We start from the raw sequence: 229540 nt of genomic DNA, 5'->3' as shown, positions 1-229540 counted from the left end.
CGCGACCCCGGTGTCGAGGAAGCGCTTCACGATCTTCAGCACGACCACGTCGTGGAAGCTGTAGAGGCGCTGGGTGCCCGAGCCGTACGCCGGGCGCACGCTCGGTTCGACGAGCCCGGTGCGGGCCCAGTAGTCCAGCTGCCGGTAGGTGATGCCGGCGGCGGCGCACGCCGTCGGACCCCGGTACCCGATCTCCTCGGATGCCGGGTCGGCGTTCACCGCGTTCGCCACGCTCGACACCGCTTCCGGCTGACGGCGCGCGGAACCGGCCGTACCGCCGTGCAGCGGATACGGACCGCTCTCCCCCGGACTGCGTGCGGGGATGCCCCCGGTCGTACCGTCGCCGCTGATTCTCACGCCGACCCTCCGTCCTAGACCTGCCATCTCGACGGTAGGCAGTCACCCGGGGTGCGTCAACGATCGCCACACTCGGCACGCCGAGTGATAATCACCCTGAGAGTGGTTTCCCGCACCTCTCCGCGGGGAAAGGCTACTCGAATGCCTTGAGCATTCCTTGAGGTCGGCTCACTGGTTGCCCGTGCCGAAGTCCTCGGGCGAGATCTGGTCGAGGAACTCGCGGAACTTCTCCACCTCGTCCTCCTGCTCGTCGGGAATGGCGATTCCGGCGTCGTCCAGGACGCCGTCGCTGCCGTAGATCGGCGTACCGGTGCGCAGGGCCAGCGCTATCGCGTCGGACGGCCGCGCACTGACCTCCACGCCGCTGGCGAAGACCAGTTCCGCGTAGAAGACGCCCTCCCGCAGGTCCGTGATGCGTACCTCGGTGAGCTCCTCGCCCACCGCCTCCAGCACGTCCTTGAAGAGGTCATGCGTCAGCGGCCTGGCAGGGGCCATGCCCTGCTGGGCGAAGGCGATGGCAGTCGCCTCTCCAGGACCGATCCAGATCGGGAGGTACCGATCGCCTCCCACTTCGCGCAGGAGCACGATCGGTTGGTTGGAGGGCATTTCCACCCGGACACCCACAACGTCGAGCTCGTTCACACAGCAACCCTAGGACCTGCCCGGCCGGTTTGGGTAGTCGGGGTCCTCCGCCGTCAGCGGAGCCGCACCCCCAGAGCGGTCTGGACCAGCGCTTCGTGCAGGCGTACGGAGATCCCGGCGAGCTCTTTCAGGGTCGCCTCGGCATGCGCCCTGGTCTGCGGGTTGCGGTGGCGCCGCAACGGTGCCACGACCTGTTCGACCAGGCCGGCCTCCCGGTCCGCGGCCGCCTTCATGGCCCGCAGGTGCCGCGGTTCCAGGCCGAAGCGGCCCAGATCGGCCAGCAGTTTGGCCACGGTCACCGCCTCGGCGTCGTACCCCCCGCCCGCCCCTTCGGCGATCAGGCCGTACGACTCCCACTCGACCAGCTGTACCTCGTCGACCTCGGCGGCGGCGAGCAGCTCGGCCCGCCCGACCCGGGCCACGGTGGGCTCCTCGGGGTCCGCGGGCAGGACCGCCGCCAGCGTCGGGTCGCCCTGCGGCGAGGGCGTCGGGATGCGGACCTGCTCACCGCGTGCGAGCGCGTCGAGGTGCTCGCGGATGACCTTCAGCGGCAGGTAGTGGTCGCGCTGCAGCCGCAGGATCCGGGCGAGCCGCTCGACGTCCTGCGGGCTGAACTTGCGGTACCCCGAGGGCGTGCGCTGGGGCTCGACGAGCCCTTCCGCCTCCAGGAACCGGATCTTGGAAATGGTGACTTCGGGGAACTCGCCGCGCAGCTGGTTGAGCACCGTACCGATGCTCAACAGCCGCCCGGCCGAGCCGACGGCGCCGTTTCCGGCACCGCCCGTCGGTGTCAGCAGCATGGACCTTCCCTGGGAGTACCCCCGGACAGGGTCCGGGGGGAGGGTCAGATGCCTCGCTGGCTCGCGTAGAAGACCAGTCGGTACTTGCCGATCTGCACCTCGTCGCCGTTCGTGAGCGAGACCGACTCGATCGGCTCACGGTTGACGTACGTGCCGTTCAGGCTGCCGACGTCGGAGACGGTGAAGCCACCGTCCTGGCGCCTGCGGAATTCGACGTGCCGCCGGGAGACCGTGACGTCGTCCAGGAAGATGTCGCTCTGCGGGTGCCGGCCGGCCGTGGTCAGCTCGCCGTCCAGGAGGAAGCGGCTGCCCGAATTCGGACCGCGGCGGACGATGAGCAGCGCCGAACCCGACGGGAGGGCCTCCACCGCGGCCTGGGCCTCGGGAGAGAGCGAGGGAGCGGCGTGCTGGCCGGTCACCTCGGCCTCGTAGGCCTCCAGCCCGGAGATCGAGATGGTCGACGTGGTCTCCGAGGCACGCTCCGGCGTCAGGCCCGGCCGCAGCGGCGCCCCGCAGTGCGAACAGAAGCGGCCGTCCGCACCATTGCGGTGCCCGCACCTGCTGCACACCTGGACGGCCGACATGGACGGCTCCTCGCGCCGCGGCTGCCCCGCGGAGGCATTGGTTGCGTACGGATCGGGGGAGAACCCTCCACCCGCACTTGAGGTTGATGGTTCACCGAAACCTATGCGGCCGGACGCGGCAGGGTCAACAGACGACGCGCCTTGAACGCCCGAATTGTCACCCGCCCCCGCGACCTCGTCGCGGAACAGCGGGCGGTCGCCCTGCGCTTCCCCGTCTCCGTGCCGCGACGCGCGGTGCTTGGCCGCAGCGCTTTCCTCGCGAGCCTTCTTGCCGAACAACTTCTCAAACAATTTCACGGGCGATTCCCCTTGACCGAAACAGACCCGCCCGTGGGGCAGGACGAACCCTGAATGCACACACCTGCCGACCCGGACATTCTCACAACGTCCGTAACCACCAGACAGTTTCCACCACGCACCGCTCGTTCGGTGCGCCGACCCCCCGCAAGCGGCAGCGCGCGTGAGGGCCTCACGTCAGTGCTCCGCGTCATGACGATGACGACCGAGCGTAGTCAGGCTGCTTCGCCGCCCGCAAGGCATCGACGACGATCTTCGACGAGCGTACGACGTCGGCAGTGGCCTGCTCCTTCTCCAGCGTCTGGATCACCCCGCCGGGGATGTTGAGGGCGGGTTCGAGGTCCTGCGGCTTCCCGATGACCTTGAATTCATAGGGTTGTGTGATCTTCTTACCGTCGACGCCCACTCCCCCGTCCTCGTCGGAGAAGTACGTACCGGCCACCACCCGGACCCCGTTGACCTGGATCGCCTCGGCGCCGGCGGCCCGCAGCTCCTGGATCGCGTCGAGCAGCATGTCCGACTGGACGAGGTGCTTCGGGTCGGACACCCGCAGCGTGATGCCCGGGCCCTCGGCGGCCACCGTACCCGCCAGGATGCCGAGTTGGGCTTCCTTCTCCAGGGTCTGCTTCCGGGCCTCCTCGGCCTGGTCGGAGCTGTTCTCGAGCTCCTTGCGCTGGTCCTCCAGCCGCCGCTTCTCGTCCTCCAGCCGCTCGGTCCGGCCGTCGAGCTCGTCGAGGATCCGTACGAGGTCCTCCTGGCGGGCGCCGCGCAGGGCGCTGCTGTCGCTGTTCGAGCGCACCTGGATGGCCAGTCCCAACCCCAGGACGAACAGCAGCAGCGCGACGATCAGTTGGGCCCGGCTCACCCTCGGCGGCCACAGCCCCGCGGCCAGCCGCTGCCGGCCGGTCATCCCGGGCACCGCATCCGGCTCGGCCCGCTCGGCCGTTCCGGCCTGTTCCCCGGATTCCGCGGACTTGACGGATTCCGGGGACTCCGCCGCCGGTTCGGTCGCCCCGACGGGCTCGACCGGCTTCGAAGGCTCCGGCCGGCCGTCCGAAGGCTCGGGCTGGTTGTCGCTGCTCATCGGCCTCACGCCCGGAACACGTGCCGGCGGATGGCCGCGGCGTTGGAGAAGATGCGGATGCCGAGGACGACGACCACACCCGTGGACAGCTGCGCACCGACCCCGAGCTTGTCGCCGAGGAAGACGATGAGCGCGGCGACGACGACGTTCGACAGGAACGACACCACGAAGACCTTGTCGACGAAGATCCCGTCGAGCATCGCGCGCAGGCCTCCGAAGACCGCGTCGAGAGCCGCCACCACGGCGATCGGAAGATAGGGCTCGACCACGGCCGGCACCTCGGGCCGGACCAGTAGTCCGACCACCACTCCGACCACGAGGCCCAGTACCGCGATCACGATGCACCCTTCTTCGGTTCTGCTGTACGTACGATCAGGCTCGACGCGGCCGGCAGCCGGACGTCGTCCTGGGCGGAGACGCTGTAGCGGACGCCGTAGTTCTCCTGCAGCACGTGGAGGTACTGCCCGTCCGCGCTGTCCTGGAAGTCGGTGCCGAGCCGGTTCTTCGCCCCTACCGCCAGTACCTCGTACGGCGGTACCAGCGGCTTGTTGTCGACCAGTATGGCGTCACCGGCCGCCCTGATCGCCGACAGCGACGTCAGCCGCTGCCCGTTGATGGCGACTGCCTCCGCGCCCGACTGCCACAGCCCGTTGACGATCCGTTGCATGTCGCGGTCGCGCACCCGGCCGGTGTCGGAGAACCCGGAGTTCTCGCGCGGCCCGCCGCCGCCGCTCTCCGCTTCCTTCGCGTCGTCGACCACGAGCCGGATCCCCGGCCCGTGCACCTCGGTGGCCCCGGACAGCAGCGCGACCAGTTCGCCCTGGTCGCCGCCGTGCTGCTTGAGGGCCTCGCGCTGGCGGTCCGCGACGTCGGTGCGGAGCGCGTCGATCTCCTTCTCCAGGTCGTCGGCGCCCGCTCCGGCCCGTTCGACCCGGTCGATGAGTTCGTCGCGCTCCTTGGCCAGGACGGGAGCCGCTATCCGCGCCTCGGCGGCGCCGAGGGTCACCACCATCGCGGCCAGCACGAGGCCGCCGGCCAGCGCGAGTTTCGCCTTGAGGGTTCGGGGCAGTCCGGTGGTGCCGGCTGCCGCGCGGCGGGCCGAGGCCTCGGCGTAACCCTCGTCGAGGCTGTGGTCCATCACATGCGTCAGCAGCGACATGGAGGCGTCCGGGCGCACCGGCGGTGTGGCCGAAGTCCGGTTCTGGGGCGGCTGCGACATGCGGCACATCGTCGCATGTCGGATGGGCTGACAACGAATGCGCCCGGGGCCCCGCCGCACGTGCGGCGGGGCCCCGGGCCCGGTTCAGTGGCCGGCGCCGTCCACGACGGTCGACCATTCGTCGAGCAGCGCCTGCGCGGACGCCCCGTCGGGCCCCTCGGCCCACAGATGGGTGACGGCCTCCGCCGGGTCGGGCAGCACCAGCACCCAGCGGCCGTCGGCCTCGACCACCCGCACCCCGTCGGTGGTGTCCACGTGCCGCGTACCGGCTGCCTCCACCACACGCCGCATGACCAGGCCCTTGACGGCCCACGGGGTCGCCAGATCGCGCTTGAGGACGTGGGCTCGCGGTATCCGCGCGTCGATCTGGCTCAGGGTGAGCTGGGTGCGCGCGACCAGCCCGATGAGCCGTACGAAGGCCGCGGCGCCGTCGAAGACGCTGCTGAACTCGGGCACGATGATGCCGCCGCGGCCGTCCCCGCCGAAGATCGTCGTCTCGGCCCGGCCCACCCGCGTCAGGTCGTCGGGCGAGGTCGTCGTCCACTCGACCTGGGTGCCGTGGTAGGCGGCCACCTGCTCGGCGATCCGGGTCGTGGTCACGGGCAGCGCCACCTTGCCGCTGCGCCGCTCGGCCGCGACCAGGTCGAGCAGGACCAGGAGGGCGCGGTCGTCCTCGATGATCCGGCCGCGTTCGTCGACGAGCGAGATCCGCTCGCCGACCGGGTCGAAGCGCACGCCGAACGCGGCGCGCGCGGAGGCGACGATCTCGCCGAGCCGGACCAGCCCGGCCCGCCGGCTCTCGGCGGTCTCGGTCGGCCTGGACTCGTCGAGTCCGGGGTTGATGGTGAGGGCGTCGACCCCGAGCCGGCCGAGCAGGCTCGGCAGGACCAGTCCGGCGCTGCCGTTGGAGGCGTCCACGACGACCTTGAGCGCGGATTCCGCGATCCCGGTGGTGTTGACCCGCCGCAGCAGCGATCCGGTGTACGAGTCGAAGACGCTCGACGGGAACTGGAGGTCGCCGATCTCGCCGGGGAAGGCCCGCCGGTACTCCTGCCGTGCGTAGACGCGGTCGAGTTTGCGCTGGGCGGCCTGGGAGAGGTCGGCTCCGCTCGCGTCGAAGAACATGATGTCGAGCGAGTCGGGCACCCCGGGCGAGGTCCGCAGCATGATCCCGCCGGCACTGCCGCGCGCGGTCTGCTGTCGTGCCACCGGCAGCGGCACGTTCTCCAGGTCGCGTACGTTGATGGCGCTGGCCTGCAGGGCGGAGATGACCGCCCGTTTGAGTGCACGGGCGCCACGGGAGTGGTCACGGGCCGTGGTGACCGTGGCCCCCTTCTTCAGGGTGGTGGCGTACGCGCCGGCCAGCCGGACCGCTACTTCCGGGGTGATCTCCACGTTGAGGATGCCGGAGACGCCGCGCGCCCCGAACAGATGGGCCTGGCCGCGGGACTCCCAGATGACCGAGGTGTTGACGAAGGCGCCGGCTTCGATCGTCTTGAAGGGGTAGACCCGTACGTTGCCCTGGACGATCGATTCCTCGCCGACCAGGCACTCGTCCCCGATGACGGCGCCGTCCTCGACCCGGGCGGCCCGCATGATGTCGGTGTTCTTGCCGATGACGCAGCCGCGCAGGTTGCTGTGCGGCCCGATGTAGACGTTGTCGTGGACGACGGCCCTGTGGAGGAAGGCGCCGCTCTTGACGACGACGTTCGATCCGATGACGGTGTGCTCGCGGATCTCCACGCCGGCTTCGATCTTGGCGTAGTCGCCGATGTACAGCGGCCCGCGCAGGACGGCGTCGGGGTGCACCTCGGCGCCTTCGGCGATCCACACGCCCGGCGAGATCTCGAAGCCGTCCATCTCGACCTGGACCTTGCCTTCGAGCACGTCGGCCTGGGCCTTCACGTAGCTCTCGTGGGTGCCCACGTCCTCCCAGTAGCCTTCGGCGACGTACCCGTAGATGGGCCGCCCTTCCTTCATCAGCTGCGGGAACACGTCTCCGGACCAGTCCACGGGGACGTCGGGGTCGACGTAGTCGAAGACTTCCGGCTCCATGACGTAGATGCCGGTGTTGACGGTGTCGGAGAAGACCTGGCCCCAGGTCGGCTTCTCCAGGAAGCGTTCGACCTTGCCTTCCTCGTCCACGATGGTGATGCCGAATTCCAGCGGGTTGGGCACTCGGGTGAGGCAGACAGTGACCATGGCGCCCTTCGCCTTGTGGAAGGCGATGAGGTCCGTCAGGTCGAAGTCGGTGAGCGCGTCTCCGGAGATGACCAGGAACGCGTCGTCCTTGAGGGCCTCCTCGGCGTTCTTCACGCTGCCGGCGGTCCCGAGTGGCTTCTCCTCGTTGGCGTAAGTGAGCTCCATTCCAAGCTCTTCGCCGTCGCCGAAGTAGTTTCTGACCAGTGAGGCCAGGAACTGCACGGTCACGACGGTCTCATTGAGCCCATGCCTTTTGAGGAGCCTGAGCACGTGCTCCATGATCGGCCGGTTTACCACCGGTAGGAGCGGCTTGGGCATGCTCGAGGTCATGGGGCGAAGGCGTGTGCCTTCACCTCCGGCCATCACGACGGCCTTCATGTCGGGAGGTTCCTCCTTGAAGAGACGACGGTCCTGCCGATGTCACTCACCCGGACAGACAGCCCCGCAACTCCCCCGCGACATTGCGGCGAGATCAATCGGCCGCGGCATCCGCCTTCACGAGACGGCGGACCTGCACCACGTACAAGATGCCTGCCCACCAATAGAGGGTTGTACCCCATCCAGCGAACGCCCATCCGAAAACAGACGCAAGCCAGCCGAGCCATCCGGCTTGATCACTCAGGAGGAGCAGCGGGAAGGCGTACATCAGGTTGAAGGTCGCGGCCTTGCCGAGGAAGTTGACCTGCGGCGGCGGATATCCGTGGCGGCGCAGGATCCACACCATCACCAGAAGCATCAGCTCGCGGGCGAACAGCGCGGCCGTGAGCCACAGCGGAAGGATCTCCCGCCAGGTCAGCCCGATGAGCGTGGAGACGATGTACAGCCGGTCGGCGGCCGGATCCAGCAGCCGGCCGAGGCTGCTGATCTGGTTCCAGCGGCGTGCGAGCTTCCCGTCGAGGTAGTCGCTGACCCCGCTGAACATCAGGACGAGCAGCGCCCAGCCGTCGCTGTTGGGCCCTCCGAACACCGGCCGCAGGATGAGCCAGAGGAACAGGGGTACGCCGACGAGGCGAGCCATGCTCAGGATGTTCGGGATGGTGAGGATTCGGTCCGTCTGGACCCGAGTCTCCTGGACCTCCACCCGGGGGCCTCCACTGTTGAAACGTGCGAACGACTCTCTGACCCTACAGGAGAACATCCGTGCCCTGAACGCAGAAAAGCCCCGCACCATAAGGTGCGGGGCTTTCCCACAATGATTGTTCGGCGGCGTCCTACTCTCCCACAGGGTCCCCCCTGCAGTACCATCGGCGCTGAAAGGCTTAGCTTCCGGGTTCGGAATGTAACCGGGCGTTTCCCTAACGCTATGACCACCGAAACACTATGAAGTTGACCAACCGGGCATGGACACGGTTCGTTACTTCAGAACTAACACAGTGGACGCGAGCAACTGAGGACAAGCCCTCGGCCTATTAGTACCAGTCAGCTCCACCCGTTACCGGGCTTCCACATCTGGCCTATCAACCCAGTCGTCTACTGGGAGCCTTACCCTCTCAAGGAGGTGGGAATACTCATCTTGAAGCAGGCTTCCCGCTTAGATGCTTTCAGCGGTTATCCCTCCCGAACGTAGCCAACCAGCCATGCCCTTGGCAGGACAACTGGCACACCAGAGGTTCGTCCGTCCCGGTCCTCTCGTACTAGGGACAGCCCTTCTCAATATTCCTACGCGCGCAGCGGATAGGGACCGAACTGTCTCACGACGTTCTAAACCCAGCTCGCGTACCGCTTTAATGGGCGAACAGCCCAACCCTTGGGACCGACTCCAGCCCCAGGATGCGACGAGCCGACATCGAGGTGCCAAACCATCCCGTCGATATGGACTCTTGGGGAAGATCAGCCTGTTATCCCCGGGGTACCTTTTATCCGTTGAGCGACGGCGCTTCCACAAGCCACCGCCGGATCACTAGTCCCGACTTTCGTCCCTGCTCGACCCGTCGGTCTCACAGTCAAGCTCCCTTGTGCACTTACACTCAACACCTGATTGCCAACCAGGCTGAGGGAACCTTTGGGCGCCTCCGTTACTCTTTGGGAGGCAACCGCCCCAGTTAAACTACCCATCAGACACTGTCCCTGATCCGGATCACGGACCGAGGTTAGACATCCAGCACGACCAGAGTGGTATTTCAACGGCGACTCCACAACCACTGGCGTGGCTGCTTCAAAGTCTCCCACCTATCCTACACAAGCCGAACCGAACACCAATATCAAACTGTAGTAAAGGTCCCGGGGTCTTTCCGTCCTGCTGCGCGAAACGAGCATCTTTACTCGTAGTGCAATTTCACCGGGCCTATGGTTGAGACAGTCGAGAAGTCGTTACGCCATTCGTGCAGGTCGGAACTTACCCGACAAGGAATTTCGCTACCTTAGGATGGTTATAGTTACCACCGCCGTTTACTGGCGCTTAAGTTCTCAGCTTCGCAACCCCGAAAGGTCACTAACCGGTCCCCTTAACGTTCCAGCACCGGGCAGGCGTCAGTCCGTATACATCGCCTTACGGCTTCGCACGGACCTGTGTTTTTAGTAAACAGTCGCTTCTCGCTGGTCTCTGCGGCCACCCCCAGCTCACGGAGTAAATCCGATCACCAGTGATGGCCCCCCTTCTCCCGAAGTTACGGGGGCATTTTGCCGAGTTCCTTAACCATAGTTCACCCGAACGCCTCGGTATTCTCTACCTGACCACCTGAGTCGGTTTAGGGTACGGGCCGCCATGAAACTCGCTAGAGGCTTTTCTCGACAGCATAGGATCATCCACTTCACCACAATCGGCTCGGCATCAGGTCTCAGCCTTAATGAGGGACGGATTTGCCTACCCCTCGGCCTACACCCTTACCCCGGGACAACCACCGCCCGGGCTGGACTACCTTCCTGCGTCACCCCATCGCTTACCTACTACAAGTCTGGTTCGTCGGCTCCACCACTTTCCTTTCCCCGAAGGGTCCGGAACGGCTTCACGGACTTAGCATCGCCTGATTCGATATTGGGCGTTTCAAAGCGGGTACCGGAATATCAACCGGTTGTCCATCGACTACGCCTGTCGGCCTCGCCTTAGGTCCCGACTTACCCTGGGCAGATCAGCTTGACCCAGGAACCCTTAGTCAATCGGCGCACACGTTTCTCACGTGTGTATCGCTACTCATGCCTGCATTCTCACTCGTGAACCGTCCACAACTAGCTTCCGCTGCTGCTTCACCCGGCACACGACGCTCCCCTACCCATCACAGCGGGCGTTGGCCCTATTGCTGCAATGACACGACTTCGGCGGTACGCTTGAGCCCCGCTACATTGTCGGCGCGGAATCACTTGACCAGTGAGCTATTACGCACTCTTTCAAGGGTGGCTGCTTCTAAGCCAACCTCCTGGTTGTCTCTGCGACTCCACATCCTTTCCCACTTAGCGTACGCTTAGGGGCCTTAGTCGATGCTCTGGGCTGTTTCCCTCTCGACCATGGAGCTTATCCCCCACAGTCTCACTGCCGTGCTCTCACTTACCGGCATTCGGAGTTTGGCTAAGGTCAGTAACCCGGTAGGGCCCATCGCCTATCCAGTGCTCTACCTCCGGCAAGAAACACACGACGCTGCACCTAAATGCATTTCGGGGAGAACCAGCTATCACGGAGTTTGATTGGCCTTTCACCCCTAACCACAGGTCATCCCCCAGGTTTTCAACCCTGGTGGGTTCGGTCCTCCACGAAGTCTTACCTCCGCTTCAACCTGCCCATGGCTAGATCACTCCGCTTCGGGTCTAGAGCGTGCAACTCAATCGCCCTATTCGGACTCGCTTTCGCTACGGCTTCCCCACACGGGTTAACCTCGCTACACACCGCTAACTCGCAGGCTCATTCTTCAAAAGGCACGCAGTCACGACGCATTGAGTAAACTCAATGCGCGACGCTCCCACGGCTTGTAGGCACACGGTTTCAGGTACTATTTCACTCCGCTCCCGCGGTACTTTTCACCATTCCCTCACGGTACTATCCGCTATCGGTCACCAGGGAATATTTAGGCTTAGCGGGTGGTCCCGCCAGATTCACACGGGATTTCTCGGGCCCCGTGCTACTTGGGAGATTCTTAAGCAAGCCGCTGATGTTTCGTCTACGGGGGTCTTACCCTCTACGCCGGACCTTTCGCATGTCCTTCGACTACATCAACGGTTTCTGACTCGCCGACCGGCCGGCAGACCGATCAAAAGAATTCCCACAACCCCGCATGCGCAACCCCTGCCGGGTATCACACGCATACGGTTTGGCCTCATCCGGTTTCGCTCGCCACTACTCCCGGAATCACGGTTGTTTTCTCTTCCTGAGGGTACTGAGATGTTTCACTTCCCCTCGTTCCCTCCACACTGCCTATGTGTTCAGCAGTGGGTGACAGCCCATGACGACTGCCGGGTTTCCCCATTCGGACACCCCCGGATCAAAGCTCAGTTGGCAGCTCCCCGGGGCCTATCGCGGCCTCTCACGTCCTTCATCGGTTCCTGGTGCCAAGGCATCCACCGTGCGCCCTTAAAAACTTGGCCACAGATGCTCGCGTCCACTGTGTAGTTCTCAAGCAACGACCAGCCACCCATCACCCTGCTCTACAAGAGAACAAGTTCACTGGGGCCGGCATCGCGAAGGTTCGACCAAATCGGCCGTACCCTCAGATACCCAACAACGTGCCAAGCACGATTCCCGCCGCTATCACTGATTTCCACGCCGAAGCAGTACTTTCAGGATGCTTGAAGAACCGTGCCAACTAATCAACGTTCCACCCATGAGCAACCGTGCGATTCATTCGATCGCAGTCGGCTATATGCTCCTTAGAAAGGAGGTGATCCAGCCGCACCTTCCGGTACGGCTACCTTGTTACGACTTCGTCCCAATCGCCAGTCCCACCTTCGACAGCTCCCTCCACAAGGGTTGGGCCACCGGCTTCGGGTGTTACCGACTTTCGTGACGTGACGGGCGGTGTGTACAAGGCCCGGGAACGTATTCACCGCAGCAATGCTGATCTGCGATTACTAGCGACTCCGACTTCATGGGGTCGAGTTGCAGACCCCAATCCGAACTGAGACCGGCTTTTTGAGATTCGCTCCACCTCACGGTATCGCAGCTCATTGTACCGGCCATTGTAGCACGTGTGCAGCCCAAGACATAAGGGGCATGATGACTTGACGTCGTCCCCACCTTCCTCCGAGTTGACCCCGGCGGTCTCCTGTGAGTCCCCATCACCCCGAAGGGCATGCTGGCAACACAGGACAAGGGTTGCGCTCGTTGCGGGACTTAACCCAACATCTCACGACACGAGCTGACGACAGCCATGCACCACCTGTATACCGACCACAAGGGGGGCACTATCTCTAATGCTTTCCGGTATATGTCAAGCCTTGGTAAGGTTCTTCGCGTTGCGTCGAATTAAGCCACATGCTCCGCCGCTTGTGCGGGCCCCCGTCAATTCCTTTGAGTTTTAGCCTTGCGGCCGTACTCCCCAGGCGGGGAACTTAATGCGTTAGCTGCGGCACCGACGACGTGGAATGTCGCCAACACCTAGTTCCCAACGTTTACGGCGTGGACTACCAGGGTATCTAATCCTGTTCGCTCCCCACGCTTTCGCTCCTCAGCGTCAGTAATGGCCCAGAGATCCGCCTTCGCCACCGGTGTTCCTCCTGATATCTGCGCATTTCACCGCTACACCAGGAATTCCGATCTCCCCTACCACACTCTAGCCTGCCCGTATCGAATGCAGACCCGGGGTTAAGCCCCGGGCTTTCACATCCGACGCGACAAGCCGCCTACGAGCTCTTTACGCCCAATAATTCCGGACAACGCTTGCGCCCTACGTATTACCGCGGCTGCTGGCACGTAGTTAGCCGGCGCTTCTTCTGCAGGTACCGTCACTTTCGCTTCTTCCCTGCTGAAAGAGGTTTACAACCCGAAGGCCGTCATCCCTCACGCGGCGTCGCTGCATCAGGCTTTCGCCCATTGTGCAATATTCCCCACTGCTGCCTCCCGTAGGAGTCTGGGCCGTGTCTCAGTCCCAGTGTGGCCGGTCGCCCTCTCAGGCCGGCTACCCGTCGTCGCCTTGGTAGGCCATTACCCCACCAACAAGCTGATAGGCCGCGGGCTCATCCTTCACCGCCGGAGCTTTTAACCCCCACCCATGCAGGCAGGAGTGTTATCCGGTATTAGACCCCGTTTCCAGGGCTTGTCCCAGAGTGAAGGGCAGATTGCCCACGTGTTACTCACCCGTTCGCCACTAATCCACCCCGAAGGGCTTCATCGTTCGACTTGCATGTGTTAAGCACGCCGCCAGCGTTCGTCCTGAGCCAGGATCAAACTCTCCGTGAATGTTTACCCGTAATCGGGTGCACACCACGCAAGAGCGGGACGATCACGCCGGAATAAGGCAGATCGTCCACAGCGTCCTCGCTGTAGTGTTGCCTGCCAGATCCGAAGACCTGCCAGGACTTTTTCAAAGGAACCTCAACTCACCGAAGTGAGTCGGGGTATCAACTTCTGGCGTTGATTTTTGGCACGCTGTTGAGTTCTCAAGGTGCGGACGCTTCCTTTGTACTGACCCTCTCGGGCTTTCCTCCGGGCGCTTCCTTCGTTCTTGCGTTTCCGACTCTATCAGACTCTTTCGGGCCCGACTTCCTCGGCGCTTTCCAGGTTCTTCGCTTTCGCGTTTTCCCTTTCCTGCGGCTCCAACCTTACCAGACTCTTTTCCGTGCCGTTTCCGACTTGGAATTCGAATTCCGGTGGCCGTTGGGGGCCTTTGCCTTTCGGCGAGGTCCGACTCTATCAGCGTTTTTCCGGCTCCCGGACCACTCGGTTCCGCAGGCATGCGGAAGTGGTCGAGATCTGGATCGAGCGATGAGTGGGTGCCCGCCGACCTGTTGTTCACGCTGTGTTCACGTGTCCGGTCAGGCAGGACTTACGACAGTACATGGACGGTGGTGCGCGGGCAAATCGATTCAGGCGTATGGTCTAGTCCTCGTGAGATGTGGTCTAGTCCACTAGTGCCCCGGGGCGCGTCCGAAGCGGAACACATCGGGCGGAACCGGGACTTCCTATGACTTACCCTTCTCACGAGTACGCCGTCCAGGACAGACAAGGGCGGCGGCCCGTCGAAGCCCCACCCCCTGGGAGGCCATCCATGACCACCGTGACGTCCCCTCTTGCCGGGCGTGCCATCGGACTCGCGGCAGTGCCCGATCCGGTGTTCTCCGGCGCGATGGTGGGTCCGGGTACCGCCATCGACCCCGTTCGCGAGCCTTCGGAGGCGGTGGCCCCCGTCGACGGTGTGGTCGTCTCCCTGCACCCGCACGCGTACGTCGTCGTGGACAGCGCCGGCCACGGCGTGCTCACGCACCTCGGTATCGACACCGTCCAGCTCAACGGCGAGGGCTTCGAGCTCCTCGTGAACAAGGGTGACACCGTGACGCGCGGCCAGGCGATGATCCGCTGGAACCCGCAGGCCGTCGAGGAGGCCGGCAAGTCCCCCATTTGCCCGATCGTGGCGCTCGAAGCCACCGCTGATTCGCTCTCCGGCCTGGTCGAGGGCGACGTCAAGGCCGGCGACACCCTTTTCAGCTGGGCCTGACGGCCCTTCGCCGTACGCGCGGCGAGAGATCGGACATCCATCGCGGCGTCGCAACCGCCGCACAATCGGAGACGGTGAAATGGAGACAACGCTGCGAGGCGTCGGCGTGAGCCACGGTGTGGCGATCGGCGAGGTTCGGCACATGGGTACGGCGGTCCTGGAGCCGCCGGCCAAGCAGATCGCCGCGGAGGAGGCGGAGCGCGAGCAGGGGCGCGCCCGTCAGGCCGTGAAGGCTGTCGCTGCCGACCTGATCGCGCGTGGCCAGCTGGCCGGTGGCGAGGCCCAGCACGTGCTGGAGGCCCAGGCCATGATCGCCGAGGACCCCGAGCTGATGGCGGACGTCGACCGGCGCATCGCCGTCGGCAGCACGGCCGAGCGCGGTGTGTACGACGCGTTCGCCGCCTACCGCGAACTGCTCGCCGGTGCCGGTGAGTACATGGCCGGCCGGGTGGCCGACCTGGACGACGTGCGCAACCGGATCGTGGCCCGTCTGCTGGGTGTGCCGATGCCGGGCGTGCCGGACAGCGACGAGCCGTACGTGCTGATCGCGCGGGACCTCGCGCCCGCCGACACCGCGCTGCTCGACCCGGCGCTGGTCCTCGGTTTCGTGACCGAGGAAGGCGGGCCGACCAGCCACAGTGCGATCCTCGCGCGGGCGCTGGGCGTGCCGGCCGTGGTGGCGCTGCCAGGTGCGGGCGAGATCTCCGAGGGGACCGTCGTCGCCGTCGACGGCAGCACGGGTGAGATCTTCGTGGATCCGAGCGAGGAGAAGAAGGCCGAGCTGCGGGCCGCGGCGGCCGAGCGGAAGGCGGCGCTCTCCGCGTCCTCCGGCCCGGGTGCCACCTCGGACGGTCACAAGGTGCCGCTGCTGGCGAACGTCGGCGGGCCCGCGGACGTTCCGGCGGCGGTCGAGGCGGGCGCCGAGGGCGTGGGGCTGTTCCGTACCGAGTTCCTGTTCCTGGACGACAGCAGCAAGGCGCCGTCGGAGGAGAAGCAGGTCGAGGCGTACCGCAAGGTGCTGGAAGCCTTCCCCGAGGGGCGTGTGGTGGTGCGGGTGCTCGATGCGGGCGCCGACAAGCCGCTGGACTTCCTGACCCCGGCGGACGAGCCCAACCCGGCGCTCGGTGTCCGTGGTCTGCGCTCGCTGCTCGACCACCCCGAGGTGCTGCGGACCCAGCTGACCGCGCTGGCCAAGGCGGTCGAGGGACTTCCGGTGTACCTGGAGGTCATGGCGCCGATGGTGGCCGACCGTACGGACGCGAAGGCCTTCGCCGACGCGTGCCGGGCGGCCGGGCTGCGGGCGAAGTTCGGCGCGATGGTGGAGATCCCGTCGGCCGCGCTGCGGGCCCGTTCCATCCTGCAGGAGGTCGAGTTCCTGTCGCTGGGCACGAACGACCTGGCGCAGTACGCCTTCGCGGCGGACCGGCAGGTCGGTGCGGTGTCGCGGCTGCAGGACCCGTGGCAGCCCGCGCTGCTCGACCTGATCGCCATGTCGGCGGATGCGGCCAGGGCCGAGGGCAAGAGCTGCGGTGTCTGCGGCGAGGCCGCCTCGGACCCGCTGCTGGCCTGTGTCCTGACGGGTCTGGGCGTGACGAGCCTGTCGATGGGCGCGGCGTCGATCCCGTACGTGCGCGCGACGCTGGCGAAGCACACCCTCGCGCAGTGCGAGCGTGCGGCTGCGGCGGCGCGTGCCGCGGACACCGCCGAGGAGGCGCGGGTGGCCGCGCAGGCGGTGCTGTCCGGAGAGTGAGAGCCGGGACCACCGGCGGTCGGCTGCGGCCGACCGCCGGTGGTCCCGGACCCGAGGGGCCCTTCGCCGATGTGGCGAGGGGCCCCTCGGCCGTGCCCGCGGTGGACGGCCGGCCCGGATCGGGGAGGCTTCGTGTCCGTCTTCGCTCAGTGGTGGGGGCCGCCTTCGTCGACCGGATAGCCGGGGCAGTACTCCACGCCCGGTTCCGGTGGGAGCAGGTCGCCGGTGTCGGCGTCGGTGCAGTACGCGTTGAAGACTTCGGCGGCGGAGATGGGCAGGAGGGTGCCGCGGTCCAGGCGCCAGCCGTGCAGGCGGTCGGGTTCGCCGGCGGCGGTGCGGCGCAGGACCACTCCGCCGGGGCGCTGGAGGCCGATGCCTGCGGCGAGCACGGTCAGGAAGTCCGTCCGGTCCCGGTCGGGGCCGTCGGGGCGCAGGGCTGCGACGAGTTGTTCCGCTTCCGCGGGGACGCTGACGACCAGGTGGAGGGCGCCGGGGCCGGCGCCGGCCAGCAGCCGTTCCAGGACGCGGCCGGCCCGTTCGAACGCGCTGTGACCGATGTCGGCGCCGCAGTCCGCGCAGGGGCCGAGGCCGGCGAGGAGCAGGGTGGCGTACTCCCAGGTGGCCTGGCGGACGGTCGCGTCGACGAGGTGCGGTACGAGGGTGTCCATCGGCTGGCCCTCGTAGGGGACGGCGGTGCCGGTGGCGCAGAGTGCGGCGGTGAAGCGGGTGCGGGCGGTGGGGCTGTCCGGGTCGAGGGCGTCCTCCTCGCAGAAGTCGAGGTAGTCCTCGGGATCGAACAGGGCGATGGTGGTGTGGACGCCTCGGGCCGTGCGGGACTTCAGCAGGTCGTGCATGAGGCGGAGGTAGCCGTCGTGGTCGGCGGGGTCGTCGAAGGGGAAGGTCGGGTAGGCGGTCATGGCCGCGAAGTCGGCGGGGTCGGCGAGGAGACCGACGGTGCCGGGCACTTCGCGGCGCAGCGTGCGCCTGAGGTGTGCGGAGCGGGTGATGCGTGTGGTGCGTGCGGTGTGCGCCATGGTTCCCCCCGGAGGCATGGTGGACGCTGTGCTCTCAGTGCTCACTGAGCGTAATCGCAGGTACTGACAACGGGGGTGCGGCGGCGGTCGCGCGGCGTACGAGGCGGTCCTGGGCCCGGCAGGTGGCGGCGAGGCCGGCGCCCATGGCGGCCCAGGCGAGCGGGCCGGCGGCGACCGCGGCGGTGGCGATGAGCGGGCCGGCGCTGCGCTGGACGGAGGCGGCGAGGCCGTGGACGCCGAGGTAGGCGCCCTGGGCCTGGTCGGGTGCGAGGGCGAGGGACAGCTCCCAGGACGCGGTGGCGTGGAGCATCTCCGCGAGGGTGAGGGCGACGGCGCAGCCGCAGAGTGCGGCGGTGGCGGTCCAGGGGCCGCCGAACGCGGAGGCGGCGAGGGCGAGGCAGCCGAGGGCGTGGGCGGCGGCGAGCGGGCGCAGCAGGCGCCGGGCGGCGTCCGTGGTGGCGCCGAAGCGGGCGAGCGGCACCTGGCCGATGACCACGAGGACGCTGTTGAGGACCATCAGCAGCGGGGCGAGGCCGTGCGGGGCCTCGGTGGCGTGGACGATCCAGAGCGGGATGCCGACCTTGAAGACCGCGTCGTCGAGGAAGAGGGCGGCTTCGGTGAGGCTGAAGAGGAGGTAGGTGCGGTCGCGCCAGGGGTTGCGGGGCGCGGCCGGTACGGCGGAGGCGGTACCGGGCCCTGGGGCGGAGGCGGGCTTGGCGGCGGGGGCGGAGCCGAGCTTGGTGGTGGCGCCGGGAGCGGGCTTGGTGGTGGGAGTGGGGTCCACGGCGGAAGGCGGCGCGGACTTGGGGGCGGGGGCGGGGTCCGCGGCGGTGGGCGGGGCGGGGCTGGGGATGCGGATGGGGCCGGTCGAGGTGGGGTTCGCGGGGGCGGACGGCGCGGGCTTGGGGGTGGGGCCGGCGGGGATGAAGGTGCGGGTGGGGGAAGGGGGTTCGGCGCAGGGGAGGGTGAGGAGGGCCATGGCGAGGAAGGAGAGGGCGTCGCCGAGGAGGAGGGCGCGGTAGGCGGCGGGGGTGCCGATGCCGAGGGCCGCCGCGGCGGCGAGGCCGCCGATGGCGTAGCCGATGTTCATCGAGGTGCGGTTGATGGCCTGGTAGCGGACCCGGTCGGGGCCGCTGATGCGGGCGGCGTACAGCTTGGTGAGGACGTTGGCGGCGCGGTCGCCGAGGCTGCCGAGGGCGGAGTAGGCGAGCAGCGGCCAGAACTGGTGGGTGGTGAGGAGGGCCAGGGCGGAGACGAAGCGCAGCAGTTGGAGGGCGACGAGCAGGCGGGTGAGCGGGAACCGGTCGGCGAGTCGGCCGCCGAGGGGGGCGCCCGCGATGCCGGCGGCGCCGGAGATGCCGACGAGGAGGCCGACTTCGGCGATGCCGAGGCCGGCGACGGTGACGAAGTAGAGGGCGGCGGCGCCGGCCCACAGGCCGGTGCCGGTCTTGTCGACGAGCGAGATCCACAGGATGCGGCGGCCGTCGCGGCCTCCGGGGATGCGGGCGTGGAGTGCGGCTCTGCGTTCTGCGATGCTCACGGGTCCCCCGTTGACGTGAGTATTGTATTGATACATAATCATGTACGTGACAACACAATATTCCTTCACCGGTACGACCGCCAGGGAGATTGCGGCGTGCGTCGAGCGCGGGGTCGCCGAAGGCGGGCTGGTGCCGGGCACCGCGCTGCCTCCGGTGCGGCGGCTGGCGGACGACCTGGGGGTGAGCCCCGGCACCGTCGCGACCGCGTACAAGGAGCTGCGGTCCCGCGGGATCGTGGTGACGCGGGGGCGGGGCGGAACCGTCGTGGCGCACGCGCCGGCGGTCGGTTCCCGGCGGCCGCCCCGGGTGCCGGAGGGGGTGCGGGACCTCGCGGGCGGCTATCCGGACCCGGCGTTCCTGCCGGTCCTCGCTCCCCCGGCCGAGGTCTCCCCCGTGCACGGCTCGTACCGGGGCAGCCCGCGGCTGCCGCAGCTGGAGGAGGCGGCCCGGGCCTGGTTCGCTCGCGACGGGGTTCCGGACGCCGGGGTGACCTTCGCGCACGGGGCGCTGGACTGCATCGCGCGGCTGCTGTCCGCGGAGCTGAAGCCGGGGGACGCGGTGGCCGTGGAGGACCCGGGCTTCCACCACCTGCTCGACCTGGTGCCCGCGCTGGGGCTGCGGATGGCACCGGTGGCGGTGGACGACGAGGGGATGCGGCCCGCGGAGCTGGCGCGGGCGCTGCGCGCCGGGGCGCGGGCGCTGGTGTGCAGTCCGCGGGGGCAGAGTCCGCGGGGCGCCCGTTTCACGCCGGGGCGGCGGGCGGAACTCCTCGCGGTGCTGGCTGAGTTCCCGGAGGTGCTGGTGATCGAGGACGATCACAATGCCGACATCTCCGGGGTGCCGCTGCATTCGCTGGCGACCGGGGGGCTGGCGCGCTGGGCGCACGTGCGCACGGTCTCCAAGCACCTGGGGATCGACCTGCGGTGGGCGGCGCTGGCGGGCGATCCGACGACGCTGGCCCGGCACGACGGGCGGATGCTGCTGACGTCCGGATGGGTCAGCCACATCCTGCAGGAGACGGTGGCACGGGTGATGGCCGACGCGGCGGCGCGGGCCCTCGTCGCGGAGGCGCAGGAGGCGTATGCGGGGCGGCGTACGGCGGTGGTGGAGGCGCTCGGGCGGTGCGGGATCGCCGCGTACGGCGCCAGCGGGCTCAATGTGTGGGTGCCGGTACGGGACGAGTCGGCGGTGGTGAACGGGCTGCGCACGCGGGGCTGGTGGGTGGCGGCGGGGCAGCGCTTCCGGATCGGGGCGGAGCCGGCGGTACGGATCACCAGTGCGGGGCTGGGGGCGGCCGATGCGGTGCGGTTGGCCTCGGACTTCGGGGTGGTGCTGGGCGAGTCCGAGGCCATGTACGGGGGCTGAGGGGTGTGTCCCTGCCGGGGGTTTGGGGCGCGGGGGCTTGGGGCGGGGCGGGGTCCGGGGTGACCCGGCTTCGCCGGTACCGGGCTCCGCCCGGACCCGCGCCTCAAACGCCGGCGGGGCTGGAATCGGCCGCCCCGGCCGGGTGCCCGCCCGGCGGATGTGCCGGGCCGGGTGTCGTCAGGTGGTCTGGTTGCGGGTTCGGGCGAGGGATTCGTAGAAGTGGAGGAGGGTGACGTCGTCCACCGAACCCGGGTTGACGGCCTTGGTGAGGGGGGTGCCCTGGAGGAGGCGCTTCACGGGGACTTCGAGGCGCTTGCCGGTCAGGGTGTGCGGGATGGCGGGGACTTCGACGACCTCGTCCGGTACGTGGCGCGGGGAGAGTTCCTCGCGGATGGTCTGGCGGATGCGGCCGATGAGGGTCTCGTCCAGGGTGGCGCCGGGGGCGAGCTGGACGAACAGCGGCATCCAGTAGCCGCCGTTCGGCTCTTCCAGGCCGATGACGAGGGATTCCTTGATCTCCGGGAGGCGTTCGACGGCCTCGTAGATGTCGGCGGAGCCCATCCGGACGCCCTGGCGGTTGAGGGTGGAGTCGGAGCGGCCGTGGATGGTCACGGAGCCGTGGTCGGTGATCGTGATCCAGTCGCCGTGGCGCCACACGCCGGGGAACATCTCGAAGTAGCTGTCGCGGTAGCGGCTGCCGTCGGGGTCGTTCCAGAAGTGGATCGGCATGGACGGCATCGGGTTGGTGACGACGAGTTCGCCGACCTCGCCGGTCACGGGCTTGCCGGCCGGGTCCCAGGCCTGGAGGTCGGTGCCGAGGCAGGCGGCCTGGAGTTCGCCGACGTACACGGGCAGGGTCGGGACGGCGCCGGCGAAGCAGCTGCACACGTCGGTGCCGCCGCTGACCGAGGCGATCCACAGGTCCTCGGCGACCTCGTCGTGCAGCCACCGGAAGCCGTCCGGGGGCAGCGGGGAGCCGGTGGTGGCCACGCACTTCACGGCGGAGAGGTCGAAGTCGCGGGCGGGGTGCACCCCGGCCTTGCGGCAGGCCATCACGTAGGCGGCGGACGTGCCGTACAGCGTGGCGCCGGTGCGCTCGGCGATGCGCCACTGGGCGCCGGTGTCCGGGTGGCCGGGGCTGCCGTCGTACAGGACGACCGTGGTGCCGGTGAGCAGGCCGGAGACGAGGAAGTTCCACATCATCCAGCCGGTGGAGGTGTACCAGAAGAAGCGGTCCTCGGGGCCCAGGTCGCAGTGCAGGCCGAGCTGCTTGAGGTGTTCGAGGAGGATGCCGCCCTGGGACTGCACGATGGCCTTGGGCAGGCCGGTGGTGCCGGAGGAGTAGAGCACCCACAGCGGGTGCTCGAAGGGGACGGCCTCGAAGACGGGCTCGGTGGCGGCGGCCGTCAGGTCGGACCAGGCGAGGGTGCCCTCGGGGGCTTCGGTGCCGAGCAGCGGGATGTGGACGACGGCGCGCAGGGTGGGCAGCTCGGCGCGCAGCTCGGCGACGGTTTCGGTGCGGTCGTGCTGCTTGCCGCCGTAGCGGTAGCCGTCGACGGTGAACAGGACCACGGGTTCGACCTGCTGGAAGCGGTCCAGGACGCTGCGGGCGCCGAAGTCGGGGGCGCAGGAGGTCCAGACCCCGCCGACGGCCGCGGTGGCGAGGAAGGCGACGACGGCCTCGGGGATGTTGGGCAGGTAGCCGCTGACCCGGTCGCCGGGGCGGACGCCCAGGGCGCGCAGTTCGGCGGCGAGCGAGCCGACCTGGCGGCGGAGCTCGGCCCAGGTGACGGGCACCGGCTCGTGGGTCTCGTCCACGCACAGCAGGGCGGGTTCGCCGGCCCGGGCCGGGTCCTCGGCGGCGCGCAGGGCGTGCTCGGCGTAGTTGAGGGTGGCGCCGGGGAACCAGCGGGCGCCCGGCATCGAGCGGTCGCCGAGCACTTCCTCGTACGGGGTGTCGAAGCGGACGTCGAACCAGTCGGCGACGGCCTGCCAGAAGGTGTCCAGCTCGTCGACGGACCAGCGGTGCAGCGCGGGGTACCCGCCGTCGGCGGGGGCGCCGTGCCGTTCTGCCGCCCACTCCTGGAAGCGGGTGACCGCGGCGGCGGCGATCCGCTCGGGTCCCGGCGACCACAAGGGCTGCGGAGTGGCTGAAGTCATGGGTCGGCTCCCGGGGTGTGCGGCTCTGCGCTTCGTGTGCGTACGGTGCCACCGCGCGGTGGGTGGCACGCGGAGGCTCACAGGGACGATGCCATGTGATCGTCTTCCGCACCAGAGTCATCAACCACAGGCGGAAGCGGTCCGAATGTGGGTGAACGACAGTTGAACGCCCCTCCCCGGCCAGGGTGCGGCTGGCAGGGTGATCGTCATGGACGGTCGTGATCTCCTGCGTGCGGTGCAAGAACTCGGATCGGCGCGCGGGTTGCGCGCCTGGCGCGCGGCCTGGCGCCACCGGCGCGCCGACGCGGCCGCGCTGCCCGCGCGCGGGGCGGAGCGGGCCCGGGTGCCGGGGCCGCTGATCGGCGCCGATCCGCGGCCGGGCGGCGGGGTGCTGCGGTTCGCGCGCTCCGAGCTGCGGGTGCTGGTCGCGGCGGGCGGCGCGGTGTTCTGGGGCTGGGACGGGGCCTGCCCCACCCCGTCGTACGGGCTGGCCGGGGCGGCGCCCGAGCCGGACGCGCGGACGCTGCTGGAGCCGGACACCGGCGGCGGCTGGCGGGTGGTGTCGGAGCGGGTCACGGTCTCCGTGTCGCGCAACGGGGCGGTGGAGGTGCGCACCCCGGGGGGCGCGGTGCTCCGCCGGGAGCTGCCGCCGCGCTGGTGGGAGCCGGTGTCGGGGGTCGGCGGGGCGCGCTGGGTGCAGCGGTCGGAGGTCGCGCCGGACGCCCGGTTCTTCGGGCTGGGCGGGCGGGCGGCGGGGCCGCGGCTGCGGGACGGCGCATACCGGCTGTGGAACACCGACCCGAAGGGCGGTTTCGCGCCGGGCACCGATCCGCTGTACATCACGATGCCGGTGCAGCTGGTGGTGGCGGACGCCGGGACGCACCTCGTCTTCCACGACAACACGTGGGACGGGCGGGTGACGCTGCGCGAGGGCGAGGAGGGGGCCGGCTCGGGCCAGGACCGGCCGGGCAGCTGCGAGCTGCGGATGGACGGCGGCCCGCTGCGGACGTGGGTGCTGGTGGGCACCCCGGCGCGGGTGCTCCAGGGCTGGGCGGCGCTCACCGGCGGGGCGGCGGTGCCGCCGTCGTGGGCGCTGGGGCACCAGCACGCGCGCTGGGGGTTCGGCAGCGAGCGGGAGGTGCGGCGGGTGGTCGAGGGCTACCGGTCGCACGGGCTGCCGCTGGCCGCGCTGCACCTGGACATCGACCACTACGACGGGCACCGGGTGTTCTCGGTGGACCGGGAGCGGTTCCCGGCGCTGCCGGCGCTGGCGGCGGAGCTGCGCGAGCAGGGGGTGCGGCTGGTGTCGATCGTGGACCCGGCGGTGCCGGCGGAGCCGGGGAACGCGCTGTACGAGTCGGGGCGCGCGGCGGGTGCCTTCGTACGGGACGCGCGGGGCCGGGAGGTGCGGGGCGAGGTGTGGCCGGGGCCGTGCGTCTATCCGGACTTCACGCACCCGCCGGTGCGGGCCTGGTGGGGCGACCTGTACGCGGAGCGGCTCGCGCAGGGTTTCGCCGGGGTGTGGCACGACATGAACGAGCCGGTGTCCTTCGCGCCGTTCGGCGATGCGACGCTGCCTCGGTCGGCGCAGCACGCGCTGGACGGCAGCACCGGGGACCACCGCTCGGCGCACAACGTGTACGGGCTGGCGATGGCGCGCGCCGGGTACGAGGGGCTGGTGCGGCTGCGCCCGGCGGAGCGGCCGTTCCTGTTCTCCCGGTCGGGGTGGGCGGGTCTGCAGCGGTACGGGGGTACCTGGTCGGGGGACGTGGAGAGCAGCTGGCCGGGGCTGCGCGCCTCGCTGGCGCTGGTCCTCGGGCTGGGACTGTGCGGCATTCCGTATTCCGGTCCGGACGTGGGGGGCTTCACGGGCACGCCCTCCCCCGAGCTGTACCTGCGCTGGTTCCAGCTGGGCGCGTACCTGCCGCTGTTCCGTACGCATTCCGCGATCTGGGCGGGCCGGCGGGAACCGTGGGAGTTCGGGCCCGAGGTGCTGGAGCACGCGCGGTCGGTGCTGGCGGACCGGCAGCGGCTGCACCCGTACTTCGTGACGCTGGCGCAGCTGGCGCGGCGGACCGGGGCGCCGTACGTACGGCCGGTGTGGTGGCGGACTCCGACCGACCGGGCGCTGCGGGACTGCGAGGACGCGTTCCTGCTCGGGGACGCGCTGCTGGTGGCCCCCGTGCTGGAGTGCGGGGCGGACCGGCGGGCGGTGCGGCTACCGCGCGGCCGCTGGTACGACACGGCGACCGGGACCGCGTACGAGGGGCCGGGGCAGGTGCTGATGGACGCACCGCCGGGGCGGATCCCGGTGCTGGCGCGGGCGGGCGCGGTGGTTCCGGTGCGCGCGGCGGACGGCGGGCTGGAACTGGAGGTGTGGGCGCCGGCGCTGGGCCGGGCCGGCGGCGGGCTGCTGGTGCGCGACCCGGGCGACGGTTGGGAGCAGGCTTCGGTGGAGCGGTTCGTGACGCGGTGGCGGGACGGGCAGGTGGAGGTGGAACGGGAGGACGGGCTGCCGGTGGACCTGCCGGTGCGGCTGCGGGGGGTGTAGGCGGAGGGACGGCTCCGGGGGATGGCGGCCGGCTCTTGCGGGATCGCTCAGGGGGTGGGGTAGTGGCCGGCGAACCAGGAGGCGGCCGCGCGGGTGTGGAGCGGGAAGGCCAGCTCGGCGGGGGCGCGCAGGACGTGCCAGCCGGTGGTCTCGTCGGTCGGCGCCGAGGGCGGGAGCGCGGCGGCCGGGCGGGCCGGGAGCAGGCCGAGGACGAGCAGGTGGCCGGACGGGGCGCTGAGGGCGTCGGCGAGGGTGACGTCGGCGGCGGGGGCCTCGATGCCGGTCTCCTCGCGGAGTTCGCGGACGACCGCGTCCCGCCAGTCCTCGCCGTGGTCGATGAACCCGCCGGGCAGGGCGATGCCGCCGAGGCCCGGCTCGATGGTGCGGGTGATCACGGCGAGGCCGGTGCCGTGCGCGTCTTCGACGGGGAGGAGGGCGATGGCCACCGGGAGCGGGTTGCGGTAGGCGACGGCGCCGCAGGTGGCGCAGGCGCGCGGCCACTGGGAGGTGGCGTAGGGGGCTCCGCAGCTGGAGCAGTGCGAGTCCTTCAGGGGTGCTGACACTCCGCGATGGTAGAGCAAGGGCCATGAGAATGCCGGTCGTTGTCGTCGCCGCCGTCGTGATCGCCGCCGCACTGGTCGCCGCCGGGCCGGCGCCGCCCGTGGCGCCCGCAGGGGTCGCCCGGCCCGTAGGGGTCGCCCGGCCCGTAGAGGTCGCCCGGCCCGTAGGGGGCGCGGCTCCCGTGCGGGTCGTGCCGTACGGGCCCCGTGGGCCGGTCGTACGGGGCGTACGGGGCGCCCGGCCCGTCGGGGGCTCGCGGGAGTCGGCGCCGGGGGCCGGCGGCGGTTCGCCGTTCGTGGATCTGCGGGCGGTGGATCCGACCGTGCTGCGGGACATGCGGTACGCCGGGGAACGGAACTTCACCGGGCGGCGGGTGGACGGGTACGAGGAGCCGGTGTGCCTGCTGGCCCGGCCGGCGGCGCTGGCGCTGCGGCGGGCGCAGCGGGCGTTGCTGCGGCAGGGGTACTCGCTGCTGGTGTACGACTGCTACCGGCCGCAACGGGCGGTCGACCGGTTCGTGCGCTGGGCGGCGGAGCCGGAGGATCCGGCGGTGCGGGCGGGGTTCCATCCGCGGGTGCCCAAGTCGGAGCTGTTCGCGCGGGGGTACATCGCGCGGCGGTCGGGGCACAGCCGGGGCAGCACGGTCGACGTGACGCTGGTGCGGCTGGCGGGCCGGGCCCGTCCGGGCGGCTCAGGAGCCGACGGCCATCCGCCGGGCGGGTCCCGGTCCGGTGACTCCCCATCAGGTGGCTACGGGTCCGGCGGCTCCGAGGCCGGCTCGGGTGCGGGGCCGTGTGCCGTGGAGCCGGGGCTGCGGGGCGAGGGCGCGTCGGTGGACATGGGGACGGGCTTCGACTGCTTCGATCCGGCGGCGCACACCGACGCCCCGGGCACCGGCGGTGCGCAGCGGGCGCACCGGGAGCTGCTGCGCCGGGCGCTGGGGGCGCAGGGATTCGTGAACCTCCCCGAGGAGTGGTGGCACTTCACGCTGAAGCCCGAGGCGTATCCGCAGACGTATTTCGACCTTCCGGTCGGGGTCCGGTCGGCCGGGTGGTGAATACCGTGGGTTCATGACTGAGCAGACCGCTGAGCGGACTTTCGGATCGTTCGAGGAATTCTGGCCGTACTACGTCGCGATGCACGCGCGGGCCGCGACCCGCTGGGTGCACCTGGCGGGCACCCTGACCGGGCTCGCGGTGACCGCGTACGGGCTGGCGCGCGGGCGCCGGCGGTACGCGCTCGCGCTGCCGCTGATCGGCTACGGGACGGCCTGGCCCGCGCACCTCTTCATCGAGGGGAACAACCCGGCGACCTTCGGCCACCCCGCGTGGTCGCTGCGCGGGGACGCGCGGATGATCCGGATGATGCTGGCGGGTCGGGACGCGGAGCTGGCCGAGACCGCCGCCAAGTGGCTCGCCGAGAACGACCGCCCCGTGGCAGACTTCTGACGTTCCGTCAGATTGCATGAGGAGCTCTGCCCGGGAGGGGTCTTGGCGCGCACACGTACACCGGTCGTGGCCGGATGGTTCACGCACGACGCACCCGACACGGAAGGGCCGGACGGCGGCGACCCGGCCGGAGCCGGGGAGGCCGGAGCCGGGGAGGCCGTCGGCGGCGGGGGGTTCAGGCTGCTCGGCACCCGGTGCACCGCGTGCGGGTCGGTGTTCTTCCCCCGCGAGGACTCCTTCTGCCGCAATCCGCACTGCGCCGGGGGCGAGCTGGCCGAGGTGCCGCTCTCCCGGCGCGGCCGGGTCTGGTCCTACACGGACGGGCGCTACCGGCCGCCCGCCCCCTACGTGTCCGACCCCGCCACGCCCTGGGAGCCGTACACGCTGGTGGCCGTGGAGCTGGCGGCCGAGCGGATGATCGTGCTCGGGCAGGCCGCTCCCGGGGTGAGCGTCGCCGACCTCGCGGTGGGCATGACGGTCGAGGTGGTGCCCGGCGTGCTCGACGCGGACGAGGACGCGGACACCGTCTGGACCACCTGGCACTTCAAGCCCGTCCTGGAGGAGTCGTGAGCGGCGAGGTGGCGGTCCTCGGGGCCGGGATGCACCCGTGGGGCAAGTGGGGGCGCAGCTTCGTCGAGTACGGGACCGCCGCCGCGCGGGCCGCGCTCGCCGACGCCGGGCTCGACTGGACGGACGTGCAGTCGGTGGTCGGCGCGGACACCGTGCGCGGCGGCTACCCGGGCTACGTCTCCGGGGCCACCTTCGCGCGGGCGCTCGGCTGGCAGGGCGCCCGGGTGACCAGCGTGTACGCGGCCTGCGCGAGTGGCGCCCAGGCGGTGGGCGCCGCCCGGGCGCAGATCCTGGCGGGCCTCGCGGACGTGGTGCTGGTGGTGGGTGCGGACTCTGCGCCCAAGGGTTTCTTCGCGCCGGCGGGCGGTGACCGGCCGGACGATCCGGACTGGCTGCGGTTCCGGGTGCTGGGCGCCACCAACCCGGCGTACTTCGCGCTCTACGCACGTCGCCGGATCGCCCTGCACGGCGACACTCCGGAGGATTTCGCGCAGGTCAAGGTGAAGAACGCGGCGGCCGGCGCGCTCAATCCGAACGCCCGCTACCGCACGCCGGTGACCGCCGAGGAGGTGGCCGCCTCGGCGGTCGTCGCCGATCCCCTGCGGCTGCTGGACATCTGCGCCACCTCGGACGGGGCCGCGGCACTGGTCCTGACGAGCATGGACTTCGCCCGCTCCCGCGGGGTGGCGGATCCGGTGCGGATCAGGGCGGTGGCCACGCCCACGCCCACGTATCCGAGGACGGTGCCGGACCTGCCCGACATCGGCACCGACTCGGCGGTCGCCGTCGAGCCGGCCCCGGGCAGCTTCCGTTCCGCCATCGCCCGGACCGCGTACGAGGAGGCGGGGATCGGACCGGCGGACCTGTCACTGGCCGAGGTGTACGACCTGTCGACCGCGCTCGAACTGGAGTGGTACGAGGACCTCGGCCTGTGCGCGGAGGGCGAGGGGGCGAAGCTGCTGCGGGAGGGCGCGACGGCGCTCGGCGGGCGGATCCCCGTCAACCCGAGCGGCGGGCTGGCCTCGTTCGGGGAGGCGGTTCCGGCGCAGGCCATCGCCCAGGTGTGCGAGCTGACCTGGCAGCTGCGGGGCACGGCCGGGGCCCGGCAGGTACCGGGGGCGCGGGCCGGCATCACCGCGAACCAGGGGCTGTTCGGTCACGGTTCGGCGGTCGTCGCGGTCCGCTGACACGGGCCACGCCGAACCCTTCTGCGCCGGGGTGCTTGACGGCCCGTCAGGGCAGGATGACACTGCCTCCACAGTCCGCGTACCCACACGGGGCACGCGGAGCTGCGGCCCCCCACGAGAGCAGCGGCCCGTACCCCAGTCGGCGGGGGTACGGGCCGCACCCGTGTGCCGGTACGCCCGTATGCGGGTGTGCCCCGTGCCGGTGTGGCCGGTGCCGGACATCCGGGTGCCGGTGTGCCCGGTGCCGGACATCCGGGTGCCGGTGTGCCCGGGTGCGGCCGGCGCGGAGCCGGACGCCGGCCGGGAGACGGACGCCAGCGGGGCCGGGTCAGACCCGGGCGGGCCGGCGGCGGGTGCGGGACAGCGACACGGCGTGTTCCACGACCCCGACCAGCACCTCCTTCGCGGATTCCCGGGACCGCGCGTCGCACAGCACGAGCGGCACGTGCGGGTCCAGGTCGAGGGCCTGCCGTACGGCCTCGGCCGGGTGCCGGTCGGCGCCGTCGAAGCAGTTGACCGCGACCAGGAACGGGATGTCGCGCCGTTCGAAGTAGTCGACGGCCGCGAAGCAGTCCTCCAGGCGCCGGGTGTCGGCGAGCACCACCGCGCCGAGCGCACCCTGGGCGAGCTCGTCCCACAGGAACCAGAAGCGGTCCTGCCCCGGGGTGCCGAAAAGGTACAGGACCAGGTCCTCGCGCAGGGTGATGCGGCCGAAGTCCATGGCCACGGTGGTGGTGTGCTTGCCCGCGACCCCGGCCGTGTCGTCGACCGGGCGGCCCGCTTCGGAGAGCCGCTCCTCGGTGCGCAGCGGCCTGATCTCGCTGACCGCGCCCACCAGGGTCGTCTTGCCCACGCCGAAGCCGCCCGCGACCAGGATCTTCAGGGTCAGCGGTTCGACGGGGGGTGCGGGGGTGCCGGTACCGCCCACGGCGGTGAGCCGGCTAGAGCGCCCGAAGGCCATCGATCACCTCACGGAGAATGGATTCGTCGGGCAGTTCGGCCGGGGGCACCGGCCGGGTCACGTGGACCAGGTCGTCCTCGGCGAGATCGCCGATCAGCACCCTGACCACGCCGACGGGCAGGTCGAGTTCGGCCGCGAGTTCGGCGACCGACTGGGGTCTGATCATGCACAGGCCGAGGATGTCGGCGTGCTCCGGGGACAGGGTCTGGTCCCAGACCGGGTCCCCGGCCGCCGCCTCGGCGACCACCAGCGCGATCAGGTCGAGCCGGTGCTGGCCCACGCTGCTGGTCCGGCCGCGGGTCATCGCGTACGGGCGGACGACCGGGCCGGCGTCGTCGTCGAACCAGTGCGCGGGATCACCGGACACGGCGGCGTCACCGGACGGACCCGTCTCGCCTGGCTGTGCGGCGTCGCCTGGCTGTGCGGTGTCGCCGGGCAGTGCGGTGTCGCCGGGCAGTGCGGTGTCGCCGGGCAGTGCGGTGGTACCCGGCGCCTGGCCGGCGTCGGGTACGGGGGGACGGTCCGCGGGGGTGGGGGGGTCCGAGGGGTCCGAAGGGTCCGGGGGGACCTGGTCCTGGCCTGATGCACTCATGCGGGCCGTCTCACCCGCCGGCGGGCAGTCCGGTGCGGGGCGCGCTCGACAGGTGGTCGCCCACTCGCTTGACCATGAGGGTCATCTCGTAGGCGACCTGGCCCACGTCCGAGTCGGCGTCGGCCAGCACCGCCAGGCAGCTGCCGTCGCCGGCGGCCGTCACGAACAGGAAGGCGTCTTCCAGCTCGACCACGGTCTGGCGGACCTTGCCCGCCTCGAAGTGGCGGCCGACGCCCTTGGCCAGGCTGTGGAAGCCGGAGGCCACGGCGGCCAGGTGCTCGCTGTCCTCGCGGGTCAGCGCCTTGGAGCTGCCGGTGGGGAGCCCGTCGCCGGAGAGGACCACCGCCTTGCGGATGCTGCCCACCCGGTCGACCAGCTCGTCGAGGAGCCAGTTGAGCCGGCCGGCGTCCCGGCTCGTGGCGTCGTGCGGTGCGGTCTTCGGTGCGGTCATCGACCGTCCCCCTCCGATGTGGTTCGTGGTGCGTCGTGGCCGTCACGCTGATGGCCATCGGTCCGGCGCTCGTCCGGGTAAACGCTCCGGCGCTCGTCGTGGTGCCCGTTCCGGCCCTCGATGTGCAGCCCGTGGCGGTCCTCGGCGGAACGCCCGGTCCACGCATCGGCCGGGCGCTCGGTCCGGTCGCCGGCGAGACGGTCGTCGGCGGTCGGGTCCCCGGCGGGGCGCTCGCCGGACTCTTCGTTCTGGCGGCGGGCCGCCGTCCAGCCGCGCTGGAGCGCGGACATCCTGCTGCGGACCTGCTCGGCGTCGCGGTCGTCGGCCGGGCCGGTGTCCGCGGGGCGGGCCGGGGCGTCCTTGAGCTGCGGTGCCAGGTTGGCCTGCCGGACCCGGCGGGGCAGCCCGCCAGATCCGGCCGGGCCGCCGGTGCCGGGTGCGCCCGCGGCGGGCGCGGTCTCGTCGCGCACCGGCTGCGGCTGCGGATGCGGCACCACGGACACGGGCCGGCCGGTGACCCGGCGGCCGTGCTCGGCGACCAGCGTCGGGGTGCGCCGGCGGCGGGGCAGGGGGGCCGGTCCGCCGGCCCCGTTCCGGGACTCGTCCGCGTCGGGGGCCGGGTGGCGGGCGCTCTCCAGGCGCACGGGGCCGGTGGGCGGCTGCGGTTCGTGGTCGCGGGGGCCGAGCAGGCCGCCGCGCGGGCTGCCGGCGCCGTCGAGGCCGGGGACCGGGCCGAGGATGCCGGCCTCTTCCAGACCTTCCAGGCCGAGCGTCCCGATCGGGGCCTCCAGCTCGACCGGGCCGTCCAGCGGGCCTTGGAGCACGACGGGGCCGGCCGGCCCGGCGGGTCCGGAGCGGTCCTGGGCGGGGACGCCGGTGAGCCCGGGCCGCCTGGCGGCCGGTACGGCGGGGCCGGCTCCGGACGTGCGCGCGGCGGCAGCGCCGCCGGTGATCGCGTGCGGGCGGCCGGCGCTGCCGATGCCGGGGGCCGCGCTGCGGGCGCTGCGGTCGGGACCGTCGAGGCGGAAGCCGACGCCGTTGGTGTCGGGGGCCTCGGTGAGCAGGGCGGCCGGCAGGAAGACGACGGCGGTGGTGCCCCCGTACGGGGAGGGCTGCAGGGAGACCCGGACGGCGTGGCGCTGCGCGAGGCGGCTGACGACGAAGAGGCCGAGCCGGTCGGTGTCGGAGAGCTCGAACTCGGGGGTCTCCGCGAGCCGGAGGTTGGCGTCGAGGAGCGCGTCGGGGTTCATGCCCAGGCCCCGGTCGTGGATCTCCAGGGTGAAGCCGTTGGCGACGCGCTCGCCGAGCACCTGGACGGCGGTGTGCGGGGGCGAGAACACCGTGGCGTTCTCCAGCAGTTCGGCGACCAGGTGGGTGACGTCGGCGACGGCCGGGCCGGTGATGCCGATCCTCGGCAGTCGGCGGACCTCGATGCGTTCGTAATCCTCGACCTCGGCGACGGCGGCGCGGACCACGTCCATCAGCTGGACCGGTTTGCGCCACTGGCGGGAGGGGGCGGATCCGGAGAGGATCACGAGGCCTTCGGCGTGCCGGCGCATGCGGGTGGTCATGTGGTCGAGGCGGAAGAGGTCGGCGAGCTCTTCGGTGTCGTCGGTGCGCCGTTCCATGGTGTCGAGCAGGGTGAGCTGGCGGTGCAGGAGCACCTGGTTGCGGCGGGCGAGGTTGACGAAGACCTCGGCGACCCCGCGGCGCATCTCGGCCTGCTTGACCGCGGCTTCGACGGCCGCCCGCTGGAGGGTGTTGAGGGCCTGGCCGACCTGGCCGACCTCGTCCTTCTCGTATTCCAGGCGGGGCGCCTCGGTCTCCACGTCGACGAGTTCGCCGGCGGCGAGGCGCCGCATCACGCTGGGCAGGCGGACGCCGGAGACCTCGTGGGCCTCCTTGCGCAGCCGGGACAGGTCGCGGACCAGTTCGCGGCCGATGCGCACGGAGAGGAAGACGGACAGGCCCAGGGCGAGGAAGCCGAGGAAGGCGGCCACGGCGGCCTGGACGAAGACCCAGCGGGCCTCGGGCTCGACCCGGCCCTGGTAGCGGTCGCCGGCGGCGGTGCCCATGGCGGCGAGGTCGTCGAGGACCTTCGCCGCGTGCGTGTCCCACATGACGTCGTTGACGGCGCGCGGGTGGCGGGCGGCGCCCTCCGCGAGGATCCGCTCCTCGGCGTCGCGCAGCGGCTGGGTGACCGGGCCGCGCCAGTACTGCTCGAACTCCTCGCGGTCCGCGGCGGGGAGGGTGGCGAGGTTGACCTCGTAGAGCATGCTGCGGTTGGCGATGGAGTCCGAGACCAGCCGGACGTCCTGCTTGCTGATGCTGCCGGCGGCGAGGGCCGAGGCGATGACGGCGTCCTCGCGGGAGAGGGTCTCGCGGGCCCGGGTGATGCCGACGAGCGCGCGGCCCTGCTGGTCCATCTCCACGTCCTGCAGGGCGTGGAGATGCATGAGGAAGGTGTAGCAGGGGTCGACGAGGCGGTTGTAGAGCTCCAGGGCCTGGGCGGGCTCCAGTTCGGTGCGGTCGACTGCGCCGCGCAGGTCGCCGATGCCCTCCAGGGCGTCCAGGATCGAGCGGAGGCGGCCGGCGGTCCCGCTCGTGAGTTCGTCGGTGACCTCGGGGTCGAGGGCGTCGGCGCGGATCGAGGCGACTTCTTCGTCGGTGACGGCCCGGCGGCGGCGCAGTTCGGCGGCCGCCTCGGAGGAGCGGGGGTCGCCGAGGAGCACGAGGGTCTGGCGGCGTTCTTTCTGGATGACGCGTACGACGTCCTCGATGGGGTAGCCCACCTTCTCGATGACATAGGCGACATCGAGGAGTTGGGCCGCCTCGCGGCCCGTGATGACGGTGGCGAATCCCCAGAGGGCGGTGAGGGAGACGAGCGGCACGAGCAGCAGCGCCACGATCTTCCGGCGGATGGACTTTCCGCGAAAGCGCATGGCCTCCCCCAGCTCAACCCCCGTGTGCGGGGTCGGTGTTCCGTCAATAAACGGCGTGAGCCTACTACTGCCCCATAGACAACTCGAAGGCGTGTCCGGATATTTTCAGCGGCCGGACTGTACGAAGATCACCAGTTGTCCGATACTTCCGGTCAGGAGCGGACCGAAATGTGGCACATGACACCTGCTGAGGTGTCAGTTTCCCTCAGCGGACGGATGGCTGGAATTGTTCGCTCCGCGGGAATCCCCGGGGGCCTTCGTACGTCCTTCTGTGCAGAGCGGCACGGGGAGCCGCAGGGTGGGGAGTGAGCGGAGCATGGGCAGGCAGCAGTACGAGGCCGGGACCGTCGGGACGGACCGCGGCGAGGAGACGTACGGGTACCGCAGCGGGGTGTCGTTCGGGTACGGATTCCGCGACGCGGACGCGGACGGGGACGGGGAGCCGGGGCCGGGGCGGCGGGGGCCGGGCGCGCAGTCCGGGCGGGCGCACCCCGGGCGGGAGCCGGACGCCCGCCCCGGGCGGGAGCCGCTGTGGGTCGAGGAGCCGGTGGGGCTGCGCCGGATGGCGGACCCGGTCCGGAACGCGGCCGTCCGGGCCGTGCTGCTGGTGGCCGTGACCCTCATACAGTCCTCGGTGACCTTCTTCCTCGCGGTCACCGAGTCCTGGCTGGCCTTCCCGATGGTGCTCGGCTCGGTCGCCGCCACGATGGTGTCCACCTGGGGGGTCCTCGACGTGTGGGTGACCCGGCAGATGTGGAACCAGCGGTACGGCGTGGTGTCCGAGCCCAGCAGCACGGCGCGGCGGCTGCGGCGGGAGCGCCGCCGGGCCCGGCGCGCCGCGCGCGTACGGGAACGCGGCGGCCGGCTCAGACAGGCGTAGGCCGTGGCCGGGTCGGGTCGGGTCGGGCCCAGGCCTCTTCCGGGTCGGGCTCCGCGACCCGCCCGGCCCGACCCTGCTGCGGGTCGGGCCTGAAGTTGCTCCGCGTCAGGCCTGAAGCCGCCCTGGGTCGGGCCCGAAGCCGCGCCGCGTCAGGCCTGGACCTGGCTGCGGCGGAACATGCGGGTCGCGGTGATCTCGCCGTGCACCGTCTCCGCCTCGGGGTCCTGCTTGGGCAGACCGGGGCGCAGGTGTTCCTCCACGCTGATGTACTTCAGGCCGGCCCGCAGGTCGGCGTCGTTGCGCAGCCGGATGACCAGGGGGAACTCCGCGAGCGCCGTGGTGTCGAAGAGGCCCGTGGTGTACAGCAGCTGGACGCCGAGCGCGTCCGAGACGGCCCGCTGGAGTTCGAGCAGGTAGGTGGCGTTGGCCCGGCCGATGGGGTTGTCGAGGAAGAGCGTGCCGGCGTGCCGGTGCCGTTCGCGGCCCCGGTCGTTGCTGCGGAGCGCGGCCATCGTGCAGTAGAGCGCGATGGCGGCGGTCAGCAGCTGGCCGCCGGAGAAGACGTCGCCCATCTGGCCGACGGGGACCCGCTCGGCGCGCAGCACCGCGTCGGGCTTGAGGATCTCCACGGAGATGCCGCGTGGCTGGAGGGCCGCCTGGACTCCGCGCAGCAGCAGCGACATGCCGTCGCGGCGGCCCTCGCCGAAGGCGGTGTTCTTCTTCACCGCGGTGCGGGTGGCCTCGTCGATGACCTCGCCGAGGCGTTCGGTCAGGGTGGCCTGGTCGGGCTCCTCGAAGCGGATGCGCAGGAATTCCTGGCCCGACCATTCGCCGAGGCCCTCGGGGAGCTGGGAGAGGCGCTGGGCGGAGCGGAGCGTGGCCAGGGCCGATTCGACCAGGCCGCGCAGCCGGTCGACGATGCTGTCGCGGTTGCGTTCCAGCTGTTCCAGTTCGTCCGTGAGGACGCGCAGCCGCGGCGCGAAGGCCGCGGCCCAGGCCGCCGCGTGCTCGGGGAGCGAGGCGGCGGGGAGTTCGCGGATCTGCTGGCGGGCCGGGGTGCGCACCTGCTCGTAGCGGGTGGAGTTGGCGTGCCGGACCAGGATGTCGCTCGCCTCGCGGACGGCGGCCTCGGCGGCGGACAGGTCGGTGGTGCAGCCGCGCAGCGAGCGGCGGGCCTCGGCGGCGGACTGCCGGGCCTCCTCCAGGCTGCCCGGGTACGGTCCGGGTTCCTGCTCGTCCTCGTCCTGCTGGTGGTTCTCCCGGAGGAGGTCGCGCAGCAGGGCCGCGGTCTCGTCGAAGCCGCCGGCGCCGTCCTCGGCGGTGCGGTGGGCGCGCAGGAGTTCCGCGTGGGCGGCCTTGGCGCTCTCCACGGCGGTGCTGTGCGCGGCGAGCTGGGCGGAGGCGGCCCGCAGCAGGGACTGGGCCTGCTCGACGTCCTCGGGGATGCGCTCCTCGGGGAGTTCGGTGTGGGCCGCGCCCTCGGCGGGTGCGAGCCGTTCGGCCTCGCCGCGCAGCCGGCCGAGCTGCTCGCTCGCGGCGGTGCTGCGGGTTTCCAGCAGCTGTACGAGGGACTCGGCGCGGGCGGCGGCGGCCTGGCGGGACGGGCCGTCGGCGCCGTCGGTGCCTTCGAGCAGCTGGGCGGCGCGGGTGCGGACCTTGTTGGTGAGGCGGTCGAGTTCGGCGGTGGCGGCGCTCTCGTCGCTTTCGGCGCGGGCCTGTTCGGCGCGCAGGTCGGCGCCGACGCCGACCTTCTCGTACAGCTGGGAGGCGGCCCGGTAGGCCTCGCGGAGGGCGGGCAGGGAGGTGCGCGGCGCGGACGCGTCGGCCTCCGGGAGCGGTTCGGGCGCGCCGGCGATCTCGGCGCGTTCGGCGCGCAGGGCGCGGGCGGTGCGGTGGGCGTCGTCGGCGGCGCGCTGGGCGGCGCGGCGGTCCTCGTCGGCGGCGCGGGCCCGGTCCAGGAAGGCTTCGGCGCGGCCTTCCGATTCGGCCGCCTCGTCGGCGAGTTCGCGCAGCCGGGTCTGCCAGCCGGCGCGTTCGCGGAGCCGGTAGGCGAGTCCGGCGAGGGCGTCGGCGGTGCGGCGGGCGCGCTGGGCGGCGTCCTGGCGTTCGTCGCGGACGCGGGTGGCGTCGGCGGCGGCTTCGTCGGCTTCGGCACGTACGGTGCGGGCCTCGGCGAGTTCGGCCTCCGTCTCCTCGGCGAAGGCGCGGGCGGCGTCGGCGGCGGCGGCGAGTTCGGCGAGGCGGCCGGGCGGGCAGCCGGTGCGCCAGGAGCCGAGGCGGGCGGCGAGCGCCCGGTCGCCGGCGAGGCGGGCGGCGAGCTCGCGGATCTCGGTGTCGCGGGCGGTGGCGCGGCTGCGCAGGGCCTGGCGTTCCTCGTCGGCGGCCTGTTCGTCGTGCATGGCCGGGTTCGGCGGTACGAGGAAGACGCCGCTGTCGGGGGTGTCGGCGGCGGGGACCGGGGCGAGGAGGGCGGCGGCGGTGCCGACGGCGACGGTGGAGCGGGGCAGCAGGGCGGCGCCGCCGAGGACCTCGCGGGCCCGGCTGTGGGTGTCGGGGTCGGTGATGACGACGCCGTCGACGAGTTCGGGGCGGGCGGCGAGGACGGCGGCGTGGTCGGCGGGGTCCACGGACTGGGCGAGGTAGCGCCAGCCGGGGAGGGCCGGGATGCCGTGTTCGCCGAGGTATTCGACGGTGGCCAGGACGTCGGGGCCGGGCGGGAGCAGGCCGCCGTCGCCGAGCGCGCCGAGGATGCGGGCGTCGTCGGCGGCGGCGGTGCGCAGGTCGAAGAGCTGGCGTTCGGCCGCGGTGACGCCCGCGTCGAGGAGGTCCTTGAGTTCTTCGGCGTTGCGGTCGAGGTCCTCGGGCGTGAGGGTGCCTCCGGCGGCCGGTGCTGCGGCAGCGCCGGCGCCGGCCGTGTCCGGGCGGGGGCGCGGCAGCCCGGAGTCGGCGCCGTCGGAGGACCCGGCGGCGGTGCGGTCGGCCTCCGGTCCGGCGGCGGGCAGGCCGAGGAGTTCGGCGAGGCGGGGGGCCTCGGCGAGGGAGCCGGCCGCGCGGTGTTCGGCCTGGTGGGCGGCTTCGGCCGCGTCCGCGGCGTCGGCGGCCCGGGCGGCGGTCAGTTCGGCGCGGGACTCGGCGGCGGCCGCTTCGCGGGCGGCGTCGGAGGTCCGGCGGGCGGCCTCGCGGGCTTCGTCCCAGAGGGCGACGGCGGTCTTCTCGGCGTCGCTGGCGGCGAGCGCGGCGCGCGCCGGGTCCGCGTCGGGCGCCGAGTCGTCGAGCCAGCCGGCCCGGACGGCCTCGGCGGTCTCCTGCTCCACCTCGCCCAGGCGCTGGCGCAGGTGCTCGGCTTCGCTGCGGGCGCGCTGGGCGGCGGTCGCGGCGGCGGTGGCGTCGCGGTGGGCGGCTTCGCCGGCGGCCTGCAGGGCGGCGGAGCGCTCCTCTTCCTCGTTGGCGACGCGCTCGCCGTCCGCGGCGGCCGTGTGCAGGGCCCGTACGAGGTCGGCGGCGGCGGTGGCGCGGGCGGCCAGGGCCGGGGCGGCGTCCCGTTCGGCTTCGAGGATGGCGGCGGCGACGCGGGTGGCGCGGTCGGCGGCGGCGCGGTGGCGCAGCACGGCCTCGGCGGCCTGCCAGGCGGCGTGCAGGGTGCGGGCGTCGGCGAGTTCGCGTTTCTGGGCGGCCGCGGACTTCTCGGTGACGGCGAGGGCCAGCGAGGCGTGCCGGTAGGCGAGTTCGGCCGCGATGAGGGAGCTGCGGCCGCGGGCGGCCTCGGCTTCGGTGACGTGGTGGGCGGCTTCGGTGACCTGCCGGGCGAGGTCGGCGGCGAGGCCGCGTTCGGCGGTGGCGCGGGCGGACAGCCGGCGGGCCAGGCTGCGGGTGCGGCGCTCGGCGCCGGCGTGCACGTCGCGGGCGCGGCCGCGGGTCTGCGCCGCTTCGACGATGCGGGTGAGGAGGTCCACCGAGCCGGCGGTGAAGTCGCGTTCGGCGATGAGTTCGGCGCGCCGGCCCAGCTTGTTGCCGAAGCCGTGGACGAGGTCGGCGAGGCCGTCGGTGTCACGGGTGTCGGTGACGGCGCGCAGCAGCAGGTCGGTGAAGTCGGAGTCCTTCTTCACCGCGAAGAGGCCGGCGGCCTCGCCTTCGTCGGCGTTCATCTCGCGCTGGTAGCGGAAGAGTTCGGGGTCGAGGCCGAGGTCGCCGAGGTGCTCGTTCCACCGGTCGTGGATCTCTTCCCAGTACACGTCGAGGTGCGGGTACACCTTGCCGGCCTCGGTGACCGCGTCGCGGAAGCCCTTCATGGTGCGGCGGCGGCCCTGGGCCCCGGAGGCGCCTTCGGCGGCGGGGCGTACGGCGGTGGCCTCGGCGACCGGCAGGGAGTCCAGGCTGAGCCCGGGGCCCGGCCGGAAGGAGTACCAGGCCTCGGCGAACTTCCGCGGGTCGTTGGACACCTGGCGGCCGCGCCACTCGCTGACCTTGCCGACGACCACGCACTCGCCCGTCTGGGTGTGCTGCCACTCCAGGGCCACGTGCCCGCAGTCGTCGGCCAGCAGGAACTTGCGGAGCACGCCGGAGCTGGCACCGCCGAGGGTGTTGCGGTGGCCGGGCAGCATGACCGAGAAGATCAGCTTGAGGAGGACGGACTTGCCGCCGCCGTTCTCCAGGAAGAGCACGCCCGCCGGGGCCGGGCGGCGCGGCGGGCCGACCGGCTCCTCCTCGAAGAACTCCGCCTGGGCGGGCGCCGGGTGGGGCACCGGCTCGCCGACGCCGCGCAGGTCGAGCACGGTGTCGGCGTAGCGTGCGCCGGCGGGGCCGATGGAGTAGAGGCGGATCCGGGACAGCTCGTACATGGCGGCGGACTCTCGTGGTGGCTCGGGGAACGGCGTGCGGGCGGGCGGCGGGCGGGGATCAGGCGTGGAACGGCAGGCCGGCGTCGGCGGCCAGTTCCAGGTCGTCGCCCTCCGGCGGTGGCAGCAGGCTCGCCGTGCCGTCGGTCACGGGGACCACGCCGAGTTCGAGGAGTTCGGCCATGGCGGCGCTGCCGGCCATGTCGCGGACCTGCAGCTGGTAGCGGGCGGTGGTGCGGTACGTGCCGCCCGCGTCGTCCCCGGTGCGCTGCAGGAATCCGGAGTCGGTGAGGAAGGCGACGGCCTTGCCGACGATTCCGGTGGTGGACCCGGCGAGGCGGCGCGCGTCCTTGGTGGCGCCGGTGGCGCTGCGGCGGGCGTACACGCGCCAGGCGGATTCGAGGCCGGGGGCGTCGGTCGCCGGGTCGGTGTTCTCGCCCTGCTCGGCGGCGCGCTCTTCGAGGCGCCGGCAGGTCTGGCGGACGAAGGCGTCCACGCCGTTGACGGTGATCCGGCCGATGTAGCCGTCGTCGGAGAGGTCCTCGGGGCGCGGGAAGGCGAGGGCGGCCACGGCGAGGTGGGCCAGGCCGTGCAGGAAGCGGTCGCCGGAGTCGGCTGCGGTGCGGCGCGCGTAGTCGCCCATGCGGACGGCGAAGACGGAGTCCTCGCCGGCGGCGACCGCCATGCCGGCGCGCGTCGAGACCTCCAGGACGACGAGGCCGAGCCCGGTGGCCACGGCGTCGGTGACGCGGGCGAAGGCGGGGTCCTCGCGGTAGCGGCGCAGGAGTTCGGCGTATTCGGCGTCGCGGGCGGGCAGCAGTTTGGGCTGGAGTCCGAACGCGACGAGCCGGGCCGCGTCGGCGGCGTCGGCGGGTGTGACGGCTCCGGCCGTGCCCGCGGAGCCGGCGGGCACGGCGCCGGCATGCGCCATATCCGGCTCGCTCCACGCGGTGTACTCGGCGTGGTGGTCGCTCACGGCTGGGACTCCTTGGCGGTACGGGGGGTGAGGGGTGCGGCGGGGGCGGGCCGCCCCCGGCGTGCGGGGCGGCCGGTCATGACGCCTCCGCGCGGTCGGCGGCCATGCCGGCCGCGTCGAGCAGGGCGGTGCCGACGATCAGGTCGGCGCCGCCGAACTCCGGGTCGTCGAGCGGGGTGCCGTCGTCCACCGCGAACAGCAGCCGTTCCTCGCCCTGCCGGTACGCGGTGCCCACGGCGGGGCTGGCCGCGTGCACGGCGAGCAGGGCCACCAGGTAGGGCAGGTCGGGATCGCTGCGGCGGGCGTCGGCGAGCAGGCCGGAGAGCCGGCGTGGGGCGTCGTGCGGGAGGTCCAGCAGCTCCGTGGCGGCGGCCAGCTGCTCCTCGCTGAAGCGGCTGTCGTCCGGGGTGGCGATCAGGTCGGGCTCGGGCATCTCGGCGCCGAGGTGCTCGCGCTCCAGGGGCGGGGTGAGGAGTATCTCGACGAGGTCGGCGACGCGCACCGAGACGGGCGTGCGCAGGCCGGTGCCGGCGGCGAAGAAGGCGTCGGTGACGCGGGTGGCCTGCTCCAGCGGCAGCGGCAGCACGGGCGCGACGAGCTGTCCGTACAGGTCGATGCCGGCGCTCGCGGTGTGGGTCGTGAAGGCCTGGCGGTCCTGTTCGGCGCGGAACAGCGGGCCGGCCTCGAGCAGCCGGGACTGCAGTTGGGTGTGGCGGCGGATGCAGTCCTTGACGATGTCGACGAGCTCGGCGGCGCGGCGCTTGTGCTCGGCGGTCTTCGGGTCGGATCCGGCCTCGGCCTCGTCGCGGGCCTTGCGGATGTTGGTGAGGATCGCGTTCTCGTGGCGGTAGCGGTCGGCCACGTGGTCGAGCGCCTCGGCGATCATGTCGGGCACGGCCTGCAGCCAGTCCACCGCGCGCACGTTGCGCCGGGTGGCGTCCAGCGTCCTGCGGAGGGTCTCGGCGTACTGGACGGTCCGGTACCGGGCCTGTTCGGCGGCGAGCTGGGCGTCGGCGAGCCGACCCCGGCTGATCAGCACCTCCAGCTTGACCTCGGCGGCGATCTGGGCGCTGGTGACATCGGTGTCGAGGGCGCCGACGAGCACGTTGACGGCCTCGTCGGTGGTGCGCAGGTAGACGGCGCCGCCGTGGCCGGGGACCTCTTCGATGAGTTTGAAGTCGTAGTCGCGGCGCACGTAGACGCCGTCGGGCCCGAAGGTGCCGTAGATCGCGCGGAACCCGCGGTCGACGCTGCCGACGTTGACGAGGTTCTCCAGGACCCAGCGGGCGACCCGCTCGTGCTCGGCGGCGGGGCGGGACGGGGCCTGGGCGGCGACGCGGGGCAGCAGCCGGGCGACTATCTGCTCGTGGTCGGCGCCGGTGTCGAAGTCCATGTTGAGCGTGATCAGGTCGATCGCCGCGAGCGCGACCTCTGCCATGGCGTAGACGCCGTACTCGCCCGCGAGATTGGCCTTGCGCACGTCGAGGTCGTGCAGCGGGGCGGTGCAGGCGAGGGCGCGCAGCCGCCGGGCCAGGCCCTCGTCGGCGGCCGGGCCCGGTGCCGGGGACGGAAGGGTCTTCGCCGGGGCAGGAAGGGTCACGACGGAAAGATTAGGCGGTCGGAAGGACAACGACCCAAACGGCATGGTTCGTCCCGGGCCCCGTAGGCCGCCGCCGGCCGCCGCCCACGGGCCGCGGCGACGCCACCGTACGGCTGCCGGGCCGCCACCGTACGGCTGCCGGGTCGCCACTCTACGTCCGCGCGGCCGCCGCCCTGCATCCGGCCGGGCCGCTGCCCTACGCTCGCCGCATGGCACCCATGATCGATCTCAACGCCGACCTGGGCGAGGGCTTCGGCCGCTGGACGCTCACCGACGACGACGCCCTGCTGGCCGTGGTCACCAGCGCCAACGTGGCCTGCGGGTTCCACGCGGGCGATCCGTCGACGATGCGGCGGGTGTGCGAGCTGGCGGCCGAGCGCGGGGTGCGGATCGGGGCCCAGGTCTCGTACCGGGACCTGGCCGGCTTCGGGCGGCGGGCGATGGACGTGCCGGCCCGGGAGCTGGCCGACGAGGTGGCGTACCAGATCGGCGCCCTGGAGGTGTTCGCGCGGGCGGCCGGGTCGCGGGTGTCGTACGTGAAACCGCACGGCGCGCTCTACAACCGCACGGTCCACGACGCGGAGCAGGCGGCGGCGGTCGTCACCGGCGTCCGGCTCGCCTCCGACGCCCTTCCGGTGCTGGGCCTGCCCGGCTCGCTGCTGCTGGCGGCCGCCGCCGACGCGGGCCTGACCGCGATCCCCGAGGCGTTCGCCGACCGGGCCTACACGGCGGCCGGCACGCTGGTGCCGCGCGGCGAGCCGGGCGCGGTCCTGCTCGATCCGGAGGCCGTGCTGGCGCAGGCGCTGTCGCTGGCCACGACCGGCACGGTGACGGCCGCGGACGGGCGGCCGGTGAGCGTGCCGGGCCGCTCGCTGTGCCTGCACGGGGACACCCCGGGGGCCGCCGGGCTGGCGCTGCGGGTGCGCCGCGGGCTGACCGCGGCAGGGGTGCGGGTGGAGGCGTTCGCGTGAGGGTGCTGCGGGCGGGCGCGCGGGCGCTGCTGGTGGAACTGGGCTCGGCCGCCGAGACGGAGGCCTGGCACGCGGAGCTGCTGCGCCGCCGGGACGCCGGCGAACTGGGCGGCGTACGGGAGATCGTGCCGGCGGCCCGTACGGTCCTGCTGGACGGGGTGGCCGACCCGGCGGGGCTGGCCGCGCGGCTGCCCGGCTGGCGGGTCCCGGCCCTCACGGAGTCCGCGGGTCCGCTGGTGACCGTCCCGGTGCGCTACGACGGCCCCGACGTGGCGGAGGTCGCCGCGCGGTGGGGCGTCGACCCGGCCGGGGTGGCACGGATCGTCGGGGACACGGTCTTCCGGGTGGCGTTCTGCGGGTTCGCGCCCGGCTTCGGCTACCTCACCGGCCTGCCGGAGCACTTGCACGTCCCCCGCCGGGCCACCCCCCGTACGTCGGTCCCGGCCGGCTCACTGGCCCTCGCCGGGGAGTACGCGGGCGTGTACCCCCGCTCCTCCCCCGGCGGCTGGCAGCTGATCGGCACGACGGACGCCGTCCTGTGGGACCCGGACCGGACCCCGCCGTCCCTCTTCACACCGGGCACCCGAGTCCGCTTCGAGGAGACACCGTGACGAACACGCGGGCATCCGGCGGCGGCAGGGGCGGGGACGGCGACGAGCGGGCGAACAGGCCGGTCGCTTGTCCCGGCGGCGGGACGGCCGGAGGGCGCGGCGGCGCGGGGGCGGTCGGCCCCGGCGGCGGAACGGGGGTGGAGGTGGTGCGGGCCGGGGCGCTGACCACGGTGCAGGACCTCGGGCGGCCCGGCCACGCGCACCTGGGGGTGCCGCACTCCGGCGCGCTGGACCTGCCCGCGCACCGGCTCGCGAACCGCCTGGCGGGCAACGCGCCCGCGGCGGCGACCCTGGAGACCACCGTGGACGGGGTCGCGCTGCGCGCCACCGGTCCGGTGTCCGCCGTGGTCACCTTCGTGGTGACGGGCGCGCCGTGCCCGGTCCGGGTGGACGGTCGCCCGGCGGCCTGGGGCGCGCCGGTGCGCGTACCGGCCGGGTCGGTGCTGGAGGTCGGACCGGCCCGGTCGGGCGTACGGAGCTACGTGGCGGTGCGCGGCGGTTTCGACGTACCGGCGGTCCTGGGCAGCAGGTCCGCGGACCTGCTGTCGGGGCTGGGACCGGAGCCGCTGCGGGCGGGGCGGGTGCTGGCCGTCGGGCCGCCCGTGGGACCGGCCCTGGCCGCGGACGTGCTGCCGGTGCCGGCGCCGCCGTCGGAGGTCGTCCTACCGCTGGTGCCGGGGCCGCGGGCGGACTGGTTCGAGGCGGGCGCCCTCGGCGCGCTGGCCGGTGCGCGCTACGTGGTGTCCCCGGCGAGCAACCGGATCGGGCTGCGTACGCAGGGGCCGGCGGTGCGTCGGGCGCGCGGCGGGGAGTTGCCCAGTGAGGGGATGGTGCTGGGGGCGGTGCAGGTGCCGCCGGACGGTCTGCCGGTGGTCTTCCTGGCGGACCATCCCGTGACGGGCGGCTATCCGGTGATCGGGGTGGTCCCGGCGGGCTCCCTGCCCGCCGCCGCCCAGGCCCGCCCGGGCACCCCGCTCCGCTTCGCTGTGACGACCCGCTACGAGTGACGCGGTGGCGGCGGGGCGCCCTCAGTATGAGCGGGCGTATGTCAGCCCCGCCGGCCGACCGTGGCGCGCGGGTCCGGCCCCGTCGGCCGGCAACATCCAGCCTCGCCGGCGTTTGAGGCGCGGGTCCGGGCAGAGCCCGGTACCCGGCGGAGCCGGGTTGCAGTCTTGGGGCTCCGCCCCAAACCCCGCGCCTCAAACGCCGGCGAGGCTGGGAATTGCACCCCCGGGAGGTCACGCCGAGCAGCCGGCGAGGCCGGAGGCCGCGCCCCAGGGCAGGGGCGAGGCTGGATAGGCCCGCTCAGGCTGAGGCCCGCCTCAAACGCCGGCAAGGCTGGATGTTGCGCCCCAGGGCGTCTGCGTGGCTCCGGTGAGGCTGGAAGTCGCATCGCAAGGCACCCCTAAGGCTGGGGATCGGGCCCCAGGACGTCGGCAGGGCCGAGGTGGGCCCCGCGCAGGGGTCGCGCGCAGGGGTCGCGCTCGGCGCCGGTGAGGGCCCGCTCGGGCGGGGGCGGGTCGGAAGTGCCGGGGCCCGCCCCCGCCGGGCGGGTTACATCGGCTGCGGGTCCGGTGCTATGCGGCTGCGCACCGCGGACTGGACGTCCTCTTCCTCGGCGGGATCCGCGGCCAGCCGCCGCAACCGGTCGACGACGCGCACGTCCCCGGTGGCGGCGTGCCGCGCGGCCACCTCGCGGGTGGTCTCTTCGCAGTCCCACAGGCATTCGACCGCGAAACCGGCCGCGAAGGACGGATCGGTGGCGGCGAGGGCGCGGGCGGTGCGGCCGCGCAGGTGCGAGGAGGAGGTTTCGCGGTAGACGTGGCGCAGCACGGGCGCCGCGCAGCCGATCGAGAGCCGGCGGGCGCCGTCCACGAGCGTGAAGAGGCTGCTCGCGTCGGGGCCCTCGGCCCGTACGGATTCCCGCAGGGCGCCGAGCACCAGCGCGGCGTCCTGGGCGCCGCCGCGGGTGGCCAGGGTCCGGCCGGCCGCGGCGCCGAGGGCGTCGGGGCGGTGGATCCAGGCCCGGGCCCGGTCCACGGCGGCCTCGCCGCACATCCGCTCGTAGGCGGCGATGGCCGCTTCGTCGTCGGCGGCGGCCTCGATGAGGTCGAGGACGGCCGGGTTCTCCGGCTCGGCCAGGACCAGGTGGTGCAGGGCGGTGGCGCGGGCGGCGGCACCGGCCGCGCCGGCGGCGGCCGCCAGGATCTCGCCGCGGTCCTCGGGGGTGGCCACGGCGGCGAGGCAGCGGGCGGCGGGCACGTGCAGCGGGGTGCCGCGCCGCAGCCCGTCCTCGGCCCACTCGAACACGGCCTGGACGCCCCAGCCCGGCCGGGGGCCGGACGGGCTGAGCTGGCGCTGCCAGCGGGCGAAGGAGCCCTGCTCCCGGGCGGCCCGCAGGCGCTCGCCGTGGGGGGCGGACTCCTCCCACAGGCGCCACGGGCGTGGCTCGTACGCGTCACGGACGGTGGCGGCCAGCCGCGCCTCGCCCTCGGGGGTGGCGGGGAAGCGGGCCAGTACCGGCCCAGCGAGCTCGCGCAGCCCGGCGTCGTCGTCGCGCAGGGCGAGTTCGTCGAGCGCCCAGGCCCAGTTGGCTCCGGAGGCCGCGTAACGGCGCAGCAGCAGGAGCGCGTCGTCGCGCCCGTAGGCGGCGAGGTGGCCGAGGACGGACAGGGCGAGGCCCGTGCGGGTGTCGCCGTCGTCGAAGAGATCGTCGGCGCAGAACAGGTGCGCTTCGATCTCGCCGAGGTCGCCGGCCAGGTCGAGGTAGAGCCGGGCGTAATACAGGGAGCGGTTCTCGACCTGCCAGTCGCGGCGCGGGTCGCGCAGGACGCACTGGTTGAGGGCCGCGAGCGCTTCCGCGCGCGGCGCTGCGAGTGCGTGCAGCGTGCCGTCGCCGCGGCCTCTCTGGAGGAGGCCGAGCAGGGTACCGCTCGGTGCTATGACTGCTTCGAACATGGGAGTGGCCTCAAATCAAGCTGGGGACGCAACCGGGAATCGGGATTCACGTGGCCGCGTAACAGCATGTCGGGGCGCCCGCCGTCGTCTTCCGCTCGATGTTGACCATTGTCTTCTCTCTCTCGTCGGGTGACCGGAGCTCCCCCGTACCCCGTACTTCGGGGTGCACTCCGGATCCGTCGCCATGATGACCCAGCCGGTTTGTGCGCCGCGACCACATTTATGGCCTCGCCTGCGGCGCAGCGTGATGTCGGGGGCCTACTGGGCCCCGAACAGCTTCAGCAGATCGGCCTTCGCGAACATCCGGGCCGTGTCCACGGCGGACGGCGTGCCCGCATTCGGGTCGGCGCCGCCCGCGAGGAGGGCCTTGATGACGGATTCCTCACCCTTGAAGACGGCTCCGGCCAGCGGGGTCTGTCCCCGGTCGTTGGCGCGGTCGGCCTCGGCCCCGCGGGCCAGCAGGACGGTGACCGCCTCGGCGTGGCCGTGGTAGGCGGCGAGCATGACGAGGGTGTCGCCGCGGTCGTTGGTGAGGTTCGCCGGGACGCCCGCGTCGAGGTACGCGGCGAGGGTCTCGGCCTCGCCCTGCCGGGCCAGGTCGAAGATCTTGGTGGCCAGCTCCACCACGTCCTCGTCGGGACCCTCGGAGCCCGGGGTGTGCGGTGCGTGCTGCTCACTCATCGGTCGTGCCGCCTTTCGCCTCTGTCGTGCCGGATGCATCGGATGTGCCGGGTCGTGCCGGTCGCGCGGGGGCGCCGGCCCCCGCCGTCGCCGCCCGGCTGGAGTCTCCCCAGGCCCGGTGGGCAGGGGGCGGTACGGAGCTGCGTCCGTACGGGTGAATCGACAGGGTACTGCCCGTCACAGGACATGGCAGGCCCTGTCCGCGGTAAAGATCAGCCCGGATCACCCGTACGCCCACCGCGCCAGTCGAGCTGAGCCGGTCAAGTGAAATATGCCGGGATTCACTCTTATGCACCTTTTATCGCATTGATACTTGCTGTGAGCCTGGAAGAACTCATGGTGACTGTCCCCATCAACCAGGAGAACTTCCCATGGTCCTCAACATCTCCGGCGTGGTGCTGCTCGGCATCATCTGCTTCCTCTTCTTCCGCAAGGACGGGATGAAGCTCTCGCACGCCTTCGTCTGCGCCCTGTTCGGCTTCTTCCTCGCGGGCTCCGCCATCGCCCCGAGCATCACCGCCAGCACGGCCAGCATCGCCTCGCTACTGGGCGGCATCAAGCTCTGACCCCCGACCGCCCGACCGAATCCAGGAGACGCCCGTGGCCCGGCGACCACTCCCCCGCATCCTCACCAGCGGCACCGTTTCGCTGGCCCGGGGCCGCGAGATCGCGCGCACAGCGGCCGACAGCGCCACGGACGTCCTCCATCCGCTCCTCACCATCGGACGCGGCCTGCGCCTGCTGGCCGCGGCCGGGCGACGCACCTGGGTCGCCACCCCCAAGGACCGGCGCGGTCCCACGCTGTTCCTGACGGCCGCCGCCGTGCTGGTCGTCGCCCTCATCCCGTACGGGCCGCTGCTGGCCCTGGGCACGCTGATGGCCGCGGCCGCATGGCAGGGCCGGGACCGCACCCCCGTGCGGACCGGCCCGAGCGAGGCCGAGACCGAGCGGCTCGCGGCGCTCTACGAAGCGCTGGTGCCGTACTTCTCCCTCCCCGAGGACCCGAACCCGCTCTACGCCCACGGCGGCGCGTGGGACCAGGCCCTCGACGAGTACGCCTTCGACGAGGCGGGCCGCATCAGCCGGCTGCGGATCCGCTACCCGGCGTACTTCACGGACGGCGAGCCCGGCTCGCGCGCCCGCATCGAACAGCTGCTGCACGCGAAGGCCGGGCGCGGCCGCGAGTACCTCTTCGCCTGGAACGAGGAGGGCAACCGGCTCGACCTGAGCGTGCTGGCGGCGCTGCCGACGGGCATCGCCGCCCAGCCGTTCGTCACCTCCCCCGGCGAGACCGTGCTCGGCTTCACCGACACGAGCGCCGTGCAGCGCACCCTGCCGGTGCTGGACGGCGAGGAGACCCGGGACGTGCCGCCGGTCGTCTGGCGCACCGGCGCCCGCTCCACCGAACCCCACCTGCTCGTCGTCGGCCAGCCCGGCAGCGGCACCTCCACCCTGCTCCGCTCGATCGCCCTGCAGGCCCTGCGGCACGGCGACGTCCTGATCGTCGAGGGCGGCGGGCACGGCGAGTACGCGTGCCTGACCGGCCGTACCGGCGTGCTGGCCGTCGAATGCGGGCTCACCGGAGCGCTGGCGACCCTCGAATGGGCCGCGCACGAAACCGAGCGAAGGCTCATCGCCGCCAACCGGGCCCGGCAGGCGGGCCGCCCCGCCCCCGACGACACCCGGCGGCCGCTGTGGATCCTGTTGGACCGGCCGGGCGTGCTGGGGCACCTGGCGGCGGCCGACGGCCGGCCCGACCCCCTCTCACTGCTCCAGGTCGCGCTGCGGCACGGCCGGGCGGCGAACGTCGTCGTGGTGGTGGCGGAGCAGTTCGAGAACCTGGAGCTGCTCGGCGACGGCGTGTTCGTGCACAGCCGGGCCCGCGTGGTGCTCGGACCCGCCTCCTTCGCCCAGATCGCGGCCGTGCTCGGCGAGCCCCCGCACACCACGCCGACCCCCGTGGTGCCGCCCGGCCGCGGCTACGCCCGGCTCGGCACGGGCCCCGTGCTCCGGCTCCAGGTGCCCGCCACGCCGGACCCGTACGACGAGACCACGAGCGAACCGCACCGGCAGGCCGTCCTCGCCCTGCTGCCGGAACGACACGTCCCGGCCGTGCTGCACGCCCAACCGGTCCCGGAACCGGACTCCCCCGAAGTGGACCCCGAACCGGCCCGCTGAGGCGACGCCCGCGGCCCGGCCCCCGCCCCGGCCCCCGGCCAGGCCCGCTACACCCGGCCCCGCTCCGGCACCCTCCAGCCCGTCCGGCGCTTGAGGAGCGGGTCGGGGCGGAGCCCGGCGACCCCGCGCACCTTTCAGCCCCTCCGGCGCTTGAGGAGCGGACCCGGGCGGAGCCCGCCAACCCCACGCACCCTCCAGCCCCTCCGGCGCTTGAGGAGCGGACCCGGGCAGAGCTCGCCAACCCCACGCACCCTCCAGCCCCTCCGGCGCTTGAGGAGCGGGTCCGGGCGGAGCCCGGTGCCCGGCGCCAGCCGGGTTGCCTTGGGGCTCCGCCCCAAACCCCGCGCCTCAAACGCCGGCGAGGCTGGAATTTGCCGCACGCAGCGCCGACAAGGCTGGGGATTGCCCCCCGCCGCACCGGCAAGGCGGGGGATTGCGCCCCGCCGCGCCGGCGAGGCGGGAGGTTGCGCCCCGCCGCACCGGCGAGGCGGGGGGCGCGGGCTCAGGGCCGCGGCGCGGGCCGTCAGGCCACGAACGTGCGGGGCGCCTCGGCCGCGGCCCCCACCCCCGTGGCCACCAGCCGCGCAGCCGTCGCGAGCCGCACCGCCGCCTCCTCGGCCACCGGCCCGCCCACCGTGAACGGCAGCCGTACGTAGCCCTCGAACGCCCCGTCGACCCCGAAGCGCGGACCCGCCGGGACCCGGACCCCGACCCGCTCCCCCACCTCGGCCAGCCGGGAGCCGGACAGGCCGCCCGCGCGGGCCCACAGTGTCAGCCCGCCCCGCGGCACCTCGAACTCCCAGTCGGGCAGTTCCCGGCGCACCGCGGCCACCAGCGCGTCGCGGTTCTCCCGCGCCTGGGTGCGCCGCAGCTCGGCCGCCTGCTCCCAGCCGCCGGTGCTCATCAGCCAGTTCACGGCCAGCTGTTCCACGACCGGCGTGCCCAGGTCGGCGTACGCGCGGGCCGCGACCAGGCTGCGGATCACGTCGGGGGCGGCCCGGACCCAGCCGATCCGCATGCCCGCCCAGAACGCCTTGCTGGCCGATCCCACCGTGATGACGGTGCTGCCGGCGGGGTCGAACGAGCAGACCGGGCGCGGCATCTCCAGACCGGGCTCCAGCCACAGTTCGGCCATGGTCTCGTCGACGACCAGGACCGTGCCGGCGGAGCGGGCCGACTCGACGAGAGCCCGCCGCTGGTCCTCGTCGGCGAGCGCGCCGGTCGGGTTGTGGAAGTCGGCGACGACGTACGCCAGGCGCGGGGCAGCGTCCCGCAGCACCTGCCGCCAGGTCGCCAGGTCCCAGCCGCCGAGCGCGTCGGCCATCGCGACGGGCACCAGCCGGGCCCCGGCGGCCCGCATCAGCTGGAGGATGTTGGCGTACGAGGGGGACTCCACGGCGATCCGCTCGCCGCGGCCCGCGAAGAGGTGGCAGATGGCGTCGATGGCGCCCATCGCGCCGGTGGTGACCATGATCTGCTCGGGCATGGTCGGGATGCCCTGCGCGGTGTACCGGTCGGCGAGCATCCGGCGCAGCACCTGCAGCCCGGCGGGGTAGTCCCCGTGCGTGTGCGCGTACGGCGGCAGCTCCTCCAGCGCGCCCTGTACGGCCCGGGTGAGCCAGGGCTCGGGGGCGGGGAGGGCGGCGCAGCCGAGGTCGATCATCGAGCCGAGGGCCTCGGGCGGCAGCGGTTCGAGGCCGCGGGCCGGCAGCGGGTTGCCGGCCGGCACCGAGGTCCAGCTGCCGGCGCCGCGGCGGGACTCCAGGAAGCCTTCCGTGCGCAGCGCCTCGTAGGCGGCGGCGACGGTGGTCCGGCTGATCTCCAGGGCGACGGCGAGTTCGCGCTCGGCGGGCAGCCGGGCGGCGACCGGGACCCGGCCTTCGAGCACGAGCAGGCGGATGCCGTCGGCGAGCGAGCGGTAGGCGGGCGGCTTGCGGGCGCCGGGGACGGCGGGCCTGGGCTGCTGGGAGGTGATCAGGCGGGCGAGCTGTGCCGCACCGACGGCCGAGGTCCACTGAGCCATGCTGACGGTCCACCTTCACGAGATTGGCCTGAGAGCTACCGCCATTGGATCGCGGCAGGAGGCTCCAGGGTGTCACGCAGCGGTCCACATCCACCAGAGGGGCAGCCGCTGGAGGCCGGAACGGGCCACCGGTGCCGTCCTTGTCCGGCGGATCGCACAGCCCCCGCGGCCGGGCCCTCCGAATGGCCCCGCGCCGGCCCCCGCCCGGCCGCGCATGACGCCGACTCCGTGCGGTCCCCGCCGATCTCCACCCGGCCGCGCAGGACGCCGGCCCCGTGCGGTACCCGCTGGTCTCGCCCCGCCGCGCAGGACGTCCCGGCGGGGTGCATACTGCGGCCGTGACGCACGTACGCCGCCTCCGCCATCCCTATCTCGACCACCCGGCCCCGATCCCCTTCGCCCACCGGGGCGGGGCGGCGGACGGCCTGGAGAACACGGTGACGGCCTTCCGCCGGGCCGCCGACGCCGGCTACCGGTACTTCGAGACGGACGTGCACACCACGGCCGACGGCCGGCTGGTGGCCTTCCACGACGCGACGCTGGACCGGGTCACCGACGGTTCCGGCCGGATCGAGGACCTGCCGTGGCAGGAGGTCCGGCAGGCGATGGTGGGCGGCAAGGAGCCGCTGCCGCTCTTCGAGGAGCTCCTGGAGGAGTTCCCGGACGCCCGCTGGAACGTGGACGTGAAGGCCGAGTCCGCCCTGTACCCGCTGGTCGATCTGATCGGCCGCACCGGCGCCTGGGACCGGGTCTGCGTCGGTTCGTTCTCGGAGGGCCGGGTGGCCCGGGCGCAGCGGCTCGCCGGTCCCCGCCTGGCCACCTCGTACGGGGTCCGCGGGGTGGTGGGGCTGCGGCTGCGGTCGCTGTCGATCCCGGCGGCGCTGCGGGTGGGGGCGGTCGCGGCCCAGGTGCCGGAGGTCCAGTCGGGGATCCGGGTGGTGGACCGGCGGTTCGTCCGGACCGCGCACGAGCGCGGGCTGCAGGTCCACGTGTGGACCGTGAACGAACCGCAACGTATGGAGGCTCTTCTCGACCTGGGTGTCGATGGCATCATGACCGACCGGATCGACATCTTGCGCACGGTGCTGGACCAGCGCGGAGCCTGGGCCTGACGTGCCCGGTGCCGCCGCGCGTCCGGCCGGCACCGGGCCGTACGGGGACCAGCCAGGAGGCACCGGTGAGTGCGGAGAACACGGATCCCGCGGAAGCGGATCCACAGACGGCCGCAGTCGCGGGCGGGGCCGCGGCCGTGGCGGACGCTGCCGGAACGGGCGGTGCCGGAACAGGCGCTGCCGGGACGGCGGGCGCGGGCACCGCGGCCGAACGGCGGCGGGAGCAGCACGGCTGGTACTTCTACGACTTCGCCGCCTCGGTGTACTCGGCGAGCGTGCTGACGGTGTTCATCGGCCCCTACCTCACCAACATCGCGGAGTCCGCGATGGACGCCGACGGCTTCGTGCACCCGCTGGGCATCCCGGTGCGGGCCGGTTCGTACTTCGCGTACACCATCTCGGCCTCGGTGATCCTGGCCGTGCTGCTGATGCCGATGGTGGGCGCGCTGGCGGACCGTACGGGCCGCAAGAAGCCGCTGCTGGCGGCGACGGCGTACACGGGAGCCGCGGCTACCGCCGCGATGTTCTTCCTGAGCGGCGACCGGTACCTGCTGGGCGGGCTGCTGCTGATCGTGGCCAACGCCTCCATGTCGGTGTCGATGGTGCTCTACAACGCGTACCTGCCGCAGATCGCCGAGCCGGACGAACGGGACACGGTCTCCTCGCGCGGCTGGGCGTTCGGCTACACCGCGGGCTCCTTCGTGCTGATCCTGAACCTGGTGCTGTTCCAGGCCCACGACTCGTTCGGCCTGTCCGAAGGGGCCGCGGTCCGGATCTGCCTGGCCTCGGCGGGCCTGTGGTGGGGCGCCTTCGCCATCGTCCCGCTGCGGCGGCTGCGCGACCGCAAGGTGGTCCGCGAGCCGGGCGCGGAGGCGGTGGGCAGCGGCTGGAAGCAGTTGGTGGCCACCCTGAAGGACATGCGACGGCACCCGCTGACCCTGTCGTTCCTCCTCGCGTACCTCGTCTACAACGACGGCGTGCAGACGGTGATCTCGCAGGCCTCGCTGTACGGCTCCAAGGAGCTGGGGCTGAGCGACTCCACGCTGATCGGGGCGGTGCTGCTGGTGCAGGTGCTGGCGGTGGCCGGCGCGCTGGGGATGGGCCGGCTGGCCCGGATCTACGGAGCGAAGCGGACCATCCTGGGCTCGCTGGCGGCGTGGACCGTGACTCTGGGCGCGGGCTACTTCCTGCCAGCCGGCGCGCCCGTCTGGTTCTTCGCGCTGGCCTCGATGATCGGCCTGGTGCTGGGCGGCAGCCAGGCGCTGTCGCGGTCGCTCTTCTCGCACCTGGTGCCGCGCGGCAAGGAAGCCGAGTACTTTTCGGCGTACGAGATCAGCGACCGCGGGGTGAGCTGGGTGGGGCCGCTTGTGTTCGGTCTCACATATCAGCTGACGGGCAGCTACCGGGACGCGATCATCTCGCTGGTGGCCTTCTTCGCACTGGGTTTCGCACTGCTCGCACGGGTGCCCGTACGGCAGGCGATCGCGGCGGCCGGAAACCCGGTGCCCGACCGGATTTAGACGTCTAAGTCAAAGGCCGGTAGTGTACGCCTTTGGTCTGCCAGGCGGACCGTTACTGCGTGCTGATGAAGTGAAAACGTTGGGTGACATCTGCTGCCAGATGTGACAAAACGGGCATCGGTGGGTACAACAAGGGGCGGCACGACGGGCGACGCATGACTGGCAGCGGGAATCTATACCGCCGACCGGACGTTGACCGGATGACGACGACAGCGACACCTGTCCTGTGGGCGACAAGCCCGGGAGGCACGATTCATGAGTGAGCGAGCTCTCCGCGGTACGCGCCTCGTGGTTACCAGCTACGAGACGGACCGCGGCATCGATCTGGCCCCGCGCCAGGCGGTGGAGTACGCATGCCAGAACGGACATCGATTTGAGATGCCGTTCTCGGTTGAGGCGGAGATTCCGCCGGAGTGGGAGTGCAAGGCGTGCGGCGCCCTGGCACTCCTTGTGGACGGGGACGGGCCCGAAGAGAAGAAGGGCAAGCCTGCGCGAACGCACTGGGACATGCTCATGGAGCGGCGAACCCGCGAAGAGCTGGAAGAGGTGCTGGCCGAGAGGCTGGCGGTCCTTCGTTCCGGCGCCATGAACATTGCCGTGCACCCGCGGGACAGCCGCAAGTCCGCCTAGGCGGGCGCGTACAGCGCACCAGAAGAGCCGCGGGGCTCTGCCACCCTCAAGGTGGCAGAGCCCCGCGGCTCTTTGCGTACCCACCCCCCACCCTGGCGGTGGGCCCTGCGGGCTGGGCGAGGCCGTATCCAGCCCCAGCCCCAGCCCCAGCCCCAGCCCCAGCCTCGCCGGTGCCCTCGGGCACGACCCGCCTCAGCTGCGCCGGTGCCCTGGCGGGCAAATCCCAGCCTCGCCGGCGTTTGAGGCGCGGGGTTTGGGGCGGAGCCCCAAGACTGCAACCCGGCTCCGCCGGGCACCGGGCTCCGCCCGAACCCGCTCCTCAAGCGCCGGAGGGCTGGCGTTGCCCCCCGACGGTGTCGGCGGGGCTGAAGGGTGCGCGGGGGTGCCGGGCTCGGCCCGCACCCGCGCCTCAACTCCGACGAGGCTGAGTGGACCGCCCTGCCCGGGGGCGCCCGGGGAGGTGGCCGGCGTCGGCCAGGGCCCCTTGAGGCGCTCAGGGGCTCGCTAGGGGGGCCGTGAGGGCTGTCGCTCGGAGCGCCGCCGCAACCGCCCGCCCGTCACCGACATCCAGCACCGTGTCGGCCAGCTTGATCACGTGCTCGTCACCGTGGTCGACGGCCCGCTCCAGGACGTCCTCGGCACGGACCCGCTCGCCGGGCCCCGCGTACGGCACCGCCTCCGCCGGGTACATCGCCGTGACGGCCGCCGCGGCCGTCCACGCGGCGTGCAGGCTCGGTGCCCAGAGCCCGGGCGGCAGGGCCGGCAGGGTGCGCAGCACGGCGTTGGGCGCGGTCGCGGCGTGCACGAGCATCGTCTCCTCGCCGTGGCCGTGGGTGGCGTACCGGTGCGTCGCGGCCCGGACCAGCTCGGCCAGCCGCCGCCGGGCCTCTTCGGGGCCGGCGGTCTCGGCCGCCCACACCGGGAGCCGTCCGACCAGCGCCAGCCGGGCCGCGAACCCGCCCTCGGGCGCGGGAACCGGCGGCACCGCGGCCAGGGCGGCCGCGGCGTCCGGCGGACCGGGCAGCGGGGCGATCCCCGAGACGGGACGGTGCCGGGCGGCCCAGTAGCCCAGCGCGTGGGCGAGCTCGGTACGGCGCGGCGCGCTCGTTCCACCGGCCGCGCCGAGGGCCCGTACGGCGTGCCCGACGCGGATCACGGGGTGGGTGGAGCCGCCGTACATGCCGGGCAGCAGCCGCGGCCACCACCGGGCCAGCACGTCGCGCCAGGGGCGTTCGTCGAGGGCCCGGGCGAAGTACCCGATCCAGTCGGCGGCCCGCCGCGGATCCCCCAGCGCGCCGGTCCAGTCGGCGTCGGTGACCGGGGACACGGTGGCGGGGAAGTCCTCCAGCTTGTGCGCGTACCGGTCCAGCCAGCGGTGCACGCGGTCGGCGCGGCCGTGCGCGGTCAGGACCTCGACGACCATGGGGGCGTGGTTGGTGAGGCGGCCGAGGCGCTCGGGACCCGCCGCGTGCAACCGTTCCAGCGCTTCCTCGTGTATCCCGTCCGCCGCATCGCTCATGTCCATGCCGAGCACGCTAGGCGGCGGGGCCGGCCCGCCGTATCCGTCCCGGGAACCAGCTCCGCCCCGACCGGGTCCTACGACCTCGGCCCGACCGCCCCTTCGGCCTCGCTGTCGCCCGCGGCGAACCCAGCCCCGCCGGCGCTAGAGGCGAACCCAGCCCGGCCGGGCTCCCGTGTCTTCAGGGCGTCAGCGGCGGGCGGTACGGGTCCTCGCCCGGGCCGGGGCGCGCGGGGCCGTCGGAGCGGTCCTCGCGGATCACCTCGCCCTGGACGATCTTGCCGTCGGGGTAGTGGATCCGAGCCTGCTGGTAGGCGTCGCCGAAGCCGCCGGGGGCCGCCGCGGCCATCCGCCGTTCCAGCGAACGGCCGGCGGTCTTGGCGATCGCGGAGCGGACCGGCGGGAGCAGGCACAGCAGGCCCACCACGTCCGAGATCACGCCCGGCATGATCAGCAGCAGACCGGCGAGCATCAGCAGGCCGTTGCCCGACCCGGCGCCGGGGGCGGGCCGCGCGGGCGGCGCGCCGGTCTCCTGGGCCTGCTGGAACGTTTCCGTCAGGTTCCTGAAGGCCCGTCGTCCGGCCCGCTTGACGACCACGACACCGAGGGCGAAGCCGCCCGCCAGTACGGCGAGGACGCCGAGGGCGCCGATCTGTGCGCCGATCACGGTCAGCAGCCAGATCTCCAGCACCAGCCAGGCGGCTACCGCCAGGGGGAGGAATCTGCGGGCGCGGGAGCGCCGGGGGGCGGTCGGAGTGGGTGCGCCGGTCGTCATGCCATCCAGTGTGCCTGGCGCGCCGTAAAAGCCGCCTCAGCCCGCAGCCCGTAGCCGCCCCTACCCCCACACCACCCGGGGCTCCGCCCCGAACCCCGAACCCCGAACCGCGCGCTCCGCGCCGGGCGCGCTCGAACGCCGCGCGGGCTCCGTTCCGCCGCCGGCCCGAGCCGAATCGATTCCGCTCACCCGTGGTTCGCAGTCGGCCCGAGCCACATCCCGCCTCGCCGGCGTTCGAGGCGCGGGGTGCGGGGCGGAGCCCCGGGGACGGGCAGCCGTCAAGGGCGCTTGGCGGCGACGCTCTTGGCCTTGCCGAGCAGCTGCGAGGCCCGCGTCCCGACCCCCCACCCGGTCACCCGCCACAGCGCCTCGACCACAATGTCCCGGCTCATCTTGCTGTCCCCGAATTCACGTTCCACGAACGTGATCGGCACCTCGACCACGTGGAACCCCGCCTCCACGGACCGCCGCGCCAGGTCGACCTGGAAGCAGTAGCCCTGCGAGGCGACCTGATCCAGCCCGAGCCCCTCCAGCGTCTCCTTGCGGAAGGCGCGGAAGCCGCCGGTGATGTCCCGGATCGGCACGTCCAGCATCAGCCGCGAGTACGTGCTGCCGCCGCGCGAGAGGAACTGCCGGTGCCACGGCCAGTTCACGACCCGGCCGCCCGGCACCCAGCGCGAGCCGAGCACCAGGTCGGCGCCGGCCAGCGCGGTGAGCAGCCGGGGCAGCTCCTCCGGCTGGTGGGAGCCGTCGGCGTCCATTTCGACGAGCACGCCGTAGCCGTGCTCGATGCCCCAGCGGAAGCCCGCCAGGTAGGCGGCGCCGAGGCCTTCCTTGCCCTTGCGGTGCAGCACCTGGACGTGGTCGTCCCCGGCCGCGATGTCGTCGGCGATCTTGCCGGTGCCGTCGGGGCTGTTGTCGTCGGCCACGAGGATGTGTGCCTCGGGTACCGCCTCGCGCACCCGGGTGACGATCGGCCTGATGTTCTCCGCCTCGTTGTAGGTCGGAATGATCACCAGGGCCGTGCCGAGCGGTCCGTACCGCCGCTCACCGCCGTCGCTCACTGAATCCCCTTTGCGCGTCCGTTCACAGAAGCACCACCTTAGCGAGCGCCGCGGAGCGCCTTTGCGCCGACGCGGCTCCCAGGGGTCCGGAGCGGGGGATCGGGGCCCGGCGTCCTTCGGGCCGGCCCGGTCCGCGCACTGGCTGCGGGCGGACGGAACCGTTGTCTACTGGACGTCCGGGCCCCACCCGGGTCGCACCCTCCCCCGAGCTCCTCCGGAGCTGGGGGAACCCCCAACCGGCGAAACCTTCCCTCGCCCTTCGCCCCCGAGGCGCGGGGCGCGCTGAACGTGCGGAATCTCCGGTACCGGACGTCCGGTGGTGGACGCGGCAGAACCTACCCGCCCCCGGCGCCCCGCTGTCAACACCCCCGCGACCTGCGCTTTTGCCTAAAAGTTCCTGGTCAGTACGGAGGCCCCGGGGCGGGCGTCCCGGGGCCCGCGCACATCGATCGGCGCAACGCCGCCGACCGCCGTCACCCCTGTGGGCGTACGTAGACCTCGCGGCCGCCGACGTAGGTGCCCAGGCATACCGGCAGCTCACGGCCCGGTGTCAGGTCGGGCAGTCCCGGGGTGCCGGAGCGCGGGTCGGTGGACCAGCGGGCGACCCGGTCGTCCGGGGCCTGCACGACGAGTTCCCCGGTCTGCCAGAGCGCGTAGTCGGCGGGGGCGCCGGGCACGAGCACGCCCGCGTCGTCGCGGCCCAGGGCGCGCCAGCCGCCGCGGGTGTGCGCGGTGAAGGCGGCGCGGACCGAGATGCGGTGCGCGGGGGTGCGGTGGAAGGCGGCGGCGCGCACGGTGCCCCACGGGTCGAGCGGGGTCACGGGCGCGTCCGAGCCGAACGCGAGCGGCACCCCGGCGCGGAGCATCGCCGCGTACGGGTTGAGGGTGGCGGCCCGCTCGGCGCCGAGGCGCTCGGCGTACATGCCGTCCTCGCCGCCCCAGGCGGCGTCGAAGGCGGGCTGCACGGAGGCGGTCAGGCCCAACTCGGCGAAGGCGGCGATGCCCTTGTCGTCGAGCATTTCGGCGTGTTCCACGCGGTGCCGGGCGGCGCGGACACGGGCGATGCCGACCTGTTCGGCGGCGGCGCGGACGCCTTCGACGACGGCGGTGAGGGCTGCGTCGCCGATGGCGTGGAAGCCCGCCTGGACCCCGGCCTCGGTGCAGGCGGCCACGTGGCGGGCGATGGCGGCGGCGTCCAGGTAGGCGGTGCCGGTGTGTTCGGCGTCCCGGTACGGGGCGTGCAGGCAGGCCGTGTGCGAGCCGAGCGCGCCGTCGGCGAAGAGGTCGCCGCCCGCGCCGACCGCGCCGAGTTCGACGGCCCGGGCCACGTCCTGCTCGGCCCAGTAGCCGAAGACCCGCGGGCCGGGTTCGCGGCCGGCCAGTTCCAGGAGGCCGGTGAAGTCCTCGGCGGAGGAGATGTCCGGGCCGCCGCACTCGTGCAGAGAGCCGATGCCGAGGGAGGCGGCGTGCCGCAGCGCCGCCCGCTGGGCCTCGTCGCGCTGGCCGGGGCCGACGGCGCCGAGGGCGGTGGCGCGTACGGCGTGGTGGGCGTCGCGGGTCAGCGGTTCGCCGTCGCGGAAGCCGGGGAGCTCCCGGACGCCGCCGACCAGGTCCAGCAGGGCGGTGGTGACGACGGCCGAGTGCACGTCGATGCGGCTGAGGTAGAGCGGGCGGCCGGCGGTTGCCTCGTCGAGTTCGGCGCGGTGCGGCGCCCGGCGCTCGGGCCAGCGCGCGGCGTCCCAGCCATGGCCGAGGAGCACCCGGTCCGCGGGGCGCGCGGCCGCGTACGCGCGGACGAGGTCCAGCGCCTGGCCGAGCGTGCGGGCACCGGACAGGTCGAGGCCGGTCAGGGCGAGGCCGGCGGCGGTGGTGTGCACGTGGGCGTCCGTGAACGCCGGGGTGACCAGGGCGCCGTCCAGGTCCACGACCTCGTCCACACCGTCCGCGAAGGCGTCGGCCGCGCCCTCGGAACCGACCCAGGCGACGTGTCCGCGCTCCACGACCATCGCGGTGGCGAAGGGGTCTGCGGGGCTGTGGACCTCGCCGCGGCGGAGCAGGACGGTGCGGTGCGGCGCCGCGGCGCCGCGGAAGATCTCGGTCATACCCCCCAGTCTCCCGCCTCCCGCCGCACCCCCGGCCCCCGGGTGTCCAAAACGCCCCGCCTCCCGCTGCACCGTGGCGCCTGACCGCGGCGCGAGTATTCAGCCCCGCCGACTGAGGGTGGCGCACCTCGCTGCCCCGCGGGCTGACGGCGGCGCACCTGCCGGCCCCGGGGGCCCCACGGAGTCAGATGCGGGGCGGGCGGGATTCGTAGGGGGTCGAGAGCACCACCGTGGTGCGGGTGGAGACGCCCGCCAGGGCCCGCAGCCGCCCGAGGAGGTCCTCCAGCTCCAGCGGCGTGGACACCCGCACCTTGAGGATGTAGTTCTCGTCGCCCGCGACGCTGTGGCACGCCTCGATCTCCGGCACTCCCGACAACCGCTCGGCGATGTCGTCCGGCGCACTCAGATCGAACGGTTTGACCGAGATGAACGCCGTCAGGGGCAGCCCCACCGCCTCGGGGTCGACGACGGCCGCGTACCCGCGGATCACCCCACGCTGCTCAAGGCGGCGTACTCGTTGATGGACCGCCGACGTGGACAGGCCGGTGGCCTTGCCCAGGTCCGTGTAGCTCATGCGTCCGTCCCGGACGAGGAGCTCCACGATCTGCCGGTCCAGTTCCTCCATTGCGCTCATAGCCGCTCAACCTATTGCCCAGGGGCACCCGCGGCACAGTGGCCAAGGCCGCGAAGTGGCACCTGCGCCAGGCATGTGACGAAGGCCACAAGGGTAAGTAGGCGTAGGCCGGAGTGTTGTGGTTACTCGTGCCGCACGGCGGGAAGTGCTTGCTGTGGCCGAGGCCGAACATGCCCGCCCGGCCCACCCAAGGGGGAATACATCCATGCCGAACACCAAGCGCACCGGCCGTACCGAGCCGGAGCCACTCGATCTCGCCGACCCCGTCGAGGACGAGGACCCGGAGGAACTCTGGACCGCCGAGTCCTTCGAGGTCCACCACGCCACCTGCCCCGACTGCTCCCAGTCGATCGCCCTCGTCGCGGACGAGGAGTACCTGCCGGAGCACGCCCTCTGCCTGACCCCGTGGAACCCGTTCGGCCTGACGGTCTGCCCCGGCACCGGGCGCCCGGCGTCGCCGGCGCACGAGGAACTGGCCGAGGAGCCCCGCGAGCTTGAGGCCGTCGTGGTCCTGACGCTTCCTCAGGGACTGGACTGGCGTACGCAGCCGTTCTCGCACGTGGGCGGTCCGGGCTCGCGTCCGCAGAGACTGGAACTGGTCCCGCCGGTCCAGCGCCAGCACGCACAGGCGGCCTGAGCCGCTTTCACCAGTAGGCGCCCTGCACCATGGCGGCGAGACTGGCATGGTGCAGGATCAGCCCGTCGGGATCCGCGGGCACTTCCACCTCTCCGAAGTACGCCTGCCGGTAGGCGATCCGGAGCATGACGATGGCGTGCCGCAGCGCGGCGTACAGCGTGTGGAACTCCATGTCCCGCGGTGTGTGGCCGGTGAGTTCGGCGTACCGGCGCTCGATGGCGTCGCGGCGGAGGAAGTCAGGCAGCCCCGGCTGGCCGAAACTCACGGTCAAGTCCTGGAAGAACCGGTGCAGATAGACGGTCCAGCCCAGGTCGACCTCGCGCGGCGCGTAGCCCGCCATCTCCCAGTCGAGGACGGCCACCGGATCGAATCCGTCGTAGATCACATTGCCGATGCGGGCGTCGCCCCAGGTGAGGACGGCGGGGCCCTCGTCGGCGGGCCACAGCTCCTCCAGCCGCGCGAACGCGCGCTCGATCAGCGGCGATCGGGAGAGTCCCCCAACGACCCATTCGTAGTAGGCGCGTTGGGACTCGACGTGCCGGCGCAGCGGGCTGCCGTCGCCCTCGGGGAGCAGGAACTCGGCCTCCTTCGGCGGGAACTGGTCGTGCAGCCGGGCGAGCAGCCCGACGGTCGCGTCCTCCAGTCGGGCCCGCTCGGCGTCGGTGGCCGCGTGCAGCCAGTTGCCCTCGTACGTGTAGGGCATGACGTCGGGCGGCACCCGGCCCTCGGCGCGCGCCATGACGAAGAACGGCGCCCCGAGCGGCTCGGGGTTCGTTTCCAGCCACTGCACGCGCGGCACGGGCACGTCGGTGTGGGCGGCGACCAGGCTCATCACCCGGTGCTGGCGGGGCATGTCGTACGTGGGGAAGACCGTGTACGCGGCCGGGTCGGCGGCCAGCCGCAGGGCGCACGCCCGCAGCGGGGTGTCGGGGTGCTCGATGTCGAACAGCAGGGTCTCGCTGGACATGCCGTTGGAGCCGGGCACGGTGACGCCGGTGACGTCCGCTCCGGGGAGGATGCCGTGCAGCCAGGCGGCGAGCCGGCGGCCGAGCTCTTCGGGCTCGCGGGTGGAGGTGCGGGGACGTGGCGCGGTTGCCATGGGGTGCTCCTGTCCGCTGCGGAGGTCGTGGGCGACCGGGTGCGGCCCGGTCTCAAGGGGCGACGGAGGCCAGGGGGCCGGAGGGACGAAGAGGTCGGGCCCGACGGTCAGGGCGCGACGGACGCGTAGTCGGTGAACCCGCTCGGGTCGTGGCGGCCGAAGCTGCCGTGCTCGAAGATGCCATGGCCGACGCGGCCGTCGAGGGTGAAGCGGGCCGAGTGGTCGGTGACGCCGAAGGCGGCCATCGGGTGCGCGGTGGGATCGGTGAGGTCATAGGTGCGCCGGTCGGTCCAGCCGCGGCCCTGCCAGCTGCCGTGCTGCCAGTCGGCGGCGGGCGGGTAGCCGGCGCCGACGGCGAGCGGGGAGGAGGCGAGGATCTCCACGCCGAGTTCCAGCGGCTTGCGGGCCGGGTCGGTGAGGTGGACGACGGCGCTCTCGGGGTGGCGGGTGCCGGGGCGGTAGCGGATGTCGGTGTGCGGCCAGCCGAGCTGGACGTCGGGGCGGCCGCTGCCTTCGGGGAAGACCTGGACGGCCTCGTTGAGTGTGCGGTGGCCGTCCGCGTCCTCCTGGGAGATGACCATCAGGAAGCGGTCCTCGAACCGGACGGGGATCCAGAGCCAGTGGAAGCCCTCGGGCCGCATCTCCTCGGCGGCCCGCCCGCCGTCCTCGCCGGGGATCGGCCGGACGCCCCAGCTGCGGTCACGGGTGCCGGTCCACTCCCCCTCGGTGAGCCGCAGTTCCTCGCCGCGCGCCCGGATGGTGCCGGTGACCGTGCCGGCCTGGACGAACCGACGCCCCTCCAGCATCAGGCGGTCGCCGCGGCGCTGTACGTGGTGCGGCTCCCAGACGGCGGGGAAGGCGGCGGTCCAGGTGATGTCGTACGAGAGCCCGTCCGGGTCGTCGGGGTCCGCGTCGCAGTGCAGGGTGAGCTGCCGGAGCGGGGTGTCGACGGTGATCCGCAGCGGGCCGACGGAGAGGTCCATCCGGTCGTCGCCGAGGGCGTCGGAGGCGCGTACGGCGAGGAGTTCGCCGCCCGTGCGGAGGGTGGCGTAGGCGTCGATCACACCGGCGTTGGGGTAGACGCCGAGGCCGAGGATGAGCACGGCGCGGCCTGCGTGGTCGAACACGTGGAAGATGCACCGGTCGTAGGCGTTGCGGTCGCCGGTGACGACGTGCTTCATCGACAACGGGGCCTGGTGGACGGGGTATTCGTCGAGCGCGATGGGGCGGTCCGCGGGCACGGCAAACCTCCTGGGCACGGGGTGGCCGGAGCTGATCCGGGCGGATATGACGGTACGTCAGAAACCGCATGCGGGACCATACTTGTGTCACCCGCTGACACGAAAGGGGTGTCGGGGACCCGTCGAACGGATCCCCGACACCCCTGGGCGTTACCTCGGCCCGCGGCCTCGCGTTGGCCGGACATGACCCTGCTTGACACGGCTACGGGACGGCGCCGCCGCCCGAACCCTCCCGGTTACGAAGAATCGGTTCAGCAGCACCTCGCCGATCCGCCGATCTACCGGGCGCTGCTGGCCCGCTGGACCAGCGACGGCCGGACCGTGCCGGGGCGCCGGGACCCCGAGTGGACCCGGCTCACGTCCTCGCCGGTCTGGCCGTCCGGCGGGCTCTACCCGCGCGACCCGACCCGCCTCGACTGACCCGGCCCGGCCGATACCGGCCCGGCCGGCACGCGACGCCACCGGCACCGGACAGGACCGGCCCGCCGCGCCCGGCCCTCGCTCAGCGGGACTCGGGCCCCAGCAGGTGGCGGCCGATCACCATGCGCTGGATCTGGTTGGTGCCCTCGACGATCTGCAGCACCTTCGCCTCGCGCATCAGGCGCTCCGCGGGGAAGTCCGCCGTGTAGCCGTAGCCGCCCAGCACCTGGACCGCGTCCGTGGTGACGGACATGGCCGCGTCCGTGCAGAACAGCTTGGCCATCGCCGCCTGCCGCGAGAACGGCTTGCCCGCGTCCCGCAGCCGGGCCGCCGCCAGGTACAGCGACCGGCCCGCCTCGATCTTCGTCGCCATGTCGGCGAGCATGAAGCGCAGGCCCTGGAAGTCCGCGATGGGGCGGCCGAACTGCTTGCGCCCGGCCGCGTACGCGAGGGACTCGTCCAGAGCCGCCTGCGCCACGCCGATCGCGCAGGCCGCGATGCCCAGACGGCCCGAGTCGAGCGCCGAGAGCGCGAGGGTGAAGCCCTGGCCCTCCTCGCCGAGCCGGCGGCGGTCGGAGACCCGTACGCCGTCCAGGTGAATCTGGGCGGTGGGCGAGCCCTTCATGCCCATCTTCTTCTCGGGCAGGGCCGCGCTCAGGCCGGGAGCGTCGCCGGGCACCAGGAAGGCCGTGATGCCGCGCGGGCCCTCGGCGCCGCTGCGGGCGAGCACGGTGTAGAAGTCGGCCACCCCGCCGTGGGTGATCCAGGCCTTGGTGCCGGTCAGCACCCAGTCCTCGCCGTCACGGACGGCCTTGGTGGTCAGCGAGGCCGCGTCGGAGCCCGAGGAGGGCTCGGAGAGGCAGTAGGCGCCGAGCAGGCCGCCGCCGAGCATGGCCGGCAGGAACTCGCCCTGCTGCTCCTTGCTGCCGAAGCCGGCGAGCCCGTGGCAGGCCAGCGAGTGCACGCTGACGCCGAGGCCGACGGTCAGCCGCGCCGCGGCCAGCTCCTCCAGGACCTGGAGGTACACCTCGTACGGCTGGTCGCCGCCGCCGAATTCGGACGCGTACGGCAGGCCGAGCAGCCCGGAGTCCGAGAGCAGGGTGAAGAGCTCGCGCGGGAACTGCCCGGCGTCCTCCTGCTCGGCGGCGTACGGGCGGATCTCCCGCTCGGCGATCTCGCGTACGAGCGCGAGGAGGTCCCGGGACTCCTCGGTGGGCAGCTGACGGTCCACCGGCTGCGGGGCACGGTCGGTCATGGCGGCGCTCTCCTCCCTCGTTAGGGCAGTGCGGGGGCGCGGGCAGGGTGGGCCGCGCGCCTCCGGTGTCGATGCTCTCGCAACCGAAGGATGCGCTCCCGGATCACGGGAACGCGTTCTACGGCTGCGGCGGGCCCGAGTATGCCCGATGACGGCGATCCCGTCACGGGTTCGATATCAGGAACCCGCCGGTCAGACGGCCGCGCCCGCCCCCGGAATCGGGCATTCACCCCATCCCGCCCCACCGGCTGCGTCCAGCCTCGCCGCCGGCCCTAGAGGCATCACCCAGCCTCGCCGGTGCCCGGGGCGAGGTCGGCCTCGCCAGTGCGCGGGGGCGCAAACGCCAGTCTCGCCGGCGTGTGAGGCGGGCCTGGGCGGAGCCCGCTCCGGTCTCGCCGGCGCAATCAGCCTCGCCGGCGTTTGAGGCGCGGGTCCGGGCGGAGCCCGGTGCCCGGCGTCAGCCGGGTTGGTCGTTGGGGCTCCGCCCCAAACCCCGCGCCTCAAACGCCGGCGAGGCTGGAGGTTGCGCCCCGAGGCGTCGGCGAGCCTGCGGTGGGCCCCGCCCGGGCCCGCCTCAAACGCCGGCGAGGCTGGATGCCGCCGCCCAAGGCACGGTGTGCCGCCCGGGCGGCCGGCGAGGCTGGGGGCTGAGCGGGGGTTACATGAGGCCGGTCTGGGTGACGAACATGGCCAGGACCACGACCAGGGTCCAGCCGAGGACGTGTTCGAGCCACTTGGGCCTGTCGTCGGGACCCCCGGTGCGGGCGGATTCCCGGACCCCCGTGAGGGAAGCGGGGGCGGCGGCAGCGGCGCTGGTCGTGTTCATGGCGTCTCGCATCGGTTCGTCGGGCACTGGACACCCCCCGGTCCGTCCAATGTGCCAGCGATCCGCCCCGCCGAGGGAGAGACCTTGGTCACGCGTCACGCGTCACGCATCACGCCGAAGGACGCGCGCCCACCCCCGCACGCGCGCGCCGGGCCCCGGCCCGGTGGCCGGGGCCCGGCGCGTCGCCCGGGCCCAGCGGGCGGCGGTCAGGTCTGCCGGCGGTCGGCCATGGACATCGCCAGGCCGAGCAGCAGCGCGACCGAACCCGCGATGACGTTGCTCACCACGCTGCGCGTGGTGTCCATCTCGCCCACGATCACCCACGGCGACACGATGGTCCACGCGCCGATGGCGATGGCGGCCCACGCGGTGGAGTGGGTGCGCTCGTAGGCTGTGCCGAGACCGCCCATGAACAGGCAGTACGCCGCACCGGTGATCAGGTTGCAGACGGCCAGCGGCGTCAGGACGCTGAACCCGACGATCCACGGCGACGCGGCCAGGTAGAGACCGGTCAGAACGGCCAGCGTCTCGACGGCCTGGGCGCTGGGGGTGGATGTCGCCCGCTCGAACCGGGAACGCATCTCGGCGAGGTCGGGGTGGGATTCGATGGACTGGTGGATGGTCATGGCGGGCCGCCTCCTACGAAGCCTTTATGCGCCCTTTATCCCTATTGAAACGCCTGTGGGTGCCTGGGTCAACGGCTGTCGGAAGACCCGCTGTCCCCGGCCCCTCACAGCACTCCGACCGCCGTCAGCGCCCTGATCTGGGACGCCGACGGGCGGGCCGGCGCATAGAGGTAGCAGACCCCGCCCGAGCCTCCGACCGCCTTGCCGGAGGCGTTGTACCGCCTGGTGCGCAGCCAGACGTTCTCGAACTCGCGGCGCCGGTAGACGCGCCGTACCGCCGGGTCGGAGGGCGCGTGCGGGTCGTTGACGACCACGTCTCCGGCTGTGGTGAAGCCGACGACGGTCATGAGGTGCCCGGCGGTGCCGTAGCCGGCGCCGGTGAGCTCCTCGGCCCGGAAGGACTGCGAGGTGATCACCGGGATGCCGGCGCGGACCAGGCGTTCCGCGTCGGCGAGGGAGCACAGCCGGGTCACCACCGCGGCCAGGTCCGGGTAGGTGGCGGCGTAGGCGGCGTTGAAGGGCCAGTTCCCGCAGCCCTTGTACTGGTGGTCGTAGGTGTGCCGGGCCGCGTGGCAGACCTGCGGGTCCGCGTACGAGGGGTGCACCCAGGCCAGGTCGGCGCCGCTGGGGCGGCGCCCCCAGTACTCGATGACCATCTGCGAGGAGCTGGGGCTGCACCAGGCCTCGCCGCCGTTGTCGTACTCGGGGTACTGGCCGACGTGGATCTCCTGCGAGAACCGGGGCACGGCCAGTTCGTGGCCGGGTCCGGGGGCCGAGGCGGGCACGGTGAAGCGGTCCGGCACGTCCGAGGACATCGCCCCGGCGAGGAAGACCTCGGGGGTCAGGCGGGAGCCGGGGGTCCGGTACAGGGTCAGCCGCAGCTGCCAGTCGGTCAGGCGCAGGCCGCTCGCCGGGGCGTCGACGGAGAGCGTGTCGGTGCCGACCGTGCTCCGGCCGTCGCCCTGCCCGTCGACGGAGGTGCGCCGGATGTCCCGGTCGCCGGCGGCCCAGCGGGCCATCACGTACCAGGGGGTCCGGGTGCCGTCCCCGTAGCCGCCGCGCAGTTCGACCTGGAGCCAGGTGCCGGTCGGCGTGTGCGCGTTCCAGGAGGCGATCACCTCGGTGGCGGGCACGGTGGACCGGTGGACCGGGGAGAGCCAGCTCGCGTGCTCCCAGGCGGCCGTGCGCCCGCTGTGCGGGTCGGTGTAGTCGGACCGCCCGGCGGGCGTGCCGATCCGCAGGGCGGGCCGCAGCCCGCCGACGGTCACGGTGCCCTCGTGGGTCCCGGCCCGCCAGTGGCCGTGCGAGAACCAGAACCGGTTGTCGACCGTCCGGGGCGGGGCCGCGCCGCGCGGGCCGGCGGCGGACGCCCCCGGTCCGGGCACGGCGGCGGCGGTGGCGACGGCGAGTGCGGCGGCCAGTACGGCCCGGCGTGGTGCGGAAGCGGTCATCGGCGGGGAACCCCCAGTCGGATCCGGACGGCTTGGGGGTGCCGCTCGGATCTCCGCGGCGACGCGGGGCCCGGCACGCACGCACGCTCGCACCGGACTCCGCTCCCTCTCCCACGGAGATCCGAGCAACACCCCCTGACCGTCACCTTCGCAGCCCGCGGCCGTCTTCGGCCAGGTGACGGGCGCGTGTCCGCGCTCAGTAGGCTGGCCGGGTGACCCCTCTGGACTCCCTCGCCCGCGAGCTGCGCGCGCTGCCGCCGTCCTGCGGCCCGGTCCGGCTGATCGCCGTCGACGGGCACGCCGGCTCGGGCAAGAGCACGTTCGCGCGGCACCTGGCCGAGGCCCTGGGCGGGGCGCCGGTCCTGCACCTCGACGACGTGGCCAGCCATGCCGGGCTCTTCGACTGGACCGACCGGTTCCGGGAGCAGGTGCTGGCGCCGCTGGCCGCGGGGCGGGCCGCGCACTGGGAGCCGTACGACTGGGTGGAGCGGCGGTTCGGGCCGCCGCGGGTGCAGGAGCCGGTGGAGCTGCTGCTGATCGAGGGGGTCGGCGCCGGGCGGCGGGCGCTGCGGCCGTACCTGGCGGGGCTGCTGTGGATGGAGACGCCGCGGGCCGATTCCTGGGAGCGCGGCCGCCGGCGCGACGGGAGCGCACTGGCCGGCTTCTGGGACGGATGGGAGCGCGCGGAGGCCGAGCACTTCGCACGTGACCCTTCGCGCCCCTTCGCCGACACCCTGGTACGGCAGAGCGGTACGGGATACGAGTGGACTTCGGGGGCGGGTGCGACAGCGGAGACGACCGCTTCCGTGACCGAGCGTCACGGCTTGCCCCCTGTTTGAGCACCGTTCAAGTCCGGCGGCCCGGGGGCGCGCCGAGGTGCTTGACCGGAGGCCCGCGACGGCCTTACGTTCTGAATGAGCGGTCTTTACGGCCGCCTCGGACACGAAGCCCCCGATCGTCCCCCGTGATCGGGGGCTTCGTTCTGCCCGAATGCACCCCGAGCACGCCCCGTGCGGGCCTTCGTACGGCGGTCTCCCGTTCACCCTGTGTCACCGCGGTCCCGTGCGGCGCCCGTCCCCGAAGTGCTGGACACACCCTGCGACAGGACCGTAACCGCAGGTACGATGCCAGTCTGATCCGGCGGAGCGGCCTGCGTAACTCCCGTCCATGACGCGGAGGTTGGGGGATGCGATGGACTTCGGCACGCAGGACGGCAGCCACCGTGCCCCGGCCGAACTCGCCTGGCTGCGCGGCGTGGACGCGTACACGATGGGCGCCTACCCGCAGGCCGAGGAGGAGTTCAGAGCCGCCGTCCGGCTCGATCCCGCGATGGCCGACGCCTGGCTGGGCCTGCACGCGTTGCGCGTCGACACGGTCAACGCCCTGCTGCGCATGTACGCCCACCGGGACCGGTTCGGCGAGCAGCGCACCCGGCACCGCCGCACCCTGAACTCCTGGTACTGGCTGGGCTGGTGGGTGCAGCCGGTGCTGGAGAGCCGGCGCGACCTGCTCCTCGCGCACGCCTCGCACTGGCTGGACGGCCGCCACGTGCCCGAACTCGACCAGGCGCTCGCGGGACTGCCGCCCGTCGACACCGACCCCCAGGTCCGCTTCCTGCACGCCTGCCGCGCCTACCTGGTCAAGGACTGGGACCAGCTCGTGCGGCACACCGAGCCGCTGGTGGACGACCCGCTCCTGGGCATCGAGTCCGGGCTGTTCGGCGGGATGGCCCGGGTCCGGCTGGAGATGTACGGGCAGGCCGAGCCGATGCTCTCGGCGGCCCTGATGCGGTGCCGCAGCGAGCAGCCGCAGCGCAAGGAGCTGCGGTACTGGCTGGCCCGCGCGCACGAGGGCACCGGCCGCAGCGCCGCCGCCCTGCCCCTCTACCGGGCCGTGCACCGCGTCGACCCCGCCTTCATGGACACCGCCGCCCGGCTCACCGCCATCGCCGAGTCCGACGGCCTCGACGGCACGGACGGCTTCGACTACGAGGCCGGCGGCCCGGCCGGGGACTACGCGGCCGTGGCCCTGGCCGGCGGGCCCGGACAGGACGCCGCCGAGGGCTACGCCGACCCCGACCCGCCGGGCCTCCCGGAGCCCCCCGAGGGCCGCGAGCCGCGCTTCGGCCCGCCCCCGGGGCCACCGCCGTCGGGCGTCGTCCCGCCGGAGACCGTACGCCGCAAGGCCGCCGTGCCGGCCCAGTCGGGCCCGGTACCGCTCCCCACCGCCCCCGCCGACCCGGCGCTGCTCGCCGAGGCGCTCGCCGAGCTGGAGCGGATGGTCGGGCTGGAGCCGGTCAAACGCCAGGTGAAAGCGCTGTCGGCGCAGCTGCACATGGCCCGGCTGCGGGCCGGCCAGGGGCTGCCCGTACAGCCCCCCAAGCGGCACTTCGTCTTCTCCGGGCCCTCGGGCACCGGCAAGACCACCGTGGCGCGGATCCTGGGCCGGGTCTTCTACGCCCTCGGACTGCTGGGCGGCGACCACCTCGTGGAGGCGCAGCGGGCCGACCTGGTCGGCGAGTTCCTGGGCCAGACCGCGGTCAAGGCGAACGAACTGATCGACTCGGCGATCGGCGGGGTGCTGTTCGTCGACGAGGCGTACAGCCTCTCCAACTCCGGCTACAGCAAGGGCGACGCGTACGGGGACGAGGCCCTCCAGGTGCTCCTGAAGCGCGCCGAGGACAACCGGGACCACCTGGTCGTCATCCTGGCCGGCTACCCGGCCGGCATGGACCGGCTGCTGGCCGCCAACCCCGGGCTGTCCTCCCGCTTCACCACCCGCGTGGACTTCCCCAGCTACCGCCCGCTGGAGCTGACCGCCATCGGCGGCGTGCTGGCCGATGCGAACGGGGACCGCTGGGACGAGGAGGCCCTCGACGAGCTGCGCAGCATCAGCGGACACGTCGTCGACCAGGGCTGGATCGACGAACTCGGCAACGGCCGCTTCCTGCGCACCCTGTACGAGAAGAGCTGCGCCTACCGCGACCTGCGACTGGCCGGCTACCCGGGCACCCTCGGCCGCGAGGACCTCGCGACCCTGCGGCTGCCCGACCTGATGCAGGCGTACGGGGAGGTGCTGTCCGGCCGCGGCCCACAGGACCGCGGACGGACGGAACCCCCGCCGCTGTGAGCGGCGGGGGTTCCGGTCGGGGCCCGGATCCGGCCACCGGCTCCGGGCCCTCCTGCTTCCGACTGCCGACTGCCGACTACCGACTACCGGCTACCGGCTACCGGCTACCGGCTACCGGCTACCGGCTACCGGCTACCGGCTACCGGCTGAGGACGGCGGACGGGGCCGGCACGGCCGCCCCCGCGGGCGCCGGGGCCCGCCGCCGGTGCGTGGGATCGCGCACCTCGCCCACCAGCATCTCCAGTACGTCCTCCAACGTGACCAGGCCGAGCACCCGGCCGCCCGGGTCCGCGACCTGGGCCAGGTGGGTGGCGTCCCGGCGCATCACGCTGAGCGCGTCGTCGAGCGGGAGGGTGGCGCACAGCGTGGTCATCCGGTGCCAGACGTGCTGCGGCACCGCCCGCTCCCGGTCCTCCAGGTCCAGGACGTCCTTCACGTGCAGGTAACCCATGAAGGCGCCGCTGTCCGAGCGGACCGGGAAGCGCGAGAAGCCGGTGCGCACGGTCAGCGCCTCGATCTGCCGGGGGGTGGCCGACGGACCCACCGTGACCAGCTGGGAGCCGTCGAGGAGCACGTCGGTGACCGGGCGGCTGCCGAGTTCGAGGGCGTCCTCCAGCCGCTCCTGCTCGCCGGGCTCCAGCAGGCCGGCCTGCCGCGAGTCCTCGACCAGCCGGCCCAGCTGGGCGCTGGTGTAGACGGCCTCGACCTCGTCCTTGGGCTCGACGCTGAACAGCTTGAGCACCAGCCGGGCGCAGGCGCCGAGCGCGGTGGTGACGGGCCCGCACAGCCGGGCGAAGCCGACCAGTCCGGGGCTCAGCCACAGCGCGGTGCGCTCGGGCGCCGACATGGCGAGGTTCTTCGGCACCATCTCGCCGATGACCAGGTGCAGGAAGACCACCGCGGCGAGCGCCACGGCGTACCCGAGGGGGTGGATCAGGCCCTGCGGGACGTGGACCGCGTGGAAGAGCGGTTCCAGCAGCCGGGCCACGGTGGGCTCGGCGACCGCGCCCAGCGTCAGCGAGCACATGGTGATGCCGAACTGTGCGGCGGCCATCATCCGCGGCAGGTTCTCCAGCCCGTACAGGGTCTGGCGGGCCCGCTTGGAGGTGGCGGCCAGCGGTTCGATCTGGCTGCGCCGGACCGAGACGAGGGCGAACTCGGCGCCGACGAAGAAGCCGTTGGCGAGCACCAGCAGCAGGGCGAAGAGGAGTTGGAGCGCGTTCACCGGCCCACCGCCTCCAGCTCCGGCCGGGCCTCGGCGGGCGCGGTGCGCACCAGGCGCACCCGCTCGGCGCGGTAGCGGCCGACCTGGCGGACGGAGAGCTTCCAGCCGGGCAGCTCGGCGCGGTCCCCGGGGGCGGGGATCCGGCCCAGCAGGTCGGCGACCAGGCCGGCGACGGTCTCGTACGGGCCCTCGGGCACGTCGAGGCCTATCCGGCGCAGGGTGTGCACCCGGCAGGAGCCGTCGGCGTCCCAGGCGGGACGGCCGTCCTCGGCGGGCACGGTGGCCAGCTCGGGGGTCCGCTCCTCGACGCGGTCGTGCTCGTCGTGGACCTCGCCGACGAGTTCCTCGACGATGTCCTCCAGCGTGACGACTCCGGCGGTGCCGCCGTACTCGTCGACGACGACGGCCATGGGCTGCTCCTTGCGCAGCCGCTCCAGGAGCAGCTGGACGGGCAGGGTCTCGGGGACCAGGAGGGCCGGGACGGAGATCCGGCCGGCGCCGGTGCGCGAGCGCTCCGGCTCCGGGACGGCGAGCGCGTGCTTCAGGTGGACCACGCCGATGACCTCGTCGATGCGCTCGCGGTAGACGGGGAACCGGGACAGGCCGGTGGCCCGCGTCAGGTTGACCACGTCGGCGGCGGTCGCGGTGGAGTGCAGCGCGCTCACCCGGACCCGGGGGGTCATGACGTGCTGGGCGGTGAGCCCGCCCAGCGAGAGGGTACGGACGAACAGGTCGGCGGTGTCCTGTTCGAGGGCGCCGGCCTGGGCCGAGTGGCGTACCAGGGAGACGAGCTCACCGGGGGTGCGGGCGGAGGCCAGCTCGTCGGTGGGCTCGACGCCGAGGGCGCGTACGAGGCGGTTCGCCACCGCGTTGAGGCCTGAGATGACCGGCCGGAAGGCGCGGGAGAAGGCGTGCTGCGGGCCGGCCACGAAGCGGGCGACCTGGAGCGGCCGGGAGACGGCCCAGTTCTTCGGCACGAGTTCGCCGACCACCATCTGGACGGCGGAGGCGAGCAGCATGCCGATGACGACGGACACCCCGGACACGGCGCCGCGGGGCAGGCCGGTCGCGGTGAGCGGGCCGGCGAGCAGCCCGGCGAGGGCGGGCTCGGCGAGCATGCCGACCACGAGGGAGGTGATGGTGATGCCGAGCTGGGTGCCGGAGAGCTGGAACGACAGCTCGCGCAGGGCCTTGACGACCGTACGGGCCCGCCGGTCGCCTTCGGCGGCGGCGCGTTCGGCGTCCGGGCGCTCGACGGTGACGAGGCCGAACTCGGCGGCCACGAAGAATCCGTTGGCCAGGATCAGGGCGAAGGCCGCCATGAGCAGGAGTAGCGGGATGGTCATGCCGCCGCCTCCGGAGAGGTGGCGGCGCGGGTACTACCGGACGATCCGTCCATTGCTGGAGGGAGTCACTCCTCGAGTCGCAGGGGCCCACGGGCCTCGGGGTCCCGGGGCCGGTGGCAGGGCGCGCAGTCGCGCCCCGCCACCAGGGTAGTCATTGAGATCGTCCCCGCAATGGGGACTCAAGCGGCGGATGCTCCGGTGCCGCGGGATTCCGCCAGGGCGCGCAGGGCGCGGGCGTCGGCGATGGCCTGTTCCCTGGCCACGCCCGGCTGGATGCCGAGGGCGGGCAGGCTGGTGCCGTCGCTGAGGTCGAGGAAGACCCAGGCGTCGCCGGGGCGGAGGTTGACCCGCAGGATCTGGGCCCACTCCAGGCGCCGCCGGGTGGTCAGGTTGACGACGGTCACGCCCGTCTCGTCGGCGACCACCTTGGGCCGGCTGAGCAGCACCAGGACGGAACTGAGCAGCGCGGCGACGAAGACGAAGCTGATCCGCTCCCCCGTGCTGAGGCGTTCCAGCATGACGGCGACGGTGGTGATCGTCGCGAACATGGCGGCGCCCACGCCCAGCAGGACGGCCCGGGTGCGGGTCGGCCGGAAGGTGACGGGGAGGTCGGGCAGGGTCGCGGTGGCCGGCGCGGCCGACTGGTCGGCGGCCATCACAGACGGCAGGCGTGGATCGAGGTGGTGAGGATCGCACGGGCGCCCAGCTCGTACAGGTCGTCCATGATCCGCTGGGCTTCCTTGGCGGGGACCATGGCGCGGACCGCCACCCAGCCCTCGTTGTGCAGGGGGGAGATGGTCGGCGACTCCAGGCCCGGGGTGAGGGCGACGGCCCGCTCCAGGTGCTCGGCGCGGCAGTCGTAGTCCATCATCACGTAGCTGCGGGCGACGAGGACGCCCTGGAGGCGGCGCATGAACTGCTGCACCTGGGGGTGGTCGGTGTCGGCGCCGTTGCGCCGGATGACCACGGCCTCGGACTTGAGGATCGGCTCGCCGATGACCGTCAGGCCGGCGTTGCGCAGGCTGGTGCCGGTCTCGACGACGTCCGCGATGATCTCGGCGACGCCGAGCTGGATGGCCGTCTCGACGGCGCCGTCCAGGTGTACGACGGAGGCGTCGATGCCCTGGTCGGCGAGGTGCTTGGCGACGATTCCCTCGTACGAGGTCGCGATCGTCATCCCGTTGAAGTCCTCGGGGCCCTTCGCGGTGCCGGGCTTGGTGGCGTAGCGGAAGGTGGAGCGGCCGAAGTTCAGCGGGAGGATCTCCTCCGCGTTGGCCCCGGAGTCCAGGAGCAGGTCGCGGCCGGTGATGCCGATGTCGAGCTTGCCCGAGGCCACGTAGATCGCGATGTCCTTGGGCCGCAGGTAGAAGAACTCGACCTCGTTCTCCGGGTCGACCGTGACGAGCTCCTTGGACTCCTTGCGCTGCCGGTAGCCCGCCTCATGGAGCATCGCCGACGCAGGTCCGGACAGTGAACCCTTGTTGGGGACGGCGATGCGCAGCATGGGTTTTTCCTTCTCGGTACGGGATGTCACGTGATGGGGTGCGGTGCGGTGCGGGGTCCTGCTCGGTGAGGGGTCTTGCTCAGAGATGGGAGTAGACGTCGTCGAGCGAGATCCCGCGCGCGACCATCATCACCTGGACGTGGTACAGCAGCTGCGAGATCTCCTCGGCGGCGGCTTCCTTGCCCTCGTATTCGGCGGCCATCCAGACCTCCGCGGCCTCCTCGACGACCTTCTTGCCGATGGCATGGACACCCTTGCCGACCAGCTCTGCGGTACGGGAGGTGCTGGGGTCGCCGGTGGCGGCCTTGTGCTGGAGCTCGGCGAAGAGCTCCTCGAACGTCTTGGGGGTCTTGTTGGCCATGATGGTCCTCAGAATACGCGGTGGGGCACTGCCACTCAGCGCCAGGGTTCGCTGACGGTGCGCAGGGTCATGGCGGTGGCGACGGCGGCGGTGACCGCTTCGTGCCCCTTGTCCTCGTTCGATCCTTCGAGGCCGGCCCGGTCGAGGGCCTGCTCGTCGGTGTCGCAGGTCAGCACGCCGAAGCCGATGGGCACACCGGTGTCGACGGAGACCTTCACGAGGCCCTCGGTGACCCCCTGGCACACGTAGTCGAAGTGCGGGGTTCCGCCGCGGATGACGACGCCGAGGGCGACGACGGCATCGTAGCCGCGCTCGGCGAGGACCTTCGCCACGACGGGGAGCTCGAAGCTGCCCGGCACCCGCAGCAGGGTGGGCTCGTCGATCCCGAGCTCGTGGAGGGCGCGCAGCGCGCCGTCCACCAGTCCGTCCATCACCTTCTCGTGCCATTGCGCCGCGATGACGGCGACCCGCAGGTCTCCGCAGTTGCGTACGCTCAGTTCGGGTGCGCCCTTGCCGCTCACAGCTCTCCTCGGTTCCTTGCGTGATTCCGTGCTTCTGGGTGGACGGTGTCGTTCCGGGGCGTGGCGCCCCGGGGTGGTGCTACTGGTTGCCGCAGGCCGAGACGGCCGTGGGGGATTCCAGCCAGGGCAGGTCGTGGCCCATGCGGTCGCGCTTGGTGCGCAGGTACGTGAGGTTGTGCTCGCCGGCCTCGACGGGCATCGGCTCGCGGGCCGCGACCCGGACGCCGTGGCGGTCGAGGGCGTCGGACTTCTCCGGGTTGTTGGTCATCAGGCGGACGCTGTGGACGCCGAGGTCGACGAGGATCCGGGCGCCGGCCCCGTAGTCGCGGGCGTCGGCGGGCAGGCCCAGTTCGAGGTTGGCGTCCAGGGTGTCGCGGCCGCGTTCCTGGAGCTCGTACGCGCGCAGCTTGGACAGCAGGCCGATGCCCCGGCCCTCGTGGCCGCGGAGGTAGACGACGACGCCGCGGCCCTCGGACGTGATGCGTTCCATGGAGGCGTGCAGCTGGGGTCCGCAGTCGCAGCGCAGCGAGTGGAAGATGTCGCCGGTCAGGCATTCGGAGTGCATGCGGACCAGCACGTCCTCGCCGTCGCCGAGCTCGCCGTGGACGAGGGCGACGTGCTCGACGCCGTCGACGGTGGAGCGGTAGCCGTACGCGGTGAACTCGCCGAACGAGGTCGGCAGGCTGACCTCGGCCTCGCGGCGGACGGTGGGTTCGGCGCTGCGGCGGTAGGCGATCAGGTCCTCGATGGAGATGATCGTCAGGCCGTGCTTGCGGGCGAAGGGGATCAGCTCGGGCAGCCGGAGCATGACGCCGTCCTCGCCGGCGATCTCGACGATCGCGCCGGCCGGGCGCAGGCCCGCCAGGCGGGCGAGGTCGACGGCGGCCTCGGTGTGGCCGGGGCGGACCAGGACGCCGCCGGGCTTGGCGCGCAGCGGGAAGATGTGGCCGGGGCGGACGAAGTCCGTGGCGTCGGTGGTGCCGCTCGCGAGGAGCTGGAGGGTGGTGGCGCGGTCGGAGGCCGAGATGCCGGTGGTGACGCCGTGCGCGCCGCTCGCGTCGACGGAGACGGTGAAGGCGGTCTGCATCGACTCGGTGTTGTCGGCGACCATCTGCGGGAGTTCGAGCCGCTCCAGCTCGTCCCCTTCCATGGGGGCGCAGATCAGGCCGCGGCACTCGCTCATCATGAAGGCCACGATCTCGGGGGTGGCCTTCTCGGCGGCGATGACCAGGTCGCCTTCGTTCTCGCGGCTCTCGTCGTCGACGACGACGACCGGGCGGCCGGCGGCGATGTCGCGGATGGCCTGTTCGACGGGGTCGAGCCGGAAGGTCTCGTCCAGGTCCGGTACGGGCTTGAGAGTCATGCCGCCGCTCCTTCGAGAGCCGGGGAGGTGGAGGGGGTGCTGGGCGTACGGGAGCGCTGGTACCAGTCGTAGGCGCCCCAGACGACGAGCGCGCCGTAGACGACGTAGACGAGGCCGGAGAAGGCGTAGCCGTTGGCGAAGGCGAGGGGCACGCCCACCGCGTCGACCAGCAGCCAGGCGAACCAGAACTCGACCATGCCCTTGGCCTGGGCGTACATGGCGACGACGGTGCCGACGAACACGTACGCGTCGGGCCAGGCGTCCCAGGAGAGGGTCGGGAAGGCGGTGAAGAGTCCGCCGACGGCCAGGGTGCCGAGGGCGGCGGCGCCGATCAGGTACGCGCGCTCGCGCCAGGTGGCGAAGCGCACGGCGAGGGAGCCGTCCTGGGCCTGCTGCCGGCCGCGGGTCCACTGGAGCCAGCCCCAGGTGGCCACGAGGACGACGACGACCTGCTTGCCGGCGCTCCCGGAGAGGTGGCCGGCGGCGAAGGCGACGAAGAGGATGGCGCCGGACAGGAGCTGGACGGGCCAGGTCCATATGGAGCGGCGCCAGCCGAGGGCGAGGGCGATCAGGCCGGCCGTGTTGCCGATCATGTCGGCCCACTTGATCTGCTGCCCGACGACGGTGAAGGCCTCGGAGTTGAGCCAGGTCAGGGCGCTCATTCCGCGCTCTCCTTCGCGTGCAGCGGGTCCACGCCGGCGGCGAGCAGGCGCTCGACGTACTTGGCGAGGACGTCCACCTCCAGGTTGACGGGGTCGCCGGCCTGCTTGATGCCGAGGGTGGTCAGCGCGAGGGTGGTGGGGATCAGGCTGATGGTGAACCAGTCCGCGGCGGCCTCGACCACGGTCAGGCTCACCCCGTCGACCGTGATGGAGCCCTTCTCGACGACGTACCGGGAGAGCTGCCGCGGCAGCGAGACCTTGACGATCTCCCAGTGCTCGGAGGGGGTGCGGGAGACGATGGCGCCGGTGCCGTCGACGTGGCCCTGGACCAGGTGGCCGCCGAGGCGTCCGCCGAGCGCCATGGGGCGCTCCAGGTTGACGCGGGAGCCGGCGGTGAGCGCGCCGAGGCTGGAGCGCTTGAGGGTCTCGGCCATCACGTCGGCGGTGAACTCGCCGTCCGCGGTCTCCACCACGGTCAGGCAGACGCCGTTGACGGCGATCGAGTCGCCGTGCTTGGCGCCCTCGGTGACGACGGGCCCGCGCAGCCGGAAGCGGGAGGCGTCCTCGAGCTCCTCGACGGCGGTGACCTCGCCCAGTTCTTCGACGATTCCGGTGAACACTCAGTGCTCCTTGGGGGCGGTGGTGGGGACGGCGGTGATGCGCAGATCGGGGCCGGTGCGCACGGTCTCGGTGATGTCGAGGCGCAGTGCGTCGGCGATCGTGGTGATCCCGGCGTCGGCGAGGGCGGCGGGGCCCGCGCCGAGCAGGACCGGGGCGAGATAGCCGACGACCTTGTCGACTGCTCCCGCGGTGACGAAGGCGCCGGCCAGGGTCGGGCCGCCTTCGAGGAGTACGGAGCGGACGCCGCGCGCGTACAGGTCGCGCAGCAGGGCGTCCACGGAGATCCCGTGGGCGTCGGACGGGAGCCGGGCCACCTCGACGCCGGGGAGGTGCCGGGTGTCGGCGTCCTCGGCGACGGCGACGAGGGTGGGTGCGGCCCCGTCCAGGACCCGGGCGCCGGGCCGGATGGTGGCGCGGGTGTCGAGGACGACGCGCAGCGGCTGGCTGGCGCCCTCGACGCCGCGGACCGCGAGGTGCGGGTCGTCGGCGTGCAGGGTGCCGGAGCCGACGACGACGGCGTCGCAGGCGGCGCGCAGCCGGTGGACGTCGGCGCGGGACTCGGGGGAGCTGATCCAGCGGCTGGTGCCGTCGGCGGCGGCGATCCGCCCGTCGAGGGTGGCGGCGTACTTCCACAGCACGTACGGGCGGCCGAGGCGGACCGAGGTGAGCCAGGCGGCGTTGCCCTCGGCGGCCTCGGCTTCCAGGACCGCGGCCTCGGTCTCGACGCCGGCTGCGCGCAGGGTTGCGGCACCGCCGCTGGCCTGCGGGTTCGGGTCGGAGACGGCGTAGACCACGCGGGTGATGCCGGCCTCGATGAGGGCCTGCGCGCAGGGGCCGGTGCGGCCGGTGTGGTTGCAGGGTTCGAGGGTGACGTAGGCGGTGCCGCCGCGGGCCCGGTCGCCGGCGGCGCGCAGGGCGTGCACCTCGGCGTGCGGGCCGCCGGCCCGCTCGTGGAAGCCTTCGCCCACGACGGTGCCGGCGGCGTCGGTGACGACACAGCCGACGACGGGGTTGGGGCTCGTGGAGCCGAGGCCGCGGGCGGCGAGCGCGATGGCTCGGCGCATGGCGTCTGCGTCGGCGTGGTTGTGGCCCACCGGGTCCTCCTGCCTCAATCGGGCACGGACTCCGGGGCCTGTCGGGATACGACAGATGAAGCGGGCGCACGCACGGGGACGCCGAGGCCGAAGACGCGCTCCACCTGCGAAAACGCTGGTGAAACGGCTACAGCGGCGTACCTGTGACCGGCCCGCCGCGCACTGCCTCCCATCCGGACTTTCACCGTCGGTCCAGGAATTTCACCTGGTCAACCGGCCGCTGGCTGCGGACGGGTCGCGGACTATAACCGCCGGTTCGGAATTACACCGACCCCGGAGTGCGCTGCTTCTGGTACTTACAGGCCAGTGTGCCACGCCTGATCCACACCCATGCGGGTGACCGGCTGTGGCCTGGGTCACAACCGGACGCATTCAGGCAGGTTGCATCCGACCAATTCGGCTTTGGTCCAGACCTATTGACGGCGTGGTCTAGTCCTCTTAATGTCTGCTTCACATTCCCGGGAGACAGCCCGTCAGGTGTGCGCACATCTGGGGCCTACAGCACCGCCCTTCAGTTCGTTGTGTCCTGCCAACCTCCCTTCCCCAGGAGGCACAATGCTGTCCCCCACACGCACGAGAGCCACGCTGATGGCAGCCGGAGCCGCGGTCGCGGGTCTGTTGTTCAGCTCGCTCTCGGCGGGCATCTCACACGCCGCCGACAACGAGAGCTGTCGCCCTGACGGCCTCTACAAGACGTCGGGCGTCGACGTCCCCTATTGCTCCGTCTACGACGCCGAGGGCCGCGAGAAGATGGGCGCCGACCACCAGCGCCGCGTCATCGGCTACTTCACCGGCTGGCGCACGGGCAAGAACGGCGAGCCCGCCTACCTCGCGAACAACATCCCGTGGAACAAGGTCACCCACCTCAACTACGCCTTCGCCCACGTGGGCGGCGACAACAGGATCTCGGTCGGCGCCGACGGCCCGAACAATGCGGCCACCGGCATGACCTGGCCGGGTACCGCCGGGGCGGAGATGGACCCCGGTTTCGCCTACAAGGGCCACTTCAACCTGCTGAACAAGTTCAAGAAGCAGTACCCGAACGTGAAGACCCTGATCTCGGTGGGCGGATGGGCCGAGACCGGCGGCTACTTCGGTGACGACGGCAACCGCGTCGCCTCCGGCGGCTTCTACTCGATGGCCACCAACGCCGACGGCTCGGTCAACCAGGCGGGCATCGACACCTTCGCGACCTCCTCGGTCGACTTCATCCGCAAGTACGGGTTCAACGGCGTCGACATCGACTACGAGTACCCGACCACGATGAAGGACGCGGGCAACCCGCTCGACTGGCAGCTCTCCAACGCCCGCCGCGCGGGCCTGGTCAAGGGCTACGCCGTCCTCATGAAGACGCTCCGCGAGAAGCTCGACCGCGCGGGCGCCGCCGACGGCAAGCACTACCTGCTCTCCGTGGCCGCCCCGTCCTCCGGGTACCTGCTGCGCGGCATGGAGACGTTCCAGATGCAGCAGTACCTGGACTACGTCAACATCATGTCCTACGACCTGCACGGCGCCTGGAACGAGTACGTCGGTCCGAACGCCTCGCTGTTCGACGACGGCAAGGACGGCGAGCTCGCCGCGGCCGGCGTGTACGGCAGCCAGCAGTACGGCGGCATCGGCTACCTGAACACCGACTGGGCGTACCACTACTTCCGCGGTTCGATGCCGTCGGGCCGCATCAACATCGGCCTGCCGTACTACACCCGCGGCTTCAAGAACGTACAGGGCGGCACCGACGGCCTGTGGGGCAAGGCCCCGGCCACCACGTGCCCGGCCGGCGCGGGTCTGACCAAGTGCGGTGACGGCGCGGTCGGCATCGACAACCTGTGGCACGACAAGGACACCAACGGCGCCGAGTCCCCCGCGGGCTCCAACCCGATGTGGCACGCCAAGAACCTGGAGAAGGGCGTCGTCGGCGACTACGTCACCAAGTACGGCTTCCCGGCGGGCACCGCGCTGACCGGCACCTACGCCCGCAAGTACGACGCGACCCTGGTCGCGCCGTGGCTGTGGAACGCGCAGAAGAAGGTCTTCCTCTCCACCGAGGACGAGCAGTCGGTCGCCGCCAAGGCGGACTACGTGGTCGACCGCGGCATCGGCGGCACCATGGTGTGGGAGCTCGCGGGCGACTACTACTGGAACGCGGCCAAGGGCCAGTACGAGATGGGCGACACGCTCACCTCGCTGATGTACGACAAGTTCAAGGCCGCCGCCCCGTACGGCGCGAAGAAGGCAGGCGGCGCGCTGCCGGCCCAGGCGGTCGACGTGAAGGTGGAGTTCACCGACTTCAAGCTCGGCGACTCGAACTACCCGATCACCCCGAAGATCAAGATCACCAACAACACGAAGACCGCGCTGCCCGGCGGCACCGAGTTCCAGTTCGACTACGCGACCGCCGCCCCGAACAATGCCTCGGACCAGTCCGGCTTCGGCACCAAGGTGATCACCAGCGGCCACACCGGCAGCAACGTCGGCGGCCTGAAGGGCGACTTCCACCGCGTCTCGCTCAAGCTCCCGGCCTGGCAGTCGCTGGCCCCGGGCGCCTCGGTCGACGTGGCCTTCAACTACTACCTGCCGGTGTCCACGCCCTCCAACTGGACCGTGAACATCTCCGGCACCTCGTACGCCCTGGCCGGCGACCTGGCGCGCGGCACCACCCTGGTCGAGCCCGGCACGGGCGGTTCGACCGGTGGCACCACGGGCGGCACCACCGGCGGTACGACCGGTGGCACCACCGGCGGCACCACCGGCGGCACCACGGGTGGCACCACCGGCGGTACGACGGGCGGCACCACGGGTGGGACCACCGGCTCGACCACCGGCGGTACGACGGGCGGCACCACGGGTGGGACCACCGGCTCGACCACCGGCGGTGGCGGCACCTGCGCCAACCCGCCGTACGTGGCCGGCAGCATCACCAACGGCGGCACGGTCGTCTCCCACAAGGGCCACAACTGGAAGGCCAAGTGGTGGACCCAGAACGAGGAGCCCGGCACCACCGGACAGTGGGGCGTCTGGGAGGACCTCGGCGCCTGCTGACCAGCTGAGCACCCCATGACGTGACGGGAGGACCCGGTGGCCCGGCGGCCACCGGGTCCTCCCGCGTCGTCTGGCACCCTCGATGCGTGATCACAGGGGATGAGGACACCGACCGGTTCGAGGAACACCGCCCACGGCTCTTCGGCATCGCCTACCGGATGCTCGGCTCGGCCGACGAAGCCGAGGACACCGTCCAGGACGCCTACCTGCGCTGGCGGGCAGCCGACCGGGCGGCCGTCGAGCACCCGGGGGCCTTCCTGGCCAAGACCGTCACCCGCCTCTGCCTGAACCGCCTGGACTCGGCCCGGGCCCGCCGCGAGCGGTACGTCGGCCCCTGGCTGCCGGAGCCGGTGCTCACCTCCGACGGCACGCTCGGCCCGCTGGAGTCGGCGGAGCAGCGGGACGGGGTGTCGCTGGCCCTGCTGGTGCTGCTGGAGCGGCTCACTCCGGTGGAGCGGGCGGTGTACGTGCTGCGCGAGGCCTTCGGGTACGGCCACCGGGAGATCGCCGGGCTACTGGAGCTGACCGAGGCGAACTGCCGCCAGCTGTACCGGCGGGCGGCCCAGCGGGTGGCCGCGCCGCAGCCGCGGTTCCAGGCCGACCCGGGGCAGTGGCGGGGCCTGGTCGACACCTTCCTCTCGGCGGCCCGCGACGGGGACGTGGCCGCGCTGGAGCGGCTGCTGGCAGGCGACGCGGTGTACGTCTCAGACGGCGGCGGGAAGGTCGGCGCCGCCAGGCGGCCGGTGTACGGCCGGGATCGGGTGGCCCGCCTGCTGGCAGGGCTGCTGGCCAAGTACGGCGCCGGGCTGGAGTTCGGCTTCGCCGAGGTCAACGGGGCTCCGGCGGTGCTGGTCGGGGCGGGCGGCCAGGTGGCCGGCGTCCTCGTCCTGGAGGTGGCGCGGGGGCAGGTCGCCGGGGTGCGCGCGCAGGTCAACCCGGACAAGTTGGGGTTCGTACAGAAGCAGCTGTCACGTTCCTGAGGGCCGTCCGGTCTCAGCTGGGGAAGACGCCCACTGCAGGAAGGACCGGAACCATGAGCACCATTCTCGTCACCGGAGGCACCGGAACGCTCGGCGCGCCCGTCGTCGCGCGGCTGCGCGCGGCGGGCCACGAGGTCCGCGCCCTCAGCCGTCGCTCGTCCTCCTTCCCGGTGGACCTGACGGACGGCAGCGGGCTGGACGCCGCGCTGGCGGGCGTCGACACCGTCGTGCACTGCGCGAGCAGCACGCGGCAGTCGGGCAAGGGGGACGACGCGGCCGCCGGGCACCTGATCGGCGCCGCCCGGCGGGCCGGGGTCGGGCACCTCGTGTACATCTCGATCGTGGGGGTCGACGTCGTGCCGTTCGGCTACTACAAGACGAAGCTGAAGGTCGAGCGGATGCTGGAGCAGTCGGGGCTCGGCGTGACGATCCTGCGGGCCACCCAGTTCCACGACCTGGTCGCGATGGTGACGGACATGCTGGCGAAGCTGCCGGTGGTCCTGGTGCCCGCGGTGCCGGACCAGCCCATCGCGGTCGAGGAGGTCGCGGACCGGCTGGCGGAGCTGGCGGCGGCCGCCCCGGCGGGCCGGGTGGCCGACCTCGGCGGACCGCTGACCGAGAACCTGCCGGACCTGGCCCGCCGCTACCTGCGCGCCCGCGGGAGCCGCCGCCCGGTGGTCCCGGTCCGGCTGCCCGGCAAGACCTTCCGGGCCTTCCGGGCCGGTGGCCACCTGGCGCCCGTCGGCGCGACGGGCAAGCGCACCTTCGACGAATTCCTCCACGACCGCGCCACGGCCGGCACCGTCTGAGCCGTACGCGCGAGCGGGCGGCCGGGCGGCCCGGCACCGAAGCCGTGCGCGCGGGCCGTGCGTGCCAAGCCCTGCGCGCGGGCCGCACAGACCGGGCCCGTAATGCACACCGGGCCCGTATGCACCGGGCCCGCACGTGCGGCCAAGCCGGCTCGTACGCGTGCGCTACGCGGGGCCGAAGAGGGCGTCCTGGGCCGCGTCGCGGGCCAGCAGCCGGGCGCCGGCCAGGACCGCCGGGCCGCCGAGCGCGGTGGCCCGGACCTCGGTCGGGACCGGAGTGAGGGTGAGGAGACGGGCGGCGACCCGCGCGGCGAGCGCGTCGCCGCCCGCGAGGCCGAGTTCCCCGCCGAGCACCACGCACCCGGGGTCGAGCACGGCGGCGACGGCCGCGGCGCCGACGGCCAGCCGCTCGGCGAGCGCGTCGAGGAAGTCCGGACCGGCCGCGCCCGCCACCGCCTGCTCCGGCGGTCCCGCGAAGCCGTGCTCCCGCGCCAGCCGGGCCACCGCCGCCCGGCCCGCCAGCGCGTGGAAGCCGCCGTCGCAGCCGGTCGCGGACGGCAGGCCGCCGGTGCCGGGCACCGGCAGGAAGCCGATCTCGCCCGCCCCGCCCGAGGCCCCGCGCCGCAGCCGCCCGTCGAGCACCACGGCGGCGCCGACCCCGGCGCCCAGCCACAGCAGCACGAACGAGTCGACGTCGCGCGCGGCTCCCAGCCGCTGCTCGGCCACGGCCGCGAGGTTGGTCTCGTTCTCGACCCGGACCGCCGCGGGCAGCCGCCGCTGGAGCAGGGCCACCAGTTCCCGGTGCCACCCGGGCAGCCCGGCCGTGTCGCGGAGTTCGCCGGTGGCCGGGGCCACCAGGCCGGGCGCGCCGACCACCACGGTGTGCAGTTCCCCGGCGCCCGCCGCGAGGGCCGTGCGTTCCAGTACGGCCACCGCGTCCTCGGCGGTGCCCGCCGGGAGCTCGGCCTGGGCAAGCGGGTTGCCGAGCAGGTCGGTGATGACGGCGGTCGCGCTGTCGGTGCGCACGTCGAGGGCCGCGAGGTGGGCGCGGCGGGCGACGATGCCGTACACCCGGGCGTTGGGGCCTCGGCGCTGCTCGCCGGACTCCCCCACGACCTCGATGAGTCCGGCGTCGGAGAGCCGTTCCACGAGGTCGGCGACGGACGGCCGGGACAGCCCGGTGAGCGCCTTGAGTTGGGTCGCCGTCAGGGGTCCTTCGTCCTGGAGGAGGCGCAGCGCCAGCCGGTCGTTGATCGCCCGGGCGGTACTCGGAGAGGCGGCCGTACTCGGGGAGGGAGATGACATCGCACGCACGCTCCAGAACCTATCGGGTGGCCCCGCGGGTCCGTTCGAGGGGTTAATTATCAGGCAGGCTTCCTGATAGTTTACGTCCATGACAGGGGAACCCGACATCACCCCGCGGCGACTGCGCCGCGCCCGCTTCGCCATCGCCGCCGTCTTCTGCGTCCACGGCGCGGTCACCGGAAACTTCGCCACCCGCATCCCGTGGATCCAGGACCACGCCTCGCTCGGCGCGGGCTCGCTGGGCCTCGCGCTCGCCTTCCCCGCCGTCGGCGCCGCCCTGGCGATGCCGCTGGCCGGGCGGGTCAACCACCGGTTCGGCGCCCGGACAGCGCTGACCGGCCTGCTCGCGATGTGGACCCTGGCCCTCGCCCTGCCGAGCCTGGCCCCCGGTCTGCCGGCGCTCTGCCTCGCCCTGTTCGCCTACGGGGCCGCCGCCGGCATGTCCGACGTGTCGATGAACGCCCTGGGCGTCGAGACCGAGAACCGGCTGGGCCGCTCGATCATGTCCTCCCTGCACGGCATGTGGAGCGTGGGCGCCCTGCTCGGCTCCGCCGGCGGCACGCTCGCCGCGCACACCGGCACCGACGCCCGGCTGCACCACCTGGTGGCCGCCGTGCTCCTGACCGGCCTGGGCCTGCTCGCCTGCCGCGGGGTGCTGGACCTGCGCAGCGCCCCCGACGAGGAGCCGCCGCCGCGTTTCGCGCTGCCGCCGCGCTCCGCGGTGCTCATCGGCGCGATCGGCTTCTGCGCGGTCTTCGCGGAGGGCGCGAGCCTGGACTGGTCCGGGGTCTACCTCCAGGACGTCCTGCACACCGATGCCGGGCTCGCGGCCGCCTCGACCACCGCGTTCGCCCTCACCATGGCGGTGGCCCGGCTCGCCGGCGACAAGGTGGTGGACCGCTTCGGGGCGGTCCGCACGGTCCGCACCGGCGGGGTGCTGGCCACCGTCGGCGGCGTGCTCGTCGTCACCGTCCGGCACCCGGCCGCGGCGCTCACCGGCTTCGGGCTGATCGGACTCGGCATCGCGGTGGTCGTCCCGCTGGCCTTCGCCGCCGCCGCGCGCAGCGGCCCGGCCCCCGCCCAGGCCATCGCGGGCGTCGCGACCGTCACCTACACCTCGGGGCTGATCGCGCCCTCCGCCATCGGGGCCGTGGCGGACGCCACCTCCCTCGTGATGTCCTTCGCGCTGGTGACCGCACTCGCCTTCGCGCTGATCATCGGAGCGTCGGTGCTGCGCGCGGGCCGGCACACCGGCCCGTCCGGGCGGCCCTCACCCGCCAACCGGGACGAACCCGCCGGAATCCGGCCGTAGGAATCCGACCGTAGGATACGGCTGGCCGCGCCGCGGCCCCATACGACCGGCGAAACGGAGTGGAACATGCGCCTCGGCGTGGGCTGGACCCTGCACGGCGACGGGCGGACCCCCGCCCCCGGAGCGGTGGTGCGGCCGGACGAGCGGCTGTCGTGGCCGCGGACCGCGGGGCTCGGCGCCCAGCACGTCGTGGCCATGTTCGGCGCCAGCTTCGTGGCCCCGGTCCTGATGGGCCTGGACCCGAACCTCGCCATCATGATGTCCGGCATCGCGACGGCCATCTTCCTGCTCGCCACCCGCGGCCGGATCCCGTCCTACCTGGGCTGTTCGCTCTCCTTCGTCGGCGTGGCCGCGGCGATCCGGGCCTCCGGCGGCGACAGCGCGACCGTCACCGGCGCGGTGTTCGTGGTCGGCGGCGCGCTCCTGCTGTCCGGTCTGGCCGTGCAGCGCTTCGGCGCCCGCATCATCCACGCGGCGATGCCGCCGGTGGTCACGGGCGCCGTCGTGATGCTGATCGGCTTCAACCTCGCCCCGGTCACCGCGTCCACCTACTGGCCGCAGGACCAGTGGACGGCCCTGCTGACCATGCTGTTCACCGGCCTCGCGGTGGTCTGCCTGCGCGGGTTCTGGTCCCGCATCGCGATCTTCCTCGGCCTGGTCTTCGGGTACGGGATCTCCTGGCTGTTCGACCGGATCTTCGGCAGGATCCATTCGCCGCTGGGCGGCCCGGAGGCCGTCGACCACTGGCGCCTGGACCTCTCGGGCGTCGCCGAAGCCGACTGGATCGGCCTGCCGTCCTTCCACGCGCCGGCGTTCGAGTGGTCGGCCATCCTGGTCGCCCTGCCCGTGGTGATCGCCCTGATCGCCGAGAACGCCGGCCACGTGAAGGCCGTCGGCGAGATGACCGGCGACCCCCTCGACGACAAGCTGGGCACCGCGATCGCCGCCGACGGCGCGGCCTCGATGCTCTCGACCGCGCTGGGCGGGCCGCCGAACACCACGTACTCCGAGAACATCGGCGTGATGGCCGCGACCCGGGTCTACTCGACCGCCGCGTACTGGGCGGCCGCCGGCTTCGCCCTGCTCTTCGGCCTCTGCCCCAAGTTCGGCGCGGTGGTCGCCGCGATCCCGGGCGGCGTCCTCGGCGGCATCACCGTCATCCTGTACGGCATGATCGGCCTGCTCGGCGCCCAGATCTGGCTGAACGGCCGGGTGGACCTGCGCAATCCGCTGAACCTGGTGCCGGCCGCGGCGGGCATCATCATCGGCGTCGGCGGGGTCAAGCTGCAGATCTCCGACAACTTCGAGCTCGGCGGCATCGCGCTCGGCACCATCGTGGTCATCACCGGCTACCACGCCCTGCGGTTCTTCGCCCCGGCCCACCTGAAGGAACAGGAACCCCTCCTGGACTCCGGCACCTCCGCCTACGACGCCGCCGACCGCGACCCGTCCTGACCGCCCGGCCCGCGGGAACGCCCCGCCGGCCCGACCGCCCCGCCCGACTGCCCGGCCTGACCGCCCGGCCCGACCACCCCGCGCGGCCCCGGGAGGCGGGGCGGGCAAGGGGCGGTTCCGCACATTCGCCCGAACCGGGGAAGCGCGCCGCCAAGTTCCCCGTACCGGGGCCGTCTGCTGCGAACCTGCGTGCATGGATGCCGTACTCGCGCGGATGCGCGCCCTCGACGAACGGCTGCCTCCGCACGACGGCGTGGCGGTCTTCAACCGCGTGTACCTGGCGGTGACCGAGGAACTGCAACGGCGGATCACGACCGGCGAGTTCCCGGTCCGCCGCACGGCCGCGACCCTCGCGGCCCGGTTCGCCGACCGCTACCTCTCGGCGGTGGAGGCCGCCGCCGAGGGCCACCGCACCCCCGCCTGCTGGCGGCCGCTGTTCCAGTACCGCCGCCATCCCGGCGTCCGGCCGCTCCAGCACGCCCTGGCGGGCATCAACGCGCACATCGGCCACGACCTCGCCCTCGCCGTGGTCTCCACCTGTCACGCGCTGCGCATCGATCCGCCGGGCCTGGAACGGGACTTCGACCAGGTCGGCGAGACCCTGATCACGCTGGAGGAGCGGATCCGCGAGGAGCTGATGCCCGGGCCCGACCTCCTGGAGATCGCCGACCCTCTGACGCACCTGCTCGGCTCGTGGAGCCTGCAGCGCGCCCGCGACGGCGCCTGGGCCGCGGCCCGCCTGCTGTGGACCCTGCGCGGCTCCCCCGACCTGGCCGAGGAGTTCGCCTCGTCGCTGGACTCCGGCGTGGGCCTGGTGGGCCGCTGCCTCCTGGTCCCCGCGCAGCGCTCCCGCTGACGCCGGGCGCCGCCTCCGGGCCGTGACCGCGGCCGCCGGCTCAGGTCACCGGAATCGGGCCGATCGGCTCCGGGCACGGGAACGGGCCGCCACCGCGCAGGCTCCTGCGCGCGGTGACGGCCCGGATCCGGGGCCGGGACTCAGTCCTCGGGCAGCTCGACCGGGGCGATCTCGTCGTAGAGGTCACCGGGGCCGGGGTTGGTGGCGTCGGTGGCGCCGCCGAAGTGGTGCATGACGCCCCACACGGCGTTCAGCGCGGTCTGCACGGCGCCCTCGGCCCAGCCCGCCGTCCACGAGATGTCGTCGCCGGCGAGGAAGATGCCGCGCTTGTCCTCGGGCAGCCGGTCCTGCATGAAGTGGGTGAACAGGCGGCGCTGGTACCGGTAGTGGCCCGGCAGGTTCGCCTTGAACGCGCCCATGAAGTAGGGCTCGTTCTCCCAGCTCACGGTCACCGGGTTGCCGATGATGTGACGGCGGATGTCGACCTTGGGGTAGATCTCGCCCAGCGACTTGAGCATGACCTCCATCCGCTCGCTCGCGGACAGCGGCAGCCACTTCAGGCTGTCGTCGCACCAGGTGTACGACAGGCAGATGACGGCGGGCTTGTCCGGCCCGTTGTCGAGGAGGTACGTACCGCGCGTCATCCGGTCGGTGAGCGTCATGCTCATCACGTCACGGCCGGTCTCCTCGTCCTTGTCCAGCCAGAACGGGCGGTCCACCGGGACGAAGAGCTTCGAGCTCTCCATGTAGTGGGTGCGCTCCATCGCCGTCCAGTGGTCGATCGGGAACAGCGTGTCGTCGCACTCGATCTTGGACAGCAGCATCCACGACTGCGCGGTGAAGATCGCCGCGCGGTAGGTGCGGATGTCGCCGGAGGCGTCGGTGACGGTGATGCGGTTGCCGGCCGTGCGGTGCAGGCGGGTCACCGCCGGGCGCGGGGTGCCGTCGTGCAGGGAGGACAGCGAGGTGCCCTGGGCCCAGTGGACGATCTTCTCCGGCTCGCGCTCCCACATCCGCAGCGGCAGCTGCTGCGAGCCGCCCACGATGCCGCGGTGGTGGTCGTCGGCCTCGGTGTAGACGACGCGGAGGATCTCCAGGATGGAGTTCGGGAAGTCGGTGTCCCAGCCGCCGGTGCCGAAGCCGACCTGGCCGAAGATCTCGCGGTGCCGGAAGGACTTGAAGGCCTCCGACTTGCAGAGGAACCCGTAGAAGGTCTCGTCGTCGAGCTTCTCGACGAGCTTCGCCCAGATCTCGCGGATGCGCGGGACGTCCCGCTCGCGCATCGCGGTGTTCATGTCGGAGAAGTCGGCGCCCTCGTCGAGGCAGGCGTTCCACGCGGCGGACACGTCGCGGTAGACCTGCGGGAGGTCGGCGATGGTCTCGGCGTAGTGCGTCTCGCCCTTGAGGTCGACGACCGTCGACGGCGTGGCCTCGGCCAGCGGGTTCGGGAACGGCTCGGTCTTCAGGCCGACCAGGTCGATGTAGTGCTGCAGCGCGGTCGAGGACGGCGGGAAGCGCATCGCGCCCATCTCCGCGATCAGCTCGCCGGCCTCCGGCCCCTCGAAGCCGACGGTCCGCAGCCGCCCGCCGATCTGGTCCGCCTCGTACACGACGGGCTTGAGGCCCATCTTCATGAGCTCGTACGCCGAGATGATCCCGGACAGGCCACCGCCGATGACCGCGACCTCGGCGCCGTGCTCGGTCGCGGGTATCTGCCCGAGACCGGCCGGGTGGGCCAGGAAGTCGTCGTACGCGTACGGGAAGTCCGGGCCGAACATCGTGATCGGCGGCTGGCCGTCGGTGTGCGGGACAGCGGTGGGGACCGTGGACGTCATGGGGGTACGGCTCCTTGCGGGCAGGGGAGGGCGGAAGACGGCGGAGGGGGGCGGGGGTGGGTCAGACGAGCGAGGCGTAGAGCCCGGGCCTGCGGTCGCGCAGGTACGGGTTGTTCTCCCGCGAGGCGGCCAGCAGCTGCGGGTCGACCTCGCCGAACACCATTTCCTCCCCGCGTCCGGCGCGGGTCCGGGTGACCCCGTCGGGGCTGGCCAGACAGCTCAGCCCGACGAACTCGAACTCACCCTCCGGACCGGTCCGGTTGACGTACGCGATGTACATCTGGCTCTCGAAGGCCCGTACCGGGACGAGCTGCTCGGCGACGAACTGGAACGGGTGCATCTGCGCGGTGGGCACCACCAGCAGATCGGTACCGGCCAGCGCGTGGGCGCGGACGTTCTCCGGGAACTCGACGTCGTAGCAGATCATGATCCCGACGGTGAGCCCGCCGAGCTCGGCCTGGACGACGGGCACCTCGCCGGCCACGAAGCTGTCCTGCTCGAAGCAGCCGAACAGGTGCGTCTTGCGGTAGTTCGCGAGCTGGACCCCGTCGGCGCCGATGAGCTGCGCCGAGTTGTACACGTCCTCGCCGTCGCGCTCCGGGTAGCCGTACAGCACGGCGATCCCGTGGCGGCGCGCGATCTCGCCGATCGCCCGCGCGGACATGCCGTCGTTCGCCTCGGCCAGTCGCGGCACGTCCTCGCCGATCGCGTACCCGGTGAGGAACATCTCCGGGCTCACGAGCAGCCCGGCACCGGCACCCGCGGCGCGCTCGGCCGCCTGTTCGAGCACCTTCAGGTTCTCGGCGACGTCACCGAGCCGTCCGGAGCTCTGAAGCAGTGCGGTGCGCAGCTGGGGCATGAGCGACCTCTGAGGCGTGAGGGGGTTTTGTGGGGACCTTTAGACCGTACGGTGCACCCTCGGACCCGGACAAGGCGCGACCATTGCGCTCTGCCGAACGATTCGTTGCGCGTTTCACGCCCGAAACGTCGATTCGTTGTCCGGCTCCGCCGGCGGGCGCCTCCGTGGTCCCGTCCACAGGACACCACCCGCCCCGCCGCCGCAGGGCGCGGGGCGGGGAAAGGGGGGGATGAGGCCTAGCCCGGAGCCCCCGACGTGAAGCGCCTCAGCAGCGGTGACAGGACCAGCACCGACTTCGTGCGTTCCACGAACGGCTCGCCGGCGATCCGCTCCAGCACGCGTTCGAAGTGCCGCATGTCGGAGGCGAAGATCTGGACGAGGGCGTCCGCGTCGCCGGTGACGGTCGACGCGGACACCACCTCGGGGTAGCGCTCCAGACCGCGCCGGATGTCGTCCGGCGAGGTGTTGTGGCGGCAGTACATCTCGATGTAGCCCTCGGTCTCCCAGCCCATCGCGGCCGGGTCGACGCGGACCGTGAAGCCGGTGATGGCCCCTTCGGCCCGCAGCCTGTCCACGCGCCGCTTGACCGCGGGCGCGGACAGGCCGACCTCGGAGCCGATGTCCGCGTAGGAGCGGCGGGCGTCCTCGGCGAGGGCGTGGACGATGCGTTCGTCGAGATCGTTCAGTCGCACAGCGGGTGGATCACTTCTCTTCGGCGGCCTCCATGACCGCGAGGGTATCGGCGGCGGCGGTGGCCAGGCTGGAGCGGCGCATGCCGTACAGGAAGTAGATCACGAGCCCGACCGCCATCCAGCCACCGAAGTACGCCCAGGTGATGGCGGGCAGCTTCCACATCAGCCAGCCGCAGAAGAGGAAGCCGAGGATGGGCGTGACCGGGAACAGGGCGACCCGGAAGGTCCGGTTCATCTCCGGGCGGGTGTAGCGCAGGATCACGACGGCCACGTTGACCAGGCCGAATGCGAAGAGGGTGCCGATGCTGGTGGCGTTCGCGAGCTCGCCGAGGGGGATGGTGGCCGCCAGCACGCCGCAGAAGAGGCACACGATGACGGTGTTGATCCGCGGCGTACCGCTCTTCGGGTCGACCTTGGCGAAGACCTTGGGCATCAGGCCGTCGCGGGCCATCGCGAACAGGATGCGGGTCTGACCGTAGAGCACGGCGAAGACGACGCTCGCGATGGCGACGACGGCGCCGGCGGCGAGGACGACGCTCCAGAAGCTGTGGCCGGTGACGTCTTCCATGATCTGGGCCAGCGCGGCGTCGGTGCCCTCGAAGTCCTGCCACGGCATGGCGCCGACGGCGACGAGGGCGACCAGGCAGTACAGCGCGGTGACGATCACCAGCGAGAGCATGATCGCGCGGGGCAGGTCCTTCTTCGGGTTCTTGGCTTCCTCGCCGGCCGTGGAGGCCGCGTCGAAGCCGATGTACGAGAAGAACAGCATGGAGGCGGCGGTGCTGATGGCCGTGACGCCGAGCGGGGCGAGCGGCGTGTAGTTGCCGGCCTTGATGCCCATGAAGCCGATGACGCAGAAGAGCACCAGCGTGACGATCTTGACGCCGACCATGATCGAGTTCACCCGGGCGCTCTCCTTGGCGCCGCGCAGCAGGAAGACCATGCAGAGCAGCACCACGACCAGCGCGGGGGCGTTGATGTAGCCGCCCTCGCCCAGCGGGGCCGAGAACGTCTCGGGGATGGTGATCCCGATCGTGCCGTCGAGCAGTTCGTTGAGGTATTCGCCCCAGCCGACCGCCACCGCGGCCACCGAGACGCCGTACTCCAGGACCAGGCACCAGCCGCAGACCCAGGCGACGAACTCGCCCATGGTGGCGTAGGCGTACGAGTACGAGGAGCCCGACACCGGTATGGACCCGGCCAGCTCGGCGTACGACAGCGCCGAGAACAGCGCCGTCAGGCCCGCGACGATGAAGGCGATCCAGACGGCCGGACCGGCGACCGGGGTCGCCTCGCCCAGGACCACGAAGATGCCGGTGCCGAGGGTGGCGCCGATGCTGATCATCGTGAGCTGCCACATGGTGAGCGAGCGCTTGAGCGCTCCGCCGTCACCCTGGCCGCCCTCGGCCACCAGCTGCTCGACCGGCTTGCGCCGGAACAGCGGATTACGGGAGCCACCCGGCGTCGCGGACGAAGCAGGCGAAGCGGGCGCAACGGGTGGCGCCTGGCCGTGATCCAGCACGAAGGGACTCCTAATCACTGCGGGGAGAGGGGGTTGGCATCGACCACGACGATCCGAGCGGGGCCGGACCTGACGAGGGCAGGGACGAGCCGGGGGGACCGCGAGCAGGGCGGTCGCGCCACTCCACGTACAGCGAGTGAGCCTACGAGCTGGGGGTTCCCGCCCGTAATGCACCATCCTTGCATATTCATGCACGATCATTGCGCGCATCCGTCCGGAATGGTCCTTTGTTGCGCACGGTCGTTCGATCTATGCGTGGTCTGGACCAAACGGCCTTACTTGACACCTCGTCAGATCTGCCGCAAGGTGCGCCCGCCGGCACACCACCGCGTTCGTGCTCTTTGCCGTTTCCCGCCCATGGCCGCGCCCCGCTCTGGGCAGACCTTGGGGGCGTGGAGGTTCCCGCATCCGACGACCGGAGGAGACCGATGACCAGGGAGGGGCACAGCGCCGCGACCGAAGCCGGCCCGGCCGCCCGGCACGACACGGCAACCGAACCGGGTCCCTGGCTGGACCCGCTGCCCTTCCTGCGCGGGGTGGCGTGGCTGGAAGGCGGCCGGGTGGTGCGGGCCGACCCGGCGGACTCCATGCGGCTGCCCTGGGACACCGGGGAGCGGGCCACGCTGCCCATCGGGGTCCGCCTGGAGTTCGAGGCGGCGCCGGCCGCCCGCGCGGTCGAGATCCGCTACCGGGCCACCGTCCCCGGCCCCACGGACGCCCTGCGCGACCTCGCGCACGTCTTCGCGCTCTGGAACCGGCACGGCATGCTGCACGAGCTGTTCACGGACCCCGCCGAGGAGTCCGTGGTACGCATCGCCCTGCCGCCCGGCCTGGGGCCGTACACGATCCACCCGCCGGAGACCCAGTCCCCGCTGGTGCTCGGGATCCGCGGGATCGGCGGGCCGGTGCTGCCGCCCGCCGCCGCACCGCGCTGGGTGGTGCACGGCGACTCGATCACCGAGGGCTGGTGGTCCACCCGCCCGGCCCACGGCTGGCCGTCCGTGGCCGGCCGGGCACTCGGCCTGGACACGGTCAACCTGGGGTACGCGGGGGCCGCGCGGGGCGAGCTGCCCACCGCCGAGCAGCTCGCGACCCTGCCGGCCGACCTGATCACGCTCGCCTTCGGCACGAACTGCTGGTCGCGGATCCCGTACTCGGTCCCGCTGCTCTACGAAACGACCCGGACCTTCCTGGAGCTGATCCGCCAGGGCCATCCGCAGACCCCGCTCCAGCTGGTCTCACCGGTGCTGCGGCCGGACGCCGAGGCGGTCCCCAACCGGCTGGGCGCGACCCTCGGCGAGCTGCGGGCGGCGATGGAACGGGCCGTACGGGAGCGGATCCTCGCCGGCGACCGACGCCTGGCCCTGCTGCCCGGTCTGCCCCTGCTCCGCCCGGAACACCTGGCGGACGGCCTGCACCCGAACGACGAGGGCCACGCCGTACTCGGCGCGGCGGTGGCCGAGTCCCTCCGCAAGGAGGGGTTCACCGAGGGCTAGGGGGTGTCTGTTGGGCCCCCGGAAAGGCCCGTGGCCCCCGTCCGGACAGGACGGGGGCCACGGGTCTCTGCACAGAGTCGCTACGGCGAGCGCGGGCGACTAGCTCCAGCTGGCGTGGAGCGGCTTGCCCTCGGCGTAGCCCGCCGCGGACTGGATGCCGACGACGGCCTTCTCCTCGAACTCGGCGAGCGAGCCGGCACCGGCGTAGGTGCAGGAGGAGCGGACACCGGCGATGATCGAGTCGATGAGGTCCTCGACGCCCGGACGCGCGGGGTCCAGGAACATCCGCGAGGTGGAGATGCCCTCCTCGAAGAGCGCCTTGCGGGCGCGGTCGTACGCGGACTCCTCCGACGTGCGGTTGCGCACGGCGCGCGCGGACGCCATGCCGAAGGACTCCTTGTACAGGCGGCCGTCGGCGGACTGCTGGAGGTCGCCCGGGGACTCGTAGGTCCCGGCGAACCAGGAGCCGATCATGACGTTGGAGGCTCCGGCGGCCAGCGCCATCGCGACGTCGCGCGGGTGGCGGACACCGCCGTCGGCCCAGACGTGCTTGCCGTGCTTCTTCGCCTCGGCGGCGCACTCGAGCACCGCGGAGAACTGCGGGCGGCCCACGCCGGTCATCATGCGGGTGGTGCACATGGCGCCGGGGCCCACACCGACCTTGATGATGTCCGCGCCGGCGTCGATGAGGTCCTTGACGCCCTCGGCGGCGACGATGTTGCCCGCCACGATCGGGACCTGCGGGTCCAGGGCGCGGACCAGCTTGATCGCGCTGATCATGGATTCCTGGTGGCCGTGCGCGGTGTCGATGACGAGCGTGTCCACGCCCGCGTCGAGCAGCTGCTTGGCCTTGCCCGCCACGTCGCCGTTGATGCCGACGGCGGCGGCGATGCGCAGCTTGCCGTTGGCGTCGGTGGCGGGGGTGTAGAGGGTCGCGCGGAGCGCGCCCTTGCGGGTCAGGATGCCGACGAGCCGGCCGTCCCCGTCCACGGCCGGGGCCAGCTTGCGGTGGGCGGCGTCGAGCTGGTTGAACGCCTCGCGCGGGTCGATGTCGGCGTCGAGGAGCAGCAGCTCCCTCGACATGACCTCGGACAGCTGCGTGAAGCGGTCCACGCCGGACAGGTCGTGCTCGGTGACGACACCGACCGGGCGGTTGTCCGCGTCGACGACGACTCCGGCGCCGTGCGCCCGCTTGGGCAGCAGGGAGAGCGCGTCGGCGACGGTCTGGGTGGGCGCCAGCGTGATCGGGGTGTCGAGCACGTGGTGGCGGGTCTTCACCCAGGAGATGACGTCGGTGACGATCTCGATCGGGATGTCCTGGGGGATGACGACGATGCCGCCGCGGCGGGCGACGGTCTCGGCCATCCGGCGGCCCGCGATCGCGGTCATGTTGGCGACCACGAGCGGGATGGTGGTGCCGGTGCCGTCGGGCGCGGAGAGGTCGACGGCCTGGCGGGATCCCACCGCGGAGCGGCTGGGCACCATGAACACGTCGTCGTACGTCAGGTCGTACGGCGGCTTGAGGTCATTGAGGAAACGCACGTGCAGAACATCCCAGTCGATCGGAGGTAACCCGGTCACCCTCAGCCGGGCAGCCGAGGAAAACGCACGTACTTCATTCTCCCACGACCCGTCCCGGTTTCGGCCCGGGCTGATCGTCCAGGACGGGCCGGACCGGTTGGTCCGTTCCTACGGATCCTTGGTCCCGGCGGGCGGGCGCGGCGGGCGGAAGCAGCAGGCGGAGCAGCGGGCGGGAGCGGCGGGCGGGCGGAGCAGACGGAGCATGACACGCACCGGATCCAGGGATCCGCTGACGCGCGGGGGCCGGGCCCGTAAGGGTGGCTGCGAGGACCCGGTCGAGGGAGAGACAGGACCGGCTCAGATCGCCCGGCCGCGGCCCTCGCGCCCCGGTTCGGCGATCAGCACGGCCAGCCCCGGCTCTCGGTACCGGCCGGGCCGCCCTGCCCCCGGGACCGCCTCCGGCACCGGTTCCGCCTCCGCCACCGCCTCCGTCGCCCGTTCCGCCTCGGCCTCCGTCACCGCCGCTTCCGGCTCGGCCTCCGCCGCCGGCCCGGCCTCCGCGGTGGCGCCGTGCCCCGACGTGCCGCCCGGCGCCGACTCCCAGTACTCCGCCGCGCTCTCCAGCACCTCCCGGAAGACCTCCCAGTCCTGCGGCCGGGCCTGCGCGTAGCCGCGCCATTCGGTGACCGCGAGCAGGACCCGCGCGTCCTGCGCGGGGAACCAGGACGGGTCCGTCAGCACGTCGGCGAGCGCGTCCCAGTTCCGCCCGAACCACTGCGGCAGCTCCAGGGCCCGGGCGCACCGCTCCATGAGCGCCGCCTTCGTGCGCACCCCGTCCAGGTCGAGCACGACCACGGTCCGCCCGGCCTCCCGGGCGGCCGCCAGTGCGGGGGCGAGCGGCTGAGGGTCCAGGGTCATCGGAGAACCGCCTTGAACGTCTTGTAGTGGTCGCCCGTGTAGTAGAACTCGCCGCCCTGCCCGGTCACGATCCGCCGCGCCCCGCGCGTGCGCACGCCGGGGGTCTTCACCGTGTACTCGTGGTAGTAGCCCCGCTCGTGACGGGGCAGCACCCGTTCGAAGTTCCCGAAGACGGTGCCGTCCTGCCGGTACGGGTAGGGCCCGCCCCGGTCGATGAGGCGCAGGGTTTCGCGTCCCTGCGGCGGGAGTTCGTCCTCCCGTACGGTCCGCATGCCGCGGGCCCAGCCGGGGATCGTGGCCCCGCCGGGCCGGGTGGCGCTCGGCGCGGCCGTCCCGGTGGCCGTTCCCGTCCCGGCGGTCCGGTCCGTGGCCGGCGCGGACGTGCCGCCCGCGCAACCGGCCGCGGCGGCCACCAGGGTGACGCAGAGGAACACGGCGCCCAGCGCCCGCAACAACTGCAAGGGCAGGTTCCGGAAGATCATGGTCCCGATGCTGCCAAACATCCCCCGCCGCCGCGAACGGTCGGCACGGCGGGCCCGCCGTCCGGCCCGCTCCCCCGCGACCGACGACGACCCACGCCCGCTCCCGCTCCCCTACTCCGTGATGCTGTCCGGGTCCGCCCGCTCCAGCGCCGGCCGCAGCCCGGGCGCCGACTCCGTCAGCAGGTAGTCGGCGACGGCGGTGTCCGTGACGAGGCTGGTGACCAGTCCGGAGCGGAGCACCGCGCCGATGGCCGAGGCCTTGCGCAGGCCGCCCGCGATGGCGACGACCTCGGGGATGCGGCGCAGCCGGTCCGCCTCGACGGTGATGCAGCGCTCGCCGAGGTCGCGGCCGACCCGCCGGCCTTCCGTGTCGAAGAGGTGCGCGGACATCTCGGCGGCCACGCCGAGCGAGGCGTAGTGGGCGCGCTCCTCGTCGGTGAGCATGTCGTGCACGGTGGAGATGCCCGGCTCCCAGGAGCCGATGGACACCGCGGCGACGGTCACCTTGTCGAAGTACTCGAAGGCGCGCGCGATACCGGTCTGGTTGCGCAGCGCGGCCGCGGTCGCGGGGTCGGGCAGCAGCATCGGCGCGTAGATCGGGTGCGCGTCGCCGCCGGAGACCTGGGCGGCCCGGCGTACGGCCTCGACGGAGCCGCGCTCGGCGGTGCCCGCGTCGTACACGCCGGTCAGCTGGACCACGGTGCACGGGGGCAGCCGGTGCAGGGCCGCGGCCATGTGGATGGTGGAGCGGCCCCAGGCCAGGCCCAGCACGTCGCCTTCGTTGACCAGCTCGCCGAGCAGGTCGGCGGCGACGGCGCCGAGGTTCTCCGGGTCCGGGGCGTCCTCGGCCGCGTCGGCCGGGGACTCCACGACGACCGCGTGCCGCAGCCCGTACCGGGCGCGCAGCGCGTCGGAGCGCTCCGCGTCCAGTTCGGCGGGCACCCGGATCTCGATCCGTACGAGGTCGCGTTCCAAGGCGGTCTCCAGGACCCGGGCCACCTTGAATCGGCTCACGCCGAACTCCTCGGCGATCTGGATCTTGGACTTGCCCTCCAGGTAGAAGCGGCGGGCCATGGCCGCCGCCTGCACCAGCTCCGCGGGTCCCATCCGCAGGGCTGACCGACCCGCCGGTACACCAGACACCGCGATCTCCTCACTGCTGTTCACACTCTCGACTCGCCGTTCATCCTGTCAGATCCGGCGGCCGTTGATCAGCCCGGACAGCTCCCGTTCATCGAGCTGTTCACCGAGCCTTCTTCTGAGTCGTACCAAGGGGTCCGGGCGCCTCGGGGGGCCCGGGCGCCCCGAGGGTCCCGGGGGCCCCTCAGTGCGCGCAGGCCCAGGGCGCCGCGGCGATCGCCGCCCCCGCCTGCTCGCGCAGCGTGCGGACGGCCGCGGCCGGGTCCACCGCTCCGTAGACCGCGCTGCCCGCGACGAAGACGTCCGCGCCGGCCTCCGCGCACCGCTCGATCGTCGTGGCCGAGACCCCGCCGTCGACCTGGAGCCACAGTTCGAGGCCGTGCTTGGAGATCAGCTCACGGGTGCGGCGGATCTTGGGAAGCATGACGTCCAGGAACGGCTGCCCGCCGAAGCCCGGTTCGACGGTCATGATCAGCAGCATGTCCAGCTCGGGGAGGATGTCCTCGTACTGCTCGATCGGGGTGGCGGGCTTGAGGGCCATGGAGGCGCGCGCGCCCTTCGCCCGGATCTCCCGCGCCAGCCGGACCGGGGCGCCGGCGGCCTCCGCGTGGAAGGTGACCGAACCGGCTCCCGCCTCGACGTACTGAGGAGCCCAGCGGTCCGGGTCCGCGATCATCAGGTGCAGGTCCAGCGGGATGTCCGTGGCCCGGCTGAGCGACTCGACGATCGGCATGCCGAGGGTCAGGTTGGGGACGAAATGGTTGTCCATGACGTCGACGTGCAGCCAGTCCGCGCCCTCCACCGCCTTCGCCTCTTCGGCGAGTCGGGAGAAGTCCGCGGACAGGATGCTGGGATTGATCTGAACGGCCATGCCCCCAAGCGTGCCATGCCCGTTGCGGCTTCCCGCCCCGGCCCCTCGACTCCGTGTACGGACCCGCTACGCGGTCCGCCGCAGCAGGGCCAGGTACATCGCGTCCGTGCCGTGCAGATGGGGCCACAGCTGGATGTCCGGGCCGTCGCCGAGCCCCGGGACACCGCCGAGGAGCGGGCGGGCGTCGATCCACTCGGCGGAGATCGGCTGGGCGCCGCCGCGGCCCTTGAGGACGTCCTCCACGACCACGCGGGTCTCGGCCAGGTGCGGGGAGCAGGTGGCGTAGCCGACCACGCCGCCGACGCGGACCGCGGACAGCGCCTCGCGCAGCAGGCCGCGCTGGAGCGGGGCGAAGCCGTCCATGTCCTCGGCCCGGCGGCGCCAGCGCGCCTCGGGACGGCGGCGCAGCGCGCCCAGGCCCGAGCAGGGGACGTCCATCAGGACCCGGTCGAAGGAGCCGGGCAGCCACGGCGGGCGGGTCCCGTCGGCGGCGATGACCTGGTACGGGCCGGGGTTGCCGGCGAGCGCCCGCTCGACCAGGCGGGCCCGGTGCGGCTGCTTCTCGGAGGCCAGCAGGGCGGCGCCGCGCTGCGCGGCGAGCGCGGCGAGCAGGGCGGCCTTGCCGCCGGGGCCCGCGCAGCCGTCGAGCCAGCGCTCGTCGCGGCCTTCGAGGGGGGCGTTCGCCAGGGCCATGGCGACCAGCTGGCTGCCTTCGTCCTGGACGCCCGCGCGGCCTTCGCGCACGGCCTCGATGGCGCCGGGCTCGCCGCCCTCGGCGAGCCGCACCGCGTACGGGGACCAGCGCCCGGGCAGCGCCGAGTCCTCGCCGACGGCGGTCAGCAGTTCCTCGGCGGTGGCCCGGCCGGGCCGTGCCACCAGGGTGACCTCGGGGCGCTCGTTGTCCGCTTCGAGGAGGTCCTCGATGCCGGCCCGGCCGCCGCCGAGCGCGTCCCACAGCGCGGAGACCACCCAGCGGGGGTGAGAGTGGACCACGGCGAGGTGGTCCTCGGCGTCCTTCTCGTACGGCGGCGCGACCTGCTCCAGCCAGCCGTCGAGGTCGTGGGCGGCGATCTTGCGGAGCACCGCGTTCACGAACTTGGCCCGGCCGTCGCCGAGGACCACGCGGGCCAGCTCCACGCTCGCGGACACGGCCGCGTGGGTGGGGATGCGGGTGCCGAGGAGCTGGTGCGCGCCGAGCGAGAGCACGTCGAGCACCGGCGGGTCCACCTCCCGCAGCGGACGGTCGATGCACGCCTTGATCACCGCGTCGTACGTGCCCTGGCGGCGCAGCGTGCCGTAGACCAGCTCGGTGGCCAGCGCCGCGTCCCGGGCCTCCCACTTCCCGCCCTTCGCCTCGGCGGCCTCCCGGGCCTTGCGCAGCAGCGGGGGCAGCACGAGGTTCGCGTACGCGTCGCGCTCGTCCACCGCCCGCAGGGCCTCGAAGGCGAGGATCCGTACGGGGTCCTTCTGGGGACGGCGGTACGGCTTTCCGCCCTGCTGGGCGGCGGGACGGCGACGAGGCTGCTGTGTCACGTGAAAGGTGCTCCGCTGAGGAATGGGAAAGGTGGAGGCGATCGGGCGAGGGTGACGAGGAGGTGGCGCCCTCTCAGCGTACGTCGGCCGCGCCGAGCCGCTCACCAGGGGCGATCCGCACGCCGCGGGCCCAGTCGGCGCCGCGCATCGGCTTCTTGCCCTGCGGCTGCACCCACACCAGTTCCACGGCGTGCGAGCCGGTCCCGACATGGACGCTGTTCTTGGCGGGGGCGAGCTCGCCGGGCGCCAGGTCGCCGCGCGCCGGGTCCAGGGCGACCTGGATCAGCTTGAGGCGCTCGCCGCGGAAGACGGTCCAGGCGCCGGGGGCCGGGGTGCAGCCGCGGACCACCCGGTCGGCGCGCAGCGCCGGGGCCCGCCAGTCCACGAGGGCGTCCTCGACGGTGATCTTCGGGGCGAGGGAGACGCCGTCGGCGGGCTGCGGCTCGGCGCGCAGGGTGCCGTCCTCGATGCCGTCCATGGTGGCGGCGAGCAGTCCGGAGCCGGCGAACGCCAGCCGGGTCAGCAGGTCGCCGCTGGTGTCGGTCGGGCGGACGTGCTCGGTCAGCACCCCGTACACCGGGCCGGTGTCCAGGCCCTCCTCGATGAGGAAGGTGGACGCTCCGGTGAGCTCGTCGCCCGCCATGATCGAGTGCTGCACGGGCGCGGCTCCGCGCCAGGCCGGCAGCAGCGAGAAGTGCAGGTTGACCCAGCCGTGCACGGGGATGTCGAGGGCGGCCTTCGGGATCAGCGCGCCGTAGGCGACCACCGGGCAGCAGTCGGGGGCGATCTCGGCCAGCCGGGCCAGGAACTCCGGGTCGCGCGGCCGGACGGGCTTGAGGACCTCGATGCCGGCCTCTTCGGCGCGCTCGGCCACGGGGCTGGCGACCAGGCGGCGGCCGCGGCCGGCGGGGGCGTCGGGCCGGGTGACGACCGCGGCGACCTCGTGACGGCCGGAGGCGATCAGGGCGTCCAGGGCGGGGACAGCCACCTCGGGGGTGCCTGCGAAGACGAGCTTCACCGGTGTGTTACCTCGCTATCTCGGGTGGCTGCGACAGACAGCCCCCCAGTCTAGGGGCCGCCCGGGCGTCTCTCACCCGGGGGGCGTACGCACATCCGCGCGCCTCTCGCATATGCCGACACGCCCCCAGGGCGTGACCACATCGGCGCATCGAGCGTTGGTCAAGAGAGATTGACCGAATCGGGTCGCATTGCGCTGCGGCCCGTCCGTTTCGACGCCGGTTCGAGAGGCTTGTAAATGGCCGACCACGCCACCCACGACGCCCAAGCGCGGGCCAGCCTGCATCTACTGGTGCGGGACATCGAGCGGGTCCGCCGGCAGGTGGATGCTCTGCGTACGCTCACCGCCCAGCTCGGCAACGTGTACCGCCCACGCCGCTCCGGCCCCTCCACGGGCTTCGTCGTGTACGGCCGGGCCCCCGCGCCCACCGTCCGCCTCGCGCAGGAACTGCGGGACAGTGTCGAGACGCTCGTCACCGCCGCCGTGGACTTCGACCGTTCGCTCGGCTTCTCCTGGGACGCGGTGGGGTCCGCCCTCGGCGTGACCAAGCAGGCCGTGCACCGGCGGTACGGGGCGCGCCGCGCCGGGGCCGCGGGCACGGCGACGGCGGAGGCCGAACCGCTGGCCGAGGGCACCACGACGCGGACCCTGAGCATGCCGACCGTGCCCGCCGCCCGGGCGATGCCGCCGCAGCCGACCTCGGGCAGCCAGTCGCTGCGCGAGGAAGCAGCCGCCCGCACCGGAGCCTTCCCCGGCCCCCGCACCGGCTGACTCCCGAAATCACTGCCCTGCAGGGCCTTCCCCTCCCTGCAGGGCAGTCCCCTGTCCCCTGCCCTCAGGCCCCGGCCAAAACCCGGGCCCGCCTGGGGGCACCCTGGACGGAGTCCGGGGGAGTTTGGGGCGCGGGGTCTGGGGCGGAGCCCCAGAGGTCGACCCCGCCCCGCCGGGCAGCCGGCTCAGCCGATGTCGAGCGGGTCGATCCGGACCCGCAACGGCTCCGCAGGACCCCGCGCGAGCCGCGCCGCCTGCGCCGCCTTGAGCGAGGCGGCGAGCGCCGCCCCACTCCCCGGCGGCACCCGGATCAACGCCCTCTCCCCCACATCCGCCACCCCCCGCCGCGCGGGCACCGGCACCGGCCCCAACACCTCCGCGTCGCCGGGCAACCGCACCGTCGCGAGGAACTCGGCGAGCGGCTCGGCCGCCCCGGCCACCGAAGCCATCCGGGACACCGGCGGGAAGCCCAGCTCCGCCCGCTCGGCCAGCTCCCGCACCGCGTGCCCGACCGGGTCCCAGCGGACCAGTGCCTGCACCGGCCGCAGCGTGGCCTCCGCGACGATCACCACGGTGCCGCCCGCGTCCTGGCCGCGTACCAGCGACGCCGCGCCGATCCAGCGGCGCAGCGCCTCCTCCGCGGCGCGCAGGTCGGGGCGCCCCAGCATGGCCCAGCCGTCGAGCAGCAGCGCGGCCGCGTAGCCCGCGCCCTCGGCGACCGGCTCGGCCCCGGGCGTGCTCACCACCAGGGCGGGCCGGTCCGGCACCGTGTCGAGGACGTGGTCACGGCCCGAGGTGCGCACCGGCACCGCGGGGAAGGCCCGTCCGAGCTCCTCGGCGGTGCGCCGGGCGCCCACCACCTGGGCCCGCAGCCGTACCGATCCGCAGGTCTCGCAGTGCCACGAGTGCTCGGGCCGGCCGCACCAGCCGCAGTGCAGCTCGCGTTCGTCGGGCGCTTCCAGCGGTCCGGCGCAGTGCCGGCACCGGGCGGGGGTCCGGCAGCGCTCGCAGGCCAGCCGCGGCACGTACCCGCGCCGGGGCACCTGGACGAGCACCGGCCCGGACTTCAGGCCTTCCCGTACGGCCTCCCAGGCCAGGCTGGGGAGGCGGGCGGCGCGCGCGGCCGCGTCCCGGCCGAGGTCGTCGTCGCCGACCGTCCGGATCCGCGGGGCGGCCGACCGTACCTGCGCGCGGTCGGCGGCCAGCGGGCGCGCCCAGCCGGACTCCACCAGCTGGGCGGCCTCCACGGTGCAGCTCGTGGAGCCCAGCAGGAACGCGCATCCGTCGTGCGCGGCGCGCAGTTCGAGGACCTCCCGGACGTGCGGGAAGGGCGCGTGGTCGTCGCCGTGGCTGGAGTCGCCGTCGTCCCAGACGGCCACCAGGCCGAGGTCCCGTACGGGCGCGAACATGGCCGCGCGGGTGCCGATCACGGCCCGCACCGAGCCCCGGTGCACGGCGAGCCACTGGCGGTAGCGCTTCTCGGGGCCGGACTCGGCGGTCAGGACGGCGTGCCGGCCGGCGTCCAGCAGCGCGGTCAGGGCCGCGTCGAGCCGGGCCACGGAGCGGCCGTCCGGCAGTACGGCGAGCGCGCCGCGTCCGGCGGCCAGGGTCGCGGCCATCGCCCGGGCGAGCTCGTCGGCCCAGCCCGGTCCGGGCAGCGCGGTCCACACGGCGCGCGGGTTCGCGCCGCCCGCCAGAGCGCGCAGGAAGGCGGGTCCGGAGGGGTAGCGCTGCCAGCCGCCGGGCTCGGGTGCGGCCGGCGGCGGCAGCGGGTCCGGCGAGGGCTTCGACTCGGCTTTCGCGTTGCGCGGCGGCACCGCGAGCTGGAGCACGTCGGCGAGGCTGCCCGCGTACCGGTCGGCGACGGCCCGGGTGAGCGCGAGCATCCGGGGGCTGAGGACCGGCTCGGGCGAGACGACGTGGGCGAGGGCGGCGAGCGGGCCGTTGTAGTCCGTGTCGGCGCGGCGCTCCACGAGGAAGCCGTCGATCAGGCCGCCGCCCTCGCGGCGGCCCTCGCGGACGTGGTGGGCGCCGGCGCCGAAGCGGACGCGGACGCGGACGCCGGGCTGGGCCGCCTCGTCGAGGTCGGCGGGGACGGCGTAGTCCCACAGCTGGTCGAGGTGGAGCACGCCCTTGTTGACGAGGATCCGGGCGACGGGGAGGTGTTCGGCCAGCGCGGCGCCCCGCCAGGTCCGCGGTTTGGCCTTGGGCGCGGCCTTGGCCTGGCGGACGGTCTCGCGGATCAGCGCCAGCTGCTCGGGCGGACCGCCCGGACGGCCGTCGCCGGACCCTTGTTCGGACTCGTTCGCGCTGCTCACACCCGCATTCTTACCAAACGGCGCCGACAACGCCGTACGGCCCCGGACCTGAGGGGTCCGGGGCCGTACGGGGCAGATCGTCTTACAGACCGGCGGCGGCGCGCAGGGCGTCGACGCGGTCCTTGCGCTCCCAGGTGAAGTCCGGCAGCTCGCGGCCGAAGTGGCCGTAGGCGGCGGTCTGGGCGTAGATCGGGCGCAGCAGGTCGAGGTCGCGGATGATCGCGGCCGGGCGGAGGTCGAAGACCTCGCCGATGGCGTGCTCGATCTTGGCGACCTCGATCTTCTCGGTGCCGAAGGTCTCGACGAACAGGCCGACGGGCTCGGCCTTGCCGATGGCGTACGCGACCTGGACCTCGCAGCGCGAGGCGAGACCGGCGGCGACCACGTTCTTGGCGACCCAGCGCATCGCGTACGCGGCGGAGCGGTCGACCTTGGACGGGTCCTTGCCGGAGAACGCGCCGCCACCGTGGCGGGCCATGCCGCCGTACGTGTCGATGATGATCTTGCGGCCGGTGAGGCCGGCGTCGCCCATCGGGCCGCCGATCTCGAAGCGCCCGGTCGGGTTCACGAGCAGGCGGTAGCCGTCGGTGTCCAGCTTGATGCCGTCCTCGACGAGCTGCTTGAGGACGTGCTCGACGACGAACTCGCGGATGTCGGGAGCGAGCAGCGAGTCCAGGTCGATGTCGGACGCGTGCTGCGAGGAGACGACCACGGTGTCGAGGCGGACGGCCTTGTCGCCGTCGTACTCGATGGTGACCTGGGTCTTGCCGTCGGGACGCAGGTACGGGATGGTCCCGTTCTTGCGGACCTCGGCGAGACGGCGGGAGAGCCGGTGCGCCAGGTGGATCGGCAGGGGCATCAGCTCGGGGGTCTCGTCGCAGGCGTAGCCGAACATGAGGCCCTGGTCGCCGGCGCCCTGCTTGTCGAGCTCGTCCTCGTCGCCCTCGACCCGCTTCTCGTACGCGGTGTCGACACCCTGGGCGATGTCCGGGGACTGCGCGCCGATGGACTCGGAGACGCCGCAGGAGGCGCCGTCGAAGCCCTTCTTGGAGGAGTCGTAGCCGATCTCGAGGATCTTCTCGCGGACCAGGGAGGCGATCGGCGCGTAGGCCTTGGTCGTCACCTCGCCCGCGATGTGCACGAGACCCGTGGTGATGAGGGTCTCCACGGCAACGCGAGAGGTCGGGTCCTCGCGCAGCAGTGCGTCGAGGATCGTGTCGCTGATCTGGTCAGCGATCTTGTCGGGGTGGCCCTCGGTCACGGACTCCGAGGTGAACAGGCGGCGGGACACATCGCTCCCTGGGGTTGCAGCGGCTGCTGGCTGATCATTTGACGGCACCGTACCGGAGGCTGCTCCCGGCCTGGTCCCACGTTCAGTTTATCGGTCACTGCCGTGCACCGGACCACGCGTCTCGCCTGATGGGAGCGCTGTGACCTGCGGCACTCCATTCTGGCCCACCCGCAACGCGCTGAACAAGGGCCGCCGTGCGGGGCGCGCCGCCCGGCGGCCCCACTGCGGCGACTCCGCCAACTGCCTGTTCGATTCAGGCAAGTCGGGGGGCGACGAGGTCCCAGACGGTGTCGGCGAGGTCTTCCTTGGGGCCGTAAGGAACAGGGGTCTCGGCGCCATCGGAACCAAGGATCACAGCTTCGTTTTCCTCTGATCCGAAAGTCTTGGATTCTCCGACCTCGTTGACCACCAGGAGGTCGCAGCCCTTGCGGCGCAGCTTGGCCCAGCCGTTGGCGAGCACGTGATCGGTCTCGGCGGCGAAGCCGACGACGACCTGTCCGGGGCGGGCCCGGTCGGCCGAGACCTCGGCCAGGATGTCCGGATTCCGTACGAGCGCGACCGGGGCCGGCTCCTCGCCGTCCTTCTTCTTGATCTTCCCTGTGACGTATTCGGCGGGCCGGAAGTCCGCGACGGCCGCGGCCATCACCACGGCGTCGGCGTCCGCGGCGGCCTTGAGGACCGCCTCGCGCAGCTGTACGGCGGTCCCGACGCGCACGACATCGGCGCCCGCCGGGTCGGGCAGGGCGGCGTTCGCCGACACCAGGGTGACCCTGGCCCCGCGCGCGACGGCCGTACGGGCCAGCGCGTAGCCCTGCTTGCCGGAGGACCGGTTGCCGAGGAAGCGGACCGGGTCGAGCGGCTCCCGGGTGCCGCCGGCGCTGATCACCACGTGCCGGCCGGCCAGGTCGCGCTCCGGCTGCGGCCCGCGCGCGAGGACCCGCCGGCAGATCTCGAAGATCTCCTCGGGGTCGGGCAGCCGGCCCTTGCCGGTGTCGACGCCGGTGAGGCGGCCGACGGCGGGCTCGATGACGATCGCGCCGCGGCGGCGCAGGGTGGCCACGTTCTCCCGGGTGGCGGGGTGCTCCCACATCTCGGTGTGCATGGCGGGGGCGAAGACCACCGGGCAGCGCGCGGTGAGCAGCGTGTTGGTGAGGAGGTCGTCCGCGAGGCCGTGGGCGGCCTTGGCGAGCATGTCCGCGGTCGCGGGCGCCACCACCACGAGGTCGGCGCCCTGGCCGATCCGTACGTGCGGGACCTCGTGGACGGTCTCCCAGACCTCGGTGGACGCCGGGTTGCCGGAGAGCGCAGCCCAGGTGGCCTCGCCGACGAAGTGCAGGGACGACGCGGTGGGCACCACGCGGACGTGGTGTCCGGACTCGGTCAGCCGCCGCAGCAGCTCACAGGCCTTGTAGGCGGCGATCCCGCCGCTGACACCCAGCACGACCTTCGGCTTGCCCACTGCATCTCCCGGACTCGACTCGTACCTACGACATGACACACCACAGGCCCGGCAGTGTCACTGCCGGGCCTGTCGCGAAGGAATCTGTGCCTGCTTACGTGGGCGGGGCCTCGATGGCCTCGGACGTGAGCAGACCCGCGTTGATCTCGCGGAGCGCGATCGAAAGCGGCTTCTCGTGGACGTGGGTGTCCACCAGCGGACCGACGTACTCCAGCAGGCCCTCACCGAGCTGCGAGTAGTACGCGTTGATCTGACGCGCCCGCTTGGCCGCGTAGATAACGAGGCTGTACTTCGAGTCCGTGGCCTCGAGCAGCTCGTCGATCGGCGGGTTGATGATGCCCTCGGGCGCGGTGATGGAAGAGGACACGCTCTACCTTCCGAAGATGGGTAAAAGATCAAACAACTTCCATCAAGGCTAGCAGCTCGCGTGCTACGTCCTCGACGGAGGTGTTGACAAGGGTGGTGTCGAACTCGGATTCGGCCGCGAGTTCGATCTTCGCGGCCGCCAGGCGGCGCTCGATGACCTCGGGGGCCTCGGTGCCGCGACCGGTGAGCCGGCGGACCAACTCGTCCCAGCTCGGCGGGGCCAGGAAGACCAGCTGGGCCTCCGGCATGGACTTCCGGACCAGCCGGGCGCCCTGCAAGTCGATCTCCAGCAACACCGGCTCGCCGTTTTCCAGGCGTTCCAGTACGGCGCTCCGGGGAGTGCCGTAGCGGTTGCCCGCGAACTCGGCCCACTCCAGCAGCTCGCCATTGGCGATCAGCTTGTCGAACTCGTCGTCGTTGACGAAGAAGTAGTGGACTCCGTGCCGCTCACCGGGCCGCGGCTTGCGGGTGGTGGCCGACACCGAGAGCCAGACCTCGGGGTGAACCTTGCGCATATGCGCGACGACCGTGCTCTTGCCCACCCCTGAGGGGCCGGAGAGCACGGTCAGCCGCGGACGAACCTCTGCTGCCATGAAGCGATTATCCCGGTTCTCGGGACTGCCCGAGAACACCGGACGAACTTCAGGCGGCGCTTCAGGCGCCGCCACCGCCGAACTCGCGCTCCAGGGAGGCGATCTGGTTGGAACCGAGACCTCGCACACGGCGGGACTCGGAGATGCCGAGACGTTCCATGAGCTGCTTGGCGCGGACCTTGCCCACGCCCGGCAGGGATTCCAGGAGCGCGGAGACCTTCATCTTGCCGATGACGTCGTTCTCCTGCCCCTGCTTGATGACCTCGTGCAGGGAGGCGCCGGAGTGCTTGAGTCGATTCTTCACCTCGGCCCGCTCCCGGCGAGCCGCGGCGGCCTTTTCGAGCGCGGCTGCGCGCTGTTCAGGGGTAAGGGGCGGAAGAGCCACGCCTACGTCACCTCGGATGTCGAACTGTCGGATACGGACCGGCGTGGACCTTCGCGGCACCTGGCGGAACTTTGGGGCACCACACCGGGCGAGCCTCCCAGCAGGAGATCTGCTCGTTGGCTCTGCGTCGGAGACTAGCGGCCAAGGCCGCTCCAGTCAGCGAGAACGAACGAAAAGTCCTGGTCAGCCTCTACCGAACCGTACATCACCGACAAAACACCCCGGTTTTGGCCGGGTAATTCGCCAAGTGGTGCGACCGGCGGACCCCGTCGGGTGCGCGAAGCCGCCGATCGGGTGGCTTCCGGGGCCATTGCGCAGGTCGCCGCGGCCGTGCGCGGGCGCGGCCGGGTTCCGTGAGCGAGGTCACACCCGGGCCGGCCCGCAGTACGTGCCTCAGGCGTCGGCGACGGCCTCGCGGATCTCTTCGGCGAAGGCGGCCGCCGAGGCGCGCAGGGCGGCGGCGTCCGGGCCGTGCCGGAGCACGCCGCGGGAGACGTTCGGCACCACGTTGCGCACGGCCGCGCCGAAGACGGCCGGGAGGTCGGCGGCCGTGGCGCCCTGGGCGCCGATGCCCGGGGCGAGCAGCGGCCCGTTGATGTCCAGGTCGAAGGAGGACAGGTCTCCGAGGGTGGCGCCGACCACCGCGCCGAAGGAGCCCATCGGGGCGGCGCCCGCGTTCTCCTCGGCCAGGTGGGCGAGCATGGTCGCACCGATGGTCCGGCCGTCCTCGCGCACGGCCCGCTGGACCTCGGCGCCCTCCGGGTTGGAGGTCAGGGCCAGCACGAACAGGCCCGCGCCCGACTCCCGGGCCAGGTCGACGGCCGGCTTGAGCGAGCCGTAGCCCAGGTAGGGCGAGACCGTCAGGGCGTCCGAGAACAGCGGGGAGTCCTTGCGCAGGAAGGTCTCGGCGTACGCGGCCATGGTGGAGCCGATGTCGCCGCGCTTGGCGTCCATGAGGACGAGGGTCCCGGCGGCGCGCGCGTCGGCGACGGTCCGCTCCAGCACGGCGACGCCGCGGGAGCCGAACCGCTCGAAGAAGGCGGCCTGCGGCTTGAAGACGGCGACCTGGTCGGCGAGGGCCTCCACCACCGTGCGGGAGAACCGCTCCAGGCCCGCGATGTCGTCGTTCAGGCCCCAGGAGGACAGCAGGGCGGCGTGCGGGTCGATGCCCACGCACAGCGGGCCGCGCTCGTCCATGGCGGAGCGCAGACGGGTGCCGAACGGTTCGAGGGTCACTTGGCGGCCTTTCGGGTCTCGGCGCCCACGGCTTCGGCGAGGGTCGCGTACGGGCTGGCGGCCAGGCGCGCGGCCAGGCCCTTGTGGAGAGAGCGGGCGTAGCAGGGGCCCTCGTAGATGAAGGCGCTGTAGCCCTGGACCAGCGTGGCGCCGGCCAGGATGCGCTGCCAGGCGTCCTCGGCGTTCTCGATGCCGCCGACGCCGACGAGGGTGAGGCGGTCGCCCACGCGGGCGTACAGGCGGCGCAGGACGGCCAGGGAGCGGTCCTTGACCGGGGCGCCGGAGAGCCCGCCGGCCTCCTTGACGAGCTCGGGCGCCGACTTCAGGCCCAGGCCCTCGCGGGCGATGGTGGTGTTGGTGGCGATGATGCCGTCCAGGCCCAGCTCCAGGGCGAGGTCCGCGACGGCGTCCACGTCCTCGTCCGCGAGGTCGGGGGCGATCTTGACCAGGAGCGGGACGCGGCGGTCGGTGACGGTGCGGTCGGCGGCCTCGCGCACGGCGGTCAGCAGCGGCCGCAGCGACTCCGTGGCCTGGAGGTTGCGCAGGCCCGGGGTGTTCGGCGAGGACACGTTGACGACGAGGTAGTCGGCGTGGGCGGCGAGGCGCTCGGTGGAGACCACGTAGTCGGCGGCGGCCTCCGCCTCCGGCACCACCTTGGTCTTGCCGATGTTGACGCCGACGACGGTCCTGAAGACCGGGCGGCGGGCGGCGAGGCGCTCGGCGACGGCGGCGGAGCCCTCGTTGTTGAAGCCCATGCGGTTGATCAGCGCACGGTCCGGGACGAGGCGGAACAGCCGCTTCTTGGGGTTGCCGGGCTGGGCCTGCCCGGTGACCGTGCCGATCTCGACGTGGTTGAAGCCGAGCATCGACATGCCGTCGATCGCGACGGCGTTCTTGTCGAAGCCGGCGGCGAGGCCGAAGGGGCTGTGGAAGCGCAGGCCCAGGGCCTCGGTGCGCAGCTCCTTGTGGCGGGGGGCGAGGTAGGCGGCGACGAAGGTGCGCAGCACCGGGACGGCGGCGGCCAGGCGGATCCAGCGGAAGGCCAGGTGGTGGGCCTCCTCGGGGTCCATCCGCTTGAAGACCAGGTTGAAGAAGAACTTGTACATCGTCCGAAATATCCCTTGTGCGGTCATGAAGAGGGGGACACCCGTTGGTCAACCGGTGTCCCCCTGCTTCGGACGGGCTGCTAGTCGCGGGCGGCGGTCAGGTGCTCCGCGTGCTCCTGGAGCGAGCGGACGCCCACGTCGCCGCGGTTGAGCGCGTCGATGCCCTGCACGGCGGCGGCGAGCGCCTGCACCGTGGTCAGGCACGGGACGCTGCGCGCCACGGCCGCCGTACGGATCTCGTAGCCGTCGAGGCGGCCACCCGTGCCGTACGGGGTGTTCACGATCAGGTCGACCTGACCGTCGTGGATCAGCTGGACGATGGTCTTCTCGCCGTCGGGGCCCTCGCCCTCGGACTGCTTGCGCACGACGGTGGCGTTGATGCCGTTGCGCTTGAGGACCTCGGCCGTGCCGGAGGTGGCCATCAGCTCGAAGCCGTGGGCGACCAGCTCGCGGGCCGGGAAGATCATCGAACGCTTGTCGCGGTTGGCGACCGAGAAGAAGACGCGGCCCTTGGTGGGCAGCGGGCCGTAGGCGCCGGCCTGCGACTTGGCGTACGCCGTGCCGAAGACCGAGTCGATGCCCATGACCTCGCCGGTGGAGCGCATCTCCGGGCCGAGGACGGTGTCGACGCCGCGGCCGTGGATGTCGCGGAAGCGCGACCACGGCATCACGGCCTCCTTGACGGAGATCGGCGCGTCGAGCGGCAGGGTGCCGCCGTCGCCGTTCCTCGGCAGCAGGCCCTCCTCGCGCAGTTCGGCGATGGTGGCGCCGAGGGAGATGCGGGCGGCGGCCTTGGCGAGCGGGACCGCGGTGGCCTTCGAGGTGAAGGGCACGGTGCGGGAGGCGCGCGGGTTGGCCTCCAGCACGTAGAGGATGTCGCCGGCCATCGCGAACTGGATGTTGATCAGTCCGCGGACGCCGACGCCCTTGGCGATGGCCTCGGTGGAGGCGCGCAGGCGCTTGATGTCGTAGCCGCCGAGGGTGATCGGGGGCAGCGCGCAGGCCGAGTCGCCGGAGTGGATGCCGGCTTCCTCGATGTGCTCCATGACGCCGCCGAGGTAGAGCTCGGTGCCGTCGTAGAGGGCGTCGACGTCGATCTCGATCGCGTCGTCGAGGAAGCGGTCGACCAGCACCGGGCGGGTCGGGGAGATCTCGGTGGACTCGGCGATGTACGACTCCAGCCGGGACTCGTCGTAGACGATCTCCATGCCGCGGCCGCCGAGCACGTACGAGGGGCGCACGAGGACCGGGTAGCCGATCTCGTCGGCGATGGCCTTCGCACCCGCGAACGTGGTGGCGGTGCCGTGCTTGGGGGCCGGCAGGCCGGCGTCGGCGAGGACCCGGCCGAACGCGCCGCGGTCCTCGGCGGCGTGGATGGCCTCCGGCGGGGTGCCGACGACCGGCACGCCGTTGTCCTTGAGGGCCTGGGCGAGACCCAGCGGGGTCTGGCCGCCGAGCTGGACGATGACGCCGGCGATCGGGCCGGCGAGCGACTCGGCGTGCACGATCTCCAGCACGTCCTCGAGCGTGAGCGGCTCGAAGTACAGGCGGTCGGAGGTGTCGTAGTCGGTGGAGACGGTCTCCGGGTTGCAGTTGACCATCACGGTCTCGTAGCCCGCGTCGCTGAGCGCGAAGGAGGCGTGGACGCAGGAGTAGTCGAACTCGATGCCCTGGCCGATGCGGTTCGGGCCGGAGCCCAGGATGATCACCGCGGGCTTCTCGCGCGGGGCGACCTCGGTCTCCTCGTCGTACGAGGAGTAGAAGTACGGGGTCTTCGCGGCGAACTCGGCGGCGCAGGTGTCGACCGTCTTGTAGACCGGGCGGACCCCGAGGGCGTGCCGGACCTCGCGGACGACGTCCTCGCGCAGGCCGCGGATCTCGGCGATCTGGGAGTCGGAGAAGCCGTGCCGCTTGGCCTCGGCGAGCAGCTCGGGGTGGAGCTTCTCGGCGGCCGCGAGGTCGTCCGCGATCTCCTTGATCAGGAAGAGCTGGTCGACGAACCAGGGGTCGATCTTCGTGGCGTCGAAGACCTCTTCCTGGGTGGCGCCGGCGCGGATGGCCTGCATGACGGTGTTGATGCGGCCGTCGGTCGGGCGGACCGCGGTGGCGAGCAGCTCCTCCTTCGACATGGTGGCGGTCGGGTCGCCGACGAAGGTGAACTGCGAGCCCTTCTTCTCCAGGGAGCGCAGGGCCTTCTGGAGGGCCTCGGTGAAGTTGCGGCCGATGGCCATGGCCTCGCCCACCGACTTCATGGTGGTGGTGAGGGTGGCGTCGGCGAGCGGGAACTTCTCGAAGGCGAAGCGCGGGGCCTTGACGACGACGTAGTCGAGGGTCGGCTCGAAGGAGGCCGGCGTCTTCTCGGTGATGTCGTTCGGGACCTCGTCCAGCGTGTAGCCGATGGCCAGCTTCGCGGCGATCTTGGCGATCGGGAAGCCGGTGGCCTTCGAGGCGAGCGCGGAGGAGCGGGAGACGCGCGGGTTCATCTCGATCACGATGACGCGGCCGTCGACCGGGTCGATCGCGAACTGGATGTTGCAGCCGCCGGTGTCGACGCCGACCTCGCGGATGATCGCGATGCCGATGTCGCGCAGCCGCTGGTACTCGCGGTCGGTCAGCGTCATCGCCGGCGCGACGGTGATCGAGTCGCCGGTGTGGACGCCCATCGGGTCGAAGTTCTCGATGGAGCAGACGACCACGACGTTGTCGGCCTTGTCGCGCATCAGCTCCAGCTCGTACTCCTTCCAGCCGAGGATGGACTCCTCCAGGAGCACCTCGGTGGTCGGGGAGAGCGTCAGGCCCTGGCCGGCGATGCGGCGCAGCTCGTCCTCGTCGTGGGCGAAGCCGGAGCCGGCGCCGCCCATGGTGAAGGAGGGGCGGACGACGACGGGGTAGCCGCCGAGGGTGTCGACGCCGGCGATGACCTCGTCCATCGTGTGGCAGATGACCGAGCGGGCGGACTCGCCGTAGCCGATCTTCGCCTTGACGGCCTCGACGACGCCCTTGAAGAGGTCGCGGTCCTCGCCCTTGTTGATGGCCTCGACGTTGGCGCCGATGAGCTCGACGTCGTACTTCTCCAGCACACCCTGCTCGTGCATGGAGATCGCGGTGTTGAGCGCGGTCTGGCCGCCGAGGGTGGGCAGGAGCGCGTCGGGGCGCTCCTTGGCGATGATCTTCTCGACGAACTCGGGGGTGATCGGCTCGACGTACGTGGCGTCGGCGATCTCCGGGTCGGTCATGATCGTCGCCGGGTTGGAGTTCACCAGGATGACCCGCAGGCCCTCGGCCTTGAGGATGCGGCAGGCCTGGGTGCCGGAGTAGTCGAACTCGGCGGCCTGGCCGATGACGATCGGACCGGAGCCGATGACCAGGACGGACTGGATATCGGTGCGCTTAGGCACGATCGGCCTCCATCTGGGCGGTGTCCATCAAAGACGTGAAGCGGTCGAAGAGGTAGGCGGCGTCGTGCGGGCCGGCCGCCGCCTCGGGGTGGTACTGGACGCTGAAGGCCGGCTGGTCGAGCAGCCGCAGGCCCTCCACCACGTCGTCGTTGAGGCAGACGTGGGAGACCTCGGCGCGGCCGAACGGGGTGTCGGACACCTTGTCCAGCGGGGCGTCGACGGCGAAGCCGTGGTTGTGCGCGGTGACCTCGACCTTGCCGGTCGTACGGTCCTGCACCGGCTGGTTGATGCCGCGGTGGCCGTACTTCAGCTTGTACGTGCCGAAGCCGAGCGCGCGGCCCAGGATCTGGTTGCCGAAGCAGATGCCGAAGAGCGGCGTCCTGCGCTCCAGCACGCCCTTCATCACGGAGACCGCGTGGTCGGCGGTGGCCGGGTCGCCGGGGCCGTTCGAGAAGAACACGCCGTCCGGGTTGACGGCGTAGACGTCCTCGACGGTGGAGGTGGCGGGGAGCACGTGCACCTCGATGCCGCGCTCGGCCATCCGGTGCGGGGTCATGCCCTTGATGCCCAGGTCGATCGCGGCGACGGTGAACTTCTTCTCGCCGATCGCGGGGACGACGTACGCCTCCTTGGTCGCGACCTCTGCGGAGAGGTCGGCGCCCTTCATCTGGGGCGCGTTCTGCACCTTGGCCAGCAGGGCCTCGTCCCGGACGCCCTTCCAGGCCTCGCCGGAGAAGATGCCGACGCGCATGGCGCCGCGCTCGCGCAGGTGGCGGGTGAGGGCGCGGGTGTCGATGCCGGAGATGCCGACGACGCCCTGGCGCTCCAGCTCCTCGTCGAGCGTGCGCTGGGAGCGCCAGTTCGAGGGGATGCGGGCGGGGTCGCGGACGACGTAGCCGCTCACCCAGATGCGGGAGGACTCGGGGTCCTCGTCGTTGACGCCGGTGTTGCCCACGTGCGGGGCGGTCATCACGACGACCTGGCGGTGGTACGACGGGTCGGTGAGGGTCTCCTGGTAGCCGGTCATGCCGGTGGAGAACACGGCCTCGCCGAAGGTCTCCCCCACGGCCCCGTAGGCGCGGCCGCGGAAGATCCGGCCGTCCTCCAGGACGAGTACGGCGGGAGCTTTCGCTCCCCTGGTGGAGGTCGTCATCGTTCGGCGCCTTCCGTCGTGATGGATTGGTTCATGAGATTGATGGCCTCGACCCAGGCGGCGTGCTCGGCCGCCCGGTCGGAGCGGAATCCGGAGTCGATCAGCTTGTCGCCGTGCGCCCAGGTGACGACGAGCAGACCGCCCTCGGTGAGTACCTTGCCCGCGATTCCCTTGTCGAGGCGGGCGCCGCGCAGCTGCGCGGCCGGTACGAAGAAATCGGTGGCCCCCGGCCGCACCACGTCCAGGCCCGCGTCGGTGAGCGTCAGCTCCACCCGGCTGCGGATGCCCAGGCCGTGCGCCACGATCCGGTCCAGCCACTGGCCGGCCGTCGTGGACCCGTGGTACCGGCCGGTGAGGGCCAGCCGGTGCGCGGGGAGTCCGTCCGGCGCGACGGGCAGCTCGGGCAGGTCGCCCTGGAGCGCGCCGCGCCATTTCCAGCCTTGCCGCATCAGCCAGTACACGAAGGCGATGAAGACGACCAGACCGAGCACCCACGCGATGCGGGCGCCGAAGTCGGTCACTTCCGCCGACTGCCGTCCGGCGGCCTCTGCGGCCAGTTGGATTACTGCAGGTGTCACGCCAGCTTCCCGTCCACGACCGTTGCCCGGCCCCGCAGGAAGGTGTGAGTGACGCGACCCGGCAGCTCACGGCCCTCGTAAGGCGTGTTGCGGCTGCGGGAGGCGAAGTGTGCGGGGTCCACGACACCACGGTACGAGGTATCGACCAAGGTCAGGTTCGCGGGTTCACCTGCCGAGACGGGACGTCCATGGTTGTCGAGCCGGCCGATGCGCGCGGGGGCGAAGGACATCCGCTCCGCGACGCCCGCCCAGTCGAGCAGGCCGGTCTCGACCATCGTCTGCTGGACCACGGCGAGCGCGGTCTCCAGGCCCACCATGCCCATGGCGGCGGCGGCCCACTCGCAGTCCTTGTCCTCGTGCGGGTGCGGGGCGTGGTCGGTGGCGACGATGTCGATCGTGCCGTCGGCGAGCGCCTCGCGCAGGGCCATGACGTCGCGCTCGGTGCGCAGCGGCGGGTTGACCTTGTAGACCGGGTTGTACGAGCGGACCATCTCGTCGGTGAGGAGGAGGTGGTGCGGGGTGACCTCGGCGGTCACGTCGATGCCGCGGGACTTGGCCCAGCGGACGATCTCGACGGAGCCGGCGGTCGAGAGGTGGCAGATGTGCACGCGGGAGCCGACGTGCTCGGCGAGCAGGACGTCGCGGGCGATGATCGACTCTTCGGCGACGGCGGGCCAGCCGCCGAGGCCGAGCTCGGCGGAGACGACGCCCTCGTTCATCTGGGCGCCCTCGGTGAGGCGGGGCTCCTGGGCGTGCTGGGCGACGACGCCGCCGAAGGCCTTCACGTACTCCAGGGCGCGGCGCATGATGACCGCGTCGTGGACGCACTTGCCGTCGTCGGAGAACACCTTCACGCCGGCGGCCGACTCGTGCATGGCGCCGAGCTCGGCGAGCTGCTTGCCCTCCAGGCCGACCGTGACGGCGCCGATGGGCTGGACGTCGCAGTAGCCGTGCTCCTGGCCGAGGCGGTAGACCTGCTCGACGACGCCGGCGGTGTCGGCGACGGGGAACGTGTTGGCCATGGCGAACACGGCGGTGTAGCCGCCGCTCGCGGCGGCGCGGGTGCCGGTCAGGACGGTCTCGGAGTCCTCGCGGCCCGGCTCGCGCAGGTGGGTGTGGAGGTCGACCAGGCCCGGCAGCAGCACCCGGCCGGCGGCGTCGATGACCTCGGCACCCTCGGCGGACAGGTTCGTGCCGACCTCCGCGATGGTCTCGCCGTCGATCAGGACGTCCTGCGCCTCGCCACCGAGAACCTGCGCGCCACGGATCAGGATCTTGCTCATGATTGCTTGGTCTCCTCGGTGCGGGGCGTGCTGGTGGTGGTGACGGCGGGCTCGGAGCCGCCCAGGAGCAGGTAGAGCACGGCCATCCGGATGGACACGCCGTTGGCGACCTGCTCGATGACCGTGCAGCGGTCGGAGTCGGCGACCTCGGCGGTGATCTCCATGCCGCGGACCATCGGGCCGGGGTGCATCACGATGGCGTGCTCGGGCATCCGCGCCATGCGCTGGCCGTCGAGGCCGTAGCGCCGCGAGTACTCGCGCTCGGTCGGGAAGAAGGCGGCGTTCATCCGCTCACGCTGCACACGCAGCATCATCACCGCGTCCGACTTCGCCAGCACCTCGTCGAGGCCGTACGAGATCTCGCAGGGCCAGGTCTCGACGCCCACCGGGACCAGCGTCGGCGGGGCCACCAGGGTGACCTCGGCGCCGAGGGTGTGCAGCAGGTCGACGTTGGAGCGGGCCACCCGGCTGTGCAGCACGTCGCCGACGATGGTGATGCGCTTGCCGGCGAGGTCCTGGCCGAGTGCGTCCTTGCCGACCAGGCGGCGGCGCATGGTGAAGGCGTCGAGGAGGGCCTGCGTGGGGTGCTGGTGGGTGCCGTCGCCCGCGTTGATGACGGGCGCGTCGATCCAGCCGGAGGTCGCGAGCCGGTAGGGGGCTCCGGAGGCGCCGTGCCGGATGACCACGGCGTCGACGCCCATGGCCTCCAGGGTCTGGGCGGTGTCCTTCAGGGACTCGCCCTTGGAGACGCTGGAGCCCTTGGCCGCGAAGTTGATGACGTCGGCCGACAGGCGCTTCTCGGCGGCCTCGAAGGAGATCCGGGTGCGGGTCGAGTCCTCGAAGAAAAGGTTGCAGATCGTACGGCCGCGCAGGGTGGGCAGCTTCTTGATCGGCCGGTCCGCGATCCGGGCCATCTCCTCGGCGGTGTCGAGGATGAGGACGGCGTCGTCGCGCGTGAGGTCGGCGGCCGAGATGAGGTGGCGCTTCATCTGGGTGCTCCGGGGGTAGTGGAGGGCAGCTGGGGTGCGGGCGGGCAGGCTTCGGCGCGGACCCTGCGTCCGGCCGGCCGGGGGCCGGGGAGCGGGTCCCTTGCTCGTGCGGGCTACTGCCCGGCGGCCGGTTCGGTCCGCTGGCCGAGCAGCACGGCGTCGCGGCCGTCCTCCTCCTGGACCAGGACCTTGACGGTCTCCCGCAGCGACGTGGGGAGGTTCTTGCCGACGTAGTCGGCGCGGATCGGCAGTTCGCGGTGGCCGCGGTCGACGAGGACGGCGAGCTGCACCGCGCGCGGGCGGCCGATGTCGCCGAGCGCGTCGAGGGCGGCGCGGATGGTGCGGCCGGAGAACAGCACGTCGTCGACGAGGACGACGAGGCGGCCGTCGAGGTCGTCACCGGGGATCTCGGTGCGGCCGATGGCACGGGCCGGCTTCATCCGCAGATCGTCGCGGTACATGGTGATGTCGAGGGAACCGACCGGGATCTTCGAGCCGGTGATCTCTTCGAGCTTGGCGGCGATCCGGCGGGCGAGGAAGACGCCCCGCGTCGGGATGCCGAGGAGCACCACGTCGTCGGCGCCCTTGGCGCGCTCGACGATCTCGTGGGCGATACGGGTCAGTACCCGTGCGATGTCGGAAGCCTCGAGGACGGGGCGGGCCGCATCGGAAGTCTGGGTGTCCATGAGAAACGGACCTCCTTCTCCGCCTCACGGGACGGACCTTAAAGGACGTCGGATGTACGCCCGACACATTAGCAGGCGCGAGGAGGCGGACGCTCACCCGAGGGCGGGTCGGGGTCGGCTCGGAGACCGCTCGGGGACTGCCGGGGAGCTCGTCGGGCGCCGCTTCGGGGCCCCGCCGGCGGGTCCCCCGGGGAGGCGGGATGAAGACCATTCGGCTTGACGCATCCACGTAACGCTGCGTAACCTCACAGTGAGTTACCAGCCGCGCGGCGGAGCCGCACGTCGACACAGCGTCCGGGAGCCTTATGTCCAGCGAATACGCCAAACAGCTCGGGGCCAAGCTCCGCGCCATCCGCACCCAGCAGGGCCTTTCCCTCCACGGTGTCGAGGAGAAGTCCCAGGGCCGCTGGAAGGCGGTGGTGGTCGGTTCGTACGAGCGCGGAGACCGTGCGGTCACGGTTCAGCGCCTGGCCGAGCTGGCGGACTTCTACGGGGTGCCGGTGCAGGAACTGCTGCCGGGCACGACTCCGGGCGGAGCGGCCGAGCCGCCGCCGAAGCTGCGCCTGGACCTGGAGCGCCTCGCCCACGTCCCCGCGGAGAAGGCCGGCCCGCTCCAGCGGTACGCCGCCACGATCCAGAGCCAGCGCGGTGACTACAACGGCAAGGTCCTCTCGATCCGCCAGGACGACCTGCGCACCCTCGCGGTCATCTACGACCAGTCGCCCTCGGTCCTGACCGAGCAGCTCATCAGCTGGGGCGTGCTGGACGCGGACGCCCGCCGTGCGGTCGCGCACGAGGAGATCTGAGCAAGACCTGCAGAAACGTGCCGCCGGGGGCGGTGGGGCCCGTAGAGGGCTTCCACCGCCCCCGGCGGCTTTTCGCTGCCCGGACGGCCGCGTCCGGGAACGCGGAAGGGCCCGTAGCGCGCAGTGCGCTACGGGCCCTTCCGCATGCGGCCTTCACCCGTTCGGGCTATTCGCCCCGACGGAGGCTCGGCTTGAGGTCCTTGAAGCGGCCGAGCAGGCCGTTCACGAACGTCGGGGAGTCGTCGGTGGAGAACTCCTTGGCGAGCTGGACCGCCTCGTCGATGGCCACGGCGTCCGGGGTCTCGTCGACCCAGATCAGCTCGTAGGCACCCAGGCGCACGATGTTCCGGTCCACGACCGGCATCCGGTCGAGGTCCCAGTCCACCGCGTAGGTGTGGATGAGGTCGTCGATGCGGTCCACCTTGTCGGCGTACCCCTCGACCAGGTCCATGGTGAACGCGTTCACCGGCGGCTGCCGGTCGTCCGACCGGGAGTGGCGGATCCAGTCCGCGAGGACGTCCCGCACGGGTACCCCGCGCTGGTCGGCCTCGAACAGGATCTGGAAGGCGCGCTTGCGCGCGTTGCTCCGGGCAGCCACGGTTAGCTGTTCACCCGGCCGAGGTAGTCGCTGGTGCGGGTGTCGACCTTGACCTTCTCACCGGTGGTGATGAAGAGCGGGACCTGGATCTCGTAACCGGTCTCCAGGGTGGCGGGCTTGGTGCCGCCGGTGGAGCGGTCGCCCTGGACGCCCGGGTCGGTGTGCTGGATGACCAGCTCGACGGCGGCCGGGAGCTCGACGTAGAGCACCTCGCCCTCGTGCTGCGCGACCGAGGCGGTGAAGCCCTCGATCAGGAAGTTCGCGGCGCTGCCGACGGCCTTGCGGTCGACCATCAGCTGGTCGTAGGTGCCCATGTCCATGAAGACGAAGTACTCGCCGTCCATGTAGGAGAACTGCATGTCGCGGCGGTCGATGGTGGCCGTGTCGACCTTCACACCGGCGTTGAAGGTCTTGTCGACGACCTTGCCGGACAGCACGTTCTTGAGCTTGGTGCGCACGAAGGCCGGGCCCTTGCCGGGCTTGACGTGCTGGAACTCGACGACGGACCAGAGCTGGCCCCCGTCGAGCTTGAGCACCATGCCGTTCTTGAGGTCGTTCGTGGAAGCCACGGTTGCCAAATCTCCTGGACTGAAAGACCACGGGTGCGCGCTCAGCAAAGCTAGAGCGCGAGCAGCTCCTTGGTCGTAATGGTGAGTAGCTCGGGTCCGCCGTCCGCCTCGGGGCGTACGACGAGCGTGTCAACGATCCGGACGCCGCCCCGGCCCGGGAGGTGTACTCCCGGTTCGACGGTGACCGGCACGCAAGCGTCCAGTTTACCCATTGCGGCAGGTGCCAACTGCGGGTCCTCCTGGATTTCGAGTCCGACGCCGTGTCCCACCAACGGCGGAAGGGCCTCGCCGTGGCCCCCGGAGTCGACCACCTGCCGGGCCGCGTGGTCCACATCGCGGTACGCGGCGCCCGGCGCGAGCGCTTCGCGGCCCGCCCGTTGGGCCGCGAAGACCAGGTCGTACAGCTCGATCTGCCAGTCGGCGGGAGTGGTCCCGATGACGAACGTACGGCCGATCTCGCACCGGTAGCCGCGGTAGTTCGCGCCCAGGCACACCGACAGGAAATCACCCTCTTCGACCCGCCGGTCGGTGGGGCGGTGACGCTGCCGGCCGGAGTGCGGGCCGGTGCCCACGGAGGTGGGGAAGGCCGGGCCGTCCGCGCCGTGGTCGACGAGCCGCCGTTCCAGTTCCAGCGCCAGATGGCGTTCGGTCCGGCCCACGAGGATCGACTCCAGCAGTTCGCCCAGCGCCTGGTCGGCGATCTCCGCGGCGATCCGCAGGCAGGCGATCTCCTCCTCGTCCTTGACCAGCCGCTGCTGCTCGACCGCGTGCCCGAGGTCGGCCAGGCGCAGCCGGGGCGCCACCGAGCCGATGGCGCGGTGCCGCACCACGGTCAGGTGGTGTTCCTCGACGGCCAGCGAGTCCGCGCGGGCGCCCGCCGCCGTGTCGGCCGCGGCCACCGCCGGGTCGCCGTCCGCGGCGGGCAGCACGGCGCAGCGCAGGTGTTCGTCCAAGCGGCCCTCGTCGGGCTCTCCGGTCGGGGGCTCGGCGCAGAACAGCACGTCGTCGCCGGGCCCGGGTCCGACCAGCAGCACCGCGCCGTGCGGGGCGGCGCCGGTGAGGTAACGGACGTTCGACGGGCGCGAGATGAGCGCGGCCGCGTTGCCCGCGGCGGCACAGCGGTCTCGGAGCAGGCCACGACGGGCCGCGTACACCTCTGACATGCATCGAGCGTACGAGCGGCACGGCCGCGCGGCCCGTCGAGCGCGTCCGGACGGGGAACGCCCGCCGGGCGGCCGGGCCGGCCGCCGGGGCGGGGCTGCGCGGGCCCGCCGGGCGGCGGTGCGGGTACGGCCGGGGCCGGAGTTCCCGCCCGGCCGGGCCGGCCGCGGTGCCCGGCTTCCGGTCCGGTTCCGCTACCAGCCCTGCGGGGCGGCGATCGCGCGCGCCAGCGTCTCGTCCAGGGCCCGCGCGGTGGCTTCCACGTCGTGGTGCGAGTTGTCGATGATCGGGAGGCCGGAGCCGTACCAGCCGGCCATCCGGCCGTGGATGCGCGCGACCTCCTCGTCGGACAGCCGGCGGTTGCCGCGCCGCTCCGCGTTGCGCTCCAGGACGATCTCCAGCCCCGGCAGCAGGACCACCGGGAGCAGGCCGGGCCCCACGTGGCGCTTCCAGCCGCCGAGTCCGACGACCGGCCGGTCGGGGAAGACGGCGTCGTCGAGGATGCAGGAGATCCCGTTGGCGAGGAAGTTGCGGGCGGCGAACCCGCAGGTGCGGCGGGCCAGCCGGTACTGGGCCTCGGAGTGGTCGTTCCAGCCGGACTTCGGGTCGGCGAAGCCGGTGCAGACCCACTCGCGGACGTCGTCGAGGCTGATGTGGGCCGTGGGCACCTGCCGGGTGCTCGCCCAGTGCCGGGCCACCGTGGTCTTCCCGGCGCCCGCCGGGCCGATGAGCAGCACCGCGAGGGTGGCGCCGCCGGTGCCGGGCGCGGCGGCCGGCGGCAGCACCACGTGTCCGGTCGGATCCGGCACGGGGGCCGGGCCGGATATGGAGGCCGGCGGGGGCACCGGCGGTGCCGACCAGCCGCCCGCGGGCGGCCCGGCCGGCGGCACCGGTCCCGACGCCGATGGTCCGGACGGAGCTCCCGGATGGTGCCCCGGCTGACCCCACCCACCCACTGCATGCTGCATACGGTGCCACTCCGTCTCGCGCCCGCGCGTCCACAAACCGATGCAGGAACGTTATCGCCCCCGGCCGTCTAGGAGTGAACGGCCGGGGGTGATCCAGAGTGCCCGCTGCGGAACCGGAGCTTACGGCGTCGCTCCGGAAGCGGTCTCAGCCGCCGAGCTCCTCGGCCAGCGCGCGCAGCGCCAGCCGGTACGAGCCGATGCCGAAGCCCGCCACGGTGCCGCTGGCCACGGCCGCGATCACCGAGGTGTGCCGGAACTCCTCGCGCGCGTACGGGTTCGAGATGTGCACCTCGATCAGGGGCGCCGTGCGCTGCGCCGCCGCGTCCCGCATGGCGTACGAGTAGTGCGTGAAGGCCCCGGGGTTGATGACGACCGGGATCTTCCCGTCCGCGGCTTCGTGCAGCCAGCGGACCAGTTGGCCCTCGTCGTTGGTCTCGCGGACCTCGACGGCGAAGCCCAGTTCCGTGCCGAGGGTCGTGCAGGACTCGACCAGCCCCGCGTACGAGGTCGCCCCGTACACGTCGGGTTCGCGGGAGCCGAGGCGGCCCAGGTTGGGGCCGTTGAGCACGAACACCCGGCGGGTCACGCGGAGACCTCGCCGTACGCCGCGAACAGCACGGCCGGGTCGGGGCCTTCCAGGACGGTCGGCTTGCCGAGGCCGTCCAGGACGATGAAGCGCAGCAGGTCGCCGCGGGACTTCTTGTCGACCTTCATGGTCTCCAGCAGCTTGGGCCACTGGTCGCCGCGGTAGGTCAGCGGCAGTCCGACGGAGGCCAGGACCTCCTTGTGGCGGTCCGCGGTGGCGTCGTCGAGGCGGCCGGCCAGCCGGCCGAGCTCCGCCGCGAAGACCATGCCCACGGACACGGCCGCGCCGTGCCGCCACTTGTAGCGCTCGTTCTTCTCGATGGCGTGCGCGAGGGTGTGGCCGTAGTTCAGGATCTCGCGGAGTCCGGACTCCTTGAGGTCGCTGGAGACCACGTCGGCCTTGACCTGGATGGACCGCACGATCAGCTCGGCGGTGTGCGGGCCGGCCGGGGTGCGGGCCGCCGCCGGGTCCGCCTCGATCAGGTCGAGGATCACCGGGTCGGCGATGAAGCCGGCCTTGATGATCTCCGCGAGGCCGCTGACGTAGTCGTGGACCGGCAGCGAGTCGAGCGCGGCCAGGTCGCACAGCACGCCGGCCGGCGGGTGGAAGGCGCCGACGAGGTTCTTGCCCTCGGCGGTGTTGATGCCGGTCTTGCCGCCGACCGCCGCGTCGACCATCGCGAGCACGGTGGTCGGGACCGCGATCCAGCGCACCCCGCGCAGCCAGGAGGCCGCGACGAAGCCCGCGAGGTCGGTGGTGGCGCCGCCGCCGACGCCGACGATCACGTCGGTGCGGGTGAAGCCGGACTGGCCGAGCGCCTTCCAGCAGTACGCCGCGACCTCGACGGTCTTGGCCTCCTCGGCGTTCGGCACCTGGATGGCGACCGTCTCGTAGCCCTGGTCGGCCAGGTCGGCGCGCAGCGCCTCGCCGGTCTCGGCCAGCGCCTCGGGGTGGATCACGGCGACCCGCTGTGCCCGGGTGCCGATCAGCGCGCCCAGCTCACCGAGCAGCTGCGTGCCGACCAGTACCTCGTACGGATCGTGGCTGGCGCTGCCGCCGATGTGGATCCGTGTCACCTGGTCCGTCATACGTCCTTCAACTCCAGTGCGTCGAGGACCGCCTGGGCGACCTCTTCGGGGGTGCGGTCGTCGGTGGCGACGACGACGCGCGCGACTTCGGTGTACAGGGGGCGGCGGGCGTCCATCAGCTCGCGCCACTGCCGCCGCGGGTTGATGGCCAGCAGCGGCCGGGCGGCGCCCAGCCCCACCCGGCGTACGGCTTCCTCGACGTCCATCGACAGGTAGACCACGGGCAGCCCGGCGAGCAGGCTCCGGGTCCCCTCGTCGAGGACGGCGCCGCCGCCGAGGGCCAGCACGCCGGTGTGCTCGGCGAGCGCGCGGGCGACCGCCTCGCGTTCCAGCGCCCGGAAGTACGGCTCGCCGTCGTCGACGAAGATCTCGGAGATCTCCCGGCCCTCGGCCGCGACGATGTCCGCGTCGGTGTCCCGGTAGGGGGCGGCGAGCCGCTCGGCGAGCAGCGCGCCCACCGTGGACTTGCCGGACCCCATGGGTCCGACCAGCACCACACGAGGCCCGCCGGTCACCGGATCTGCAGGTGGTCGAGGTAGGACTGCACGTTGCGGCGGGTCTCGGGGACCGAGTCGCCGCCGAACTTCTCCACGACGGCGTCGGCGAGCACCAGCGCCACCATCGCCTCGGCGACGATGCCGGCGGCCGGCACGGCACAGACGTCCGAGCGCTGGTGGTGGGCCACGGTGGCCTCGCCGGTGGCGACGTCGACGGTGGCCAGCGCACGCGGCACGGTCGCGATCGGCTTCATCGCGGCGCGCACGCGCAGCAGCTCGCCGGTGGTCAGACCGCCCTCGGTGCCGCCGGAGCGGCCGCTGGTGCGCTTGATGCCCTCGGGGGTGGAGACGATCTCGTCGTGCGCCTTCGAGCCGGGCACCCGGGCCAGCTCGAAGCCGTCGCCGACCTCGACGCCCTTGATGGCCTGGATGCCCATGAGGGCGGCGGCGAGACGGGCGTCCAGCCGTCGGTCCCAGTGCACGTGCGAACCGAGGCCGACCGGGACCCCGTACGCGAGGACCTCGACGACGCCGCCGAGGGTGTCGCCGTCCTTGTGGGCCTGGTCGATCTCCGCGACCATCGCCTTCGACGCGTCGGCGTCGAGGCAGCGCACCGGGTCGGCGTCGAGCCTGTCGACGTCGGCGGGGGTCGGGTAGACGCCGTAGGGGGCCTTGGCCGCGGCCAGCTCCACCACGTGGGAGACGATCTCGATGCCCGCGGCCTCCTTGATGAAGGACCGGGCGATGGCTCCGAGGGCGACGCGGGCGGCGGTCTCACGTGCGCTGGCGCGCTCCAGGATCGGCCGGGCCTCGTCGAAGCCGTACTTCTGCATGCCCGCGAGGTCGGCGTGGCCGGGGCGGGGGCGGGTCAGGGGGGCGTTGCGGCCCGTCTCCTTGAGCTCCGCGGGGTCGACCGGGTCGGCCGACATGACCTTCTCCCACTTGGGCCACTCGGTGTTGCCGACCATGACGGCCACCGGGGAACCGAGGGAGAGACCGTGGCGGACCCCGCCGAGGAAGGTCACCTCGTCCTGCTCGAACTTCATGCGGGCGCCGCGGCCATAGCCCAGCCGCCGCCGGGCCAGGTGGTCGGCCACCAGCTCAGTGGTGACCGGGACGCCGGCGGGAAGACCCTCCAGCGTCGCGACCAGTGCGGGTCCGTGGGACTCCCCTGCGGTCAGCCAACGCAACCTGCTCAACGATGCTCCTCATGCTCGCGCCGGAACCACTGTGGCGCGACCGGGTGCGCGGCCTGGCCCGCCTGCCCTGATCCTCCCATGTCCGGGCCGGTGAGCCGATCTCCGGTCCAGCTATCGGACGCCGGGGTGGACGGGCGGGGGTGGACGGGCGGGACTTTGACGACCGGCGCCTAGCGGGCGGCGAGTGCCGCTTCTCCGGCGGCCCGCATCGCGGCCAGCGGCCCGGGCGTCCGGCCGGTCATCTGTTCGACCTGGAGCACGGCCTGGTGGACCAGCAGGTCGAGGCCGCCGACCAGCTCGCCGCCGCGCTGCGCCCAGGCGGCCGCGAGGGCGGTGGGCCAGGGCTCGTAGAGCACGTCGAAGAGGGTCCCGGGGTGCTCGGGCACGGCCGCGGCGAGCGCGTCGGTGGTCCCGGCCGGGGTGGTGGCGATCACCAGCGGCGCGTGCAGCGCCTCGGCGGCGTCGGCCCAGTCGGCGGTCCGCACGGCGACGCCGAGCCGCTCGCCCCACTGCCGCATCTCGCCCGCGCGGGCCCCGCTGCGTACGTACGCGGTGACCTCGCCGGTGCAGATCCGGGCGAGGGCGGCGAGGGCCGAGGAGGCGGTGGCGCCGGCGCCGAGCACGGCGGCCGACTCCACCTTGTCGACGCCGCGCTCGTGGAGCGCGGCGACGATGCCCGGGATGTCGGTGTTGTCGCCGAGGCGGCGGCCGTCCTCGGTGAGGACGACGGTGTTCACGGCCTCGACGGAGGCCGCGGTGACGGTGATGCCGTCGAGGAGCGGCATGACCGCCCGCTTGAGCGGCATGGTCAGCGAGAGCCCGGCCCACTCGGGGCCGAGCCCGGCGACGAACTCCGGCAGCCGGGCCTCGTCGATCTCGAACCGGTCGTACGACCAGTCGTCGAGGCCGAGCTCCCGGTAGGCCGCCCGGTGCAGAACCGGCGAGAGGGAGTGCTCGATGGGGGATCCGAGCACTGCGGCCCGTCGTACCGACATGTTGTTGCTACCCGCCGCTCTTTCGTCGCTTGTTGAACTCGGCCACCAGCTTGTCGTGCTCGTCCAGCGTCCTCGTGTAGGTCGTGGTCTTGCCGTCGATGGAGATGAAGAACATCCATCCGCCCTTGTCCGGCGAGAGCGCACCGCTGACGGCGTCGTCGCCGGGGTTGCCGATCGGCCCGGCCGGCAGACCGCGGACGTGGTACGTGTTGTACGGGTCCTTCAGCGCGCGGGCTTCCTTGGCCGAGATGTCGACCGTGCTCTCGTTCCGGATGTAGTTGATCGTGGAGTCGAACTCCAGCCGCCGGCTCGTGACCTGGTTGGTCACCTTGAGGCGGTTGTAGACGACCTCGGCCATCTTCCGGTAGTCGTCGTGGTTCTTGCCCTCGGCGGCCACCAGGCTCGCGACGGTGACGAGCTCCAGCGGGGAGTTCAGGCCGAGCGCTTCGGCCTTCGGCGCCAGGTCGAGCGAGTTGTAGTGCGAGGCCGCCCGGGTGACCATCTGCTTGAGCAGCTTCTCCGGGGTGGCGCCCTTGCCCAGGTCGTAGCGGGCCGGGTACAGGAAGCCCTCCAGCGGGTCCTTGGTGTCCGGTCCGGGGGCCGCCCAGGTGGGCAGGCCGAAGGTCTTGTACTGGTTCTTCGCGATGTTCCGGGTGGTGCCCTCGGGCTTGCCGAGTTTCTTGTCGATCTTCTTGTAGACGTCGACGTTGCGCTCGGCCGGGTTCACGTCGAGGGCGTTGATGTTGGCCGGGTTGACCATCAGCTCCACGGCGGCGGCCCCGGACATCTCCTTCTTCAGCGCGTACAGACCCGGCTGGATGCCCAGACCCTTGGTTTCGTGCTGCTGGGCCGCCGCCGTGAACGCGTCGATGCTCTTGACGACGCCGGCGTCCTTGAGGATCCGGCCCATCTGGCCGAGGCTGGCGCCCTTGGGGATCTCGATCTCGACGGATCCGGTGCCGCCTCCCGCGAAGTCCTCGGGCGCGCCGAATCGCTCCTTCACGAAGCTGTAGCCGTAGTAGCCGACGCCGCCCACGCCGCCCACCAGGACGAGCGAGACGAACAGGCAGGCCACGCCGTTGCGGCCCTTCTTCTTCTTGGTGCGGCCGCCGCGACGGCCGTTGCCGCCGCCCGAACCGCCCCGGCCGCGGCCCTCGGAGTCGTCGCCGTCGTCGTCGTTCCCGCCGCCGCCCGAGAAGAAGGCGTGCTCGGGCTCGTCGGCCGCGGACGGCTCGTCGTCCTGCCATTCGGTGGCCGGTTCGGGGACCTGGCCGCGCCGGTTCGGGGGCTGCGGCGGCGGATACGCGTCGGGGGTCCCGTACAGGTCGGGGGCCTCGCCGGGGTAGCCGGCCGCAGGCTGCTGGTCGAACGGGTTCGGCACCGCGCCGTCCCAGCCCCCTGCCCCTGCCCCGCCGCCGTACTGGACGGCGGCGGGCACGGGAGCGTGCTGCTGCTGATGCTGTGGGGGCTGGTGCTGCGGCTGGTGCTGCTGGGATCCGTAGTCCGACTGCGGGTCGGCGTACTGGTCCTGGTACTGGTCCTGGTACTGATCGGTGTACTGGTCCTGGTACTGCTGCTGCGGGTAAGGCTGCGCGTACTGGCCGGACGGCTGGCCCTGCTGCCGGCCCTGGTGCTGGTCCGCGTACTGCTGACCGGGGTACGGGCCGGGGTACTGCTGCTGCGGCTCGTGGCTCTGCGGGAACGGGTGATGCGGCTGCGGCTGGGCGTGCTGCGGCTCCTGCGGGTACTGGCCGCCGTACGGCACCTGGCCCTGCTGGGGCTGGAGGCCGTTCCATCCCTGGTCCCCGTACAGCGGGTCGTCCGGGTGCCAGGGTTCGGGGCCTGAACCCCGGCCGTACTCAGTCATCGGTCCCCTAGAGCTGCGAGACGACGGCCGCGACTCCGATGCCGCGGCTTCTCGGTCCGCCTCTTCGTGGGCGACGGCTGTTCGAAATGCCGCCACATCGCGCGGAACGTTACCGTATCGCGATCAGATGACCACTTCGACGCACTCGCCGGGCGGATTACCTGATACCCGTTCGGTCTCAAGAGCGTTCTGAAGGATCACCACAGCGGCGGCCTGGTCGATCACCGCGCGGCCCTTCTTCGCGTTCTTTCCGGAGGCCCGCAGCCCCTGGGCCGCCGTCACCGTCGTCATCCGCTCGTCCACCAGACGGACCGTCACCGGCTTGATGCCCTTGGCGAGTTCCGTGGCGAAGGCGCGCACCTTGGCCGCGGCCGGACCCTCCCGCCCGCTGAGCGAGCGGGGCAGTCCGACCACGACCTCAAGGGGCTCGTACTCCGCGACGAGCTGCCGCAGCCGCCGGTGAGCGAAAGGAATGTCACGTCCCGGCACGGTTTCCACCGGTGTGGCGAGGACCCCATCGGGGTCGCACGAGGCGACCCCGATCCGGGCGTCACCGACATCGATCGCAAGGCGGCGACCACGGCGCAGCGTCATGGTCAGACCGTCTCGACGACGAGGCGCTCGACCGCGGCGATGGCCTCCGGGATGGCGGCCGCGTTCTGGCCGCCGCCCTGGGCCACGTCCGGCTTGCCGCCACCGCCGCCACCGAGGGTCTTGGCGGCCGTACGGACCAGGTCGCCGGCCTTGAGACCGCGCTCGCGGGCGGCCTCGTTGGTGGCGATCACGGTCAGCGGGCGGTCGTTCGCCGTGGTGAACAGGGCCACGACGGCCGGGCGGTCGCCCTGGATGCGGCCGCGCACGTCGAGGACCAGCTTGCGCAGGTCGTCGGCGCCCGTGCCGTCCGGCACCTGGCCCACCACGAGGGCGAGGCCGCGGATGTCCTGGGCGTTGGCGGCGAGGCCCGCGGCGGCCTGGAGGACCTTCTCCGCGCGGAACTTCTCGATCTCCTTCTCGGCGTCCTTCAGCTTGCCGAGCATGGAGGCGATCTTCTCCGGCAGCTCCTCGGGGCGGCCCTTGACCAGCTCCTGGAGCTGGGCGACGACCGTGTGCTCCTTGGCGAGGAAGTTGTACGCGTCCGCACCGACGAGGGCCTCGACGCGGCGCACGCCGGAGCCGATGGAGGACTCGCCGAGCAGCTTCACCAGGCCCAGCTGGGCGGTGTTGCCGACGTGCGTGCCGCCGCACAGCTCCTTGGAGAAGTCGCCGATGGTGACGACGCGGACGCGCTCGCCGTACTTCTCGCCGAACTCGGCGATGGCGCCCTGCTTCTTGGCCTCGTCGATGCTCATGATCTCGGCGGTGACGTCGAGCTCACGGGAGAGCACGTCGTTGATCTTCTGCTCGACGTCGGTGAGGACCGAGCCGGGGACGGCGTTCGGCGAGCCGAAGTCGAAGCGGAAGCGGCCGGGCGAGTTCTCGGAACCGGCCTGGGCGGCCGTCGGGCCGAGGGCGTCGCGCAGCGCCTGGTGCGTCAGGTGGGTGGCCGAGTGGGCGCGGGCGATGGCCCGGCGGCGCGTCACGTCGATGGCGGCGTACGCGGAGGCGCCCACCGTCACCTCGCCGACCTGGACGGAACCCTTGTGCACGGACACGCCCGGGACCGGCTGCTGCACGTCGCGGACGACGATGACGGCGCCCGAGTCGAGCTTGATGCGGCCCTGGTCGGCGAGCTGGCCGCCGCCCTCGGCGTAGAACGGGGTGCGGTCGAGGACGACCTCGACCTCGTCGCCCTCGGAGGCGGCGGGCGCGGACACGCCGTTGACCAGCAGGCCGACGACGGTGGACTCGCCCTGGGTGGTGGCGTAGCCGGTGAACTCGGTGGCGCCGGAGCCGTCGGCGATCTCACGGTAGGCGGACATGTCCGCGTGGCCGGTCTTCTTGGCCTTGGCGTCGGCCTTGGCGCGGTCGCGCTGCTCCTGCATCAGGCGGCGGAAGCCGGACTCGTCCACGGAGAGGCCCTGCTCGGCGGCCATCTCCAGGGTGAGGTCGATCGGGAAGCCCCAGGTGTCGTGGAGCAGGAACGCCTTGTCGCCGGAGAGGACCGTGCCGCCGGCGGCCTTGGTCTCGGTCACGGCGGTGTCGAGGATGTTGGTGCCGCCCTTGACGGCCTTGAGGAAGGCGGCCTCTTCGGCGAGCGCGACGGTCTCGATGCGCTTGCGGTCGGTGACGAGCTCCGGGTACTGCTGCCCCATCGTGTTGATCACGACGTCGACGAGCTCCTGGACCACCGGGCCGGTGGCGCCCATCAGGCGCATGTTGCGGATGGCGCGGCGCATGATGCGGCGCAGCACGTAGCCGCGGCCCTCGTTGCCGGGGGTGACGCCGTCGCCGATGAGCATCACGGAGGTGCGGATGTGGTCGGCGACCACGCGCATGGAGACGTCGGTGCCCTGGGCCGCGCCGTAGCGGACCCCGGTCAGCTCGGTGGCCTTGTCCATGACGACGCGCAGGGTGTCGGTCTCGTACATGTTCTGCACGCCCTGCAGGATCATCGCGAGGCGTTCGAGGCCGAGGCCGGTGTCGATGTTCTTGGACGGCAGGTCGCCGAGGATCGGGAAGTCCTCCTTGCCGTCGCCGGCGCCCCGCTCGTACTGCATGAAGACGAGGTTCCAGATCTCGACGTACCGCTCGTCGTTGACGGCCGGGCCGCCCTCGACGCCGAACTCGGGGCCGCGGTCGTAGTTGATCTCGGAGCAGGGGCCGCAGGGTCCGGGGACGCCCATGGACCAGAAGTTGTCCTTCTTGCCCAGGCGCTGGATGCGCTCGGCGGGCACGCCGATCTTCTCGCGCCAGATCTGCTCGGCCTCGTCGTCGTCGAGGTAGACGGTGATCCAGAGCTTCTCCGGCTCCAGGCCGTAGCCGCCGTCCGCCACGGAGCTGGTGAGCAGCTCCCAGGCGTACGTGATGGCGCCTTCCTTGAAGTAGTCGCCGAAGGAGAAGTTGCCGCACATCTGGAAGAACGTGCCGTGCCGGGTGGTCTTGCCGACCTCTTCGATGTCCGGGGTACGGACGCACTTCTGCACGCTGGTGGCACGGGGGGCCGGGGGCTTGGTCTCGCCGAGGAAGTACGGCTTGAACGGGACCATGCCCGCGTTGACCAGCAGCAGAGTCGGGTCGTCCGCGATGAGCGACGCCGAAGGGACGACGGTGTGACCGCGCTCCTCGAAGAAGCTCAGCCAGCGGCGGCGAATCTCAGCCGACTCCATCAGTGGTCCTCATTCCGGTTGTACGAGTGCTTCGGTCGGTGGTGGTTGGTCTCGATGGCCCGCATGCGGCGCTGACCGGGCAGGACGCGTACGTTGTCGAGCTGCGCGGCGCCGTCCGGGTCCTGGTGGAGCCCCAGTGCGTCGTTCAGCTCGTCCTCGCGCTGCGCCATTCCCGCCTTGACGTCGAGGGCGAAGTCCTTGAGGCGGTGTCCTGCCTCGACCGCCTTCTCGGCGGCCTGGGCGGCCAGGCTCTCGGGGGTCAGCTGCTTCAGCTTGCGGTTGACTTTGGTGGTGGCCCACACGCCGGCGGCGGCGCCCGCGGTGAACCAGAAGGTACGGCGGAACATCCCGGTCTCAGTCCTTCTGCTTCCGGCGCCGCGCGGAGGGCACGGTGCGGCCAACGATCACGGTACGACGGGATGCGCGGGGCGGCACGCCGCCGGCGGCCTGACCGTCCCCGCGGCCCAGGGCCCGGCGGACGCCGTACCCGAAGGCGGCGACCTTCACGAGCGGTCCGCCGAAGGCGGAGGCCACGGTGGAGGAGAGCGCCGAGGCGTTGGAGGTGACCTCCTGGACGTCACTCGCGATGGCGTCGACCCGGTCGAGCTGGGTGCGCGCGGAGCGGACGGTCGTGGAGGCGTCGGCCAGCAGCGGCACGGCCTGCTCGGTCACGTCGGCCACGAGCTTGGTGGTCGCCTTGAGCGTCTGCGCGAGCCTCGCCAGCGCGACGGCGAGGAACGAGACCAGGATCGCCCAGAAGACGGCCACGAGGATCCCGGCCACCTCTCCACCGGACACGTTGCACCGCTCCCTGAAACATCGCCTGAACATCGAAAAGTCGTCCCCCGACCCTATCGCGCCGGGGGTGCCCGGCCGTACCGGAATTCCGGGACCGGACGACCCGCCTTGTACGCAGCGCATCCGGAGCAGTACCCTCCGTGTCCCATGCGACCAAGGACGTGCGGCAATCTTCCCTCGGAGCTGACCGGGCTCGTCGGGCGGGGTCGCGAACTCGCCGAGCTGGCACGGCTGCTGGAGCGCTCGCGGCTGGTGACGGTCACGGGGGTGGGCGGGGTCGGGAAGTCCCGGCTGGCGCTGCGGGCCGCGCGGGCGGTGCAGGAACGCTCCTGCGAGCCGGTCGGCGCGGCGGCTCCGGGCGCCGGGGCGTGGCCGGCCGACGGGGTGTGGCTGGCCGAGCTGTCCGCGGTCCGCGATCCGGAGCTGCTGGTGCACGCCCTGGCCGAGGCCCTGCGGCTTACCGACCACACCACCCGGCTGCCCCGGACCGTACTGGCCGAACACCTGGCCGACCGCGAGCTGCTGCTGGTGCTGGACGGTTTCGAACAGCTGGTGGACCCGTGTGCGGAGCTGGTCCGGGAGCTGCTGCGGCACGCGCCGGGGCTGCGGGTGCTCGCCGCGGGCCGCCGGCCGCTGGCCCTCGACGGGGAGCATGCCTATCCGCTGGCCCCGCTCGGCGCGGCGGACGCGGCGGAGCTGCTGGCGGCCCGGGCCGCGGCGGCGGCGCCCGGTTTCGAGCTGACGGCCGCGAACCGGGGCGCGGTCGGCGAGCTGTGCGAGCGGCTGGAGGGGATCCCGCTGGCCTTGGAGCTGGCGGCGGGCCGGCTGCGGGCGCTGTCGGTGGAGCAGGTGCTGGTCCGGCTGGAGGACCGGTTCCGGCTGCTGACGGGCGGCAGCCGCGGTGCGCTCCCCCGCCACCAGGCGCTGCGTACGGCGATCGGCTGGAGCCACGAGCTGTGCACGGACGGGGAACGGCTGCTGTGGGCCCGGCTGTCGGTGTTCGCCGGGCAGTTCGACCTGGAGGCGGCGGAGTACGTCTGCGGCGGTCCGGGCCTGGCGGCCGAGGACGTGCTCGACGTGCTGGGCGAGCTGCTCGCGCAGTCGCTCCTGGTCCGCGAGGACGGCCCGGCCGGGGCCCGCTACCGGATGCTCGACACCGTACGGGCGTACGGCGCGGGCTGGCTGGAGGCGCAGGGCGAGGCGGGCCGGCTGCGGCGGCGGCACCGGGACTGGTACATGGGGCTGGCCACCTGGTGCGAGCTGGAGTGGTTCAGTCCGCGCCAGCAGGAGGTGGCGGCGCTGGTCGACGCGGAGCTGGCGAACCTGCGGCTCGCCCTGGAGTTCTGCCTCGACGGTCCGGACGAGGCGCATCTGGGCCAGTACCTGGCGGGGACGCTGTGGTTCTACTGGGCCGGCTGCGGGCGGCTGTCCGAGGGCCGGCACTGGCTGGACCGGGCCCTGGAGCTGGACGCGCAGGAGACGGCGCACGACGGGTCCCGCCTCAAGGCGCTGTGGGTGCTCGGCTACGTGGCCTGCCTGCAGGGCGACGCGGTGGCGGCGCTGGGCGCGCTGCACGAGTGCCGGGAGGGCGCCGAGCTGGCCGGGAGCCCGCTCGCCACGGCGTACGCGGTGCACCGGCTGGGCTGCCTGGCCCTGGTCTCGGACGACATGGAGCGGGCCGGCGAGCTGCTCGGCGAGGCGCTGGAGCGCTACCGGGAGGCCGGGGAGCTGAACAGCAACGTGCTGATGTGCCAGGTGGAGCTGGCGCTGGCGATGGCGTTCCAGGGCGATCTGGAGGGGGCGCTGGAGCTGTGCCACGAGGTCCGGGAGATCTGTGAGGACCACGGGGAGCAGTGGAGCCGGGCCTACGCCCTGTACGTCCTGGCGTACGCGGCGCTGAACGGCGGGGACTGCGCGGGGGCCCGCCGGCTGCTGGTGGAGTGCGTGACGATCAACCACACCTTCCACGACCTGTTGGGCCTGGTGCTGGCGCTGGAGCTGCTGGCACTGGTGACGGTGAGCGAGGGCGACGCCGGGGAGGCGGCGGTGCTCCAGGGCGCGGCGGAGGGCATGTGGGGCTCGGTGGGGCTGCAGCTGTTCGGCTCGGGCTATTTCAACGGGCCCCGGCTGGCCTGCCGGCAGCAGGCGGGCGAGGCGCTGGGCGCGGCGGGATACGCCGTACGGGCGACCGAGGGCCGGCTGCTGGCGCCGGCGGAGCTGGTGGAGCGGGCCCTGCGGTTCCGGGCCCGGAAGCGGCCGGCGGCGGGGGCGGCCCGGCCGGCGCGGCGGGGCGGGCAGGTCCCGGGCAGCAGAAAGCCCGCCGGCTCCCCTTCCGGGGAACCGACGGGCTGACCAGCCTGGTGAGTGGCTACTCCCGGATCAGCGGGCGTAGTACTCGACGACGAGCTGCTCGTCGCAGATGACCGGAATTTCCTTGCGGTTCGGGTCACGGTCCAGGCGGAAGGCCAGGGCCTTCAGGTTGATCTGCAGGTAGCGGGGCGCCTCGCCCTCGCCGGCGTAGCCACCCTCGCGCGCAACCTGGAAGGGGTGCTTGTCGCGGCTGCGCTCACGCACGGTGATGACGTCGTCCGGACGGACACGGAACGACGGCTTGTCGACCTTGCCACCGTTGACCTCGATGTGGCCGTGAACGACCATCTGGCGGGCCTGGTAGATGGTGCGGGCGATGCCCGAACGCAGGACCAGGGCGTCGAGGCGACGCTCGAGCTCGACGACAAGCGCCTCGCCCGTCTTGCCTTCGGCCTTCTTCGCGCGGTCGTACGCGCGGGCCATCTGACGCTCAGAGATGTCGTACTGAGCGCGCAGACGCTGCTTCTCGAGCAGACGAACCTTGTAGTCCGAGTTCTGCTTGCGGCCACGGCCGTGCTCGCCCGGCGGGTAGGGGCGGGCCTCGAAGTACTTGACGGCCTTCGGGGTCAGCGCAATGCCGAGGGCACGCGACTTCTTGACCTTGGGTCGCTTCTGGTTCACGTGGAACCTACCTCCATGTAAGTTAGGTGAGGCTTACCTTAGCGAGGAGGACGTAATGTCTCGACCACATGGGATCCCCCTGCCCAGTGCGCGTCGAAGTTCGGGTTCCAACGAAACGGAATCCGCTTTCGGCGACGGTAGACAAGGTCAGCCGCGTCCCAGGGAAGGCGTTCGGCAGCTCACCGGAGCCGAACGCGTACGAACCCTCGTAGAGTCCAACGCCTCAGTATCCCTCACCCTGCGGGGTGCTCACGACACGCGCGAGCCCGATGAGCTGGGGACAGGAATGCCGGTCGCACGGACCGTCACCCCGGACGGGGACGTGATTCTCCTTGTCTCCAAGGAGTCCGCGGCTGCCAGAGCGGCCGCTCACGCCCAGGACGCCGACCTCCCCGCCGTGATCGAGATCACGGACGTGGCGCCGGTGTCCGTGCCCCATCGTATCCGAGGCCGCGCGTGGCTCGCCGGGTGGCTCACGCCGGTGCGCGCCGAGGAGCGGGCCGCCTGCGCGATGCTGCTCGCCGAGCGGCATCCGGTGGGCGAGATCCTCGACACGGCCGGGGCGCCGTCCGAGCCGGAGGACGGCCGGGCGCCCCGGCCCGCGTGGGTGCTGCTGCGCCTGGAGGTGGGCGAGATCGGCGTCGACGACCTGTGGGGCGCCGAGCACGTCGACCCCGACGACTTCGCCGAGGCCCGGCCCGATCCGCTGGTGGACCACGAGGCCGAACTCCTCCAGCACCTGCACTCCGCGCACGGCGGGCACGTACAGCGCCTGGTGCGGCTGCTCGGCGTCCGGGAGGAGCGGGGCGCGGCGGCCGGGCGGGCGGTGCCGGTGGCCCTGGACCGGCTGGGGCTGCGGATCCGCTTCACCGGCGAGCGGCCCTTCGACGCCCGCTTCGACTTCGTCGAGCCGGTCCGGGACGTGTGCGGGCTGCGCCGGGCGATGCACCACCTCTTCGAGGCGGCCGCACCCGGCGGTCACTGACCGCAGGACGCCAGCATGTCCCGGAGGGCGGCCTTCTCGGGGGCCGTCACCGACAGCCGGTACTTGTCCTTGATGCCGGTCCAGCGCCGCGCGTACTCGCACCAGTAGGCCCGCCGCGGCGGCTTCCACTTGTCCGGGGTCCTGCTGCTCTTGTCGTGATTGGCCTGCTTGTCGACAGCGAGCAGCACGTCGAGGTCGTTCGCGTACGCCAGCCGCCGCTGCGGGGTCCAGGCGTACGCCCCGGCCCGCCAGGCGGCGCCGAGCGCCACCACGTGGTCGGTCTGGATCCGGGTGGCGCGCCGGTCGGTGTACGGCAGTTCCCTGCCGGTGTACGGGTCGTGCAGGGTTCCGGAGACCACCACGCACGGGTCGCGGTCGTCTTCGCGCAGCTCCCGCAGATCGCGCCGGAGCACGTCGTCGCGGGTGTCGCAGCCGTTGCGGCCGCCGAGCGCGTCGGTCGCGTCCGACCAGGTCTCCCCGAACTCCTCGCGCCGGTACGTCTGCCAGTTGCGGCCCCACGCGACCTCGAGCCCGTCCAGCTGCCGGCGGGCGGCCGCCGCGTCGGGCGGAAAACCACCCCCGCCCCCAGCCACCCGCACCACCTCCGCAGGTTCCCCGGCGGGCCCGTCGGCATCGCCGCACCCGCCGAGCAACAGCACCGCCGCCAGGGCGATCACCGAAGCAGCACGTCCCATGCGGGGAGCGTAGGACAAATCCAGCCCCTCCTGGGGGTCCCCCGGACGGAGTCCGGGGGGGTTGAGGAGCGGGGTCCGGGGCGGTGCCCCGCCCGGTCAGGCGCCGCGCAGCCGCTCGCGGACCTTCTCGACGACGTCCGCGTACCGCGCCTCGGCCCCGTACCGCGTCGGCTCGTAATACCGCTTGCCGTGCACCGCGTCCGGCGCGTACTGCTGCGCGGCGATCGCCCCCGGCACGTCGTGCGGATACACGTACCCCTGCGCGTGACCCAGCTTCTTGGCCCCCTTGTAGTGCCCGTCCCGCAGATGCGGCGGCACCGGCCCGGCCAGACCCGCGCGCACGTCGGCGAGCGCGGCGCCGATCGCGGTCGTGGCGGTGTTCGACTTGGGGGCCAGGGCCAGCGCGATCGTGGCGTGGCTGAGGGTCAGGGCCGCTTCCGGGAAACCGATCATGGCGACGGCCTGGGCGGCGGCCACGGCGGTCGGCAGCGCGGTCGGGTCGGCGAGGCCGATGTCCTCGCTCGCGGAGATCATCAGCCGCCGGGCGATGAACCGCGGGTCCTCCCCCGCCTCGATCATCCGGGCCAGGTAGTGCAGCGCCGCGTCCACGTCCGAGCCGCGGATCGACTTGATCAGGGCGCTGGCCACGTCGTAGTGCTGGTCGCCGTCCCGGTCGTACTTCACCGCCGCCCGGTCCACGGCCTCCTCGACCGTCGTCAGGGTGATCTCCGGCTCGCCCTTGGCGATGGCCGATCCGGCGCCCGCCTCCAGCGCGGTCAGGGCGCGCCGGGCGTCCCCGCCTGCGATGCGCAGCAGGTGCGCCTCGGCGTCGGCGGGCAGCGTGACCGCGCCGCCTAGCCCCCGCTCCTCGGTCAGTGCCCGGTGCATCAGCGCGCTCAGGTCGTCGTCGGTCAGCGGTTCCAGCGTGAGCAGCAGGGACCTCGACAGCAGCGGCGAGATGATCGAGAAGTACGGGTTCTCCGTGGTCGCGGCGATCAGCGTGACCCAGCGGTTCTCCACGGCCGGGAGCAGGGAGTCCTGCTGCGCCTTGCTGAAGCGGTGGATCTCGTCGAGGAAGAGGACCGTGTCCTTGCCGTAGCCGCCGGCCGCGCGCTTGGCGCCCTCGATGACGGCCCGTACCTCTTTCACGCCGGCCGTGATCGCGGACAGCTCCACGAAACGCTTCTTCGTCGCCTGGCTCACCACGTACGCGAGCGTCGTCTTGCCGATCCCCGGCGGACCCCACAGGATCACCGAGGACGCCCCGGCCGGTCCGCCCGCCCCGTCCCCGACGAGCCGGCGCAGCGGCGAGCCGGGCTTCAGCAGGTGCTGCTGGCCGACGACCTCGTCCAGGGTGCGCGGGCGCATCCGGACGGCGAGCGGAGAACTGGCGGGGTCCTTCGCCTGACGGTCTTCGGCTGCGGCGGTGAAGAGGTCTGGTTCCACACCGGAAGCCTAAGCGAGCCCACCGACAGCGCGGTCCGGAACGGGACCCGGACGGGACCGGCGGGGACCGGCTGCGGTCAGGAGGTCAGGAGGTCCAGAAGTCCCACCAGCGGGTCAGGATCAGCATGCCGATGATCCCGATGTGCAGGACCGGCAGGACCCAGGTGAACTCGGCGAAGAAGCCCTTGAGCCAGCCCGGCGCGGGCAGCAGGCCGGCGCGGACGTTGTGCGCGGTGAGGTACCAGAACAGCACGATCGTGGCGACCCAGGCCAGGCAGCACCACAGGCACAGCGAGTTGATGCGGTACAGCGACTGGAACATCAGCCACATGCAGAAGCCGACACCGAAGAGCGCGCCCGCGTTGAAGGTCAGCCAGTACCAGCCGCGGAACCGGGCCCCGGCGAGCAGGCTCACGCCCACGCACACGACCATGCCGTAGGCGACGAGCCCGAGCATCGGGTTCGGGAAGCCGAAGGCCGACGCCTGGTCGCTCTTCATGATGTTGCCGCAGGCCACGACCGGGTTGAAGCTGCATCCGGGCACGAAGTCCGGGTCTTCGAGCAGCTTGAACTTGTCGATCGTGATCACCCAGGCGGCGAGCAGTCCCGCCGCACCCGTGATCACGAGCAGCCAGGCCAGTGCGCGGCTGCCGCCCACGCTCCGCGAGGTGTCCGCCCCTGTAGTCGTCATACGGCGTTCCGTCATCCCGTCCAGTCGTGGGCCGGTGGGTCAGGCCCGGGAGCACGGTCATTGTGCCGCACCCGGGGCGCTGTCCACCGTTCGGTGGACATAAGGGCGTCCTCCCGGAGGGACCGGCGGGCCGGATTCCACGGGACGCTCAGGGCATGACAGCACTCGCGGTGGAAGTACGCGGGCTCCGCAAGCAGTACGGCGGGGTCACGGCGGTGGACGGACTGGACCTGGAGATCCGGCGGGGGGAGGTCTTCGGGCTGCTCGGACCCAACGGGGCGGGCAAGAGCACGACGGTGGAGATCCTCCAGGGGTACCGGTCGCGGGACGGCGGCGAGGTGGCGGTGCTCGGCACCGACCCGGCGGCCGGCGGCCGGGCCTGGCGCGCGAAGGTGGGCATCGTCTGGCAGGACGAGTCGGCGCCCGCCGAACTGACGGTGCGCGAGACGGTGGAGCACTTCGCCCGCTACTACCCGGCGCCCCGTGACCCCGCCGAGGTGATCGCCCTGGTGGGCCTGGAGGAGAAGCGCGACCACCGGATCAAGGGGCTGTCCGGCGGCCAGCGGCGGCGGCTCGACGTGGCGCTCGGCGTGATCGGCGGCCCGGAGCTGCTGCTCCTGGACGAGCCGACGACCGGCTTCGACCCGGCGGCGCGCCGGCAGTTCTGGGACCTGATCCGGCTGCTGGCGGCCGAGGGCACGACGATCGTGCTCACCACGCACTACCTGGAGGAGGCCGAGGCCCTCGCGGACCGCCTCGCGGTGGTCGCCCGCGGCAGGGTCGTCGCCCAGGGCGAGCCGGCCGCGCTGCGGACCCGCTTCGGCACCGGCGCGACCGTCGAGTGGACCGGAGCAGACGGCGCCGCGCACCGCACGGAGACGGACACGCCCACCGCCACCGTCGCCGACCTCGCGGCCCGCTTCGGCGGCGAGGTCCCGGGGCTGCGGATCAGCCGCCCCACCCTGGAGGACGTGTACCTGCGCCTGACAGGCCAGTCCGGCACCCCCCAGACACCGAACGGCACCCCGCAGGAGGACGCGCGATGAGCACGCACACCACCGGAACCGCCACCGCGAAGGCACCCGCCGTACGGACCTCCGTACGGGCCCTGCCCGGCACCTGGTCGCTCGGGCTCAGCCGCGGCCTGCTGGAGCTGAAGCAGTTCGCCCGCCGGCGCGACGCGGTGGTCTTCACCTTCGCCTTCCCCGTCGTCTTCCTCGCCCTCTTCGCCTCGATCTTCGGCGACGACGTCGAGGGCGCCGGGGTGACCGCCTCCCAGCTCTACGCGGCCGGCATGATCGCCGCGGGCATCATGTCGGTGAGCTTCCAGTCCCTGGGCATCTCCATCGCCGTCGAACGGGACGAGCAGGTGCTGCGCAGGCTCAGCGGCACCCCGATGCCGCCGGCCGCGTACTTCCTCGGCAAACTGTGGATGGTGCTGGTCACCGGCCTGCTGGAGACGGCCCTCCTGCTGCTCGTGGGCACCGCCCTCTTCGACCTCGACCTGCCGTCGACGGCCGCCCGCTGGCTCACGTTCTCCTGGATCTTCGTGCTGGGGCTGACGGGCTGCGCCCTGCTGGGCATCGCGATCAGCAGCCTGCCGCGCTCGGGGAAGAGCGCCAGCTCCGTGGTCGTACTGCCCTTCCTGGTCCTGCAGTTCACCTCCGGGGTGTTCATCCCGGTCCACGCGATCCCGCAGTGGCTGCTGAACATCAGCTCGTTCTTCCCGCTCAAGTGGATGTGCCAGGGTTTCCGCGGGATCTTCCTCCCGGAGTCCGCCGCGGTCCTGGAACCCGCGGGGAGCTGGGAGTTCGGCAGGATCGCCCTGGTCCTGGGCGCCTGGTGCATCGGAGGATTGGTCCTGTGTCTGCTGACTTTCAGGTGGAAGAGCCGCCGCGCCGGCTGAGGACCCTCACCCGCGCCGCCGGGGCCCGCGAGGTGCACGCGTGGCAGCGCGGGTTCCTGCCCTGGGACCTGTACTTCGGGGTGGTCTGGCTGGCCACCGAGGTGTTCGTGCTCGGGGCCGGCATGCCGGCGGCCGGCTACCGGTTCGCGGCCGGCGGGCTGCTGGCCCTGCTGATCCCCTGGTACCTGCGGGCGGGCCGGCCGCGGCTGCTCGAAGGGGACGAGGACCCGGCCGGGGCGGTGCGCTACCTGGTGCCGGCGTTCCTGCTGTTCCTGCCCGCCTCGTTCCTCGTCGGCGAGACCCGGCTGATCACCTTCGCTCTCGCTCCGCACTGCTTCATGCTGCTGCCGGTGCGCCGGGCGATGGCCGCCGTGGCGGTGGTGAGCCTGGTGCCGGTCGCCGGGTGGGCGCTGCTGTGGCGGCCGGACCCGCGGATCGTGTTCTCCAACGGCGTCTTCGCGGCCGCCACCCTCGCCTTCTCCGTCTTCTTCGGCGTCTGGATCATCCGGATCATGGACCAGAGCAGGGAACGGGCTTCCCTCATCACCGAGTTGGAGGCCAGCCGGGAGGAAGTGGCCCGGCTCTCGGCCGAGCGGGGCGCGCTCGCCGAACGGGAGCGGATGTCCCGCGAGATCCACGACACCCTCGCCCAGGGCTTCACCAGCCTCCTGATGCTCGTCCAGGCCGTCCAGTCGGAACTCGACCACGACCTTCCGCAGGCCCGCCGCCACCTCGACCTGATGGCGGGCACCGCCCGGCAGAACCTCGCCGAGGCCCGCGCCCTGGTCGCCGGCGGCGCCCCCGCCGACCTCGACGGGGGCTCGCTGCCCGACGCGGTGGGCCGGCTCGCCGCCCGGCACGACCCGCCGGCCGCGGTCACCGTCACCGGCGCGGTACGGGCGCTGCCGCCCGGCCTGGAGGTGGTCGCGCTGCGCAGCTGCCAGGAGGCCCTCGCCAACGCCGCCAAGCACGCCGGACCCGGCGCGCGCGCCGCGCTCGCCCTGACCTACGGTGACCGGGAGCTGACGGTGTCGGTCCGGGACACCGGCCGGGGCTTCGACCCCGCACGCCCCGCCCGCGGCTACGGCCTGAGCGGCCTGCGGGCCCGCGCCGCCGAGGTCGGCGGGACGGCCGAGGTGCGCAGCGCACCGGGCGAGGGCACCACCGTCACCGTCACCCTTCCCGTCGCGTGAGGAGCCGTACGCCCATGATCCGCATCCTGCTGGCCGATGACCATCCGGTGGTACGGGAGGGCCTGCGCGGCATGCTCAGCGCCGAACCGGACCTGGAGGTGGTCGCGGAGGCGGCGAACGGTCCGCAGGCGGAGGCGCTGGCCGCGCAGCACCTGCCGGACCTGGTCCTGATGGACCTGCGGATGCCGGGCGGCGACGGGGTGGAGTCGATCGGCCGGATCACGGCGGCCGGGCTGCCGTGCCGGGTGGTGGTGCTGACCACGTACGAGGAGGACCGGGACATCCTGCGGGCCGTGGAGGCGGGGGCCGCGGGCTACCTGCTCAAGGACATGGCCCGCGGGGAGCTGGCGGAGGCGATCCGGGCGGCCGTGCGCGGCGAGACGGTGCTCGCGCCGTCGGTGGCGGGCCGGCTGGTGGACCGGCTCAGGACCCGGCCGGAGCGGCCGCGGCTGTCGGACCGCGAGGTGGCGGTGCTGCGGCTGGTCGCGGAGGGGGCGACGAACGCGGAGATCGGGCGGCGGCTGTTCGTGGCCGAGTCCACGGTGAAGACGCATCTGCTGCGCGTCTTCGGCAAGCTGTCGGTGACCGACCGGACGGCGGCGGTGACGACCGCCATGCGCCACGGCCTCCTGTAACCACCCCACGCCCCCTCCCAGCCCGCCGGCCGCCCGGCATGCCCCCTCGGGCGGGACCCGCCCCAGCCTCGCCGGCGCCCTGGGGCGCAACTTCCAGCCTCGCCCGCTGCCCGGCATGACCTCCTTGGCTGCGACTCCAGCCTCGCCGGCGTTTGAGGCGGGACCTCGGACGGGGCCCGACGCAGCCTCGCCAGTGCCCTGGGGCGCAACACCCAGCCTCGCCGGCGTTTGAGGCGCGGGGTTTGGGGCGGAGCCCCAAGACTGCAACCCGGCTCCGCCGGGCACCGGGCTCCGCCCGGACCCGCGCCTCAAACGCCGGCGAGGCTGGAGGTTGCCGCCCGGGCACCGGCGAGGCTGGGGTGGCCCCTCGGGCAGCCGGCGAGGCTGCAGGGGCGCCCCGGACACCGGCGAGGCTGGACGTGCCGGGTCAGGCCAGGCGCGCGCGGACCGCCGCGACGAGCTCGCCCACCGGCACCGCACTCTGCTCGCCGGACGCCATGTCCTTGAGCTGGACCACTCCCTCGGCGAGGTCCCGCTCGCCCGCGACGAGGGTCAACCGCGCACCGGACCGGTTCGCGTCCTTCATCGCACCCTTGAGGCCCTTGCCCCCGTACGCGAAGTCGGCCGCGACGCCGGCCTTCCGCAGCTCGGTGACCGTGCCGAAGAGCAGCCGCCGCGCCTCGTCGCCGAGCGGCACCGCGAAGACCTGGGTGGTCGCCGGGATGTCGAGCTCGATGCCCTCGGCCTCCAGCGCCAGCACCGTGCGGTCCACGCCGAGCGCCCAGCCGACGGACGGCAGCGCGGGGCCGCCGATCATCTCGGACAGGCCGTCGTACCGGCCGCCGCCGCCGACCGCGGACTGCGAGCCGAGGCCGTCGTGCACGAACTCGAAGGTGGTGCGGGTGTAGTAGTCCAGGCCGCGGACCAGCTTCTCGTCGTCCTCGAAGGCCACGCCCGCGGCCGTGATCAGCGCGCGCACCTCCTCGTGGTATGCCTTGCACGCGTCGCACAGGTAGTCGCGCAGCACCGGCGCGCCGACCAGCTGCTTCTGGACGTCGGCCCGCTTGTCGTCGAGGACGCGCAGCGGGTTGATCTCGGCCCGGCGGACGGTCTCCTCGTCGAGGTCGAGGCCGCGCAGGAAGGTCTGGAGCGCCTCGCGGTAGACGGGTCGGCACTCCTTGTCGCCCAGCGAGTTGAGCAGGATCCGGAAGGTGCGCAGGCCCAGCGAGCGGTACGCCTGGTCGGCCAGGATGATCAGCTCGGCGTCCAACGCGGGGTCCTCGGCACCGATCGCCTCGGCGCCGACCTGCGAGAAGTGGCGGTAGCGGCCCTTCTGCGGACGCTCGTAGCGGTAGTACGAGCCGGAGTACCAGAGCTTGACCGGCAGGTTGCCCTGCTTGTGCAGGCTCGCCTCCAGCGCGGCGCGCAGCACGGACGCGGTGCCCTCGGGGCGCAGGGCGAGCTTGTCGCCGCCCTTCGTCTCGAACGCGTACATCTCCTTCGACACGATGTCGGTGGACTCGCCCACACCGCGGGCGAACAGGCCGACGTCCTCGAAGCCGGGCGTCTCGACGTACCCGTACCCGGAGGTGCGCAGCGGGGCGGAGATGGCCTCGCGGACGGCGAGGTACTTCGCGGAGAACGGCGGGATGAGGTCGTAGGTGCCCTTGGGGGCCTTGAAGGTGCTCACGAAACTCTCGTCACATTCCTCGTCGTGGGGCGGCGTGGCCGCCTCCCAGGCCGGCGGCGACTTCCCTCAGGTAGGGGTTGGTCGCGCGCTCACGGCCGATGGTGGTCTGGGGACCGTGGCCGGACAGCACCACGGTCGAGTCGTCGAGCGGCAGGCACACGCGGGCCAGCGACTCGAGGATCTCGGCGTGGGAGCCGCCGGGCAGGTCGGTGCGTCCGATGGAGCCGGCGAAGAGCAGGTCGCCCGAGAAGAAGACGGACGGTACGTCCGCGGACTCGGGCATCCGGAAGGCCACCGACCCCTTGGTATGGCCGGGCGCGTGCGCGACGGAGAAGTCGAGGCCCGCCAGCTTCAGGGCGGCGCCGTCGGTCAGCTCGCGGACGTCGTCGGGCTCGCCCACGGTCAGCTCGCCCATCAGCGGCATCCCGATCGAGCGGCCGAGCGCCTTCTCGGGGTCGCTCATCATGTACCGGTCCTCGGGGTGGATCCAGGCGGGCACGTCGTGGGCGCCGCACACGGGCACCACCGAGGCCACGTGGTCGATGTGGCCGTGGGTGAGGACGACGGCGACGGGCTTGAGACGGTGCTTCTTCAGCGTCTCCTCGACTCCCTGGGCGGCCTGGTGGCCCGGGTCGATGATGACGCACTCCTCGCCGGCGGCGGGGGCGACCACGTAGCAGTTGGTCCCCCAGGCCCCGGCGGGGAACCCGGCAATGAGCACGTTCGTCCCTTAAATGTCGTCCGGTAACTGTCGTCCGGCGGTCCGGCCACGGTCATCCGGATGGAGGTTGTGGCAGACCAGAGCCTACCGGCGCTGCTCATCACACAGCGAACCCATATACGGTACGGCCTAACCCCAGCCCGGACGGCTGTACCAGACACGCACAAGGAGACGACCCGGTGGTCACGAGCGATCAGCGGCGGCGGCAGCTCGCCAGGGAGAAGTTCGAGCGGCAGCAGCAGCGCAGGGCCGAGGCGCGGCGCAAGTCGCGCCAGCGCGCCCTCGTCATCGGTTCGGCGGTGGCCGTGGTGGCCGCGGCCGTGATCGGCGGCATTGCCGGCGGTGTCTTCGACAAGGACGAGAAGGAGACGGTGACCCCCGCGGCCTCCGGCTCCGGCTCCGCCACGCCCTCCCCCGAGGCCTCGAAGAAGGCCGAGCCGGCCATGGCCGTCGACCAGAAGGCGAAGTACACCTTCACCCTGGACACCGACCAGGGCAAGATCGCCATCGCGATGGACGCGGCGAAGACCCCGCACACGGTCAACTCGTTCAAGTCGCTGGCGGACCAGCACTACTTCGACAAGACCAAGTGCCACCGCCTCACCACGGGCGGGATCTTCGTCCTGCAGTGCGGCGACCCGCAGGGCACCGGCACCGGCGGCCCCGGCTACACCATCCCGGACGAGAACCTGGGCGGGCTCGGCAAGGCCGGCTCGGACGGTACGGTCACGTACCCGGCGGGCACGGTCGCGATGGCCAACACGGGCCAGCCGGGCTCCGGCGGCAGCCAGTTCTTCCTGGTCTACAAGGACAGCAAGCTGCCCCCGAGCTACACCCCGTTCGGCACCATGGACGCGGCCGGCCTGAAGGCCGTCAACGACGTGGCCAAGGCGGGTGTGACCGGCGGCTCGACCGACGGCGCGCCGAAGAAGGCCGTCACGATCGAGAAGGCGGCCGTCGTCAAGAACTGACCCGGAGCGGGGCGAGCGCCCCTTCGTCGTTTTCCGTCGCGCTGGATGCGGACAGCCGGCCCGGCGGTCGCCTATGTTGGCGTTGTGCAGGGCGGGCACTGCCCGCCCCAGGAAACTGTGGACGATGCCCGGGGGGCGAACCCCTCGGCGGGCATCAGGTGGAGGAGGCGCTGTGAGCAGCGACCCGTGGGGCCGTGTCGACGAGACGGGCACCGTGTACGTGCGTACTGCCGATGGCGAGAAGGTCGTCGGCTCGTGGCAGGCGGGCACCCCTGAGGAGGCCCTGGCCTACTTCGAGCGCAAGTACGAGGGCCTGGTGGTCGAGATCGGCCTGCTCGAACGGCGGGTGCGGACCACCGATCTGTCCTCGAAGGACGCGGCGACGGCGATCGCGCACCTGAGGGAGCAGGTCGAGGAGCACCACGCGGTGGGCGACCTCGACGCGCTGCGCGTCCGGCTGGACAAGCTGGTCACGACGGTGGACTCGCGACGCGAGGAGCGCAAGGTCCAGAAGGCCAAGCAGACCGACGAGGCCAAGCAGGCCAAGGAGAAGCTGGTCGTCGAGGCCGAGGAGCTGGCGCAGAGCGACCAGTGGCGGTCCGCGGGCGAGCGGCTGCGCGCCCTCGTGGACACCTGGAAGGGCCTGCCGCGGCTGGACCGCAAGTCGGACGACGAGCTGTGGCACCGCTTCTCGCACGCGCGCTCGGCCTTCTCCAAGCGCCGCAAGGCGCACTTCGCGTCGCTGGACGCGCAGCGCGAGGACGCGCGCAAGGTGAAGGAGAAGCTGGTCGCCGAGGCCGAGTCGCTGTCCGGCTCGACCGACTGGGGCACGACGGCCGCCCGGTACCGCGAGCTGATGGCGGACTGGAAGGCCGCGGGCCGCGCCCAGCGCGAGGCGGAGGACGAGCTGTGGAACCGCTTCCGCGGTGCGCAGGACGTCTTCTTCGCGGCGCGCGGCGAGGTCTTCGCCGAGCGGGACGCCGAGCAGACCGAGAACCTCAAGCTGAAGGAGGAGCTGGCCGACGAGGCCGAGAAGCTGCTCCCGGTGACCGACCTGAAGGCGGCCCGGGCCGCGTTCCGCTCGGTCAACGAGCGCTGGGAGGCCATCGGCCACGTGCCGCGGGACGCCCGTCCCAAGGTCGAGGGCCGCATGCACGCCGTCGAGCGGGCCATCCAGGAGGCCGAGGAGGGCGAGTGGCGCCGGACGAACCCGGAGGCGCGGGCGCGCGCCGCGGGTCTGACCGGCCAGCTCCAGGACGCCGTCGACAAGCTGCAGAAGCAGATCGACACGGCGCGCGCGGCGGGCAACGACGCGAAGGCCGACAAGCTGGCCCGTGAGCTGGAGGGCCGCCAGGCGCTGCTGGACCAGGCGCTGAAGGGCCTGGAGGAGTTCGGCGGCTGACAGGGCCGGCAGAGGCTCTGACCTGCACGGTACGGCGAAGGGCCCCGGTGACGATCTCGTCACCGGGGCCCTTTCCCGTGCCGCCGCCGTGGCCGGCCGCCGTGGCCGGCCGCTGCGGCCCGCCGTTACGGCCGGCGGGCCGAGGTGACCCGGTAGACGTCGTAGACGCCCTCGACGCCGCGTACGGCCTTCAGGACGTGTCCCAGGTGCTTGGGGTCGCCCATCTCGAAGGTGAACCGGGAGGTGGCCACCCGGTCGCGGGAGGTCTGCACGGCCGCCGACAGGATGTTGACGTGCTGGTCGGACAGGACCCGGGTGACGTCCGACAGCAGCCGGGACCGGTCCAGCGCCTCGACCTGGATGGCGACCAGGAAGACGGAGGACTGGGTGGGTGCCCACTCGACCTCCAGGATCCGCTCGGGCTGCTGGGAGAGCGAGTCCACGTTGACGCAGTCGGCCCGGTGAACCGATACGCCACTGCCGCGCGTGACGAAGCCGATGATCGGGTCGCCGGGCACCGGGGTGCAGCAGCGGGCCAGCTTGACCCACACGTCGTCGGTGCCCTTGACGACCACGCCCGGGTCGGCGTTCGCGCGCCGCTTGTTGCGGCCGCGCGACGGCGGGACGCTCTCCTCAATGTCGTCGTTGGCCGCCTCCTCGCCGCCCATGGCCTGGACGAGCTTCTGCACGACGGCCTGCGCCGAGACGTGGCCCTCGCCGATCGCCGCGTACAGCGAGGAGATGTCCGGGTAGCGCATCTCGTGGGCGAGGGTGACCAGCGAGTCGCCGGTGAGGATCCGCTGGATCGGCAGGTTCTGCTTGCGCATGGCCCGCGCTATGGCGTCCTTGCCCTGCTCGATCGCCTCGTCGCGGCGCTCCTTGGAGAACCAGGCGCGGATCTTGTTGCGGGCGCGCGGCGACTTGACGAAGCCGAGCCAGTCCCGGGACGGTCCGGCGCCCTCCGCCTTGGAGGTGAAGACCTCGACGAGATCGCCGTTGTCGAGGGTCGATTCGAGCGGTACGAGCCGCCCGTTGACCCGCGCCCCTATGGTGCGGTAGCCGACCTCGGTGTGGACGGCGAACGCGAAGTCGACGGGGGTCGCCCCGGCCGGCAGCGCGATGACGTCGCCCTTGGGGGTGAAGACGAAGACCTCGTTGCGCGAGAGGTCGAAGCGCAGCGAGTCGAGGAACTCGCCCGGGTCCTCGGTCTCCTTCTGCCAGTCGAGCAGCTGCCGCAGCCACGCCATGTCGTTGACGGTGTCCTGGCCGGCGCTGCCCTTGGCGGCCTGCGGGACGTCGGTGCGGACCTTGGAGGTGCCGGCGACGGTCTGCTGCTTGTACTTCCAGTGCGCGGCGATGCCGTACTCGGCGCGGCGGTGCATGTCGAAGGTGCGGATCTGGAGCTCGACCGGCTTGCCGTTGGGTCCGATGACCGTCGTGTGCAGCGACTGGTACATGTTGAACTTCGGCATCGCGATGTAGTCCTTGAACCGCCCCGGAACCGGGTTCCAGCGGGCGTGGACGGTGCCCAGCGCCGCGTAGCAGTCGCGGACGGTGTCGACGAGGACGCGGATGCCCACCAGGTCGTAGATCTCGGCGAAGTCGCGGCCCCGCACGATCATCTTCTGGTAGACGCTGTAGTAGTGCTTGGGGCGGCCGGTGACGGTGGCCTTGATGCGGGCGGCCCGCAGGTCGGTCTGGACCTCGTCGGTGACGACGGCGAGGTACTCGTCCCGCTTGGGGGCGCGCTCGGCGACCAGCCGCACGATCTCGTCGTACATCTTGGGGTAGAGGATCGCGAAGGCGAGGTCCTCCAGCTCCCACTTGATCGTGTTCATGCCCAGGCGGTGCGCCAGCGGGGCGTAGATCTCGAGCGTTTCGCGGGCCTTCTTCTCCTGCTTCTCCCGCTTGAGGTAGCGCATGGTGCGCATGTTGTGCAGGCGGTCGGCGAGCTTGATGACGAGGACCCGGGGGTCCTTGGCCATCGCCACGACCATCTTGCGGACCGTCTCGGCCTGCGCGGCCTCGCCGAACTTGACCTTGTCGAGCTTGGTCACGCCGTCGACGAGCAGGGCCACCGCGTCGCCGAAGTCCCGTCTGAGCTGCTCCAGCCCGTACTCGGTGTCCTCGACGGTGTCGTGCAGCAGGCCGGCCATCAGCGTGGCCGGGTCCATGCCCAGCTCGGCGAGGATGGTGGTGACGGCGAGCGGGTGCGTGATGTACGGGTCGCCGCTCTTGCGCTTCTGGCCGCGGTGCCAGCGCTCGGCGACCTGGTACGCCTTCTCGATCTGGCGCAGCGTCGCCGTCTCGATCTTCGGGTCGTTGCTGCGGACTATCCGCAGCAGCGGCTCCAGCACCGGGTTGTACGGGTTGGAGCGCTGGACGCCCAGCCGGGCGAGCCGGGCCCGCACCCGGTTGGAGGAACCCGCGGGCTTCAGCGGCGCGGGCTTGACCGGCGGGGACGGCGCGACCGCCGGGACGGGCTTGGGTGCGACCGGCGCCACCGGCGGTGCGGGCGTGGCAGCGGCCGCCTCGGCCTGCTCGGCCTGCGGGTCGGGCTGCGCGGCGGAGATTGGCTGGACCTCGTCTGGCAAGAGCGCTCCTCGGGAGGATCCGGGGCCCCGGTCAGGTCCGGAAAACCCATGGTAGCGAGCCTTGGCCGCACTCGTTCTCCGGTGCCCGGCCCGTGGACGCGCGAGCGGCGGGCACCCGGTGTGAACCGGATGCCCGCCGCTTCGTACTGCGCACGGGTGGGACGCCGTCAGACCACGATCAGCGCGTCCAGCGGGGCGCCCGCGAGGGCCGCCTCCAGGCGGGAGCGGCCGTCGAGGAAGCTCAGCTCCATCAGGACCGCCACGCCCGCGACCTGCGCCCCGGCCCGCCGGATCAGCTCCAGCGAGGCCTCGGCGGTGCCGCCGGTGGCCAGGACGTCGTCGATGACCAGGACCCGGTCGTCCGCGGCCAGGGCCTCGGCGTGGATCTCGATCTCGGCGGTGCCGTACTCCAGCTCGTACGCCTGCTTCAGCGTCGCTCCGGGCAGCTTGCCGGCCTTGCGGACCGGCACGAAGCCGACGCCCGCCTCGACGGCCACGGGGGCGGCGAGGATGAACCCGCGCGCCTCGAGGCCGACGATCTTCGTGGCACCGTGCCGGGCGCACAGCTCGGCGAGGGCGCCGGTCAGGGCGCGGAACGCCTCCGGGTCGGCCAGCAGCGGGGTGATGTCCTTGAACACCACACCCGGCTTCGGGTAGTCCGGTACGTCCGTGATCCGGCTGAGCAGCAGCTCGCGTACGCCCTGCGCGTCGGTCATCGGCGGCGTCCCGCCGCCCGGCCGGCCGTCGCCTGGGCCACGACCTCGGCACCGGCCGGCTCGTCGACGCCGTCCTTGCCGGCGGCACGCCGGGCCAGCACGCGCTTCTTGAGGGCCTTCATCGCCGGGTCGCGCTCCTTGAGGTCGGCGACCAGCGGGGTGGCGATGAAGATCGAGGAGTACGCACCGGCCGCGAGGCCGACGAACAGCGACAGCGAGATGTCGTTGAGCATGCCCGCGCCCAGGAAGCCGCCGCCGATGAACAGCAGGCCGGCGACCGGGAGCAGCGCCACGACGGTGGTGTTGATCGAACGGACCAGCGTGCCGTTGAGGCTGCGGTTGGCGATCTCGCTGTACGTGTAGCGGGTCTGCTTGGTGATGTCCTTGGAGGCTTCCTTGAGACCGTCGAAGACGACGACGGTGTCGTAGAGGGAGTAACCGAGGATCGTCAGCAGACCGATGACCGTACCGGGGGTGACCTCGAAGCCGACCAGCGCGTAGATGCCGACCGTGATGGTGAGGTCGTGGATGAGCGCGACCAGCGCCGCGATCGCCATCCGCCATTCGAAGGCGATGGCGAGGTAGATCACCACGAGGATCATGAACACGGCGAGGCCGGTCCACGCCTTGTTGGCGATCTGCTCACCCCAGCTCGGGCCGACCAGGTCGGCGTTGATGTCCGTTTCCTTGAGGGCGAGGTCACCGGCGATCTTCGTCTTGACTCCGGCGGCGGCGTCCGTGTCCAGGCCGCTGACCTGGATGCGCAGGGTGCCGTTGCCGAGCTTCTGGACGATCGCGTCGTGGCCGGAGGCCGCCTCCGCGCTCTCCCTGGCCTTCGAGACCGAGACGTCCGTCTTCGGGGTGGTGAAGACGGCACCGCCCTTGAACTCGATGCCCATGTTGAGGCCCTGGACGGCCAGCGCCACGATCGCCGTGATGGTGATCAGGATCGACACGCCGTACCAGAGGAAGCGCTTGCCGACGAAGTCGTACCCGACCTCGCCCTTGTACAGCCTGGCGCCGAGATTTCCGAGCTTCGACATGTCAGGCCTCCTTGGATTCGACGGGGCCGGCGACAGAAACGGACGCGGGGCGGCGGGACCCGCGCAGCGGCGGCTTGGCACCGAGGCGCTTGGGGTCGAGGCCGGACCACGGGTGGCCGCTGGAGAAGAACTTCGTCCGGGCCAGCAGCGTCATGATCGGCTTGGTGAAGAGGAACACCACGACCACGTCGAGCAGGGTGGTCAGACCCAGGGTGAAGGCGAAGCCCTGCACCTTGCCGACGGTGACGATGAAGAGCACCGCGGCGGCCAGGAACGACACGAAGTCGGAGACCAGGATGGTGCGCCGGGCACGCGGCCAGGCACGCTCCACCGCGGGCTTCAGGGTGCGGCCCTCGCGGATCTCGTCGCGGATGCGCTCGAAGTACACGATGAACGAGTCCGCGGTGATGCCGATGGCCACGATCGCGCCGCACACGGCGGGCAGGTTCAGCGCGAAGTCGATGGCCGTCCCGAGCAGCGTCATGATCGTGTAGGTGAGGACCGCGGACACCAGGAGGCTGACGATCGCGATGAGCGCGAGGCCGCGGTAGTACGCCACCAGGTAGATGATGACCAGGGCGAGGCCGATGGCGCCGGCGATCAGACCGGCCTTCAGCTGCTCCTGGCCGAGCGCGGCGGTGACGGTGGTGACACCGTCCTCCTGGAACGACAGCGGCAGGGCGCCGTAGGACAGCATGTTGCCGAGGTCCTGGGCGGACTGCTGGTTGAAGCTGCCGGAGATCTCGGCGTTGCCGCCGACGATCGACTGGCTCACCGAAGGCGCGGAGACCACTTCACCGTCGAGCACGATGGCGAACTGGTTCTGCGGGGACTGCTTGGCGGCAAGCTCGCCGGTGACCTTGGCGAACTGGTCGGCGCCCTTGTCGTTGAAGGTCATCTGAACGATCCAGATGCCGCGCTGCGAGTCGAGGGCGCCCTTGGCGTCCTTGATCTCCTTGCCCTCCACACCGGAGGGGCCGAGGAGGTACTTCTCCCACTGGCCGGCACCGTTGGTGCCACAGGCGATCGTCGGGTCGGTGGGCTTGACGCCCTTGCCCGCGGCCGCGCGCTGGTCTTCCTTGGTGCAGTCGAGCGCCGTGAAGCGCTTCTGCAGGTCGGCGGCCGCACCGGTGGGGGCGGAGGGAGTCGGCGAGGCCTTCTTCTCGTCGGCCTTCTTGTCGTCTGCCTTCTTCGTCTCGCCCGCGGAGGGCGAGGGCGACGCGCCGGGGGCCTTGAGGGCCTCACTGACGGCACGGCCCTGCGAAGTGGCGCTGGACGACGGGGTCGGCGCGGAGGAGGCGTTCTTGCCGTCCTTCTTGCCGGCCTCGGGCTTGGCCGAGGAACTGGCGGAGGGCTGCGGCGCCGGCTCGGTGACCGGTCCGCCGGCCGCGATGGCCAGCACGGGGCGGAAGTAGAGCTGAGCGGTCGTGCCGACCTGCTCGCGCGCCTGCTTCTCGTTCGTCCCCTTGGGGATGTTCACGATGATGTGATCGCGGCCCTGCGTCTGGACCTCGGCCTCCGAGACGCCGAGACCATTGACACGGCGCTCGATGATGCCGACCGCGGTGTTCATGTTGGTCTCGTTGATCGCGTCCGGCTTGCCGGGCTCGTTCTTGGCCTTGAGCGTGATGCTCGTACCGCCGGCGAGGTCGATGCCCAGGCGCGGCGTCGTCTGCTTGGAGATGAACATCCCCGCGGTGAGCGCCACCATCGCGATCAGGATCACTGCCAGGGCACGCCCCGGCCTGCCCTGAGCCCCCGCGGGCCGTCGGCCCTTCTTCGGTGCTGCCACCTTGTCGTATCTCCCTGTCCAACCGTCCGCGCCGGGTATGCGCGAAGACGGCCACGAAACGTGTGTGTGGGGACCCCTGCCCCCCGCAGAAGTGGTCGCTTGCGGAAGGGGCCGCAGGCTGCCGGTCCGGCGCGCCGTGCGGTCCCCGTCCGTGCGTTACTTCGCGTCGGCCTCGCCGTCGGTCTTGCCGTCCTTGGGCTCCTCCGACTCGGCCTTCTTGCCCAGGTCCAGCTTCGGCGCGTCGCCCCCGTCGGCCGCCTCGGTCTCGGTCAGCGACGAGGCGTCGTCCGGAACGACCGGCGTGTCGATCGTCAGATCATCACCGGCGCCGTGGACGATGCGGTTGTACTCCTCGTCGTCCAGGACCGCCCCGATCGAGTTCTTCGCGTAGACGGCGTGCACGCCGGGCGCCACTTCCAGGGTCACGGTGTCGTCGCCGACCTCCTTGACCGTGGCGTACATGCCGCCGATCGTGCGCACGCCGGTGCCGGGCGTCATCTGGTTGCGCATGGACGCGGCCGCCTGCTGCTTGCGCTTGGCGGACCGGGTCATCAGGAACATGGCCCCGATGAGCACGATGAACGGGAGGAAGGTCACGAGATTGTTCACGGGACGGAGATCCTTCGCACGACCGCGCCTGGTGGCGGCCAATTTCTACGGGGGCGGGCACACCGACCTGGACCGGTCGGCATCGGCGGAGTCTAGGCGAGTCCACACCGATGGAACAACGCCCAGCATGGCACCGCAGTTCCGGACCGGGCCACGCCCCGCGCCGTCACGCCCCGAACAGGCCTTGTTGTCCGGTTGATCCACTTGCGTTCCGCGGCGGGACCAGACCCAGGTGCGCCCAGGCCGCCGGGGTCGCGACCCTGCCCCGCGGGGTCCGCGCCAGCAGCCCCTCCCGCACCAGGAACGGCTCCGCGACCTCCTCCACGGTCTCCCGCTCCTCGCCGACCGCCACGGCCAGTGTGGAAAGCCCCACCGGGCCGCCCCCGAACAGCTTCAGCAGCGCTTCCAGCACGGCCCGGTCCAGCCGGTCGAGCCCGCGCGCGTCCACCTCGTAGACGCCCAGCGCCGCGGCCGCCACGTCACGTGTGATGAATCCGTCAGCCCTGACCTGCGCGTAGTCGCGGACCCGGCGCAGCAGGCGGTTGGCGATACGGGGCGTGCCGCGGGAGCGGCCGGCGATCTCGGCGGCGCCGTCGGCCTCGATCTCCACGTCGAGCAGCCGGGCGGAGCGGTGGATCACCCGTTCCAGCTCGGTGGGACTGTAGAACTCCATGTGTCCGGTGAACCCGAACCGGTCGCGCAGCGGCGGCGGCAGCAGTCCGGCCCGGGTGGTGGCACCCACGAGGGTGAACGGCGGCAGCTCCAGCGGGATCGCGGTGGCCCCCGGGCCCTTGCCGACGATGACGTCGACCCGGAAGTCCTCCATCGCCATGTAGAGCATCTCCTCGGCGGGCCGCGACATGCGGTGGATCTCGTCGAGGAAGAGCACCTCGCCCTCCTGGAGGGAGGAGAGGATCGCGGCCAGGTCTCCGGCGTGCTGGATGGCCGGCCCTGAGGTGATCCGGATGGGCGCGCCCATCTCCGCCGCGATGATCATCGAGAGCGTGGTCTTGCCGAGGCCGGGCGCGCCGGAGAGCAGGACGTGGTCGGCGGTCGCACCGCGCTGGCGGGCCGCCTTGAGCACCAGGTCGAGCTGCTGGCGCACCTTCTCCTGGCCGACGAACTCGCCGAGGTCCTTGGGGCGCAGCGCGGCCTCCACGGCACTGTCCTCGCCGTCGGCGGCGGCGCCCACGATCCGCGGGTCGGCCTCGCCGGTGCTCTCGTCGTCCCAGTTCACGGTCTCTGCTCTCTCGGTTCGTACGGCTGCCGGGGCGCGCCCGGCGGATGCGGCCGGGCGGGTCCGGCGGGCGGGGTCAGCGGGCGCGGTTCAGCGTCTGCAGCGCGGCGCGCAGCAGCTGCGGGACGGGGGCCGAGCCGCCTTCGGCGAGGGCGGCCTCCGCCTGCGGGGTGACCGCCGACACCGCCTCCTCCGCTTCCCGGCTCGCGTACCCGAGGCCGATCAGCGCGGCCTGGAGCTGCTCGGTCCACGGCGCGGGGCCGGCGGCCACCGCGCGCTGCGCGCCGACCAGGGCTCCGGTGCCCAGCGGCTGGCCCAGTTTGTCCTTCAGCTCGAGCAGGAGCTTCTGGGCGCCCTTCTTGCCGATGCCGGGGACGGCGGTCAGCGCCCGCTCGTCGCCGGTGGCCACGGCGAGCCGCAGCGCGTCGGGGCTGTGCACGCCCAGCATGGCCTGGGCGAGCCGCGGGCCCACCCCGCTCGCGGTCTGGAGCAGCTCGAAGACCTGGCGCTCGTCGTCGTCGGCGAAGCCGTACAGGGTGAGCGAGTCCTCGCGGACGACGAGCGAGGTCGCCAGTCGCGCCTCCTGGCCGATCCGCAGGCCGGAGATCGTGGTGGGGGTGCACTGGACGGCCATGCCCACGCCCCCGACCTCGATGACGGCCGTGGTCGGGGCGAGGGCGGCCACCGGGCCGCTCACGAAGGCGATCATGCGCTTCGGCCTTTCGATGCGTGCAGGGCTACGGCCTGCTGCAGGCGGTTCTGGGCGGGGGCCCGCCAGATGTGGCAGATGGCGAGGGCGAGGGCGTCGGCGGCGTCGGCGGGCTTGGGTGGCGCGTCCAGCCGCAGCAGCCGGGTCACCATGGCGCCGACCTGTGCCTTGTCGGCGCGGCCGCTGCCGGTGACGGCCGCCTTGACCTCGCTGGGCGTGTGCAGCGCGACCGGGATGCCGCGGCGCGCCGCGCACAGCATGGCGACGGCGCTGGCTTGGGCGGTGCCCATCACCGTACTCACATTGTGCTGGCTGAACACCCGCTCCACGGCGACGAGTTCGGGCCGGTATTCATCGAGCCACTTCTCGATGCCCTGCTCGATCCCGACCAGCCGCATGGCGATGTCCGCGTCCGCGGCGGTGCGTACGACACCGACGCCGAGCATCTTCAGGGGACGGCCGGCGACCCCCTCGACGACGCCCACCCCGCACCGGGTCAGGCCCGGGTCGACTCCGAGCACGCGCATGCCACCCCTCCCCTCGGTCATTTGTTTGTGCAGGCTATCCGGCCGCACCGACAACGCAGCGGGCCGACGGGGGTGTGTCCCCGTCGGCCCGCTGCGTACGACCGCGGATCAGGCGTCGACCTTCTCCATGACCTCGTCGCTGACGTCGAAGTTGGCGTAGACGTTCTGCACGTCGTCGCTGTCCTCCAGCGCGTCGATCAGCTTGAACATCTTGCGCGCGCCCTCCTCGTCCAGCTCGACCTGCATGGTCGGGACGAAGCTGGAGTCGGCCGAGTCGTAGTCGATGCCGGCCTCCTGGAGCGCGGTGCGGACCGCGACCATGTCGGTGGCCTCGCTGATGATCTCGAACTGCTCGCCGAGGTCGTTGACCTCCTCGGCGCCCGCTTCGAGGACCGTCTCCAGGACGTCGTCCTCGGTCAGCGCGCCCTTGGGGAGGACGACGACACCCTTGCGGTTGAACAGGTACGAGACCGAGCCCGGGTCGGCCATGGAGCCGCCGTTGCGGGTCATGGCGACGCGGACGTCGGAGGCGGCGCGGTTGCGGTTGTCGGTGAGGCACTCGATGAGCACCGCGACACCGTTCGGACCGTAGCCCTCGTACATGATCGTGGCGTAGTCGACGCCGCCGGCCTCAAGGCCACCGCCGCGCTTGACCGCGGAGTCGATGTTCTTGTTGGGGACCGAGCTCTTCTTCGCCTTCTGGATGGCGTCGAACAGCGTCGGGTTGCCGTCGGGGTCGGCGCCGCCCGTGCGGGCCGCGACCTCGATGTTCTTGATCAGCTTCGCGAAGAGCTTGCCGCGCTTTGCATCGATCACGGCCTTCTTGTGCTTCGTCGTAGCCCATTTAGAGTGGCCGGACATCCGCCTGTCTCCTTCGCGTAACCAACAGTGTTCACCCGGGATCCTACCGGGGGTCCGGTCGGACTCCCGTCAGACCCCTGCGCGCACCATACCCACGAAGTACGCGTGGACCCGGTCGTCTCCGGTGAGTTCGGGGTGGAACGAGGTCGCCAGGATGTTGCCCTGCCGTACGGCCACGGTGTGGCCGTCGTACGTGGCGAGCACCTCGGCGGCCGCTCCCACGGACTCCACCCAGGGGGCGCGGATGAAGACGCCCTCGACCGGTCCGCCCTCGATGCCGGCGAAGTCGATCGACGCCTCGAAGGACTCGTTCTGCCGGCCGAACGCGTTCCGGCGGACGATCATGTCGATGCCGCCGAGGGTCTCCTGGTCGGCGCGGCCGTCCAGGATCTTGTCGGCGAGCATGATCATGCCGGCGCAGGTGCCGTAGACGGGCATGCCGGCGCGGACGCGCTCGCGCAGCGGCTCCAGCATGCCGAACAGCACGGCGAGCTTCGACATCGTCGTGGACTCACCGCCGGGGATCACCAGGGCGTCCACCTCGGCGAGCTCCTCGGGGCGCCGGACCGGCCTGGCCACGGCGTCCGCCGCGGCCAGGGCGATCAGGTGCTCCCGTACGTCGCCCTGGAGGGCCAGGACGCCTATCACGGGGGGATTGCTCATCGGTGACTACCAGCCGCGGTTGGCGTAGCGCTCGGACTCGGGGAGGGTGTCGCAGTTGATGCCGACCATGGCCTCGCCCAGGTTGCGGGACGCGTCCGCGATGATCTTCGGGTCGTCGTAGAAGGTGGTGGCCTTCACGATGGCGGCGGCGCGCTTGGCCGGGTCGCCCGACTTGAAGATGCCGGAGCCGACGAAGACGCCCTCGGCGCCGAGCTGGCGCATCAGCGCGGCGTCGGCGGGGGTGGCGACGCCACCGGCGGAGAACAGCACGACCGGGAGCTTGCCGAGCTCGGCGACTTCCTTGACGAGCTCGTACGGGGCGCGCAGCTCCTTGGCCGCGGCGAACAGCTCGTTGTTGTCGTAGCCGCGCAGGCGGGCGATCTCGTTCTTGATCTGGCGCAGGTGGCGGACGGCCTCGACGACGTTGCCGGTGCCGGCCTCGCCCTTGGAACGGATCATGGCCGCGCCCTCGGCGATGCGGCGCAGGGCCTCGCCCAGGTTGGTGGCGCCACAGACGAAGGGGGTGGTGAACGCCCACTTGTCGGAGTGGTTGACCTCGTCGGCCGGGGTCAGGACCTCGGACTCGTCGATGTAGTCGACGCCGAGGGACTGCAGCACCTGGGCCTCGACGAAGTGGCCGATGCGGGACTTCGCCATGACGGGGATGGACACGGCCTCGATGATCTCTTCGATCATGTTGGGGTCCGACATGCGCGCGACGCCGCCGTCCTTGCGGATGTCGGCGGGCACCCGCTCCAGGGCCATGACGGCCACGGCGCCGGCGTCCTCGGCGATCTTCGCCTGCTCGGCGTTGACCACGTCCATGATCACGCCGCCCTTGAGCTGCTCGGCCATGCCGCGCTTGACGCGGGAGGTGCCGATCGCCGACTCGGCGGACTGCGCGGTGGTGGGAAGCGTGCTCACGGGTTGACCTCACTGAAGAGAGAGACGGGTGGTGCTGAGGCCAGCAAACCCCGCGGACCAGTCCACTGCAAGGGCCAATGGTGAGCCGGTGGCTCCTTCAGCCGGTCGGCCGGTCGGCCAATGCGGCCGGCGGCTCGTCGTCCATCTCGAACGCGAGGGGGAACGGGGCGTGTCCCGCCAGCCGGAACCAGCGCACCTTGCGGTGCCGGCGCAGCGCCCGCGCCGCCCGTACGGCGTCGTTGTGGAACCTGCGGGCCATCGGCACCCGCCGGACGGCCGCCGCCAGCTCCTCGGCGGCTTCCGGCCCGCCCGGCGCCTCCTTGACCGCCTCCACCTGGTCGGCGTCCTCGAACACCGCGCGCAGGGCCTGGCTCAGCTCGCTCTCGGCCACCTCGCGCTGGTCCTCCTCGGCCTGCCGGGCCGCGTGCGCGGCCTCGTACAGGACGATCGAGGAGGCGGGATCGAGCACCCCGGACGTGGCCAGCTCCAGCACCACCGAGGCCCGCCGCACGAGCTGCGCGTCGAGCGCGGCGCGGGCGGCGTCCATCCGCGAGTGCAGCCGGTCGAGACGGCCGGCGGTCCAGCTGAGGTAGAGGCCGATGGCGCACAGCGCCACCGCGATCCAGACGAGGGTTTCGATCACGCCACGCGACTCTACCGCTCCCGCAACCACAGCCCCCGCCCCACGGGCGGGGCCGCCACCACCCCACGCGACTTCGGCCCGCCGGCTGACCGTGACGCGCCGATTCAGCCCTGCCGGCTGACCGTGACCGCACCTCCAGCCCTGCCGACAGACGGCGACGCGCACCTCCAGCCGCCGGCAGACCGCGACGCGCACCTCCAGCCCGGCTGGCTGCCCGAGCGGCAACATCCAGCCTCCCCGGCTGCCAGGGCGGCACACCATGCCTTGGCGGCGACCTCCAGCCTCGCCGGCGTTTGAGGCGCGGGTCCGGGCGGAGCCCGGTACCCGGCGTCAGCCGGGTTGTCCTTGGGGCTCCGCCCCAAACCCCGCGCCTCAAACGCCGGCGAGGCTGAATGTGGCGCCACGCTGCGTCGGCGGAGCCGGTTACGCCCGAGGCCCCGCCTCAAACGCCGGCGGGGCTGGCGGCCCGCACCGCCGGCAACGGCTGGAGGTTCCCTCCACGGGTCCGGCAGAACCGGAGGTTGCCACCGCCGGCGCCGGGTGAGCTGGAGGTTACTTCCACGGCGCCGGCGGAGCCGGGGGTTGCCTCCGCGCCACCGGGTGAGCTGGAGCGGCGCGGTGAAGGCCGAGCGGCGCGGGCGGGAGCGGCCCGCTCGGGCGAGAGGGGGTTATTCGCGGGAGAAGCCGGAGGCTGAGCCTGTGTGGGAGCCCCAGCGGGTACGCAGCGGCACGCGCTCATCGGTGGCCACGGACGCCGCCCCGGCGGCCACCGTCTCGTACACCGCCAGGATGTCCGCCCCCACGGTGGCCCAGTCGAACCGCCGCACGTGCGCCGAGCCGCGCGCGCTCAGCCCGCCCCGCCGCTCGGCGTCGCCCAGCAGCCGGACCGCCGCCGCGGCCAGCGCATCCGCGTCCTCGTTGGCGAACAGGTCGCCCGCCGCCCCCTGGTCCAGGACCTGCGCGAACGCGTCCAGGTCCGATGCCAGCACCGGCGCCCCCGCCGACAGCGCCTCGACCAGGATGATGCCGAAGCTCTCGCCGCCCGTGTTGGGGGCCACGTACACGTCGACGCTGCGCAGCAGCCGCGCCTTGTCCTCGTCGCTGACCATGCCCAGGAACTCGACGCGGGAGCGCATCTCCGCGGGCAGCGAGGCCACGGCCTCCACCTCGTCGCCGCGCCCCGCGACGATCAGCCGGGTGTCCGGCCGCTCGGCGAGGATCTTCGGGAGGGCCGCCATCAGCACCGGCAGCCCCTTGCGGGGTTCATCGATGCGACCGATGAAGCCCAGCGTGCCGCCCTGCCATTCGGCCTTGGGCTCGGCGGACGCGAAGAAGTCGACGTCGACACCGTTGGGGATCACCACGGCGTCCCCGCCCAGGTGTTCGACGAGGGTGCGGCGCGCGTACTCGCTGACCGCGATCCGCGCGCTGATCTTCTCCAGCGCCGGCTGGAGGATCGGGTATGCCGCGATCATCGCCCGGGACCGCGGGTTCGAGGTGTGGAAGGTGGCCACGATGGGCCCCTGTGCGGCCCAGCAGGCGAGCAGGCCCAGCGAGGGCGAGGTCGGCTCGTGGATGTGGATGACGTCGAAGGTGCCGTCGTGCAGCCAGCGCCGCACCCGCGCCGCGGACAGGAAGCCGAAGTTCAGGCGGGCCACCGATCCGTTGTAGCGCACCGGCACGGCCCGGCCGGCCGAGACCACGTACGGCGGCAGCGGGGTGTCCTCGTCCGACGGCGCGAGGACGGACACCTCGTGGCCCAGCCGGATCAGGTGCTCGGCGAGGTCGCGGATGTGGAACTGGACGCCGCCCGGGACGTCCCAGGCGTACGGGCAGACGATGCCGATCCTCACGCGCCCGCCACCCCGGAAGCCTCCGACGCCTGCCCCGGCCCGACCGGCCCGGTGGTACCCGTAGTACCCGCAGACCCCGTAGTACCCGCAGGCCCCGAAGTACCCGCAGGCCCCGAAGTACCCGCAGGCCCCGCAGTACCCGTAGTACCCGCAGCGCCCTCCGGCGCGTCGAGGTCGTCGGTCCACAGCCGCTGCAGCATGTGCCAGTCCTCCGGGTGCGCGGCGATGCCCGCCGCGAAGGCGTCCGCCGTCGCCTGGGTGACCACCGCGGTCTTCTCCCGCCGGGTACCCGTCTCCGGGACCTCCACCGGCGGGTGGATGACGCCGCGCATCACGGAGCCGTCGTACCAGAGGTTCACCGGCAGCAGCCGGGCGCCGGTCTGCTGGGCGAGCAGGGCCGGCCCGGCCGGCATCCGTGCCGTCGCGCCGAAGAAGTCCACCTCGATGCCGGACGAGGACAGGTCGCGGTCGGCGACCAGGCAGACCAGGCCGCCCGCCCGCAGCCGCCGCGCCAGCGTCCCGAACGCGGCGCCGCCGCTGTGCGGCAGCACCTCCATGCCCAGGCTCTCCCGGTACGCGACGAACCGGTCGTACAGCGTCTCCGGCTTGAGCCGCTCGGCGACCGTGGTGAACGGCACGCCCACGCACGAGGTCACCCAGGCGCCCGCGAGGTCCCAGTTCGCCAGGTGCGGCAGGGCCACGACCGCGCCGCGGCCGGCGTCCAGCGCCTCCCGCAGGTGGTGCTCGCCCTCGATCACGACGCCCTCGCGGATCCGCTCCGGGGTCCACGCCGGCAGCCGGAACGATTCCATCCAGTAGCGCATGTACGAGCGCATGCCGGCCCGGGACAGCTCCCGGAGCCGCTCCGGTCCGGCCTGCGGGACGACCCGCGCCAGGTTGGACTCCAGCCGCAGCACGCTCTTGCCGCGGCGCTTCCACACCACGTCGGCGATCTTGCGGCCGAGCGCCTCGGCCACCGGCTCGGGCAGTTTCCTGACCCCGCTCCAGCCGGCCCCGTAGAGCCCGTCGGTCAGCTTGTCCCGGAAGGTCACGCGGCACCGCCGTCGCCCGAAGGGGCCGGCGCCGCGTCGGAGCCGGCAGCCGCGTCCGCCTCGGCGGCCTCACGGCGCACCGTGACCACCCGCTGCACCAGCGTGATCAGCGACCCCACGGCCACCACCCACAGGGCCACCGGGAGCAGCACCCCGATCCACGAGGGCACGCCGAAGGTCTGCAGCCCCGACAGGCCGGCCGCGACGAGCGAGATCACCAGCCGCTCGGCCCGCTCGATCAGCCCGTTCACGGCCACCGGAAGCCCGATCGACTCGCCGCGGGCCTTCGTGTACGAGACCACCTGGCCGCTGGCCAGGCAGAAGATCGAGACCGCGCACAGCGTGTTGTCGTGGCCGGAGCCCGCGTACCAGAGCGCGAGGCCGCCGAAGATCGCCGCGTCGGCGACCCGGTCCAGGGTGGAGTCGAGGAATGCGCCCCACCGGCTCGACACGCCCGCCTGGCGGGCCATGTTCCCGTCCACGAGGTCGGAGAACACGAACAGGGTGATGACGATGGTTCCCCAGAAGAACTCTCCCCGGGGGAAGAAGACCAGCGCACCGGCCACCACTCCGGCGGTGCCGATGAGGGTGACCGCGTCCGGACTCACCCCCCGGCGGAGCAGAAATGCGGCGAACGGTGTGAGGACACGCGTGAAGAATGCACGCGCGTACTTGTTCAGCATGGCCTTCCCAGAGGGTCGGTGGGCCGCGCGGCCACAGCGGCCACCGGCTGGCCCATCGTAGCCAGGGCCCCGGGGTTAACCCCCGCGCACCCACCGGTTCGCGTCGGGTACGACGTATGGACGGCATGTGGCACCGGTGCAAAGCTCGAAGGATCGCGGTTGGTACCGGAGCCACCGGTTCCCTCTCCGCCTCACCTCACCGCTCGGACCGGGAGGCTCGACAGACATGGGCGACAAGGCGCACACCTCCTCCGCGGCCGCCGGGGCCGCCGGCAGGGCACCGTCGGCCGACCGGCCGTCCTCCGTACGGAACGTGGTCCTGGTCGGCCACAGCGGTTCCGGCAAGACCACCCTGGTGGAAGCCCTCGCCCTGACCGCCGGCGCGGTCAACCGGGCGGGCCGGGTCGAGGACGGCGGGACCGTCTCCGACCACGACGAGATCGAGCACCGCCAGCAGCGCTCGGTCCAGCTCTCCCTCGTCCCCGTCGAATGGGGCGGCATCAAGATCAACATCCTGGACACCCCCGGATACGCGGATTTCGTCGGGGAGCTCAGGGCCGGTCTGCGCGCCGCGGACGCGGCCCTCTTCGTCGTCTCCGCGGCCGACGGCGTCGACGGCGCCACCCGGATGGTCTGGGACGAATGCGAGGCCGTCGGCATGCCCCGCGCCATCGTCGTCACCCATTTGGAGGCATCGCGGGCCGACTATGCCCAGATGACCTCCGTCTGCGGCGACATCTTCGGCGCCGACGACCCCGACGCCGTCATCCCGCTCTACCTGCCCCTCCACGGCCCCGCCGGCCCCGACGGCCACGCCCCCGTGGCCGGCCTCCTCGGCCTGCTCTCCCGGCGCGTCTACGACTACTCCTCCGGCGAGCGCGTCGAACGCGACCCCGACCCCGCCGAACTCGCCCTGATCTCCGAGGCCCGCAACCGGCTCATCGAGGGGATCATCGCCGAGAGCGAGGACGAGGGCCTCATGGACCGCTACCTCGGCGGCGAGGACATCGACCTCAAGACCCTCGTCGACGACCTGGAGCGGGCCGTCGCCCGCGGCACCTTCCACCCCGTCCTGATGGCCGCCCCCGCCGCCGACGGCGCCCGCCAGGGCCTGGGCACCGTCGAACTCCTCGAACTCGTCACCGGCGGCTTCCCCACCCCGCTGGAGCGCGCCCCCGTCACCGTCACCACCCCCGACGGCGCCGCCCGCCCCGCCGTCACCTGCGACCCCGACGGCCCCCTCCTCGCCGAGGTCGTCAAGACCTCCTCCGACCCCTACGTGGGCCGCGTCTCCCTCGTCCGCGTCTTCTCCGGCACCCTGCTCCCCGACGCGACCGTCCACGTCAGCGGACACGGACTCGCCGACCGCGGCCACGAGGACCACGACCTCGACGAACGCATCGGCGCCCTCACCTCCCCCTTCGGCAAACACCAGCGCACCGTCACCCGGTGCATCGCCGGCGACCTCGCCTGCGTGGCCAAACTCACCCGCGCCGAGACCGGCGACACCCTCTCCGCCAAGGACGCGCCCCTGCTCATGGCGCCCTGGGAGATGCCCGACCCGCTCCTCCCCCTCGCCATCCAGGCCCACAGCAAGGCCGACGAGGACAAGCTCTCCCAGGGCCTGGCCCGCCTCGTCGCCGAGGACCCGACCATGCGCCTGGAACAGAACCAGCACACCCACCAGGTCGTCCTGTGGTGCCTGGGCGAAGCCCACCGCGACGTCGCGGTCGAACGCCTGCGCAGCCGGTACGGGGTCCAGGTCGACCCGGTCCCCCACAGGGTCAGCCTCCGCGAGACGTTCGCCGCGAAGGCGTCCGGCCGCGGCCGGCACGTCAAACAGTCCGGCGGCCACGGCCAGTTCGCGATCTGCGAGATCGAGGTGGAGCCGCTGCCCCCGGGCAGCGGGATCGAGTTCGTCGACAAGGTCGTCGGCGGGTCGGTGCCCCGCCAGTTCATCCCCTCCGTCGAGAAGGGCGTACGCGGGCAGGCCGCCCGCGGGGTCGCCGCCGGCCACCCGCTGGTCGACGTGCGCATCACCCTGCTCGACGGCAAGGCGCACTCGGTCGACTCCTCCGACGCCGCCTTCCAGACCGCCGGCGCGCTCGCCCTGCGCGAGGCGGCCGCCGAGGCCCGGATCGACCTGCTGGAACCCGTGGCGGAACTCGCCGTACTGGTGCCGGACGACTACGTCGGGGCGGTGATGAGCGACCTGTCCGGGCGCCGCGGCCGGGTCGTCGGCACCGAGCAGGCCGGTGACGGCCGCACCCTGGTGCGCGCCGAGGTGCCCGAGATCGAGATCGACCGGTACGCGGTGGACCTCCGCTCGCTCTCCCACGGCACCGGCCGCTTCAGCCGCGACTACGCCCGCCACGAGCCGATGCCGCAGGCCGTGGCCGACAAGATGCGCGAACACTCCGAGAAGCGGACGTAGTAACTCGAATGCACTCGGAGGCCGCCCACCCAACTCGTGTGTGGTGGGCGGCATTTCCCTGTCCGCCGACGCGAACGGACCAGCCCCGATAGGCTCTTCGGCAGGTGTGCCGGGTGAGACGACGGGGAACGAGCCGCAAGGGGGAACAGCGTGCGGACGGCCGTCCGCACGCGCCGGTCGGGGCACGGCAGTCGGGGCACGGCAGTCGGCACAGCACAGCGATGGGGGCAACGGTGGCGGACGACTTCGATTTCAGGCCCGGGGCGCAGGTGCCCCTCTCGGGGGCGAGCGGCCAGACCGCGGCGACGAACGCCCTCGCCTCGGCCGCGTACCGGGACAGCCCGACCGAGGACATACTCAAGGCGAACAACGAGTGGCACGAGTCCGTGGTCAAGGCGGGCAAGCTGTCCCTCTTCGCCCCCAACCTCGGCGAGGCCTTCTGCGCCGCCGTCGAGGCGCGCATGCTCGGCGCCGGCCGCAAGCCCCTCATCCAGTCCTTCGGCGCCGAACCCCAGACCGTCGTCGAGCACTGCCTGGCCGCCTCCCAGATCCGCAAGGAACGCGACCACAAGCTCCGGCTGATCACCCTGGTCTGCGGGGTGCTGTTCCTGCCCGGCACCCTGCTGTGGGTCGGCCTCTTCCAGCTCCGCAAGACCCTGGCCAAATCCGCGGCGAAGCAGGCCACTTGGCTGGGCACCGCGGTCCTCGTCGCCATCGCGCTGGCCGCCGCCGTCCTCATGTTCAAGCTGCCCTTCACCGGCTTCTGGGGCTACTACCTACGCGGCATGATCATCGCGCCGGTCGCCGGCTGGTACCTGGCCAAGCGGATCTGCGAGGCCACCGCCGTCGACATGCGCGCCCGCTGGGACGGCCTGCTCTCCGGCGGCGGCGTCGGCGCCAAGATCCCCAACGCGGTCCCGACCGACCCCGGTGAGACCGCCGCCGAGCAACTGCGCCAGCAGCTCGCCCGGCTCACCGCCGAGGACCGCAGCAACTCCGTCTTCTACGCCGGCCCCAAGGGCATCCTCGGCATGGGAACCCGCTGGGGCAGCTGGCAGCTCGCCGAGGAACTCGTGTCCGCGAAGCCGGGCATCGACATCCACCCGTTCCGCAGCTGGGACGTGATCCGCGCGATCCACGACCAGCTCCGCATGATCGAGCGCGGGCCTCTGCACACCGGCGGCTTCCCGACCCCCTCGGTCAAGCACTGGATCGTCTCCCCCGTCGGCGAAGGCGCCAAGGAAGTGGCCCGGCCCGCCGGCGACGGCGTCGACACCTTCCAGGTCACCGGCCAGGAGATCAGCCGGATCTGCAACGAGCAGCAGTTCAGCGCCGGCAACCGGCACTACCTCGGCATCCAGTTCGCCCTCTGGGACGGCCAGTTGGTCATCACCATGATGGTCACGGTGACCGTGCTCTACCAGACCCTGCGCATCGAGGTCACCGGCCACGCGCTGGGCCCGGTCAACGGCTTCTTCACCACCAAGTCCTCGCCGAAGACCCACGAGGTCTCCAAGACCATCCGGTTCTGGGAGAGCGTCGAGGTCAAGGAACCGCTGGTGGACGCCTCCGAGGTGGTCCGGCTCGCCGTCCGCGCCCCGCTCACCTGGTACCCGCCGCTGCTGAACTTCCTCGGCGGCAAGCTGGTCCTGCCCGAGCCGTTCGGCCTGCGGCACGTCTGGGCCGACCCGCCGTGGCGCCACCGCTTCATGGCGGACGACGCGCTGCGCGCCGCCACCCCGGTCCTGCGCGTGGTGCACACCGCCGCGATGCGGGTACTGGAGGAGAACGGCGTGGACACCGAGCGGTTCAACAGCCGCTCCATGATGGTCAGCGGCCTCATCCAGGACCCCAGCCCGCGCAAGGCGGACCTGTACGACGCGTAGCCGCGGGGCCGACCGGGCCCGCCCGATCCGGCGGCCGGGCCCGGCCCCCCGGCGCCGGTCCGGGGGCGGGCTCGTACGGCTCAGCCCGTCGGCCACGCCTCCGCGAGCATCTGGCGGGTGTCGGCGAGCAGCTGCGGCAGCACCTTGGTGTGCCCCACCACCGGCATGAAGTTGGTGTCCCCGCCCCAGCGGGGCACGACGTGCTGGTGCAGGTGCGCGGCGATGCCGGCACCGGCCGCCCCGCCCTGGTTCATGCCGATGTTGAACCCGTGCGCTCCGGACGCCTTGCGCAGCGCGACCATGGCCCGCTTGGTGAGGTCCGCCAACTCGGCCGTCTCGGGGCCGTCCAGCTCGGTGTAGTCGGCGACGTGCCGGTACGGGACGACCATCAAGTGGCCGCCGTTGTACGGGTAGAGGTTCAGCACGGCGTACACGTGCTTGCCCCGCGCCACGACGAGCCCGTCCTCGTCGGACATCTCCGGAATCCCGCAGAACGGGCAGCCGTCGCCCGCTTCCGGGCCGGTCGGCTTGTTCTCGCCCTGGATGTACGCCATCCGGTGGGGCGTCCACAGACGCTGGAACGCGTCCTGCGTCCCCACCCCGATCTGCTGCTCCGGCTCAGTCGTCATGACATGCAGCATATGACCTCGGGTAAGGCGATGGAGAAGGCCCCCTGGAAGCCATCGCCTCCAGGGGGCCTACCCCGCAATCAGGAAGAACCGGTCAGACCTGAACCCGGCGTTCCACCACGTCGGCCAGCTTGGCCAGCGCCTCGTCCTTGGGAATGCCGTTCTCCTGCGAACCGTCGCGGTAGCGGAAGGAGACGGTGCCCGCGGCCATGTCGTCGTCGCCGACGATGACCATGAACGGGACCTTCAGCTTCTGGTGGTTGCGGATCTTCTTCTGCATGCGGTCGGAGGACGCGTCCACGTCCACCCGCAGGCCCTTCTTCTTCGCCTCGGCGGCGAACTCCTGCAGGTACTCCACGTGCGCGTCGCCGATCGGGATGCCGATGGCCTGCACGGGGGCGAGCCACGGCGGCATGGCGCCCGCGTAGTGCTCCAGCAGCACCGCGAAGAAGCGCTCGATCGAGCCGAACAGGGCGCGGTGGATCATGACCGGGCGCTGGCGGGTGCCGTCCGGGCCGGTGTACTCCAGGTCGAAGCGCTCCGGCAGGTTGAAGTCGAGCTGGACGGTCGACATCTGCCAGGTGCGGCCGATGGCGTCGCGCGCCTGCACCGAGATCTTCGGGCCGTAGAAGGCCGCGCCGCCCGGGTCGGGGGTCAGCGGGAGGCCCTGCTTCTCGGCGACCTGCTGGAGGACCGCGGTGGCCTCCTCCCAGACCTCGTCCGAGCCCACGAACTTCTCCGGGTCCTTGGTGGACAGCTCCAGGTAGAAGTCGGTCAGACCGTAGTCGCGCAGCAGGTTCAGCACGAAGGTGAGGGTGCGGTCGAGCTCCTCGGCCATCTGCTCACGGGTGCAGTAGATGTGCGCGTCGTCCTGGGTGAAGCCCCGGGCGCGGGTCAGGCCGTGCACGACGCCCGACTTCTCGTACCGGTACACGGTGCCGAACTCGAACAGGCGCAGCGGCAGCTCACGGTAGGAGCGCCCGCGCGCGTCGAAGATCAGGTTGTGCATCGGGCAGTTCATGGGCTTGAGGTAGTAGTCGGTACCACCGTCGAGCTGCATGGGGGGGTACATGCCCTCCGCGTACCAGTCGAGGTGGCCGCTCTTCTCGAAGAGGGCGCCCTTGGTGGCGTGCGGGGAGTAGACGAACTCGTAGCCCTCCTCCTCGTGCCGGCGGCGCGAGTAGTCCTCCATGACACGGCGGATGATGCCGCCGCGCGGGTGGAAGACGGCGAGGCCGGAGCCGATCTCGTCCGGGATGGAGAAGAGGTCGAGCTCGTTGCCGAGGCGGCGGTGGTCGCGCTTCTCGGCCTCGGCGAGGAAGTCGAGGTGGGCCTTCAGCTCCTCCTTCGACGGCCACGCGGTGCCGTAGATGCGCTGGAGCATCGGGTTCTTCTCGCTGCCGCGCCAGTAGGCGGCCGCGTTGCGCATCAGCTTGAACGCCGGGATGTTGCGGGTGGTCGGCAGGTGGGGACCGCGGCAGAGGTCCTTCCAGCACAGCTCGCCGGTCTTGGCGTCGAGGTTGTCGTAGATGGTCAGCTCGGCGCCGCCCACCTCGACGTCCGCGCCGTCGTCGGTCGACGCGGCGCCCTTGATGCCGATGAGCTCCAGCTTGTACGGCTCGTCGGCGAGCTCCTCGCGGGCCGCCTCGTCGGTGACCACGCGGCGGGAGAAGCGCTGGCCGCGCTTCTGGATCTCCTGCATCTTCTTCTCGACGGCCTTCAGGTCCTCCGGGGTGAAGGGCCGGGCCACGTCGAAGTCGTAGTAGAAGCCGTCCCGGACCGGCGGGCCGATGCCCAGCTTGGCCTCGGGGAAGAGCTCCTGCACGGCCTGCGCCATGACGTGCGCGGTCGAGTGGCGCAGGATGTCGAGGCCGTCTGCGGAGGAGATCTCCACCGGCTCGACGGTCTCGCCGTCCTGGACCTCGTACGCGAGGTCCTTCAGCTCGCCCGCGATGCGCGCGGCGACGATGGTGCGCTCACCGGCGAAGAGCTCGGCCGCCGTAGTGCCCGTGGCCACCACGCGCTCGTCCCGCTCGGAATCGCGTTGGATGATCACACGGACGTCTGACACCGGTCTCTCCTGACTCTGGGGTGCGGGCAGCGGATCACTGCGCGCGCCTGAATCGTACCGAGCGGAGGCGGTCGGCCGCGAAACGGTTACGGGGCCGGCCGGGCCGGCGGGCTCAGGTGTCGTCGGCGTCGGGTCCGCAGGCCTCCTCGAAGAAGTCCAGGTTCTCCTGGAGGGACTTCATCAGCCGGTCCCGCTCCACCTCGTCGAGGCGTACGGGGACCACCTCGGCCACGTCCGTCAGGCGCCGGAATCCGCCGCGCCGCTGGAGCCGCCCGCTCAGCCGGACGGGCACGCCGACCAGGTGGGCGTGCCCGGCGATGGCGTACGCCTCCTCGTCGAGCACGGCCCGCACGTACGGCACCTCCGCCCCGGCCAGCACCCGCAGCCGCACGGTGCCGCCGCCGCGCGGTGCGGAGCGGCGCATCCGGACCACGGTGCCCGCGATCCGGACCGCGACGGCCGGTTCGGCGCGGGTGTAGCGGGCGGCGGCGTCGCGCAGGGCGGGGAGGTCGCCGGGTGAGAACTCGACGGGTTCGGGGCGGGCCGCGCAGCCCGCGGGCGCGCCCGCGGCGGGCGCCCAGGCGAGGGCGATGCGGGCGCCCTCGGTGCCGCGCACCAGGGAGATCAACGCGTCGGCCAGCTCCCGGCTGACCCCTGCCTCGACCGCCGTGTCGAAGGCTTCCATGCCGCCGGTGGCGCGCTGGTAGTCGATGGCCTCACGGGCCGCGTGCAGGGCGTGGTGGAGCCGGGTGACGGTGCCGCGGCCGCCGTCGACGGGCACGAAGGCGGTGAGTCGGCGGCCGCCGGGCGCGGGGCCGACCAGGACGCCGTCGACGGTCCGCTCGGCCTGGCTGCGGTGGCGGGCGCCGTGGTAGCCGGCCCGGGCGCGGTCGGCGAGGGCGCCGGCGAGGAGCAGCCGGCGGGCGGCGGAGCGCAGCTGTTCCTGGACCGGCCAGGCGGATTCGTGCGGGAGTCCTTCGGGCAGGTCGCGCCACCAGCGGATCTCGTCGCTGGGGACGGTGAGTCCGTAGAGGACCTCGCGGGCGGAGGGCAGGGCGCTGCGGGAGAGGGCGGTGAGTGCCTCGTCGAGCAGGTCGCCGCTGTCGGGGAAGCCGTCGCTCTCGGGTACGAGGAGGCTGGTGCCGCCGTACGGTGCGGTGCCGGGCGGGGTCCAGCGGGCGTACCGGCCGGCGGCGCCGCCGCGGCGCTGCCAGCCGTGCCGGTGCAGCAGGGCGCCGAGCACGGCGGGGTCGACGGTGCCCGGTACGGGTCCGGCGGGTTCCGCGAAGTGCGGGGACAGGGGCTCCAGGTGGGGCCGGTTCATCGCAGGCTCCCTTCCGGCAGGCGTCACGGCCTGCCTCCCGACCCGACCCGGGTCATGATCCGGCACAGTGCCCGGTCGTCGAAGATCCGGCTGGTCGGGATCCGGACGGTGGTCCGGCGGCGGCCGGTGACCGGGTGTCCGGCCAGGTTGGTCCAGTAGCAGCAGTGGCGCAGGTCGAGCCGGTCGTGTCCGGCGCCGATCCAGTGCTCGCGTTCGCGCGGTACGAGCATCACGACGAGGATCTTGTGGACGGCGACGGGGGTGCGGGCCAGTTTGACGAGGTGTTCGTTGTCGAGGGTGAAGGCGAAGGTGGGCCCGGGTGGTGCCGGGGCGACCTGGTAGGTGGCCTTGAGCTGCACCTTGATGGTGACCTCGTCGTCGACGGTGTGCTCGGGGGCGCCGTGGCTGACGTGCCAGTCGATGCCGTTGTCGGGGAAGGGCTGGGACAGGGAGCAGCCGGCCGCGGCGGCGACGGCGTGCAGGTAGCCCACCTGGAGCGTCTCCATGCAGGCGGTGGTGGCGAGTGTGCCGCGCAGCGGTTCGGTCCGCTCGGGCACGCCCTCTTCGGGCTGTGCGAGCGCCATGGCTCCCCGTGGTCTTCCGGTCGGGCCGGGCGCCGTGGCGCCGGACGTTCCATGACGACCGCTCAGTTGTACGGTCCCCCACTGGAGTTGTCTCCGCAGTGGCCGGGCCGCAAACGGCGTACGGGGCGAACGGCCCGGGTATCACGGTCTCGGGCGGGGGTGGCCCGATCCGGCTGGGTCCGGGGGCCGTGCGCCTGCCGCCCCATCGGGGACGAGGAGTTCGGACATGACACGCTGGTACGAGGGCCCGCTGGCCGCCTTTGACACCGAGACCACCGGAGTGGATGTCGAGCAGGACCGCATCGTGTCGGCCGCGATCGTGGTGCAGGAGTGCGCGGGTGGCCGGGTGCGTTCGACGCGGTGGCTGGTCAATCCGGGGATCCCGGTGCCCGCCGGGGCCACGGAAGTGCACGGGCTGACGGATGCGCACCTGCAGAAGCACGGCCGCTGGCCCGCGCCGGTGGTGGAGGAGATAGCCCGCACGCTCGGGGAGCAGGCGGCGGCGGGGCGGCCGCTGGTGGTGATGAACGCCCCGTTCGATCTGACGCTGCTGGACCGGGAGTTGCGTCGGCACCGGGCGGCGTCGCTGGCCCGCTATCTGGACAACAGGCCGCTGACGGTGCTGGATCCGCGGGTGCTGGACAAGCATCTGGACCGGTACCGCAAGGGGCGCCGGACCCTGACGGATCTGTGCGCGCACTACGGGATCGCCCTGGACGGCGCGCACGACGCGGCGGCGGACGCGGTGGCGTCGCTGGAGGTGGTGCGGGCGGTGGGCCGGCGGTTCTCGGGCCGGCTGGAGCGGCTGACGCCGGCGGAGCTGCACACGCTGCAGGCGGTGTGGCACGCGGCGCAGGCGCGGGGGCTGCAGGCGTGGTTCGCGCGCAACGGTTCGGAGGAGGCGGTGGATCCGCACTGGCCGGTGCGTCCCGAGCTGACGACCGCGGCCTGAGGGTCCGGCGTCCGCGCCCGGTGCGCGGGTACGAAAAAGCCGGCCCGTCTTGCGACGGACCGGCTTCTCCCGGTGGGCGATACTGGGATCGAACCAGTGACCCCTTCGGTGTGAACGAAGTGCTCTCCCGCTGAGCTAATCGCCCGGGAACGGACTGAACCATACAGGTGCGGACGGGGTTCCATCAAACCGCGCCGTCGGACGGCTCCCCGGCCGGAGTGCCGCCGGCCGCCAGGAGGGCGCGCAGGCCACGCCGTCCGGCGCGCATCATCAGGGCGTGGTTGAGGCGGAACAAGGGCCGTCCGGGTAAGGCGAGCCGCCTCATCAGCGGCTTGCGGACGAAGACTTCCTGGTCGTAGCGGGCCAGGGTGCCGCCGGCGGGGGCGGCTGCCACGGTCCAGCGCACCCAGCCTTCGAGATCGCCGTGGAGTGCGGCTTCCAGGACTCCGGCGGCGGGGTCGTGGCGCTGTTGGGTGGCGGTGACGTGGAGCTCGTAGGGCACGACCGACCGGAAGACGGCGGTGCCGGTGTGCTCGCCGAGGCGGCCGACGCGGCGGATCTGCGGCCACCAGTCGGGGTAGCGGTCGGCGTCGGCGAGTACGGCGAACACCCGGGCGGGCGGGGCGTCGAGCTCCCAGACGCTGTGGAAGCGGTAGTGGCTCCAGTCCATGAGGACAGTGTGTCGGCGGCGGCCGCGCCTGCCCCCCGTCCTGCACGGACCGGCGCACGGCTGCGCGTACTCAGGTGGTGCGCGGTGGGATCTGAGTACGCGCGCCCATGTCCTCGCCGGGTGACCGGGGCCACACTCCGGGGCATGGACAACCTTCCCCCGCCGGCCGAGGAGCTGGTGCTGCTCGACCGCGAGCTCGCCCGACTCGATGCCCACCGTGCCCGGTTGCTGGCCCGCCGGGCCTGGCTGCTGGGCGTGCTCCAGCCGCCCGCCGCCGCCCCGTTCGCCCCCTGGTCGCCGCCGCCCGCGCGGGCGGCGGGCCGGCCGGGTCAGGGCCCGGGCGCCCAGCACGTGCTGCTGACGCTGGGCGCGGTGCTGGTGGCGATCGCCGCGCTGGCGTTCACGGTCGTGAGCTGGGGTGCGCTGGGCATCGGCGGCCGGTCCGTGGTGCTGGCGGCGGTGACCGCGGCGGCCCTGGGCGCGCCGGCGCCGCTGCTGCGCCGCGGTCTGGGTGCGACGGCCGAGGCGGTGGCGGGGCTGGGTCTGGCGCTGACCGTGCTGGACGCGTACGCGCTGTACGCGGTGGGCCTGCGGGGTGTGGACGGAACGGCGTACGCGGCGGGGGCGGCGGCGGTCCTGGCCGCGGGCTGGGCCGGGTACGGGTGGCTGTTCCGGGAGCTGCGGCTGCCGTGGCCGGCGGCGCTGTTCGTGGCGCAGCTGCCGCTGCCGCTGGCGGCGCTGGCGGCGGACGCCCCGCCGGTGGCGGTCGGCTGGGCGCTGCTGGGCACGGCGGCGCTGGACGGGGCGCTGGCGCTGCGGGTGTCGGCGGTGCTGCGCTGGTTCGCGGGGTCGGCCGGGGCGATGGCGGGCGCGGGGGCGCTGCTGACGGCGCTGACGGAGTCGTGGTCGACGGGCCCGCGGACCGCGACGGCGGTGGCGGCCGAGGCGCTGCTGCTGGTGGCGGGCGGGGTCGCGGTGGTGGCGGCCGGGCGGGCACCGCGGGTCGCGGTGGCGGTGTCCGGGGCGGGCGCGCTGGCGCTGGTGGCGGGTCTGGGCGGGCTGGTGCGGCCGTCGGGTGCCGGGGCGTGGGTGGTCGTCGGGTATCTGCTGTGCGCGGCGCCGCTGCTCGCGGTGGTGCGGGTGCACCGGGCGCCGGCGCCGGTGCGGCGCGGTGTGCTGGGCGCGGCCGCGGTGACGGCTGGTCTGGCGGTGCTGCTGGTGCTGCCGGGGCTGGGTCTGTCGCTCGTCGCCCGGGGGGCGGTGCTCACCGAGGTGTGGCGGGCGGGCACGCCGTCGGTGTCGCTCGTGTGGCCGGGCGGGGTGATCCCGGTGGTGCTGCTGCTGGCGGCGGCCGGTGCGGGATGGCTGGGGCGGCGGCTGCGGCTGCCGTGGCTGGTCGCGGTGGCGGTGGCCTGCGGGGCGGCCGGGCTGTTCGTACTGCCGACGGCTCTGGCGCTGCCGGTCGCGGCGGTGCTGGCGGTGCAGGTGGCGGTGGTGACCGCGGTGTTCGCGGCCGCCCGGCCGGGGCCGTACCCGTGGTCGGCCGGGCGGCGGTCCGGGTGGGCCCTGGAGGCGTGCGGGGTGCTGGGCGCGGCGGCGGTGTCGGTGGCGGCGCTGGACGGGCGGGTGGCGACCTTCGCGGTGTTCGCCGTGCTCGGCGGCGCCTGCGCGGCGGGCGCGGCCCGGCCGGTGCCGGCGGTGCTGGCGGTCGGGTACGCGACGGGGCTGCTGGTGGCCCTGGGGCGGCTCCTGGAGCGTGACTGGCACGTCTGTGCGCTGCTGGTGCTGCTGGTTCCGGCCGCGGTGGCGGTGCGGCCGCCGCGGGTGTCGCGGGTCGCGGTGGAGGCGGCCGCCGGTGCGGCGGGGGCGCTGGCGGTGCTGCTGGCGCTGACGGCCGGGCGGCCGGCGTGGCTGGCGCTGGTCCTTGCGCTGGCCGGGGTGGTGTGCGCGGGCGCGGCGGTGCGGCCGGAGCGGCGGCGGGCGGGCTATGCGGCGGGCGCGCTGCTGCTGGCCGCCACGTGGGTGCGGCTGGCCGCGTCGGGGGTCGCGGTGCCGGAGGCGTACACGCTGCCGGTGACGCTGCCGGCGCTGGTGGTCGGATGGCTGCGGATGCGGCGCGACCCGCAGGCCTCGTCGTGGGCGGCGTACGGTCCGGGGCTGGCGGCGACCCTGCTGCCGAGCCTGGCGGCCGCGTGGGGGGACGCGCACTGGCTGCGGCCGCTGCTGCTGGGCGCGGCGGCGCTGGCGGTGACGCTGGCCGGCGGCCGGTTGCGGCTGCAGGCTCCGCTCCTGCTGGGCGGCGCGGTGCTGGTCCTGGTCGCGCTGCACGAGCTGGCGCCGTACGTGGTGCAGGTGGCGGGCGTGCTGCCGCGCTGGCTGCCGCCGGCGCTCGCGGGGCTGCTGCTGCTCGCGGTGGGGGCGACGTACGAGAAGCGGCTGCGGGACGCGCGGTGGGTGCGGGAGGCGCTGGGCCGGCTCCGGTGAGCGGGAACGCCGAAGGCCCGGAGACTGTGGAACAGTCTCCGGGCCTTCGGACCCGGGTGGGCGATACTGGGATCGAACCAGTGACCCCTTCGGTGTGAACGAAGTGCTCTCCCGCTGAGCTAATCGCCCGGGCACACCGCAAACATTACCCCATGTCCGAGGGTGCCCCCGACCCCCTGCGCGGACGCCGGGAAGGTGCCCCCGAGCAGGTCGGGGGCCTGCGGGTCACTGATCGATGTTCCACGGCATCTCGAAGCCGAACTTCCACAGGTAGGTCCCGAGCAGGGCTCCGGTGATCACCAGGCCGATGCTGATGAGGATGAGATTGCGGCGGCGGACCCGGGGGTCCATCGCACGCTGTGCGGCTTCGGTGACCTTGCGCTTGGTCCAGCGCAGGACCAGCTGTGCCCAGACGAATTCGGTCGCCCAGATCGCCATGCCCGCGAAGATCACGAGCCAGCCCGGTCCGGGCAGCGGCAGCATCACGATGCCGGCGCCGACGACGGCCAGTCCGACGATGAAGACGCCGACCTGCCAGCTGAGGTGCAGGGTCCGGCGGGCCTTGATGAACTCCGGCGCCCGGGAGCCCAGCGGCTGCTCCGTTCCGGGCGTCTCGGCGTTCTTTTCTTCGTCACTCCCCGTATTCATGGGCGCCAACCTACCGGAGCTCCCAGCACACGTGCACGGCCTCCGGGATCCGCCGTACGAGGTACCTGAAGACCCACAAAACGGTCAGAGGGGTTTACAACGGCACCGTAGGTGGCATGTCGATTTCGCCGACGTGCGAATCCCCGAGCGCACACTGAGCGAAAGGCCCTGGCGCTTATGAACACCACGGTCAGCTGCGAGCTGCACCTGCGCCTCGTTGTGTCGAGCGAGTCCTCACTGCCTGTACCCGCGGGCCTGCGGTATGACACGGCCGATCCCTACGCCGTGCACGCCACCTTCCACACCGGAGCCGAGGAGACGGTCGAGTGGGTATTCGCCCGAGACCTCCTCGCCGAGGGCCTGCACCGGCCCACCGGTACCGGAGACGTCAGAGTCTGGCCGTCCCGGAGTCACGGTCAGGGCGTCGTCTGCATCGCCCTGAGCTCACCGGAGGGAGAAGCCCTGCTCGAAGCCCCTGCAAGAGCACTGGAGTCGTTCCTGAAGCGCACGGACGCCGCCGTCCCACCGGGCACCGAGCACCGGCACTTCGACCTCGACCAGGAGCTCTCCCACATCCTGGCCGAAAGCTGAGCCAGCGCGGGAGCCGCTCGACACCGTCCGACTCGGGGCGACGGTGCGAGCTGGACAACCACATACGGCAGTACCGGCGCTGTTCCCGCGGAAGCCACCCACGGGGACGGCGCCGGTGCGCTTTTCCGGGGAGCCGCTAAAGTCGGCCAGCATCGGCGGGAACCGGCCCGCCGCAGCCCCAGGGAGCGATTGACGTGCAGATTCCCCACGACACCCGTCGTGCACTCGACGTCGTCGTCGACCTTGTGAACACCGCCCCGGACGAGGACCAGCCCGACGGCCTGTCCGATGTCGGGGCGCTGCGGGACTTCGTGCGGGAGCACGAGATCAGCGACGTCGGCGAGCTGGGTGCCCGGGACCTCGCCGGGGTACGGGCGGTCCGCGCGCGCTTCGGACAGGTCTTCGGCGCGAAGAACTCCCGGACCGCGGCCGTCGTGATCAACGACCTGGTGGCCGCGGCGGGCACCACCCCGCGGCTGACGGACCACGACGGCTACGACTGGCACGTGCACTACTTCGCGCCCGGCGCCTCCGTGGGCGACCACATCGCCGCGGACTGCGGCATGGCGCTCGCCTTCATCGTGGTCTCGGGCGAGCGGGAACGGCTGCGCCGCTGCGAGGCCCCGGACTGCCGGCGAGCCTTCGTCGACCTGTCCCGCAACCGCTCGCGGCGCTACTGCGACAGCCGCACCTGCGGGAACCGGCTGCACGTGGCGGCGTACCGGGCCCGCCGCAAGGAAGCCGGCGAGTAGCGGCGCCGGCGGCCGCACCGGGAGCCGGGGCCCCGCGCGGCCGCCGTCCGGTCCGCCTCACAGCAGGAACAGGTCGTGCATGGCGGCCATCAGCAGCAGTGCGGCGATGACCGCCAGGAAGATCATCAGCGGCGGCTGGGACAACGCGAACAGGCAGCCGCGGCGCTCCGGTACGGGAGCCGCCGGTTCGGCGGGACCGGCCGCGGGGACCGCCGCGGCCGCGGTGACGGGGTGCTCGCCCCGCGAAGTGTCGAGTGGCATCTCGGGGCGAATGATGGCGCAGCCCACCCCCGCCCCGCTCCCAACACGCGAGTTTGCGCAGCGAGTTCGTCAGATTCCGTGCTTCTTGAGAATCGCTTCTATGTCGGAGAAGTCATCCGCGGGGGTGGCGGGCCGGTCCTGCCCGGTGCGCGGTGCGGCCGCGGCCGGGCGGGTGGGGGCGCCGAGCGAGGGCGCGGAGGCACCGGGGGCCACGGCCGCGGGTCCGGCCGCCGCGGCGGCTGCGGCGGCCTTGCGCTCCTTGCGGGTGCCCTGGCCGCGCCGCTCCACCGCGCGGGTCGTCATGAAGAGCAGCCAGGACACGCCCAGCACTCCGAAGCCCAGCCACACGGTCGGATTGAAGACGATCCCGGAGACCCACTCGACGAGTCCGGTCATCACCAGGCCGAGCGGAACCAGGGCGTAGGCGGCGATCCGGGTCGCGGCCAGGAAGCGCTTGCGGTACGCGGTCAGCGCCGCAATGCCCAGGCCGGCCGCGGACACCGCGGAGCATATGGTCTCGGCAAGCATGCGATCCTCCAGGTCGGCGGGTCCCCGGACGGTGCCGGGGGTCTGTCCCCTCCATCGTGCACCGGCCGCCCTCCACCGGGCCACGCCCACGGCCGTCCCCGACCGGATCTCCGGGAGATCTCCGGGGCGCCCTCCTCCGCAGGTGCCGGTCCGCGGACGATTCCCCGGCCGGGCAGACGGCCGGAACCCTGAGGGTCCGGCCCGGGTGCGCGGGCCCGGTCCCTCACGGTCCCCGCCCGGGGCACCGGCCCGGTCCCCCAGGGTCCGGTTGGGGTGGCGGCGGGGCGGCTGGGAGACTGGGGACATGAGTGATTCCCAGCCCGTTTCCCCCGCGAGCCCCGTCGTCCTGGACGTCTGGTGCGAACTCCAGTGCCCCGACTGCCGAAGCGCCCTGGAGGACCTGCGCGCGCTGCGGGCCCACTACGGCGACCGGATGGACATCCGGCTGCGCCACTTCCCGCTGGAGAAGCACAAGCACGCCTTCGCCGCCGCGCAGGCCGCCGAGGAGGCCGCCGAGCAGGGGCAGGGCTGGCCTTATGCGGAGGCGCTGCTCGCGCGGACCGAGGAGCTGGGCGACCGCGGCGAGGCCGTATTGCTCGACGTCGCCCGCGAACTGGGCCTGGACGCCGAGGAGTTCGACACCGCCCTGATCGACGGCCGGCACATCCTGATCGTGGACGCGGACCAGGCGGAGGGCAAGGCGATCGGCGTGACCGGCACGCCGACCTACGTCATCGGCGGCGAGCGCCTCGACGGCGGCAAGAGCCAGGAGGGCCTGCGCGAGCGCATCACGGAGATCGCCGACCGGCTGCTGACCGCCGGCGCCTGAGCCCCCGTACGCGCCCCGCACCGCGTCCCGTACGCGTCCCGTACGCACCCCTTGTACGCGTCCCCGGCCGGCGGCCCCGGGCCCCGGCCGGGACGGACGGCGGCCGGCGGCCTCCTGCGGGTCAGACGAGGTCCTTGGCGTAGTTGTACGAGGTGGGCCGGTAGCCCAGCGACTCGTAGAGCCGCAGCGCCGGGGTGTTGCCGCTGAAGACGTGCAGTCCCAGCAGCCGCGACCCGGCCGCCACGGAGACCTGCTCGGCCAGCAGCATCAGGGAGCGGCCGTGGCCGCGCCCCCGGTGGCGCTCGGCCACCTCGACGTTGAAGACGTACGTGCCGCGCCGCCCGGGGAGCACCTCGTTCTCGGCGACCCACACGTGGCCGAGCGCGGCGCCGCCGTCCCGCTCCGCCAGCACCGACAGCCAGAGCCCGGGCGTCTCCAGGCCCTGCGGGAGCAGCGCGTCGTGGTCGTTGCGGGACTTGGTACGGGCGGCCTCGACGGGCAGCCCGCGGTCCGCCCAGTCCTGGGCGTACTCGTCGACGGCGCGTTCGCGCCAGGGCCCGAACTCCTCGGCCGTCATCGGGCGGCCCACCACCCCGGCCGGCAGCGGGCGGGCCTCCTCGCCGAGTTCCTTGGCCATGTTGCGGCCGAGTTCGCGGTAGCCGAGCGCGGCGGCGAGGCGGTTGCCGGCGGCCGAGTCGGCGGGCACGGAGGTGCGCACTCGGCTGCAGTTCCAGGAGCGGAGCACTTCCTCGGCGGCGAGCGCGGCGACGGCCCCACGGCCCCGGCCGCGGTCGGGTTCGTCGATCCGCAGCCCGCGGATCTCGCCGACGACGGGCCCGAACGGCGTGTCCGTGCCGAGTTCGAGGCCTCCGACGACGCGGCTGTTGACGCAGACCGCGTAGGCGCGTACCCGCGCCCCGCCGCTGCTCTGCTGGATCGGCCCGGTCGGCCGCAGGGTGGTGGTCATCATTCGAGTTCTACCTGCCCCGCGGCCTTCCGTCACCGGAAATTACCGGCCGGGCCGCCGCCGTGCGCGGATCGGGACGACGGACCGGCGCGCGGACCCGCCCGCGGACGGCTTGCGGAGGCTCACGGATCGAGGTCCGCGCCGGCCCGTTCGTCGAAGATCCGCATGGCCTTGGCGGTGACCGGTCCGATGCCCGTTCCCAGCTCACGCCCGTCGACCCGGTGGACGGCCTGCACGTCGCGCAGGGTGGACGTCAAGAAGACCTCCTCGGCGCCCTCCAGTACGTCGAACGGCAGGTCGGTCTCCTTCGCCCCGGTCCATTCGACGGCCAGGGCGCGGGTGATGCCCGCGAGGCAGCCGGAGGCGACGGGCGGAGTGTGGATCTCGCCGTCGAGGACCACGAACACGTTGGACCCGGTGCCCTCGCAGAGCTGCCCGACCGTGTTCGCGAAGAGGGCCTCGGAAGCCCCGGCCCGGTTCGCGCGGGCGAGCGCGACGACGTTCTCGGCGTACGAGGTCGTCTTCAGGCCGGCGACGGCGCTGCGCTCGTTGCGCACCCAGGGCACGGTGATCACGGCCGTGGAGTCGGGGCGGCGCACGGTCTCGCCGAGCGCGACGACCAGCGTGGGGCCGGCCTCGCCGCGGTCGGAGCCGAGCGGCGAGAGTCCGCCGGTGTAGGTGATGCGGAGCCGGCCCAGCGGCACGGGGCTCGCCTGGAGCACGGCCCGGCAGGCGCGCCGGACCTCGTCCAGGTCGGGGTCGGGCAGGCCGAGGCCGCGCGCCGAGCGGGTCAGCCGGTCGAGGTGGCGGGTGAGCGCGAAGACCTGCCCGTCCACCGCCTTGAGTGTCTCGAAAACGCCGTCGCCCACGGTCAGCCCGTGGTCGAACACGGACACCTTCGCGCTGTCCGCGTCCCGCAGCTCTCCGTCGAGCCAGATTGTCACCGTACGGTCCCTCCACTCGCCTGGTACGTGCCCGACGCTACCGCGAGCAGCCGGGACGCCTTCAGCTCGGTCTCGGCCCATTCGCGGTCGGGGTCGGAGCCCCAGGTGATGCCGGCGCCGGTGCCGAAGAGCAGCCGGGGGCCGCCCGGGGCCTCGCGGTCGATCCAGAAGGTGCGGATGCCGACGGCCAGCTCCGCGGTACCGCGGTCGGCGTCGACCCAGCCGATGCCGCCGCAGTAGGGCCCGCGCGGCGCGGTCTCCAGTTCCTCGATGATCCGCAGCGCGGAGGACTTGGGGGCGCCGGTGACGGAGCCTGGCGGGAAGGCGGCCGTGAGCAGCTGCGGCCAGCCGGCGCCGTCGGCGAGCTCGCCGCGGACGGTCGAGACCAGGTGCACCAGCCCGGGGTGCTCCTCCACGGCGCACAGTTCGGGAACGGTGACGGAGCCGGTGGCGCAGACGCGACCGAGGTCGTTGCGGACCAGGTCGACGATCATGACGTTCTCGGCGTGGTCCTTGGGGAGCAGGTCGCCCGCGGTGCGGCCGGTGCCCTTGATGGGGCCGGACTCCACGGTGCGGCCGGTGCGGCGGAGGAAGAGCTCGGGGGACGCGGTGGCGATCTCGACGCCGTGCGCCGGCAGCCGAATCGTTCCTGCATAGGGGGCGGGATTCCCGCGGGCCAGCAGGGCGGTGAGCGCGTCCACGTCCGCGCGGCCCGGATCGGGCAGCGGCGCGGACAGCACCCGGCACAGGTTCGCCTGGTAGACCTCGCCGGCCGCGATGTACTCGCGGATCTTCCGCACCCCGCTCACGTACGCGGCGCGGTCCAGGGAGGAGCGCCACTGTCCGGCGTCCGGTCCGCTCCAGGCGCCGGGCACGGGAAGGGGCACCGGATCGGGGCGTACGTCGCCGAAGCGGGCGCAGGTCAGGCGCCCCTCGAAGTCGGCCGAAACCGCCCAGAAGCCGGTGGACTCCAGGGCGCTCGGGTCGCTGGTCACGTCACGCAGGTCGGTCGCGAGGCGGCCGCCGAAGCGGGCGATGGGTGGCAGGTCGTGCACGGCTGCGAGTCTATGGCGGCCGGCGCTGCGGCGCCGGTGCGGACCGACCGGGTACGGCCGCGGCACGGGCCGGGGGCGCGGCGCGCGTACGACCCGGGCGCGGTGCGGACACGGCTGAGGTGCAGGTGGGGTGCGGGTGAGGTGTCCCGCGGTGAACCAACGGCGGCAAGCTGCGGAAACGCGTTTTTGAGCTGGCCCAGGAATCCGCTAGAGTTCAACACGTCGCCGGGGAGCGCAGGAAAAACCCCAAGCAACACGGCGACATGCGGACGTGGCTCAGTTGGTAGAGCATCACCTTGCCAAGGTGAGGGTCGCGAGTTCGAATCTCGTCGTCCGCTCGAAGTGGGGGATCTTCCCGAACCCCTACAGCTCCATGGTGGAGTGGCCGAGAGGCGAGGCAACGGCCTGCAAAGCCGTCTACACGGGTTCAAATCCCGTCTCCACCTCCAAGGACGATTAGCTCAGCGGGAGAGCGCTTCCCTGACACGGAAGAGGTCACTGGTTCAATCCCAGTATCGTCCACTGGATCTCCGGATCCCGGATCTTCGGATCCCCCGCGCGATTAGCTCAGCGGGAGAGCGCTTCCCTGACACGGAAGAGGTCACTGGTTCAATCCCAGTATCGCGCACGCACCAACCCGACCTGCGGTTTTCGAACTGTGGTTCCCGCGCGATTAGCTCAGCGGGAGAGCGCTTCCCTGACACGGAAGAGGTCACTGGTTCAATCCCAGTATCGCGCACCGCCCGGAAGCCCCGGCCGTCTCGACGGCCGGGGCTTTCGCGTATGCCCAGAAGTGCTCGGGCGCGCGTATGTGCGCTGTACGTCGTGACCGGGAGCGGGCGACGGCGCCCCGGAAGGCGCCGTCCCGCGTGCTCGGACCGCCGTCAGGAGGAGAAGAGCATCCGGCCGAAGCCGCCGTGACGCTGGTGGTGGCCGTGTCCGTGGCCGTGGTGCTGCGGGGCGCCCCAGGCGGGGGCCGGTGCCGCCGGGTAGGCGGGCGGCGCCGGCGGCGGCGGGACCTGCCCGTACTGCGACTCCAGGCGGGTCAGGGCCTCCAGCTCGCCGTAGTCCAGGAATATGCCGCGGCAGCCGCTGCACTGTTCGATCTGAACACCGTTGCGGTTGTACGTGTGCATGATGGCGTGGCACTTCGGACACTGCATGATCGGCTCAACTCCTCGCCGTCGGACGTCGTCACCGGAATGCATGCCCGGTGGCGTGGAGCTCACCCTACGACGGACGACGTTGCTCCAAGTCGGGCGGGAGTGTGCCGATTCGGGCACAGCTTTGCACCATCAGCTGCTCCACGTCGTCCAGTCCGCGGCCCTCCGCCCGGGACTTCGCCAGGGCCAGAGCGGTGGTCTGCACGGTCAGCGCGCGGGCGGCGACGTCGAGTTCGGGCCACGGATCGGAGCCGGCGGGGCCCGCGGCGATGCCCCCGGCCGCCCGGTAGGAGTCCAGGAACCGCTCCCACACCACCACGCCCAACAGGCCGGCGGCGTACCAGGCGGCCGGGCGGGCCAGGTCCCAGGCCGGGTCGCCGAGACCGAGGTCGTCCACGTCGATCAGCAGCCACGGGCCGTCCGGTGCCGGGTGCCGCACCAACTGCCCCAGGTGCAGGTCGCCGTGGCACAGCACGGACGACGGCGGCGCGGGTGCCTCGCCGCGCGCCCAGGCCGGCAGCCGGGCGGCGGCCGCCAGCACCACCGGGGCCTGCGGGTGCTCCCCCGCGGCCGCCATCCGGGCCAGCGCCCTGGCCACCTTGGCGGGCCCGCGCATCGGCGGCACCGGGCCGGGCAGCGCGGCCGCGGGCACCCGGTGCAGGCGGGCCAGCAGCCGGGCGGCATCCTCCCAGGGCGCGGCGTCGGGCCGGTCGGGGTCCACGGGCTGGCCGTGCGGCCAGGCCGACACGGGACGGCCGCGGAGCAGGGTGGTCAGGGCCGTGTCCCCTTCGGGGGCGGTGACGGCCAGCGGGGCGAGCAGGATGCCGCCGAGCGGCGGGGCCGCGGCGATCCCGATGCGGACGGCGAGGGCGGCGTGGTCGCTGTCGGGCGCGTGCGCCTTGACCACGACCCCGCCGTTGCGCACGACGGTGCCGTCGGGGCGGTCGGCGAGCAGGATGTGCTGCCGGGGGACGCCGGGGCGTTCACGGGTGCTCCCCGCGGCGCCCCGGGCTGCGAGGGCGGCCAGCTCCGCGGCGAAGCGGTTCATGTGTTCCCCCAGGTCGTCGGGCCTGCTGGGATCGTACGCGGAGGCCCTCGCGGAGTGCTCGGCGTGGGCGCGCGGGGCTGGGCCGGTCGCCGATGCGGCGCCGGTCGGGGCCGGGCAGACGGCTGCGCGAAAGGGTGCCGTGGCGCCCGTCCGGGGCGGGTGGGGCAAGGGCGGCGGGGCTGCCGCCGGGGGCGGGGTGGGGCTGCCGCCGGGGCGAGGTCCTCGCTTGGCCGGCCGGGGGCGGGGGGTCCGTGGCCGGGGGACGGGCTCGGGGTGGGGAGCCCGCTGCCGGGGGGCGGGCTCGGGGTGGGAGTCTGCTGCCGGGGGGCGGGCTCGGGGTGGGGAGTCCGCGGCCGGGGGGCTCGGGGTGGGGAGTCCGCTGCCGGGGGGCACGGGGTGGGAGTCTGCTGCCCGGGGGGGCAGGCATGGGGTGGGGAGTCCGCGCCCGGGGGCGGGGAGTGCTGCACGGGGCGGGCATGCGAAAGGGTGCTGCTCGTACGACTCCCCAGCCGTACGAGCAGCACCCTTCCCTGTCGTCCGCCGCACCCCCGTCCCCACGGGGCTGATGGCCGATGTCCCGGCCCGGGCCGCTCTCCCGGACCCGGGGCGCCGCTCAGCGCCCCAGCATCACGCCCACGGACGACGCCTGTGTGACCACCGCTTCCCAGCCGCCGAAGACGACGACCAGCAGGGTGGCGAGGGGCAGGGCCATGGCCGCGGCCACCAGCGGGTGGCGCGTGGCCGCCTTGGTGCCCCGGGTGCGGACCAGTGTCCGGCCTGCCGTGTAGGCCATGTCCCTCTCCCTCTCGTTCTCTGTTCGGTTTGCAGCGGCGAGTGTCTGACCTCGGGGGACGAGTACGTCACCCGCCGCTTGTCTTCAACACTAGGCGCGCGATCACGCCGGGTCCTCATGCCCTCGTACCCATTACCGGGCCTCCGGGAGGATGAGGGTCCTGCCCCCGGAGTACTCCCCTGGGTGGAGACGGCGCCCCCGACCTCGGGGTCTTCCCGGAAGGGTCGGCCACCCGGGGTGACTTCGCTCACTTCCGGCGCTGCCCCGCTCACCCTCCGTCCGCGCCCCGGGACGGGGTCCGGCCGTGCGGTCTTCGTACGCCCGTCCCATGCGCTCGGCGCCGCGCGCGCCCCCCGCCGGGCGCCACGCGCCCCCAACACCCTTGTTCTCGAAGATCTTTGGCCGCCGGCGGGCGCCCGGAGGCGCGCCGACCGCGGCTTCTGATCAACCCTCAAGTGTCGCGCTCCGCACTGACAATCGAATCTCCCGCGGAGGGCGCGGCCTCTGAGCGCACATGGCGGATGGTCCGTAAGCTGTGGCACGTCAACAGGACGACCGGGCACACGGGGTGGACATGGCGATGATGCGGCTCCGGCGCGAGGACCCGCGTGTCGTCGGCTCGTTCAGGCTGCACCGGCGGCTCGGTGCCGGCGGCATGGGCGTGGTGTACCTCGGCTCGGACCGCCGGGGCCAGCGCGTCGCCCTGAAGGTGATCCGGCCGGATCTGGCCGAGGACCAGGAGTTCCGCTCCCGCTTCGCCCGCGAGGTCTCGGCCGCCCGCCGGATCCGGGGCGGCTGCACGGCGCGCCTGGTGGCGGCCGACCTGGACGCCGAGCGCCCCTGGTTCGCCACCCAGTACGTGCCGGGCCCCTCGCTGCACGACAAGGTGGCCGAGGACGGCCCGCTGTCGGCGGCGCAGATCGCCGCGGTCGGGGCCGCGCTCTCCGAGGGCCTGGTCGCCGTGCACGAGGCCGGAGTGGTCCACCGGGACCTGAAGCCCTCCAACATCCTGCTGTCCCCCAAGGGACCCCGGATCATCGACTTCGGCATCGCGTGGGCCACCGGTGCGAGCACCCTCACGCACGTCGGCACGGCGGTCGGCTCCCCCGGCTTCCTCGCCCCCGAGCAGGTGCGCGGCGCGGCCGTCACCCCGGCGACCGACGTCTTCGCGCTCGGCGCCACCCTCGCGTACGCGGCCACCGCCGACTCGCCCTTCGGGCACGGCAGTTCCGAGGTCATGCTGTACCGGGTGGTGCACGAGGAGCCGCAGCTTTACGGGGTCCCCGACGCGCTCGCGCCGCTGCTGCAGGCCTGCCTGGCCAAGGATCCGGAGGACCGGCCGACCACGCTCCAGCTGTCGATGCGGCTCAAGGAGATCGCGGCCCGCGAGGCCCAGGGGCTGTCCGACGTGCGGCCGCCGGCCCAGCGGGGCGAGCCGGAGCGGCCCAGCGGGCGGCTGGCCGAGCAGTACGCGCAGCAGCGCACCGAGCGGCGTACCGCGGGGACGCCCGTGCCGCGGCCCTCTCAGTCGCGGCCGGCCCAGGCGTCTGGGGCGGGGACGGGTGCGGCGCCGGCGCCGCGGGGTCCCGCCTCCCGGCCGTCCGCGTCGCGCGGGGCCGGCGCCCGTACGGGATCCCGTATGGGCGGGCGTCCCGGTGCTCCCCGCACCACCGGGGCCGGACGGCGGCCGGTGGGTCCCGACCGGCGGCTGCTGCGGCAGCGGCTGATCGTGTTCGTGGTGGTCACGCTGATCGTGGCGCTGGGCATTGCGGCGGCGCAGAAGCTCTAGCGGGGTGCCGCCGGCGGTACGGCACGCTCCAGGCTGAGCGGGCCACCCTTCGGCCTCGGCGGCGTTTGAGGCGGACCTCAGCCATCTTCGGCCTCGCCGGCGTTTGAGGCCAACCCCCGGCCACCTTCAGCCTCGCCGATGCCTTGGGGTGCAATTCCCAGCCTCGCCGACGCCTTGGGGTGCAATTCCCAGCCTCGCCGGCGTTTGAGGCGCGGGGTTTGGGGCGGAGCCCCAAGGCTGCAACCCGGCTGACGCCGGGCACCGGGCCCTGCCCGGACCCGCTCCTCAAGCGCCGGAGGGGCTGGAAGGTGCGCGGGGTTGCCGGGCTCCGCCCGGACCCGCTCCTCAAGCGCCGGAGGGGCTGAAGGGTGCGGGGGGTTGCCCCGGAGCCGGGCGGGTCAGGTGGTGGGGCGGCCCGTCGCGACGGCGTAGAAGGCTACGGCCGCGGCCGCGCCCACGTTGAGCGAGTCGACGCCGTGCGCCATGGGGATGCGTACCCATTCGTCGGCGGCGCGCAGCGCCTGCGTGGACAGGCCGTCACCCTCGGCGCCGAGCATCAGCGCCACCCGTTCCAGCGTGTGCGGAGCGGCTTCGTCGATGGCGGAGGCCTTCTCGTGCGGGGTCAGGGCGAGCAGCTTGAACCCGGCCTCGCGGACCGCCTCCAGACCCTTCGGCCAGGCGTCCAGGCGCGCGTACGGGACGGAGAAGACCGCGCCCATCGACACCTTGACGGAGCGCCGGTAGAGCGGGTCGGCGCAGTCCGGCGAGAGCAGGACCGCGTCCATGCCGAGCGCGGCGGCGCTGCGGAAGATCGCGCCGATGTTGGTGTGGTCGTTGACCGACTCCATGATCACGACGCGGCGGGCGTTCGCGAGCAGCTCGTCGGCGGTCGGCAGCGGCTTGCGCTGCATGGACGCCAGCGCGCCGCGGTGCACGTGGTAGCCGGTGACGCGCTCGGCGATCTCCGGGCTGACGGCGTACACCGGGGCGGGCAGCTCGTCGATGACGTCCTTCATGACGTCGACCCACTTCGCGGACAGCAGCATGGACCGCATCTCGTAGCCGGCGCTCTTGGCCCGTCTGATGACCTTCTCGCCTTCGGCGATGAACAGGCCTTCCGCGGGCTCGCGCCGGCGCCGGAGTTCGACGTCGGTCAGGCCCGTGTAGTCGCGCAGGCGCGGGTCGTCGGGGTCTTCGACGGTGATGAGATCAGCCACAGGGTGATACTGCCTTGTCCTGGGTGTGGTGCCAACGCCGGGAACGAGATCCGTTACCGGCGGTTACGGATGGTCGGCCGGGTGCTCGGTCAGGTCCTCGGCCACGTGCTCGGTCAGGTGGCGAGCGGCGGGATGCCGACGTTCACGACCTCGCCGATCACGATGACGGCCGGGGGCCGGACGTCCTGCGCGCGGACGGTCTCGCCCACCGTCGCGAGGGTCGCGTCGACCCGGCGCTGCGCGGCCGTCGTGCCCTCCTGGACCACCGCGACCGGCGTCTCGGGCGCGCGCCCGCACTCCACCAGGCGGGCGGCGATCGCGCCGATCTTGTCCACGCCCATCAGGACGACCAGGGTGCCGGTCAGCCGGGCCAGGGAGGCCCAGTCGACCAGGGAACGCGGGTCGTCGGGGGCGACGTGCCCGCTGACGACGGTGAACTCGTGGGCCACGCCGCGGTGGGTGACCGGGATGCCGGCCGCGGAGGGGACCGAGATGGAGCTGGAGATGCCGGGGACGACGGTGCAGGAGATGCCGGCCTCGGCGAGCGCCTGGGCCTCCTCCATGCCGCGGCCGAAGACGTACGGGTCGCCGCCCTTGAGCCGGACCACGGCCTTGCCGGCCTTGGCGTGCTCGATCAGCGCGTTGTTGATGGCCTCCTGCGCCATGAAACGGCCGTACGGGATCTTCGCCGCGTCGATGACCTCGACGTGCGGCGGCAGTTCGTCGAGCAGGTCGCGGGGGCCGAGGCGGTCGGCGATGACCACGTCAGCCTCGGCCAGCAGGCGGCGGCCGCGCACGGTGATCAGGTCCGGGTCGCCGGGGCCGCCGCCGACGAGGGCCACGCCGGGGGCATGCGGGCGCTCGCGGTGCGCGCGGGCGGCGAGCGAGCCGTCGCGCAGGCCCTCGACGATCGCGTCGCGTACGGCGGCGGAGCGGCGCGGGTCGTTGCCGGTGAGCACCGCCACGGTGACGCCCTCGCTGCGGCCGGTGGCCGGGGTCCAGGCGGTGGCGGCGTCGGCGTCGTCGGCGCGCACGCACCAGACGCGGCGGCGCTCGGCCTCTGCGGAGACCCGGTCGTTGGCCTCCCGGTCGCGGGTGGCGACCAGGACGTACCAGGCGTCGGCGAGGTCGCCGTCCTCGTAGCGGCGGCGCTCCCAGCGGATCTCGCCGGTCTCGGCCATGACGTCCACCGAGGGGGTGGCCGACGGGGAGATCAGCACGATGTCGGCGCCGGCCGCGACCAGGGCCGGCAGCCGGCGCTGAGCGACCTGGCCGCCGCCGATGACGACGACACGACGGCCGGTGAGGCGGAGGCCAACGGGGTAGGCGGGGTGTTCGGCGGCCATGCGGCTCTCCTCGTGCGGGAAGCGGTGTGCTGCGTGCTGCGTGCTGCGTGCTGCGTGCTGCGTGCTGCGTGCTGCGTGCTGCGTGCTGCGTGCTGCGTGCTGCGTGCTGCGTGCTGCGGGATGGTGCGGGTCTGCGGCGGCGCCGGCGCGGATCGCGAGGCCAACGTTACGGGGCGGGGCTGGGGCGTGCGGTCCCGGGTCTCGGTGCTGCGGTGCAGGCGGGGCGGTGTGCGGCGCCGGGCGGTGGCGGCCCGGCCCCCGGAACCGGTCCGCTCGGCTTCCGGCCTGTCCGGCAGCTCCCGGCCTCGCCGCTCCCCCGAGACGCCACCTCCAGCCTCGCCCATGCCCTGGGCACAACCTCCGGCCTCGCAGTGCCCTGAGGCCTAACCTCCGGCCTCGCAGTGCCCTGGCGCGCCACCCGGCTTTGCCGGTGCTGCGGGCGCGGAAACTCAGCCTCGCCGGCGTTTGAGGCGCGGGGTTTGGGGCGGAGCCCCAAGACAACCCGGCTGACGCCGGGCACCGGGCTCCGCCCGGACCCGCTCCTCAAACGCCGGAGGGGCTGAAAGGTGCGCGGGGTTACCGGGCCCTGCCCGGACCTGCTCCTCAAGCGCCGGAGGGGCTGGGGGTACGTGGGTTGCGGGGCCCTGCCCGGACCCGCTCCTCAAGCGCCAGAGGGCTGGGGGTACGTGGGTTGCGGGGCCCTGCCCGGACCCGCTCCTCAAGCGCCAGAGGGGCTGAAGGGTGCGCGGGGGTGCCGGGCTCCGCCCGGAGCCGCTCCTCAAGCGCCGGAGGGGCTGGATTCGCCCCGGGCGTCGGCGGGGGTGAAGGTGGCCGCGGTCAGCCGCCGAGGCTTGGTGGGGCTCCAGGTCCGCTGCAGAGCCGGAGGGCCGGTGGGCCCCGGGGGCGCGCCCGGGTGGGGTGGGCCGGGCGCGCGCGGGGGTTACTTCTCGGTGACGCCGGCTGAGTCGAAGGTGGCTACCTCGTGCATCGCGCGGGCCGCGCTCTGCACCAGCGGGAGGGCCAGCAGGGCGCCGGTGCCCTCGCCGAGGCGCAGGTCGAGGTCGACGAGCGGGCGCAGGCCCAGCTTGTTGAGCGCGGCCACGTGCCCCGGCTCGGCACTGCGGTGGCCCGCGATGCACGCCGACAGCGACTCGGGGGCGATGGCACGGGCCACCAGCGCGGCCGCGCCGGCGCTGACGCCGTCCAGGATGACCGGCGTACGCAGGGACGCGCCACCGAGCAGCAGACCGACGATGGCGGCGTGCTCCAGCCCGCCGATCGCGGCGAGGACGCCGATCGGGTCGGCCGGGTCGGGCTGGTGGAGTTCCAGGGCGCGGCGGACGACCTCGACCTTGCGGGCGTGCGTCTCGTCGTTGATGCCGGTGCCGCGACCGGTGACCTCGGCCGGGTCGGTGTCCGTGAAGACGGAGATCAGGGCGGCGGACACGGTGGTGTTCGCGATGCCCATCTCACCGGTGAGCAGCGCCTTGTTGCCGGCCGCGACCAGGTCGCGGGCGGTCTCGATGCCCACCTCGATGGCGGCCACGGCCTCTTCGCGGCTCATGGCCGGGCCGGTGGTCATGTCGGCGGTGCCGGCGCGGACCTTGCGCGGGAGCAGGCCCGGTGTGGCCGGGAGGTCGCCCGCGACGCCCACGTCGATGACGCACACCTCGGCGCCGACCTGGTTGGCGAAGGCGTTGCAGACCGCGCCGCCGCCGAGGAAGTTGGCGACCATCTGCGAGGTCACCTCCTGCGGCCACGGGGTGACGCCCTGGGCGTGCACGCCGTGGTCCCCGGCGAAGATCGCGACGGCGGCCGGCTCGGGGATCGGCGGCGGGCAGACCCGGGACAGCCCGGAGAGCTGCGCGGAGATGATCTCCAGCATGCCGAGCGCGCCGGCCGGCTTGGTCATCCGCTTCTGGCGTTCCCAGGCCTCGCCGAGCGCCTTGGCGTCGAGCGGGCGGATGCCGGTGACGGTCTCGGCGAGCAGGTCGTGCGGCTCTTCGCCGGGCAGGGCGCGGCGGCCGTACGTCTCCTCGTGGACCACCCAGGACAGCGGGCGGCGCTTGGACCAGCCTGCCTGCATCAGCTCGGGCTCGTCCGGGAACTCGTCGACGTAGCCGACGCAGAGGTACGCGACGACTTCGAGGTGCTCGGGCAGGCCGAGGGCGCGGACCATCTCGCGCTCGTCGAAGAAGCTGACCCAGCCGACGCCGAGGCCTTCGGCGCGGGCGGCGAGCCAGAGGTTCTCGACGGCGAGCGCGGAGGAGTACGGGGCCATCTGCGGCTGGGTGTGCCGGCCGAGGGTGTGGCGGCCGCCGCGGGTGGGGTCGGCGGTGACGACGATGTTCACCGGGGTGTCGAGGATGGCCTCGATCTTCAGTTCCTTGAACTGCTTCGCCCGGCCCTTGGGCAGCGACTTCGCGTACGCCTCGCGCTGGCGGGTGGCAAGCTCGTGCATGGTCCGCCGGGTCTCGGCGGAGCGGATGACGACGAAGTCCCAGGGCTGGGAGTGGCCGACGCTCGGCGCGGTGTGCGCCGCTTCGAGCACGCGCAGCAGCACCTCGTGCGGGATGGGATCGGTGCGGAAGCCGTTGCGGATGTCGCGGCGCTCGCGCATCACGCGCAGGACGGCCTCGCGTTCGGCGTCGGCGTAACCGGGGGCGGCGGGGCGCCACTCGGCCTCCGGCTCCTCGGCGTACTCCTCGGCGAGCTCCGCCGGGATCTCCTCGGCGAGGTCCTCGGCGAGACCCTCCGTGAGGTCCTGCGTGAGGTCCTCGGCGGCGGGCGCCGCGGGTGCGGCGACGGGCTCGGCGGGCTGCGCCGGCAGGGCTTCGGCGTGCTGGACGTCCTCGATGCCCTCGGCGTTCTCGACGGGGGCGGCGACCTCGCCGGCTTCGTCGGCGGGCAGCTCGGGGGCGGCTTCGGCGACGGGCGCGACGGGCAGCGGTACGGAGAGGACGACCACGGGCTCGGGCTGCGCCTCGGCGGCGGCCTCGGCGACCGCGACCGGCTGCGCGGCCGGTACCGGCTCGGCGAGCGGCGGTTCGACGGCCGACTGCTCGACGGCCTGCTCGGCGGTGGCGGCCACGGTCTGCTCGGGCACCGCCGCGAGCTCGGGCGCGGCCTCGGCAACCGGCTGCGGGGCGGCGGCCTCGGCGGCCGCGGGCTCCGCCGGCGCGACGGGCTCGGCCCCGGCGGGAAGCTGCTCGGGCTGGACCGCCTCGGGCTGGAGCTGCTGCGGCTGACCCTGCTCCGGCTGGAACTGCTCCGCCGGGATGGCCTCCGGCTGCACCGGCTCGGCGGCCGGTACGGACTCGACGGCCGGTACGGACTCGGTGGGCTGGGCCGGCGCCGCCGCCACGGGCTCCGCGCCGGGAACCGGCTGCCCGGCCTCGGCAGGCACGGCCGCAGCAGGAACCGGCTCCGGCAGCACGGCGTCGGCCGGCACGGCCTCGGGCTGGACCTGTTCGGGCTGGGCCGGCTCGGGGTGCACGCCGTCGGGCGACGTGCCCTCGGCCTGGACCTGCTCGGGGTGCGCGCCCTCGGGCTGGACCGGCTCGGCGGCCGCCACCACTGCTTCGGCCGGCGCCGCTTCGGCCGGCGCGGGTACGGGTTCCACGGCCACGGCCTCGGCCACGGCCGCGGCCTCGGTCACCGGCTCGGCCGGCAGGGCGGCGGCCGGGACCGGCTCCGCCGGGGCGGCGACGGCGTCCGGCTGCTGCTCGGCGACCGGCGCGACGGCGACGGGCTGCTCGGCGGCGGGCTGCTCCAGGACGGGCACCGACTCCGGCACGACCGTTTCTGCAGGGGCCTCGGCAGGCTCCGGGGCCACCGGCTCGCCGGGCAGGACGGCCTCGGGCTGCACCGGCGCTGCCACGGCCTCGGGGTGCGCCGGCGCTTGCGGCTGCGCCACCGGCACCTGCTGCTGCGGCACCTGCGGCGGTACCGGGACCTGCTGCGGCGCCTGGGCGGCTTCCTCGCCCCACGGCGCACCGGCCTGCGGCGGGATCTCCCCGAGCTGCGGTCCGGGCAGCACTCCGGTCTCGGAGCGCGGGATGTCGAGGTACTCGGGACCGGTGGTGGGCGGTCCGGCCTGGCGGAGCGGAACCGGCCCGCCCTGCGCGGCCTGCGCCATCGCCGCGGGGGCCACGGGCGCCGCGGCCGCGGCCTGCGCGGCGGGCGCGGCCGGACCGCGGTCGGCGAGGGAACGTACGACTCCGCCGGTGGCGTCGGGCACCGGCGGGCCCATGTGCAGCGGGCGGCGGACCGGCTGCTGCTGGGCGGCGGCCGGGCCGGCGGGCTGCGGGAGGCGGACGCCGCTGAGGTCCACGGCGCCGGAATCCCGGCCTCCGGCCTCGTGCGCGCCGGTCTCGTGCGCGCCGGCCTCGTGCGTGCCGGTGTCGTGCGCGTACTCCTGCGGGTACTCCTGAGCGGGCTCCGACGGGAACTCCGGGGAGAATTCCTGCGCGTAGGCCTCCTGCGGGAACGGCGCGGGCGGCACCAGCTGCGGGTCGCTCCACGAGCCCTGGGCGCTCGGCATCAGCAGCATTTCCTCGTCCTCGGCCGGTTCCGCGCCGTGCGCGGCGTCGGCCGGATCGAGGAAGGCATAGGCCCCCGGGGCGGGGATGCCCGGCTGATCCACCATGCCCGCGTTCTCCGGGAGACCCTCCGGAACCTGGCCGGTGTCAGTCATGCGTACCCCTCGCCCATCGGTTGTGCGTCTTCGATCAGCTCGCCGGGCGGCCGCTCGCGGCACACCCAGCGCCCCTCATCAAGAACGAGCATGTGTGCCGTGCGGCACGAACGCCCGCCGACAACAAGCATTGTCGCGTCCGTTCGCCGCCATGACAGCCAGAACCGCCACGGCCCGCTGTGGACTGCGCCACGTCGCGCGTCCTCCGGAGCTCGCCGTACCACAAAAGGCGCCCTGCGAGGGCGCCTTTCTCGGACATTGACGAACGAAACGCCGAAGGTCCAGGGCGGTACAACGATCGGCCAGCCTACCCCGCGTGGCGGGACGTCAGGCCCGGGGGGCGCGGTCCGTCCGCTCCGCGGACAGCAGGAAGACGACGGAGCGCTCACGCTCGTCCCAGGTGTGCGGGTCGAGGCCGACGGACTGGAGCAGCGCGCAGCCGACGGTGTAGCCGCCTTCGGTGAGGGCGCGGCCCACGGCCTCGGCCTCGTCGCGGGTGGAGGCGTGCGTGACGATCCGCTCGGGGCGGCGTTCGGCGCAGGCGGCGACCACGGGTACGCCGCCGCCGGCGATCCGTACGACGTCCGGTTCGGGCAGGCTCTCCAGGACGTGCGGGGCGCGGCCGTGCACCACCTGGAGCTGGACGCCCCGGGTCCGGGCCAGCGCGGTGACGCGGTCGCAGGCGTGCGGGTCGGCGTCGACGGCGATGACGGCGGCTCCGAAGGCGGCGGCGTCGACGGCGAAGGCGCCGCTGCCGGTGCCGACGTCCCATACGAGGTCGCCGGTGCGCGGGCCGAGCCGGGCGAGTTGGAGGGCCCGCAGCTGCTCGCCCTCGCCTTCGGACGCCTCGGCGAGCGGGCGGGCCCAGCCGCGGTCCGCGCCCTGGCCGGCGGAGGTTCCGGCGAGCCAGCCGCCGTCGGCGCTGTCGACGGTGCCGCCGCCGCCGATGACGATGACGACGTTGGGGTCGCGCCAGGCGTGGTCGGCCGCCTTGTCGGAGGTGAGTACGGAGACCTGCTCGTTGGCGGTGCCGAGCTCCTCGCAGATGACGAAGGTGCGGTGGACGCCGTCGAGCAGGAGGGCGAGTTCGGCGGGCCCGGCGCCCGGGGAGGTGAGGACGGCCACCTTGGGGTGGGCGCGGCAGACGTTGACGGCGCGGCGCAGGGTGCGCGGGTGGGCGACGACGACCCGGGCGTCGTCCCAGGGCATGCCGGCCCGGGCGAAGGCGGCGGCGACGGCGGAGACGGCCGGCACCACCTCCACTTCCAGCCCGTGCTCGGGGGCGCGCAGCGCGCGGACCACGCCGAAGAAGCCGGGGTCGCCGTCGGCGAGTACGACGGCGGTGCCGCGGTGGCCGGCGATCCGGCCGGCGGCGAGGCCGAGGCTGCCGAGGCGGACGCGTTCGGCGGTCGGCGGGATTTCCGGGAGTGCCAGGTGGTGGGCGGCCCCGGCAACCAGGGTGGCGGCGGAGAGCGCGGACCGCGCGGCCGCGGTGAGGGGCGAGCCGTCCCAGCCGATCACCGTGACCCGGTCGGCCATATTCTCGGTCTCCTGGGGGTCGGCGACGGCAGTGGGGGAAGCTGCCCGTGACTGCACGGACACCGTGAGACTACCTGGTGGTAGCCAATGTGGTCCGGACCTGTGGCCGCCCTGCCCGTGGGCCGTGGCCGCCCCGGCCCGGGCCGCGGTTTGGGCGCCGGACCCGGCCGACGCTTCCACGGCCTCGACGGCCGGAGTTCGTCGCCGGCCCCGCCCGCCGCTCCCCCGGCCTCGACGGCCGGTGGAGCGCTCAGTTCCAGTCGGTGTATCCGGCGTAGCCTCCGGCGTCGGCGAGCTGGCCGTCGAGTCCGTCGAGGTCCTCGGGGAGCAGGCTCCAGACGATCAGGTCGGTGCGGGTGTCCGCCCAGCCGCCGTCCGGCGTCTGGGTGCGCACTATCCACGCGTTGCGCAGGACGCCCTCGCTGATGCAGCCGATCTTCTGGGCGACCTGCTGGGAGGCGGCGTTGTCGGCGGCGGTGCGCAGTTCGAGGCGCTCGAACTTCTGGTCGCGGAACAGCCATTGGGCGACGGCGAGGACGGACTCGCAGGCGTAGCCCTCCCCTCGGGCCCAGGGGGCGGTGACGTAGCCGATCTCGGCCGTGCGCACCCGCCAGTTGACGTTCTGGAGGTGGACGACGCCGACCAGACGCTGGGTCAGGAACTCGGTGACGGCGAGCACGATGCCGCGTCCTTCGGTGCGTTCGGCGTGCGAGTGGTGCAACGCCCAGTCGCGGCCGTCCTGGACGGTGTACGGGTGGGGCACCGAGGTCCAGGCGGTGATGAGTTCGTCGTTCATCATCTCCGTGAGCGCCATGACGTCCGCCTCCTCGAAGGGGCGCAACACCAGCCGGTCCGTGCTGATGGAGACGTCCGGGAAGGTGGTAGTCATGCGCAGCTCCAAGCCTGAGACCGGTAGCGGGCGACCGAGGCCCATAGACGGACAGCATGCAGCATCCGCCCGTGGATGTGCATGGCCGGGTGCACGGGTGCGGTACGGGTCCGGCGGGGTCGCGTACGGGTCCCGGGCAGGCGAAGGCCCCGCGTTCCGGGGCGGATACGCGGGGCCGGGTCCGGGCGGTGCGGCCCGGGTCGCCGGGATCAGGCGGCGGGCTTGCCGAAGGCGGGGACGACCGAGCCGTCGTACTTGTCGTCGATGAACTTCTTGACCTCGGGCGAGTTCAGGAGCGTGGCGAGCTTCTGGATCCGCGGGTCGTTCTCGTTGCCCTTCTTCACGGCGAGGAAGTTGGCGTACGGGTTGCCCTCGGACTTCTCCAGGGCCAGGGAGTCCTGGGCGGGCTTGAGGTCGGCTTCGAGGGCGTAGTTGCCGTTGATGACGGCGGCGTCGACCTCGCCGAGGGCGCGGGGCAGCGTGGCGGCCTCGAGCTCCTTGAACTTCAGGCCCTTGGCGTCGGTGATGTCGGAGAGCTTCGCCGTGGTGCCGACACCGGACTTGAGGGTGATCAGGCCGTTCTCCGCGAGCAGGTGGAGGGCGCGGCCTTCGTTGGTGTTGTCGTTGGGGACGGCGATGGTCTGCCCGGACTTGATGTCCTTGAGGGCCTTGACCTTCTTGGAGTACAGGCCGAGGGGCTCCAGGTGCACGTTGACGACCGGCACGATGGTGGTGCCGTTCTTCGCGTTGAAGTCGTCGAGGTAGGGCTTGTGCTGGAAGAAGTTGGCGTCGACCTGGCCGTCCTGGGTGGCCGTGTTCGGCAGGACGTAGTCGGTGAACTCCTTGACGTTCAGCTTCAGCCCGGCCTTGGCGGCGAGGTTGTCCTTGACGAACTTCAGGATGTCGGCGTGCGGGGTCGGGGAGGCCGCCACGGTGAGCACCGCGTTGGCGTCGGCCGTGCCGTCGGCCTTCTTGGCGGCCGGGTCGGACGAGCTGCCGCAGGCGGTGAGACCCAGGGCGAGCGCGGCGGAGACGGCGGCGACAGCGGTGACCTTGATGTTGTTGCGCACGAAGAGTGCCTCTTTCTTGGTGGTGCGGTGAACGCCCGAGCACGACAAGTGCGGGCTGTGAGGGGAGGAGAAGTCTTGTGTCAGGCTGTCCGGCCGCGGCGTGCGAGCAGGCGCACCGCGCCGTCGCCGATCAGCTGGATGGCGGTCACGATCAGGATCAGCACGACGACCGTGACGAGCATGAACTCGCCTTCGAAGCGCTGGTAGCCGTAGGTGATGGCCAGGCTGCCGAGGCCGTCGCCGCCGACGGCGCCGGCCAGTGCCGAGTAGCCGATGAGGGCGATGACGGTGGTGGTGAGGCCGGAGACCAGTGAGGGCAGCGACTGCGGGAGCAACACCTTCCACACGAGGGTGGGTATACCGCCGCCCATGGCCTGGGCCGCCTCGACGAGGCCGTGGTCCACTTCGCGGACCGCCGTCTCCACCAGGCGGGCGAAGAACGGGATCGCTCCGATGGACAGGGGCACGATCATCGCGGTGGGCCCGATGTAGGTGGGGATGCCGGTGAAGACGCCGATCACCCACTTGGTGACGGGGATCAGCCAGATCAGCAGGATGATGAACGGCATGGAGCGGCCGATGTTGGTCACGACGCCGAGGACCTTGTTGAAGGGACGGTTCTGCAGCAGGCCGCCCTTGTCCGTGAGGACCAGCAGGACGCCCAGCGGCAGGCCGCCCAGGACCGTGACCACGGTGGCCCACAGGACCATGTACAGGGTGTCGTACGTGCCCTGGGAGAGCAGCGGCTGCATTTCGGACCAGGTCACTTGGCACCATCCTTGATGAGCTCGGCGGCGGCGACCACCTCGGCGGCGTCCGTCTCGTACGCGTCCTCGACGACGTCCACCTGGAGGCCCTGCTCGCGCAGGAAGCCGACCGGCACGACGTTGTCCTCGTAGCGGCCGGGCAGCTCGATGCGCATCCGGCCGATCTGCTTGCCGCCGACGGTGTCCATCGCGGCGCCGAGGATCGAGATGTCGATGTTGTACGTGCGGGCCAGTTGGGAGATGACCGGCTGGGTGGCGGCCTCGCCGTGGAAGGTCACGTCGACGACCGTGCGGTCCTCGTCGGTGGCGGAGCCGCTGACCGGGAAGAGTTCGGCGGCGAGCTCGGAGCCGGGGGTGGCGAGCAGCTCGGAGACGGTGCCGGACTCGATGATCCGGCCGTTCTTCATCAGGGCGGCAGAGTCGCAGACGCTCTTCACGACATCCATCTCGTGGGTGATGAGGAGGACGGTCAGCCCCAGGTCGCGGTTGAGGTCGCGCAGCAGCTGGAGGATCGACCGGGTGGTCTCGGGGTCCAGGGCGCTGGTGGCCTCGTCGGAGAGGAGGACCTTGGGGTCGCCGGCCAGGGCGCGGGCGATGCCGACGCGCTGCTTCTGGCCGCCGGAGAGCTGCCCCGGGTACGCCTTGGCCTTGTCGGCGAGTCCGACGAGGTCGAGGAGTTCGAGGGCCTTGCGGGAGCGCTCGCGGCCGGAGACGCCGAGGATCTCCAGGGGCAGCTCGATGTTGGCCTGCACGGTCCGCGAGGACAGCAGGTTGAAGTGCTGGAAGACCATGCCGATGCGGCTGCGGGCCTGGCGCAGTTCCCGGCCGGCCCGGTTGCCGCGGCCGGCGAGGGCTGTGAGGTCGACGCCGTCCACGGTGACGGTGCCGGTGGTGGGGCGTTCGAGCAGGTTGACGCAGCGGATCAGGGAGGACTTGCCGGCTCCGCTCTGACCGATGACTCCGTAGACCTCGCCCTCGCGGACGTGCAGGTCGACGCCGTCCAGGGCAGTGACCTCGCGGCCACGGGACTGGTAGACCTTCGTGAGGCCCGATGTGGTGATCACAGGATTTCCGTCGCTGTCGAGTGCACGGCAAAGCGGTGCCGGCACGGGGCATTCATCTGGGGACGCGATACGGGCTGAACCGGGAGGAATTACTCAGTGCAGCGCAGGCGCGCAAGAGGAGCAGATCCGACGTCACGGACAGGCTCACCGGTCTCGCTTCGGGGCGCGAGGCTCAGGAAGGGGGCCCTCAGAAGGCGCACATTCGACACATACAGCGAGCACCGGGCGTCATCATCGCCTCGGTCGCAAGGGTGCGGCTGCTCGTCGTGGTCATGGGCCCAGTAAAGCAGACCTGCCGCGGGACCGATCAACGCTGTCCGGATAGCGGACAGATTTCGGCCGCATACCGGACAGTGCACCCCACTCCCCCACCCCTGTCCCGAGGGCCGGAAACCCTGTGGTGACCTGCGCGGACACCGATGGGAGGCACCCCCTCGAAAGCTCCGCCCACGGGTCCGCATCGGGGTGCGCTGTGGTCAAGACCACGGTCCGCGGACGGGCCGGCTCCGACGGCCGGTGCGGGGTCGCCCGTACGCGCGGGGGCGGGGCTGCCGGGCCGTGCGGGGGCAGGATGCCGGGCCGTGCGGGGGCAGGGCTGCGCGCGGGCGGCCGATCCGCCCGTACTACCCTCGCTGCATGCTCGACGCCCTGACGGTCACGATCGGTGTGGCCGCACTCGCCCTCGCCGCCTGGTGCGGTTTCGCCGCCTACCGCGACCAGCCGACCAAGGACTGGCACTTCATCGGCATGGCCGTGGTGAGCGTGCTGGTGCTGGCCCAGCTGGTGGTGGGCCTGGTGCGGCTGGCCCGGGGCGACCGTCCCGACGAGGGCGGCGTGATCTTCGTGGCGTACCTGATCGGCGCGTTCGCCGCGGTCCCGGCCGCCGGGTTCCTCTCGCTCAGCGAGCGCACCCGGTGGGGCTCGGTGACGGTGGCCGCGGGCGCCGCGGTGCTCGCCGTGCTCGAAGTGCGGCTCTACGACATTTGGGGGAGCCCCGGTGCCTGACACGACGCCCGGCACGACCGCGCCCGACACGACGACGCAGCAGCAGGAGCGGGACGGCGGCGCGCGGGCCCGGCTGGTGTCCGGCCCGGGGCTGCTGCTCGTGTGGCTGTACGGGGTGATCACGGTGGGCGCGGTCTCGCGCTCGCTCTACCAGATCTCCACCGAGTTCGACCGGGCCCCGCTCGCCTACACGCTCTCCGCGGTCGCCGCCCTCGTGTACGCCTTCATCACGTACTCGCTGGTGCGCGGTGGGGAGACGGCCCGCAAGGCGGCGCGGATCTGCTGCGCGGCCGAGCTGACGGGCGTGCTGACCGTGGGTACCTGGACGCTGGTGCGGCCCGAGGCCTTCCCGGACGCGACCGTCTGGTCGGACTTCGGGATGGGCTACCTCTTCATCCCGGTGATCCTGCCGGTCACGGGCATCCTGTGGCTGCGCCGCCGGCGCGACGCCCGGGCCTGAGCCCCGGCGCCGCGCTCCTCGGCCGCTTCGGATCGTTTCGCTCGGGATCGTCCCGCTGATCGTTTTCAGGCGCTGACGACGTAGGCGGTGGCCGCCTTCTCCAGGACGATCAGGCGGATGCCGTCGGCGCTGGTGCGGTCGTCGACCCGGGCGTAGCCGGCCTTGCGGTAGAGGCGGAGGTTGCTCTCGCTGCGCTCGCCGGTGAACAACTGGAAGCGGCTGGTGCCGCCGCGGCCGGCGAGGTCCTCCTCGACCGCGCGCAGCAGCCGGGCCCCGAGGCCGTGGCCCTGCAGGCGGGGGTGGACGCAGAGCTTGCCGATCCGGGCGGTGCCGTCCTCGGCGGCGGTGCCGCGCACCGCGCCGACGACCTCGTCGCCGAGCCGGGCGACCAGGACGGTGTCCGCCGCGAGCTCGGCCTTGAGCGAGTCGAGGGACTGGACGAGCGGTTCGATGCGGTAGTTGCCGTAGAGCTCGGCCTCGCTCTGGAAGCACAGGTATTGCAGTCTGAAGATCTGTTCGGCGTCTTCCGCTTTCGCCTCAGAGATGGTCACACTCATGCCCATGTGCGCATGCCTCCCGCTCACCTGGTAGCCCGCTGGTCTACCGCTCCTTTCCCCGCAGTTCAGGAGCCGCAACCTCTGCCGCCAGCATTCTGCGCAGACATCCCAGGCAACGGGAACGTACGGGTCCCAAACTTCCTTGTGAGATACCCAACTCTCCTGCGATTTCACGGTAAGTGAGGTCTCGGGGCGAAAGAAGTGCAAGAAGCAGCTCGGGGCAGCGTCCCGGCAGACGGGCGACGGCCGAACGGAGTGCGTCCTGAGCCTCCCCTTCCAGTGCGGCCCGCTCCGGGGAGGGCGCGTCCCCGGCCGCGAGGCCGCCGTCGGGGATCTCGCGCAGGGCCTGGCGCCGGGCGCGGCGCGCCTCGGCCCGGACGGCCCGGCGCAGCCAGCGGGCAGCCTCGGAGGGTCGGCCCGCCGCGCGGTCGTTCTCCAGCAGCCGGACCCATACGGCCTGTTCGAGGTCGGCGGGGTCCACTCCGGTGCCCGGAGCCTCGGCGGCGGCCTCCGCGGAGAGCAGGGGGCCGAGTTCGCTCATCACGTCCATGCCGGGGGGACGCACGACGGCGGCCGGCGGGTTTCCCCACCGGCCGCCGCTCACTCGTACGGGCCATTTCGGCGTCGTCGTTGACGGCTACCGGTCGGTGAAGTCGGCGGCGGCCAGCAGGGCGGTGTCCGGCTGGTCGGTGAAGATGCCGTCGATGCCCAGTTCGAAGTAGGTGCGCAGGGCGCCGAAGGCGTCGCCGTAGGCGGTGGGGTCGGTGCCCTTGCGGAACTCGGCGGGCAGGAAGTTGTTCTCGTTGCGCGCGGTGTAGGGGTGCAGGATCAGGCCCTGGGCGTGCGCGTCGCGGACCAGGGTGGTCGGCGGGCCGAGGCGGCCGGCGGCGTCGCGCGGCACGACGAGGTCCAGGGTCGGGCCGATGCCCTGCGCGTACCCGGCGATCCAGGCCAGTCCCTCGGGGCGGACCAGGTCGGCGACCGTACGCGGGTCCCCGGCCTGCTGGAAGTCCCAGGGCCGGGTGTTCGCGGCGGACAGCAGGACCACCTTGGGCGCGGCGACCAGCTTCGCCAGCCGCTGGATGCTGGACGGCTCGAAGGACTGGAGGAAGACGGCGGCGTTGCGGCCGTCGCGGCCGTACCGGCGCAGCAGCTTCGCGAGGGGCTCCTCCAGGCCGAGGCCCAGGCCCCGGAAGTAGGAGGGGTGCTTGGTCTCGACGTGCAGCCAGATCTCGCGGCCGCGCCGGCGGCCCTCGCGGCGGGCCCAGCGCAGCACCTCCTCGAAGGTGGGCACGGCCCAGCGGCCGTCGTAGAGCGTGTTGCGCTGGCGCAGGGCCGGGATCCGCTCCTTGGCCCGCAGCGTCTTGAGCTCGGCGAGCGTGAAGTCCTCGGTGAACCAGCCGGTCACCGCGACGCCGTCGACGGTCTTCGTGGTGCGGCGGGCCTCGAACTCGGGGTGGTCGGCGACGTCGGTGGTGCCGCCGATCTCGTTCTCGTGCCGGCAGACGAGATGGCCGTCCTTGGTGGGCACGAGGTCCTGCTCGATCACGTGGGCGCCGAGGTCCAGGGCCAGCTGGTAGGAGCCCAGGGTGTGCTCGGGGCGGTAGCCGCTGGCGCCGCGGTGCCCGATGACGGTGGGGACGGGCAGCCCCCGGTAGCCCTGGCCGTGCCGGCTGTCCTCGGCCGCGGCGGCGGCCGGTCCGGCGCCCAGGCCCACCGCGGTCCCGCCGGCGGCGAGCACCGCCGCGCCCAGCACGGTCCGCCGCGCTGCCCCACCCTGCGTCATGAGTGCTCCTTGGTCTGCTCTCGTGGACGGGCCCGTGACCTGGGGTCTCTGTGTCTCCAGGGGGTTCACGGCCCGAAGTTCGGCGGACCGATGGTAGGCAGCCGCGTCTTACGGGAGGGCGATGCCGGCCGGAACATGGCGGAAACGTGCGTCAACACTGCGTATCGCCTTCGTGAACCCGATGTGCGATCAGCGGCGACCCGCGAGTATCGTCCTCACCTGCACTGACTCGCTGTGGTGCACGACCGCTTTCGACGCCGGAGGGCCCACGTTGTTCCGTACCGCGCTCATCAAAGCCACTGTCGGACCCGTCATGCGCATGATGTTCCGGACCCGCGTCGAGGGCCTCGAGAACATTCCGGGCAGCGGTGCGGTGATCCTCGCGGGCAACCACCTGACCTTCATCGACTCGATGATCCTGCCGCTGGTGTGCGACCGGACGGTGCACTTCATCGGCAAGGACGAGTACGTCACCGGGAAGGGCCTCAAGGGCCGGCTGATGGCCTGGTTCTTCACCGGCTCCGGCATGATCCCGGTGGACCGGGACGGTGCGAACGGCGGGGTCGCGGCCCTGATGACCGGCCGCCGGATCCTTGAGGAGGGCAAGATCTTCGGGATCTACCCCGAGGGCACCCGCTCCCCCGACGGCCGCCTGTACCGGGGCCGCACCGGCATCGCCCGGCTCACCCTGATGACGGGCGCGCCGGTGGTTCCGTTCGCGATGATCGGCACCGACAAGCTCCAGCCGGGCGGCAAGGGCATGCCGCGGCCGGGCCGGGTGACGGTCCGCTTCGGCGAGCCGATGGAGTTCTCCCGCTACGAGGGCATGGACCGCGACCGGTACGTGCTGCGCGCGGTCACGGACTCGGTGATGGCCGAAGTCATGCGCCTCTCCGGCCAGGAGTACGTCGACATGTACGCGACCAAGGCCAAGGAGGCCGCGTAGCCGTCCGGCGCGCGGTGCAGGGCCGGATCCCGACGGGGGTCCGGCCCTTCCGCGTCACTGGCGGCTGAGCGACCGGCTGATGCCGGCCAGGATGGTGGTGGCCAGCGTCCAGCCGGTGACGATCAGCAGGTACGAGAGCCACTGCTGCCATCCCCCGGGTGCGAAGGCGGCCTCCTGGCCGAATCCGATCACGGGCAGCAGCAGGTCCAGGGTGTAGAAGACCGGGTTGAACTCCGGCGCCTCGCCCGCCTTGAGCGGCGGCGGGGTCCGCACGGCGAAGGCCACCGACCCGCTCAGCAGCAGGGCGAACAGCCAGCCCGCCGCGCGCATGGGCCGGTAGCCGTAGCCGACGGTCGCGTCCTGGAGGAGGCCCCACAGCCGGGCGTACCGGGGCAGCGTACGGCGGTGGCGGCGCAGTTTGGCCAGCTGGACGGTGCGGGCGGCGGCCTCGTCCCCCGAGGTGCGGTAGGCGGCGGCGAGCTGTTCGTACGCGTACGGCAGGTAGCCCGCTTCGTCGCGTTCGAGGAGGGGCAGCCGCTCCTCGGCGGGGTGGTGGGGGGCCAGGGTGCGGTAGGTCAGGCCGTCGAGTCGGACCTTGTCGGGCAGCACCTCGGTCGGGACGTGGAGCAGGTCGAGCTGGGAGCGGCGCAGGTTGACGATGCCGCGGACGGGCTCGGCGCCGCGCAGCCACAGCTCGCCGATGTCGGCGCTGCTGATGCGCAGGGCCTGGTCGCCCGGGTTGGCCAGGACGGCGCGGTGCAGGTCGAGCTGGCCCGGGATGCGGGCGCCCTTGAGGTCGACCCGGCCGACCGCCCGGATGTCCTTGGCGGACAGGTCGGTGCCGACGGACAGGGTCTCGGCATGGATGGCGCTGCCGCCCGGGTTGGCGAAGGAGCCGCCGTCCAGGAGCACCCGGCCGGCCACGGTGGTGCCGTTGAGCAGGAACCTGCCGTGGACGGTCAGGCGCTTGGCACGGATGTCGGTGCCGACGGTGGTGTGGTTGAGCAGCAGGCTGGTGGGCTGTGACTCGTCACCCCGGGTGGCCGCGCCGGGGGTGCCGATCACGGCGTCGTTGAGGAAGACGCCGCCGCCGATGCGCGCGCCGGAGAGCCGGAGCTGGCCGGCGACGCGGCAGCAGGACAGCCGGAGGTAGACCTCCAGGTCGAGGTTGGAGGCCTCCAGGCCGGGCAGGACGGAGTCGGTGAGGACCAGGGCCCGCATCCGGGCCCCGTAGAGGTCCGGCTCCTCTTCGAAGTGGCAGGAGCGCAGCCGTACGGGGTGGTCGATCGCGGCGTACTTCAGGCGCAGGACGCCGGTGATGCGGGCGCCGGACAGGGTGAGCCCCGCGGCGGCGCCCTCGCTGGTGGGGGCGGTCAGCAACAGGGCCCGCAGCACTTCGGCCCGTACGGTGCGCTCGGGACCCCAGGACGCGCCGGCCGCGGTGTCCTCGTCGGGGCCGTCACGGAAGTCCACGACCTCGTCGTACGGGAACGCCTGCCAGACGCGGCGTTCCGCGGGGGTCAGGTCGGTGATCTCCATCGGCCGGATGCTGCCGCCCGGATGATCAGACTGTCAACTCGGTGCAGCCCCGGCCGTCCTGGCGGAGGGTCAGGACGGCCGGGCCCGGCCGGGGGACGGCGCCGCGGGGGGCGCCGGGTGGCGCGGTCAGTGCTCGATGCCGTCCTGGAGCTTCTGGCCGCGCAGCAGGAACCAGGCGGCGACCGCGGTGGCCAGCAGGACGGCGGCGCCGACGCCGGAGGCGAGCCGCAGTCCGTCCACGAAGGCATCCTGGGCGGCGGTGACCATGGTGTGCGCGGTCGCCGGGTCCACGGCCTTCGCCGCTTCGACGGCCCCGCCGAGGGATTCGTGTGCGGCGGAGGCGACCTCGGCGGGCACTGCGGCCGGGGCGGTGAAGCCCTGGTAGACGCCGGTGACGATGGAGCCGAGCAGGGCGATGCCGAGGGCGGCGCCCAGTTCGTACGCGGTCTCGGAGACGGCGGAGGCCGAACCGGCCTGCTCCTTGGGGACGCTGGAGAGGATGACGTCGGCGGTCACGGTGAAGGAGAAGCCGGCGCCGAGGCCGACGACCAGCAGGGCCGCGCCGAGCAGCGGGTAGCCGGTCTCCTTGTGGACCAGGGTGATCACGCCGAGGGCGAGTCCGATGGCGGCGAGGCCGCCGGCGACGACGGCGCGCACCGAGTACTTGCGGGCGTACCGGCCGGCGACCAGGCCGGTGACCACCGCGCCGACGGCGGCGGGGAGTTCGGCCAGGCCCGCCTCCAGGGGTTCGCGGCCCTGGACGAGCTGGAGGAACTGCGAGAGGAAGAAGACCAGGCCGGACAGTCCGAAGACGGTCAGCAGGTCGGCGAGTACGGCGCCGGAGAAGCCGCGGTGCTTGAACAGGCGCATGTCGAGCAGCGGCGCGGGCAGCGTGAACTGGCGGCGGACGAAGGCGTAGAGGGAGCCGGCGCCGATGACGGCGGCGAGGGCGACCTGGCCGGTCATGCCGTGCGTGGCGACTTCCTTGACGGCGTAGACGAGGCCGATGATGCCGACGAGCGAGAGGCCGACGCTGACCAGGTCCCAGGGGCCGGTCACCGGGTTCTTCGACTCGGGGAGCAGCTTGATGCCGACGAGGACCAGCACGATCATCACGGGCAGGTTGATGAGGAAGACCGAGCCCCAGTAGAAGTGCTGGAGCAGGAACCCGCCGACGACCGGGCCGACGGCGGCACCGGCGGAGGCGGTGGCGCCCCAGATGCCGATGGCGAGGCTGCGCTCCTTGGGGTCGTGGAAGATGTTGCGGATGAGCGCGAGGGTGGACGGCATCAGGGTGGCGCCGGCGACGCCGAGGAGCGCGCGGGCCACGATCATCATCTCGGGGCTGGTCGCGTAGGCGTTGAGGACCGAGACGGCGCCGAACGCGGTCGCGCCTATCAGCAGCAGCTTCTTGCGGCCGATGCGGTCGCCGAGGCTGCCCATGGAGACGAGCAGGCCGGCGATGACGAAGGAGTAGATGTCGCCGATCCACAGCAGCTGGCTGCCGGACGGCTTGAGGTCCTCGCTGAGCGAGGGGGTGGCGAGGCCGAGCACGGTGGCGTCGACGGCGACCAGCAGCACGGCGAGCACCAGCACGGACAGGGCGACCCACCGTCCGGGGCTCTTGACCTCCGTCTCCTTGTGCAGGCTCAGCTGTTCCGTACCGGTCATTTCTCCACGCTCCGTCGGGCGCCACCGAGCAGCAGCTCGATGATCATGTGTTGGAAGTCCTTGGCAGCGACCCGGCCGTCCATGACGGCCCAGGCGCAGGTGCCGATGAGGCCGTAGAGGGCCTCGGTGAGCCAGGCGGGGCTGAGGTCGATGCGGATGTCGCCCTCCTGCTGTCCGCGGCGGAAGAGCGCCGAGACGCGGGCGTCGAGCCGGGCCCAGCCCTCGTGGACCTGGTCGCCCTCGAAGAGCTGGTTCTCGGTGACGAGGAAGGCCAGCAGTTCGGCGTTGGGCTCCGCTTCGGCGACGAGCCGGCGCAGCGCGTCGGGCGCGGTGCCCTCGTCGAGGCGGGCGTTGTCGAACGCCACCTCGAACTCCCGGATGCCGAGCTCTTCGAGGGCGCGCACGAGCGCGTCGCGCCCTGCGAAGTGCCGGTGGAGGGTCGCCCGCCCGATCCCGGCGGCTTTGGCGACCTCGTCCATCGTCGCGGTCGATTTGCGGGAGAGCAGGGCGGCCGCGTCACGCAGCACCTGGTCACGATCCATGGCCATGAGACAACCATACCCCAAATGAGACGTCGATGTCTCATTCCAAAGGGGAGATGCCCGCTGAAGGTGCCAGCGGTCGGGCTGACGGCCGGGGACTTCGCGGCGCCGGCCGCCTGGACCGGGCACGTGGGCGGGCGGCCCGGCGGGGCGGGCACGACGAAGGGCGGCAGCGGCGCTGTGCCGGTGCCGCCCTTCGAGGGGGGTTACTTCTTCGCGGTGGACCAGGCGTGCTGGATGACCAGGTCCGCCTTCAGTTCGGCGAGCTGGACGGCGACGGCGCTCGGGGCGGTGCCGCCGCGGCCGTTGCGGGAGGCCAGCGCGCCGGGCACGTTGAGGACCGTACGGACCTCGGGGGTGAGGTGCTCGGAGATCTTGGCGAACTGCTCGTCGGACAGCTCGTCCAGCTCGATGCCCAGCGCCTCGCACTCCTTGACGCACTCGCCGGCGACCTCGTGCGCCACCCGGAACGGCACGCCCTGCTTGACCAGCCACTCCGCGATGTCGGTGGCGAGCGAGAAGCCGGCCGGGGCCAGCTCCTCCATCCGCTCCCGGTTCACCGTGAGGGTGGCCATCATGCCGGTGAAGGCCGGCAGCAGGACCTCGAGGGTGTCGCAGGAGTCGAAGACCGGCTCCTTGTCCTCCTGGAGGTCCCGGTTGTAGGCCAGGGGCAGCGCCTTGAGGGTCGCGAGGAGGCCCGTCAGGTTGCCGATCAGGCGGCCCGACTTGCCGCGCGCCAGCTCGGCGATGTCCGGGTTCTTCTTCTGCGGCATGATCGACGAGCCGGTGGAGAAGGCGTCGTGCAGGGTCACGAAGGAGAACTCCTTCGTGTTCCAGATGATGATCTCCTCGGCGATCCGGGACAGGTTGATCCCGATCATCGCCGTGATGAAGGCGAACTCGGCGACGAAGTCACGCGAGGCCGTACCGTCGATGGAGTTGCCCACCGAACCGCGCTCGAAGCCGAGGTCGGCGGCGACCGCCTCCGGGTCCAGGCCCAGCGAGGAGCCGGCCAGGGCGCCCGAGCCGTACGGGGAGACCGCGGTGCGGGTGTCCCACTGGCGCAGCCGCTCGGCGTCCCGCGACAGCGACTGCACGTGCGCCAGCACGTGGTGGGCGAAGAGCACCGGCTGCGCGTGCTGGAGGTGGGTGCGGCCGGGCATGGCCACGTCCGCGTGTGCCTCGGCGAGGCCCACCAGCGCGTCCTGGAGGTCGGCGATCAGGGCGCCGATGGTCCGGGCGTGGTCGCGCAGGTACATCCGGAAGAGGGTGGCGACCTGGTCGTTGCGGGACCGGCCGGCCCGCAGCTTGCCGCCGAGGTCGGCGCCGAGCCGCTCCAGCAGCCCGCGCTCCAGGGCGGTGTGCACGTCCTCGTCGGCGATCGTGCCGGTGAACGAGCCGTCGGCGACGTCCGCCTCCAGCCGGTCGAGCCCGTCGATCATGCGGGTCAGCTCGTCGGCGGTGAGCAGCCCGGCCTTGTGGAGCACGCGGGCGTGCGCGCGGGAGCCGGCGATGTCGTACGGCGCCAGCCGCCAGTCGAAGTGGACCGACGCGGACAGCTTCGCCAGCGCCTCGGCCGGGCCGTCGGCGAACCGGCCGCCCCAGAGCCGGACGTCACCGTTGTTGCTGCTCACAGCTACTGCTCCTCAAGAGTGCACGGCCGGTACGGCGTGCTTCGGATGTGCAACCGCCTCCCCGCCGCGGAGGTAACGGGGAGGCGGCCGGTGTCGCCGTACGCCGCGCCCCGGCCGACCCGGGGTGCGCTCACGGGCGCCCGGGGGGACCGGATGCGGCGCGGCGTACGGTGCTGTCGCCCGTGATCAGGCGAGGTCGCGGCGGGCTGCGATCTTCGACGAGAGCCCGAAGATCTCGATGAAGCCCTGGGCCTTCGACTGGTCGAAGGTGTCGCCCGAGTCGTAGGTGGCGAGGTTGAAGTCGTACAGCGACTCGTCGGACTTGCGGCCGGTGACGACGGCGCGACCGGCGTGCAGGGTCATCCGGATGTCACCGGTGACGTGCTGGTTGGCCTCGTTGATGAAGCCGTCCAGGGCGCGCTTGAGCGGGGAGAACCACAGGCCGTCGTAGACCATCTCGCCCCAGCGCTGCTCGACCTGCCGCTTGTAGCGGGCCAGCTCGCGCTCGACGGTGACGTTCTCCAGCTCCTGGTGGGCGGTGATCAGGGCGATCGCGCCGGGAGCCTCGTACACCTCGCGGGACTTGATGCCCACGAGCCGGTCCTCGACCATGTCGATCCGGCCGATGCCCTGGGCGCCGGCCCGCTCGTTGAGCTGCTGGATCGCCTGGAGGACGGTCACGGGGCGGCCGTCGATGGCGACCGGGACGCCCTCCTTGAAGGAGATGACGACCTCGTCGGCCTCGCGGGGGGTGGCCGGGTTCGAGGTGTACTCGTAGATGTCCTCGATCGGCGCGTTCCAGATGTCCTCCAGGAAGCCGGTCTCGACGGCCCGCCCGAAGACGTTCTGGTCGATCGAGTACGGGGACTTCTTGGTGGTCGCGATGGGCAGCTGCTTGGCCTCGCAGAAGGCGATCGCCTTGTCACGGGTCATCGCGTAGTCGCGGACCGGGGCGATGCACTTGAGGTCGGGGCCGAGGGCGGCGATGCCGGCCTCGAAGCGGACCTGGTCGTTGCCCTTGCCGGTGCAGCCGTGGGCCACGATCGAGGCGTTGTGCTTCTTCGCGGCGGCGACGAGGTGCTTGACGATGGTCGGCCGGGAGAGCGCCGAGACCAGCGGGTAGCGGTCCATGTAGAGGGCGTTGGCCTTGATGGCCGGGAGGCAGTACTCGTTGGCGAACTCGTCCTTGGCGTCCGCGACTTCGGCCTCGACGGCACCGCAGGCGAGCGCGCGCTTGCGGATGACGTCCAGGTCCTCGCCGCCCTGGCCGACGTCCACGGCAACGGCGATGACCTCGGCGCCCGTCTCCTCGGCGATCCAGCCGATGGCGACGGAGGTGTCCAGGCCGCCCGAGTAGGCGAGTACGACGCGCTCGGTCACGGGTTTCTCCTTACGGTGCAATCAACGACAGGCATAACTATGCACTACTCCGTATGTTTCGTCAAAGAGGAGGGAAACATGCTGGTCAGCCACGGCGTGTCTCCCTAGAGTGCAGATATGCGCTACGTGTCCAGCCCCTTCCTCGACCCCGCAGAGCGCCTGCTGCTCGGGATACCGCCGGAACGTGCCGTCGACACCGCGGACCCGCTCGCCTGGGCCCGGCTGGACCGGAGGGTGTGCCGGGAGACGGATCCGGAGGCACCTGTACCGGTCCGGCGCCCCTCCTCCCCGGAACGCCCCGACTGGAGCACCGCACCCCGCTGGGACGGCGCCGCGCGGCCGCCGGGCGTCGCCTGGTCCGCGGACCCGCCCGCCGCCGCCGAACTCGCGCTCGGCCTCTGCCACCACGACCCGCGGGTCCGCGAGCAGGCCCTCGCACTCACCGCCGAGCGCCCGCGGCTGCACACGGAAGTACGCCCGCTGCTGCTGATCCGGTGCGCCGACGCGCACCCGCCGGCCCGCGCCCGCGCCCGCGACCTGCTGGCCGAGACCGCCCCGGACCTGCCCGCCGAGGCCGCCGGGCGGCTGCTCCCCCTCGCCGCCCTCCTCAGCCTGCGCGAGCACGGCGGCTGGGTCTGGGACTACGTCACCGCCCGGCTGGGCGGCGTCCCCGCCGCACGGCTGCTCGAGCTGACGGAGAGCGACGACCGCCGGGTACGGGAAGCCGCCCTGCGCCTCGCCCTGCACCACCGGCTGCTGCCGCCCGCGGCCGTCGAAGCGGTCCTGACCGGCGCCGGCGAGACCCGGATCCGGCGCGTCGCGCTCGACGCCGCCCTGCGCGACGGCCTGCTCACCCCCGCCCTGGCCGAGACCCTCGTCACCAGGAGCCCCGACGGGCTGATCCGGCACACCGCGCTCGACGCGGCGCTGCGCGACGGCCTGCTGCACGCCCGGCGGCTCGCCGAGCTGGCCGGCCGCGGCAGCGACCCGGTGGTGCGCCGCCGGTGCCTCGCCGGGGCGCTCGACGCCGTGGGCACGGACGACCCGGCCGGCGTCCTCGACGTACTGGCCGCCGCCTCCTCCGCGGTCGTCCGCTCCAGCGCCGTCACCGCACTGCACCGGGTGGGCCGGGGCGCAGAGGCCCGGGCCTACCTGGGCGACCCGTCGGCCCGGGTCCGGTCCGCCGCCCGGCTGGTGCTGCGCCTGCGGGGCGAGGACCCGGCGGCGCACTACCGGGCGCTGTGCGCCGACCCGGCCGCTCCCGGCCTGGCCCCCGGCCTGGCGTTCGGGCTGGCCGAGAGCGCCGGCCCGGAAGCGGCCGCGCTGCTGCGCCGGATGACCCGGCACGCCGAGGGCCGGGTCCGCGCGGCGGCGCTCGCGGCCCTGCGGATGGCGGACGCCGTCTCCCCCGACGAGCTGATGGCCTTCATGACCGACCCGCACCCGCCGGTGGTCCGCGTGGCCCGCAAGGCGCTGGTGCCGTACGTACTCCTCCTCCCGGAGGGCTGGCTCGCCGAGCTGGTCGCTCCCGGCCGACCCCGTCACACCCGCCGGGCGGGCCTGCGACTGCTCTCCGCCCACGGCTTGGACCTGCGCAAACGCGTCCTGGCCGACCTGGAGGACGACGAGGACCCGGAAGTCCGCTACGAGGCCCAGCGGGCCCGCTACGAAAGAGGGCCGCAGTGACGGGACCGGACGAAGGGACCGCTTGCCGCCGGGACCGCTTGCTGATGGAAAGGAGCGGTCGGCGCGTTCGGCCGGGGAGATAATCCGGCCATGGGAAAGATCTACGAGCGCATAGACGGCCGGCTGCGTCAGTTCATCGAGGCACAGCCGGTGTTCTTCACCGCGACCGCCCCGCTGGCCGGTGACGGACACATCAACCTGTCGCCCAAGGGGCGCGCCGGCACCCTCGTCGTCATCGACGAACAGACCCTGGCCTACCTGGACTTCGGCGGCAGCGGCGCCGAGACCATCGCGCACGTCCGGGAGAACGGCCGGATCACCCTGATGTGGTGCGCGTTCACCGGGCCGCCGAACATCGTGCGCGTGCACGGCGACGGCGAGGCCGTGTTCCGCGACGACCCGCGCTGGGCGGAGCTGATCGCCCTGTTCGGGGACGCCGACGGGCCGTCCGCCCGCGCGGTCATCGTGGTGCACGCCCGCCGGATCGCCGACACCTGCGGCTACGCCGTCCCCTTCATGGACTACAAGGAGGAGCGCACGCTGCACGCCGAGTACTTCGGCCGCAAGACGGACGACGAGTTCGCGCAGTACTGCGAGAGCAAGGACTACGTGGGGCAGAGCCTGGACGGCCTCCCCGCGCTGCCGCTCCCGCTGCCGCCGCGTACCGTCTGACGCATGCGAACCGCTCTCCTCATCGGCTCACTGCTCGTCAGTGCCCTTGCCGGGCCCGCCCGTCCGGCCGAACCGGCCGCGCTGCCCGAACCGCTGCCCGCCCGGATGGCCGACACCGGCCGCGGCACCCAGCTGATCACCGCCGTCGCGTCCGGGACCGGCGCCACCACCGGCAAGGTGACGTGGTGGGAGCGGCGGGCCGGGCGCTGGGTCGCGGTCGGGAGCTCCGGGGCCCGCTTCGGCGCCAACGGACTCACCGAGGGCGCCACCCGGCAGCAGGGCACCAACACCACGCCCACCGGCCTGTACGCGCTGCCCTTCGCCTTCGGCGTCCGGCCCGCACCGGCGGGCACCCGGGTCCCGTACCGGCCGGTCCGCCAGGACTCCTGGTGGTGCCAGGACAACGCCTCCGCGTCCTACAACCGCTGGGTGGAGCCGCTGCCGGCCGACTGCACGGCCGCCGAGTCCGAGCACCTGGTGACCTACGCGCAGCAGTACGCGTACGCCATGGTGATCGGCTTCAACTACACGGAGCCGGTGCGCAATCGCGGCGCGGGCATCTTCCTGCACGTCAACGGCAAGGGCTCGACGGCGGGTTGCGTGTCGGTGCCGGAGGAGTCCATGCGCCGGATCCTGGCGTGGGCGGATCCGCGGCGCAGCCCGCACATCGCGATCGGCACCACCTCGGGCGCCACGGACATCACCCGCTACTGACCCGCCGGGACCCGGCGTGGGGGCCCGGCGTACGGAGCCGGCGTACGGGCCCCGCGCCCGCGGGCGACGGGCGCCCTCGCGGCGGAGCCGGCGCCCGTACGGCTCAGCTCTCCTTCTGCGCCAGCCGCAGGAGGTGGTCGGCGAGGGCCTGGCCGCCCGCCGGGTCACGACTGATGAGCATCAGGGTGTCGTCGCCGGCGATGGTGCCGAGGATCGCCTGGAGCTCGGCCTGGTCGATGGCCGAGGCCAGGAACTGGGCCGCGCCCGGCGGGGTGCGCAGGACCACGAGGTTGGCGGATGCCTCCGCCGAGATCAGCAGTTCGCCGGAGAGGCGCCGCATGCGCTCCTCCTTGGCCGACTCCCCCAGCGGGGCCTGCGGGGTGCGGAAACCGCCCTCGCTGGGCACCGCGTAGATGAGCTCGCCGCCCGTGTTGCGGATCTTCACCGCGCCCAGCTCGTCGAGGTCCCGGGAGAGCGTCGCCTGGGTGACGCTCAGCCCGTCGTCGGCGAGCAGCTTCGCCAGCTGGCTCTGGGAGCGCACCGGCTGCCGGTTGAGGATGTCCACGATCCGGCGGTGGCGGGCGGTCCGGGTCTGCGGGACGGCGGGGCCGCCGTGCTCGTTGTCCTGCGCCTGACTCATCGTCGTCTCATTCTCCGGATCGTCCGTCCCCGTAAGCTGCGTCGAGGATGCCGGGCAGCGCCTGCACGAACGCGTCCGCCTCGGCCTCGGTCAGTACGTACGGCGGCATGAGCCGTACGACGTCGGGGGCGGGCGCGTTGACCAGGAAGCCGGCATCCTGAGCCGCCTGCTGCACCTTCGGTGCGAGGGGCTCGGTCAGCACGATACCCAGCAGGAGGCCCGCCCCACGGACATGGGAGACGAGCGGGTGCTTCCCGGCCGGAGCGGACCCTTCGATTCCGGAGCGCAGCCGCTCCCCGGTCTCCTTGACCCGGTCGAGGAGGCCCTCGCCGGCGATGGTGTCGAGGACGGCGAGTCCGGCGGCGCAGGCGACCGGGTTGCCGCCGAAGGTGGTGCCGTGCTGGCCGGGCCGGAGCAGGTCCGAGGCCGGGCCGAAGACGGCGGTGGCGCCGATGGGCAGGCCGCCGCCGAGCCCCTTGGCGAGGGTGACGACGTCGGGCTCGACGCCTTCGTGGGCCTGGTACTCGAACCACTGGCCGCACCGGCCGATGCCGGTCTGCACCTCGTCGAGGACGAGCAGGGTGCCGGTGGCCCGGGTGATCTCGCGGGCGGCCCGCAGGTAGCCGGGCGGCGGGACGACCACGCCGTTCTCGCCCTGCACCGGCTCGATGATCACGAGGGCGGTGTCCTCGGTGACGGCCGCGCGCAGCGCCTCGGCGTCCCCGTACGGGACGTGCGTGACGTCGCCGGGCAGCGGGCGGAACGGCTCCTGCTTGCCCGGCTGCCCGGTGAGGGCGAGGGCGCCCATGGTGCGGCCGTGGAAGCCGCCCTGGGTGGACACCATGTGGGTGCGCCCGGTGAGTCGGCCGATCTTGAAGGCGGCCTCGACCGCCTCTGCACCGGAATTGCAGAAGAAGACGCGGCCGGGGCGGCCGAAGAGCTGGAGCAGCCGCTCGCCGAGGGCGAGGACCGGCTCCGAGATGTACAGGTTGGAGACGTGGCCGAGGGTGGCGACCTGGTCGGACACGGCCCGGACGACGGCGGGGTGGGCGTGCCCGAGGGCGTTGACCGCGATGCCGCCGACCAGGTCGGTGTACTGGCGGCCGTCGGCGTCCCAGACCTGGGCGCCCTCGCCGCGGACGAGGGCCACGGCGGGGGTTCCGTAGTTGTCGGTCAGCGTGTGCTGCCAGCGCTGTGCGTACGCCTCGTTGCCGCTGCCGTTCACTGCGTTCCCCCTTCGTTCTCGTGCTTCGCGTCGGGCACGACCATCGTGCCGATTCCTTCGTCGGTGAAGATCTCCAGCAGGATGGCGTGCTGCACCCTGCCGTCGATGACGCGGGCGGTGTGCACGCCGTTGCGCACGGCGTGCAGGCAGCCCTCCATCTTCGGGACCATGCCGCTGGACAGTTCGGGCAGCAGCCGTTCCAGTTCGGTGGCGGTGAGCTGGCTGATGACCTCGTCGCTGTGCGGCCAGTCCGCGTAGAGGCCCTCGACGTCGGTGAGGACCATCAGGGTCTCGGCTCCGAGCGCGGCGGCGAGGGCCGCGGCGGCGGTGTCGGCGTTGACGTTGTAGACGTGACCGTCGTCGGCGCTGCGGGCGATGGACGAGATGACCGGGATCCGGCCGTCGTCGAGCAGGGCCTCGATGGCGCCGGTGTCGATCGCGGTGATCTCGCCGACCCGCCCGATGTCGACGAGTTCGCCGTCGATCTCCGGGGTGTGCTTGACCGCGGTGATGGTGTGGGCGTCCTCACCGGTCATGCCGACGGCGAACGCGCCGTGCTGGTTGAGCAGCCCGACCAGCTCGCGCTGGACCACTCCGGCCAGCACCATCCGTACGACGTCCATGGCCTCCGGGGTGGTGACCCGCAGGCCCGCCTTGAACTCGCTGACCAGGCCCTGCTTGTCGAGCTGGGCGCTGATCTGCGGGCCGCCGCCGTGCACCACGACCGGCTTGAGGCCGGCGTGCCGCAGGAAGACGACGTCCTGGGCGAAGGCGGCCTTGAGCTCGTCGTCGATCATGGCGTTGCCGCCGAACTTGATGACGACGGTCTTGCCGTGGTGGCGGGTCAGCCAGGGCAGTGCCTCGATGAGGATCTGTGCCTTGGGGAGGGCGGTGTGTTTGCGCGCAGTGGTCATGAGCTGTAGGCGCTGTTCTCGTGTACGTACTCGGCGGTCAGGTCGTTGGCCCAGATGACGGCGGACTCGGTGCCGGTGGCGAGGTCGGCCGTGATGTGGACCTCGCGGTCCTTCATGGAGACCAGGTCGCGGTCGTCGCCGACGGAGCCGTTGCGGCAGACCCAGACGCCGTTGATGGCGACGTTGAGCCGGTCCGGGTCGAAGGCCGCCCGGGTGGTGCCGATCGCGGAGAGCACCCGGCCCCAGTTGGGGTCCTCGCCGTGGATGGCGCACTTGAGGAGGTTGTTGCGGGCGATGGAGCGGCCGACCTCGACGGCGTCGTCCTCGGTGGCGGCGCCGACGACCTCGATGCGGATCTCCTTGCTGGCGCCCTCGGCGTCGCCGATGAGCTGGCGTGCCAGGTCGGCACAGACCGCGCTGACCGCGTCCGCGAACTCCTGCTCGCCCGGCGTCACCCCGGACGCTCCGGACGCCAGCAGCAGCACGGTGTCGTTGGTGGACATGCAGCCGTCGGAGTCGACCCGGTCGAAGGTCGTACGGGTCGCGGCCCGCAGCGCCGTGTCCAGGGCCGCGCTGTCGACGTCGGCGTCCGTGGTCAGCACGACCAGCATGGTGGCCAGGCCGGGAGCGAGCATGCCCGCGCCCTTGGCCATCCCGCCGACCGTCCACCCGTCCCCGCCCGCCACGGCCGTCTTGTGGACCGTGTCGGTGGTCTTGATGGCGATCGCGGCGGCTTCCCCGCCGTCCGCGGACAGGGCCCGCGTGGCCGCCTCGATGCCGGGGAGCAGCTTGTCCATGGGCAGGAGCACACCGATCAGACCGGTGGAGGCCACGGCGATCTCGCCCGCGTTGTGCTCGCCGCCGAGGACGGCGGCCGCCTTCTCCGCGGTGGCGTGGGTGTCCTGGAAGCCCTTGGGGCCGGTGCAGGCGTTGGCGCCACCGGAGTTGAGGACCACCGCGGACACCGCGCCACCGCGCAGGACCTGCTCGGACCAAAGCACCGGGGCGGCCTTGACGCGGTTGGACGTGAACACTCCCGCGGCGGCCAGGCGCGGCCCGTGGTTGACCACGAGCGCCAGGTCCGGGTTCCCGTTCTCCTTGATGCCGGCCGCGATGCCCGCCGCCGTGAATCCCTGTGCTGCCGTGACGCTCACTGCATCTCCTTGATCGATCCGCCGTGGTGGCGGGTGATGTCACTGCCGCCCGCGCAGCGCGCCGGTGCGGCCTTCGTCCTCGTCCTCAGCCCGGTGGCTGCCCGTGGAACGCTCACGGAGCGACTCCGATCGTGGAAAGTCCGCAGGCCTCGTCGAGGCCCAGGGCGATGTTCATGCTCTGCACCGCGCCGCCGGCGGTGCCCTTGGTCAGGTTGTCGATGGCGCTGATCGCGATGATCCGGCCCGCCGATTCGTCGTACGCGACCTGCACCTGAACGGCGTTGGAACCGTAGACGGACGCCGTGGCGGGCCACTGTCCCTCGGGCAGCAGGTGCACGAACGGTTCGTCGGCGTAGGCCTTCTCGTACGCGGCGCGCACGGACTCCGCGGTGGTGCCGGGGACGGCCTTCGCGGAACAAGTCGCGAGGATGCCGCGCGGCATCGGCGCGAGGGTCGGCGTGAAGGACACCGAGACCCGGGAGCCGGCCACCGGGGACAGGTTCTGGATCATCTCGGGGGTGTGGCGGTGGCCGCCGCCGACCCCGTAGGGGCTCATGGAGCCCATCACCTCGGAGCCGAGGAGGTGCGGCTTGAGCGCCTTGCCCGCCCCGGACGTGCCGGTGGCGGCCACGATCACCGCCTCCGGTTCGGCGAGGCCGTCCGCGTACGCCGGGAGCAGGGCGAGGGTGACGGCGGTGGGGTAGCAGCCGGGGACCGCGACGCGCTTGGCTCCGGCCAGCGCGGCGCGGCCGCCGGGCAGCTCCGGGAGGCCGTACGGCCAGGTGCCGGCGTGCGGGGAGCCGTAGAACGTCTCCCAGTCGCCCGCGTCCTTGAGCCGGAAGTCGGCGCCCATGTCGACGACGAGCGTCTCGTCCCCGAGCTGCGCGGCGACCGCGGCGGACTGGCCGTGCGGGAGGGCCAGGAAGACGACGTCGTGTCCGGCGAGGACCTCGGCGGTCGTGGGCTCCAGCACCCGGTCCGCGAGCGGCAGCAGGTGCGGCTGGAGTCCGCCGAACCGCTGGCCGGCGTTGGAGGCCCCGGTCAGGGCGCCGATCTCGACCTCCGGGTGGGCCAGCAGCAGGCGCAGCAGCTCACCGCCCGCATATCCGCTCGCCCCGGCCACCGCGATTCGTACCACCATCGGACCCTCCTCCTCGATGGCATGACTATACGTATCGCTGCACTTTTATGCAAAGCCCTATCGGGGCGCGGCCGAGTCCCGGTGGAGCGGGTGCCGGACCCATACGTTCGGCTCCACGTAGACCGCGTAGCCGAGCTCCGGCTCGCAGTGGACCGGGGCGAGGGCGCCGGGGACCTCGACGGGGCCGCGGGTGTCGAAGGGCAGGCCGGTCCAGGCGCGCCAGTCGGCGACGCCCGCCGAGACGGTCATCGAGGCAGGGGCGACCTTCTCTATGGCGCCGCCCGCGCGGACGTGGACCCGCAGCCACGGGTCCTGGGGCAGGCCGTCCGGGCGGGTGCGGGCGGCGTACTCGTGGATGGAGGTGCCGGGTTCGGCGTGCTTGTGGCTGGGGCGGACCGGGGCGACGATCTCGGCGAAACCGCGGGCGCGGGCGTTGTCGCGCATCGCGGCCAGCATCCGGCCGGAGAGCCCGGCGCCCTGGCGGCCGACGGCCACGGTGATCTCGATGGCGCTGACGGTGTCCGGCTGCACGCCGTGGCGCAGGTCGGAGAAGGCCCACAGGAAGATCTGGTCCCAGCCGCGGTCCGGGAGCTCGCCGCGGCCGGGGCGGTTCAGGGCGAAGGGCAGGCTGAAGCCGCGGGCCACGATCTCGTCGCCGTCGGTGGCGACGAGGACGTAGTCGGGGAGTTCCGTGACGATCCGGCCGTACAGCAGCCAGCCCAGCGGGTCGTGGAGCACGAACTCGGGCCAGGTGTCCTTCATGTCCCACAGGGCCCCGGCCAGTTCGGGGCGCTCGGCGAGGGTGGTGATGCGCAGGGTGTCGGCAGTGTCGTTCATGGCCGCAGGCTAGGACCCGGATCGACCATGATCAACACGTTTCCGTACCCGGCAGGCCGCCGCAGTCCGCGAGGCGGCGCACGGCCTCCGCGAGTTCGGCGGCGCCGGAGACCCCGGCGAAGCTCAGGCGCAGGTGCGGGGCGGGGGGTTCGGCGCTGAAGAAGAGGCGGCCGGAGGTCACCGCGACCCCGCCGCGCAGCGCGGCCGCCGCGTACCCGGCCTCGTCGGCGCCGTCGGGCAGCCGGGACCAGAACTGGTAGCCGCCGTCGGGCAGCCGGGCGGGCGACAGCGCGGGCAGGTGCCGGCGCAGCTCGTGGGCGAGCACGTCGCGCCGGTGCCGCAGCTCGGCCCCGACGGCCCGCAGGTGGCGGGGCCAGGCGGGCGATCCGACGAGTTCCAGGGCGGCCTCCTGGAGCGGGCGCGGCACGAAGAAGCTGTCGACGACCTGGATCGCGCGCAGCCGGTCCAGGACCGGCCCGCGGGCGGCGAGCGCGCCCACCCGCAGGCTGGGCGAGGTGGCCTTGGTGAGCGAGCGGATGTGGACGACCACCCCGTCCGGGTCGTCGGCGGCCAGCGGCGGCGGCAGCGGCACCGCGTCGTCGTGGCCGAGGTGGCGGGCGTAGTCGTCCTCGACGACGAAGGCGCCGGCGGCCCGGGCGATCCGCATGACCTCGGCGCGGCGGACGTCCGAGAGCACCGATCCGGTGGGGTTCTGGAAGAGCGGCTGGCAGATGAAGACGCGGGCGCCGGTGGCCTCGAAGGCCGCCTCCAGGAGTTCGGTGCGTACGCCGTCCCCGTCGGCGGGCACGGGCACCGGGCGCAGTCCGGAGGCGCGGGCGATGGCGAGCATGCCGGGGTAGGTCGGGGACTCGACCAGGACGGGGGCGCCGGGCGGGGCTAGCGCGCGCAGGGCGGTGGTCAGGGCGCTCTGGCCGCCGGCCGTGACGAGGACGTCGGCGGCGGAGGCCTGGCCGCCGATCTCGCGGGCGAACCAGTCGCGCAGCTCGGGCAGGCCCTCCAGGGGCGGCCGGGTCCAGGCGCCGGGGCGGCGGCCGGCCCGGGCGAGGGCGGCGGCCATGGCCCGTTCGGGCTGTACGGACGGGTGCAGGTAGCCGCTGTTGAGCCCGATGACCCCGGCCGGCGGCACGGCCAGGCAGGCCAGCACGCCGAGCGCGTCGACCGAGCGCGGCACGCTCTCCCCGGCGGGCTCGGCGCTGAGGGTGACCTCCTGCCAGGAGGTGTCGCCGGGTACGGCCGGCCCGGTGCGGGGTTCGGCGCGGAAGGCGCCCGCGCCGGGCCGGGTGACGACGAGCCCCTCGGCGGCGAGCCGGGCCAGCGCCCGGGTCACGGTCACCGGACTCACCCGGTAGCGCTCGACCAGCGCCCGGCTCGACGGCAGCTTTCCACCGATCGAGTAGCGGTCGAGCTCCGCTCGCAGGGATTCTGCCAACTCCGCCACACTGCTACGCTCGTTCATGAGAGCACAGAATAGCGCTACCCCTTCACAGGCGATAGCGGTCCCGGCGCCAGGGGCCGACCGCGGCCCGGAGGACGCACACGGGCACGACGACGGCGTCGGCGGGGCCGGGCGGGGCGCGGTGTGGGCGGCGCTCGGCGTCGCCGCCTTCTCGCTGACCTTCCCGTCCACCGCCTGGGGCCTGGAGAGCTTCGGCCCGTGGTCGCTCGTCGCGCTGCGCGCCCTGCTCGGCGCCGCCGTCGCCGGCGCCTTCCTGGCCGCCCGCCGGGTCCCGGTCCCGGCCCGCGCGCACTGGCCGGCGCTGGCCGTGGTGGCCGGCGGGGTCGTGCTCGGCTTCCCGCTGCTGACGACCCTGGCGCTGCGCACGTCCAGTACCTCGCACGCGGCCGTGGTGATCGGCCTGCTGCCCCTGACCACCGCCGTCTTCGCGGCCTTCCGCAACGGCACCCGGCCCTCGCGCACGTTCTGGGCCGCGGCCGTCGCCGGCGCCGCGGTGGTGCTCGCCTTCACGCTCGGCCCCGGCGGGGGCTCCCTCGCGCCGGGCGACGGCTACCTCTTCGCGGCGCTGCTCGTCTGCGCCGCCGCGTACGTGGAGGGCGGCCGGCTGGCCCGGGTGCTGCCCGGCTGGCAGGTGATGGGCTGGGCGCTGGTGCTGTGCGTGCCGCTCGCGCTGGCTGGCGCCGCCCTCGCGCTGCCGCACGAGCCGGTCCGGCTCTCCTGGCACGGGGTGACCGGCCTGGTGTGGGTGGCCGCGGGCTCCACCTTCTTCGGCGGGTACGTCTGGTACCGCGGCATCGCCGAGATCGGGGCGGCCCGCGCGAGCCAGCTCCAGCTCGCCCAGCCGCTGCTCACCCTGGTGTGGTCGGTGGCCCTGCTGGGCGAGCGCCCCACCGCCGCGGCGCCGTTGACGGCCGTGGCGGTACTGGTCTGCATCGCCGTCACCCAACGGGCTTAAATGGCCCGAATCGCCGTAAACTGCTTTCACCGGAACACCCCGCCTCGGAGGAGGTCACCAATGCGCGCGACCGAGGGCGACCAGCTGGTGCAGCACGGCAGAGTCGTGGGACAGCACGACAAGGTGGGCGAGATCACCCAGGTGCTCGGCGAGAACGGCACCCCTCCCTACCGCGTCCGGTTCCAGGACGGCCACGAGGCAGTGATGTCTCCGGGCCCCGACTGCGTCGTACGGCATCCCGCCGAGCCCGCACACTGACACGACTCAGCGCGGCGGCACCGCCGTCGGGTAGTGGTCGGCGACGACCCTGGCCATGGCACCGTTGGCATCCGCGGCCACCTGTTTCGCGGAGAAGAACACGTGGCCGCGGACCTCGGGATGGCGCGCGGCGAGCGTCAGGTGCCGGGACAGCTCCGCGGGCTGCCGCCAGGCGGGCGTGGGACTGTCGGCGGCGCAGCGGTACAGGGCCTCCCCGACGTACAGGTCCACCCCGGTGCCCCGTACCGTCTTCGCCCACCACGGTACGAGTTCGGCGTAGTCGGCCGCGGTGTTGCCGATGTGCCAGTACAGCTGCGGGGTGATGTAGTCGACCCAGCGCTCGACGACCCAGCGGCGGCTGTCCGCGTACAGGTCGTCGTACGTGCTGAGCCCGGCGGTCTGCGAGCCGCGCGGGTCGGCGGACTTGTTCCGCCAGATCCCGAACGGGCTGATCCCGAAGCGGGTGCCGGGGCGCAGCTCCCGGATCCGCGCGGACGTCTCCCGCACGAGGCTGTCGGTGTTGTGGCGCCGCCAGCCGGCCCGGGACGCGAAGTCGCCGCCGTACTCCCGGTAGGCGTCGTCGTCGTCGAAGCTCTCGCCGGCCACCGGGTACGGGTAGAAGTAGTCGTCCCAGTGGACGGCGTCGAGCGGATAGCGGGCGACCGCGTCGAGCACGGCCTCCTGGACGAAGGCGCGGACCTCCGGCAGGCCGGGGTTGTAGTAGAGCTTGCCGCCGTAGGCCACGACCCACTCGGGATGTCGGCGCGCCGGGTGGCCGGCGACCAGCCGGGACGGGTCGGTGTGGTTCGCCACCCGGTACGGGTTGAACCAGGCGTGCAGCTCCAGCCCGCGCGCGTGGGCCTCGTCCACCGCGGTCGCCAGCGGGTCCCAGCCCGGGTCGCGGCCCTGCTCCCCGGTCAGCCACTGCGACCACGGCTCCAGCTCCGAGGGCCACAGGGCGTCGGCGGTCGGGCGCACCTGGAGCACGACGGCGTTGAGGCGGCGCTCGACCGCGGTGTCGAGCAGGCTCAGGAGTTCGGCGCGCTGGCGGGCAGCGCTCAGGCCGGACCTGGAGGGCCAGTCCACGTTCTGCACCGTCGCGATCCACATGCCGCGGAACTCCGGCGTGACACCGCCCGCCCGTCCGCCCGCTCCCGCCCCGGCCGTCCCGGCGGCCGGCCCGCCCGCTCCCGGCCTGCCGGGCCCGGACGCGTCCGCCCCGGCCGCTCCGCCCGGTCCGGCGGCCGGCCGGCCCGCCGCGGCCGCCGGTCCCGCGCCGCCCGCGCCCGCTGTCACCGCGCCGGCCAGCGCCCCGGCCGCGCCCGCCAGCAGACCCCTGCGCCCCATGTGCGTCACGCAATGCTCCCGTCTCACAGAGTGACGAAGATCTCTACCCGACAGAATGCCCGCCCCGGCCCCCATGGTGGTGACGACTCGGGAGTAACGTCGGGGGGCGTGGCGGGCGCCGGAGTGCAGTTATCACTGCCGGATCGGGGGACCTGCCGGCGGACGACCTGGAAAGGCACGAAGTGACTGACCTCCCTACCGACATCACCCGCGTCGGCGTAGTGGGCTGTGGCCAGATGGGCGCGGGCATCGCCGAGGTGTTCGCCCGCAGCGGCCTTGAGGTCAAGGTTGCCGAGACCACCGGCGAGGCCTTGGAGATCGGGCGCACCCGGCTGTACAACTCGCTGACCAAGGCCGCCGAACGCGGCAAGATCAGCGAGGAGGAGCGGGACGCGACCCTGGCCCGCCTGACGTTCACCACCGACCTCGGCGAGTTCGCCGACCGTGACCTCGTCATCGAGGCCGTCGTCGAGAACGAGCAGGTCAAGACCGAGATCTTCCAGGTGCTCGACCAGGTCGTCACGCGGCCTGACGCGATCCTCGCCTCGAACACCTCCTCCATCCCGCTCGTGAAGCTGGCCGTGTCGACCTCCCGCCCGGACCAGGTCATCGGCATCCACTTCTTCAACCCGGCGCCGGTGCAGAAGCTCGTCGAGCTGATCCCCGCGCTGACCACCGGCGACCAGACGGTCAAGCGTGCCGACGCGCTGGTGCGCGACGTGCTGGGCAAGCACGCGATCCGCGCCCAGGACCGCTCCGGCTTCGTGGTGAACGCGCTGCTCATCCCGTACCTGCTGTCC

Annotated in this window: 199 protein-coding genes, 7 tRNA genes, 3 rRNA genes and 1 riboswitch (2 of these 210 only partly in view); of the genes, 61 read left to right on the top strand and 148 right to left on the bottom strand. The window is 72.7% G+C overall.

What is annotated here, in order from left to right:
- The 12 genes from OG764_RS29225 to OG764_RS29170 form a co-directional block, all read right to left on the bottom strand.
- Window positions 1–357, bottom strand: the 5' portion of a protein-coding gene (locus tag OG764_RS29225; protein ID WP_328971407.1) for a MerR family transcriptional regulator. It extends 294 nt beyond the left edge of the window; only the first 357 of its 651 coding nucleotides appear in the window; it begins with the start codon at window positions 355–357; its stop codon lies off the left edge, out of view.
- A gap of 168 nt (window positions 358–525) precedes the next feature.
- Window positions 526–999 carry a bifunctional nuclease family protein gene (locus OG764_RS29220; protein ID WP_328971406.1) on the bottom strand — a complete coding sequence of 158 codons (474 nt, stop codon included), beginning with the start codon at window positions 997–999 and terminating at the stop codon, window positions 526–528.
- 53 nt (window positions 1000–1052) lie between these two features.
- The gene (gene ftsR / locus OG764_RS29215; RefSeq protein WP_328971405.1) at window positions 1053–1799 is read right to left on the bottom strand and encodes a transcriptional regulator FtsR; all 747 of its coding nucleotides are present in this window, start codon (window positions 1797–1799) and stop codon (window positions 1053–1055) included.
- A gap of 44 nt (window positions 1800–1843) precedes the next feature.
- Window positions 1844–2788, bottom strand: a complete 945-nt coding sequence (locus OG764_RS29210; RefSeq protein WP_328973221.1) for an FHA domain-containing protein — start codon at window positions 2786–2788, stop codon at window positions 1844–1846.
- A gap of 82 nt (window positions 2789–2870) precedes the next feature.
- On the bottom strand, window positions 2871–3764 hold the full coding sequence (locus OG764_RS29205) for a DUF881 domain-containing protein (protein WP_328971404.1): 894 nt from the start codon (window positions 3762–3764) through the stop codon (window positions 2871–2873).
- Between the two features lie 5 nt (window positions 3765–3769).
- Window positions 3770–4102: a small basic family protein gene (locus tag OG764_RS29200; RefSeq protein ID WP_003970459.1), complete on the bottom strand. Its 333-nt coding sequence runs from the start codon at window positions 4100–4102 to the stop codon at window positions 3770–3772.
- Window positions 4099–4992, bottom strand: a complete 894-nt coding sequence (locus OG764_RS29195) for a DUF881 domain-containing protein (protein WP_328971403.1) — start codon at window positions 4990–4992, stop codon at window positions 4099–4101. Before OG764_RS29195 ends, OG764_RS29200 begins: the two co-directional genes overlap by 4 nt.
- Window positions 4993–5067: 75 nt before the next feature.
- Window positions 5068–7563, bottom strand: coding sequence for a mannose-1-phosphate guanyltransferase (locus tag OG764_RS29190; protein ID WP_328971402.1), 2496 nt, complete (start codon window positions 7561–7563; stop codon window positions 5068–5070).
- A gap of 94 nt (window positions 7564–7657) precedes the next feature.
- Window positions 7658–8266 (bottom strand): CDP-alcohol phosphatidyltransferase family protein, encoded by a 609-nt coding sequence (locus tag OG764_RS29185; protein ID WP_328971401.1) that lies wholly within the window; start codon window positions 8264–8266, stop codon window positions 7658–7660.
- Window positions 8267–8383: 117 nt separating this feature from the next.
- Window positions 8384–8500 (bottom strand): 5S ribosomal RNA (gene rrf, locus OG764_RS29180).
- Window positions 8501–8574: 74 nt separating this feature from the next.
- Window positions 8575–11697: ribosomal RNA gene (locus OG764_RS29175) — 23S ribosomal RNA — on the bottom strand.
- A gap of 286 nt (window positions 11698–11983) precedes the next feature.
- Window positions 11984–13507: ribosomal RNA gene (locus OG764_RS29170) — 16S ribosomal RNA — on the bottom strand.
- The 16S, 23S and 5S rRNA genes sit together here, the layout of an rRNA operon.
- An 808-nt stretch (window positions 13508–14315) precedes the next feature.
- On the opposite strand from OG764_RS29170, the gene OG764_RS29165 reads away from it, so the two are divergent.
- Both OG764_RS29165 and ptsP read left to right on the top strand, forming a co-directional pair.
- Window positions 14316–14762 carry a PTS sugar transporter subunit IIA gene (locus OG764_RS29165; RefSeq protein WP_328971400.1) on the top strand — a complete coding sequence of 149 codons (447 nt, stop codon included), beginning with the start codon at window positions 14316–14318 and terminating at the stop codon, window positions 14760–14762.
- Between the two features lie 79 nt (window positions 14763–14841).
- Window positions 14842–16512 (top strand): phosphoenolpyruvate--protein phosphotransferase, encoded by a 1671-nt coding sequence (gene ptsP / locus OG764_RS29160; protein ID WP_328971399.1) that lies wholly within the window; start codon window positions 14842–14844, stop codon window positions 16510–16512.
- A gap of 146 nt (window positions 16513–16658) precedes the next feature.
- On the opposite strand, the gene OG764_RS29155 is transcribed toward ptsP, so the two are convergent.
- A complete protein-coding gene (locus OG764_RS29155) occupies window positions 16659–17546 on the bottom strand; it encodes a hypothetical protein (protein WP_328971398.1) in 888 nt (295 codons plus the stop codon).
- A gap of 34 nt (window positions 17547–17580) precedes the next feature.
- Window positions 17581–19122: an MFS transporter gene (locus OG764_RS29150; RefSeq protein ID WP_443056082.1), complete on the bottom strand. Its 1542-nt coding sequence runs from the start codon at window positions 19120–19122 to the stop codon at window positions 17581–17583.
- Between the two features lie 10 nt (window positions 19123–19132).
- Here OG764_RS29150 and OG764_RS29145 point away from each other — a divergent pair, with 10 nt between their 5' ends.
- Window positions 19133–20452, top strand: a complete 1320-nt coding sequence (locus tag OG764_RS29145) for an aminotransferase class I/II-fold pyridoxal phosphate-dependent enzyme (RefSeq protein WP_443056081.1) — start codon at window positions 19133–19135, stop codon at window positions 20450–20452.
- Window positions 20453–20629: 177 nt separating this feature from the next.
- On the opposite strand, the gene OG764_RS29140 is transcribed toward OG764_RS29145, so the two are convergent.
- Window positions 20630–22612, bottom strand: coding sequence for an acetoacetate--CoA ligase (locus OG764_RS29140; protein WP_328971395.1), 1983 nt, complete (start codon window positions 22610–22612; stop codon window positions 20630–20632).
- A gap of 208 nt (window positions 22613–22820) precedes the next feature.
- Between OG764_RS29140 and OG764_RS29135 the strand changes: the two genes are divergently transcribed.
- Window positions 22821–25163, top strand: a complete 2343-nt coding sequence (locus tag OG764_RS29135; protein ID WP_328971394.1) for a glycoside hydrolase family 31 protein — start codon at window positions 22821–22823, stop codon at window positions 25161–25163.
- A 47-nt stretch (window positions 25164–25210) separates the two neighbouring features.
- Here OG764_RS29135 and OG764_RS29130 read toward each other — a convergent pair whose 3' ends face one another.
- Window positions 25211–25726, bottom strand: coding sequence for an NUDIX domain-containing protein (locus tag OG764_RS29130; RefSeq protein ID WP_328971393.1), 516 nt, complete (start codon window positions 25724–25726; stop codon window positions 25211–25213).
- Between the two features lie 23 nt (window positions 25727–25749).
- Between OG764_RS29130 and OG764_RS29125 the strand changes: the two genes are divergently transcribed.
- From OG764_RS29125 to OG764_RS29110, 4 genes are read left to right on the top strand one after another with little or no spacing between them, the layout of a single operon-like run.
- Window positions 25750–26781 carry a M15 family metallopeptidase gene (locus OG764_RS29125; protein WP_328971392.1) on the top strand — a complete coding sequence of 344 codons (1032 nt, stop codon included), beginning with the start codon at window positions 25750–25752 and terminating at the stop codon, window positions 26779–26781.
- A gap of 13 nt (window positions 26782–26794) precedes the next feature.
- Window positions 26795–27172: a DUF962 domain-containing protein gene (locus OG764_RS29120; RefSeq protein WP_328971391.1), complete on the top strand. Its 378-nt coding sequence runs from the start codon at window positions 26795–26797 to the stop codon at window positions 27170–27172.
- 42 nt (window positions 27173–27214) lie between these two features.
- Window positions 27215–27742 (top strand): Zn-ribbon domain-containing OB-fold protein, encoded by a 528-nt coding sequence (locus tag OG764_RS29115; RefSeq protein WP_328971390.1) that lies wholly within the window; start codon window positions 27215–27217, stop codon window positions 27740–27742.
- The gene (locus OG764_RS29110) at window positions 27739–28929 is read left to right on the top strand and encodes a lipid-transfer protein (RefSeq protein ID WP_328971389.1); all 1191 of its coding nucleotides are present in this window, start codon (window positions 27739–27741) and stop codon (window positions 28927–28929) included. Before OG764_RS29115 ends, OG764_RS29110 begins: the two co-directional genes overlap by 4 nt.
- A 328-nt stretch (window positions 28930–29257) precedes the next feature.
- On the opposite strand, the gene OG764_RS29105 is transcribed toward OG764_RS29110, so the two are convergent.
- The 4 genes from OG764_RS29105 to OG764_RS29090 all read right to left on the bottom strand — a co-directional run bounded on the left by OG764_RS29105 (window position 29258) and on the right by OG764_RS29090 (window position 33875).
- Window positions 29258–29890, bottom strand: a complete 633-nt coding sequence (locus OG764_RS29105; RefSeq protein WP_328971388.1) for a GTP-binding protein — start codon at window positions 29888–29890, stop codon at window positions 29258–29260.
- A complete protein-coding gene (locus OG764_RS29100) occupies window positions 29871–30257 on the bottom strand; it encodes a DUF742 domain-containing protein (RefSeq protein WP_328973220.1) in 387 nt (128 codons plus the stop codon). Before OG764_RS29100 ends, OG764_RS29105 begins: the two co-directional genes overlap by 20 nt.
- 235 nt (window positions 30258–30492) lie before the next feature.
- On the bottom strand, window positions 30493–30933 hold the full coding sequence (locus OG764_RS29095; protein WP_328971387.1) for a roadblock/LC7 domain-containing protein: 441 nt from the start codon (window positions 30931–30933) through the stop codon (window positions 30493–30495).
- The gene (locus OG764_RS29090) at window positions 30930–33875 is read right to left on the bottom strand and encodes a sensor histidine kinase (RefSeq protein ID WP_328971386.1); all 2946 of its coding nucleotides are present in this window, start codon (window positions 33873–33875) and stop codon (window positions 30930–30932) included. The genes OG764_RS29095 and OG764_RS29090 overlap by 4 nt, the downstream gene beginning before the upstream one ends.
- A gap of 316 nt (window positions 33876–34191) precedes the next feature.
- On the opposite strand from OG764_RS29090, the gene OG764_RS29085 reads away from it, so the two are divergent.
- Window positions 34192–34755, top strand: a complete 564-nt coding sequence (locus OG764_RS29085; RefSeq protein ID WP_328971385.1) for a hypothetical protein — start codon at window positions 34192–34194, stop codon at window positions 34753–34755.
- Window positions 34756–34904: 149 nt separating this feature from the next.
- On the opposite strand, the gene OG764_RS29080 is transcribed toward OG764_RS29085, so the two are convergent.
- From OG764_RS29080 to OG764_RS29070, 3 genes are all read right to left on the bottom strand, one after another.
- Complete coding sequence (locus OG764_RS29080; RefSeq protein WP_328971384.1) at window positions 34905–39593, bottom strand: hypothetical protein; 4689 nt, start codon at window positions 39591–39593, stop codon at window positions 34905–34907.
- 58 nt (window positions 39594–39651) lie between these two features.
- A complete protein-coding gene (locus OG764_RS29075; RefSeq protein WP_328971383.1) occupies window positions 39652–40566 on the bottom strand; it encodes a hypothetical protein in 915 nt (304 codons plus the stop codon).
- Between the two features lie 76 nt (window positions 40567–40642).
- Complete coding sequence (locus OG764_RS29070; RefSeq protein ID WP_328971382.1) at window positions 40643–42211, bottom strand: hypothetical protein; 1569 nt, start codon at window positions 42209–42211, stop codon at window positions 40643–40645.
- A 173-nt stretch (window positions 42212–42384) separates the two neighbouring features.
- Here OG764_RS29070 and OG764_RS29065 point away from each other — a divergent pair, with 173 nt between their 5' ends.
- The 3 genes from OG764_RS29065 (at window position 42385) to OG764_RS29055 (ending at window position 44755) form a co-directional block, all read left to right on the top strand.
- Complete coding sequence (locus OG764_RS29065; protein ID WP_328973219.1) at window positions 42385–43137, top strand: LamB/YcsF family protein; 753 nt, start codon at window positions 42385–42387, stop codon at window positions 43135–43137.
- A complete protein-coding gene (locus tag OG764_RS29060; protein WP_328971381.1) occupies window positions 43134–43748 on the top strand; it encodes a 5-oxoprolinase subunit B family protein in 615 nt (204 codons plus the stop codon). Before OG764_RS29065 ends, OG764_RS29060 begins: the two co-directional genes overlap by 4 nt.
- A gap of 137 nt (window positions 43749–43885) precedes the next feature.
- Window positions 43886–44755: a biotin-dependent carboxyltransferase family protein gene (locus OG764_RS29055; protein ID WP_328973218.1), complete on the top strand. Its 870-nt coding sequence runs from the start codon at window positions 43886–43888 to the stop codon at window positions 44753–44755.
- A gap of 547 nt (window positions 44756–45302) precedes the next feature.
- Here OG764_RS29055 and OG764_RS29050 read toward each other — a convergent pair.
- Both OG764_RS29050 and OG764_RS29045 read right to left on the bottom strand, forming a co-directional pair.
- Entirely contained in the window at window positions 45303–46706 is a 1404-nt protein-coding gene (locus OG764_RS29050) for a HEAT repeat domain-containing protein (protein WP_328971380.1), read from the bottom strand.
- Window positions 46707–46964: 258 nt separating this feature from the next.
- Window positions 46965–47387, bottom strand: a complete 423-nt coding sequence (locus OG764_RS29045) for an ankyrin repeat domain-containing protein (RefSeq protein ID WP_328971379.1) — start codon at window positions 47385–47387, stop codon at window positions 46965–46967.
- Between the two features lie 371 nt (window positions 47388–47758).
- Between OG764_RS29045 and OG764_RS29040 the strand changes: the two genes are divergently transcribed.
- Together OG764_RS29040 and OG764_RS29035 are read left to right on the top strand one after the other, a co-directional pair.
- Window positions 47759–47953, top strand: coding sequence for a hypothetical protein (locus tag OG764_RS29040; protein WP_226733415.1), 195 nt, complete (start codon window positions 47759–47761; stop codon window positions 47951–47953).
- Between the two features lie 34 nt (window positions 47954–47987).
- Window positions 47988–49565, top strand: a complete 1578-nt coding sequence (locus OG764_RS29035) for a hypothetical protein (protein WP_328971378.1) — start codon at window positions 47988–47990, stop codon at window positions 49563–49565.
- 523 nt (window positions 49566–50088) lie between these two features.
- Here OG764_RS29035 and OG764_RS29030 read toward each other — a convergent pair.
- A complete protein-coding gene (locus OG764_RS29030) occupies window positions 50089–51588 on the bottom strand; it encodes an SCO1417 family MocR-like transcription factor (RefSeq protein WP_328971377.1) in 1500 nt (499 codons plus the stop codon).
- Window positions 51589–51926: 338 nt separating this feature from the next.
- Between OG764_RS29030 and OG764_RS29025 the strand changes: the two genes are divergently transcribed.
- The 3 genes from OG764_RS29025 (at window position 51927) to OG764_RS29015 (ending at window position 54850) form a co-directional block, all read left to right on the top strand.
- Complete coding sequence (locus OG764_RS29025) at window positions 51927–52700, top strand: glycerophosphodiester phosphodiesterase (protein WP_328971376.1); 774 nt, start codon at window positions 51927–51929, stop codon at window positions 52698–52700.
- Window positions 52701–52837: 137 nt separating this feature from the next.
- On the top strand, window positions 52838–54220 hold the full coding sequence (locus tag OG764_RS29020; RefSeq protein WP_328973217.1) for an MFS transporter: 1383 nt from the start codon (window positions 52838–52840) through the stop codon (window positions 54218–54220).
- A gap of 255 nt (window positions 54221–54475) precedes the next feature.
- Entirely contained in the window at window positions 54476–54850 is a 375-nt protein-coding gene (locus tag OG764_RS29015) for an RNA polymerase-binding protein RbpA (RefSeq protein WP_114627560.1), read from the top strand.
- Window positions 54851–55343: 493 nt separating this feature from the next.
- On the opposite strand, the gene OG764_RS29010 is transcribed toward OG764_RS29015, so the two are convergent.
- The 5 genes from OG764_RS29010 to OG764_RS28990 form a co-directional block, all read right to left on the bottom strand.
- On the bottom strand, window positions 55344–56375 hold the full coding sequence (locus OG764_RS29010) for a questin oxidase family protein (RefSeq protein WP_328971375.1): 1032 nt from the start codon (window positions 56373–56375) through the stop codon (window positions 55344–55346).
- A gap of 175 nt (window positions 56376–56550) precedes the next feature.
- Entirely contained in the window at window positions 56551–57144 is a 594-nt protein-coding gene (fxsA, locus tag OG764_RS29005) for an FxsA family membrane protein (RefSeq protein WP_328971374.1), read from the bottom strand.
- A gap of 278 nt (window positions 57145–57422) precedes the next feature.
- The gene (locus tag OG764_RS29000; RefSeq protein ID WP_328971373.1) at window positions 57423–58208 is read right to left on the bottom strand and encodes a polyprenol monophosphomannose synthase; all 786 of its coding nucleotides are present in this window, start codon (window positions 58206–58208) and stop codon (window positions 57423–57425) included.
- A 473-nt stretch (window positions 58209–58681) separates the two neighbouring features.
- Complete coding sequence (locus tag OG764_RS28995) at window positions 58682–60310, bottom strand: amidohydrolase (RefSeq protein WP_328971372.1); 1629 nt, start codon at window positions 60308–60310, stop codon at window positions 58682–58684.
- Between the two features lie 184 nt (window positions 60311–60494).
- On the bottom strand, window positions 60495–60935 hold the full coding sequence (locus OG764_RS28990; protein WP_328973216.1) for an Lrp/AsnC family transcriptional regulator: 441 nt from the start codon (window positions 60933–60935) through the stop codon (window positions 60495–60497).
- Window positions 60936–61149: 214 nt separating this feature from the next.
- On the opposite strand from OG764_RS28990, the gene OG764_RS28985 reads away from it, so the two are divergent.
- Window positions 61150–61581, top strand: coding sequence for a hypothetical protein (locus OG764_RS28985; protein WP_328971371.1), 432 nt, complete (start codon window positions 61150–61152; stop codon window positions 61579–61581).
- Between the two features lie 7 nt (window positions 61582–61588).
- Here OG764_RS28985 and OG764_RS28980 read toward each other — a convergent pair whose 3' ends face one another.
- Both OG764_RS28980 and OG764_RS28975 read right to left on the bottom strand, forming a co-directional pair.
- Window positions 61589–62680, bottom strand: coding sequence for a phosphotransferase family protein (locus OG764_RS28980; protein ID WP_328971370.1), 1092 nt, complete (start codon window positions 62678–62680; stop codon window positions 61589–61591).
- A 107-nt stretch (window positions 62681–62787) separates the two neighbouring features.
- Window positions 62788–63861: a hypothetical protein gene (locus OG764_RS28975; protein ID WP_443056252.1), complete on the bottom strand. Its 1074-nt coding sequence runs from the start codon at window positions 63859–63861 to the stop codon at window positions 62788–62790.
- Between the two features lie 243 nt (window positions 63862–64104).
- Between OG764_RS28975 and OG764_RS28970 the strand changes: the two genes are divergently transcribed.
- Window positions 64105–64341 carry a hypothetical protein gene (locus tag OG764_RS28970; RefSeq protein ID WP_328971368.1) on the top strand — a complete coding sequence of 79 codons (237 nt, stop codon included), beginning with the start codon at window positions 64105–64107 and terminating at the stop codon, window positions 64339–64341.
- Window positions 64342–64423: 82 nt separating this feature from the next.
- On the opposite strand, the gene OG764_RS28965 is transcribed toward OG764_RS28970, so the two are convergent.
- The 4 genes from OG764_RS28965 to OG764_RS28950 form a co-directional block, all read right to left on the bottom strand.
- Window positions 64424–65596, bottom strand: coding sequence for an acyl-CoA dehydrogenase family protein (locus OG764_RS28965; protein ID WP_328971367.1), 1173 nt, complete (start codon window positions 65594–65596; stop codon window positions 64424–64426).
- A gap of 658 nt (window positions 65597–66254) precedes the next feature.
- Entirely contained in the window at window positions 66255–66422 is a 168-nt protein-coding gene (locus OG764_RS28960) for an SCO1431 family membrane protein (RefSeq protein WP_328971366.1), read from the bottom strand.
- Between the two features lie 206 nt (window positions 66423–66628).
- A complete protein-coding gene (locus tag OG764_RS28955) occupies window positions 66629–67048 on the bottom strand; it encodes an SPW repeat protein (protein WP_328971365.1) in 420 nt (139 codons plus the stop codon).
- Window positions 67049–67152: 104 nt separating this feature from the next.
- On the bottom strand, window positions 67153–68499 hold the full coding sequence (locus OG764_RS28950; RefSeq protein ID WP_328971364.1) for a peptidase C39 family protein: 1347 nt from the start codon (window positions 68497–68499) through the stop codon (window positions 67153–67155).
- Between the two features lie 221 nt (window positions 68500–68720).
- Between OG764_RS28950 and OG764_RS28945 the strand changes: the two genes are divergently transcribed.
- Window positions 68721–69338 (top strand): uridine kinase family protein, encoded by a 618-nt coding sequence (locus OG764_RS28945; protein ID WP_328973215.1) that lies wholly within the window; start codon window positions 68721–68723, stop codon window positions 69336–69338.
- Window positions 69339–69690: 352 nt separating this feature from the next.
- Window positions 69691–71628 (top strand): AAA family ATPase, encoded by a 1938-nt coding sequence (locus OG764_RS28940; protein WP_328971363.1) that lies wholly within the window; start codon window positions 69691–69693, stop codon window positions 71626–71628.
- Between the two features lie 139 nt (window positions 71629–71767).
- Here OG764_RS28940 and OG764_RS28935 read toward each other — a convergent pair whose 3' ends face one another.
- From OG764_RS28935 to ribD, 10 genes are all read right to left on the bottom strand, one after another.
- Complete coding sequence (locus OG764_RS28935) at window positions 71768–72853, bottom strand: hemolysin family protein (RefSeq protein WP_328971362.1); 1086 nt, start codon at window positions 72851–72853, stop codon at window positions 71768–71770.
- Complete coding sequence (locus tag OG764_RS28930; protein ID WP_328971361.1) at window positions 72850–74199, bottom strand: hemolysin family protein; 1350 nt, start codon at window positions 74197–74199, stop codon at window positions 72850–72852. Before OG764_RS28930 ends, OG764_RS28935 begins: the two co-directional genes overlap by 4 nt.
- Window positions 74200–74378: 179 nt before the next feature.
- Window positions 74379–74855, bottom strand: a complete 477-nt coding sequence (locus OG764_RS28925; RefSeq protein ID WP_328971360.1) for a PH domain-containing protein — start codon at window positions 74853–74855, stop codon at window positions 74379–74381.
- Window positions 74855–75703 (bottom strand): ATP phosphoribosyltransferase, encoded by an 849-nt coding sequence (hisG, locus tag OG764_RS28920; protein WP_328971359.1) that lies wholly within the window; start codon window positions 75701–75703, stop codon window positions 74855–74857. Before hisG ends, OG764_RS28925 begins: the two co-directional genes overlap by 1 nt.
- Window positions 75704–75782: 79 nt before the next feature.
- Window positions 75783–76064: a phosphoribosyl-ATP diphosphatase gene (locus OG764_RS28915; protein WP_328971358.1), complete on the bottom strand. Its 282-nt coding sequence runs from the start codon at window positions 76062–76064 to the stop codon at window positions 75783–75785.
- Window positions 76065–76099: 35 nt separating this feature from the next.
- On the bottom strand, window positions 76100–76585 hold the full coding sequence (ribH, locus tag OG764_RS28910) for a 6,7-dimethyl-8-ribityllumazine synthase (RefSeq protein WP_328971357.1): 486 nt from the start codon (window positions 76583–76585) through the stop codon (window positions 76100–76102).
- A gap of 79 nt (window positions 76586–76664) precedes the next feature.
- On the bottom strand, window positions 76665–77948 hold the full coding sequence (locus OG764_RS28905; protein ID WP_328971356.1) for a bifunctional 3,4-dihydroxy-2-butanone-4-phosphate synthase/GTP cyclohydrolase II: 1284 nt from the start codon (window positions 77946–77948) through the stop codon (window positions 76665–76667).
- On the bottom strand, window positions 77945–78610 hold the full coding sequence (locus tag OG764_RS28900) for a nicotinamide mononucleotide transporter family protein (protein WP_328971355.1): 666 nt from the start codon (window positions 78608–78610) through the stop codon (window positions 77945–77947). Before OG764_RS28900 ends, OG764_RS28905 begins: the two co-directional genes overlap by 4 nt.
- Window positions 78607–79230, bottom strand: coding sequence for a riboflavin synthase (locus tag OG764_RS28895; RefSeq protein ID WP_328971354.1), 624 nt, complete (start codon window positions 79228–79230; stop codon window positions 78607–78609). Before OG764_RS28895 ends, OG764_RS28900 begins: the two co-directional genes overlap by 4 nt.
- Window positions 79231–80295: a bifunctional diaminohydroxyphosphoribosylaminopyrimidine deaminase/5-amino-6-(5-phosphoribosylamino)uracil reductase RibD gene (gene ribD, locus OG764_RS28890; RefSeq protein ID WP_328973214.1), complete on the bottom strand. Its 1065-nt coding sequence runs from the start codon at window positions 80293–80295 to the stop codon at window positions 79231–79233.
- A 185-nt stretch (window positions 80296–80480) separates the two neighbouring features.
- Window positions 80481–80611, bottom strand: a riboswitch (FMN riboswitch).
- Between the two features lie 269 nt (window positions 80612–80880).
- On the opposite strand from ribD, the gene OG764_RS28885 reads away from it, so the two are divergent.
- From OG764_RS28885 to OG764_RS28875, 3 genes are all read left to right on the top strand, one after another.
- A complete protein-coding gene (locus OG764_RS28885; protein WP_328971353.1) occupies window positions 80881–83364 on the top strand; it encodes a chitinase C-terminal domain-containing protein in 2484 nt (827 codons plus the stop codon).
- A gap of 86 nt (window positions 83365–83450) precedes the next feature.
- Window positions 83451–84344 carry an RNA polymerase sigma-70 factor gene (locus OG764_RS28880; RefSeq protein ID WP_328971352.1) on the top strand — a complete coding sequence of 298 codons (894 nt, stop codon included), beginning with the start codon at window positions 83451–83453 and terminating at the stop codon, window positions 84342–84344.
- Window positions 84345–84397: 53 nt separating this feature from the next.
- A complete protein-coding gene (locus OG764_RS28875; protein WP_328971351.1) occupies window positions 84398–85153 on the top strand; it encodes an SDR family oxidoreductase in 756 nt (251 codons plus the stop codon).
- 165 nt (window positions 85154–85318) lie between these two features.
- Here OG764_RS28875 and OG764_RS28870 read toward each other — a convergent pair whose 3' ends face one another.
- The gene (locus OG764_RS28870; RefSeq protein WP_328971350.1) at window positions 85319–86458 is read right to left on the bottom strand and encodes an ROK family transcriptional regulator; all 1140 of its coding nucleotides are present in this window, start codon (window positions 86456–86458) and stop codon (window positions 85319–85321) included.
- Window positions 86459–86546: 88 nt separating this feature from the next.
- Between OG764_RS28870 and OG764_RS28865 the strand changes: the two genes are divergently transcribed.
- From OG764_RS28865 to OG764_RS28855, 3 genes are all read left to right on the top strand, one after another.
- Window positions 86547–87770, top strand: a complete 1224-nt coding sequence (locus tag OG764_RS28865; RefSeq protein ID WP_328971349.1) for an MFS transporter — start codon at window positions 86547–86549, stop codon at window positions 87768–87770.
- A gap of 66 nt (window positions 87771–87836) precedes the next feature.
- A complete protein-coding gene (locus tag OG764_RS28860; protein ID WP_328971348.1) occupies window positions 87837–89225 on the top strand; it encodes a uracil-xanthine permease family protein in 1389 nt (462 codons plus the stop codon).
- Between the two features lie 193 nt (window positions 89226–89418).
- A complete protein-coding gene (locus OG764_RS28855) occupies window positions 89419–90081 on the top strand; it encodes a DUF5995 family protein (RefSeq protein ID WP_328971347.1) in 663 nt (220 codons plus the stop codon).
- A 140-nt stretch (window positions 90082–90221) separates the two neighbouring features.
- Here OG764_RS28855 and OG764_RS28850 read toward each other — a convergent pair whose 3' ends face one another.
- The 4 genes from OG764_RS28850 to OG764_RS28835 all read right to left on the bottom strand — a co-directional run bounded on the left by OG764_RS28850 (window position 90222) and on the right by OG764_RS28835 (window position 94989).
- On the bottom strand, window positions 90222–91916 hold the full coding sequence (locus tag OG764_RS28850) for a flavin monoamine oxidase family protein (RefSeq protein WP_328971346.1): 1695 nt from the start codon (window positions 91914–91916) through the stop codon (window positions 90222–90224).
- Between the two features lie 61 nt (window positions 91917–91977).
- Window positions 91978–92775: a carbon-nitrogen hydrolase family protein gene (locus tag OG764_RS28845; protein WP_328971345.1), complete on the bottom strand. Its 798-nt coding sequence runs from the start codon at window positions 92773–92775 to the stop codon at window positions 91978–91980.
- A 236-nt stretch (window positions 92776–93011) separates the two neighbouring features.
- Window positions 93012–93467 carry an Lrp/AsnC family transcriptional regulator gene (locus OG764_RS28840; RefSeq protein ID WP_328971344.1) on the bottom strand — a complete coding sequence of 152 codons (456 nt, stop codon included), beginning with the start codon at window positions 93465–93467 and terminating at the stop codon, window positions 93012–93014.
- Window positions 93468–93477: 10 nt separating this feature from the next.
- Window positions 93478–94989, bottom strand: a complete 1512-nt coding sequence (locus tag OG764_RS28835; RefSeq protein ID WP_328971343.1) for an amino acid permease — start codon at window positions 94987–94989, stop codon at window positions 93478–93480.
- 428 nt (window positions 94990–95417) lie between these two features.
- Between OG764_RS28835 and OG764_RS28830 the strand changes: the two genes are divergently transcribed.
- Window positions 95418–96485 carry a GDSL-type esterase/lipase family protein gene (locus OG764_RS28830; RefSeq protein ID WP_328971342.1) on the top strand — a complete coding sequence of 356 codons (1068 nt, stop codon included), beginning with the start codon at window positions 95418–95420 and terminating at the stop codon, window positions 96483–96485.
- Window positions 96486–96584: 99 nt separating this feature from the next.
- Here the strand turns inward: OG764_RS28830 and OG764_RS28825 are convergent, their stop codons facing one another.
- The 7 genes from OG764_RS28825 to fmt all read right to left on the bottom strand — a co-directional run bounded on the left by OG764_RS28825 (window position 96585) and on the right by fmt (window position 103968).
- Window positions 96585–98033 (bottom strand): GuaB1 family IMP dehydrogenase-related protein, encoded by a 1449-nt coding sequence (locus tag OG764_RS28825; RefSeq protein WP_443056251.1) that lies wholly within the window; start codon window positions 98031–98033, stop codon window positions 96585–96587.
- Window positions 98034–98363: 330 nt separating this feature from the next.
- On the bottom strand, window positions 98364–98924 hold the full coding sequence (locus OG764_RS28820) for a barstar family protein (protein ID WP_328971341.1): 561 nt from the start codon (window positions 98922–98924) through the stop codon (window positions 98364–98366).
- Window positions 98921–99406: a ribonuclease domain-containing protein gene (locus tag OG764_RS28815; protein ID WP_328971340.1), complete on the bottom strand. Its 486-nt coding sequence runs from the start codon at window positions 99404–99406 to the stop codon at window positions 98921–98923. The genes OG764_RS28820 and OG764_RS28815 overlap by 4 nt, the downstream gene beginning before the upstream one ends.
- Before the next feature lie 111 nt (window positions 99407–99517).
- Window positions 99518–100573, bottom strand: coding sequence for a sugar-binding transcriptional regulator (locus tag OG764_RS28810; protein WP_328971339.1), 1056 nt, complete (start codon window positions 100571–100573; stop codon window positions 99518–99520).
- Window positions 100574–100730: 157 nt separating this feature from the next.
- Entirely contained in the window at window positions 100731–101417 is a 687-nt protein-coding gene (rpe, locus tag OG764_RS28805; RefSeq protein ID WP_328971338.1) for a ribulose-phosphate 3-epimerase, read from the bottom strand.
- Window positions 101418–101483: 66 nt separating this feature from the next.
- On the bottom strand, window positions 101484–102950 hold the full coding sequence (locus OG764_RS28800) for an RsmB/NOP family class I SAM-dependent RNA methyltransferase (RefSeq protein WP_328971337.1): 1467 nt from the start codon (window positions 102948–102950) through the stop codon (window positions 101484–101486).
- Between the two features lie 73 nt (window positions 102951–103023).
- Complete coding sequence (fmt, locus tag OG764_RS28795) at window positions 103024–103968, bottom strand: methionyl-tRNA formyltransferase (protein ID WP_328971336.1); 945 nt, start codon at window positions 103966–103968, stop codon at window positions 103024–103026.
- Between the two features lie 237 nt (window positions 103969–104205).
- On the opposite strand from fmt, the gene OG764_RS28790 reads away from it, so the two are divergent.
- Window positions 104206–104739, top strand: coding sequence for a hypothetical protein (locus tag OG764_RS28790; RefSeq protein WP_328971335.1), 534 nt, complete (start codon window positions 104206–104208; stop codon window positions 104737–104739).
- Between the two features lie 185 nt (window positions 104740–104924).
- Here OG764_RS28790 and OG764_RS28785 read toward each other — a convergent pair whose 3' ends face one another.
- The 14 genes from OG764_RS28785 to pyrR all read right to left on the bottom strand — a co-directional run bounded on the left by OG764_RS28785 (window position 104925) and on the right by pyrR (window position 121580).
- On the bottom strand, window positions 104925–107057 hold the full coding sequence (locus OG764_RS28785; RefSeq protein ID WP_328971334.1) for a primosomal protein N': 2133 nt from the start codon (window positions 107055–107057) through the stop codon (window positions 104925–104927).
- A gap of 82 nt (window positions 107058–107139) precedes the next feature.
- Complete coding sequence (gene metK / locus OG764_RS28780) at window positions 107140–108348, bottom strand: methionine adenosyltransferase (RefSeq protein WP_328971333.1); 1209 nt, start codon at window positions 108346–108348, stop codon at window positions 107140–107142.
- A 253-nt stretch (window positions 108349–108601) separates the two neighbouring features.
- Window positions 108602–109807: a bifunctional phosphopantothenoylcysteine decarboxylase/phosphopantothenate--cysteine ligase CoaBC gene (coaBC, locus tag OG764_RS28775; protein ID WP_328971332.1), complete on the bottom strand. Its 1206-nt coding sequence runs from the start codon at window positions 109805–109807 to the stop codon at window positions 108602–108604.
- A 94-nt stretch (window positions 109808–109901) separates the two neighbouring features.
- Window positions 109902–110174, bottom strand: coding sequence for a DNA-directed RNA polymerase subunit omega (rpoZ, locus tag OG764_RS28770; protein ID WP_165334086.1), 273 nt, complete (start codon window positions 110172–110174; stop codon window positions 109902–109904).
- A 28-nt stretch (window positions 110175–110202) separates the two neighbouring features.
- A complete protein-coding gene (gene gmk, locus OG764_RS28765; protein ID WP_328971331.1) occupies window positions 110203–110766 on the bottom strand; it encodes a guanylate kinase in 564 nt (187 codons plus the stop codon).
- A 61-nt stretch (window positions 110767–110827) separates the two neighbouring features.
- Window positions 110828–111151: an integration host factor gene (locus OG764_RS28760; RefSeq protein WP_328971330.1), complete on the bottom strand. Its 324-nt coding sequence runs from the start codon at window positions 111149–111151 to the stop codon at window positions 110828–110830.
- Window positions 111152–111544: 393 nt separating this feature from the next.
- A complete protein-coding gene (gene pyrF, locus OG764_RS28755; RefSeq protein ID WP_328971329.1) occupies window positions 111545–112387 on the bottom strand; it encodes an orotidine-5'-phosphate decarboxylase in 843 nt (280 codons plus the stop codon).
- The gene (locus OG764_RS28750; RefSeq protein ID WP_328971328.1) at window positions 112384–113493 is read right to left on the bottom strand and encodes a quinone-dependent dihydroorotate dehydrogenase; all 1110 of its coding nucleotides are present in this window, start codon (window positions 113491–113493) and stop codon (window positions 112384–112386) included. The genes pyrF and OG764_RS28750 overlap by 4 nt, the downstream gene beginning before the upstream one ends.
- Window positions 113494–113573: 80 nt before the next feature.
- The gene (gene carB, locus OG764_RS28745) at window positions 113574–116891 is read right to left on the bottom strand and encodes a carbamoyl-phosphate synthase large subunit (RefSeq protein ID WP_328971327.1); all 3318 of its coding nucleotides are present in this window, start codon (window positions 116889–116891) and stop codon (window positions 113574–113576) included.
- Window positions 116884–118044: a glutamine-hydrolyzing carbamoyl-phosphate synthase small subunit gene (gene carA, locus OG764_RS28740; RefSeq protein ID WP_328971326.1), complete on the bottom strand. Its 1161-nt coding sequence runs from the start codon at window positions 118042–118044 to the stop codon at window positions 116884–116886. The genes carB and carA overlap by 8 nt, the downstream gene beginning before the upstream one ends.
- Entirely contained in the window at window positions 118041–118622 is a 582-nt protein-coding gene (locus OG764_RS28735; protein ID WP_328971325.1) for a PH-like domain-containing protein, read from the bottom strand. The genes carA and OG764_RS28735 overlap by 4 nt, the downstream gene beginning before the upstream one ends.
- The gene (locus OG764_RS28730) at window positions 118619–119905 is read right to left on the bottom strand and encodes a dihydroorotase (RefSeq protein ID WP_328971324.1); all 1287 of its coding nucleotides are present in this window, start codon (window positions 119903–119905) and stop codon (window positions 118619–118621) included. Before OG764_RS28730 ends, OG764_RS28735 begins: the two co-directional genes overlap by 4 nt.
- Window positions 119902–120894, bottom strand: coding sequence for an aspartate carbamoyltransferase catalytic subunit (locus OG764_RS28725; protein ID WP_328971323.1), 993 nt, complete (start codon window positions 120892–120894; stop codon window positions 119902–119904). The genes OG764_RS28730 and OG764_RS28725 overlap by 4 nt, the downstream gene beginning before the upstream one ends.
- A gap of 113 nt (window positions 120895–121007) precedes the next feature.
- A complete protein-coding gene (gene pyrR / locus OG764_RS28720) occupies window positions 121008–121580 on the bottom strand; it encodes a bifunctional pyr operon transcriptional regulator/uracil phosphoribosyltransferase PyrR (protein WP_328971322.1) in 573 nt (190 codons plus the stop codon).
- Between the two features lie 305 nt (window positions 121581–121885).
- Here pyrR and bldD point away from each other — a divergent pair, with 305 nt between their 5' ends.
- Window positions 121886–122386 carry a transcriptional regulator BldD gene (bldD, locus tag OG764_RS28715; protein WP_226733476.1) on the top strand — a complete coding sequence of 167 codons (501 nt, stop codon included), beginning with the start codon at window positions 121886–121888 and terminating at the stop codon, window positions 122384–122386.
- A gap of 166 nt (window positions 122387–122552) precedes the next feature.
- Here the strand turns inward: bldD and nusB are convergent, their stop codons facing one another.
- From nusB to mltG, 10 genes are all read right to left on the bottom strand, one after another.
- A complete protein-coding gene (nusB, locus tag OG764_RS28710) occupies window positions 122553–122984 on the bottom strand; it encodes a transcription antitermination factor NusB (RefSeq protein WP_328971321.1) in 432 nt (143 codons plus the stop codon).
- A gap of 2 nt (window positions 122985–122986) precedes the next feature.
- Window positions 122987–123553, bottom strand: a complete 567-nt coding sequence (gene efp, locus OG764_RS28705; RefSeq protein WP_328971320.1) for an elongation factor P — start codon at window positions 123551–123553, stop codon at window positions 122987–122989.
- 50 nt (window positions 123554–123603) lie between these two features.
- Window positions 123604–124716 (bottom strand): M24 family metallopeptidase, encoded by a 1113-nt coding sequence (locus OG764_RS28700; protein ID WP_328971319.1) that lies wholly within the window; start codon window positions 124714–124716, stop codon window positions 123604–123606.
- A gap of 192 nt (window positions 124717–124908) precedes the next feature.
- On the bottom strand, window positions 124909–125682 hold the full coding sequence (locus OG764_RS28695) for an AAA family ATPase (RefSeq protein ID WP_328971318.1): 774 nt from the start codon (window positions 125680–125682) through the stop codon (window positions 124909–124911).
- 145 nt (window positions 125683–125827) lie between these two features.
- On the bottom strand, window positions 125828–126268 hold the full coding sequence (aroQ, locus tag OG764_RS28690) for a type II 3-dehydroquinate dehydratase (protein ID WP_328971317.1): 441 nt from the start codon (window positions 126266–126268) through the stop codon (window positions 125828–125830).
- Entirely contained in the window at window positions 126265–127356 is a 1092-nt protein-coding gene (gene aroB, locus OG764_RS28685; protein ID WP_328971316.1) for a 3-dehydroquinate synthase, read from the bottom strand. Before aroB ends, aroQ begins: the two co-directional genes overlap by 4 nt.
- Complete coding sequence (locus tag OG764_RS28680) at window positions 127353–127871, bottom strand: shikimate kinase (RefSeq protein WP_328971315.1); 519 nt, start codon at window positions 127869–127871, stop codon at window positions 127353–127355. Before OG764_RS28680 ends, aroB begins: the two co-directional genes overlap by 4 nt.
- Window positions 127868–129052, bottom strand: coding sequence for a chorismate synthase (aroC, locus tag OG764_RS28675; protein ID WP_328971314.1), 1185 nt, complete (start codon window positions 129050–129052; stop codon window positions 127868–127870). Before aroC ends, OG764_RS28680 begins: the two co-directional genes overlap by 4 nt.
- Before the next feature lie 170 nt (window positions 129053–129222).
- Window positions 129223–130047, bottom strand: a complete 825-nt coding sequence (locus OG764_RS28670) for a shikimate dehydrogenase (protein WP_328971313.1) — start codon at window positions 130045–130047, stop codon at window positions 129223–129225.
- A 7-nt stretch (window positions 130048–130054) separates the two neighbouring features.
- Window positions 130055–131485, bottom strand: coding sequence for an endolytic transglycosylase MltG (gene mltG, locus OG764_RS28665; protein WP_328971312.1), 1431 nt, complete (start codon window positions 131483–131485; stop codon window positions 130055–130057).
- A gap of 6 nt (window positions 131486–131491) precedes the next feature.
- Here mltG and OG764_RS28660 point away from each other — a divergent pair, with 6 nt between their 5' ends.
- Window positions 131492–131893 carry a hypothetical protein gene (locus OG764_RS28660; RefSeq protein ID WP_328971311.1) on the top strand — a complete coding sequence of 134 codons (402 nt, stop codon included), beginning with the start codon at window positions 131492–131494 and terminating at the stop codon, window positions 131891–131893.
- A gap of 144 nt (window positions 131894–132037) precedes the next feature.
- On the opposite strand, the gene ruvX is transcribed toward OG764_RS28660, so the two are convergent.
- From ruvX to OG764_RS28640, 4 genes are read right to left on the bottom strand one after another with little or no spacing between them, the layout of a single operon-like run.
- Window positions 132038–132508 (bottom strand): Holliday junction resolvase RuvX, encoded by a 471-nt coding sequence (gene ruvX / locus OG764_RS28655; protein ID WP_328971310.1) that lies wholly within the window; start codon window positions 132506–132508, stop codon window positions 132038–132040.
- 2 nt (window positions 132509–132510) lie between these two features.
- Window positions 132511–135180, bottom strand: a complete 2670-nt coding sequence (gene alaS, locus OG764_RS28650) for an alanine--tRNA ligase (protein WP_328971309.1) — start codon at window positions 135178–135180, stop codon at window positions 132511–132513.
- Window positions 135180–135527 (bottom strand): DUF6167 family protein, encoded by a 348-nt coding sequence (locus OG764_RS28645; RefSeq protein ID WP_328971308.1) that lies wholly within the window; start codon window positions 135525–135527, stop codon window positions 135180–135182. The genes alaS and OG764_RS28645 overlap by 1 nt, the downstream gene beginning before the upstream one ends.
- Before the next feature lie 7 nt (window positions 135528–135534).
- A complete protein-coding gene (locus OG764_RS28640; protein WP_328971307.1) occupies window positions 135535–135978 on the bottom strand; it encodes a DUF948 domain-containing protein in 444 nt (147 codons plus the stop codon).
- Window positions 135979–136125: 147 nt separating this feature from the next.
- On the opposite strand from OG764_RS28640, the gene OG764_RS28635 reads away from it, so the two are divergent.
- The gene (locus OG764_RS28635; protein WP_328971306.1) at window positions 136126–138330 is read left to right on the top strand and encodes an ATP-binding protein; all 2205 of its coding nucleotides are present in this window, start codon (window positions 136126–136128) and stop codon (window positions 138328–138330) included.
- Between the two features lie 27 nt (window positions 138331–138357).
- On the opposite strand, the gene rpsD is transcribed toward OG764_RS28635, so the two are convergent.
- A complete protein-coding gene (gene rpsD, locus OG764_RS28630; RefSeq protein ID WP_283451479.1) occupies window positions 138358–138969 on the bottom strand; it encodes a 30S ribosomal protein S4 in 612 nt (203 codons plus the stop codon).
- A 55-nt stretch (window positions 138970–139024) separates the two neighbouring features.
- Here rpsD and OG764_RS28625 point away from each other — a divergent pair, with 55 nt between their 5' ends.
- Entirely contained in the window at window positions 139025–139954 is a 930-nt protein-coding gene (locus OG764_RS28625) for a DUF2470 domain-containing protein (protein WP_443056079.1), read from the top strand.
- Here the strand turns inward: OG764_RS28625 and OG764_RS28620 are convergent.
- From OG764_RS28620 to OG764_RS28610, 3 genes are all read right to left on the bottom strand, one after another.
- Window positions 139948–140649, bottom strand: coding sequence for an HNH endonuclease family protein (locus OG764_RS28620; RefSeq protein ID WP_328971304.1), 702 nt, complete (start codon window positions 140647–140649; stop codon window positions 139948–139950). The genes OG764_RS28625 and OG764_RS28620 overlap by 7 nt on opposite strands.
- Window positions 140650–140745: 96 nt before the next feature.
- Complete coding sequence (locus OG764_RS28615) at window positions 140746–142095, bottom strand: replication-associated recombination protein A (RefSeq protein WP_328971303.1); 1350 nt, start codon at window positions 142093–142095, stop codon at window positions 140746–140748.
- A gap of 85 nt (window positions 142096–142180) precedes the next feature.
- Window positions 142181–142786 carry a vitamin K epoxide reductase family protein gene (locus tag OG764_RS28610; RefSeq protein ID WP_328971302.1) on the bottom strand — a complete coding sequence of 202 codons (606 nt, stop codon included), beginning with the start codon at window positions 142784–142786 and terminating at the stop codon, window positions 142181–142183.
- 155 nt (window positions 142787–142941) lie between these two features.
- On the opposite strand from OG764_RS28610, the gene OG764_RS28605 reads away from it, so the two are divergent.
- From OG764_RS28605 to OG764_RS28590, 4 genes are read left to right on the top strand one after another with little or no spacing between them, the layout of a single operon-like run.
- A complete protein-coding gene (locus tag OG764_RS28605) occupies window positions 142942–143832 on the top strand; it encodes an ABC transporter ATP-binding protein (protein ID WP_328971301.1) in 891 nt (296 codons plus the stop codon).
- On the top strand, window positions 143829–144692 hold the full coding sequence (locus tag OG764_RS28600) for an ABC transporter permease (protein ID WP_328971300.1): 864 nt from the start codon (window positions 143829–143831) through the stop codon (window positions 144690–144692). Before OG764_RS28605 ends, OG764_RS28600 begins: the two co-directional genes overlap by 4 nt.
- On the top strand, window positions 144650–145885 hold the full coding sequence (locus tag OG764_RS28595) for a sensor histidine kinase (RefSeq protein ID WP_328971299.1): 1236 nt from the start codon (window positions 144650–144652) through the stop codon (window positions 145883–145885). The genes OG764_RS28600 and OG764_RS28595 overlap by 43 nt, the downstream gene beginning before the upstream one ends.
- A gap of 14 nt (window positions 145886–145899) precedes the next feature.
- Window positions 145900–146520: a response regulator transcription factor gene (locus OG764_RS28590; RefSeq protein WP_328971298.1), complete on the top strand. Its 621-nt coding sequence runs from the start codon at window positions 145900–145902 to the stop codon at window positions 146518–146520.
- 427 nt (window positions 146521–146947) lie between these two features.
- Here the strand turns inward: OG764_RS28590 and hisS are convergent, their stop codons facing one another.
- Both hisS and OG764_RS28580 read right to left on the bottom strand, forming a co-directional pair.
- A complete protein-coding gene (gene hisS / locus OG764_RS28585; RefSeq protein ID WP_328971297.1) occupies window positions 146948–148210 on the bottom strand; it encodes a histidine--tRNA ligase in 1263 nt (420 codons plus the stop codon).
- Between the two features lie 10 nt (window positions 148211–148220).
- Window positions 148221–148931 carry an MBL fold metallo-hydrolase gene (locus OG764_RS28580; protein WP_328971296.1) on the bottom strand — a complete coding sequence of 237 codons (711 nt, stop codon included), beginning with the start codon at window positions 148929–148931 and terminating at the stop codon, window positions 148221–148223.
- Between the two features lie 179 nt (window positions 148932–149110).
- On the opposite strand from OG764_RS28580, the gene OG764_RS28575 reads away from it, so the two are divergent.
- Together OG764_RS28575 and OG764_RS28570 are read left to right on the top strand one after the other, a co-directional pair.
- A complete protein-coding gene (locus tag OG764_RS28575; RefSeq protein ID WP_328971295.1) occupies window positions 149111–149902 on the top strand; it encodes a peptidylprolyl isomerase in 792 nt (263 codons plus the stop codon).
- A gap of 172 nt (window positions 149903–150074) precedes the next feature.
- A complete protein-coding gene (locus OG764_RS28570) occupies window positions 150075–151304 on the top strand; it encodes a DUF349 domain-containing protein (RefSeq protein ID WP_328971294.1) in 1230 nt (409 codons plus the stop codon).
- Between the two features lie 125 nt (window positions 151305–151429).
- On the opposite strand, the gene OG764_RS28565 is transcribed toward OG764_RS28570, so the two are convergent.
- From OG764_RS28565 to pgsA, 15 genes are all read right to left on the bottom strand, one after another.
- Window positions 151430–153898, bottom strand: coding sequence for a RelA/SpoT family protein (locus OG764_RS28565; protein ID WP_328971293.1), 2469 nt, complete (start codon window positions 153896–153898; stop codon window positions 151430–151432).
- A gap of 167 nt (window positions 153899–154065) precedes the next feature.
- A complete protein-coding gene (locus tag OG764_RS28560; protein ID WP_328971292.1) occupies window positions 154066–154614 on the bottom strand; it encodes an adenine phosphoribosyltransferase in 549 nt (182 codons plus the stop codon).
- Window positions 154611–155657 (bottom strand): protein translocase subunit SecF, encoded by a 1047-nt coding sequence (secF, locus tag OG764_RS28555; protein ID WP_328971291.1) that lies wholly within the window; start codon window positions 155655–155657, stop codon window positions 154611–154613. Before secF ends, OG764_RS28560 begins: the two co-directional genes overlap by 4 nt.
- A gap of 1 nt (window position 155658) precedes the next feature.
- The gene (gene secD / locus OG764_RS28550; protein WP_328971290.1) at window positions 155659–157449 is read right to left on the bottom strand and encodes a protein translocase subunit SecD; all 1791 of its coding nucleotides are present in this window, start codon (window positions 157447–157449) and stop codon (window positions 155659–155661) included.
- A gap of 156 nt (window positions 157450–157605) precedes the next feature.
- Complete coding sequence (gene yajC, locus OG764_RS28545; RefSeq protein ID WP_328971289.1) at window positions 157606–158058, bottom strand: preprotein translocase subunit YajC; 453 nt, start codon at window positions 158056–158058, stop codon at window positions 157606–157608.
- Window positions 158059–158224: 166 nt separating this feature from the next.
- Window positions 158225–159295, bottom strand: a complete 1071-nt coding sequence (ruvB, locus tag OG764_RS28540) for a Holliday junction branch migration DNA helicase RuvB (protein ID WP_328971288.1) — start codon at window positions 159293–159295, stop codon at window positions 158225–158227.
- A 76-nt stretch (window positions 159296–159371) separates the two neighbouring features.
- Window positions 159372–160004 (bottom strand): Holliday junction branch migration protein RuvA, encoded by a 633-nt coding sequence (gene ruvA / locus OG764_RS28535; protein ID WP_328971287.1) that lies wholly within the window; start codon window positions 160002–160004, stop codon window positions 159372–159374.
- Entirely contained in the window at window positions 160001–160531 is a 531-nt protein-coding gene (ruvC, locus tag OG764_RS28530; RefSeq protein ID WP_328971286.1) for a crossover junction endodeoxyribonuclease RuvC, read from the bottom strand. The genes ruvA and ruvC overlap by 4 nt, the downstream gene beginning before the upstream one ends.
- A 108-nt stretch (window positions 160532–160639) precedes the next feature.
- The gene (locus tag OG764_RS28525; RefSeq protein ID WP_328971285.1) at window positions 160640–161392 is read right to left on the bottom strand and encodes a YebC/PmpR family DNA-binding transcriptional regulator; all 753 of its coding nucleotides are present in this window, start codon (window positions 161390–161392) and stop codon (window positions 160640–160642) included.
- A gap of 69 nt (window positions 161393–161461) precedes the next feature.
- Window positions 161462–162055: a pyridoxal 5'-phosphate synthase glutaminase subunit PdxT gene (pdxT, locus tag OG764_RS28520; protein WP_328971284.1), complete on the bottom strand. Its 594-nt coding sequence runs from the start codon at window positions 162053–162055 to the stop codon at window positions 161462–161464.
- Window positions 162056–162061: 6 nt separating this feature from the next.
- On the bottom strand, window positions 162062–162979 hold the full coding sequence (pdxS, locus tag OG764_RS28515; RefSeq protein WP_328971283.1) for a pyridoxal 5'-phosphate synthase lyase subunit PdxS: 918 nt from the start codon (window positions 162977–162979) through the stop codon (window positions 162062–162064).
- A gap of 97 nt (window positions 162980–163076) precedes the next feature.
- Window positions 163077–163622: a hypothetical protein gene (locus OG764_RS28510; RefSeq protein WP_328971282.1), complete on the bottom strand. Its 546-nt coding sequence runs from the start codon at window positions 163620–163622 to the stop codon at window positions 163077–163079.
- Between the two features lie 668 nt (window positions 163623–164290).
- The gene (locus OG764_RS28505) at window positions 164291–165475 is read right to left on the bottom strand and encodes a glycosyltransferase family 4 protein (RefSeq protein WP_328971281.1); all 1185 of its coding nucleotides are present in this window, start codon (window positions 165473–165475) and stop codon (window positions 164291–164293) included.
- Complete coding sequence (locus OG764_RS28500) at window positions 165472–166527, bottom strand: phosphatidylinositol mannoside acyltransferase (protein ID WP_328971280.1); 1056 nt, start codon at window positions 166525–166527, stop codon at window positions 165472–165474. The genes OG764_RS28505 and OG764_RS28500 overlap by 4 nt, the downstream gene beginning before the upstream one ends.
- The gene (gene pgsA / locus OG764_RS28495; protein ID WP_328971279.1) at window positions 166524–167210 is read right to left on the bottom strand and encodes a phosphatidylinositol phosphate synthase; all 687 of its coding nucleotides are present in this window, start codon (window positions 167208–167210) and stop codon (window positions 166524–166526) included. The genes OG764_RS28500 and pgsA overlap by 4 nt, the downstream gene beginning before the upstream one ends.
- Window positions 167211–167436: 226 nt before the next feature.
- Here pgsA and OG764_RS28490 point away from each other — a divergent pair, with 226 nt between their 5' ends.
- Complete coding sequence (locus tag OG764_RS28490; RefSeq protein ID WP_328971278.1) at window positions 167437–169644, top strand: elongation factor G-like protein EF-G2; 2208 nt, start codon at window positions 167437–167439, stop codon at window positions 169642–169644.
- A gap of 221 nt (window positions 169645–169865) precedes the next feature.
- The gene (locus OG764_RS28485) at window positions 169866–171530 is read left to right on the top strand and encodes a hypothetical protein (RefSeq protein ID WP_328971277.1); all 1665 of its coding nucleotides are present in this window, start codon (window positions 169866–169868) and stop codon (window positions 171528–171530) included.
- 80 nt (window positions 171531–171610) lie between these two features.
- On the opposite strand, the gene OG764_RS28480 is transcribed toward OG764_RS28485, so the two are convergent.
- The 4 genes from OG764_RS28480 to OG764_RS28465 all read right to left on the bottom strand — a co-directional run bounded on the left by OG764_RS28480 (window position 171611) and on the right by OG764_RS28465 (window position 176138).
- Complete coding sequence (locus tag OG764_RS28480; protein WP_328971276.1) at window positions 171611–172171, bottom strand: HIT family protein; 561 nt, start codon at window positions 172169–172171, stop codon at window positions 171611–171613.
- A gap of 82 nt (window positions 172172–172253) precedes the next feature.
- The gene (gene thrS, locus OG764_RS28475; RefSeq protein ID WP_328971275.1) at window positions 172254–174230 is read right to left on the bottom strand and encodes a threonine--tRNA ligase; all 1977 of its coding nucleotides are present in this window, start codon (window positions 174228–174230) and stop codon (window positions 172254–172256) included.
- 112 nt (window positions 174231–174342) lie between these two features.
- Window positions 174343–175554, bottom strand: coding sequence for a hypothetical protein (locus tag OG764_RS28470; RefSeq protein ID WP_328971274.1), 1212 nt, complete (start codon window positions 175552–175554; stop codon window positions 174343–174345).
- A 23-nt stretch (window positions 175555–175577) separates the two neighbouring features.
- A complete protein-coding gene (locus tag OG764_RS28465) occupies window positions 175578–176138 on the bottom strand; it encodes a DUF4365 domain-containing protein (RefSeq protein ID WP_328971273.1) in 561 nt (186 codons plus the stop codon).
- Between the two features lie 226 nt (window positions 176139–176364).
- Here OG764_RS28465 and OG764_RS28460 point away from each other — a divergent pair, with 226 nt between their 5' ends.
- On the top strand, window positions 176365–177090 hold the full coding sequence (locus OG764_RS28460; RefSeq protein WP_328971272.1) for a 3'-5' exonuclease: 726 nt from the start codon (window positions 176365–176367) through the stop codon (window positions 177088–177090).
- Between the two features lie 73 nt (window positions 177091–177163).
- Here OG764_RS28460 and OG764_RS28455 read toward each other — a convergent pair.
- Both OG764_RS28455 and OG764_RS28450 read right to left on the bottom strand, forming a co-directional pair.
- Window positions 177164–177235, bottom strand: a tRNA-Val gene (locus tag OG764_RS28455).
- Between the two features lie 39 nt (window positions 177236–177274).
- A complete protein-coding gene (locus OG764_RS28450; RefSeq protein ID WP_328971271.1) occupies window positions 177275–177760 on the bottom strand; it encodes an SRPBCC family protein in 486 nt (161 codons plus the stop codon).
- Between the two features lie 144 nt (window positions 177761–177904).
- Between OG764_RS28450 and OG764_RS28445 the strand changes: the two genes are divergently transcribed.
- Window positions 177905–180244 (top strand): SCO7613 C-terminal domain-containing membrane protein, encoded by a 2340-nt coding sequence (locus OG764_RS28445; RefSeq protein ID WP_328971270.1) that lies wholly within the window; start codon window positions 177905–177907, stop codon window positions 180242–180244.
- Window positions 180245–180301: 57 nt separating this feature from the next.
- On the opposite strand, the gene OG764_RS28440 is transcribed toward OG764_RS28445, so the two are convergent.
- A tRNA-Val gene (locus OG764_RS28440) sits at window positions 180302–180373 on the bottom strand.
- 96 nt (window positions 180374–180469) lie between these two features.
- Window positions 180470–180892, bottom strand: a complete 423-nt coding sequence (locus tag OG764_RS28435; RefSeq protein WP_328971269.1) for a TIGR02611 family protein — start codon at window positions 180890–180892, stop codon at window positions 180470–180472.
- Window positions 180893–181069: 177 nt separating this feature from the next.
- On the opposite strand from OG764_RS28435, the gene OG764_RS28430 reads away from it, so the two are divergent.
- Both OG764_RS28430 and OG764_RS28425 read left to right on the top strand, forming a co-directional pair.
- Entirely contained in the window at window positions 181070–181483 is a 414-nt protein-coding gene (locus OG764_RS28430; RefSeq protein WP_004002642.1) for an SsgA family sporulation/cell division regulator, read from the top strand.
- Between the two features lie 194 nt (window positions 181484–181677).
- On the top strand, window positions 181678–182235 hold the full coding sequence (locus OG764_RS28425) for a CGNR zinc finger domain-containing protein (protein WP_328971268.1): 558 nt from the start codon (window positions 181678–181680) through the stop codon (window positions 182233–182235).
- A gap of 57 nt (window positions 182236–182292) precedes the next feature.
- Here OG764_RS28425 and OG764_RS28420 read toward each other — a convergent pair whose 3' ends face one another.
- Both OG764_RS28420 and OG764_RS28415 read right to left on the bottom strand, forming a co-directional pair.
- Entirely contained in the window at window positions 182293–182496 is a 204-nt protein-coding gene (locus tag OG764_RS28420) for a hypothetical protein (protein ID WP_328971267.1), read from the bottom strand.
- 69 nt (window positions 182497–182565) lie between these two features.
- Window positions 182566–183024 carry a hypothetical protein gene (locus tag OG764_RS28415; protein ID WP_328971266.1) on the bottom strand — a complete coding sequence of 153 codons (459 nt, stop codon included), beginning with the start codon at window positions 183022–183024 and terminating at the stop codon, window positions 182566–182568.
- A gap of 304 nt (window positions 183025–183328) precedes the next feature.
- Between OG764_RS28415 and OG764_RS28410 the strand changes: the two genes are divergently transcribed.
- Window positions 183329–183853, top strand: coding sequence for a DsbA family protein (locus tag OG764_RS28410; RefSeq protein ID WP_328971265.1), 525 nt, complete (start codon window positions 183329–183331; stop codon window positions 183851–183853).
- 121 nt (window positions 183854–183974) lie between these two features.
- On the opposite strand, the gene OG764_RS28405 is transcribed toward OG764_RS28410, so the two are convergent.
- The 3 genes from OG764_RS28405 to OG764_RS28395 all read right to left on the bottom strand — a co-directional run bounded on the left by OG764_RS28405 (window position 183975) and on the right by OG764_RS28395 (window position 186819).
- Window positions 183975–184820: a GNAT family N-acetyltransferase gene (locus OG764_RS28405; protein ID WP_328971264.1), complete on the bottom strand. Its 846-nt coding sequence runs from the start codon at window positions 184818–184820 to the stop codon at window positions 183975–183977.
- A gap of 122 nt (window positions 184821–184942) precedes the next feature.
- The gene (locus tag OG764_RS28400; protein ID WP_328971263.1) at window positions 184943–185764 is read right to left on the bottom strand and encodes an aminotransferase class IV; all 822 of its coding nucleotides are present in this window, start codon (window positions 185762–185764) and stop codon (window positions 184943–184945) included.
- Complete coding sequence (locus tag OG764_RS28395; protein ID WP_328971262.1) at window positions 185761–186819, bottom strand: chorismate-binding protein; 1059 nt, start codon at window positions 186817–186819, stop codon at window positions 185761–185763. Before OG764_RS28395 ends, OG764_RS28400 begins: the two co-directional genes overlap by 4 nt.
- A gap of 265 nt (window positions 186820–187084) precedes the next feature.
- Here OG764_RS28395 and OG764_RS28390 point away from each other — a divergent pair.
- From OG764_RS28390 to OG764_RS28370, 5 genes are all read left to right on the top strand, one after another.
- Window positions 187085–187157: transfer RNA gene (locus OG764_RS28390), tRNA-Gly, on the top strand.
- Between the two features lie 37 nt (window positions 187158–187194).
- Window positions 187195–187268: transfer RNA gene (locus OG764_RS28385), tRNA-Cys, on the top strand.
- A gap of 1 nt (window position 187269) precedes the next feature.
- A tRNA-Val gene (locus OG764_RS28380) sits at window positions 187270–187341 on the top strand.
- Between the two features lie 34 nt (window positions 187342–187375).
- A tRNA-Val gene (locus OG764_RS28375) sits at window positions 187376–187447 on the top strand.
- A 39-nt stretch (window positions 187448–187486) separates the two neighbouring features.
- Window positions 187487–187558: transfer RNA gene (locus OG764_RS28370), tRNA-Val, on the top strand.
- A gap of 145 nt (window positions 187559–187703) precedes the next feature.
- Here the strand turns inward: OG764_RS28370 and OG764_RS28365 are convergent.
- The 3 genes from OG764_RS28365 to OG764_RS28355 form a co-directional block, all read right to left on the bottom strand.
- Window positions 187704–187982 (bottom strand): TFIIB-type zinc ribbon-containing protein, encoded by a 279-nt coding sequence (locus OG764_RS28365; protein ID WP_328971261.1) that lies wholly within the window; start codon window positions 187980–187982, stop codon window positions 187704–187706.
- A gap of 67 nt (window positions 187983–188049) precedes the next feature.
- On the bottom strand, window positions 188050–189030 hold the full coding sequence (locus OG764_RS28360; protein ID WP_328971260.1) for a phosphotransferase family protein: 981 nt from the start codon (window positions 189028–189030) through the stop codon (window positions 188050–188052).
- A 613-nt stretch (window positions 189031–189643) separates the two neighbouring features.
- Complete coding sequence (locus tag OG764_RS28355; protein ID WP_328971259.1) at window positions 189644–189823, bottom strand: hypothetical protein; 180 nt, start codon at window positions 189821–189823, stop codon at window positions 189644–189646.
- A gap of 568 nt (window positions 189824–190391) precedes the next feature.
- Here OG764_RS28355 and OG764_RS28350 point away from each other — a divergent pair.
- A complete protein-coding gene (locus tag OG764_RS28350; protein ID WP_328973212.1) occupies window positions 190392–191612 on the top strand; it encodes a serine/threonine-protein kinase in 1221 nt (406 codons plus the stop codon).
- Between the two features lie 398 nt (window positions 191613–192010).
- Here OG764_RS28350 and OG764_RS28345 read toward each other — a convergent pair whose 3' ends face one another.
- From OG764_RS28345 to OG764_RS28310, 8 genes are all read right to left on the bottom strand, one after another.
- A complete protein-coding gene (locus tag OG764_RS28345; RefSeq protein WP_328971258.1) occupies window positions 192011–192829 on the bottom strand; it encodes a TrmH family RNA methyltransferase in 819 nt (272 codons plus the stop codon).
- Between the two features lie 113 nt (window positions 192830–192942).
- Entirely contained in the window at window positions 192943–194175 is a 1233-nt protein-coding gene (cobA, locus tag OG764_RS28340) for a uroporphyrinogen-III C-methyltransferase (protein ID WP_328971257.1), read from the bottom strand.
- A gap of 940 nt (window positions 194176–195115) precedes the next feature.
- Window positions 195116–198871: a nicotinate-nucleotide--dimethylbenzimidazole phosphoribosyltransferase gene (gene cobT, locus OG764_RS28335; RefSeq protein ID WP_328971256.1), complete on the bottom strand. Its 3756-nt coding sequence runs from the start codon at window positions 198869–198871 to the stop codon at window positions 195116–195118.
- A gap of 327 nt (window positions 198872–199198) precedes the next feature.
- Window positions 199199–200410: a precorrin-6y C5,15-methyltransferase (decarboxylating) subunit CbiE gene (gene cbiE / locus OG764_RS28330; protein ID WP_328971255.1), complete on the bottom strand. Its 1212-nt coding sequence runs from the start codon at window positions 200408–200410 to the stop codon at window positions 199199–199201.
- Window positions 200411–200660: 250 nt separating this feature from the next.
- Complete coding sequence (locus OG764_RS28325; protein WP_328971254.1) at window positions 200661–201299, bottom strand: GNAT family N-acetyltransferase; 639 nt, start codon at window positions 201297–201299, stop codon at window positions 200661–200663.
- A gap of 209 nt (window positions 201300–201508) precedes the next feature.
- Window positions 201509–202369, bottom strand: a complete 861-nt coding sequence (locus OG764_RS28320; RefSeq protein ID WP_328971253.1) for a MetQ/NlpA family ABC transporter substrate-binding protein — start codon at window positions 202367–202369, stop codon at window positions 201509–201511.
- Window positions 202370–202449: 80 nt separating this feature from the next.
- A complete protein-coding gene (locus tag OG764_RS28315; RefSeq protein WP_328971252.1) occupies window positions 202450–203136 on the bottom strand; it encodes a methionine ABC transporter permease in 687 nt (228 codons plus the stop codon).
- Window positions 203133–204200: a methionine ABC transporter ATP-binding protein gene (locus tag OG764_RS28310; protein ID WP_328971251.1), complete on the bottom strand. Its 1068-nt coding sequence runs from the start codon at window positions 204198–204200 to the stop codon at window positions 203133–203135. The genes OG764_RS28315 and OG764_RS28310 overlap by 4 nt, the downstream gene beginning before the upstream one ends.
- A gap of 636 nt (window positions 204201–204836) precedes the next feature.
- Here OG764_RS28310 and OG764_RS28305 point away from each other — a divergent pair.
- Together OG764_RS28305 and OG764_RS28300 are read left to right on the top strand one after the other, a co-directional pair.
- Window positions 204837–205205 (top strand): hypothetical protein, encoded by a 369-nt coding sequence (locus OG764_RS28305; RefSeq protein WP_328971250.1) that lies wholly within the window; start codon window positions 204837–204839, stop codon window positions 205203–205205.
- 73 nt (window positions 205206–205278) lie between these two features.
- Window positions 205279–205665: a hypothetical protein gene (locus OG764_RS28300; RefSeq protein WP_328973211.1), complete on the top strand. Its 387-nt coding sequence runs from the start codon at window positions 205279–205281 to the stop codon at window positions 205663–205665.
- A 65-nt stretch (window positions 205666–205730) separates the two neighbouring features.
- On the opposite strand, the gene OG764_RS28295 is transcribed toward OG764_RS28300, so the two are convergent.
- From OG764_RS28295 to OG764_RS28285, 3 genes are all read right to left on the bottom strand, one after another.
- Window positions 205731–206228 (bottom strand): GNAT family N-acetyltransferase, encoded by a 498-nt coding sequence (locus OG764_RS28295; RefSeq protein WP_328971249.1) that lies wholly within the window; start codon window positions 206226–206228, stop codon window positions 205731–205733.
- Between the two features lie 37 nt (window positions 206229–206265).
- On the bottom strand, window positions 206266–206772 hold the full coding sequence (locus tag OG764_RS28290; protein WP_328971248.1) for an RNA polymerase sigma factor: 507 nt from the start codon (window positions 206770–206772) through the stop codon (window positions 206266–206268).
- An 87-nt stretch (window positions 206773–206859) separates the two neighbouring features.
- Complete coding sequence (locus OG764_RS28285) at window positions 206860–208008, bottom strand: glycerophosphodiester phosphodiesterase (protein WP_328971247.1); 1149 nt, start codon at window positions 208006–208008, stop codon at window positions 206860–206862.
- Window positions 208009–208180: 172 nt separating this feature from the next.
- Here OG764_RS28285 and OG764_RS28280 point away from each other — a divergent pair, with 172 nt between their 5' ends.
- The gene (locus OG764_RS28280; RefSeq protein WP_443056078.1) at window positions 208181–208954 is read left to right on the top strand and encodes a lysophospholipid acyltransferase family protein; all 774 of its coding nucleotides are present in this window, start codon (window positions 208181–208183) and stop codon (window positions 208952–208954) included.
- Between the two features lie 54 nt (window positions 208955–209008).
- Here the strand turns inward: OG764_RS28280 and OG764_RS28275 are convergent, their stop codons facing one another.
- The 5 genes from OG764_RS28275 to OG764_RS28255 form a co-directional block, all read right to left on the bottom strand.
- Window positions 209009–210493: a membrane-associated oxidoreductase gene (locus tag OG764_RS28275; RefSeq protein WP_328971245.1), complete on the bottom strand. Its 1485-nt coding sequence runs from the start codon at window positions 210491–210493 to the stop codon at window positions 209009–209011.
- A gap of 126 nt (window positions 210494–210619) precedes the next feature.
- Window positions 210620–212164 carry a DHA2 family efflux MFS transporter permease subunit gene (locus tag OG764_RS28270; RefSeq protein ID WP_328971244.1) on the bottom strand — a complete coding sequence of 515 codons (1545 nt, stop codon included), beginning with the start codon at window positions 212162–212164 and terminating at the stop codon, window positions 210620–210622.
- Window positions 212161–212712 carry a TetR/AcrR family transcriptional regulator gene (locus OG764_RS28265; RefSeq protein ID WP_328971243.1) on the bottom strand — a complete coding sequence of 184 codons (552 nt, stop codon included), beginning with the start codon at window positions 212710–212712 and terminating at the stop codon, window positions 212161–212163. The genes OG764_RS28270 and OG764_RS28265 overlap by 4 nt, the downstream gene beginning before the upstream one ends.
- Window positions 212713–212912: 200 nt before the next feature.
- On the bottom strand, window positions 212913–214340 hold the full coding sequence (gene argH, locus OG764_RS28260) for an argininosuccinate lyase (RefSeq protein ID WP_328971242.1): 1428 nt from the start codon (window positions 214338–214340) through the stop codon (window positions 212913–212915).
- A gap of 186 nt (window positions 214341–214526) precedes the next feature.
- Complete coding sequence (locus tag OG764_RS28255) at window positions 214527–215720, bottom strand: argininosuccinate synthase (RefSeq protein WP_328971241.1); 1194 nt, start codon at window positions 215718–215720, stop codon at window positions 214527–214529.
- Between the two features lie 117 nt (window positions 215721–215837).
- Here OG764_RS28255 and OG764_RS28250 point away from each other — a divergent pair, with 117 nt between their 5' ends.
- From OG764_RS28250 to OG764_RS28240, 3 genes are all read left to right on the top strand, one after another.
- Complete coding sequence (locus OG764_RS28250) at window positions 215838–217406, top strand: hypothetical protein (protein ID WP_328971240.1); 1569 nt, start codon at window positions 215838–215840, stop codon at window positions 217404–217406.
- A gap of 90 nt (window positions 217407–217496) precedes the next feature.
- Window positions 217497–218078 carry a pyridoxamine 5'-phosphate oxidase family protein gene (locus OG764_RS28245; protein WP_328971239.1) on the top strand — a complete coding sequence of 194 codons (582 nt, stop codon included), beginning with the start codon at window positions 217497–217499 and terminating at the stop codon, window positions 218076–218078.
- A 3-nt stretch (window positions 218079–218081) separates the two neighbouring features.
- On the top strand, window positions 218082–218792 hold the full coding sequence (locus OG764_RS28240; protein ID WP_328971238.1) for a L,D-transpeptidase family protein: 711 nt from the start codon (window positions 218082–218084) through the stop codon (window positions 218790–218792).
- Window positions 218793–218895: 103 nt separating this feature from the next.
- Here OG764_RS28240 and OG764_RS28235 read toward each other — a convergent pair whose 3' ends face one another.
- The 7 genes from OG764_RS28235 to OG764_RS28205 form a co-directional block, all read right to left on the bottom strand.
- Window positions 218896–219432: an arginine repressor gene (locus OG764_RS28235; RefSeq protein ID WP_328971237.1), complete on the bottom strand. Its 537-nt coding sequence runs from the start codon at window positions 219430–219432 to the stop codon at window positions 218896–218898.
- A 7-nt stretch (window positions 219433–219439) separates the two neighbouring features.
- Window positions 219440–220657: an acetylornithine transaminase gene (locus OG764_RS28230; protein WP_328971236.1), complete on the bottom strand. Its 1218-nt coding sequence runs from the start codon at window positions 220655–220657 to the stop codon at window positions 219440–219442.
- Window positions 220654–221571, bottom strand: a complete 918-nt coding sequence (gene argB / locus OG764_RS28225) for an acetylglutamate kinase (RefSeq protein WP_328971235.1) — start codon at window positions 221569–221571, stop codon at window positions 220654–220656. Before argB ends, OG764_RS28230 begins: the two co-directional genes overlap by 4 nt.
- Window positions 221568–222725 (bottom strand): bifunctional glutamate N-acetyltransferase/amino-acid acetyltransferase ArgJ, encoded by a 1158-nt coding sequence (argJ, locus tag OG764_RS28220; RefSeq protein WP_328971234.1) that lies wholly within the window; start codon window positions 222723–222725, stop codon window positions 221568–221570. Before argJ ends, argB begins: the two co-directional genes overlap by 4 nt.
- A 112-nt stretch (window positions 222726–222837) precedes the next feature.
- Window positions 222838–223866: an N-acetyl-gamma-glutamyl-phosphate reductase gene (gene argC, locus OG764_RS28215; RefSeq protein ID WP_328971233.1), complete on the bottom strand. Its 1029-nt coding sequence runs from the start codon at window positions 223864–223866 to the stop codon at window positions 222838–222840.
- Window positions 223867–223923: 57 nt separating this feature from the next.
- The gene (locus OG764_RS28210; RefSeq protein WP_328971232.1) at window positions 223924–224703 is read right to left on the bottom strand and encodes an N-acetyltransferase; all 780 of its coding nucleotides are present in this window, start codon (window positions 224701–224703) and stop codon (window positions 223924–223926) included.
- A gap of 31 nt (window positions 224704–224734) precedes the next feature.
- Window positions 224735–226180 (bottom strand): aminotransferase-like domain-containing protein, encoded by a 1446-nt coding sequence (locus OG764_RS28205; RefSeq protein WP_328971231.1) that lies wholly within the window; start codon window positions 226178–226180, stop codon window positions 224735–224737.
- Between OG764_RS28205 and OG764_RS28200 the strand changes: the two genes are divergently transcribed.
- On the top strand, window positions 226179–227135 hold the full coding sequence (locus OG764_RS28200) for a DMT family transporter (protein ID WP_328971230.1): 957 nt from the start codon (window positions 226179–226181) through the stop codon (window positions 227133–227135). The two genes, OG764_RS28205 and OG764_RS28200, sit on opposite strands and share 2 nt — an antisense overlap.
- Window positions 227136–227195: 60 nt before the next feature.
- On the top strand, window positions 227196–227393 hold the full coding sequence (locus OG764_RS28195; RefSeq protein WP_328971229.1) for a DUF1918 domain-containing protein: 198 nt from the start codon (window positions 227196–227198) through the stop codon (window positions 227391–227393).
- 6 nt (window positions 227394–227399) lie between these two features.
- Here OG764_RS28195 and OG764_RS28190 read toward each other — a convergent pair whose 3' ends face one another.
- The gene (locus tag OG764_RS28190) at window positions 227400–228749 is read right to left on the bottom strand and encodes a glycoside hydrolase family 10 protein (protein WP_443056076.1); all 1350 of its coding nucleotides are present in this window, start codon (window positions 228747–228749) and stop codon (window positions 227400–227402) included.
- 173 nt (window positions 228750–228922) lie between these two features.
- On the opposite strand from OG764_RS28190, the gene OG764_RS28185 reads away from it, so the two are divergent.
- A protein-coding gene (locus OG764_RS28185; protein ID WP_328971228.1) for a 3-hydroxybutyryl-CoA dehydrogenase crosses the window boundary here: on the top strand, window positions 228923–229540 show its 5' portion. 255 nt of this gene lie beyond the right edge of the window; 618 of the gene's 873 nt are visible here — the first part of the coding sequence; it begins with the start codon at window positions 228923–228925; its stop codon lies off the right edge, out of view.

The organism is Streptomyces sp. NBC_00239 (assembly GCF_036194065.1).
Lineage (GTDB): Bacteria > Actinomycetota > Actinomycetes > Streptomycetales > Streptomycetaceae > Streptomyces.
The sequence above is the reverse complement of the archived record's forward strand: the minus strand, read 5'-3'. Positions and strand labels throughout refer to the sequence as shown.

Bases quoted from the DNA above. Each gene is read 5' to 3' on its own strand.
- OG764_RS28445 (WP_328971270.1), top strand. From the start codon at position 177,905: ATGGACAACCTTCCCCCGCCGGCCGAGGAGCTGGTGCTGCTCGACCGC.
- pdxT (WP_328971284.1), bottom strand. From the start codon at position 162,055: ATGAGCAATCCCCCCGTGATAGGCGTCCTGGCCCTCCAGGGCGACGTA.
- ftsR (WP_328971405.1), bottom strand. From the start codon at position 1,799: ATGCTGCTGACACCGACGGGCGGTGCCGGAAACGGCGCCGTCGGCTCG.
- OG764_RS28855 (WP_328971347.1), top strand. From the start codon at position 89,419: ATGGATGCCGTACTCGCGCGGATGCGCGCCCTCGACGAACGGCTGCCT.
- OG764_RS28905 (WP_328971356.1), bottom strand. From the start codon at position 77,948: ATGACTCTCAAGCCCGTACCGGACCTGGACGAGACCTTCCGGCTCGAC.
- OG764_RS29140 (WP_328971395.1), bottom strand. From the start codon at position 22,612: ATGACTTCAGCCACTCCGCAGCCCTTGTGGTCGCCGGGACCCGAGCGG.
- OG764_RS29205 (WP_328971404.1), bottom strand. From the start codon at position 3,764: ATGAGCAGCGACAACCAGCCCGAGCCTTCGGACGGCCGGCCGGAGCCT.
- OG764_RS28210 (WP_328971232.1), bottom strand. From the start codon at position 224,703: ATGAACGACACTGCCGACACCCTGCGCATCACCACCCTCGCCGAGCGC.
- OG764_RS28995 (WP_328971372.1), bottom strand. From the start codon at position 60,310: ATGACCGAGATCTTCCGCGGCGCCGCGGCGCCGCACCGCACCGTCCTG.
- cobT (WP_328971256.1), bottom strand. From the start codon at position 198,871: ATGACTGACACCGGCCAGGTTCCGGAGGGTCTCCCGGAGAACGCGGGC.
- OG764_RS28940 (WP_328971363.1), top strand. From the start codon at position 69,691: ATGGACTTCGGCACGCAGGACGGCAGCCACCGTGCCCCGGCCGAACTC.
- OG764_RS28970 (WP_328971368.1), top strand. From the start codon at position 64,105: ATGACCCTGCTTGACACGGCTACGGGACGGCGCCGCCGCCCGAACCCT.
- OG764_RS29195 (WP_328971403.1), bottom strand. From the start codon at position 4,992: ATGTGCCGCATGTCGCAGCCGCCCCAGAACCGGACTTCGGCCACACCG.
- OG764_RS28820 (WP_328971341.1), bottom strand. From the start codon at position 98,924: ATGACCCTGGACCCTCAGCCGCTCGCCCCCGCACTGGCGGCCGCCCGG.
- OG764_RS28590 (WP_328971298.1), top strand. From the start codon at position 145,900: ATGATCCGCATCCTGCTGGCCGATGACCATCCGGTGGTACGGGAGGGC.
- OG764_RS29150 (WP_443056082.1), bottom strand. From the start codon at position 19,122: ATGTATCAATACAATACTCACGTCAACGGGGGACCCGTGAGCATCGCA.
- OG764_RS29015 (WP_114627560.1), top strand. From the start codon at position 54,476: ATGAGTGAGCGAGCTCTCCGCGGTACGCGCCTCGTGGTTACCAGCTAC.
- argC (WP_328971233.1), bottom strand. From the start codon at position 223,866: ATGGTGGTACGAATCGCGGTGGCCGGGGCGAGCGGATATGCGGGCGGT.
- OG764_RS28420 (WP_328971267.1), bottom strand. From the start codon at position 182,496: ATGCCACTCGACACTTCGCGGGGCGAGCACCCCGTCACCGCGGCCGCG.
- fxsA (WP_328971374.1), bottom strand. From the start codon at position 57,144: ATGACGACCGGCGCACCCACTCCGACCGCCCCCCGGCGCTCCCGCGCC.
- OG764_RS28900 (WP_328971355.1), bottom strand. From the start codon at position 78,610: ATGAGCGCCCTGACCTGGCTCAACTCCGAGGCCTTCACCGTCGTCGGG.
- OG764_RS29050 (WP_328971380.1), bottom strand. From the start codon at position 46,706: ATGTTCGAAGCAGTCATAGCACCGAGCGGTACCCTGCTCGGCCTCCTC.
- ruvA (WP_328971287.1), bottom strand. From the start codon at position 160,004: ATGATCGCCTTCGTGAGCGGCCCGGTGGCCGCCCTCGCCCCGACCACG.
- OG764_RS28275 (WP_328971245.1), bottom strand. From the start codon at position 210,493: ATGGAGATCACCGACCTGACCCCCGCGGAACGCCGCGTCTGGCAGGCG.
- gmk (WP_328971331.1), bottom strand. From the start codon at position 110,766: ATGGCAGCAGAGGTTCGTCCGCGGCTGACCGTGCTCTCCGGCCCCTCA.
- OG764_RS29155 (WP_328971398.1), bottom strand. From the start codon at position 17,546: ATGGCGCACACCGCACGCACCACACGCATCACCCGCTCCGCACACCTC.
- OG764_RS29095 (WP_328971387.1), bottom strand. From the start codon at position 30,933: ATGACCGCACCGAAGACCGCACCGCACGACGCCACGAGCCGGGACGCC.
- OG764_RS28860 (WP_328971348.1), top strand. From the start codon at position 87,837: ATGCGCCTCGGCGTGGGCTGGACCCTGCACGGCGACGGGCGGACCCCC.
- OG764_RS28430 (WP_004002642.1), top strand. From the start codon at position 181,070: ATGAACACCACGGTCAGCTGCGAGCTGCACCTGCGCCTCGTTGTGTCG.
- OG764_RS29085 (WP_328971385.1), top strand. From the start codon at position 34,192: ATGGGCAGGCAGCAGTACGAGGCCGGGACCGTCGGGACGGACCGCGGC.
- OG764_RS29120 (WP_328971391.1), top strand. From the start codon at position 26,795: ATGACTGAGCAGACCGCTGAGCGGACTTTCGGATCGTTCGAGGAATTC.
- OG764_RS28625 (WP_443056079.1), top strand. From the start codon at position 139,025: ATGTCTCGACCACATGGGATCCCCCTGCCCAGTGCGCGTCGAAGTTCG.
- OG764_RS28965 (WP_328971367.1), bottom strand. From the start codon at position 65,596: ATGACCGACCGTGCCCCGCAGCCGGTGGACCGTCAGCTGCCCACCGAG.
- OG764_RS28465 (WP_328971273.1), bottom strand. From the start codon at position 176,138: ATGGCGCTCGCACAGCCCGAAGAGGGCGTGCCCGAGCGGACCGAACCG.
- OG764_RS28605 (WP_328971301.1), top strand. From the start codon at position 142,942: ATGACAGCACTCGCGGTGGAAGTACGCGGGCTCCGCAAGCAGTACGGC.
- OG764_RS28460 (WP_328971272.1), top strand. From the start codon at position 176,365: ATGACACGCTGGTACGAGGGCCCGCTGGCCGCCTTTGACACCGAGACC.
- OG764_RS28290 (WP_328971248.1), bottom strand. From the start codon at position 206,772: ATGGACGTGATGAGCGAACTCGGCCCCCTGCTCTCCGCGGAGGCCGCC.
- OG764_RS28600 (WP_328971300.1), top strand. From the start codon at position 143,829: ATGAGCACGCACACCACCGGAACCGCCACCGCGAAGGCACCCGCCGTA.
- OG764_RS28670 (WP_328971313.1), bottom strand. From the start codon at position 130,047: ATGTCGGTACGACGGGCCGCAGTGCTCGGATCCCCCATCGAGCACTCC.
- cobA (WP_328971257.1), bottom strand. From the start codon at position 194,175: ATGGCCGCCGAACACCCCGCCTACCCCGTTGGCCTCCGCCTCACCGGC.
- pgsA (WP_328971279.1), bottom strand. From the start codon at position 167,210: ATGCTGAACAAGTACGCGCGTGCATTCTTCACGCGTGTCCTCACACCG.
- OG764_RS28990 (WP_328973216.1), bottom strand. From the start codon at position 60,935: ATGGAGGAACTGGACCGGCAGATCGTGGAGCTCCTCGTCCGGGACGGA.
- OG764_RS28865 (WP_328971349.1), top strand. From the start codon at position 86,547: ATGACAGGGGAACCCGACATCACCCCGCGGCGACTGCGCCGCGCCCGC.
- bldD (WP_226733476.1), top strand. From the start codon at position 121,886: ATGTCCAGCGAATACGCCAAACAGCTCGGGGCCAAGCTCCGCGCCATC.
- OG764_RS28490 (WP_328971278.1), top strand. From the start codon at position 167,437: ATGGGCGACAAGGCGCACACCTCCTCCGCGGCCGCCGGGGCCGCCGGC.
- OG764_RS28265 (WP_328971243.1), bottom strand. From the start codon at position 212,712: ATGGCCATGGATCGTGACCAGGTGCTGCGTGACGCGGCCGCCCTGCTC.
- OG764_RS28955 (WP_328971365.1), bottom strand. From the start codon at position 67,048: ATGACCATCCACCAGTCCATCGAATCCCACCCCGACCTCGCCGAGATG.
- OG764_RS28925 (WP_328971360.1), bottom strand. From the start codon at position 74,855: ATGGCCGCCGACCAGTCGGCCGCGCCGGCCACCGCGACCCTGCCCGAC.
- OG764_RS28245 (WP_328971239.1), top strand. From the start codon at position 217,497: ATGGGAAAGATCTACGAGCGCATAGACGGCCGGCTGCGTCAGTTCATC.
- ptsP (WP_328971399.1), top strand. From the start codon at position 14,842: ATGGAGACAACGCTGCGAGGCGTCGGCGTGAGCCACGGTGTGGCGATC.
- OG764_RS28975 (WP_443056252.1), bottom strand. From the start codon at position 63,861: ATGAAGCACGTCGTCACCGGCGACCGCAACGCCTACGACCGGTGCATC.
- OG764_RS29125 (WP_328971392.1), top strand. From the start codon at position 25,750: ATGAGAATGCCGGTCGTTGTCGTCGCCGCCGTCGTGATCGCCGCCGCA.
- OG764_RS29165 (WP_328971400.1), top strand. From the start codon at position 14,316: ATGACCACCGTGACGTCCCCTCTTGCCGGGCGTGCCATCGGACTCGCG.
- OG764_RS28980 (WP_328971370.1), bottom strand. From the start codon at position 62,680: ATGGCAACCGCGCCACGTCCCCGCACCTCCACCCGCGAGCCCGAAGAG.
- pyrR (WP_328971322.1), bottom strand. From the start codon at position 121,580: ATGGACACCCAGACTTCCGATGCGGCCCGCCCCGTCCTCGAGGCTTCC.
- secF (WP_328971291.1), bottom strand. From the start codon at position 155,657: ATGTCGAAGCTCGGAAATCTCGGCGCCAGGCTGTACAAGGGCGAGGTC.
- OG764_RS28410 (WP_328971265.1), top strand. From the start codon at position 183,329: ATGAGTGATTCCCAGCCCGTTTCCCCCGCGAGCCCCGTCGTCCTGGAC.
- OG764_RS28470 (WP_328971274.1), bottom strand. From the start codon at position 175,554: ATGAACCGGCCCCACCTGGAGCCCCTGTCCCCGCACTTCGCGGAACCC.
- OG764_RS28730 (WP_328971324.1), bottom strand. From the start codon at position 119,905: ATGAGCAAGATCCTGATCCGTGGCGCGCAGGTTCTCGGTGGCGAGGCG.
- ribD (WP_328973214.1), bottom strand. From the start codon at position 80,295: ATGCGCCGAGCCATCGCGCTCGCCGCCCGCGGCCTCGGCTCCACGAGC.
- OG764_RS28725 (WP_328971323.1), bottom strand. From the start codon at position 120,894: ATGAAGCGCCACCTCATCTCGGCCGCCGACCTCACGCGCGACGACGCC.
- OG764_RS28325 (WP_328971254.1), bottom strand. From the start codon at position 201,299: ATGACTACCACCTTCCCGGACGTCTCCATCAGCACGGACCGGCTGGTG.
- OG764_RS29135 (WP_328971394.1), top strand. From the start codon at position 22,821: ATGGACGGTCGTGATCTCCTGCGTGCGGTGCAAGAACTCGGATCGGCG.
- OG764_RS28875 (WP_328971351.1), top strand. From the start codon at position 84,398: ATGAGCACCATTCTCGTCACCGGAGGCACCGGAACGCTCGGCGCGCCC.
- OG764_RS28365 (WP_328971261.1), bottom strand. From the start codon at position 187,982: ATGCAGTGTCCGAAGTGCCACGCCATCATGCACACGTACAACCGCAAC.
- ruvC (WP_328971286.1), bottom strand. From the start codon at position 160,531: ATGCGCGTGCTCGGAGTCGACCCGGGCCTGACCCGGTGCGGGGTGGGC.
- OG764_RS28195 (WP_328971229.1), top strand. From the start codon at position 227,196: ATGCGCGCGACCGAGGGCGACCAGCTGGTGCAGCACGGCAGAGTCGTG.
- OG764_RS28850 (WP_328971346.1), bottom strand. From the start codon at position 91,916: ATGACGTCCACGGTCCCCACCGCTGTCCCGCACACCGACGGCCAGCCG.
- OG764_RS28830 (WP_328971342.1), top strand. From the start codon at position 95,418: ATGACCAGGGAGGGGCACAGCGCCGCGACCGAAGCCGGCCCGGCCGCC.
- OG764_RS29105 (WP_328971388.1), bottom strand. From the start codon at position 29,890: ATGGCCTTCGGGCGCTCTAGCCGGCTCACCGCCGTGGGCGGTACCGGC.
- OG764_RS29080 (WP_328971384.1), bottom strand. From the start codon at position 39,593: ATGTACGAGCTGTCCCGGATCCGCCTCTACTCCATCGGCCCCGCCGGC.
- OG764_RS28870 (WP_328971350.1), bottom strand. From the start codon at position 86,458: ATGTCATCTCCCTCCCCGAGTACGGCCGCCTCTCCGAGTACCGCCCGG.
- OG764_RS29090 (WP_328971386.1), bottom strand. From the start codon at position 33,875: ATGCGCTTTCGCGGAAAGTCCATCCGCCGGAAGATCGTGGCGCTGCTG.
- OG764_RS28525 (WP_328971285.1), bottom strand. From the start codon at position 161,392: ATGTCCGGCCACTCTAAATGGGCTACGACGAAGCACAAGAAGGCCGTG.
- OG764_RS28240 (WP_328971238.1), top strand. From the start codon at position 218,082: ATGCGAACCGCTCTCCTCATCGGCTCACTGCTCGTCAGTGCCCTTGCC.
- OG764_RS28620 (WP_328971304.1), bottom strand. From the start codon at position 140,649: ATGGGACGTGCTGCTTCGGTGATCGCCCTGGCGGCGGTGCTGTTGCTC.
- OG764_RS28885 (WP_328971353.1), top strand. From the start codon at position 80,881: ATGCTGTCCCCCACACGCACGAGAGCCACGCTGATGGCAGCCGGAGCC.
- OG764_RS29065 (WP_328973219.1), top strand. From the start codon at position 42,385: ATGATCGATCTCAACGCCGACCTGGGCGAGGGCTTCGGCCGCTGGACG.
- OG764_RS28700 (WP_328971319.1), bottom strand. From the start codon at position 124,716: ATGTCAGAGGTGTACGCGGCCCGTCGTGGCCTGCTCCGAGACCGCTGT.
- OG764_RS28415 (WP_328971266.1), bottom strand. From the start codon at position 183,024: ATGCTTGCCGAGACCATATGCTCCGCGGTGTCCGCGGCCGGCCTGGGC.
- OG764_RS28960 (WP_328971366.1), bottom strand. From the start codon at position 66,422: ATGAACACGACCAGCGCCGCTGCCGCCGCCCCCGCTTCCCTCACGGGG.
- OG764_RS29045 (WP_328971379.1), bottom strand. From the start codon at position 47,387: ATGAGTGAGCAGCACGCACCGCACACCCCGGGCTCCGAGGGTCCCGAC.
- OG764_RS29040 (WP_226733415.1), top strand. From the start codon at position 47,759: ATGGTCCTCAACATCTCCGGCGTGGTGCTGCTCGGCATCATCTGCTTC.
- OG764_RS28285 (WP_328971247.1), bottom strand. From the start codon at position 208,008: ATGACGCAGGGTGGGGCAGCGCGGCGGACCGTGCTGGGCGCGGCGGTG.
- OG764_RS28815 (WP_328971340.1), bottom strand. From the start codon at position 99,406: ATGATCTTCCGGAACCTGCCCTTGCAGTTGTTGCGGGCGCTGGGCGCC.
- OG764_RS28635 (WP_328971306.1), top strand. From the start codon at position 136,126: ATGCGACCAAGGACGTGCGGCAATCTTCCCTCGGAGCTGACCGGGCTC.
- OG764_RS28480 (WP_328971276.1), bottom strand. From the start codon at position 172,171: ATGCTGCATGTCATGACGACTGAGCCGGAGCAGCAGATCGGGGTGGGG.
- OG764_RS28790 (WP_328971335.1), top strand. From the start codon at position 104,206: ATGGCCGACCACGCCACCCACGACGCCCAAGCGCGGGCCAGCCTGCAT.
- OG764_RS28695 (WP_328971318.1), bottom strand. From the start codon at position 125,682: ATGCAGCATGCAGTGGGTGGGTGGGGTCAGCCGGGGCACCATCCGGGA.
- OG764_RS28930 (WP_328971361.1), bottom strand. From the start codon at position 74,199: ATGACCATCCCGCTACTCCTGCTCATGGCGGCCTTCGCCCTGATCCTG.
- OG764_RS28205 (WP_328971231.1), bottom strand. From the start codon at position 226,180: ATGAACGAGCGTAGCAGTGTGGCGGAGTTGGCAGAATCCCTGCGAGCG.
- OG764_RS28950 (WP_328971364.1), bottom strand. From the start codon at position 68,499: ATGACCGCTTCCGCACCACGCCGGGCCGTACTGGCCGCCGCACTCGCC.
- OG764_RS28450 (WP_328971271.1), bottom strand. From the start codon at position 177,760: ATGGACTGGAGCCACTACCGCTTCCACAGCGTCTGGGAGCTCGACGCC.
- OG764_RS29070 (WP_328971382.1), bottom strand. From the start codon at position 42,211: ATGCCGTTTGGGTCGTTGTCCTTCCGACCGCCTAATCTTTCCGTCGTG.
- OG764_RS29010 (WP_328971375.1), bottom strand. From the start codon at position 56,375: ATGGACATGAGCGATGCGGCGGACGGGATACACGAGGAAGCGCTGGAA.
- alaS (WP_328971309.1), bottom strand. From the start codon at position 135,180: ATGGAGTCGGCTGAGATTCGCCGCCGCTGGCTGAGCTTCTTCGAGGAG.
- OG764_RS28250 (WP_328971240.1), top strand. From the start codon at position 215,838: ATGCGCTACGTGTCCAGCCCCTTCCTCGACCCCGCAGAGCGCCTGCTG.
- OG764_RS28750 (WP_328971328.1), bottom strand. From the start codon at position 113,493: ATGTACAAGTTCTTCTTCAACCTGGTCTTCAAGCGGATGGACCCCGAG.
- OG764_RS28270 (WP_328971244.1), bottom strand. From the start codon at position 212,164: ATGACCGGTACGGAACAGCTGAGCCTGCACAAGGAGACGGAGGTCAAG.
- OG764_RS28360 (WP_328971260.1), bottom strand. From the start codon at position 189,030: ATGAACCGCTTCGCCGCGGAGCTGGCCGCCCTCGCAGCCCGGGGCGCC.
- OG764_RS28405 (WP_328971264.1), bottom strand. From the start codon at position 184,820: ATGACCACCACCCTGCGGCCGACCGGGCCGATCCAGCAGAGCAGCGGC.
- OG764_RS28560 (WP_328971292.1), bottom strand. From the start codon at position 154,614: ATGACCGACGCGCAGGGCGTACGCGAGCTGCTGCTCAGCCGGATCACG.
- OG764_RS28235 (WP_328971237.1), bottom strand. From the start codon at position 219,432: ATGAGTCAGGCGCAGGACAACGAGCACGGCGGCCCCGCCGTCCCGCAG.
- carA (WP_328971326.1), bottom strand. From the start codon at position 118,044: ATGACGACCTCCACCAGGGGAGCGAAAGCTCCCGCCGTACTCGTCCTG.
- OG764_RS28295 (WP_328971249.1), bottom strand. From the start codon at position 206,228: ATGGGCATGAGTGTGACCATCTCTGAGGCGAAAGCGGAAGACGCCGAA.
- OG764_RS28610 (WP_328971302.1), bottom strand. From the start codon at position 142,786: ATGACGACTACAGGGGCGGACACCTCGCGGAGCGTGGGCGGCAGCCGC.
- OG764_RS28985 (WP_328971371.1), top strand. From the start codon at position 61,150: ATGCCGAACACCAAGCGCACCGGCCGTACCGAGCCGGAGCCACTCGAT.
- OG764_RS28915 (WP_328971358.1), bottom strand. From the start codon at position 76,064: ATGGCCAACAAGACCCCCAAGACGTTCGAGGAGCTCTTCGCCGAGCTC.
- OG764_RS28355 (WP_328971259.1), bottom strand. From the start codon at position 189,823: ATGGCCTACACGGCAGGCCGGACACTGGTCCGCACCCGGGGCACCAAG.
- cbiE (WP_328971255.1), bottom strand. From the start codon at position 200,410: ATGGCCGACCGGGTCACGGTGATCGGCTGGGACGGCTCGCCCCTCACC.
- OG764_RS28485 (WP_328971277.1), top strand. From the start codon at position 169,866: ATGGGGGCAACGGTGGCGGACGACTTCGATTTCAGGCCCGGGGCGCAG.
- ruvX (WP_328971310.1), bottom strand. From the start codon at position 132,508: ATGACGCTGCGCCGTGGTCGCCGCCTTGCGATCGATGTCGGTGACGCC.
- OG764_RS28305 (WP_328971250.1), top strand. From the start codon at position 204,837: ATGCTCGACGCCCTGACGGTCACGATCGGTGTGGCCGCACTCGCCCTC.
- rpe (WP_328971338.1), bottom strand. From the start codon at position 101,417: ATGGCCGTTCAGATCAATCCCAGCATCCTGTCCGCGGACTTCTCCCGA.
- OG764_RS29190 (WP_328971402.1), bottom strand. From the start codon at position 7,563: ATGAAGGCCGTCGTGATGGCCGGAGGTGAAGGCACACGCCTTCGCCCC.
- hisG (WP_328971359.1), bottom strand. From the start codon at position 75,703: ATGCTGCGCATCGCCGTCCCCAACAAGGGTTCACTGTCCGGACCTGCG.
- aroB (WP_328971316.1), bottom strand. From the start codon at position 127,356: ATGACGGACCAGGTGACACGGATCCACATCGGCGGCAGCGCCAGCCAC.
- OG764_RS28435 (WP_328971269.1), bottom strand. From the start codon at position 180,892: ATGAATACGGGGAGTGACGAAGAAAAGAACGCCGAGACGCCCGGAACG.
- argB (WP_328971235.1), bottom strand. From the start codon at position 221,571: ATGACCACTGCGCGCAAACACACCGCCCTCCCCAAGGCACAGATCCTC.
- OG764_RS28200 (WP_328971230.1), top strand. From the start codon at position 226,179: ATGAGAGCACAGAATAGCGCTACCCCTTCACAGGCGATAGCGGTCCCG.
- OG764_RS29030 (WP_328971377.1), bottom strand. From the start codon at position 51,588: ATGGCTCAGTGGACCTCGGCCGTCGGTGCGGCACAGCTCGCCCGCCTG.
- OG764_RS28845 (WP_328971345.1), bottom strand. From the start codon at position 92,775: ATGCCCCAGCTGCGCACCGCACTGCTTCAGAGCTCCGGACGGCTCGGT.
- OG764_RS28645 (WP_328971308.1), bottom strand. From the start codon at position 135,527: ATGTTCCGCCGTACCTTCTGGTTCACCGCGGGCGCCGCCGCCGGCGTG.